The organism is Rhizobium sp. ZPR4, from assembly GCF_040215725.1.
Taxonomy (GTDB): domain Bacteria; phylum Pseudomonadota; class Alphaproteobacteria; order Rhizobiales; family Rhizobiaceae; genus Rhizobium; species Rhizobium rhizogenes_D.
This window is the reverse complement of record NZ_CP157967.1, coordinates 3451118-3645000: the sequence shown is the minus strand read 5'-3', so window position 1 is coordinate 3645000 and position 193883 is coordinate 3451118. Positions and strand designations below refer to the sequence as shown.

Genomic DNA, 193883 nt, shown 5'->3' with positions numbered 1-193883 from the left:
CCCACATAGCGCGATACGGAGCCGACTGGCGTGACATATAGAGTGCCTTCATTGCCGGAGCTGCCGGTCTCGCATGTGCTTGCCGATATCGGCGCGGCACTCGCCAGCGAGCGGCGTGCCGTGCTTTCCGCACCGCCCGGCGCCGGCAAGACGACGCTGGTGCCGCTCTATCTATTGGGTCAAGGCTGGCGCGGCGATGACAGGATCATTCTTCTGGAACCACGGCGGCTGGCGGCAAGGGCCGCTGCTGCCCGCATGGCCTCGCTGCTTGGCGAACAGGTCGGCGATACCGTCGGCTATCGCATGCGGCTCGACAATCGCATCTCTGCCAAGACCCGCATCGAGGTGGTGACCGAGGGCGTGTTCGCCCGCATGATCCTCGACGACCCGGAACTCACCGGCATCTCCACCGTCATCTTTGACGAATTCCACGAGCGCTCCTTGGATGCCGATTTCGGCCTGGCGCTGGCGCTCGACGTGCAATCGGCGCTGCGGGAGGGCCTGCGCATCCTCGTGATGTCGGCAACGCTGGACGTCGAGCGTGTCGCGGCCCTGCTTGACCATCCACCCGTCATCGAGAGCATGGGCCGCAGCTTTCCGATCGATATACGCCATCAGGACAGGCCGGCAGGAGAGCGGGTCGAGGATACGGTGACGCGGGCGATCCTCGACGCACATACCAAGGAACAGGGCTCGATCCTCGCCTTCCTGCCGGGGCAGGCAGAAATCACCCGCACGGCGGAACGGCTCGACGGCCGGTTCGGGCCGGAGACGGTGATTGCGCCGCTCTACGGCAATCTCAGCCAGAAAGAACAGGATGCGGCGATCCGGCCCGCGCCGCAAGGCACCCGCAAGATCGTGCTGGCGACGTCGATCGCTGAAACCTCCATCACCATAGACGGCGTGCGGATCGTTATCGACAGCGGCCTGCAGCGCCTGCCCGTCTTCGAGGCCTCGACCGGCATTACGCGGCTGGAGACCGTGCGCGTGTCTCGCGCCTCGGCCGATCAGCGCGCCGGCCGCGCCGGGCGAACCGAGCCGGGTATCGCCATTCGACTGTGGCATCCGGGGCAGACGGCGGCACTCCCGGCCTTTACGCCGCCACAGATCCTTTCGAGCGACCTTTCCGGTCTCGCACTCGATCTCGCTCACTGGGGCGTACAGGATCCGGCAACGCTCTCTTTCGTCGACCAACCACCGGCAACCACGCTTGCCGAGGCGCGGACCCTACTGCGGCAGCTGGGCGCGCTCGATGCGGAAAACGGGCTGACGGCACGCGGCCGACTGATGCGGGAGCTCGCCCTGCCGCCACGGCTGGCAGCCATGGTGATTTCGGCTGCCGAATTCGGCCAGGCGCGCGAGGCGGCGTTGCTTTCCGTGCTGCTGACGGAACAGGGGCTTGGGGGGCAGAGCATCGATCTGGAAGATCGGCTGCGACGCTTCAAGACGGAAAAGGGTGAGCGGGCGGAAGCCGCGCGTCGCCTTGCCGGGCGTCTCGCCCAGGCAGCCGGCGGCAACACCAGCCCCACCGCCTCATCTATTCCACCCTTTGCCGGTGCATTGCTGCTGCATGCTTTTCCCGACCGCATCGCCCTGCAGCGCGGCGGACGAGCACGCTTCGTCATGGCCAATGGGCGCGGCGCGGAACTGCCGGAGACCGAGCGGCTGGCAGGATCGCAGATGCTCGTCATCGCCGACCTGACGGGACGTGCGGCGCAGGCGCGCATTCTCGCGGCGGCGGAGATTTCCCGCGCCGATGTCGAAGAGCATTTGCCGGGCGAGGTCCGCACCGAGGATCAGAGCTTTTTCGATAAAGCGAGCCGGCAGGTGCGGGCGCGACGGGCAACGCGGCTCGGCGCCATCATCTTCGAGGAAACGCCTCTGCCGCGCCCCTCCGGCGAGCAGGCGGCCAAGGCGCTGGCCGAGGGCATCCGCGAACTGGGGATCGACGTCCTGCCCTTTTCCAAGGAGGCGGCGCAGCTGCGCGACAGGATCGGCTTCTTATATAGGACGATCGGCGAGCCGTGGCCGGATATGAGCGACGAAGCCTTGGCCGCACGGCTCGACGAATGGTTCACGCCGTTTCAGACTGACGCGCGCGGCCTTTCCGACATCTCGGCCGGCGGCCTTTCCAATGGGCTGATGTCACTGGTGCCGCATGAGCTGCAGCGCGATCTCTCCCGGATGGCGCCGACGCATTTCGAAGCGCCGACCGGCCAGCGCCATCCCATTCAATATGATGGCGAGGAGCCGCTGCTCACCATTCGCGTTCAGGAGCTCTTCGGGCTGAAACAGCATCCGGCGATCGGCGGCGGCAGATTGCCGCTGGTGCTGGAGTTGACATCGCCGGCCCATCGCCCGATCCAGACGACGCGCGACCTGCCGGGCTTCAGGGCCGGATCCTGGAAGGACGTGCGCGCCGATATGCGCGGCCGCTACCCGAGGCATCCCTGGCCGGAAGATCCGGCCGAGGCCTTGCCGACAACACGCGCCAAGCCACGAGGGACCTGATAATGGCACGCTTCTTCCGGGGACTGGAAAAACTCTCCGAAGCCGAGATGAAGGCGCAGGAGGGGCATCACACCAGCCGGCGGCTGAGGCTGCAGACGCTGGTGCGCCTGCGCTGGCTAGCGGTTGGCGGCCAGACGGTGACTGTGATGATCGTCGCCTTCTGGCTGAAATTTCCGATGCCGCTCCTGCCCTGCTGCGTGCTGATCGCCTGCCTCGCCTGGATCAACTTCTTCCTGACGCTGCGCTACCCGCCGACGCACCGGCTGGAGGCGCCGGCGGCCTTCGCGCTGCTCAGCCTCGACCTTCTGCAGCTCTGTGGACTGCTGCTGATTACCGGCGGATTGGCTAATCCCTTCTCGGCGCTGGTCTGCGTGCCCGTCATCATTTCCTTCGCCTCGCAGCCGATCCGCTACAGCATGCCGCTGATAGGTCTGGCGATGATCTGCATTACCGGCCTTGCCTTCTCTCCCTTCCCCTTGCCCTGGTATGAGGGCGTTTCGGTGAGTGTGCACAGCGTGATGCAGTTGGGCGTTTGGTGCTCTATCGCTTCCACCATGGCTTTCGCCGCCTTCTATGCCTATCGCGTCTCCATGGAAGCCTCGCAGCTTGCCGATGCGCTCTCGGCAACGGAGCTGGTGCTGCAGCGGGAAAAGCACCTGTCGCAGCTCGATGGGCTGGCGGCGGCGGCGGCACACGAGCTCGGTACGCCGCTGGCGACGATCAGCGTCGTCGCCAAGGAGATGGAACGCGAACTCAGAGAAGACGACCGGTTCCGCGAGGACGTGGCGCTGCTGCGCAGCCAGAGCGAGCGCTGCCGCGATATCCTGCGGCGGCTAACGACTCTCTCCTCCGAGGATGAGGCGCATATGCGGCGGCTCACTTTGTCGTCCATGATGGAGGAGATCATCGCGCCGCATCGCGAGTTCGGGATCAATCTGGAATTCATCGAAAAGAGCCCGCGCTCCGGCGAACCCGTCCTCAGCCGCAATGCCGGCATCATGTACGGCCTCGGCAATCTCATCGAAAATGCCGTCGACTATGCCCGTAAAACGGTGACCGTCACGGTGGACTATACAGCCGACGCTCTGACCATCGTCATCGAGGATGACGGCAATGGCTATTCGCCGGAAATACTGGCGCGGATCGGCGAACCCTATGTCACTTCGCGCCAGCGTGACGACACCGCGGGCGGACTCGGCCTTGGCCTCTTCATCGCCAAGACGCTGCTTGAACGCTCGGGCGCCGCGCTTTCCTTCGGCAATCGCGATCCGGAAACGCCAGGCGCGCGCATCCGCGTCGAATGGCCGCGCGTGTTAATCGACAGTAATTCGACAAAATGATTTTCGCGGCTTAAAACTGCGATCGTCAAAATCGGTAGGAATATGCAGGCGGATGATCGCCGGGATAGAAGATAGAATGACGGATAAAGAGAGCACAGCCCCGCAGGCCGGGGCGAACGATGATGCAGCCCACATAGGCCCGGATGCCACATTGCTGATCGTCGATGACGATGGTCCCTTTCTGCGCCGGCTGGCGCGCGCGATGGAAGCGCGGGGCTTCGTCGTGGAGACGGCGGAATCAGTGGCGGAAGGCGTCGCCAAATCCAAGGCGAGCCCGCCGAAACATGCCGTGGTCGACCTTCGCCTCGGCGACGGCAACGGACTGGACGTGATCGAGGCAATCCGCCAGCGACGCGACGACACGCGCATCGTGGTGCTGACAGGCTACGGGAACATCGCGACGGCCGTGACTGCCGTCAAGCTCGGCGCGGTCGACTATCTCGCCAAGCCCGCCGATGCCGACGACGTCTATGCCGCGCTGACGCAGCGCCCCGGCGAAAAGGCGGAAGTGCCCGAGAACCCGATGTCGGCGGACCGCGTCCGTTGGGAGCATATCCAGCGCGTCTATGAAATGTGCGAGCGCAACGTTTCCGAGACGGCCCGGCGCCTCAACATGCATCGCCGGACGCTGCAGCGCATTCTTGCCAAGCGCGCGCCGAAATAGGCGATTCCAGGAAAGTGTGCAGCGGTTCTCCGGAATTGTGCTGGAGAGCGGGCTGACCTATTCGGAAGCGAAAGACTTGCCCGTCGCCCATTCGGCCAACAGCAGGCGCTGGGCGGCGGCGCGGGAGAAATTGAGCGTCACGGACTTGCGCGTCGCCGGCGGCAGGCGATGCTCCGGCGCTTCACGGATGATGTGGGCGCCATAGCCGTCGGACAGAAACAGCCCGCAATCCTCCGGAAAGATATCAAGCGGCACGTCCTTGTGCGTCGCGAAGAACATCCGGTCGCAATGCTGCCGGTATTCGGGCCATTTGCGATCGACGCGGAAATCCTCGATCGAGGTCTTGATCTCGATGATCCAGATCTCGCCCTTTTCCGAAAGGCTGATGAGATCGGCGCGACGACCGCTGGCAAGCGGCAACTCCGGCAAGACCGCATGGCGCATGTCATGCAGTAATAGTTGCACGCCCTTGCGTACAAGCATGGCCCGCTCCGACTGCCGGCCATCTATTAACGGATTGTTATTGTAAACGTTCAAAATCGTCATGAATTGTCTCGGGGACAGGCCCGGCGTTGTTGCAAAAAAACCATGTCCTTCTAATTTGCGCGCCGGCGCTATTTTTGTAGGGCCACAGCAGCTTGCAAAGCCAAGTTTAATGGAAAATAAACTTTAGACAAAGATGGTTGATAGCCATCCGTTTCCCGCCACGAAAATTCAAGAGACTTCCATGCGCATCCGTAATGCTATGACCGCACTCGGCCTTGTCGCAACGCTCGCATCGGCTGGCTATGCCACCACCGCCGCAGCAGCGCCGGCCGCAACCGCAAATTCGGCCACCGAGACCATCAAGACTTTCGATGGCGACTACGGTGTCACGAGCGACAACGGCTTCCAGCTGCCGGCAATCCCGATCCAGAAGGTGAAGCCGCAGTTCCGCCGTCAGATCGTCGAATACAAGACGGATGAGGCCGAAGGCACCATCATCGTCAACACGCGCGAGCGTCATCTCTACTACATTCTCGGCAATGGCGAAGCGATGCGCTACGGCATCGGCGTCGGCAAGCAGGGCTTCTCCTGGTCCGGGACCGCATATGTCGCCTGGAAGCAGGAATGGCCGAACTGGCATCCGCCGAAGGAAATGGCTGTTCGCCGTCCGGAAATCGCCAAATATGTCGATGGCGGCATGAACCCGGGCCTGTCGAACCCGCTCGGTGCGCGCGCCATGTATCTCTACAATGAAAAGGGCCAGGACACGTTGTTCCGCCTGCACGGCACGCCGGAATGGGCTTCGATCGGTACCGCAGCCTCCTCTGGCTGCATCCGCCTAATCAATCAGGACGTGATCGATCTCTACAGCCGCGTTCTTCCGGGCCGCAGCACCAAGGTCATCGTTATCCAGTAATCACTGGGCATTCGGATTTAAAAAAGCCGCCGGATATCGATCCGGCGGCTTTTTTTGTTTGCGTCTTTCAGCTGTGCCTCCGGCAGGCCTATCCGGCCTGCTTTGCCTTCAGCTCGATGCGGCGGCGGTGGAGGACCGGTTCGGTATAGCCGTTCGGCTGCTCGCGGCCCTTGAGGACGAGATCAAGCGCTGCCTGGAAGGCGACCGAACCGTCGAAATTGCCTGACATCGCGATGTACTGCGGATCATCGGCATTCTGCTGATCGACCACGGCGGCCATGCGCTTCATCGTTTCCAGAATCTGCGCTTCGGTGATGACCTTGTGATGCAGCCAGTTCGCCATGTGCTGCGCCGAGATGCGCAGGGTGGCGCGGTCTTCCATGAGGCCGACATCGTTGATGTCCGGAACCTTAGAGCAGCCGACGCCCTGATCGACCCAGCGCACGACATAGCCGAGGATACCCTGGCTGTTGTTGTCGATCTCGCGCTGGATTTCCTCCGGCGTCCAGTTCGGCCGCGAGGCGACCGGCACGGAGAGAATATCCGAGAGCTTGGCGCGGCCGCGGCTCTTCAGGCTCTTCTGCACCTCGGCAACGTTGACGCGGTGATAATGCGTGGCGTGCAGCGTCGCCGCCGTCGGGGACGGCACCCAGGCGGTGTTGGCGCCGGCCTTGGGATGGGCAATCTTCTGCTCGAGCATGGCGGCCATCAGGTCGGGCATGGCCCACATGCCCTTGCCGATCTGCGCATGGCCGGAAAGGCCGCATTCCAGGCCGATATCGACGTTCCAGTTCTCATAGGCAGCGATCCAGGCCGCCTGCTTCATGTCGCCTTTGCGGATCATCGGGCCGGCTTCCATCGAGGTGTGGATTTCATCGCCGGTGCGATCGAGGAAGCCGGTATTGATGAAGACGACGCGCTCGCGGGCGGCACGGATCGCTTCCTTGAGGTTGACCGTGGTGCGGCGCTCTTCGTCCATGATGCCCATCTTCATGGTGTTTCTGGGCATGCCGAGCAGGTCCTCGACGCGCGTGAAGATATCGACGGCGAAGGCGACTTCTTCCGGGCCGTGCATCTTCGGCTTGACGACATACATCGAGCCGGTGCGCGAGTTCTTGCGGCGGCCGTTCGGGCCGATGTCGTAGAGCGCGATCAGGCCGGTGATGACAGCATCCATGACGCCTTCCGGCACCTCGTTGCCATCCCGGTCGAGGATGGCGGGATTGGTCATCAGGTGACCGACATTGCGCACCAGCATCAGCGATCGGCAATGCAGATCGAAAGTGCTGCCATCCGGCGCCGTATAGGCGACATCGGGATTGAGGCGGCGCGTAAAGGTCTTGCCGCCCTTGGCGACTTCCTCGGTCAGGTCGCCCTTCATCAGGCCGAGCCAGTTGCGATAGACCTCGGCCTTGTCCTCGGCGTCGACGGCCGCGATCGAATCCTCGCAGTCCATGATCGTCGTGATCGCCGATTCCAGGCGGACGTCGGAAATGCCGGCCGGGTCGGTCTTGCCGATGGCCGTGCTCGTATCGATGACGATTTCGATATGGATGCCGTTCTGCTTCAGGAGGATATGCGTCGGGGTGGCGGCATCACCGAGATAGCCGGCGAAATGGCTGCCATCGGCGAGCTTTACGGCACCGCCCTTGGTCGCGATCGCCAGGACGCCATCCTTGACCGCGAGGCTGGTAACGTCCTTCCAGCTGGCACCGTCAAGCGGCACGGTGGAATCAAGGAAATCGCGAACCCAGGCGATGACCTTCTCGCCGCGCTTGGGATTATAACCCCTACCCTTTTCGGCGCCATCAGTCTCCGGAATGGCATCGGTGCCGTAGAGAGCGTCGTAGAGTGATCCCCAGCGGGCATTGGCCGCGTTCAGCGCATAGCGGGCATTCATGACGGGAACGACGAGCTGCGGGCCGGCAATCTGGGAAATCTCGGGATCGACATTGGCGGTCGACACGGCAAAGGCCGGGCCTTCGGGCACGATATAGCCGATGTCGCGAAGGAAGGCTTCGTAGGCGGCGAGATCGACGGGCGCGCCGTTCTTGCGATACCAGTCGTCAAGCGCTGCCTGCATCCGGTCACGCTTGGCGAGGAGCTCGCGGTTCCGCGGTGCGAGATCGTGGACGATCTTGGAAAAACCGGCAAAGAAGGCATCGGCATCCACGCCCGAACCCGGTAGTGCCTCCTTGACGAGGAAATCGTAAAGGACCTGTTCGATCTGAAGCCCGTGTTTCTCAATGCGGCTCATGCCATATACTCCTCAAGGCCGTTCTACGGCTTAATTTTTACATGTTGCCACTTTGCTCACGCTTTCACTTCTGTCAATTTGGCAATAGTTCGAAAGATTTATGCCTTTAGGGAAATAATCAGTCCGTGGCGATGCGGGGACGGCCGCTGGCAGTGGCGATAAACCGTGCCTCGATCAGCTTACGATTGCCCTCGACCTCGGGCGCATCCACCTGCTCGTCCACCGCCACGACGAGATCCACCGCACCATTCAGCCTTGCCTGCGCCATAGCGGCTTCGACCGCGCGCGAGCGGGCATCGGCAAAACTCCGGCTCTCGTCGGTAAAACGCAGACTCTCGCCCGCTCCGTTCAAAATATAGATGCCATCCTCCGGCATGGTGACGAAGACGATGGCGCTGGCCCGCACCTGGCCAACGACAGCGCCGACGGCATTGGCAACATCCGAATCACCGGGAATGGCGCTCTCGGTCGCCAGCATCTCGGCGATCGCAGGATAATAGACCGGAGCGGAAGCGCCGAGCCCGACCAAAGGCCGATCGAGCGAGATGGCGAAACGGGCGATCCCCGGCGCGCGACGAAGGGCGCGATCGATGGAGATGGACTTGGCGGGATCGAGATCGGCCACGCCGTCCTCGGCCAAGCAGGCGGCAAGGATGACATCGGCCGACTGGCGGGTGAGGCGATCGACGATCTTCTGCGCGAGTTCCTCAACGGATGCCGCGATGGGGCGGCCGGAGCCATCCTTCAGCCGCATCGCCAGCGCCAGTCCCAGGCGGGCGGCTTCGGCATTCCACTGGCTTTGCCGGCCGAGCACATGCATGGCATCCGAAGGTGTCAGGCCGCTCAGATGCACGAGGCCGCGCGCAACAAGCCGATCCAAAGTCGCCTTCTGCGATGTCATCGTCAGAAGCTTGTCGAGCGCAACGGGAACGGCGCCAATCCGGTCGAACAACGCCTTCTCGGGTGCTGTCAGACCGCTGGCGAGATGATCGGGCACGCCGGTGCGGAGCGCAAAACGGCCAGCATTACGGGCAAGATGCGTCGCCCGCAGCTGCTGCTCCAGCATATTCAGGACGGCATCGTCATGCATGTGAGCGGCAAGGCTGAGCGGCAACAAGCGGCGCGGACCGAGTTCGAACGCGGCGACAAGGCCACGATCGTTGATCTTCACTTCGGAATCGCCACCGAGACCATAGGTGCGCATGGCAACAGCCTCGACCATGGTACGATAGCCTCCGACCACCGCGCCATCGGCATCGAGCCGCGGCCGGCCATCCTCCATGACGGCGACATCGGTGGTGGTGCCGCCGATATCGGAAACGACCGCATTGTCGAGGCCGGTGAGATAGCGCGCACCGACAAGGCTTGCAGCCGGACCCGACAGGATCGTCTCGATCGGCCGCAGCTTCGCCTCGTCCGCCGAAATCAGCGCGCCGTCGCCGCGCACCACCATCATCGGCGCGGATATGCCGCGTGTTGCCAAAAATCCCTCGCAGGCACCGACGAGACGATCGATCATCGACACGAGGCGGGCATTGAGCAGCGTCGTCAAGGCGCGGCGCGGCCCGCCCAATTTGGACGAGAGTTCATGGCTGCAGGTGACCGGCAGATGCGAGATCTCGCGAATACAGTCGCGCACCCTGATTTCATGAGCCGGATTCCGCACGGCGAAATAGCCGGCGACGGCGAAGGACGACACCGATTTGGCCAGTTCCGGCAATGCGTCGCGCAGTGCCGTCAGATCGAGCGGGTTTTCATTGCCGTGAACATTATGGCCGCCGGGAAGATAGATCACCGGATCCGACCCCAGCGCATCCGCCAAACCATCGCGCCTGAGATCCTCTGGGCCGAAACCGATCATGACCAACCCGGCGCGACCGCCCTGCCCTTCCACCAAAGCATTGGTGGCAAGCGTCGTCGAGAGTGACACGAGGCCGATTGCCGCAACAGGAATGTCGGCCCTAGCGATGACGGCATCGACGGCGCCGGCAATGCCCACGGCCAGATCGTGCCGCGTGGTCAGTGATTTCGCCTTGGCGATCACGCCATCGGTTTCGTGGAAAAGAACGGCATCGGTGTAGGTTCCACCCGTATCGATGCCGAGCAGGAAATGAGACGTCACGACAATATCCAGCCCTTGAATGCACTGTGATGCCGTTATTGCACCCTTCCGGGCCGAGCCGCTAGCTGGCAAGCGGCAAAAACAGTTCTATCGTCTCGTCACCCGCATCGGCAAACCGCCGCGCGGCTGGGTCGTCAGCTTCTGTACCGGCCAGGGATCGGTCTCGTCGGTCAGATCGAAGCGGAAGCGACGCATCATCACGGCAAGGGCGATGACCGCTTCCTGCAGCGCGAATGTCGCGCCGATACAGACGCGGGGACCTGCCCCGAAAGGCAGATACTGGAAGCGATTGATCTTGCCGCGATTCTCCGGAAGAAACCGCTCCGGCATGAAGGCACGCGGCTTTTCCCAGTAGAGTTCGTGGCGATGCAGCGTCCAGGGCATGATGAGGACGGTGATGCCCTTCTCCATCGTCACCCGCTCGCCCGTGGCGCTCGTCCATTCGTCATCGGCGATCGCGGCGCGATTGATCGACGGTGCCGGCGGATAGAGACGCATCGCCTCCTCGAAGGCGGCGCGGACATGCGGCATCAGGTCGAGCCAGGCCACCGGCTCCGCATCGGTTGCAAGCACCCGGTCGATTTCCTCTTCCATGGCCTGGCGGATATGCGGGCTGTTGGCGACGCAATAGAGCGTCCAGGCAAGCGCACGGGCTGTTGTCTCGTGGCCTGCGCCGATGAAGGTCAGGATATTGTCCTCGATCTCCTCCATCGTTAGCCCGTCGGGGCCGGCTTTTTCGAGAAGCAGCGTCAGAAAATCATCCGGCGCGCTGGCGCGATCCCTACGCATCTTTTCCAAACGCTGGTCCATCGTGTTGCGAACGATGCCGCGGAACTTGTCGAGCATGCGCTGGCCGCCGATGCGGGTGACGCGCGGCACCCAGGGAGGCGCGCGCAGGAGATCCATGGGATCGACCCGGCCCATGCGGTGCAGCAGCTCGTTGACGTCGTCGGAAAAGCTCGTGCTCTCGGTGACGATCTCGCCGGAGAACAGGGTCTCGGCCAGGATGACGAAGGTCAGCTCGGTCATGTCGGCAGCAATATCGAAAACCGCGCCTTCGTCGCCGATTTCCTCGTATTTATGCAGATAATCCAGGCTCTGGCTCAGCATCTGGCCGGCGAAACCCTGGGCGTGGCGCGGCGTGAACACCGGTGCCACAGCCTTGCGCGAGCGCTTCCACACCGGCCCTTCCGCCGTCAGCAGGCCATCGCGCAGGATCGGCCGCAGCACGAGCTGGCGGATATCGGCCATGCGATAATTGGCGGCGTTGTCGACCAGGACGTGCTTGATCAGGCCTGGATCGTTGACGATCAGCGTCCGTTCGTTGAAGAACTTGGTCTTGATCCAGGGCAGCGTATAGGAGGGCTCGCCCCAGAGCTCGAGCGGATTGCGCAGGATGGTCTTGATGATGGTCCACCGCGACGGCGGAATGGTGCGCGGGATCGGCGCCGGCGGGGAGAAGGCTTCCGGAATCATGTCCATGGGATCCATTCTCCTCGAAATTGCGCGACGTTCGATCTACCACAGCAAGAGCCGCGCACCCCTACGATATGGGAAACGCCGTCGGCAAAATCCAGACGATAAAACGTCGCGCAGGACTTCTTAGAGCAACGACTTCAGATCGCTCAGCTTATCATTGATGAGCCAACCATAGTAATTCTCTTCCGGCCAGACCGGCTGTGAAGAGCCACGGTTCTTGGCCGCGAGGGCCGCGGCGCGCTTGCGAGAGTTACCGAGATTATAAAGCGTCGCGGTGATGCCGGGATTGCCTGAGATATCCATGCCGGCGATCGAGCGATAATCGTCGATCGACTTGCGGATCGAAGCGGCAACGAAGGCCAGCGACAGATCCGGGTCCATGATCGCCTTGTAGACGCCGCCGGCATCCTTTTCATTGAGCTTCGGGATGCCCGAGGTACGGCTGACCAAATCCGACAGCTCAAGGGCCGTCAGCGGATTGACCTGACCGAGGCCGAAGGTCTGGCCGGCATAGAAGGGCTGGAAGAAGACCGCGCTGAAGCGATTGTCCGGATAGGATTTGCCGGCGACCGTCTTGCCGCGGAAATCGTCTTCCCAGACATCCTCGCGGCAGGTCCAGAGACTATAGGAATCACCCTTGCCCTTGCAGGCATCAAATTGCGGCCGGGCGACGAAATCGTCGACATTCTCGCCATTATAGGCGAAACGGAAGCTCTGGCCGGCATAGGATGCAGCCTTGACGTAATAGGACTGCAGGCCGTCATAGGCGTCGACATTGTAAGTGTGTTCGCCGACGAGCGCGCCGATGATGTGGATCGGCTCGATGCCGTAGGCCCGCGCCGTCGACTTGATCTTCGACATCAGCTTCGTATCGGTCGCCAGCAGTTCGCGAACCTTCTGATACTTGCGGTCGAAAGTGGAGTTCGTGCCGCGCGTGCGCCGGACCGAAGCGCCGGGAACCGGCGGCTGCTCGGCATTGCGATTGCCCGGAGGCACCGAGGTTGCCGCATCCGCATAGGCGGGAACCCAGGAGAGGCTGACGATCGCCAGAAGAAGAGTGATCAGTATACGTCGCAAGATGGCCGTCCTGTCGAAGTTTCAACCGATGTTTCCGTGCGCGTCCCTGACGGATAATCTTGGCCGAATAAAGCCATCCGACACAAAGAAACGGGCCACTAGAGCGGATGATTTTAGGTCAGGTCGACCTAAAATCTGAATCCGCTCTAGAATCAAAAAAGTAGAGCGTGATGTCGTCCGAAAACCGCACACACTTTTCGGCATCACGCTCTAACTAAAAAGTTAACGGCCCGTTGTCGAGTGCTTACTGTTTTAGATCGCCTTCAGCTGTCCAGTTACAGGATGAAGCGCGACAGGTCGGTGTTGGTGGCGAGGTCGCCGACATGCTCGCGGACATAGGCGGCATCGATGGTCACCGATACGCCGGCGCGGTCAGAGGCGTTGTAGGAGATATCGTCGAGCACGCGCTCCATGACCGTCTGCAGGCGACGAGCACCGATATTCTCGACGGTGGAGTTCAGATGTACGGCGACGTCGGCGAGAGCGTCGATCGCATCATCCGTGAAGTCGAGCTTCAGGTCTTCCGTTTCCATCAGCGCCTTGTACTGGCGGATGAGGCTGGCTTCCGGCTCGGTCAGGATGCGGCGGAAATCTTCCTTGGTCAGCGGCCGGAGCTCGACGCGGATCGGCAGACGGCCCTGCAATTCCGGCAGCAGATCCGAAGGCTTGGAGACGTGGAAGGCGCCGGAGGCGATGAAGAGGATATGGTCCGTCTTGACCGGGCCATACTTCGTCGAAACCGTGGTGCCTTCGACCAGCGGCAGCAGGTCGCGCTGCACGCCTTCACGCGAGACGCCGGCACCCATGCCGCCGTCGCGGGCGGCGATCTTGTCGATCTCGTCGAGGAAGACGATGCCGTCATTTTCGGCGGATTGCACGGCTTCGCGCTGGATCGCTTCGTTGTCGATCAGCTTGTCGGATTCGTCGCGCACCAGTTCCTTGTAAGAATCCTTGACCGTGGTGCGCACCTTCTTCGTGCGGCCGCCCATGGCCTTGCCGAACATTTCGGAGAGGTTGAGAACGCCGATATTGGCGCCGGGCATGCCGGGGATTTCGAAACCGCCAGGCATGCCGGAGCCGGTATCGGCAACTTCGATATCGATTTCCTTGTCGTCGAGCTGGCCATCACGCAGCTTCTTGCGGAAGCTGTCGCGCGTCGCCGGCGAAGCTGTCGCGCCAACCAGCGCATCGAGCACGCGTTCTTCAGCGCTCATATGCGCCTTGGCCTGCACCTCGGCACGCTTCTTCTCGCGCACCAGACCGATGCCGACTTCGACGAGATCGCGGACGATCTGTTCGACGTCACGGCCGACATAGCCGACTTCGGTGAACTTCGTGGCTTCGACCTTGATGAAGGGAGCGCCGGCAAGCTTGGCAAGGCGACGGGAGATTTCCGTCTTGCCGACACCGGTCGGGCCGATCATCAGGATGTTCTTGGGCATGACTTCGTCGCGGAGCTCGGGTTCGAGCTGCTGGCGGCGCCAGCGATTGCGCAATGCGATCGCCACGGCGCGCTTGGCCTCATGTTGGCCGACAATGTAACGATCGAGCTCCGAAACGATCTCGCGGGGGGAAAAAGTGGTCATTTCGTATGTTCCCTGTCAGGGCTAGAAACTATCAAGAGAGGAACTTAGGCTTCGGCATCAAGCGTTTCGACAACCACATTGTGGTTGGTGTAGACGCAGATGTCGGCAGCGATGTCGAGGGCGCGGCGGGCGACGTCTTCTGCCGATTTGTCGCTATCCATGAGGGCCCGCGCGGCGGCGAGCGCATAATTGCCGCCGGAACCGATCGCGAGCGCACCATGCTCGGGCTCAAGCACATCGCCGTTGCCGGTGATGGCGAGCGTTATGTTCTTGTCGGCAACCAGCATCATGGCTTCGAGATTGCGCAGATATTTGTCTGTGCGCCAGTCCTTGGCGAGCTCGACGGCGGCGCGCATCAACTGGCCGGGATATTGTTCGAGCTTCTTTTCAAGACGTTCGAGCAGGGTGAAGGCATCGGCGGTCGCGCCGGCGAAACCGGCGATGACATCGCCCTTGCCGATGCGACGAACCTTGCGCGCGTTGCCCTTCATCACGGTCTGGCCAAGGCTCACCTGGCCATCACCAGCCATCACGACCTTGCCGTCCTTGCGAATAGTCACGATTGTCGTCATTTAACACCTGTTTGCCCCCGTTTCGGCGGGCTTTCTGCCGGGCCGCGTATCGGCCCCGTCAGCACCTATGTAAGAGGGGTTTTTGTGATTGCAAATGGCGGCTGCGCCCGAATGATGGCGGCAAGCCGGCTAAACGCGTGAGCCCCGCGCGTAACTTCTGGATATTTCCCGATACGCCTGATAAGGAACGGCCGTATTCCGATGGAGCAGCCCATGGCAGAGACCGCAGCGAGCCGCACGGCAAGCATTTCCCGCAAGACCAACGAGACCTCGGTCTCCGTTTCCGTTAACATCGACGGCAGCGGCAAATCGACGATTTCGACCGGTGTCGGCTTCTTCGACCATATGCTGGAACAGCTGTCGCGACATTCGCTGATCGACATGGAGATCGACACCAAGGGCGACCTGCACGTCGACGACCATCATGCCGTCGAGGATACCGGCATCGCCATCGGCCAAGCCATTGCCAAGGCGCTAAGCGACCGGCGCGGCATCACCCGCTACGCCTCGATCGATCTCGCCATGGACGAGACGATGACGAAAGCGGCCGTCGATCTGTCCGGCCGGCCGTTCCTCGTCTGGAACGTTTCGTTCAGTGCGCCGAAGATCGGCACCTTCGATACCGAGCTGGTGCGCGAGTTTTTCCAGGCGCTCGCACAGAATGCCGGCATCACGCTGCATATCCTCAACCATTATGGCGCCAACAATCACCATATAGCCGAGACATGCTTCAAGGCCGTTGCGCGCGCATTGCGCACCGCAACCGAGATCGATCCACGGCAGGCAGGCCGGGTGCCCTCGACGAAAGGCACGCTCGCCTAAGCCCCGAACTGGGGAATTGAGGAAATGGCAAGCTATCTGATTTTGACTCCGCCCAGAGCGTCGAGCCGACCCAAAGTATCGGATCGGTATCGCGACGAAACGCGCTTCATCCGTGACGGCTTTTCGTGGAAGGCATTCCTGTTTCCAACGCTCTGGATGCTCTTCCATCGGCTTTGGCTCTATGCGATCGCGACCTTTCTGTTGCAGGGTATTGCGCTGGAACTGATGCGCCAGCCTGGCTTCTTTGCCGCGGGCGCGGCACTTCTGCTCGGCGTGCATATTCTCGCCGCCCTCGAAGGCCCGCATGCGCTCGGCAATCGCCTTGTCGGTCGCGGCTGGAAGGTAAGCAATCTCGTCTCGGCGCATGATCTGGCGACTGCGGAGGAAATCCACTTTTCCCAGCTCGAGCAGGAACCAAACCTGGATATCCATCCGAAAAATTGGGATATTCCGGCCCAAAACACCAATACCAGCCGCCCAGGCCCGAGCTTCGGCCTTCCCGGCTATGACGGAGGACGCTGACCATGCGGGTCGCGATTATCGACTATGGTTCCGGCAATCTGCGCTCGGCCACCAAAGCTTTCGAGCGGGCCGCCCGCGAGGCAGGCATAGACGCTCACATCGACCTGACCGATGACGCTGAGCGCGTCGCCACGGCAGATCGCATCGTGCTTCCCGGCGTCGGCGCTTATGCCGATTGCCGCCGCGGCCTCTATGCCGTGCCCGGCATGACGGAAGCGGTCATCGACGTCGTGGAACACAAGGCCCGCCCCTTCCTCGGCATCTGCGTCGGCATGCAGCTGATGTCATCGCGCGGGCTGGAAAAGACGATCACGCAGGGATTCGGCTGGATCAAGGGCGACGTCAAGGAGATGACGCCAAGCGACCCCAGCCTGAAGATCCCGCAGATCGGCTGGAACACGCTGGATATCCGGCATCCGCACCCGCTCTTTGAAGGCATCGAGACCGGGCCGGACGGTTTGCATGCTTATTTCGTCCATTCCTACCATCTGGCAGCGGACCACGGCGACGATGTCATCGCGACGACGAGCTATGGCGGGCCGATGACCGCCTTTGTCGGCCGCGACAATATCGCCGGCGCGCAATTCCATCCGGAAAAGAGCCAGAAGCTCGGCCTTGCCCTGATCGCCAATTTCCTGCGCTGGAAGCCGTAAGGCTCGCGCTAAAAGGACAAAAACATGATTCTCTTTCCCGCAATCGACCTCAAGGACGGGCAATGCGTGCGCCTCAAGCTCGGCGACATGGAGCAGGCGACCGTCTACAACCCCGATCCCGGCGCGCAGGCGAAAGCCTTTGAAGACCAGGGCTTCGAATGGCTGCATGTCGTCGATCTCAACGGCGCTTTCGCCGGCGAGACCGTGAACGGCGCTGCCGTCGACGCCATTCTCAAGGCAACCAAGAACCCGGTGCAGCTCGGCGGCGGTATCCGCACGCTCGAGCACATGGAAAACTGGCTGTCACGCGGCCTTGCCCGCGTCATCCTCGGCACGGTGGCGGTGCGCGATCCAGCGCTTGTCGTGGAAGCCTGCCGCCATTTCCCGGGTCATATCGCCGTCGGCATCGACGCCAAGGGTGGCAAGGTGGCGGTCGAAGGCTGGGCCGAAGCTTCCGAGCTTGGCGTCATCGAACTCGCCAGGAAATTCGAGGGCGCCGGCGTTGCGGCAATCATCTATACCGATATCGACCGCGACGGCATTCTGACAGGCATTAACTGGGACTCGACACTGGAGCTGGCCGAGGCCGTTTCCATTCCGGTCATCGCCTCCGGCGGGCTGGCCTCGATGGACGATATCCGTCGCATGACACAGCCGGATGCCCGCAAACTGGAAGGTGCGATTTCCGGCCGCGCGCTCTATGATGGCCGGATCGATCCGAAAGAGGCACTGGCCCTGATCAAGCAGGCCAAGGAGGCAGTGCAATGACCCTGAAAGCCCGCGTCATCCCCTGCCTCGACGTCAAGGACGGCCGCGTCGTCAAGGGCGTCAACTTTCTCAATCTCGTCGATGCCGGCGATCCGGTCGAGGCCGCCAAAGCCTATGACGCTGCCGGTGCAGACGAACTCTGCTTCCTCGACATCACCGCCTCCTCGGACAATCGCGACACCATCTTCGACGTGGTGGCCCGCACGGCGGAACAATGCTTCATGCCCGTTACCGTCGGCGGCGGCGTGCGCACCATCGCCGACATCCGCAAGCTGCTGCTTTGTGGCGCCGACAAGGTTTCGATCAATTCGGCGGCGGTCAACAATCCGGATTTCGTTGCCGAAGCGGCCGACAAGTTCGGCAACCAGTGCATCGTCGTTTCGATCGACGCCAAGCGCCGCCGGACCGAGGCGCTCGATGGCGACAATATGAGCGCCTGGGAGATCTACACCCACGGCGGCCGCAACGCGACCGGCATCGATGCCGTCGATTTTGCCCGCAAGATGGTCGAGCGCGGCGCCGGCGAGCTGCTCGTCACCTCCATGGATCGCGACGGCACCAAGGTCGGCTACGATCTGGAGCTGACGCGGGCGATTGCCGATGCGGTGCGCGTGCCCGTCATCGCGTCGGGCGGCGTCGGCGATCTCGACGATCTCGTTGCTGGCGTCAAGGAGGGCCATGCGACGGCGGTGCTTGCCGCTTCGATCTTCCACTTCGGCACCTACTCAGTGGGCGAGGCAAAGCGCTACATGGCTGAGCGCGGCATTCCCATGCGGCTGGATTAGGAGACAGCGAGCGATGAGCGGATTTACCCTTTCAGACCTCGAACGTATCGTCGAGGAGCGCTCCAAGGCTTCGCCGGACCAATCCTGGACGGCGAAACTTTTTGCCGGCGGGCAGCCGAAAGCCGCCAAGAAACTCGGCGAAGAAGCGATCGAAGCCGTGATGGCAGCTGTTGCCAACGATCGCGACAACCTCACTTATGAGGCCGCCGATCTGCTATATCATCTTTTAGTCGTATTGAAGATTGCCGGCATTCCGTTAGAGAATGTCATGGGTGAGCTCGAAAGGCGCACCTCACAATCCGGCCTTCAAGAAAAGGCCAGCCGGTAAGAACGCGATGACGATAGCGACCAAGAGCGAGCCAGCGCCCGAAACACTCGATATTTTTGAGGCGAAAGCCTATTCGCCCTATTATTTCTTCTCTTCGGAAGAATGGGCGAAATTCCGGGCGGACACACCGCTGACGCTGACATCAGACGAAGTGAAGCGGCTGCGCTCGATGGGCGACCCGATCGATCTCGACGAAGTCAGGCGCATCTATCTGTCGCTGTCGCGACTGCTCTCATCGCATGTGGAATCCTCGCAGATTCTGTTCGAGCAGCGCAATCGCTTCCTAAGCCTTTCCAATGTCGCCAAGACGCCTTTCGTCATCGGCATTGCCGGCTCGGTCGCGGTCGGCAAATCCACGACAGCCCGTATCCTGAAGGAGTTGTTGGGCCGCTGGCCGTCGAGCCCGAAGGTCGATCTCGTCACCACGGACGGCTTTCTCTTTCCGAATGCCGAATTGCAGCGCCGCAACCTGATGCAGCGCAAGGGCTTTCCGGAGAGCTACGATACGGCCGCACTGTTGCGCTTCCTCTCGGCGATCAAGGCCGGCCAGCCGAATGTGCAGGCGCCCTCCTATTCGCACCTCGTCTATGACGTGCTGCCGAACGAGTTCAAGACGGTCGACCGCCCCGATATCCTGATCTTCGAGGGCATCAACGTGCTGCAGTCGCGGCATCTGCCGGCCGACGGCAAGATCGTGCCGATGGTCTCGGATTTCTTCGACTTTTCGATCTATATCGATGCCGACGAGGAACTGATCCATAACTGGTACGTCGCCCGCTTCATGCGGCTGCGCGAGACGGCCTTCCGTGACCCCAATTCCTTCTTCCATCGCTACGCCTCGATCAGCGAGGAAGAGGCGCTGGCGATCGCCGAGGGGCTCTGGAAGAACATCAACCTGAAGAACCTGCGCCAGAACATCCTGCCGACGCGGCCGCGCGCCGACCTTATCCTGCAGAAGGGCAAGAATCATCTGATCGAACAGGTGGCGCTGCGGAAGCTCTGATGGTCAGGGCTGCACTCGCCTTAAAGTCAGGTTGATCCGCCCGCCATTCTTCAGCAATGTCGACGTCGCCGGATAGATGCGGTCGACACCATGGAAGCACAGCCTCCCCTCGCCGCCGAGAACGACGATATCGCCGCTCGAAAGCTTGAAGGATAGCGTGCGATCATTGCGGTTAAGGCCGCCGACGCGGAACAGGCAGGTGTTTCCGAGGGAGATCGACAGGACAGGTGCCTTGAGATCCCGCTCATCGCGATCCTGATGCAGGCCCATGCGGGCATCGTCGCCGTAGAAATTGACCAGGCAGGCCTCGGGCGGCTTTTCATAGCCTGCTATATCGCGCCAGAAATCGAGCAGTTGCGGTGGTATGACCGGCCAGGGGCGACCGGTGACCGGATGGGTCGGCTGATAACGATAGCCGCGCTGCTTGTCCGTCACCCAGCCGAGCGAGCCGCAATTGGTCATGCGCACCGACATTTCCTTGCCGGTGCCGGGCATGACGGGCGTGTACAGCGGCGCCTCCGCCACGACGGCGCGGATAGCCTCGACCAGCACTTCCTGGGCGGGGCGATCGAGATATCCGGGCAGATGGCGAATTCCATTCGGGAGCTGCATCGATATTTCCTTTGAGCATTGCTGGTCAGGTCAGCGCGCCATTGCCGCATCCTCGCGCATGGCCCCTCACCCCAGCCCTCTCCCCGCCCTCTTCGACAAGCTCAGGACGGGGCGAGGGAGCTCTTCTTGCCTCAAATTAGTCGCTTCAACGAGAGTCTGTTGTTTCACGCTGTTGTCCCTTCTCCCCGCTCAGCGGGGAGAAGATTAGGATGAGGGGCCAGGCACATAGCTGCAACGAATTCGGCCTCACCTGACGATCTGTTTTTTGACTATCTTGACCCAACCAAACCAAAACCGCAGCCCGAAAACCAAGCCTAGTCGCCACCGACCTTGCCGCGCATCTTCTTCACTTCCGATCGCCCGGATTTCTCCTTCAGTCGGCGCTCGATCGAGCCCTTTGTAGGCTTGGTCTTCCGGCGCGGCGGCGGCGGCGGGGCGGCGGCTTCGAGAATCAGCTCCTTCAGGCGCTCGCGCGCATCCTCTCGGTTGCGGTCCTGGCTGCGGAAGCGGCTGGCCTCGATCATCAGAACGCCTTCCTTGGACACGCGACGGCCGGCAAGTCTGATCGCATTCGCCTTCACGCGGTCCGTCAGCGACGGAGAATTCTGGACATTGAAGAAAAGCTGGACTGCAGTTGCGACCTTGTTGACGTTCTGGCCGCCGGGACCGCCTGCCAGAACGAATTGTTCCGTCAGCTCCCAGCCGGCGATCGTGATCCGGTCGTTGATGTAAAGCGCTTCGCTGGCCATGATCTTCTCCGCGCCTGCCGAGGTCGGCGAACATCCGGCTGAAGCCGCGTCGCCGCTCTATCGTCAGTCTACGCAATTCCAAGCGGAAAACCGCTGAGCACTTTTCCTGAAATCGCTCTATTCCACATTGCATTGCGCTTGAAAACATCCAGTGAAACGAAAAACCCGGCGGATCGGCCGCCGGGTTTCACGTGAGTCATTGCTGTTGCGAAAAATCTACTCCGCAGCGACCGGCATTCCCGGGGCCGCATCGCGGACATTGCCGTCCACATGGTCCTCGAACTTCGCGAAGTTGGTGACGAACATCTGCACCAGCTTCCTGGCCTGCGCATCATAGGCCTCGCCATCGGCCCAGGTGGAGCGCGGGTCGAGGATGGCGCTCTCGACGCCTTCGACAGCGACCGGAACCGCAAAGCCGAAATTCGCATCCGTGCGGAATTCGACATTGTCGAGGTCACCCTTCAGGGCTGCGGCGAGCAATGCGCGCGTCGCCTTGATCGGCATGCGGCTTCCCTTGCCATAGGCGCCACCGGTCCAGCCGGTGTTGACCAGCCAGCAGCGAGCGCCATGGCGGGCGATCAGTTCCTTGAGCAGGTTACCATATTCGGCCGGATGGCGCGGCATGAAGGGGGCGCCGAAGCAGGTCGAGAAGGTGGCTTCCGGCTCGACGACGCCCTTTTCCGTGCCGGCGACCTTGGCGGTGTAGCCGGACAGGAAGTGGTACATCGCCTGATCCGGCGTCAGCTTGGCGATCGGCGGCATGACGCCGAAAGCGTCTGCCGTCAGCATGATGATCGTCTCGGGATGGCCGGTGATGCCGGATTCCGAGGCATTCGGGATGAAATGCAGCGGGTAGGCACTGCGGGTGTTTTCCGTCAGCGAGCCATCGTCGAGATCCGGGCGGCCGTGCTCGTCGAGCACGACGTTTTCCAGCACGGTGCCGAAACGGCGCGTCGTGGCGTAGATTTCCGGCTCGGCTTCGGCCGACAGACGGATGGTTTTAGCGTAGCAGCCGCCTTCGAAGTTGAAGATGCCGTTCTCGCCCCAGCCATGCTCGTCGTCGCCGATGAGCGTGCGGGTCGGATCGGCCGAGAGTGTCGTCTTGCCCGTGCCGGACAGGCCGAAGAAGATCGCCGCATCGCCTTCCGGGCCGACATTGGCCGAGCAATGCATCGGCATGACGCCACGTTCCGGAAGCAGGTAGTTCAGGACGGTGAAGACCGATTTCTTCATTTCGCCGGCATAAGAGGTGCCGCCGATGAGGACGATGCCGTTGACGAGATCGCAGGCGATCACCGTTTCCGTACGGCAGCCATGGCGCTCGGGATCGGCGCGGAAGCTCGGCAGGTCGATGATCGTCAGCTGCGGTACGAAGCTTTCGAGCGCTGCGCGATCGGGGCGGATCAGCAGATTGCGGATGAACAGCGAATGCCAGGCAAATTCGGTGACGACGCGCGTCGGCAGAGCATATTCGACATCGGCGCCGCCGATCAGATCCTGCACGAACAGGTCCTTGCCGCGAGCGTGTGCCAGCATGTCTTCGTGCAGCAGCTCGAAATGCTCCGGCGACATCGGCTTGTTGTTATCCCACCAGATCTGGTCTTCGGTGGTGGCGTTACGCACCACGAACTTGTCCTTCGGGGAACGGCCGGTGTGCTGTCCGGTGATCGCTCTCAGCGCACCATCGGCGGTCAGATCGGCCTCACGACGGCGAATCGCCTCCTCGTAAAGATGGGCTGCCATCAGGTTATAGTGCACACTGGCGGCGGCTCCCAGGCCGATCGATCCCAGTTCAGTCGCGGGATTGCGGACGCCGAATTGCTCCATCACTTTTTCCTCTACAAAGGGGCTTGGCCGTTAGAATTGCCTAAAGCGTAGAGGGCTCTTTTTAAAAGCACAAGAGCCAGAAGCAAGAAATGTTTAATGATATCAGTTATTTAATCGATTTAAATAAATTTCGATAATTTTAAATCGTTTGAATAAGGGGCGGCGGGACGTTTCGTCGCACAACTAATGCGCAAGGGTTTTTCTCGGCAACAATCCTCCCCTTTATCTTTGCCACAATTTGTTCCACCTTTATCCCCATAAGCGCGCCAGGTTACCGCCGATCGAGCTGGCAGACCGCCTGGGCTGGATTCCAAATCCGGGAGACGCGCACTGATGACGGAGACGAACACCATGTTGACAATCGCGCTCGTTGACGACGACCGCAATATCCTGACTTCCGTATCGATTGCCTTGGAAGCAGAGGGATATAAGGTAGAGACCTATACGGACGGAGCCTCGGCGCTGGACGGCCTGCTGGCCCGGCCGCCGCAACTGGCGATCTTCGATATCAAGATGCCACGCATGGATGGCATGGAACTGCTGCGCCGCCTGCGCCAGAAATCCGACCTGCCCGTGATCTTCCTCACCTCGAAGGATGAAGAGATCGACGAACTCTTCGGCTTGAAGATGGGCGCCGACGACTTCATCACCAAGCCATTCTCGCAGCGTCTGCTGGTCGAACGCGTCAAGGCGGTGCTCCGCCGTGCCTCCGCACGCGAAGCCGCGAATGCTGCCGGTGGCGCAACCGCCGCCAAGCCGGGCGCTACGCAGCAAGCCCGTTCGCTGGAACGCGGACAGCTCGTCATGGACCAGGAACGCCATACCTGCACCTGGAAGGGCGAGCCGGTCACGCTGACCGTCACCGAGTTCCTCATCCTGCATTCGCTGGCGCAGCGCCCCGGCGTGGTCAAGAGCCGCGACGCCCTGATGGATGCGGCTTACGACGAGCAGGTCTATGTCGACGACCGCACGATCGACAGCCACATCAAGCGCCTGCGCAAGAAATTCAAGATGGTCGACCTCGATTTTGATATGATCGAGACGCTGTATGGCGTGGGCTATCGCTTCCGCGAAGCTGCCTGATAGTTAACTGGACCATACGGCACCCAATGGAATAAGAGCATGCGGACGGGATCGCCGATCCCGTTCTTCGAAAGGGCCGTAGGCTTGGCACAGCTGGTGCAGGACAGAGACATAGACGACTCGGAAAGCCCGAGCGGCGCTCGGCCCGCGCGCCGTCGCTGGACTCATCCGTTCGTTCTGATCCGCCGCATCTTCGGCAATGCCGTGTTCTCAAGCCTGACGCGGCGCATCCTGTTCTTCAATCTGGCCGCCCTCGTCGTGCTTGTCGGTGGCATTCTCTACCTCAACCAATTCCGCGAGGGCCTGATCGACGCCCGCGTCGAAAGCCTGCTGACGCAGGGCGAGATCATCGCCGGTGCCGTCTCGGCTTCGGCATCGGTCGACACCAACTCCATCACCATCGATCCGCAGAAGCTGCTGGAACTGCAGGCCGGCCAGAGCATCACGCCCGTTCCGAACGACGAGGATCTGGAATTCCCGATCGATCCGGAAAAGGTGGCGCCGGTGCTGACGCGGCTGATCTCGCCGACACGCACCCGCGCCCGCATCTTCGATGCCGATGCGAACCTCTTGCTCGACAGCCGCCATCTTTATTCGCGCGGCCAGGTGCTGCGCTACGATCTGCCGCCCGTCGAAGACGAGAAGCAGAGCTGGTCCGACTGGTTCAGCGGCCTGCTCAACAAGATGCTGCAGCCGGGCAACCTGCCTGTCTATAAAGAAGCGCCCGGCGGCGACGGCTCCATCTATCCGGAAGTCATGAACGCGCTCACCGGCGTGCGCGGCGCAGTGGTCCGCACCACGGAGAAAGGCGAGCTGATCGTTTCGGTCGCCGTTCCGATCCAGCGTTTCCGCGCCGTTCTCGGTGTCTTGCTGCTCTCTACCCAGGCCGGCGACATCGACAAGATCGTCCATGCCGAACGTCTCGCGATCATGCGTGTCTTCGGCGTTGCGACGCTGGTCAACGTCGTGCTGTCGCTGCTTTTATCCTCGACCATCGCCAATCCGCTGCGCCGGCTTTCTGCCGCCGCCATCCGCGTGCGCCGCGGCGGGGCGAAGGAACGCGAGGAAATCCCGGACTTTTCCGCTCGCCAGGACGAAATCGGCAATCTGTCGATTGCGCTGCGCGACATGACCTCAGCGCTCTACGACCGCATCGATGCGATCGAGAGTTTTGCCGCCGACGTCAGCCACGAGCTGAAGAACCCGCTGACCTCGCTGCGCAGCGCCGTCGAAACGCTGCCGCTTGCCAAGAGCGACGATTCCAAGAAGCGGCTGATGGATGTGATCCAGCACGACGTGCGCCGCCTCGACCGCCTGATCAGCGATATCTCCGACGCATCGCGCCTCGATGCCGAGCTCGCCCGTTCGGATGCGAGATCGCTCGATATGGAAGTGCTGCTGCGCGACATGATCGAGATTTCAAGGCAGGTCGGACACAGCAAGAAAGCTGTCGAGATCGAATACGTCGTCGACCGCAAGCCAGGCAACAAGGCGAAGTTCACGATCGACGGCCACGATCTTCGCATCGGCCAGATCGTGACCAATCTCATCGAAAACGCACGTTCCTTCGTCCCGATGGAAACCGGCAAGATCACCGTCCGGCTGACGCGGACGCGGACGCGCTGCGTCATCTATATCGAGGATAACGGCCCCGGCATCCAGGCCGAGAACATCGACCGCATCTTCGAACGTTTTTATACCGACCGGCCTGAATCCGAAGGATTCGGACAGAATTCCGGCCTCGGCCTTTCGATCAGCCGGCAAATTGCCGAGGCGCATGGTGGGTCGCTGCGCGCCGAAAATATCGTCGATAGCGATGGCGCGACGCTGCTCGGAGCCCGCTTCATCCTGTCGCTGCCGGCCCAGACGACGGCATGAGCAGCCGCATGACCGGCGAAACGACCAATATCCATGCAACGGCGATCGTCATCGGCAGAACGGGGCTGCTGTTCCTCGGCCCCTCGGGCAGCGGCAAATCCGCCCTTGCCTTCTCCTGCCTTGCCGCCGCCAAACCGCTCGGACTGGCGGCAAGCCTGATTGCGGACGACCGGGTGCTGATTAGCGAACAGAACGGCTCCATTATTGCGAAATGTCCGCCCTCGATCGCGGGGCTTATGGAAATCCGCTATACCGGCATCGTTCGCATGCCTTATATTTCCGAGGGCGAAATGCGCTTCGCCATCCGCCCTGTCGACCCGGCTACGGCGGAACGGATGCCACCCGAAGGCGAGCGGATCGATATTACCGCATCTGCCCGGTTGCCGCTCATCCGATTGGCTGCAACCTCTGCGAATCCGCTCGCCATAATAATGGCGAAAATCGGCGCGAGTTTCGATGAATCGGCCATTTAGGCCCGCACAGGCGCGCAAATCCTGTATTTTAAGCTTGCACTTCGTCTTTTCATCGCCAAGATGTCCCCCCACTGGTGGACGACATTGCTGCATTGCGATATGGGCCACCTGTTTGCGTATGCGATGGGAGCAGTAATATCATGATTGGACTTGTGCTTGTCACTCATGGCAAGCTGGCTGAAGAGTTTCGGCATGCTGTCGAGCATGTCGTTGGTCCGCAGAAGTTCATAGAAACGGTATGCATTGGTCCCGAAGACGACATGGACAAGCGGCGGCAGGATATCCTGCAGGCTGTTGCCGGTGCCGACGACGGGCACGGTGTCATCATCCTCACCGACATGTTCGGCGGTACTCCTTCCAATCTCGCAATCTCCGTCATGAATAGCGGCCACACCGAGGTCATCGCCGGCGTCAACCTGCCGATGCTGATCAAGCTCGCAGGCGTGCGCGGCGACAACAATATGGAAAGGGCTTTGGTGGAAGCATCGGAGGCCGGGCGCAAATATATCAACGTGGCCAGCCGTGTGCTCAGTGGCAAATAACGAGGCAAACACCGCCCCCATGACCGAGCTTTCCCGGGAACTCCTGATTATCAACAAGCGGGGTTTGCATGCCCGTGCTTCGGCGAAATTCGTGCAGACCGTCGAAGCCTACGACGCCGCGATCACCGTTTCGAAGGATGGCACCACGGTCGGCGGCACGTCGATCATGGGCCTGATGATGCTGGCGGCCAGCCCCGGCTGCAGTGTAATGGTAACGGCAAGCGGCAACCAGGCCGCCGAAGCGCTCGAGGCGCTCGACCAGCTGGTCGCCAACAAGTTCGGCGAGGAAATTTAGGCGTTTGCCTGCGATTGCCAGCTGGATATAAAGACATAAAGACTTCTTTATATCATTATTGATTTCCACCCTGAAGCCTGCTACACGGCATCATCCACACGCTGTCAGCGTGCAATTCTTGTTGCATTCGGCCGAGGCGTCTGCCCGCGGCGCGACTGCATCGTTCAGGCTGGAGACCTTCATGAGCACTGAAAAGGACTACATCGTCGCGGATATCGGCCTTGCCGACTTCGGCCGCAAGGAAATCACGATCGCCGAAACCGAGATGCCGGGCCTGATGGCCTGCCGCGCCGAATTCGGCGAAGCGCAGCCGCTGAAGGGTGCACGCATCACCGGCTCGCTGCACATGACGATCCAGACGGCCGTTCTCATCGAGACGCTGGTCGCACTCGGCGCTCAAGTGCGCTGGGCATCCTGCAACATCTTCTCGACGCAGGATCATGCCGCTGCCGCGATCGCCGCTTCCGGCGTTCCGGTCTTCGCCATCAAGGGTGAAAGCCTCGAAGACTACTGGACCTACACGGACAAGATCTTCCAGTGGACCGATGGCGGCGTTTCCAACATGATCCTCGATGATGGCGGCGACGCCACGATGTACATCCTGCTCGGCGCCCGCACCGAAGCCGGTGAGGACGTGCTCTCCAACCCGCATTCGGAAGAAGAAGAGATCCTCTTCGCACAGATCAAGAAGCGCCTTCAGGCTTCGCCGGGCTGGTTTACCAAGCAGCGCGACGCCATCAAGGGCGTGACCGAAGAAACCACCACGGGCGTCAACCGCCTGTACCAGCTCAGCCAGAAGGGCCTGCTGCCCTTCCCGGCCATCAACGTCAACGACTCGGTCACCAAGTCGAAGTTCGACAACAAGTATGGCTGCAAGGAATCGCTGGTTGACGGTATCCGCCGCGCCACCGACGTCATGATGGCCGGCAAGGTTGCGGTCGTCTGCGGTTACGGCGACGTCGGCAAGGGTTCTGCCGCTTCGCTCTCCGGCGCCGGCGCCCGCGTCAAGGTCACGGAAGTCGACCCGATCTGCGCATTGCAGGCCGCCATGGACGGTTACGAAGTCGTTCAGCTCGAGGACGTCGTTTCCTCGGCCGACATCTTCATCACCACGACCGGCAACAAGGACGTCATCCGCATCGATCACATGCGTGCGATGAAGGACATGGCGATCGTCGGCAACATCGGCCACTTCGACAACGAGATCCAGGTTGCCGCTCTGCGGAACCTGAAGTGGACGAACATCAAGCCGCAGGTCGACATGGTCGAGTTCGCCAAGGGCAACCGCATCATTCTTCTGTCGGAAGGCCGCCTTCTCAACCTCGGCAACGCCACCGGCCATCCATCCTTCGTGATGTCGGCTTCCTTCACCAACCAGACGCTGGCCCAGATCGAGCTTTTCACCAAGCCCGGCCACTACAAGAACGAAGTCTACGTGCTGCCGAAGCACCTCGACGAGAAGGTCGCTCGCCTGCATCTCGCCAAGCTCGGCGTGAAGCTGACGGAGCTTTCCGAAGAGCAGGCTTCGTATATCGGCGTGACGCCGAAGGGTCCGTTCAAGTCCGACCACTACAGATACTGATTACAAAAACAGTATCCACAACATCTTGTGGCCCTGGCATTGACAAATGCCGGGGCTTATTTTTTAGCCAGCTCCCTTCCCGCAGATTCCCTTAGGCAGTATTGTTTTTACACTTGATTCGTGACGAACCGGGCGTGCCTGGAGCCATGAAAATGGGATGTCTTGTCAGGATGCGGCACAGTAGAGCCGGATGATTTTAGGTCTGTTCGGCCTAAAATCTGAATCCGATCTACAATCAAATAAGTAGAGCATGATGTCATCCGAAAACCGCTTACACTTTTCGGCTTCATGCTCTGAAAGACGGAGACAGACCTCTTATGTTTGAAGGGGAAGACAACCTGCATCGACCAGCGCTACGCCAAGCGGCGGCGCAGTTGCTGCGGGGCCGTGCAGATCGGCTTTCGGCGGGAGCGAAGCGCGGCAAAGGCCGGCTGGCCTCCTTTAGCCGTCTGTTGCGGCTCAGCGTTTTCGGCGGTCTCGTGACCGGCTTGGCGGGTCCCGTTTTCGCGCAGAGCAATGATGCCGCGCAGACGAGCATGCGCCTCTTCACCTCCTCGGAAATGGCCGTCTTCTCCGTCATCATCGGCGTCATCTCCGCTGCACTCCTCTCGACCATGTGGATGGTCCGCCAGCGCGGCAATATGGAGAATGAAAGCCGCGAGATCCGCACAGCACTCTCCGATGCCAATCAGCGCATTTCGCAATATCAGGCGCTGATCGCCGACAAGAACCGCCGCATCGTCATCTGGGACGGCCAGAATGCGCGGCCGGAACTGCTCGGCCAGCTTCCGGTCGAGACGGGCGCGCCACAAGACAACGAATTCCTCGCCTTCGGCCGCTGGCTGAAATCATGGTCGGCCGGCGAACTCGACAAGGCGATCGACAAGCTGCGCGGCAGCGGCCAGAGCTTCGACATGGTGGTCGAAACCAACCGCGACGAAATTCTGGAAGCGCAGGGCCGCATTTCCGGCGGGCGTGCCTTCGTCCGCTTCATCGCGCTCAACAATCTGCGCGCGGAACTCGCCGAGCTGAAGATCGAGCGCGACCGGCTGATGACATCGATCTCCACCTTCCAGAACCTGCTTGATGCCATCGACCTGCCGGTCTGGCAGCGCGATGCGGAAGGCACGCTCACCTGGGTCAACCAGGCTTATGGCGAAGCGGTGGAAGCAGTTTCGACCGATGAGGCCGTGCGAGAAGGAAGGGAATTCCTGACGACCGTGACCCGCGAGCGCATTCGCGCCGCCACCACGCCGGAATCGCCGTTCCACGACAAGATCTCGACGGTCGTCCATGGCAACCGCACCTTCTTCGACGTCGTCGACGTCAAAGCCCCGAACGGCTCGGCCGGGATCGCCATCGACGTGTCCGAAGCGGAATCCGTCCGCGCGGAACTCGCACGCACGCTGAAAAGCCATGCTGAAACGCTCGATCATCTGGCGACCCCGGTTGCGATCTTCGATGGCGACAGGCGGCTGCAATTCTACAATCAGGCTTTCGTCCAGCTCTGGGAACTCGACATCGCCTTTCTGGAAAAGCGGCCCGACAATAGCGAGCTTCTGGACAGGCTGCGCAGCGCCAAGAAGCTGCCCGAACAGTTGAGCTGGAAGACATGGAAGGACGGCGTCCTTTCGGTCTACCGCGCACTCGACACGCAGACGGATCTCTGGCACCTGCCCAATGGCCAGATCCTCCGGGTTTTCGCGACGGCGCATCCGCAGGGCGGCGCCACCTGGGTATTCGAGAACCTGACCGAGCAGGTCGATCTCGAAACGCGTTACAATACGCTGGTCAAGGTCCAGGGCGAAACCATCGACCATCTTTCCGAAGGCGTTGCCGTTTTCGGTCCGGATGGCCGCATCCGCCTGTCGAACCCGGCCTTCCGCATCCTCTGGAACATCACCGAAGCGCAGGCGAAGCCGGATACGCATATCCAGGCATTGGCCGAAGCCTGCGCTCCCTCCTATGACCGGCCAGATGGCTGGAAGCGCTTTGCCGAACAGATCACCAGTTTCGACGACGAGCGGCCATCCTCGCAAGGGACGCTGGAGCTCTATTCCAATCTGGTGCTCGACTACGCCGTCATTCCGCTGCCGAACGCCCAGACCATGCTGACCTTCGTCAACAAGACCGATAGCGTACGCGCCGAACGGGCATTGACGGAAAAGAACGACGCGCTGCTGAAGGCGGACGAGCTGAAGAACGATTTCGTCCAGCACGTCTCCTACGAGCTGCGCTCGCCGCTGACCAACATCATCGGCTTCACCGATCTCCTGAAGACGCCGGGCATCGGCTCTCTGAACGAGCGGCAGGCCGAATATATCGACCATATCTCGACTTCGTCTTCGGTGCTGCTGACGCTGGTCAACGATATTCTCGACCTGGCGACGCTCGATGCCGGCATCATGCGGCTGAATTATTCCGAGATATTGCTCTCCGACCTGCTCGACGAAGTGTCGATACAAATCGCCGACCGGCTGCAGGAAAGCGGCGTGACGCTCGAAATCACCGTCCCCGCCCATCTTGGCTCCATCGTTGCCGATCAACAGCGGCTGAAGCAGATCCTGCTGAAACTTCTGACCAATGCCGCCAATTTCGCGCCCGAGGGATCGACGATTTTGCTGAAATGCGGACGCGAAGGTGCGGATTTCGTCTTCTCGGTTGTCGACAAGGGTCCAGGCATACCCGAGGATTTGATCAACACGGTCTTCAACCGCTTCGCCTCCGGCGGCAAAGGCGGCAAGCGCAGCGGCGCGGGCCTCGGCCTTTCCATCGTCGAAAGCTTCGTCAGCCTGCATGAGGGCGAGGTTTCGATCGAAAGCCAGCCCGGCAAGGGAACGACGGTCACCTGCCGAATCCCCTCGGCCGACCTGCCCCATTCCGTCGCAGCAGAATGACAGCCTCAGACAACAGCATTTCCCTCTTTCTTGCAGATGACGCCGCCACGGCCGAGCTCGGCGAGGATCTGGCGCTGGCCTTGAAGGCTGGCGATTGTCTGGCACTGTCAGGCGATCTCGGCGCAGGCAAATCATCGCTGGCGCGCGCGCTGCTACGGGCCATGGCCGACGACGCCGAACTGGACGTACCGAGCCCGACCTTCACGCTCGTGCAATCCTACGAGCTGCGCATTCCCGTCTCGCATTTCGATCTCTATCGCCTCGGTGATCCCAGCGAACTGGCGGAGCTCGGCTTCGACGAGGCCCTGCAGACCGGCATCTGCCTCGTCGAATGGCCCGAAATGGCCGAAGGCGAGCTGCCGAAGGAACGCATCGACCTAAAGCTCACGCATGAGGGTGACGGGCGGCGGGTTATGATCACGGCACCGGCCAAGCAGATGGCGCGCATCGAGCGCGTGCTTGCTATCCGCGCCTTTCTCGATGCGCACGGCTATCGCGGCGCTGTCAGGCGATTCCTGACCGGCGATGCTTCGCTGCGGGCTTACGAATCCGTCTATCCGAAGGATGGAGGACGCCGCGTGATCCTGATGGATTGGCCGGGCTTGCCGGAAGGGCCGCCCGTGCTTGACGGCAAGCCCTATCCTAAGGTCGCGCATCTTGCCTGGGACACCTATCCCTTCGTGGCGATCGCCAATATCCTCAGAGAGAACGGTTTCGCCGCTCCGGAAATCCTTGCCGCCAACTATGACAAGGGCATCCTCCTGATCGAGGATCTCGGCACCGACGGCGTGCTCGACGCGGAGGGAAAGCCGATTGCCGAGCGCTATCGCGAAAGCGTCGCCTGCCTCGCACATCTGCACGGTCTTTCCATTCCTCATGACATTCCGGTCACGCCGGACCACGTCCATCACATTCCGGATTTCGACCGGACCGCGATGAAGATGGAGGCGCGGCTGCTTCTCGACTGGCATCTGCCCTGGAAGCGCGGCACGCCGGCAAGCGAAGAGGAACGCGCCGACTATCTGGCGATCTGGGACAAGCTCATCGATCAGCTCGAAGACGCGGAAAAGAACCTGCTGCTGCGCGACATGCATTCGCCGAATATCATCTGGCGGGCGCATCAAAAGGGCATAAAGCGCGTCGGCATCATCGACTTTCAGGACGCGATGATCGGACCGACCTCCTATGACGTCGCCTCGCTGGTGCAGGATGCCCGGGTGACGATCGAGCGCGATCTGCATGACCAGTTGATGTCAGACTATCTCGCACTGCGCCGTGCCCAGGGTGGCTTCGACGAGGCCAAGTTCCTGAAAAGCTGGGCGATCATGTCGGCGCAGCGCAATTGCAAGCTTGCCGGCCTCTGGGTGCGGCTGCTGCAACGCGACGGCAAGCCGGGATATCTGAAGCACATGCCGCGCACGCTCGCCTATCTCGCCATCGCCTTCGAACACGAAGCGCTCGCCCCCTTACGCGAATGGTGCGAGAAGGCCGGGATCGGTCGGGCATAACAGCCGGAGACCCCGCGACGGCTTTCCGGCCCTGTGCTATGGAAATCAGAGAGCGAATCGAAAGTTCGAGACGAAATGACCATCAAGCAAGCCATGGTATTGGCCGCGGGGCTTGGAACCCGCATGCGGCCGATCACCGACACCATACCGAAGCCGCTGGTGAAGATCGCCGGCAAGCCGATGATCGATTATGTACTGGATGCGTTGGTGCAGGCAGGTGTCGAGCGGGCTGTCGTGAATGTCCATCACCATGCCGACCAGATGGAGGCGCACCTGCGCGGCTATCGCGGCCTTGAAATCCTGGTCTCCGACGAGCGCGATGCGCTGATGAACAATGGCGGCGGGCTGGCCAAGGGATTGAAGTTGCTTGACCGTGATCCCGTTTTCGTCATGAATTCGGATCTCTTCTGGATCGGTGAGAAAGAAGGTCAACCGACCAATCTAGAGCGCTTAGCCGGATTCTTCGACGCGGGCCGCATGGACTTCGGCATGCTCTGCGTCGATTTGGACAAGACGACGGGCCACAACGGCAAGAATGATTTCAGCATGGCTGAAGATGGCCGTCTCTCGCGTTACAGCGCCGTTACGGGCAACGGCGTGGTTTACGCCGGCACGCTGGTCATCAATCCTTCGTTTCTCGATGACGCACCCGGTGACGCTTTCAACATCAACACCTATTACGACAAGGCGATCGCGCGCGGCCGACTCTACGGCACCATGCTCGACGGCCACTGGCTGACGGTGGGAACACCGGAGGCTGTCGGCGAGGCGGAGGAAACGATCCGGAACTTCCGGGCGTTTGCGTGAGCCTATGGCAGGCGGGCACCGGCAGCGCATCCTGACGATTCCGGCGGGCCTGCCCTTCCTGAAGACCTTGGCGGCAGCGCTCTGCGACGGGCGGCTGACCGAGCATTTCCGCCACGATCCGGATGATCCGCTGTCGCTCGCCAAGGTCAGCATCTTCCTGCCGACGCGGCGTGCCGCCCGCGTGCTGCGCTCGGAATTCGTCGAGTTGCTTGGCGGCCGCTCCGCCATCCTGCCGGTCATTCGTCCGCTCGGCGAGACCGATGACGATAGCGGCTATTTCGAGGAAGCCTTGCCCGAAACAGCCGATCTGGCGCAGCCGCTTGCCAATACCGCCCGTCTCCTGGAACTGGCGCGACTGATCCTCGCCTGGCGCAACAAACTGCCGCAGATCGTGCGCGACATCCATTCCGATTCGCCGCTGGTGGCGCCTGCAAGCCCGGCGGATGCCATTTGGCTCGCGCGCAATCTCGCCGAACTCATCGATTCCCTTGAAACCGAGGATCGCGAGTGGAGCGAGCTTGCCAATCTCAGCGCTGAAGACCATGCGCTCTGGTGGCAGCTGACTGCGGAATTTCTGCGCATTGCCAGCAGCTTCTGGCCGGCGCGCCTCGAAGAGCTCGGCAAATCCTCGCCCGCCCGTAACCGCAACGCCGTCCTGCGCGCCGAAGTGCAGCGGATATCGACCATGCGGCATCCGGGGCCCGTCATCATTGCCGGCTCGACCGGTTCCGTGCCCGCGACGGCAGAGCTGATCGCCGCCGTTGCCGCCCTGCCGCAGGGCGTGATCGTGCTGCCCGGTCTCGATCTTGCTATGCCGGAGGAGGATTGGCAGCTCGTGGCGCCGGAGACATCCATCGGCGAAAGAGCAGACCCGACCACGCGCAGCCATCCGCAATATGGTCTTTCGCTGCTCCTGAAGCGGTTGCGCGTCACGCGGCGCGATGTCGAGCCCATCGCGGATGCGGCTGAAGTCATGCAGATGCGGGCGCAGATCCTGTCGCGCGCGCTGGCACCGGCCAAGGCGACGAGCGGTTGGGGAAGCTGGCGCAAGACGCTCGCTCCCGATGCAATCACGGACGCATTCGCCGATGTAGCGCTGATCGAAGCAGCCAACGAGCGCGAAGAGGCAACGGCGATCGCCATCGCCCTACGGCTGGCGCTGGAGAAGCCCGCCCGCAACGGTGGCGAAAGCCAAGCGGCCCTGATCACGCCCGATCGCAATCTCGCCCGGCGCGTGACTGCCGAGCTTGCCCGCTTCGGCATCACCGCCGACGATTCGGCCGGCACGCCGCTCAACGCCACGCCGCAAGGCACGCTGCTGCAATTGCTGCTGGAGGCGTCCCTTCGCCCCGGCGATCCCGTTGCCGTCGTGGCGCTGCTGAAACACCCCCTCGCCTCGTTCGGCCTGCCCGCGGAAACCCACCGGCCGGGCGTCGATGCGCTGGAGATCCTGGCGCTCAGGGGCGGCGTCGCCAATGTCGATATTGGCGGGCTGGAAGCTCTGCTCGATGAGCGCGTGGCCGAGCAGGCCAATGACCGCCATGCGCCGCAGTGGCGCAAAGCGCTGCCGCCTGAGGCGATCGAGCATGCACGCGCCCTGGCCCGGCGCGTGACCGCAGCATGCGAGCCGCTGGTATCGGCACTTTCCCTGCCGACTTCAGAGGGGCTGCTGACCCTTTCGGACTGGGCCGAGCGTACGGGCCGTGCGCTGGAAGCCGCGGCCGTCGACGAACGTGGCAGCCTCGCGGGCCTCTGGTCGGGCGAGGCCGGGGATACGCTTGCCAGCCTGCTCCGAGATGTCATCGAGACCGACGGCCAGCTTGAAGCCGATGGCGTGCAGTGGATCGATATCATGGCGGCGCTCTGCGTGGGCCAGGCGGTGAAACCGCGGGCACTCAGCCATCCCCGCCTCTTCATCTTCGGCACGCTGGAGGCCCGCCTGCAGAGTGTCGATACGCTGATCCTCGGCGGCTTGAACGAAGGCTCATGGCCGGGGCAGACGGCGAACAACCCCTTCATTTCCCGCAGCATGAAGACGGAGATCGGCCTGGAGCCGCCGGAGCGCCGCATCGGCCAGCTCGCACACGACTTCGAGATGGCGAACGGCACGCGCGACCTGATTTATTCCCGCGCCCTGCGCCAGGGCTCGACGCCAACGGTCGCCTCGCGCTGGCTGCAGCGCCTGATCGCCCTCGGCGGCGAGGCGCTGGAGGACGCCATGAAGCTCCGCGGCGACCAGTATCGCCATTGGGCCGCAATGATCGACGAGGGTGAAAACCAGGCGCCGGCGCTGCGCCCCGCCCCGAAGCCACCCGTGGAATTGCAGCCGAAGAGCTACTCCTTCAGCGAAGTGGGCCGGCTGCGGCGCGATCCCTATTCAATCTACGCCCGGCGCGTGCTGCGGCTCGATCCGGTCGACCCGTTCAACCGCGATCCCGGCCCGGCCGAGCGCGGCACGCTCTACCACAAGATCATCGATCGCTTCGTCCGCGAGGGGCATAGGGCCGGCACGCCGGATGCGGCGCTGGCCATGGATCGGATCATTGCCGATCTCTTCGATGCGGAGCGGCTGCCCGTGCATATCGACAGCGTCTGGCGGCCGCGGTTCCGCGAAGTGGCGCGGGCTTTCCTTGCCTGGGAAGCGGAGCGGCGAGCCGAAGTGCGCAAAACGGCAACTGAAGTGCCGGCCGGCGTCGAGATCGAGCCGATCGGCATCCGCCTCACAGGCGTTGCCGACCGCATCGACATCAAGAGTGACAAGGGCGCCGACCTCATCGATTACAAGACCGGCTACAATCCCTCGCCGCCACAGGCGCGCGCCCTGCTCGATCCGCAGCTAGCGCTGGAAGCCTATGCGCTGAAAGCGGGTGCCTTCCGCAATATTGGCGCGCTGGTGCCGGAAAACCTGCTTTATGTGCGGTTGCGGCCCGGCGACCGCTTCAAGGTCGACCAGGTCAACAACGAACACTCCAGCCGCGGCGGCAAGACGGAAACGAAGTCGGCTATGGATCTCGCGCAGGAATCGATGGACCAGCTGGTAAAATTCGTCTCGCTGCTGCAATCGGGCGAGAAGGGTTTTTCCTCGCGGCTGATCCCGGCGCAGCAGTTCGAATATGGCGGAGACTACGATCATCTCGCCCGCGTCTCGGAATGGTCGACGGCTGAAAACGAACAGGAAGGCGGCGGCGATGAGTGATTTTTCCGCCGACGACATCGCCACCCTGCCGGAAAGCGACGATCCCGGCGTCTGGATCAGCTGGACGACCATCCAGCAATCGATCGCCTCCGACCCCGAACGCTCGGCCTGGGTCTCGGCCAATGCCGGCTCCGGCAAGACGCATGTGCTGACGCAACGCGTCATCCGCCTGCTTCTGGCAGGCGCGCGGCCCTCGGCCATCCTTTGCCTCACCTATACCAAGGCGGCAGCGTCCGAAATGTCCAACCGCGTCTTCGACCGGCTGGCGGCCTGGGCGACGATGCCGGACGAAGAGCTGAAGACGCGCATTGCCGATATCGAAGGTAGGGAGCCGGATCTCTTCAAGCTTGCCGAGGCGCGCCGGCTCTTTGCCAAGGCGTTGGAAACGCCGGGCGGGCTGAAGATCCAGACCATCCATGCCTTCTGTGAAGCCCTGCTGCATCAATTCCCGCTCGAGGCCAACGTTGCCGGGCATTTCTCCGTTCTCGACGATCGGGCGGCCGAAGTCCTGCTCGACGATGCACGCCGTGCGCTGCTGACCTCGACGACGCCCCATGGCGATGCCGAACTGGCGCGGGCCTTCGACTTTGTGCTCGACCTCGGTGATGAATCCGGGCTTGAGACGCTGCTCGGCGATATCGTCGCCAATCGCAATGCTATCAGGCGTTTTACCGAAGGCGCCGAGCGCAAGGGCGGCATCGAGGCCGCGTTGCTTGCTCGTCTTGGCCTTTCGCCCGGCGAGACGGAAACGAGCATTGCGGAGCAATACTGGCCGCTGCCGGGCCTCTCCGGCGCGACGCTGGAGCTTTACCTCAGACTCGCCGACGATAAGGGCGGCGCCAAGGCCCAGGAAGTGGCCTACGCACTGCGCCTTGCCAAGCGCGAGACAGATCCGATCGCGCGCGCCGAAATCCTCGAAAAAGCCGTGCTGACCGCCAAGGGCGAACCGAAGTCGGACAGCCAGTTCTTCGTCAAGGCGATGCTCGCGGATGCACCGGCACTGGCCGATGCCGTGGCTGAGGCACGCGCCCATGTTGTTGCCTGCCGCGATCGGCTGAAGCTGATGCGGATGTATCGCGCCACTCACGCAGCCCTAATTCTCGCCGATCGCCTGAACCGTGACTATGAGGAGCTGAAAAAGCGGCGCAGCCAGCTCGATTTTGAGGACCTCATCACCCGCACGGCCGATCTTCTGACCAAGAAGGATGTCGGGCCGTGGATTCACTACAAGCTGGATCAGGGCATCGACCACATCCTGGTGGACGAGGCGCAGGATACCAGCCCGATCCAGTGGAGCGTCATACAGTCACTGGCGGAGGATTTCTTCTCCGGCGACAGCGCCCGGCCGACGCTCAGAACCATCTTTGCCGTCGGCGACGAGAAGCAATCGATCTATTCGTTCCAGGGCGCCCGTCCCGAACGGTTTTCCGAGGAGAGCGACCGCACCCGGCGCCGCGTGGCGGCGAGCGGCCAGCAATTCTCGTCGATCCGGCTGCCCCTCTCCTTCCGCTCGACAGCCGATGTGCTCGGCGCGGTCGACCACGTCTTCACCAGCCCGGAGAATGCCCGGGGCCTCAGCGCCGTCAACGAACCCGTGGTGCATCGCTCCAGCCGCATCGGCCATCCCGGCGCCGTCGATCTCTGGGAGATGATCGCGCCGGAGCCGGCGGCCAGGGAAGAAGACTGGACGGCACCCTTCGACTCGACGCCGGAAAGTGCGCCCGCCGCCATTCTGGCGCGGCGGATGGCGCACACGATCGGCAATCTTGTCGGCCGGGAAAAGATCATCGAGAAGGGCAAGGCCCGTTTCATCGAGGCCGGCGACATTCTCGTGCTGGTGCGCAAGCGCGATAGCTTCGTCAACGCGCTGACCCGCGCCCTGAAGCGACGCGGTAACATTCCCGTCGCCGGCGCCGACAGATTGGTGCTGACCAGCCATATCGCCATTCAGGATCTTCTGGCGCTCGGCCGCTTCCTGCTGCTGCCGGAGGACGATCTTTCGCTTTGTGCCCTGCTGAAGAGCCCCTTGTTCGACCTGAGCGAAGAGGATGTCTTTGCCGTTGCGGCCTATCGCAGCGACGAGGAAAGCGTCTGGAGCCACCTGCAGGCCTTTGCAAAGGATGGCCATGAGCGCTTAAGCCAGGTGGTCGAACGCCTGAGAACCTTCCTTGCTATGTCGAAGAGCCTTCCGGTCCATGATTTCTATGCGCGCGTGCTCGGCAGCTTCGGCGGCAGACGGCAGTTTCTGGCGCGGCTCGGCACCGAAGTCAGCGATATCCTCGACGAATTCCTGACCTTCACGCTCGATCACGAGACGAGCGGCCTGCCCGGCCTGCAATCCTTCATCTCGACGCTGGAACTGGAAGCGCCGACGATCAAGCGCGAGCAGGACAAGGGCCGCAACGAAGTGCGGATCATGACGGTGCATGCCTCGAAGGGGCTGGAGGCGCCGATCGTCTTCCTCGTCGATGGCGGCGGCAAGGCCTTCACCCATACGCACCTGCCGAAGATGCGGCTGATCGAAACCAGAGGAGATGAGATCCCGCTGCCGGTCTGGGTTCCGGTCTCGGCCCTTGCCAATTCGCTGACGCAGGCCGATACCGCGCGACTGCAGGCGCTAGCGGAGGAAGAATATCGCCGCCTGCTCTATGTCGGCATGACGCGCGCCGCCGATAGGCTGATCATCTGCGGCTATCGCGGCATCCGCGAAAATGCCGATACCTGGCACGCCATGATTTCCGCAGCGTTGCGTGGGGATGAGCTGCACTGCGCACAGAAGACCTTCACCGGACCTGACGGCGACTGGGAGGGGTTGAGCTGGCGGGTTGCCCAGGTTCAGCTCGAATTCGAGACCGCTAGGGAGCATGAAAAGCGTTCCGAGCGCGTTGGTCTGCCTGACAGTCTCCATCGGCCGCTGCCGCCGCAAAAAAGCTTGCCGCGGCCGCTCAGCCCATCCGGCGTCGGCACCGTCATCGACGAGGAAGCCGACGATCTGCTGGTGACTTCGGCGCTTTTCGGCGAGAAAGCCAAGTCGGATCGCGCCCTGCAAAAGGGCCGCTTCATCCACCGGATGCTGCAGACCTTGCCCGAGATCGCACCGGAGGAGCGCGCCGATGCCGCCCGACGCTATGCCGAGCGCGCCGCGCGCTTTTGGCCGCAGGCCGAACGGGATGCACTGATCAATTCCGTCATGGCGCTGCTGTCGCATCCGGATCTGCAGGGCACGTTCAGCACCCATGCACAGGCGGAAGTCTCGATCATGGGCACGCTGAAGCTCGGCAACCAGTCCTACGCCGTCTCCGGCCGTATCGATCGGCTGGCTGTGCTGGACGACCGTGTCGTCATTCTCGACTACAAGACGAACCGCGTGCCGCCCGGTGAGGAAAACAGCATTCCCTTCGCGCACAAAGCCCAGCTTGCGATCTATCGCGAGATCCTTTCGCCGCTCTATCCGGGAAAGCGCGTCGACTGTATGCTGGTCTATACCGAAAATGCTTCGATCTACACGCTGTCGGACAGGGCTCTTGCATTGTCGCTTGCAGAGCTCGAGACAAAGTGAAATACCAAATATTGAAATATGGGCACCGCACCATCACATATCTAGCAACCCGCAAATTCTGGTAAGGAGCAGCCTATGGCTACCGTTAAAGTCGATACCTCCAACTTCGCCACCGAAGTGCTGCAGTCTGCAGAGCCTGTCGTCGTTGATTTCTGGGCCGAATGGTGCGGTCCGTGCAAGATGATCGCCCCGGCTCTGGAAGAGCTCGCCGTGCAGTTCGAAGGCAAGGTCAAGGTCGCCAAGCTCAATATCGACGAAAATCCGGAACTGGCCGCCCAGTTCGGCGTTCGCTCGATCCCGACGCTTGCCATGTTCAAGGCCGGCGAAGTCGCTGACATCAAGGTCGGTGCCGCCCCCAAGACGGCCCTGCAGAACTGGATTTCCAGCGCAGCCTGATCGGTATCGATCGCATGAAACAAAAAAGCCCCGCTTCGGCGGGGCTTTTTTGTTGGTTGGAGAGCACGGTCATCCTCGCCCTTCAAGGCTTCTCACCCCAGCAACCGTGTCGTGTTTGCGCTTGCCAGATGGGCCACCCCGATCCTTCGACGGGCTCAGGATGAGGGCGGAGCAAGTTGCGCGCCAGATAAGGGAATAGCCCGCAGGGCCGTCTCGAACCACGAGGGCGGGTGGTGAACAGCGACTTACCGCGGCGGTGTGCCATTGTCGGCAAGAACATCGCCCACGAGATAAAGCGAACCGCCGATCAGAATGCGTGGGGCCGGCACATTCGGCACCGCTTGAGCCTTGATCGCATCCAAAGCCTCAGCAACGCTGGACATCGGCTCGGCGATGAGGCCGGCATCATAGGCGGCATTCGCCAGAATGACCGGATCGGTCATGGCATCGCTGCCGCGGATCGGCACGCAATAGACCTTCTCTGCAAGACCGGCAAAGGCCTGGAAATATCCCACAGGGTCCTTGGTGTTGATCATGCCGATGATCAGGAACAGAGACCGCGGCTGTCGCTCCTCGAAATTGGCCATGGCCTCGGCGATGACTTCGCCGGCGCCGGGATTATGACCGCCATCGACCCAGATCTCGGCGCGCTCGGGCGCATGCTGCATCAGCTCGCCTTCTGTCAGCCGCTGCAGGCGCCCCGGCCATTCGACCGAGGTCATCGCCTTTTCCATCATCGTTTCGGTGACGACAAAACCGGCGGCCTTGACCGCACGGATGGCGGCGGCGGCATTGCCATATTGGTGGCGACCCGGCAGGCGCGGCAGCGGCAGGTCGGCAAGACCAAACTCGTCCTGATAGACCAGCTTGCCATATTCCTCATGGGCCGAAAAATCCTGACCAAAGACGGCGGTCGGGCAACGGAGCCGCTCGGCCGTCGAGATCAGCACGTCAAGTGCTGCATCATATTCCTGATGGCCGATGACGACCGGATGGCCCGGCTTCATGATGCCGGCCTTTTCGGCCGCGATCAGTTCGACGCGATCGCCGAGATAGGGCTGATGATCGAGCGAAATCGGCATGATGACCGATGCGGCCGGATCGGAAAGGACGTTGGTGGCGTCGAAGCGACCGCCAAGGCCGACCTCGATCACGGCAATATCGGCCGGATGCTCGGCAAAGAGAAGGAAGGTCGCGGCCGTCAAAATTTCAAAGACGGTGATCTTCTGTCCGTCATTGGCCTTGGCGATGCGCCTCAGCACATCGGCAAACACGGCATCGTCGACGAGCTTGCCGCGACCGCCCTTGACGCCGATGCGATAGCGCTCATGCCAATTGACGAGGTGTGGCGAGGTGTGGACATGTACGCTGTAGCCGCCGGCTTCGAGCAGCGCGCGGCAGAAGGCCGTGACTGAGCCCTTGCCATTGGTGCCGGCGACATGGATCACCGGCGGCAATTTCTGATGAGGATTGCCGAGGACGTCGAGCAGCCGGGTTATTCTCTCCAGAGAAAGATCGAAGCCCTTGGGGTGCAACCCCATGAGCTTCTCGATCTCGCGTGCTGCCTCGCTCATTGCGGACTGGTCCATAGACGTCATCCCGCACCTCCGCCCATCGGCAATCTATAATGTCAGGCGCTCGCTGCCACCGGCAGTGCAGCGCCATTCTTGCTCTTGGCCGACACATCGTTTGCCGGCGCCTTGGTCAGGATCTTCAGAAGCGTCGCCAGGGTGTCCGGAATGTCGTGACGCTTGACGACCATGTCCACCATGCCGTGCTCCAGCAGATATTCCGAGGTCTGGAAGCCCTCGGGAAGCTTTTCGCGCAGCGTCTGCTCGATCACGCGTTTGCCGGCAAAGCCGATTTCAGCGCCGGGTTCGGCCAGATGAATGTCACCCAGCATGGCATAGGAGGCCGTGACGCCGCCTGTGGTCGGGTTGGTCAGAACCACGACGTAGGGCTGGCCTGCTTCCTTCAGCATGTCGACGGCAACGGTCGTGCGCGGCAGCTGCATCAGCGACAGGATACCTTCCTGCATGCGGGCGCCGCCCGAGGCCGGGAACATGACCAGCGGACATTTCTCGGCGATGGCACGCTCGAAGGCCTTCACGATGGCTTCGCCGGCGGCCATGCCGAGCGAGCCGCCGATGAAGTTGAACTCATGCACGACGGCGACGAGCTTCAACCCGCGAACCTTGCCGATGCCGGAAAGGATCGTGTCTTCCTGCTCGGTCTTGATGCGGCTGTCCTTGAGGCGATCGATGTATTTCTTCGAATCGCGAAATTTCAACGGATCCTGCGCGACCTTCGGCTGCGGCAAGGCTTCATATTCGCCGTTGTCGAAAAGATCAGCAAGGCGAGCCTTGGCCGGCATCTTCATATGGAAACCGGAAGCGGGGATGACCCACTTGTTGCCTTCCAGATCCTTGTGGAAGACCATCTCGCCCGTTTCCGGGCACTTGATCCAGAGATTCTCCGGAACCTCGCGACGGCCCAGCATGGAATTGATCCGCGGGCGGACGTAGTTCGTGATCCAGTTCAATTCGAAACTCCTAATCGACGAATGTATCGATAACCCAGTCGCCACCAAATGCCCATAGGCCTTTTCCTCAATCCGCAGAGGATTGATTGCTGGCCTATATGGGTAAACTATTCGGCGGCAACAAGGCGGGCGGAACGGGTGCCTGTCGACAGGCCGCGCACCAGGGTCGCAACCGCCTGGATGGTGTCTGGCGTCGCCTTGCCATCCTTGCTGAGGCTGGTCGCGATCTGGTTGACGATGGCAGTGCCGACGACAACGCCATCGGCCGCAGCGCCGATCAGCTTGGCATGCTCGGCCGTCTTGACGCCGAAACCGACGCAAACCGGCAGTTCGGTATGCTGCTTGATGCGCTTGACGGCGCCCGAAACCAGCGATGGATCCGGCAGCGCCGAACCGGTGATGCCGTTCATCGAGACGTAATAGACGAAGCCGGTCGTGTTCTTCAGAACCGTCGGCAGACGCTTGTCGTCGGTGGTCGGCGTTGCCAGACGGATGAAGTTGATGCCCTTGCGGATGGCCGGAATGCAAAGCTCGTCGTCCATTTCCGGCGGCAGGTCGACGACAATGAGGCCGTCGATGCCGGCGGCGATCGCATCGTCCAGGAACTTTTCGACGCCGTAGATGTAGATCGGATTGTAATAGCCCATCATGACGATCGGCGTATCCGCATCGACTTTACGGAAATCGGCTGCGAGCTGCAGCGTCTTCTTCAGCGTCTGGCCGGCCTTCAGGGCGCGCTGGCCGGCAAGCTGGATCGCCGGGCCGTCGGCCATCGGATCGGAAAAGGGCATGCCGAGTTCGATGACGTCGGCGCCGGCTTCCGGTAGCGCCTTCATGATGCCGAGCGAAGTCTCGTAATCGGGATCGCCACCCATGAAATAGGTGACGAGTGCCGGGCGGCCTTCAGCCTTCAGAGCGGCGAAGCGTTTGTCCATACGTGCGGTCATGGCGTCTAACTCACATTCCCAGAATCTTGCCGACGGTGAAGATGTCCTTGTCACCACGGCCGGAGAGGTTCATCAGGATGATCTCGTCCTTGCCCATCTTCGGGGCGCGCTTGATCACCTCGGCGAGCGCATGGCTCGGCTCGAGCGCCGGAATGATGCCTTCGAGGCGCGTCAACGTCTGGAAGGCTTCCAGAGCCTCGTGGTCCATGATCGGAACATATTCGGCGCGGCCGATATCGTTCAGCCAGGAATGTTCCGGACCGATGCCGGGATAGTCGAGGCCGGCCGAAATGGAATGACCTTCCTTGATCTGGCCGTCGCCGTCCTGCAGCAGGTAGGTGCGATTGCCATGCAGCACGCCGGGCGAACCGGCAGTGATGGAGGCGCAATGCTCGTCACCTTGCAGACCCTTGCCGCCAGCTTCGACGCCGACGATCTTGACGCCCTCGTCATCGAGGAAGGGATGGAAGATGCCAATGGCGTTCGAGCCGCCGCCGACGGCCGCAACGACGAGATCCGGCAGGCGGCCTTCGGCCTCCAGGATCTGCGCGCGGGCTTCGGTGCCGATCACGGCCTGAAAATCGCGGACCATTTCCGGATAGGGATGCGGACCGGCAGCCGTGCCGATCAGGTAATAGGTGTCGTCGACATTGGTAACCCAGTCGCGCAGCGCTTCGTTCATGGCATCCTTCAGCGTGCCGCTGCCGGCCGTCACCGGGATGACCTCTGCGCCCAGCAGCTTCATGCGGAAGACGTTCGGCGCCTGGCGCTCGACATCGGTCGCACCCATGTAGACGACGCAGGGAAGGCCGAAGCGGGCGGCGACGGTCGCAGAGGCGACGCCATGCTGGCCGGCACCGGTTTCAGCGATGATGCGGGTCTTGCCCATGCGCTTGGCGAGCAGGATCTGGCCAATGCAATTGTTGATTTTGTGCGAGCCGGTGTGGTTCAGCTCTTCGCGCTTGAAATAGATCTTCGCGCCGCCAAGCTCGGCCGTGAGGCGCTCGGCGAAATAAAGCGGGCTTGGGCGGCCGATATAATGCGTGCCGAGAGACTTCAGCTCCGCCTGGAAGGCCGGATCGTCCTTCGCCTTCGCCCATTCCTCCTGCAGGTCCAGGATCAGCGGCATGAGCGTTTCGGCAACGAAACGACCGCCGTAAATGCCGAAACGGCCGTCCTCATCGGGGCCGGAGCGGAAGGAATTGGGTTTAGGCGTCTGGTTCACTTTCTACTCCCTGCTGCCGGTTCCGGCAGACATGCATCTGCAAAAGCGTCGAAAAACTGGTCGATCTTGCCGAGATCCTTCACACCGGGTGCACTTTCAAGCGCGGAGGAAAGATCGATACCGCTGGCCTTGGTGGAAGCCAGCGCCTCGGCGACATTGTCCTTGTTGACGCCGCCCGACAGCATGTAATCCACGCTATCGTCGAGCCAGCTCATCAGGCTCCAATCGAAGGATACGCCGTTTCCGCCCGGCAGCACAGAACCGGCGGGCGGCTTGGCATCGAAGAGGAAGCGGTCGGCAATGCCGATATAGGATTCCACCCGCTTCAGGTCATCGGCCTCGCGCACCGACATGGCCTTCATGACGGGGACATTATAGACCGCTTTGATGGTGAGCACACGCTCCGGGCTTTCGTTGCCATGGAGCTGCAGCATATCCGGCTTCACCAGCGACATGATCTCATCGAGATCGTCATTGGTGGGATTGACCGTGACGGCAACGATCTTCGCCTTGCCGCGGGCGCGCTCGGCGAGTTCGCCGGCGAGATCCGGCTCGATATAGCGCGGGCTTTTTTCAAAGAAGATAAAGCCGATATGGGTGGCGCCGCGCTCAAGAGCACGATCCACCGCTTCCGGCGTCTTCAGACCACAAATTTTGACATCGGGGTTCATGGCAGCGGAGTGACACGAAATTTCGAAAGAGTCGAGCCTAAAGGCGACGATCGAGCGCGCTTTTTAGGCCTGTGGCCCACCCAACGACCCTTTGAAACAATGGTTCGCTCTTTACTTCACGGCAATCACGACCTTGCCCTTGGCGCGGCCGGTCTCGACATAAGCCAGCGCCTCATTCGTGTTCTGGAACGGGAAGACCCGATCAACGACCGCTCTTATGGCTCCTGCCTCTATCAACGAGGTGATCTCGCCGAGTTGTCCGCCGTTCGCGGTCATGAAGAGGAACGAATAGCTGACGCCGTGGCGTTTTGACTTTCTCCGGATACCGGAGCTCAGCAGGGCCATGAGCTGCTGAAACAACCATCCCGAACCGTTCTGCCTGGCAAATGCAGCATCCGGCGGACCGGAGATCGAGATGAGCTTCCCACCCGGCTTCAGGACGCGAAGCGATTTCTCCAGCGTTTCCTTGCCTAGACTGTTCAGCACGACATCATATCCCTTTAGGGTGTTTTCGAAGTCGTCCTTCTTGTAGTCTACGACGACATCGGCTCCGAGACTTCTGACGAGATTGATATTGGCTGTGCTCGTCGTCGTCGCCACGTATGCCCCCATATGCTTGGCGAGCTGGATGGCAATTGCACCGACACCGCCGGAGCCGGCGTGGATAAGAACCTTCTGTCCCTTCTTCAATTTCGCTCGTTCGACAAGCGCCTGCCAGGCAGTCAACGCGACCAGCGGCAGTGACGCCGCCTCTTCCATCGTCAGATTCTTAGGCTTCATCGCCACGTCGGCCTCGTTCATTGCAATGAACTCCGCGAAGGTTCCGATACGATCCTGCGCCGGACGTGCATAGACTTCGTCACCTGGCTTGAAGCGACGAACCTTGGACCCGACCCGGACCACGACGCCGGCTACATCGTTGCCGAGAATGAGCGGGAGGCGATATGGCAGGATAAGCTTGAACTCACCGTCTCTGATCTTGGCGTCCAGCGGATTCACGCTTGTGGCATGAATCTGGACCAGGACATCATGTTCACGCAATTCCGGCTCGGGTACTTCGCCAAGTTGTAGAGTACCGCCTTTTGCATAGCGATCGATCAGGAATGCCTTCATGAGTCGTGACTTTCTTCCTTTGAAGTTGCAGTGGCGGAGGTCAAGCGGGAAGCCTGCTGAATTTGCGGAGGCTCTTGTCGACGAATGACTCCGGCAGGAACCGGCGCAGGAAGCGAACCTGTCTTGCCGCCTTGCCTGCAGTATAGCGCCTCTTGGGCGAAACAGCGTTGGCGGCTTTGACCACTATGTCGGCCACCACCTCCGGCGCGTCCCCCGTCTCGACAATCTCACGCATCAGCTTCTCGGCATCGGCGCGCGCTGCGTCGTACGGCGGGAGCGGTCGATCCGGCCGCGTGATATTCTCTTCGAAGGACGTACGGGTGACACCCGGTTCAATGAGAACGACGCGGATGCCCTGCGTGCGGACTTCGTGGTCAAGGGATTCGGAATAGCCTTCAATCGCATGCTTGGTCGATGCGTAGAGGGCATTGAAGGGAGCGGGAATCAGCCCGAGAATGGAGCTCATATTGATAATTCTGCCCTTCCGCTGCCGTCTCATCACAGGCAGGATTGCATTCGTCATACGCAGGACTCCAAAGACATTCACATCGAAGAGAGCCTTTGCCTGCAATGGGGAGGACTCCTCCGCGCCGCCAAGCAATCCAATCCCTGCATTGTTGACGAGCAGATCGATCCGTCCAGCCTGGACCAGTATGTCATCGACCGCCGTCTGCACGGATTTTTCGTCGGTGACGTCGCAGACTAGCATCGTCACGCCGTCCGGTGCGGCAACCATCGGCTTCCGGCTGGTTCCAAACACCCTATATCCATCGCGCCGCAACGCCTGCGCAGTCGCCAGCCCAATACCGGAAGAGGCGCCCGTGACCAGGGCGACGCCGCGTTCTGTCTTGCTCATCGGTTTCAGCTTTCACTTTGGCATAGAACATCGATGAGCATTCTGTTACTATCAAATCAATAGTAAGTCACTATCAAAAAGATATCGACATGAAGAATCTTTCAAACCAGCCGTGCCTGATCGCCCGTAGCCTCGCATTGGTGGGCGATGCGTGGAGCATGCTGATCATGCGGGACGCCCACGCGGGGCTCACTCGCTTCGACGATTTTCGCAAGAGTCTTGGCATCGCGCCGACGATGCTGACGGCACGGCTGGCTGCGCTTACGGAAGATGGCTTGCTGGAGAAGCGACGCTACTCGGAGCGGCCTCCGCGCGATGAATACGTGCTGACGGAAGCTGGCCGGGACTTCCTGCCCGTGTTGTTCGCGATCGGTGCGTGGGGGCGAAAGCACCGCAACGCGGACGGTGTAACCCGTTTCTTTGACGCCGAAACTGGAACCGAGATCGATGCCGTCACAATCGACCGCGCGACCGGTGCTCTCATCGGAACACGTCCGATCCGCATCGTCGCACCGGAATGACTGCCCGTTAGATAGTAGCCACACTTGGCGGAAAGCTGCGGTCGGTTACCGAACGGCGGAATATCCGAAACGACTTTCAAATACCGTCGTCGATCCAAACAGCCTGCTCAATCGAAGTCGATCGCATGCAGTTGGCTGCCGTGGCGCTTCAGCCAGGCCTTGGCCTCGTCCATGTCGGGGCAGAGCTTGCGACAGAGCGCCCAGAAGCGCGGGCCGTGGTTCATTTCGCGCAAATGCGCGACTTCGTGGGCGGCGAGGTAGTCGATGACCAGTGGCGGCGCCATGACGATGCGCCAGGAAAAACTCAAGTTCCCTTGCGAGGAACAGGAGCCCCAGCGGCTGCGGGTATCCTTCATGGTGATGGAAGTCACAGTGGCGCGGATGGACTTGGCATGCACCGCCACGAGTTTTTCCAGATCGGCGCGGGCCTCCTTCTTGAGGAAGGTCGCGATGCGGCGACCGGCATGCTCCGGCATACCGCTCACGCGTAGCACCGGCAGGCCTTCGATCACAATCGCTTCGGTAAGGCCGCGCAGGGTGCCGGTATGCTCGATGCGGTGCCGCACGCCGCGCAGGAGAATTTCGCTGCCGCCGCGCAGGCTGTTGTCGGCCGTGAATTTCGCGAGCTTGGTCAGAAGCCAGCCCTGGTGCCGGTCGAGAAAGGCATTGACCTCGCGGGCGGCAAGGCCGCGCGGAATGGTCATCTTCAGCGATCGTCCGCCGGGCTCGATCCTGAGCGTAATACGGGTCGCGCGCTCGTGCTGGCGGATCGTCAGCGGCATCAGCCGGCCGGCGACATCGAGGGTGCGCGTTTCCGGCGCGGCCAACTTGGCCTGCGGTTTGCGGGATCTGGAGAGCAGCGGAAACATGAAGGCAGTTTTATATGATTCGCCAAAGCGCGTCGCAATCTTTCAGATTTGCTCCTTGCGCTTTGGTCCTCGATTTTCGCATGTCGTTATCGCAAAACCGCTGCGCACTTTTGCGCGACTTGCTTTGCGGATTCTGGCAAAGGAAAACCGGCATCATCCGATGCCGGTTTTGACTATATGATGCGGTTGTTCTCACAGCCCATCACGGAGTCTGGAATTCGGTCGGCGAGCCGCCATTGTCATTGCGCTTGACGCTGTTGCGCTCGCGCATGAAGCGGTCGAACTCTTCTTGATCCTTGGCACGGCGAAGCTCGCGGGCATAGGCGTCGAACTCGGCGCGCATTTCGTCCAGCTTGCGGCGTTCCTGCTCAAGGCGCTCAAGCTCTGCCCGGCGCCAGTCGTCGAAGGCGACATTGCCGGTGGAGGAATAGGAATGGCGATGACGATTGCGATGGCGTCCGCAGCCAGCAAACATGCCGTCGGTCCTTTCGTTTACATCCCGTTTGAAATCCCGCAGACGTTCTCCGAAGAGAATATAGGCGAGCATGGCAAAGCCGAGCGGCCAGAAGACCACGAAGCCAAGCACCATGAGGGCAATAGTAGCCGGAGTCCAATCCGGGCGAAGCAATGCAGATTGGTTCATTGTCAGGTATCCTCGCACGGCGCATCGGCCCATCGACCGATAGCGATCGATGGAAAGGCTTCTGCGCGGTTTTTAAAGCTCTACCTGCATCTCAGCGCGTTCCAAGGGCGCGCGGCGCGGTAAACGGCCCGATCTTTGCGGTACCGCTGGAATCGAGATGGTAACCTCTTCGTGAGGCTTCAATGGTCCCGGCAGACTGAATCGGACAAGTATTTGAATCTGCGCGAATAATTCAACAAAAGCTAATAGTTTGCGCTGGCGGGAATTTGGCTTGCGCAGGCACGATGGGGGCTTTGACCGCCATCATGCCCTTGCTTCTGGTCTTTTGAATGGCCTTACGCGGACTTGCCGCCCTTGATGACCCGCTTGACGACAGAGCGACCGGTACGGGCATGTTCGCGCGTGAAGGCCAGGATGCGCGGCGCGATCTCGCGGCGGAAGCGCGAGCCGTTGAAGACGCCGTAATGGCCGACATCCGGCTGCAGATAGTGCATGCGCATATGGTCGGGAATATTGGTGCAAATGGTCTGCGCCGCATGCGTCTGGCCGACCCCGGAGATATCGTCGTTCTCACCTTCGACGGTCAAAAGCGCGATGTTGCGGATGGCCGAGGGATCAACGCGCTCACCGCGATGCATGAGCTCGCCCTTGGGCAAGGCATGCTTGATGAAGACCTGGTCGACGGTCTGCAGATAGAATTCCGCCGTCAGATCCATGACGGCCAGATATTCGTCGTAGAAATCACGGTGCTTTTCGGCCGGCTCGCCGTCATTCTTGACGAGATGCACGAAGAAATCCTTGTGAGCGATCATGTGGCGATCGAGGTTCATCGACATGAAGCCGGAAAGCTGCAGGAAGCCGGGATAGACCGGACGCATGAAGCCCGGCTGCGGCCAAGGCACGTTCATGACGACATTGTCGGCAAACCATTCCAGCGGCTTGTCCTTGGCAAGCTGGTTGACTGCCGTCGGATTGATGCGGGTGTCGATCGGACCGCCCATCAGCGTCATCGACGAGGGCGCCAGGCGATCCCCCGCCGCTTCCATCACGGCAGCTGCGGCCAGAACCGGCACCGAGGGCTGACAGACGGCAACAACATGCGTATCCGGGCCGAGATGATGCAGCATCTCGATGACGTAATCGATATAATCTTCCAGATCGAAGGTACCCTCGGTCATCGGCACCATGCGGGCATCGATCCAGTCGGTGATGTAGACGTCGGCGCCCGGCAGCAGGGCTTCCACCGTGCCGCGCAGCAGCGTCGCATAGTGACCCGACATCGGCGCGACGATGAGGATACACGGATCGGCGCCATGGCCGGCGGGCAGGCTGCGCTCGAAATGGATGAGATTGCAGAAGGGCTTCTTCCAGACGATCTTTTCATGCACCGAGACCGTCTTGCCCTCGATCTGCGTCTGATGAAGGCCGAATTCCGGCTTGCCATAGCGTCTGGTCGTGCGCTCGAAAACTTCGAGACTTGCCGTCAAGGTACGGCCAAACACGGTATGCGAGAGGGGATTAAGCGGATTGGCATAGGCCAGGCGCATCATGTCTGCCGCAGCGCGAAAGGGGGCGAGAGCGGCATGATTAAGTTCGTAAAACTGATAAAACATGGGGGCTTTACCTCTTGTGATGCGGGCATGAGACCACGCAGATCACCTAAATCATTGAAACGCACGCGCCTTGCGTGTCGCTTGCCTTCGCTGCAGCACTTCTCCAGTCGCGCCATGCAGCAGGATGATCGCGGCTCCTCTGTGCGCTTCATCCTTTAAGTCTTACTATTCAGCCTAGCAGCTTTTGTTGCAGAGCAACATAACGACTGCCGATTCTTCCTATAAAAAACGCCGGAGAATCGCTTCTCCGGCATCAACAATGATCTCAAAAAGTTAAAGTTTCTGAGCTTCGCACGCCTTACGCGTCAGCCAAGAAGGTCTGCTTCTGGGTGCCCAGGCCTTCCATGCCGAGCTCGACGACATCGCCCGGCTTCAGGTACTGCGGCGGCTTCATGCCCATGCCGACACCCGGAGGCGTGCCGGTGGAGATAACGTCACCCGGATGCAGCGACATGAACTGGCTGAGATAGGAGACGAGATAAGCGACGCCATAGACCATGGTCTTGGTCGAGCCGTTCTGCATCATCTTGCCGTTGACCTTGAGCCACATGCCGAGGTTCTGCGGATCGGCGATCTCGTCCTTGGTGACGAGCCAGGGGCCGATCGGGCCGAAGGTGTCGCAGGACTTGCCCTTGGTCCACTGTCCCGAACGTTCGGTCTGGAAGGCGCGTTCGGAGACATCGTGGGAGACGCAGTAACCCGCCACATAGTCGAGAGCGTCTGCTTCGCTGACATATTTCGCCGTCTTGCCGATGACGACGCCGAGTTCGACTTCCCAATCGGTCTTTTCAGAGCCGCGCGGGATCAGCACATTGTCGTTCGGGCCAACGATGGCCGAGCTTGCCTTCATGAAGATGATCGGCTCCGGCGGTACGGTCGCGCCGGTTTCAGCGGCGTGGTCGGAGAAATTCAGGCCGATGCAGATGAATTTGCCCGTGCCGGCAACGCAGGCGCCGAGGCGGCCTTCCGCCAGCTCGGGCAGGCTCTTCGGATCGAGTGCTGCGATCTTTGCCAGACCCGCGGGCGAAATGGCTTCGCCGCCGATATCGGCAACGTGGGCGGAGAGATCGCGGATCTTGCCGTCGCTATCCAAAAGCGCCGGCTTTTCCTTGCCGACTTCGCCAACACGCAACAGTTTCATGGATTTTCCTTCCCTGCATTTTCAAAGAGGAGATTGCTTCTAGGACAAAATTGCTGACACCATATATGAACGAATTATTCACCAGTGTCACCAATCGATTTTGGAGAGCCTAGCATGGCTTGGCCCTCCGTGCTGGAAAAACAGCTTTTCTAAGCCGGGGATAATGATCTCGCGATTTCGACGATGACGTCGAAAGCCGTATCGATATCGTCAGCTGTTGCCTCGAACTGGCCGGCCTGAAAGCGAATGACCAGCCGACCGGAAACGCGGGTCTGCGTCAGGTAGATGCGCCCGTCATTGTTGATTGCGTTCAACAGGCGCTGCGTGTGGCTTTCCTGATTGACGCCCTCGGGCGCCTTGTGATCGAAGGAAAACAGCGACAGGAACGGCTCGGTGACGATTTCAAAATCCGGCTCCGCCGCAAGACGCCTGGCCAGATTCTGTGACCAGGAAACATGGTTGCGGATCATCGTGCGCAAACCTTCCAGGCCGTGATAGCGCAGCAGGAACCAGAGTTTCAGCGCGCGGAAGCGACGGCCGAGCGGCACCGACCATTCCGAATAGTTGATGATGCCGTCATGGCCGTGGGTGCGCAGATATTCCGGCTGTATCGCCAGCGTGCGGACCAGCGTCTCCGGCTCGCGCACGAACTGGACGGAACAATCGAATTGCGCGCCAAGCCACTTATGGGGGTTGAAGACAATGGAATCGGCCTGCTCGACGCCGTGCCACAGGGTGCGGAATTCGGGGCAAATCATTGCCGAACCCGCCCAAGCGGCATCGACATGCACATAGAGCCCGTGCGCATGCGCCACTTCGACGACGGCGGCGATATCGTCGCAGGCGCCGACGCTGGTACCGCCGACGCAGGCAATGACGCCGGCCGGCAGCAGCCCGGCAGCAAGATCGCGCTCGATCGCCGCGGCTAGAGCCTTCGGATCCATGGCTTTGTTGGGACCGCCAGAGGGTATGCGCACCAGATTTTCTTCGCCGACGCCGGCAATCCAGATGGCGCGGTCGATCGACGTGTGAACCTGATCGGTGGAGTAGATGCGCACCGCCTTGTTGCCGGCGAGCCCGCTCCTGTTGCCCTGCCAGTTCAGCGCTCTCTCGCGCATGACAAGAACGGCGGCGAGAGTCGCGGTCGACGCGGAATCCTGAATGACGCCGGTGAAGGTTTCCGGCAGGCCGAGTGCCTGGCGCAGCCAGTCGACGACCTTCGTTTCAAGCTCGGTGGCGGAGGGCGAAGTCTGCCAGAGCATGCATTGCGCAGCGATGGCGCTGACCAGATATTCGGCCACGACCGAGACCGGGGCGGCATTGGCGGGGAAATAGGCAAAGAAGCGCGGATGTTGCCAGTGCGTCATGCCGGGAACGAGGATATCCTCAAAATCCCTGAAGATATCCTCCATCGCTTCGCCTGTTACCGGCGGGGAATCGGCGATATGTGCTGATATCTCACCCGGCGCCATCTTCGCCCGGACCGGCCTGTCACGAAGCGACGCGCGATAATCCGCGCCCCAATGCGCCGCCTTCTCCGACCACTGCCGGAACTCTTCCCAATTCATGACGGTCCTCCCTGATCCATCGAACGGGGCGGACCTTAGACCGCTTTTCGAAGGCGGTCGAGTATCAGAACAGCTCGTCCAACGCCGGCCCGAGTGGCACGATCCCGCTCGGATTGAGAGATGCGATCGAGTAGTAACCGCGCTTGATATGATCGAAGTTCACGGTTTCGGCAACACCGGGCCAATCGAGCATTCGGCGGCAGAAGGACTGGAGATTGGCATAGTCGGACAGCCGACGCAGATTGCATTTGAAGAGGCCGTGATAGGCGACATCGAAACGGACAAGGGTGACGAACAGCCTGATGTCGCTTTCTGTGGGATGATCGGCGAAAAGGAAGTCTCTGCCCTCCAGCTCGGTCTCGATCTGATCGAGGCAGTCGAACACCTCGCTGAAGGCCTCTTCATAGGCAATCTGCGTCGTGGCGAAGCCGGTGCGATAGACGCCATTGTTGAGGGCCGGGTAGATCCGGGCATTGAAAGCTTCGATCTCTTCCCGCTTGCCGGCCGGATAAAGATCGATGTCATTGCGGGCGAGATCACCGAAGCCGCCATTCAGCATGCGCAGGATATCGGATGACTCGTTGTTGACGATCGTGCCGGTGCGCTTGTCCCAAAGGACCGGAACCGTGGCGCGGCCGGTGAAGGCCGGATCGGCCTTCGTATAGATCTCGTGCATGTAGACGGCGCCGTTTATCGGATCGTTCGTGGCGCCCGGATATTCGCCAAACTGCCAGCCCTGCTTGGAGAGCATGGGTTCGACAACGGAAACGGAAATGACATCCTCGAGGCGCTTCAGCTTCCGGCCGATCAGGGTGCGCGATGCCCAGGGGCAGATCAGCGCGACGTAGAGATGATAGCGGCCGGCTTCCGCCGCGAAACCGCCCTCGCCCGTCGGCCCCGGCTTCCCGTCCGGCGTCACCCAGTTGCGGAAGCTTGAAACCTGGCGAACGAAACCGCCCTTTTCATCCTTGGCCTGGACCGGCTGCCACTCCTCAGTCCATTTTCCATTTACCAGCAAGGCTTTGTCTCCGCTCGCACGCGTTCCTATCGACCCTCAGCATAGCGGAACAGAATTTCACTGGAATAACGCAAACTTGAAACAGACTGTCTACCTGGCGAATGCGGATGGCTCTATGTATGAAATCGTGCGTTTTGCGATCAGGTTTATTGGAGAAATCCCATGGCGACATCCGTTTCCAACGTCAGAACCGAGCATGCCAGCCGCTATCTCCAGCAGCTCTGCAAGCACTGGAGCCATCGCTTCAGCGTGGAATTCGATGCGGCTGCGGGCAAAGTGCCGTTCAGCCCGGAAAACGTCCTCGACCTGGCAGCCGAACGCGGCAACCTCGTCATGACGCTGACGGTCGAGAAGCCCGAAGACCTCGAGCGCATGCAGAACGTCGTTGCCGACCACCTCAAGCGCTTCGCCTTCCGCGAGGAGCTCGACGTGAGCTGGGCGGCTCGAGTTTAAGTTCTCATCCTCTATTTATAACCAGCCAACGGCCAGTTTCGACCGCCCGCGGCAGATGCTCTCTAAGAAAGAAGCCCTCATGACATCAAGCAACAGCCGCGAATCCCAATATCCGATCGACAAGCTCTTTCTCGACCGCTGGTCGCCGCGTGCCTTTTCCAACGAGACCATGCCGGAACAAGACCTGCTGACCATTCTGGAAGCGGCGCATTGGGCGCCTTCCGCCTCGAACCTGCAGCCCTGGCGCTTCCTCTACACTCTGCGTGGCTCGGAGCATTGGGACCGGTTCCTGAGCGTCCTCGTGGAGTTCAATCAGGGCTGGGTGAAATCCGCTGCCGCGCTGCTTTTCGTCATTTCCCGTACCCACAGTGGCGAGCTCGGCTCGGCCGAACAGAAGCCCAGCTACAGCCACTCCTTCGACGCGGGTACGGCCTGGGGCTTTCTGGCAATCCAGGCACATCTAGCCGGCTATGAAGCGCATGGGATGACCGGCTTCCATGTCGAAAAATCTTATGAGGTTCTCGGTATTCCCGAAGGCTTCCGCGTCGAGGCGGCTGTCGCGATCGGCAAGATCGGCGACAAGAACCAGCTGCCGGAAAAGTTGCGCGAGCGCGAGGTGCCGAGCCAGCGCAATCCGCTTTCCGGGCTTGCCTTCAACGGCACCTTCATCGCCAAGTAATTGATAGAAAAGAAAAAGCCCGCCAGAATGTTCGCGGCGGGCTTTTTTGTGTCTGAAGCAGGCGATCAGATGTCGAGATTGGCGACGTTCAACGCGTTGTCCTGAATGAACTCGCGGCGCGGCTCGACCTCATCGCCCATGAGCCGGGCAAACAGCCCATCGGCATCGGTCGCGTCAGTGACCTTCACCTGTAACAGCGTGCGGACATTCGGATCGAGCGTCGTTTCCCAGAGCTGTTCGGCATTCATCTCGCCGAGGCCTTTATAGCGCTGCAGCGTCAAGCCCTTGCGACCGCCGGCAAAGATCGTATCAAGCAGCATGCGCGGACCCGAAATCTCCGTCTCTCCGTCCCGGCGGGTGAGCTTCGGCGGAGTCTGGTAGACCTCCTTCAGCCGCGTGCCAAGCTGGTCGATGAGACGAGCATCCTGCGAACCGATCAGCGCCATGTCGAGGAAGACCACTTCCTTGACGCCGCGCACAGTGCGCTCGAAGCGAAGACTGCCCTCGCCGGTTACGGCACCGGTCCAGCCGCGCTCCGTTTCCTCGGCAATGACATCAAGCCGCTTGGCAACGTCATTGGCGAGTACTTCCGCGCGGGCGGGATCGCTGACCATTTCGGCATTGAGAGCGCCGGCGATCGCCGCCTGCTCGACAGCCGAGCGATTGTAGCGGGAGTGCAGATTGTCGATCAGCGTGCGCAGCCGCAGCGCATCGTAGATCGCCTCACGCAGATCCTGACCGGTGCGGACTTCGCCATTGCCGAGACGCAGGCTTGCATCGTCGGTACCCTGGCCGATCAGATATTCTTCCAGCGCCTTCTCGTCCTTGACGTACTGCACCGACTTGCCGCGCGTCACCTTATAAAGCGGCGGCTGGGCGATATAGAGGTGACCGCGCTCGATGAGATCGGGCATCTGGCGGAAGAAGAAGGTCAGAAGCAGGGTGCGGATATGCGCGCCGTCGACGTCTGCGTCCGTCATGATGATGATCTTGTGGTAACGCAGCTTCTCGGCGTTGAATTCGTCCTTGCCGATACCGGTGCCAAGTGCGGTGATCAGCGTGCCGATTTCCTGGCTCGACAGCATCTTGTCGAAGCGGGCGCGCTCGACGTTCAGGATCTTGCCGCGCAGCGGCAGGATGGCCTGGTTTTCGCGCGAACGGCCCTGCTTGGCCGAACCACCTGCCGAGTCACCCTCGACGAGGAAGACTTCGGACTTGGCCGGATCGCGCTCCGAGCAGTCAGCAAGCTTGCCGGGGAGCGAGGCGATATCCAGCGCGCCCTTGCGGCGGGTCAGTTCGCGCGCCTTGCGGGCGGCTTCGCGGGCGGCCGCGGCTTCGACGACCTTGCCGACCAGAACTTTGGCTTCGGACGGATGCTCTTCGAGCCAGGTGCTGAGGGCTTCGTTGACCAGGCTTTCGACGACCGGGCGAACTTCGGAGGAAACCAGCTTGTCCTTGGTCTGCGACGAGAACTTCGGATCGGGAACCTTGACCGACAGCACGGCCGTCAGGCCTTCGCGGCAGTCATCGCCGGTCAGCGTCACCTTTTCCTTCTTGGTGATGCCAGAGCTGTCCGCATAAGAGGTGATCTGACGTGTCAGGGCGGCGCGGAAGCCAGCCATGTGCGTGCCGCCGTCGCGCTGCGGGATGTTGTTGGTGAAGCAGAGCACGTTTTCATGGTAGCTGTCGTTCCACCACATCGCCACTTCGACAGTGATACCGTCCTTCTCGCTGCGGATCGACACCGGCTTTTGAACCAGCGGCTTCTTGGCGCGATCGAGATAGGAGACGAAGGCTTCCAGACCGCCGTCATAGAGCAATTCTTCCTGCTTGACGTCGGAATGACGCTTGTCCGTCAGGAGAATGCGAACACCGGAATTCAGGAAGGCGAGTTCGCGCAGACGATGCTCCAGCGTGCCATAGTCAAACTCGATCATCGTGAAAGTTTCGGAACTCGGCATGAAGCTGACTTCGGTGCCAGTCGCATTGCCGGCATCGCCGGTTTCCTTCAAAGGCGCGTCGGCGACACCATGGGTAAAGCTCATTTCATGGATGCGGCCCTGGCGGCGGATCTTCAGCTTCAGCCAGACGGACAGGGCGTTGACGACCGAAACGCCGACGCCATGCAGGCCACCGGAAACCTTATAGGAATTCTGGTCGAACTTACCGCCGGCGTGAAGCTGGGTCATGATAACCTCGGCTGCCGAAACACCTTCGCCGCTGTGAATATCCGTCGGGATGCCGCGGCCGTTATCGGTGACCGTGACGGAGCCATCGGGATTAAGGGTTACGGTTACGACATCGGCGTGGCCGGCCAGGGCTTCGTCGATAGCGTTGTCGACGACTTCATAGACCATGTGATGCAGGCCAGAGCCGTCATCCGTGTCGCCGATATACATGCCCGGACGCTTGCGCACGGCATCGAGGCCCTTGAGAACCTTGATGCTATCTGCGCCATATTCGGCATTGCCGCCGTTATCGGTTATATCGGTCATTTTATTGAAGTCTTTCCAGTGTTTAGAGAATCTCGCCAATTCCTAACGAATCAGCGGTTTTTCCTAGCCTGAATATAGGATGTTTCACCCTGAAGTTCCAAACGGAAGGCCCCGAAATCAGGTATAAAACAGGGGATTAAGGCGCTTTTCAGCCGGTTTTTCCGGCATTTTCCAGAACCTTTGACAGTTCACGGATCGTCGCCGCGTCAAGGCTGCGGATCTTGCCGGCCAAGTGGTTGACGAAGGCCGTATATTCAGGCGAAAGCCCGGAGGTATCAACGACGACGCGCGGGTCGGAAAACCGCGCCAGCAGGAACAATTCCTCGGCTTCGTCCCAGATGATGTTGAAATAGCCGGCGATGCGCTGCAAGAGATCGAAAGTCGGAAGGCCACGCTTTCCGTGTTCTAAGGCGGATAAATAAGCCGGAGTCACATTGAGCGCGGCGGCCATCTGCTTTTGCGAGACGCCCTTGCGCAACCTCAACTTTCGCACCGCTTCGCCGAACGGGGTCAAAGCCTCTCCCCCTTCAGGCGCGACAGGCGGATATAGAGAGCGCCCTCACCGCCGTGATGCTGCGCCGCAGTCTCATAGGAGGAAATCAGAAAACGGAATTCCGGCTTGGAGAACCAGAGCGGCACGGCCCGCTTCAGCGCCCCCTCGCTGCCCATCGAGCTGCCCTTGCCGGTAATGACGAGCACATGGCGCAGACCGCGGCTATGGGCACGCAGCAGGAAATCCAGGAGCATACCGTGGGCCTCGCTCTGGATCAGGCCGTGAAGGTCGATCCGGGCTTCGAGCGCCAGATGACCCCTCGCGATCTTGCGCTTGACGGGACGCTCGAGCGGATGATGGCGGCCGCCGGGCTGCTTTATGGGCGTTGAAACTTCCGGCGCTTCTGTAGATACAGGCGCCGGCTTTGCCTTTGCGGCGCGGGCAGTTTCCTCGCTTTCGGCTTCGGCTTGCAAGGCCGCCTCGAAAGCCTCGATGTCGGCCATGCGGCCCGGCATGGGACGCGTGCTCTTGGCGACCTTACCCCAAAGGATACGGTCCTCCGCGCTGAGCTTTCGTTCCTTGTCCTTCCGTTCCGGGGCCATCAGCCGAACCTCTGCGCCGCCGCCTTCGGAATGAGTATATAAAAATCGGCGTCGTTGCGCACGGTACCGGCGAGCTCGCCTGCATCGTAGCCGGAGCCGGTAAAGATATCGCCACGTGCCGGCCCGACGATCGCCGAGCCCGTATCGAGCGCCAGCATCAGCCGCGCGAAAGGCTTGCCGGCATCGAGATGCGTCAGGCTTTCCGAACGGATGAAGAAGGGAAAACCGAAGGTATGGATCAGCCGATCGACCGCAAGGGAACGGCCCGCCAGCAGCGGCACCTTGGCTGCCGCGATCGGTCCGAGAGCGGGATCGCTGACTTCGGCCTCGCGGAAGAAGATATAGGATCGATTGTGCGAGAGAATTTCATCGACCTGATCCGGGTGGGCGTAGAGCCAGTCACGGATCGTCTGCATGGAGATCGTCGCGCGGTCCAGCAGGCCGCGGTCTATGAGCAGGCGCCCGACGGCCGAGAAGGGATGACCGGCCTTGGCAGCATAGGTGATACGGCCGAGACGCCCATCTGGATAGCGCAGACGCGCCGCTCCCTGCACATGTACGAAGAAGACGTCGACCTTGGATTTCGCCCAGGCGATCTCCAGCTCTTTGCCATCGAGATAGCCGCGATCGATTTCGCCACGATCAGGATAGGTGGAAATCGAACCAGCCTGACGCCTGCCGAACATGTAGGAAGGATCGATATCCTCCGGCCGATTGCTGTCGTCGAGATCGATCAGATCATCCGGCCGACGATAAAAAGGATAGCGGTAGGTTTCGCTTGGCTCGGCCGACACTTCGATTTCCGGCTCAAAGAAGGCGGTCACGAAACCGGTCGCGCCGCCATCGCGGCGAATGAAGAAGGGCTGGCAGTGCTCCTCGAAGAAGGCTCTGGCTTCGGCTGCATCGCCAGGTTCTTTCCCTTCTGCCGCATCGAGAAGCGCCAGGAGATCATCGGCTGTCAGCCCAGCAGCGCCGGTGCGATAGGGCTTCACATCGCGGATATGGCTCCGACAGTCCTTCATCGCGCGAAAAAGGCTGGAAGGATCGTCCTCCTCCCAGCCCTTCAAATCGGCGAAGGTTGCCGGCTCCAGCCTGAATTCCTGCGATGGGCTCGTCATTGTTCCGATTCGGTCGCCACGAGTTTCCAGTTCGGATCGCGCGAGCGCGTGTCGCGGGCGAAAGTCCAGAGATCACTGACCTCAGCCACGGCTTCGGCATCGCCATCGATCAGCTTATCCGCCTTGTCGTAGGTGGCGGAAATCATCTGGCTGACGATGCGCATGGTGATCAGGGCATCCGTTCCCTTCACCTCGGCAGTGACGATATCGGCCTTGTCGATGCCGACGAAGGTCGATTTGACCTTTTCGCCCTTGGCTTCGCGATCGGCGATGGCGGCATCGAAGCCTTCGTAGACCTCGCGCGACAGCAGCCCCTTCAGAGACTTGCGATCACCATCGGCAAAGGCCATGACGATCATCTCATAGGCCATGCGCGCGCCATTGACGAATTCCTTCGGGTTGAAGGAAGGATCAACTTTGCTCACCTCGCGCAGCGAATCATTGAGTGGTGTGCCGGCCGGGGTGAAGGCATCGATGGCAGCAAAACGGTCTTCCTCTTCGGTCCCGTCACGACGCGGCAGGGTGACCACCTTGCCGGCGTCCGGTGCAGTCGTGCCATTGGCCGGATCAGCAGAACCGTAGAGATCGCGCGGCGGCTTCTCATTCCCCGTGCGGCGGCCAAGGACGCTGCGCAACTGAAAGAAAATCAGCACCGCCGCCACCAGGAAAAAGATCGTCACAAAGTCGTTTGCACCCATCTCGTATCGGAACCACCGTTAAAATTAAAAGATCAATCCCCATATAGTCCGCATCGATCTATCATTCAAATAGCGGACCAGTTTCTTTATTATACGCGAGAAACCAACGCTTACGCGAAGAAACCCGCTCTCAGGACCACCGTAACATGCGCCTATCACTTCTTCCTATCTTCGTTTTTCTGATGCCTCTGGCTGAGATTGCCGGATTCATCGTGGTTGGAAAGATGATCGGCGTCTGGGCGACGCTGGGGCTCGTCATTCTCAGCGTGCTGCTCGGTGCCGCTCTTCTGAGGATCCAGGGCATCGGTATTCTTCAGCGCATCTCGGCCGAAAGCCGCAATGGCGGCGATCCCGGCCGCGAGATGGTGCATGGCGCCATGATCGTCGTTGCCGCCGTCTTCCTGATGCTGCCCGGCTTCATCTCCGACATCATCGGCCTGCTGCTTTTCATCCCGGCCGTACGCGACCTCGCCTGGCAGGTCTTGCGCAAGCGTATCGTCGTTGTCGGCAATTCGCGGGCGTTCCGCCGTGGACAAGGTCCGGGTGCCGGGCCACAAGGTCGACCGAACAAACCCGGAAACGTCGTCGATCTCGATGAAGGCGATTTTCATCGCGAGCCGAACCGCAACTCGCCCTGGTCTGATCAAAAGCGTCTGGAAGACTAGAGAGCGGCTGCGGGAGCCCCGGCGCCATAAGGGTTGTAAGCCCCTTTTCTAAATGCTAGATGGCGACACCCATCGAGACGTGAGAGGACACCCCCATGGCCAACGAGACCAACGGCAACGGCGCAGCCACCCCGAGCCTCAGCATCCTTGCTCAGTACACCAAGGATCTTTCCTTCGAAAATCCGGGTGCTCCGCGCTCGCTCCAGGCCCGGGAAAATGCTCCGGACATCAATATCAACGTGAACGTCAACGCCAACCCGCTGTCGGACTCCGATTTCGACGTCGTGCTGACGCTGAGCGCCGAAGCCAAGGATGGCGAGCGCGTTCTCTTCCACACCGAGCTGGTCTATGGCGGTGTCTTCCGCGTCACCGGTTTCCCGCAGGAACACATGCTGCCGCTGCTCTTCATCGAGTGCCCGCGCCTGCTGTTCCCCTTCGCACGCCAGATCATCGCCGACGTTACGCGCAATGGCGGCTTCCCGCCGCTGATGATCGATCCAATCGATTTCGCGCAGATGTTCACGCAGCGCATGGCCGAAGAACAGGCTCGCGCTCAGGTTTCGGCCGTTCCGAACTAAGCTTGAATATCTTCATTCTAGAAAAGAAAATGCCCGGATCGACGTCCGGGCATTTTCTTTTGGCGGTTGCCTGAGATGACAGCTTATTCGGACGTGCGGTATTTGGACCAGATGCCCTTCGCGCCGAGCTTGGCAACCAGCGCAGCATGAGCCGAAAGTTCTTCCTCGCTCAGCCGGCTCGACAATGGATTGGGTCGCGTAAAGATATCGGCGACTACCTCCTCCGCATCATCACTCTGTCGCGAGCGCGACGACGAACCATTGGTGCTGCCAAGGCCAAGTGCGGTCTGACGGCCACCGATCATCTCGATATAGACTTCGGCCAGCAGTTCGGAGTCGAGCAGCGCGCCGTGTTTCGTGCGGTGAGAATTGTCGATGCCGTAGCGACGGCAAAGCGCATCGAGCGAATTCGGCCCCATGGGATGTTTGCGACGCGCCATTGCCAGCGTATCGATCACCATGTCGGGAAGGATCGGCGGCCGGTTGAGTCGTGCAAATTCAGCATTGACGAAGCCCATGTCGAAGGTGGCGTTGTGCGCGATCCACTTGGCACCTTCGAAGAATTCTAGAATCTTGTCGGCGACCTCTTCGAAGGGCGGCTTGTCCTTCAGCGATTCATCGGTGATCCCGTGCACGGCAAGCGCATCCGGATGAACCTTGCGATCACCCGGATTGATGTAGAGATGCAATGTCTTGCCGGTCGGGAAATGGTTGATGAGCTCGATGCCGCCAATTTCGATGATCCGGTCAGCCCTATTGTCAAGGCCCGTGGTTTCCGTATCGAAAATGATTTCGCGCATGTCGGGACTCCGCTTTCCTATTTCTCGATCGGCAGCTTGCGCCGCACATCCGCAATGATCTCTCTGACCTGCTCGCCAGCCGCCTCGATGCTTCCGCCCGTATCGATGACATAATCGGCGCGCGCCCGCTTTTCCGCATCCGGCGTCTGGCGGGAGAGAATCATATTGAATTTTTCCTCCGTCATGCCCGGCCGGGCAAGCACCCTCTGTCGCTGAATCTGTGGATCGCAGCTGACGACGGCGATCTTGTCCACTCTCTTGTCGGCACCGGTTTCAAAGAGAAGCGGGATATCCAGCACCACCATATCGGCACCGGCCTTGCGATGACGTTCCAGAAACCGGCGTTCACGCTCACGCACAAGCGGATGGACAATCGCTTCGAGACGCTTGAAGCCGGAGGGATCGCCTGCCAGCTTTCGGCTGAGCTCCTGCCGGTCGACCTTACCGTCCGCTGTTGTGCCGGGGAAAGCAGTCTCCACCAGAGGCACCGCCTCGCCACTATAGAGATCGTGCACAATCGCATCGGAATCATTCACCGGGATTCCGGCTTGGGCGAAAAGTTTCGCCGAGGTCGACTTTCCCATGCCGATCGATCCGGTGAGCCCGATCCTAATCATATCAATGCTTTTCCATGTCCGCGATGATCAATGCTCTCAAGGTTTCATCGACCGCCGGACGCTTCCCGAACCATTTTTCGAAACCGGGTACGGCTTGATGCAGAAGCATGCCAAGGCCGTCAACGATGGCAAAACCCTGCTCTTCGGCCTCGGCGAGAAGCGGCGTCTTCAGCGGTATATAGACAATGTCGGTAACGACAGCCCCTTGTGCAAGAGGCGAAAAATCGATGCGGAGCGCCGCTTCGCCATCCATGCCGAGCGACGTCGTATTGACAAAGAGACCGACGCCCTGCATGACCTCGCCGAGCGCTGCCATCGGATGGGCATGAACCCTTTCGCCGAACCGATCCGCCAATTCCTGCGCGCGCTCGACCGTACGGTTGACGACGTGGATTTCCTTGAAGCCGCGATCGCGCACGGCCTGTATGATGGCGCGGCTGGCACCGCCTGCCCCGAGGATCACCGCGCGATCGCTGCGGGCCCAGCCGGGATGACGCTCGTCGAGGTTTGCCGTGAAGCCGCGGCCATCGGTATTCGTCGCATGGAGCTCGCCGTCCTGAAGCCACAGGGTGTTGGAAGCACCCAGCTCCTGCGAAAGCTCGTCTGGCCGATCGGCGAGTTTGAAGGCTGCTTCTTTATGGGGGATGGTGACGTTGCCGCCGACGAAGCCGCTGGTACCATCCTTCAGGGATGAGATGAAGGCAGCAAAATCCTCGACAGACACTTCATGGGCACGATAGCTGCCGGCCAGACCGAGCTGCTTCAGCCAGTAACCATGGATCAGCGGCGAGCGCGAATGCTTGATCGGATAACCCGTTACGAAAGCGTTTACGCTCTGTGTTTCACGTGAATCATCCATCGATCGTCCCCAACTCTCGCAGTTTTTCCAGGAGCGGCAGCATCGGTAATCCGACGATGGTGAAATAGTCACCGTCGATTTTCGAGAAAAGCTGGATACCTTCGCCTTCGAGCTGGTAGGCGCCGACGCTCGACAACGCCTTCTCGCCGACGCGGTTCAGATACCGGTGAATGAAATCGGCCGGCAGCTCCCGCATGGTCAGATGGGCGTGGGACACATGCTCCCAGATAATATCGCCGTTGCGTGCAAGGGCGACAGCGCTGTTCAGCCGATGGGTCTTTCCCGACAGGGCCCGCAAATGATTTTCCGCATCCGCCATGGTCGTCGGTTTGTGAAAGACCTGGGCACCGAGCGACATGGTTTGATCCGAGCCTATAACGAGCGAACCGGGGAAGCGATCGCTCACTTCCTTCGCCTTCGCCTTTGCCAACACGAGCGCGACTGCATCCGGGCTGGCACCGCCTTGTTCCAGCGGTGCTTCGATCGCACGCTCATCGATATCCGCGGCGATGGCCTGAAAATGCAATCCGGCATTTTCCATCAGCATTCGTCGAAACGGGCTGGAGGATGCAAGAATAAGGGGCGAGGTCATGATGGCTGCCTCCGAGAAAATCATCCGCAGCGCTTAGCGCAGCTTCGGTCGCAGGGCAACAATGGCAGCCGCGGTCTCTTCGATCGAGCGGCGCGTGACATCGATGATCGGCCAATTGTGCCGCGCGCAGAGAGAGCGAGCATATTTCAGCTCCTCGGAGATGGCCGCTCGATCCGTATAGCCACCGCGATCGAAGCCCGGCGTTGCCCCGAGAATGCGATTTTCACGGACCTGCGAAATCCGGTCTGTTGTCGCGACCAGTCCAACGATCAGCGGCTTTGTTGCCCTGGCAAGGCTTTCCGGCAACGGCACACCATGGACAATCGGAATGTTGGCCGTCTTGATGCCGCGGTTCGCCAGATAGATGCTCGTCGGCGTTTTCGAGGTGCGGCTGATACCGATGATGACGACATCGGCGTCATCGTAATCGTCGGGCATCTGGCCGTCATCATGATCCATGGTGAAGTTCAGCGCTTCGATGCGCGCGAAATAATCCGCATTCATCACATGCTGCGCCCCGACACGTCGGCGAGATGCCGTGCCAAGATAGGTCTGGAAAACATTCATAACCGGCTCGAGAACATTGACGCAGGGTACACCCATCTCGCGGCAGCGCTCGGCGATGAAATCGGCAAGCTCGCGATCGACGATCGTATAGAGAACGATACCGGGGCTGTGATCGATTGCCTCCAGGACAGGCAGAAGCTGCTTGCGGTTTCGAATCAACGGATAGACGTGCTCGATCGGCTGGCTGGCATGGAATTGAACTGATGCAGCACGGCCGGCGGAGATGAGAGTCTCACCCGTTGAGTCAGAAATCAGGTGCAGATGAAAGAAGCTCGTTCGGTTTTCCACGCTACTTTCCATCACCTGTTGATATCTCGGGAGAAAAGAGAGGTACGGGAAGGGGGGCGTCATGGGCAAGTGGAAAACGGCCGAGTTTTCCACATTTGGAATTTTCGAGAGACGGCTTTCGCAGTGGCTGTGGGCAATGTGGACAAGATCGACGATGCCTTACTCATCCACGACTTGTCCCCAGAGGGAGAAGAGCCAAATTTCTCTTCAACTTCCTCAAAAGATTGAAAAATTTCCTTTCTTTTCCACATGCCGGCTTATGACTTCGAAATCTCTGCAAATTCGTGCGCGAGGCGCGACAAAATGGATAGGCAAGGGATGAACTTTAATCCTTGCTACTCACCGACTCTAAGAAATAGAAACCTTTCAATATATGTTTGGTTTTATATAGGACGACGTCTGTGACCGATGAACGCCGGAAGATCATGCGGGTCTTGAGCGGAGAAACGCTCAGCCCTCCCCCGCTCTGGCTGATGAGACAGGCAGGGCGTTATCTACCCGAGTATCGTGAAACGCGTGCGAAGGCTGGAAGCTTCCTTGATCTCTGTTATACGCCTGACCATGCCGTCGAGGTGACGATGCAGCCGATCCGGCGTTATGGCTTCGATGCCGCAATCCTGTTTTCCGATATTCTGGTCATTCCCGATGCGTTGAAGCGCAATGTCCGCTACACCGAGGGTCATGGTCCGGAGATGGATCCGATCGACGAGGCGGGCATCCTGGCTTTGAAACCTGAGGGGGTCGTAGCCTACCTGGAGCCGGTCATGGAGACGGTGCGGCGGCTGCGGCGGGACTTGCCCACAGAGACAACGCTTCTTGGCTTCTGTGGGGCTCCCTGGACCGTTGCGACCTATATGATCGCTGGACACGGCACACCGGACCAGGCCCCTGCCCGGCTCTTTGCCTACCGCTATCCGAAGGCCTTCGAACATCTGCTGATGCTGCTTGCAGACATCTCCGCCGATTATCTCGTCGCGCAGATCGATGCGGGTGCGGATGCCGTGCAGATTTTCGATTCCTGGGCCGGCGTGCTCGGCGAGAAGGAATTCGAGGCTTTTGCCATCAAGCCGGTCGCAAAAATGATCGCGTCGATCAAGGCGCGGCGGCCGCAGGCTCGGGTGATCGCTTTCGCCAAGGGTGCGGGCTATCTCTTAAAAACCTATCGTCAGAAGACGGGTGCCGATGCGATCGGTCTCGATTGGTCGGTGCCATTGGCCTTTGCTCGCGAACTGCAGAAGGACGGGCCGGTGCAGGGAAATCTTGACCCCATGCGTGTCGTCGCTGGCGGCAAGGCTCTGGACGACGGGATCGACGACGTCTTGCAGCAGCTGGGGAACGGCCCGCTGATTTTCAACCTCGGGCACGGTATCACCCCGCAGGCGGACCCCGCCAATGTTGCGAGGCTTGTCGAACGCGTGCGGGGATGGAGGAACTGATGACGATGGAAAAGCAGACGGATTCCGCTCCGGGCCAAAGAGCCGGACGGCGCGCCTATTTCATGATCCTGATTTTTGCGGTTCTGGCGATCGGCCTCTTCGCCTGGCATCCCGCCGATCTCTATCTCTGGATCAAGGCGCTGCACATCATTGCCGTCATCTCGTGGATGGCCGGCATGTTCTATCTGCCGCGTCTTTTCGTCTATCATATCGATGCGGAACCGGGTTCGCAGCAATCCGAGACCTTCAAGGTGATGGAGCAGCGGCTGCTGCGTTACATCATCACGCCGGCGATGATTCTGACCTGGATTTTCGGGCTCTACCTCGCCTGGTCCGTCTATGATTTCCAGGGTGGCTGGCTGCACGCCAAGATCGGGCTCGTTGTGCTGCTATCGGCCGTTCACGGTCATTTCAGCAGCGCGGTGCGCGCCTTCGCCCGAGACGAAAATAAGCATTCGGCGCGGTACTGGCGCCTGATGAACGAGGCGCCGACGCTGTTGATGATCGGGATCGTCATTCTCGTGGTCGTCAAGCCCTTTGCGTGAGGCGTGGCTGTATTAGGGGCGACGTTAAATTTCTTTCATTTTGCGTGCCCCCCTTGCGGTTCAGAAAGTGAGTCGCTATTTTCCCGCCATCTTCTCTTCGTGGCATGTATCCATTCTGTCGCCCGCGAGCGCCCCTATCGCGGTTCTGAATACGAGCAACATTGCCTTTCCCCTCCTAAAAATGAGTAATTCCCTTCATGGCTGAAATGAAGCTTCAGGAACTGAAAAATAAATCCCCGACCGATCTCCTGGCCTTTGCCGAATCGCTCGAGGTGGAAAACGCCAGCACGATGCGCAAACAGGAATTGATGTTTGCAATTCTCAAGGTGCTGGCGAGCCAGGACGTAGAAATCATCGGCGAGGGCGTCGTCGAGGTTCTGCAGGATGGCTTCGGTTTCTTGCGTTCCGCTAACGCAAACTATCTTCCCGGTCCGGACGACATCTATATCTCCCCCTCGCAGATCCGCCGTTTCTCTTTGAAGACGGGCGATACGGTCGAGGGACCGATCCGCGGACCGAAGGAAGGCGAACGTTATTTCGCGCTGCTCAAGGTCAACACCATCAATTTCGACGATCCGGAAAAGATCCGTCACAAGGTTCACTTCGACAATCTGACGCCGCTCTATCCAAACGAGCGTTTCCGTATGGAACTCGACGTTCCCACGTCGAAGGATCTGTCACCGCGTGTCATCGATCTTGTGGCACCGCTCGGCAAGGGCCAGCGCGGCCTGATCGTCGCGCCGCCGCGTACCGGTAAAACCGTTCTCCTGCAGAACATCGCCCATTCCATCACCGCCAATCATCCCGACTGCTATCTGATCGTTCTCTTGATCGACGAGCGTCCGGAAGAAGTGACCGATATGCAGCGCTCCGTGCGTGGTGAAGTCATCTCGTCGACCTTCGACGAGCCGGCCGTGCGTCACGTGCAGGTTGCCGAAATGGTCATTGAGAAGGCCAAGCGCCTTGTCGAACACGGCCGCGACGTCGTCATCCTGCTCGATTCCATCACCCGCCTCGGCCGCGCCTATAACACCGTCGTCCCCTCTTCGGGCAAGGTTCTGACCGGTGGTGTCGACGCCAACGCTCTGCAGCGCCCGAAGCGCTTCTTCGGTGCCGCGCGTAATATCGAAGAAGGCGGTTCGCTGACGATCATCGCGACGGCTCTGATCGATACCGGCAGCCGCATGGACGAAGTGATCTTCGAAGAATTCAAGGGTACCGGTAACTCAGAAATCGTGCTCGACCGCAAGGTCGCCGACAAGCGCATCTTCCCGGCGATGGATATTCTCAAGTCCGGTACGCGTAAGGAAGACTTGCTTGTGCCGCGCCAGGATCTGCAGAAGATCTTCGTTCTGCGTCGAATTCTTGCCCCGATGGGTACGACCGATGCAATCGAATTCCTCATCGACAAGCTCAAGCAGACGAAGAACAACCCGGACTTCTTCGATTCGATGAACACGTAATCCTTAGCCGGATTCATAGAATCCGCTGCTTTGGCAGTGCTTATATGGTGTTATGATCGGGCTGCATTTTGCAGCCCGATTTTGTTTGTTGGATCGGATGTCGCCCGCCCGGCAATCGATTCGGATGCGGATCAATTTGATGGTGACCATGAACGAGACGATCTATGCTTTGTCCAGCGGTGGTCTGCCGGCCGGCGTTGCCGTCATTCGTATCAGCGGGAATCTGGCGTTCCCTATTGCTGGGTCCCTTGCCGGCGCGCTGCCGGCTCCTCGGCAAGCCGGGCTGAAAACGATTCGGACTCGTAACGGTCTAGTCATCGATCGCGGCCTAGTGCTGATTTTCCCCGGCCCAGCCTCCTTTACCGGAGAAGATTGTGTCGAGATTCATGTTCATGGCGGCAAAGCGGTGGTGAATGCGCTTCTGCAGGAGCTTTCGACCTTCGAGCATTGCCGTCTGGCGGAGCACGGTGAGTTTTCGCGGCGTGCCCTCGAGAATGGAAAGATGGATCTGGTGGAGGTGGAAGGCCTTGCCGATCTCATCAGTGCTGAAACGGAGATGCAGCGTCGGCTTGCGCTCGAGCATACGGCTGGCGGGCTATCGGGTCTCTATAACGCTTGGGCCGACAGATTGACACGGGCACGCGCTCTGATCGAGGCGGAACTGGATTTTGCCGACGAGGACGACGTGCCTGGCTCCGTCTCCGATATGGTATGGGCCGATATGACGCGGCTGCGCCTGGAAATTTCCGATCATCTCGCTGGTGCCGATCTCGGCGAGATCATTCGGGATGGCTTGAAGGTGGTGATCGCAGGCGTGCCTAATGCCGGCAAATCCAGTCTCATGAATGCGCTGGCAAAGCGTGAAGTGGCAATCGTTACTGATATTGCCGGCACCACGCGCGATGTTCTGCATATCGATCTCAATATCGAGGGATATGCCGTCAAGCTCTATGATACGGCCGGACTGCGGGAAACCGATGAGCTCGTCGAGCGGGAGGGCATTCGGCGCGCGCTGCGCACGGTTGCTGATGCGGATCTTGTTCTGTCTCTTGCCGAAATCGGCAGTGAAGCACAACGGAATTTTCCTGGTTTTACTGGTAAGGTCCTGACTATCGGTACGAAAGCTGATATCCACCCTGGGCAAACCAATCAGTATGATTTGTTGATTTCCTCGGCTACCGGTTCTGGTTTGGCGGAGTTGCATGAGCTTCTGCGGCAGGATCTGCAGGCGCGTTCCGGGATGCTGTCGTTGGCTTTGCCGAGTCGGCTGCGTCATCGCACATTGCTTGGCGAGAGCCTTCGTGCCGTCGAGGCGGCGCTTGCGTCAGAGGATCGCGGTCTCGATATCAGGGCAGAATATTTAAGGCAGGCGGCAACCAGCCTTGGACGCATTACCGGACGGGTCGATGTGGAAGATTTGCTGGATGTGATCTTCTCGGAATTCTGCATAGGAAAATGATTCACGTGAAACAGGGTTGCGCCTTACGTCCCTGATTGACGTTTCACGTGAAACCTTCTTGACTCCTTAAATTGGTGTGCCAAACAAGCGGCACGACCGAGGACTGGATGATGTTCGATACAATGTATGATGTGATTGTTGTGGGTGGTGGGCATGCAGGCAGCGAAGCCGCAGCCGCAGCCGCGCGCCTGGGTGCGCGTACGGCACTCGTAACGCATAAGCGCGATACGATCGGCGTCATGTCCTGTAACCCCGCAATTGGCGGTCTTGGCAAAGGTCATCTGGTTCGGGAAATTGATGCTCTTGATGGCTTGATGGGTCGCGTTGCGGATGCGGCTGGTATCCAGTTTCGCATGCTCAATCGCAAGAAGGGCCCTGCCGTGCGCGGCCCACGTACCCAGGCAGACCGCAAGCTCTATCGTTTGGCCATGCAGGCAGAGATCGCCGCAATCGACAATCTCGAGATCATAGAGGGTGACGCTTTCGATCTCGGCTTTGAGCACGGCCGGGTGTCTGCGGTGATCTTGAAAGACGGGCGCAGCATTCGCTGCGGCGCCGTTGTTCTGACCACTGGTACCTTCCTTCGCGGCCTCATTCATATTGGCGACAAGAAGATACCGGCTGGTCGCGTTGGCGAGGAGCCATCTCTCGGGCTTTCCGCTACGCTGCTACGACATGGCCTTGCCTTGGGGCGGTTGAAAACCGGAACCCCTGCCCGGCTTGATGGTACGAGCATCGATTGGGATTCTGTTGGACGGCAGGGAGCGGATGAAGATCCGACGCCCTTCTCTTTCATGACCGATTCCATCGTGAATCCACAAATTGAATGCGGCGTAACCAGAACGACGCCTGAGACTCACAGGATCATTGCCGAAAACCTGAAGCGTTCGGCGATGTATTCCGGCCAGATTGAAGGCGTGGGACCGCGCTATTGCCCATCGATCGAAGACAAGATCGTCAAATTCGGTGAACGCGACGGTCATCAAATCTTCCTGGAGCCGGAGGGTTTGGACGACAATACCGTCTATCCAAACGGCATATCGACCTCGCTGCCTGAGGATGTCCAGAATGAGTTCATCAAGACCATTCCGGGTCTGGAACGAGTGCGCATTCTTCAGCATGCCTATGCCATTGAGTATGATCATGTCGATCCGCGTGAATTGAAACTATCCCTTGAAGTGGAAAAAATTCCCGGACTTTTCTTGGCTGGTCAAATCAACGGTACGACGGGATATGAAGAAGCTGGCGCCCAGGGGCTCGTCGCGGGGCTGAATGCCGCGCGTTTAGCCGGCGGCGGCAAAGCCATCGAGTTCAGCAGAACAGAATCCTATATCGGTGTGATGATCGACGATTTGACCTCGCGCGGCGTAGCAGAGCCTTATCGTATGTTCACCTCGCGCGCGGAGTATCGTCTGTCGCTCCGCGCTGACAATGCCGATGTTCGCCTTACTCCGGTCGGGCTTGCTTTGGGCTGCGTTGGTTTCGGTCGTGCGGCGCGTTTCGGCCGGTATATGAAGAAGCTCGAGCAGACGCGCGATCAGCTGAGAAGCTTGACTGTGACGCCGAACGAGGCCGAGAAGGCCGGTATGCATCTTAACAAGGACGGTCAGCGACGTTCCGCCTATGAGCTTCTGTCTCATCCAGGTCAGTCGGTGGAAAACCTGTCGCGGCTCTGGCCGGAATTGGGGTCCATTGAGCGCAACGTGGCTGAGGCGATCGAGATCGAGGCGGCCTATGCCGTCTATATGGATCGCCAGACAGCTGATATCGTTCAAGCCCGCAGGGAAGAAGAGCGTGTTATTCCGGCGGAGTTTGATTTCTCCGTTCTTTCAGGATTGTCCAATGAGCTGAAGCAGAAGCTGGGGGTTGCTCGGCCCAAGAATATCGCCCAGGCCTCGCGCATTGACGGAATGACGCCGGCGGCTATCTCTTTGCTATTGGCTTATTTGAGGAAGATGAGCGCGCCTGAAGAGCAGAAGCTCGTTTCCTGACGCCACTACAAGGTTAGAGAGTCCAATAGTATGGAATTGAACGGTGTGCGTGTTTCACGTGAAACACAGGAGCGGCTGCAGCATTTTGCGCAGCTTTTTCAGAAATGGGCGAAGACCATCAATCTTGTCGCGCCTTCTACGATCGACGATCTTTGGCGCCGCCATATCGCGGATAGCGCGCAGATATTTCAGCTGCATCCGGCAACAGATCATTGGGTTGATCTGGGGAGTGGTGGTGGATTTCCGGGTGTGATAACGGCAATTCTGCTGGCGGAAAAGGGTGCCGGGCACGTCGATCTGGTCGAAAGCAATCAGAAAAAGGCTGCGTTTTTGCGTGTCTGTCTGCGGGAATGCGCAGCTCGCGGCGCGGTTCATGCCATTCGTATCGAAGAAGCGCCTTCGGCTATCCGAAATTGTGACGTAATTTCCGCGCGAGCGCTTGCCGAGCTTGAGATGCTGCTGGACTACGCGGCTCCTTGGCTCGATCGCAATGAAAATATGCGTCTCTTTCTGCATAAAGGCCGGGATTACGAGCGCGAGCTACAGAAAGCCCGTAGTCGTTGGGAATTCGATCTGGTAAAACATCAGAGTGTCGTCGAGCGAGATTCCGTCATTCTGGAGCTAAGTCGCCTTCGACGCCTGATTTAACCATAATTGGATATGCGGCAGATGATCGGCGAGCGAAACCGGATTATTACAATCGCAAATCAAAAGGGCGGCGTTGGGAAGACGACGACCGCCATCAACCTGGCGACGGCTCTTGCGGCCATCGGTGAGCGCGTCCTGATCGTGGATCTCGATCCGCAGGGCAATGCCAGTACCGGCTTGGGTATCGAGCGACGTGATCGCAAGTTGTCGTCCTATGATCTGTTGGTAGGCAGCCATGGGATCATGGATACGGTTCAGGAAACGGCCGTTCCGAATCTCTTCATCGTGCCATCAACGATGGATCTGCTCGGCGTCGAGATGGAGATCGCGCAGCAGCCGGATCGCGTTTTCAAGCTGCGGCGAGCGCTGAACGCCTCCGACGCCCTCGCCTTCTCCTATATTCTGGTGGATTGCCCACCCTCGTTCAATCTTCTGACGATGAATGCCATGGCGGCGGCACATTCCGTTTTGGTGCCGTTACAGTGCGAATTTTTCGCACTGGAAGGCCTAAGCCAGCTACTGGAAACCGTCGATCAGGTGCGGCGCACGGTCAATCCGTCCCTCGATATTCAGGGAATCGTCTTGACCATGTTTGATTCTCGCAACAATCTGGCGCAGCAGGTTGTCACCGATGTACGGACTCATCTTGGCGAGAAAGTCTACCACACGTTGATTCCGCGCAACGTTCGCGTGTCCGAAGCACCATCCTACGGCAAGCCCGCCATTCTTTACGATCTGAAGTGTGCAGGCAGCCAGGCCTATCTGCAACTGGCTTCGGAAGTGATTCAAAGAGAGCGGCAGCGGAAAGCTGCCGCCTGATATGACCTAGTATTTGTTCAAGAGTGAGTATCGGCGATGAATGATGATCTTTCGAAGCGGCGTCTCGGGCGCGGACTGGCGGCCCTTATCGGGGAGATGGATCAGCCGACGCCTGTGGATGCCGGCAGACCGGCCGTCAATCCCGATCGCCTGGTGCCGATCGAGTTCATCAGCCGCAATCCGCGCAATCCGCGCCGCTATTTCGACGAAACCGAGCTGCATGATCTTGCCAGCTCTATCCGCCAGCATGGCATCGTCCAGCCGGTCGTGGTCCGCACGGTTTCTAGCGATCGCTTTGAAATCATTGCCGGTGAAAGACGCTGGCGCGCAGCTCAGCTTGCCGGCCTGATCGAAATTCCAGTGATCGTACGCGATGTTGACGACAAGACCGCGCTTGAGATCGCTATTGTCGAGAACGTCCAGCGCGCAGACCTCAATCCATTGGAAGAGGCATTGGGTTACGAGCAGCTGATCGCCGAACATGGCTATACGCAGAATGATCTCGGCGAAATCATCGGCAAGAGCCGTAGCCATGTCGCCAATTCTTTGCGACTGCTGAAGCTTCCCGATCCGGTGCGCGACATGCTTGCTGCCGGCTCGCTTTCCGCCGGCCATGCCCGCGCGCTTGTTTCGACCTCCGATCCGACGGGACTGGCGCGGACCGTCGTCTCAAAAGGCATGTCGGTTCGCGATGCCGAGCGTCTCGCACAGAACGACATCAAAGCGCAGAACGATCCTCGCCCGGCTGGCGCGCGCAGGGATGAGAAGGATTCCGATACGCTGGCGCTCGAGCGCACCCTGTCGGACACGCTCGGGCTGGATGTTTCCATCAATCACCGCGGCAATGGCGGCCAGGTGAAGATCAGCTACAAGACGCTGGAGCAGCTTGAGGAAATCTGCCGGCTTCTGGAGCGCCGCTAGAACGGTTCAGCCTCTCACGGGAACGTCATCGGTCTGGTCGCTTGCTACTCGCTATACCCGACGGAAGGCCGCTGCGCGTTTTCTCCGGAATTGCTCGATAACTCAATAATGCTGTAAAAACAAAGAGATGGGTGGTTTCGGCTTCGCTCCGCGTCCGGCCCATCCAAGCCGTTTCCCGTGAAACATCAGCCTCTGCGTGCCGACTGCAATGTGGTCGCAAGCAGGGTCTGCGTTGCGATCGTGTCTTCGAGGCTCGCGCGCTGGCGCGTCTGGAGAATGGCGGATTGCAGCCTGTTCATCTCCCGGGCGATGGCAGGAGCGGACCAGGTTTTGAGAGCCTGTTCTATGATCGGCTTGCGCCTGAAATGCAGATGACGCCCATGCGTCTGCATGACCTGGGCCGGCGCGATCCGCTTTTCATCCATCTCGGCCCGCATCGTATCGAGCATCTGAAACTGCCGCAGGCAACCCTGCAGCACGAGAAACATCGGGGTCTTGGAGGAGGCGATCTTCTGCATGGCATGCAGAAAGGCCTCGGAGTCCCCCTTCAAGATGGCGTCGACGGCATCGTCCGTGGAAATCGCACTGGCATCGCCGATGATCTCCATGACATGGTTTTCTTCGATCGTGCCCTGCCCGCGGCAGTAAAGCGCCAGCTTGCGTACTTCATTGCGTGAGGCGATTCGGTCGCCACCCAGAAGCTCGAGCAATGCTTGACGGGCTGCAGGCGCGATGCGCAACCCCTCATTTGCCAGTTCCGTATCGATCAGAGCATTCAGTGCTCTGGCATCGTCGGCATAGCAGGGAATGGTCGCGATGGAGCGTGCCGGTTCCGCCACCTTGCGCAGACCGGCGCCCTTCTTCAGATCGCCGGCTTCGACGATGACGAAACTCGCCTCCGGCGGGTTTTCAGCAATGGTCTGCAATGAATCGACCAATGCTTTTTCATTGGCGGCGCCGCGAATCCAGACGAGCTTTTCGCCGCCGAACAGACCGATGGCGTTGACTTCGTCCAGCAGGCGTCCTGCATCATTCTGCAGGTCGCTGACATCAAGCTTGATGAGCGAGAAGGCATCGTTGAGATCGACGCCGGTTTTGGCGGCGATCTGAGCGGCACGTTCGGAAACGAGGCCGCGATCCGGGCCATAGATCACGAAGACCCGATAATTGCGCGCGGCATTTTGCAGGAATCCATCAAATTCGTGAGACTTGATTTCCGCCATGCCGCGCTCTCTATCAGCGGCTGAGCGCAGCTGCGATGTCGACAGACACCATCTCGGCAACTTCCCGGGCAGCCCGGTCTTCCGAATCGCGGATAGCGCGCTGCTTGGCGAATTCCTGCGTCGGGAAGTCGACAAGCGATGTTACCGAGCGGCCGCCGGATTTGATAACTTTTCCCGTGCCGGCTTCCTTCAGCGTAAAGGACGCAGTCACCGTGGTGCGACCGGCTGCTGACGTGCTGGACGATGGCAGATAGAGAACGCCCCCTGTTCCGCTGGTGACACTGAGATCGACGGTGTACTTCGGTGTCTTCGTTTCGCCGGCACCCCGACCCGCAATGAAGATCAGCTGATTGCGCACCTGCAGGCCGACGCGCGTGCCGACGTCGGAGAAGGAGACTTCCGACAGCTTCTGCGTGACACCGGTGCTGACGGCATAGAGCGGCCGAACCTGGCAGGCAGACAGGAGGCCGGCAACGGCCACAAGCGATGCTACGCCGGCAATGCGGGCAAACTTGAAAAGACTATCAGACGACAATGTTTACGATCCTCTGTGGAACGACGATGATCTTCTTTGGCGCCTGACCATTCAATGCGCTCGTAACGGCATCCAGGGCGAGCACGGCCTGCTGCACGGCATTCTGATCTGCATCGCGCGCGATTGTCAATTCAGCGCGCTTCTTGCCGTTGATCTGGACGGGATAGACGATCTCATTTTCGATGACGAGGGCTTCGTCGTAAACCGGCCATGAGCTGGTCGCGACCATATGCGTGTTGCCGAGGGCTGCCGAGCATTCCTCAGCCAGATGCGGCGTGATCGGCGCGACCAGTGCGATCAAGATCTCGACAGCTTCGCGAACGGCGGAGCGATAGGCTGCATCGGCCTGGCCGGCAGCTACTTTCGTCAGCGGTGCTGCCAGAGCATTGACGAATTCATAGATACGCGCCACCGCCTTGTTGAAGGCGAGCTTGTCGTAGTCACCCTGAACGGCTTTCAACGTGCGATGAGCGATCTGTGAAATCGCCAGCGCCTCACCTTCCTTAGCCGGAGTCGATTCAGCCGTCTTCAAGACATCGGCGGCTTCGGAGACGAGACGCCACATGCGCTGGGTGAAACGATGCGCGCCTTCGACACCGGCTTCCGACCAGATGACGTCGCGGTCGGGCGGCGAATCGGAGAGCACGAAGAAGCGTGCCGTATCGGCGCCGTAGGAGGCGATGATATCATCGGGATCGACGACATTCTTCTTCGACTTCGACATCTTCTCAATCGAGCCGATGGTGATATCCTCGCCATTCGACAGCAGCGTGGCGCGGCGCTGGCCGTCCACCTCTTCGATGCGGATATCGGCCGGTGATACCCATTCGCGCGTCAGGCCTGAGCCGCGGCTATAGGTCTCGTGCACCACCATGCCTTGAGTGAACAGGCCCTTGAAGGGCTCTTTCACGTCGAGATGGCCGGTTTCGCGCATGGCGCGGGTGAAGAAGCGCGAATAGAGCAGATGCAGGATCGCGTGTTCGATGCCGCCGATATACTGATCGACGGGCAGCCAGTGGTTGGCGGCCTTCTGATCCGTCGGCTGGTTTTCCCAAGGGGCAGTGAAACGCGCGAAATACCAGCTCGAATCGACGAAGGTGTCCATCGTGTCTGTTTCACGGCGGGCATCCTTGCCGCATTGCGGGCAGGCGACATGCCGCCAAGTGGCGTGCCGGTCGAGCGGATTGCCGGGCTGATCGAAAGTCACGTCGTCGGGCAGCTTGACCGGCAGATCCTTCTTCGGCACCGGCAGCACGCCGCAATCGTCGCAATGGATGACCGGGATCGGGCAGCCCCAGTAGCGCTGACGGGAAATGCCCCAGTCGCGCAGGCGGAAATTCACCTTGCGCTCGGCCTGTGGCGCGTTGCCGAGGCTCGTTTCGGAAAGCTTTGTGGCGACCGTTTCGAAGGCTTCCTCGGTACTCATGCCGTCGAGAAAACGGGAATTGATCATGACACCGTCGCCGTCATAGGCGACATCGCCGACCGTAAAGCTTGCCGCATCGCCATCAGCGGGCATGACGACGGGCACGACGGGCAGGCTGTATTTGCGGGCGAAATCCAGATCGCGCTGGTCGCCCGATGGGCAGCCGAAGATGGCGCCCGTGCCATAGTCCATCAGCACGAAGTTGGCGATGTAGACGGGCAGTTCCCAGGACGGATCGAAGGGGTGGCGAACGCGGATGCCGGTGTCCATACCCTTCTTCTCGGCCGTTTCGAGTGCGGCCAGCGAGGTGCCGGCGCGGCGGCATTCCTCACAGAAGGCCTCGATCGCCGGGTCCTTGGCGGCCGCTTCCTTCGCCAGCGGGTGATCCGCGGAAATCGCCAGGAAGGAGGCGCCGAACAGCGTATCGGGACGGGTCGTATAAACAGTGATCTCGCGATCGCTGTTGGGAGCGGTCTCGGCCACGATTTCCCAGCGAACGGTCAGGCCCTCGGAGCGGCCGATCCAGTTCTTCTGCATCAGCCGCACTTTTTCCGGCCAATGATCCAGCGTGTCCAGAGCATCCAGCAGTTCCTGGCTGAATTCGGTGATCTTGAAGAACCACTGCGTCAGCTCGCGCTGCTCGACGAGCGCGCCGGAGCGCCAGCCGCGGCCGTCGATGACCTGCTCGTTGGCGAGAACGGTGTTGTCGACGGGGTCCCAGTTGACCTTGGACTTCTTGCGGTAGACCAGGCCCTTTTCCATCATGTCGATGAAGAGCATCTGCTGGCGGTGATAGTAATCGACATCACAGGTCGCGAACTCGCGGCTCCAGTCGAGCGACAGGCCCATGGCCTTCAGCTGGGTGCGCATCGAGGCGATGTTCTGGTAGGTCCATTCCTTCGGATGCACCTTGTTGTCGCGCGCGGCGTTTTCCGCCGGCATGCCGAAGGCGTCCCATCCCATCGGATGCAGCACATTGTAGCCGCGGGCGCGCTTGTAGCGGGCAACGACATCGCCCATCGCATAGTTGCGCACATGCCCCATGTGGATGCGGCCCGACGGATAGGGAAACATCTCTAGAACGTAGTATTTCTCACGCGGATCGGCATTGTCTGTCACGAAGACCTTTTCTTCGTTCCATTTTTCCTGCCAGCGGGGCTCGGCGTCGCGCGGATTATAACGTTCGGTCGTCATCTGATCTTGTATTCCGGAAAATCATGGGGAGTAAGGCGTGACCTTCACCACGAAACCACCCAAGCGTCAAGTTTAGCAGTTGCAGCAAGTGCCTTATCTTGCAAAGCAAAGCCGGATTCGGGCGCATTCGCCCTTGGCAATGCCTGCAAGCCGCATTACTGCAAAGTTTGAGAAGCAAGCGAAAATATCGAGGCGAAAAGATGGAACTTCAAGAGCGCCTGAACGAAGTCCGTTCCCATATCGCGGCGGCCGAACGCCAGGCTGGCCGAGCTGCGGGGTCGGTGCAGCTCGTTGCCGTTTCCAAGACCTTTGATGCCGACCAGATTCGCCCTGCCATCTCGGCCGGCCAGCGGGTGTTCGGCGAGAACCGCGTGCAGGAAAGTCAGGGCAAGTGGCCGGAGCTGAAGGCCGAAACCCCCGGGATCGAGCTACACTTGATCGGGCCGCTGCAATCGAACAAGGCGGCCGACGCTGTGGCGTTGTTCGACGTCATCGAAACCGTCGACCGTGAAAAGATCGCGCGGGCTCTGGCGGAAGAAATGAAGCGGCAGGGCAAGGCCGTCAGGCTATACGTGCAAGTCAATACCGGGCTGGAGCCGCAAAAAGCAGGCATCACACCGGATGATACAGTCGCTTTTGTCGAGCTTTGCCGCAAGGAGCTTGGACTTTCGATCGAGGGTCTGATGTGCATCCCGCCGGCGGAGGAAAATCCGGGACCGCATTTCGCCCTGCTTGCAAAGCTTGCCGATCGGGCCGGCGTCGAAAAGCTCTCCATGGGCATGTCGAGCGACTATGAAACCGCCGTTGCTTTCGGCGCGACGAGCGTTCGCGTCGGTTCTGCGATTTTTGGGGCGCGGTAAATTTTCCTCAAAATAAACGTGCTGAAAGCTTTTGACGCGTACGGGGTCACAAGAACGACCTCCTATCGGAAATTTAAAAGGTATTCCCACCCGCCATCGTGGTTCGAGGCTTCGGCCCCTTCGATAAGCTCAGGAGCCTACGCACCTCACCATGAGGTCTAGTCTTCTGCGCAAGACGGCGTCAGCTACAGGAGCTGGTCTTACGCTAAGGAGCGCTCTCCATCCTCACCCTGAGGCGCGAAGCCTCGAAGGGCGAGGATGGACCGGGCTATTAGACAAAGAAAAAGCCCCGGTTCGGCCGGGGCTTTGCATTCCTATCCGTGATGCCGGACCTTAGAACTGATCGTCGTCCTCGTCGTCGCGGCTGGTCGACTTCAGCGACTTCAGCTTGGCGAAAACGGCATCGGCGTCGATTTCCTTTTCCTTCTCTTCTTCACGCTCATAGCTGAAGCCGAGCTTCTCGGTTTCCTGGGCAGGCTGCAGCGTTGCGCCGAGTTCGGCGGCCGTCGGCAGCGGACGGCCCTTGGCGGCCTTTTCGACTTCCATGTCGAGATCGATCTGGCTGCAGAGGCCGAGGGTTACCGGATCCATCGGCGCCAGGTTGGCCGAATTCCAGTGGGTGCGGTCGCGGATCTGCTCAATGGTCGACTTGGTGGTGCCGACGAGGCGGGAAATCTGCGCGTCCTTCAGTTCCGGATGGTTGCGCACCAGCCAGAGGATGGCGTTCGGGCGGTCCTGGCGCTTGGAGACTGGGGTGTAACGCGGGCCGCGGCGCTTGGATTCCGGCACGCGAACCTTCGGCTCGGAAAGCTTCAGCTTGTGGTTCGGATTGGCTTCTGCGCGGGCGATTTCGTCACGGGTCAGCTGACCGGTCGAGATCGGGTCGAGGCCCTTGATGCCCTGTGCTGCTTCGCCATCGGCAATGGCCTTCACTTCGAGCGGATGCAGCTTGCAGAACTGCGCGATCTGGTCGAATGACAAGGCTGTATTGTCGACAAGCCAGATGGCAGTTGCCTTCGGCATGAGCAATTGTTGAGCCATGGATATAGTCCTTCTGTCAGTCCGCGCCGGTGTCGCGGTCCGGGGTGTAACACCACATTGTCCGGGAAATACGGCCTTATATAGCGATAGTGTCGCGGAATTGCAATTCTTTGCGCATGAAATGCACTTTGTCCAATTGCTGTCGTAGTTTGACCTGCTATTTATTGCGCGGAAAGAGCACTCGCGATTACAAATCGGAGTGTGAGGATTTGAGGAGGAAACAATGTCGGAGAAGATCCATCCTGTGACGAAACCGGTCAAGGCACGCGCCCTGATCGACAAGGCGAAGTACCAGAAATGGTATGAGCAGAGCGTCGAGGATCCCGACAAGTTCTGGGGCAAGCACGGCAAGCGCATCGACTGGTTCAAGCCCTATACCAAGGTCAAGAACACGTCCTTTACCGGCAAGGTTTCGATCAAGTGGTTTGAGGACGGCGTCACCAACGTCTCCTACAATTGCATCGACCGGCATCTGAAGAAGCACGGCGATCGTGTCGCTTTCATCTGGGAAGGCGACAATCCCTATATCGACAAGAAGGTCACCTATAACGAGCTTTACGAGCAGGTCTGCCGGCTGGCGAACGTGCTCAAGAAGCACGGCGTCAAGAAGGGCGATCGCGTCACCATCTACATGCCGATGATCCCGGAAGCCGCCTATGCGATGCTGGCCTGCGCCCGCATCGGCGCGGTGCATTCGGTGGTCTTTGGTGGCTTCTCGCCGGAGGCGCTTGCCGGCCGCATCGTCGACTGCGCATCGACCGTCGTTATTACCTGCGACGAAGGCGTTCGCGGCGGCAAGTCTATTCCGCTGAAGGAAAACACCGACACGGCCATTCAGATCGCCGCCAAGCAGAAGGTTGCGGTCAAGACGGTGATTGCCGTGCGTCGCACCGGCGGCAAAGTCGGCTGGGAGCCTGACCGCGATGTCTGGTATCACGAAGAAATCGCCAAGGTGAAGGCGGATTGCCCGCCCGCGAAGATGAAGGCGGAAGACCCGTTGTTCATCCTCTATACCTCCGGCTCCACCGGCAAGCCGAAGGGCGTGCTGCACACGACGGCCGGCTATCTCGTCTACGCGGCGATGACGCATGAATACACGTTCGACTATCACCCCGGCGATATCTACTGGTGCACGGCCGATGTCGGCTGGGTCACCGGTCACTCCTATATCGTCTACGGGCCGCTGGCGAACGCCGCGACCTCGCTGATGTTCGAAGGCGTGCCGAACTATCCCGACCAGGGCCGCTTCTGGGACGTCATTGACAAGCACAAGGTCAATATCTTCTACACCGCGCCGACGGCGATCCGCTCGCTGATGGGAGCCGGCGATCATTTCGTCAAGCGCGCCTCGCGCTCCAGCCTGCGCATTCTCGGCACGGTCGGCGAACCCATTAATCCGGAAGCCTGGGAATGGTATTACAAGGTGGTCGGCGACAGCCGCTGCCCGATCGTCGATACCTGGTGGCAGACTGAAACCGGCGGCCACATGATCACGCCGCTTCCAGGCGCGACCGATCTCAAGGCCGGCTCGGCCACCCTGCCCTTTTTCGGCGTGCAGCCGCAGCTGGTCGACAATGAAGGCAACGTGCTGGAAGGGGCGGCCGACGGCAATCTCGTCATCGCCGACAGCTGGCCGGGCCAGATGCGCACCGTCTACGGCGACCACGAGCGCTTCATCCAGACCTACTTCTCCACCTACAAGGGCAAGTATTTCACCGGCGACGGCTGCCGCCGCGATGAGGACGGTTACTACTGGATCACCGGCCGCGTCGACGATGTGCTGAACGTCTCGGGCCATCGCCTCGGCACGGCGGAAGTGGAATCGGCGCTGGTGTCGCACAAACACGTGTCCGAAGCCGCCGTCGTCGGCTATCCGCATTCGATCAAGGGTCAGGGCATTTATTGCTACGTGACGTTAATGGTTGGCCTCGAGGGCTCGGATACGCTGCGGCAGGAGCTGGTGAAGCATGTCCGCGCCGAAATCGGCCCGATCGCCTCGCCGGACAAGATCCAGTTCACGCCCGGCCTGCCGAAAACACGCTCCGGCAAGATCATGCGCCGCATCCTGCGCAAGATCGCCGAAGACGATTTCGGCGCGCTCGGCGATACCTCGACGCTCGCCGATCCCGCCGTCGTCGATGATCTGATCGCCAACAGGCAGAACAAGGCTGATGCGGCGTAGATCGAACGAGGGGCATTAGGCCATTCGACGTTAGGCGAGAGCTTTGCTCTCGCCTAAGCTTCTCATCTTGCAGTGCTGAAAAAAGCAATTGCCGTTTGCGCAACATGGTTGTGCACGTTTTCGCGTACCAAGTCTGGGGTGTCGGTAAAGACCGCTGGTGCGGCCTTCAAGCCTTGTGGCGTGGGCTCAGGCAAAAACGTATAGTGGCCTACTCCGCCGCCCATGATTTCAAGGGAGCTGGAGCGCACATTTTCGTGGAGCCATGTGCAGCACTCGTGGGCCGGGGCTATGAGATCGGCGTCGCCGCCAATGATTTGAATGGGTACTGTTATTTCCTCGAGGCTTTGCTTGGCAATGCCGAGAACCGAGCGACCCGGTGCAATCGCCAAAGCGGCTTTCAATCTGTCATCCCTGAAGCTGTCTCGTCGTCGATTCCATGATTCCAGGAACATCTCATCCTGGAGAAGCGAAGGAATGTGATCCGCCAAATCAGGGAATTCTCTCGGGCACGTATGGGGCTCTTTTGAGGGTTATCCGGTTCGAACTGAGAGTAGGCAACGCGCGCGCCCACAAGCAGCATCGCAGTATAGGCGCCGGCAGAGAAACCCGCGACATAGGCCTGGTCTTCGACGGCCCCTCCCAAAACCTCTCTCCAGTCATTGACATCGAGCAGGGCCGTCAGATCAGCCGCGCGCTCCCAGAGACAGAGGAACCCCTCGGCCCTGTAGGGTTCCGAACCTGTATGGCCGTGATGGTCGATGCCCAAGGCCACGAAGCCGGCCTGCGCCAGGCGATGTCCGAGCCATTCCAGTCCGATGGCAACGCCGCCCGACCCATGGGACAGCAACACCAGGGGGCGCGGATCGGAAGACTTCTTCAACGGCGCGTTGGGCGCGACCGGCTTTTGCTTGAACCAAGACGGCGGAGGTACAATTTCGGCTGCATCATCATCGGCCGGATACCATGCGTACCAAGCCAAAGGGCGATGGTCCGTATGGCTCCAGTTTGTGCGCTTGCTATCAAAGGATAGACCTTGAGAGAAACCTACGGCCATTATTCTCTCATCGAATGACGACTAATCTATATTCATCTCAAAAATCGATCGCCCGGCCGTTGATTTCCCAATCGCCGAAGCGGGCGGGATCAGAGCCGCCGCGGCCGCCGATTTCGGGAGGGAGTTCGGCCCCTGCTTGAGCTTCGTGCGCCTTACGGCGCTCCTCAGCTTCGCCAAGCGCGCGCTTGGCGGCGGGCGAAAGCGGCTTGCGAGTGATTTCACCGGTTTCGGTGTCGAGTTTATTGTCGTTATCGGCTGTCTGCATGATCTGATCGGCCCGGAACCGTTGAATTAAGCGGAGGAATAGCCAAATCATAGTGCGTCCAGCCGCAAAGAAAAAGGTTTGGACGACAGATGTGTTGGAGACCCCTCGATGAATCTCATGCGTACTGCCATGCTGCTTGCCTTCATGACCGCGCTTTTCATGGGTGTCGGCTATCTGATCGGCGGTCAATCGGGCATGCTGATCGCATTTGTCGTCGCCGCCGGCATGAATTTCTTTTCCTACTGGAATTCGGACCGGATGGTGCTTTCCACCTATGGCGCGCAGGAGGTGGATGAGCGCAGCGCCCCGGAATTCTACCGGATCGTCCGCGATCTCGCCCGCAATGCCGGCCTGCCGATGCCTAGGGTTTATCTCTATGACAGCCCGCAGCCGAATGCGTTTGCCACGGGCCGCAATCCGGAAAATGCCGCCGTTGCTGCCTCCACGGGCCTTCTGCACGCACTGACGCCCGACGAAGTCGCTGGCGTGATGGCGCATGAGCTTGCCCATGTGCAGAACCGCGATACGCTGACCATGACGATTACGGCGACGCTTGCCGGCGCCATTTCCATGCTCGGCAACTTCGCCTTCTTCTTCGGCGGCCGCCGTGACAACAACAATCCGCTCGGTATGATCGGCGTTCTCGCGGCGATGATCGTCGCGCCTCTGGCTGCCATGCTGGTGCAGATGGCGATCAGCCGCACACGCGAATATTCGGCCGACCGCCGTGGCGCGGAAATCTGCGGCAACCCGCTCTGGCTCGCCTCGGCGCTTGGCAAGATCGCGCGCGGTGCGGCGCATATCCCGAACGAAGAGGCCGAAGGCCATCCGGCGACGGCGCATATGTTCATCATCAATCCGCTTTCCGGCGAGCGCATGGACAACCTGTTTTCCACCCATCCGAACACGGAAAACCGTATCGCCGCGCTGCATGACATGGCCCGTTACGGCGGCGGCGGCGCCTCGCCGATGACGCCCTCTTCAGGCCCATCTTCGGGCTTTGGCTCGACGGGACCGGTTCTGACTGCTAATCCGGGGCGCAAATCGCGCTCCGTGCCGAATACGGGTCGCGGTGGTTCGCAACCGCCGAAGGGTCCCTGGTCTTGAGTTCTGACACGAAAAACAACGCTTCCAACAAAGACGGAAAACGATCGGGCAAGCGGCCGCAGCAGTCGCGGCCGGCCGATTTGTCTCCACCGAAGCCCGGCCTTGCGGCCCGCGCGGCGGCGTCGAAGATCCTGGGAGCCGTGCTGGACCGCAAGACGCCGCTCGATGGCATGCTCGACGCCGAAGGCGGCAGCGCCGCCTATACGACGCTCAGCGATGGCGACCGGGCTTTGGTGCGCGCCATTCTGAACAGCGCGCTCAGGCACCTGCCGCGCATCGAGGCGGCGATATCGTCGCTGCTCGATTCGCCGCTGCCCGAGGGCGCTCGCGCCCTGCATCACGTGCTCGTCGTTGGCGCGACGCAGATCCTCTATCTCGACGTGCCGGATCATTCCGCCGTCGATCTTGCGGTCGAACAGGCCAACCGCGACCCCCGCAACCGCCGTTTCGCCAAGCTGGTCAATGCCATCCTCCGCCGCGTCGGCCGTGAGAAGCAGGAGATTCTCGAGCGTGTCGCGAAGGTGCCGGCCATGCCGGAATGGTTCCTGTCTCGCCTCGAAGCTGCCTATGGCGCGCCAGCCGCGTTCAAAATTTCCGACACGCAGCTTGAGCCGGCTGCGATCGATCTTACCGTGAAATCCGATCCCGAAGGCTGGGCGAAGCGGTTGAACGGCACCGTGCTGCCGACCGGCGGCGTACGGCTTGCCGCTTTCGAAGGGTCCATTCCCTCGCTGGAAGGCTTCGACGAGGGCGAATGGTGGGTTCAGGATGCGGCCGCCAGCATTCCGGCCAAGCTTTTCGGCCCATTGACCGGCAAGCGGGTCGTCGACCTCTGTGCGGCACCCGGCGGCAAGACGGCCCAGCTTATTCTCGCCGGCGCCGAGGTCACGGCTCTCGATCAATCCGCCAACCGACTGAAGCGGCTATCCGGCAATCTCTCGCGCCTTGGTTTCGAGGCTGAAACCGTTGTTGCCGATATGAGTAGATATCAGCCCGAGGCGCTGTTCGATGCCGCTCTCCTTGATGCCCCCTGCTCCTCGACGGGCACGACGCGCCGTCATCCCGACGTGCTCTGGACCAAAGGACCGGAGGATATCGCCAAGCTTGCCGGCCTGCAGGCGCGCCTGCTTCGCCATGCCCTGACGCTCGTCAAACCCGGCGGCGTGGTGATCTTTTCCAATTGCTCGCTCGATCCCGAAGAGGGCGAAGATCTGGTCGCACAGCTGCTTGCCGAGAAGGACGACGTGGAGCGCGTGCCGATCGACGCTGGGAATTGGCCGGGCCTGGAAGCGGCGATTTCGCCGCTTGGCGCCTTCCGCACCACGCCGAACATGCTGCCGCTTGCCGATGGTTTTGCCTCCGGCCTCGACGGCTTTTTCGCGGTCGTGCTTCGCCGCACGCGCTAGCTTTGTTTCGGCTCGTCACCCATCAAGCGGTTAAAAAACCGGTAATATGTCCTTTATCGGTATATCCGTAACCTCTTTTTAACCACGGATAATGAGAGTAAGCAGAAGCAAATATGCAGATCTGCGGCAGGGTTTTGTGAGTTCATACATGCGGGAAGCATGGCGGCGGATGTCGCGCCGCGCGGCGTTGACGCGATTGCGTCTCACCCGCCACACGATGCGTGTGCCGGAACGCCTGATCGTGGCGCCGACCGACCTTCGCAGCGTCGATCCCTTTTTCGTCGAAGAGCTTTTGAACGGCCGCATCCTGCTGGCCGGGCGCGTTCTGGAAACGCAGGGCGCATCGCCCTTCTCGCTTGAATTGCCGTCGCTGGCCTTTGCGGCCCGGCTGCACAATTTTCGCTGGCTGCGGCATTTGCGGGCGGAAAAGAGCGATCAGGCTTCGGCCATGGCGCGCTCGATCCTCACCGACTGGATCGCGGTTCACGGCCGCCGGCTGCATGGTCTTGCCTGGTCGCCCGATATAGCGGCGCAGCGTCTGATCGCGCTCCTGTCGCATTCGCCTGTGCTTTTGCAGGGCACGGATAGCGGCTTCTACCGCCGCTTCATGCGCATGCTCGTCTTTCATGTGCGCTTCTTGCGTCGGGTCGTGGCGTCGTCGCCCGATGGCATCACCCGTTTTCGTGTGCGCATCGCGCTTGCCATGGCCTCCGTCGCAATGCCGAGCAGTTCGCTGACGCTGAAACGGGCCGGTCAGGCGCTTGATCGCGAGATCGACCGGCAGATCCTGGCAGATGGCGGCCATATCTCCCGCAATCCGCGCGCGTCGCTGGAGCTGTTGCTCGACCTGCTGCCGCTGCGCCAGACCTATGTCAATCTCGGCCACGACGTGCCGGTGCGACTGATCCCCGGCATCGACCGCATGTATCCGGCGCTGCGCTTTTTCCGCCATCAGGATGGCGATCTGGCGCTGTTCAACGGCGCGACATCGACGCTCGCTAACGAGCTGATGTCGGTGTTGCGTTATGACGAGACGGCGGGACAGGCCTTCAAGGCGCTGCCGCACACAAAATATCACCGGCTGTCGGCCGGTTCGGCCGTCGTCATCGTCGATGCCGGGAACGCCGCTTCGACCGATCTCAGCCGCACGGCCCATGCCGGCTGTCTGTCTTTCGAGATGTCCTCGGGCAAGACGCGCTTCATCATCAATTCCGGCGCGCCGGAGTTTGCGGGCGATCGCTTCATGCAGGCGGCGCGGGCGACGGCCGCTCATTCTACCGTCACGCTCAACGACACGTCGTCCTGCCAGTTTTCCAAGTCGAAATCGCTGGGTCCGATCATGGTCAGCGGCGTGAAAAAGGTCATCGTCGAGCGCGCCGAGACCGAAGACGGGCGCGACTATGTCCGCGCCGCGCACGACGGTTATCTCTCCACCTTCGGCTATGTCCACGAGCGCGAGGTCAGCCTCAACGCCAGCGGCACGATCGTCGCCGGCCGCGACCGGTTCCTGGTCCCGGAGGGTAGGAAGCAGCCGCCGAAAGGCGAAGGTATCGCCTCGGCCCGCTTTCATATTCACCCTTCCATCAGCCTGTTGCAGACCGAGACGGACTCCGCGCTGCTGATCGCGCCGGACGGGGAAACCTGGGTCTTCTCCTCGCCTGGCAACGAGGTGCTGGTGGCGGAAGACATCTTCTTTGCCGATCCTTCGGGCATGCGCTCTTCCGATCAGCTCGAGATCGTTTTCAAGATCACCGAAAAGCCGGAAATCCGCTGGTTTTTATCCCATCGGCCATAGGCTAACAGCGTCAGCTATGCTAACGGGGCGGCATTCCCGTCCCGCGCCATTTCCGCCGGACGTCTCATCTCCTCATACCAGAGCGTTTCCGCTCTGTTTTTTGTTATCGCAACTCCGGACGGAAAACCGCCATACACCTTTCCTGGAGTTGCTCTAGACCGGAGAAAGCCCATGGCCGTCGTTTCCAAGAAAATTCCCGCTCCCGACAAGGTGAAGGTGAAAACCGCGCTTTTGTCCGTCTTCGACAAGACCGGCATCGTCGAACTGGCGCGCGCGCTCAGCGAACAGGGCGTGCGCCTGCTGTCGACTGGCGGCACGCACAAGGCGATCGCGGCGGCCGGCCTTGCGGTGACCGACGTGTCGGAAGTGACAGATTTTCCGGAGATCATGGACGGCCGCGTCAAGACGCTGCATCCGAAGGTGCACGGCGGCCTGCTCGCCATCCGCGACGATGCCGAGCATCAGGCTGCGATGAAGGAGCACGGCATCGAGGCCATCGATCTTGCTGTCATCAACCTCTATCCCTTTGAGGACGTTCGCAAGGCCGGCGGCGATTATCCGACGACGGTTGAGAATATCGACATCGGCGGTCCGGCGATGATCCGCGCTTCGGCCAAGAACCATGCCTATGTGACGACGCTGACCGATCCCGCCGATTATGCCGAACTATTGACGCAGCTTTCCGCCGATGCCGGCCAGACCACTTATGATTTCCGCAAGCGCATGGCCGCCAAGGCCTTTGCCCGCACCGCCGCTTACGACGCGATGATCTCCAACTGGTTTGCCGAAGCGCTCGATATTGCCACGCCGCGCCACCGTGTTATCGGCGGGGTGCTGCGCGAGGAAATGCGCTATGGCGAAAACCCGCACCAGAAGGCGGCATTCTACCTGACCGGGGAAAACCGTCCCGGCGTTTCCACTGCAAACCTCATTCAGGGCAAGCAGCTTTCCTACAACAACATCAACGACACCGATGCGGCCTATGAGCTCGTTGCCGAGTTCCTGCCGGAAAACGGCCCGGCCTGCGCGATCATCAAGCATGCCAACCCTTGCGGTGTCGCCACCGGCCCGAGCCTCGTGGAAGCCTACAAGCGTGCTCTTGCCTGCGATTCCACCTCGGCCTTCGGCGGCATCATTGCTTTGAACAGCCTGCTCGACGCCGAAACGGCGGAAGAGATCGTCAAGCTTTTCACTGAGGTCATCATCGCGCCTGACGTCACCGAGGAAGCCAAGGCGATCATCGCCCGCAAGCCGAACCTCCGCCTGCTCTCGGTCGGCGCCCTGCCCGATCCGCGTGTCGCCGGCCTGACCGCGAAGACCGTCTCCGGCGGCCTGCTGGTCCAGAACCGCGACAATGCCTTGGTCGAGGATATGGAGCTCAAGGTCGTGACCAAGCGCGCGCCGACGGCGCAGGAGCTTGAGGACATGAAGTTCGCCTTCCGTGTTGCCAAGCACGTAAAGTCGAATGCCGTCGTCTACGCCAAGGATGGCCAGACGGCCGGTATTGGCGCGGGGCAGATGAGCCGTGTCGATTCCGCCCGGATCGCCGCCATCAAGGCCGAGGAAGCCGCCAAGGCCATGGGTCTTGCCGAGCCGCTGACGCGCGGTTCCGCCGTTGCCTCCGAAGCCTTCCTGCCCTTTGCCGACGGCCTGCTCTCGGCGATCGCTGCCGGCGCCACCGCCGTCATCCAGCCCGGCGGTTCGATGCGCGACCAGGAGGTCATCGACGCGGCCAACGAGCACAATGTCGCGATGGTCTTCACCGGCGTTCGCCATTTCCGCCATTAAATGGCGGATATACCCAATCGAAAATTTTATATCCCGGCTGGCGAACCAGCCGGGATTTTCTTTGCCTACTTCTTCTTGTCGGCCGGATAGGGCGTTGGCAGCAGAAGCAGAAGGCCGCCAGCGAGGAAGATGACGAGCGTCGCCATGCCGAGGCGGGCCGAGCCGCTCCAATAGGTCACCAGTGAGAAGAACAGCGTCGCCATGAAGCTGGTGGCGCGGCCTGACAGAGCGTAGATGCCGAAATAGCGGCCGGCTTCCGAGAGGCTTACGCTGCGGGCGAGATAGGAGCGCGAGGAGGCCTGCACAGGCCCGAAGGCGATGCCGATCAACAGGCCGTAGCCGATATAGGCCTTTTCCGCCGCCGTACCGAACAGACCGCCGGAGCTGACCGTGGAGAGCGGAACGAAGCCGAACAGCGTGAAGCCGGGACCGGTCGAGAGAATGCCGAAGGTGGCGATGAGCAGCAGCGTCAGGCTGATCATAACTGTCGTCTTCGAGCCCAGCCAGCGATCGACATAGCCGGCGGCAAAGCAACCGAAGATGGCGATGACGTTGAGAATGATGCCGTAGATGCCGATCTCGATCGTCGCCCAGCCGAACATGCCGGCCGCGAATGTGCCGCCGAGGATCAAGAGGCCGTTGACGCCATCCTGATAGATCATGCGGGCGATGAGGAAGAGGCTGATGCCGCGCCGGCGCTTCAGCTCGCCCAAGGTCGCCGACAGCTCGCGCAGGCCCGAGCGAACGGCGGCGCGAAGTGGCAGGCCGCGGGCAGCGTCGGGCGTGAAGAGGAACATTGGCAGGATGAAGATCAGATACCAGACGGCGGAAATCGGTCCGGTGATGCGCGCATCCTCGCCGAGCGTGGCATCGAGGCCGAAGAGCGGCGTCTGGCCGAGAATGGTCCTGCCGGTCTGCGGATTGCCGGCGAGCAGCGCGACGACGGTGATCAGCACGATCATGCCGCCGAGATAGCCGAGCCCCCAGGCGGCGTTCGACAGCCTGCCGACGTCGTCCTTGCCGACCAGCCGCGGCATCATCGAATCGTTGAAGACGATGGAGAATTCGGCCGAGATCGACGCCAGGATCATGAAGATCACGGGATAGATGACAGGTGATCCGGGTGCTGCACCCCAGAGGCAGACGAGACTTGCGATCTTGATGATGGCGAAGAAGGCTATCCAGGGTTTTCTGGCGCCGGATTGATCAGCGATCGAGCCGAGAACCGGGGAGAGAATGGCGATGATCACCGAGGAGATCGTCGCCATGTTACTCCAGGTCGTTTGCGCTGAGACAGGATCGGCCGTCAGCCGCGCAACGAAATATGGGCCGAAAATGAAGGTGGTAACGACGGTGAAGAACGGCTGAGCCGCCCAGTCGAAGAACATCCAGCCCCAGATGCCGCGTGCCGGCACTTTGGCCGGCACGTCATTGTCAATTTCGGTTGCCACCAGATCCTGCCCCTCAATCCCTTACCCGTATGACGGGCCGGGGCGGACTGTGTCACCTTGCCCGGCCGTTCGCAAGATCGCTGAGCAGGCCGGCGGCGACGGTGATGCGGGCGAGGTTCGGATCGCCGCTTTCGCTGAGGCCGCCGAGTTCTTCGGCGATGCGATTGATGCGGATACGGTCTTCCGCATGCCAGGCCTGAACCGGCTGCTTGTCCTTCGGATGGTTTGATAGCGCCGAGATGACGATATCGCGGCGGGCGCCGGCGATCTGGTCGAGGCTGCGCGCGAGCGCCAGGCTCTCGTAATGATCGCCGGTGACGATCCGGCTGCCGGCAAGCAGCAGGCGACCGACGCGGAAGGTCTGCGACACCGTGAAGTAGCTTTCAGCCGCCCGGTTCAGCGTATCGCCGGTGCGCTCGGCGATCTGCATGATTTCCGGTACGAGAACGAGCGCGTAGATCGTGGCGATCTCCGAAGCCAGCTTTTCCGGCAGGCCGGCAGCCTGGTATTCCGCTTCGCGAGCGGCGATCTCGGCCGCGAAATCCGCCGGGATGTGGCTGAGGAAGACTGGGCGCAACTTCTTCAGGGCTGCGCGAAGCCGGCTAACGGTTTCCTCGATCTCACCCTTGGCGGCCCCGGTCTTCAGTAGCAGGCGCGTCAGAACGGTGTAGACCTCGGTGATCTCGCCATAGACGCGGTTCTGCATCTGGCCGCCGACCTTGCCGTCCAACGCGTCGGTCTCGTTCCAGAGCCGGTCGAGATCGAAGCCATCGCGGGCGATGACGGCGGCCTTGACGACTTCCGCAGCCGATGCCGCCGTCGCGTCCATCATGCTGACGGCAAAGCCCGGGCCGCCACGGTTGATCGCTTCGTTGGCGAGCGCCGTGCCGATGATTTCGCGGCGCAGACGATGGCTTTCGATATCGGTGGCGTTCGAACGCTGCATCTTGGCCGGGAAATAGCGGCTGAGGGTTACGGCGAAATAGGGATCGTCAGGCAGGTCGCTGGCGACAAGCGCGTCGAAGAGAACGATCTTGGCATAGGAGAGCAGCACGCCGATTTCGGGGCGTGTCAGCGGGCGTCCGTTGGCGTAACGCTCGGCGAAGGTCTGGTCGTCGGGCAGGGTTTCGACCTTGCGATTGAGCTGTTTTGCTGCTTCCAGCACGCTCATAAAGCGGCTGAGTTCGAGAGCGTTGCCGGTGCCCTTGCGCTCCGTCAGCGAGATTGCCAGGGATTGCAGGTAGTTGTTGCGCAGGACGAGCAGAGCCACTTCGTCGGTCATCGATGCCAGCAGGATATCGCGCTTGGCGCGCGTCAGCCGATCGTCGAACATGGCATTGGCGAGTGCGATCTTGATGTTGACCTCGACGTCGGAGGTGTTGACGCCGGCGGAATTGTCGATGGCGTCGGAGTTGCAGCGCCCGCCCTTGAGGCCATAGGCGATGCGGCCCTTTTGGGTGACACCGAGATTGGCACCCTCGCCGATCACCTTGGCGCGTACTTCCTCGGCGGTGATGCGGATCGGATCGTTGGCGCGATCGCCGACTTCCGAATCCGTCTCCGACGGCGCCTTAACGTAGGTGCCGATGCCGCCGAACCACAAGAGATCAACGGGAGCCCTGAGGATCGCCGTCATGATCTCGAAAGGTGTTGCGACTGACTTGTCGATGCCGATGGAGGCGACCGCCTCCGGCGTCAGCGTCACCGATTTGGCCGAGCGGGAGATGATCATCGCGCCCTTCGACAGGACCGACTTGTCGAAATCCTGCCAGCTGGAGCGCGGCAGATCGAAAAGACGCTGGCGTTCGGCAAGCGTCTTTGCCATGTCCGGATCGGGATCGATGAAGATATCGCGGTGATCGAAGGCGGCGAGCAGGCGGATCTTCGGAGAGAGCAGCATGCCGTTGCCGAAGACGTCGCCCGACATGTCGCCGACGCCGACGACGTTGAAGGGCGTCGTCTGGATATCGATGTCCATTTCGCGGAAGTGGCGCTTCACGGTTTCCCAGGCGCCGCGGGCGGTGATGCCCATCTTCTTGTGGTCATAGCCGGCCGAGCCGCCCGACGCGAAGGCGTCGTCCAGCCAGAAGCCGGCTTCCTGCGCGAGCGCATTGGCGGTGTCGGAGAAGGTGGCGGTGCCCTTGTCGGCGGCGACGACGAAATAGGGATCGTCGCCATCGAGCCGCACCGTGTCGGCCGGCGGGATGATATCGGCGCCGGAGATATTGTCGGTGATCGACAGCAGCGTGCGGATATAGGTCTTGTAGGCTTCGCGGCCAGTGTTGAAGATCTCGTCGCGGCTGCCGCCGACCGGAAGCTTCTTCGGATAGAAGCCGCCCTTGGCGCCGACGGGCACGATAACGGCGTTCTTGACCTGCTGTGCCTTCACCAGGCCGAGCACTTCGGTGCGATAGTCTTCCGCGCGGTCCGACCAGCGCAGGCCGCCGCGTGCCACCTTGCCGAAGCGCAGGTGCACGCCTTCCACTTCGACGCCGTAGACGAAGATTTCGCGGAAGGGGCGCGGCTCGGGCAGGCCATCCAGCAGCTTCGGATCGAGCTTGAAGGCGAGCATGGCCTTCGGCGTGCCGTCTGCATTCCTCTGGAAATAGTTGGTGCGCAGCGTCGCATCGATGGCGTTGACGTAGCGGCGCAGGATGCGGTCGTCATCAAGGCTCGGAACGTCGGCGAGCTCGGTCTCGATGGCGGTATGGAGGTCGGAAAGCTTCTTCGTGCGGTTCTTGTCGCTGAGTTTCGGATCGAGCGTGTCGTGGAACAGGCGGAAGAGCGAGGCAGCGATGCGCGGATACTTGTCCAACGTCGCAGAGATATAATCCTGCGAATAGGCAATGCCTGCCTGGCGCAGATAGCGGGAATAGGCGCGCAAGACGTTCGTCTCACGGGCGGAGAGGTCGGCGGAGACGATCAGCCGGTTGAAGGCATCATTGTCAATCGTGCCGCCGAAGGCGGCGAGGAAGGCCTCTTCCAGAGCAGCACCATGGCGGGCGAGATCGATGGTCAATCCGCCCCGAGCCTCGAGTTCCATGTCGTGCAGTACGACATGGCCGGTCGAGCCGTCCTTGGCCGTGACGTAGATATCGAAGGTGCGCTCGCTGATAACGTTGAAGCCGAGATTTTCGAGCAGCGGCACGCGGCGCGACAGTGCGAGGTTGCCATCGCCATGGAAGATCTTCAGCGAGAGAATGTCGCCCGCCTCGTCCTTGCGGATATAGAAGCCGATACGGATCGGCTCGGCACCGGCCGTGGCGACGATATCGGGCAGGTCGGCAAAGGCGTCTTCCGGCGAGAAAGCTTCCTGGAAAGCCTGGCTGACGGAGATGTTCGGCGCCTTCGGACCTGCCAGCATGACGAAACGCTCATCCCAGCGGGCGGTGATGGCGCGGATCGCCTCTTCCAGCTTGGCTTGGGGAACGTGTGGCGTCTTGCCGGCGCTACGGCCGATGATGAAGTGAACGCGGGCCACGCCGCCTTCCGGGAAAGCCGGATAATAAGCGGAGACGCGGCCGTCATAGACTGACTTCAGGTAGTTGCCGATCTTCTCGCGGACGACGGAATCATATTCCTCGCGCGGGACATAGACGATGACGGAGACGAAGCGGTCGAAATGATCGATGCGCGGCAGCGCCCGCACACGCGGCCGGTCTGTCAGGTCGTTGATCTGCTCTGCAAAGCTCGCGAGCAGCGTCGTATCGATCTGGAAGAGATCGTCGCGGGGGTAGGATTCCAGCGTGTTCTCGAGCATGCGGCCGGAATGGCTTGTGGGATCGAAGCCGAAGTGATCCTTGACCTTCTGCACCTTCGAGCGCAGCAGCGGCACTTCAATTGCGGCGCTGGTATAGGCGGTGGAGGTGAAGAGGCCGACGATGCGCAGCTCGCCGGTGACGTTGCCATCCGTGTCGAAGCGCTTGACGCCGACATAATCCATATAGGCGCGGCGATGGACGACCGACTTGACGTTGGCCTTGGTGACGATCAGGAAATCCGGCCCATCGAGGAAGGCGAGGATTTCAGGCGTCGTGGTCACCTGGTCCTTGCCCTGTCGGAGGACGCGGACATCAGGATTGGAGAGGATGCCGAGGCCGGTGCCGCGATCGCGCTCCACCTTGGCGTTGGCGCCCTTGCCGGAATAGACATATTCGCGCATGCCGAGGAAGGTGAAATTGCCGTCTCTTAGCCAGGCAAGGAAGGCGAGCGCTTCGTCTCGGTCGTTCTTGCGGCGGCCGGCCGCTTCGTAGGTGGAAAGCTCGGAAATGACGGTGTCGAGGCGCGACAGCATCGGCTTCCAGTCGGAAACGGTAAGATGCGTCTGGTCGAGCACGGTCTGGACCCGCTTGGTCAGATCCGTTGCCTGCGCCGTCGATAGGGGTGAGAGATGCAACTGGATATGGCTGACGCGATGGGCGGGGTCGCTCGGTTGATCGGCTGAATAGAGGTTGGGCTGCTTGCCTTTCTCGATGATCAGGATCGGATGCACCGCCATATAGAGATCGCGGTAGCTGCTGGTCACTTCGCCCATGATCGATTCATAGAGGAAGGGCATGTTGTGGTCGGTGATCGAGAGGATCGACACGGCAACGCTATCGGGCTCGATGTTGGCGACCTGCTCGATGCTGACGCGCGGAGAGGTGCCGCCCCAGGCCGCGAGTTCCTTGGCCGCATGCGTCGCGGCAAGAGCCAGCATTTCCGGGCTGTAAAGCTCCATGTCGTCGTTGCTCGCCCGGCCGAACAGGATTTCGGGATCAAGGTGCGCCTCGCCCGTTGCCGCCGCTATCTTGCGTGCCGCTTCGATCTGTTTTTCCCGTTTCGGATTGGTCTTGGGCGCCATGGAATTCCTCCCGATTTTTGAATTTTGACGACAGTAGCAGAAGGTTTAGCGAAAAAACTGGCAAAAAGAATGCGAATTTGGTTGCTTTCGGACTGATTTTGGCCGGTTTTTTTAAAAATCTTGCCGGAATGCGCGATCTCGATGCAAAGCGGATGTCATTAGTGTGAAATTGGCGGAGTGGGCTCGTCAACAGAGGTTTTCATGACTCTGTGAAGTGCGGTTGACAGAGTGCCGCCAAAGGGATCATCAACGGCGCCATGGCAGTTTGAAGCCCTGAACTTGAAAGCTAGCATCATGTCGCAAGTGTCCGCCGGCGCCGTTATCGTCATCTCCAGCCATGTCGTCCGAGGGTCGGTCGGCAATCGTGCGGCCGTCTTCGCGCTGGAGACGCTCGGCCATCCGGTGTGGGCGCTGCCGACGATCGTTCTGCCATGGCATCCCGGCCATGGGCGTTCGACGCGGCTAACCTTCAACGAGGCGGATTTCGACCATGCGATCGACGATCTCATCGCCGCACCCTGGCTTTCCGAGGTCAGGGCGGTGCTGTCGGGCTATTTCGGCAATGCTGCGCAGGCGCTTTCCGTCGCCCGGCTGGTAACGGCTTTGCGGGAGAAGAACCCCGATCTCCTCTATGCCTGCGATCCAGTTATTGGCGATGCCGGCGGGCTTTATGTGCCCGAGGCGACGGCGGAAGCGATCCGCGACCACCTGATCCCGCTGGCATCGTTGGCAACGCCGAATCGCTACGAGCTTGCCTGGCTTGCCGGTGCACCGCTCGAGGATAACAACGCCATCATGGAGGCGGCACTCGCCCTTGGGCCATCGCGCATGCTGGTAACGTCCGCCGTGCCGATGATGGCCGGCGGCATCGGCAACCTCTATCTCAGCGGCCGAAATGCGCTGCTTGCAGAACATCGCAGCGTGGAAGGCGCGCCGAACGGGCTTGGCGATCTCTTGTCCGCCGTCTTCCTGTCGCGCCTGCTTTCCGGCATGGATGAGGAGCGGGCGCTGCAACTGACGACGGCCAGCGTCTTTGAAGTGCTGGCGCGCGCCGTCAAACGCGGCAGCAACGAGCTGACGCTGGCCGTCGATTCCGCAAGCCTGTCGACGCCGATGGCGATGGTGCAGCTGCGCCATCTTGTTCATCCGGCACAGCGGAAGAAAAAATAGCGGTTCGCGACGGTTAACGCTTTTTGCAGCGCAGCAGTTGCCATCGGCCGAAGCGCGCTGTAATCCAATGTCATGCAAAGCTTTCCCGACACCCTTCTGAACGGCTATCGCAATTTCATGAGCGGGCGTTACGTCGATGAGCGCGAACGCTATCGCACTCTGGCGGAACTCGGCCAGAACCCGTCGACGCTCGTGATTGCCTGTTGTGACTCCCGCTCAGCGCCGGAGATCATCTTCGATGCTGGCCCGGGAGAGCTCTTCGTCATCCGCAATGTCGCCAATATGGTGCCGCCCTACGAGCCGGACGGTAATTTCCATTCGACCTCGTCGGCGCTTGAATTCGCGGTTCTGTCGCTCAAGGTCTCCGACATCGTCGTCATGGGTCATGGCCGCTGCGGCGGCATCCGCGCCGCGCTCGATCCCGATGCCGAACCGCTCTCGCCGGGTGACTTCATCGGCCGGTGGATGGCATTGCTGAAGCCGGCTGCCGAACAGATCCAAAGCAATGACATCATGACGCAGACCGAGCGTCAGACGGCGCTGGAGCGTATTTCGATCCGCAATTCGCTGGAAAATCTGCGCAGCTTTCCCGAAATCAAGGCACGCGAGGAAGAAGGCAAGCTGCGCCTGCACGGCGCGTGGTTTGATATTTCGACCGGCGAGCTATGGATCATGGACCCGGCTACGCGCGATTTCATCCGCCCTGACGTTTAAGGGGCCGGTCGCCTGGTGGGGCCGAAGGCAGATCAAATGAAAAGGCGCTGCTGACCATCCCGTCGCAGCGCCTTTTTAATTGATGAGATCAGGCTTACTTGCCGTCGATCTGCTGGCCGATATAGGCGATCGCCTGCTGATAGACCTTTGCGTCATTCCAGCCGGCGATGGCGGCGAAATTCGGCTCGCCGGGCTGATAGCCGGCGCCCGGCTGCCAGCCGTGGCCACGCAGGAAGTTCGCGGTCGAGGCCAGCGCATCCGCGCGCGAGCCGACCAAGTCTACCCTGCCATCGCCATCTTCGTCGACGCCGAAGGCAACGACGTTTTTCGGCATGAATTGCGTCTGGCCGATTTCGCCGTGAGCCGCGCCGCGCGCCGACGGGCTGAGATAGCCTTCGCCCACAAGCTTCAGGGCGGCGTAGAGCTGCTCGGTAAAGAATGCGGAACGACGGCAGTCAAAGGCAAGGGTCGAGACGGCTGAAAGCGTATGCTGGTCGCCCATATAGCTGCCGAAGCCGGTTTCCATGCCCCAGATGGCGATGATCGGGCCTGGGGGAACGCCGAAGCGCTTCTGTATCTTGGCAAACAGCGCCGCATTGGCCTGCTTCATGCTCTTGCCGCGATTGATGATCGTCTGGCCGCCACGCTTCTTCATGAATTCCTCGAAGGAAAGCTTGAAGCTCTTCTGGCCGCGGTCGGCGCGGATGGTGGCCTGGTTGTAATGAACGTTGGCGAAGGCCCTGTCGAGGGTGGACGGGCTGACGCCCTGTCCCTGCGCTTCCCGCTTGAATTCCTGCACCCAGTTTTCGAAGCCGGCGGAGGTGTTGCTGCAAGAGGCGGCATTTGCCGCAAGCGGCATTCCCAGCAGCAACCCGCCCGCCACGAGAGCCGCCATTCCAGACTTTGTGAAGCGCATTCAGTGTCCCCGAAATCTTACCGCGATGCGAACGCGGTAACCGTTTTCAATGGCGCGCAAACCCTTGGAAGCCAGGGGATCGCGCGCGTTTAGTCGCCACCGGACCATGCCAGCATCCGACCATCATGTCATCATATTTTAGCGACCGATGTTTTCGTTTCATGTGAAACATCGCCACCAAAATCATTCAGAAAAGCCCCGCCTTTCGTTTGAAATGGCGAGGCTTCCATTCAATCCTGAATAGCCAGAGAGGGTTTATAAACCGTAAATTGGTTTACAGATCCTTATGCAGCCTGCTTGCGCGGCTTGATGAGGCCGCGATTGACCAGCAATTCGGCAATCTGGATGGCGTTGAGCGCGGCACCCTTGCGCAGGTTGTCGGAAACGACCCACAGGTTGAGGCCGTTCTCGACGGTCGCGTCTTCACGGATACGCGAAATATAGGTCGCATCTTCGCCGGCGGATTCGTAAGGCGTGATGTAGCCGCCGTTTTCGCGCTTGTCGATGACGAGGCAGCCCGGCGCTTCGCGCAGGATGTCACGAGCCTGATCGGCTGTGATCTCGTTTTCGAACTCGATGTTGACCGATTCCGAGTGGCCGATGAAGACGGGTACGCGCACGGCCGTGCAGGTGACCTTGATCTTCGGGTCGAGCATCTTCTTGGTTTCGGCCAGCACCTTCCATTCTTCCTTGGTGTAGCCGTCTTCCATGAAGCTATCGATGTGCGGGATGACATTGAAGGCGATGCGCTTGGTGAACTTCTTCGCTTCGATCGGGTCGGCGACGAAGACGGCGCGGGTCTGGTTGAACAGCTCGTCCATGCCGTCCTTGCCGGCGCCGGAGACCGACTGGTAGGTCGAAACGACGACGCGCTTGATCTTGGCGAAGTCGTGCAGCGGCTTCAGGGCGACGACGAGCTGCGCGGTCGAGCAATTCGGGTTGGCGATGATGTTGCGCTTGGTGAACTGCGCGACGGCATCCGGGTTTACTTCCGGCACGATCAGCGGCACGTCGGCGTCGTAGCGCCAGGCCGAGGAGTTGTCGATGACGACGCAGCCCCGGGCGCCGATCTTCGGCGAGACCCGCTTCGAGACGTCGCCGCCGGCCGACATCAGGCAGATGTCGGTGTCGGAGAAATCGTAGTTCTCCAGGTTGGAAACCTTCAGCGTCCGGTCGCCGAAGGATACCTCGGTTCCCTGCGAACGGGCCGATGCGAGTGCCACGACCTCATCGGCCGGGAAACCGCGTTCCGCGAGGATATTGAGCATTTCGCGGCCAACATTCCCGGTCGCGCCCGCTACTGCAACTTTGAAACCCATTTCTCAAGCTCTCTTTCTCTTCTCTCCTCTTGGGCGAAGGGGGGAACCGTGGTCATGACGACCGGTTCCTGTCCCCAGCCGAGCCGGGGAGAGAGCGGCAGGCCAGAGACGTCAGACGGTTTTCGTCGTCGTTTTGGCCTTGGTTTTGGAAGAAACCGGAAAACAGACATCCTGCCCGGCATATTCAGCCAGGTGACTGCAGCTATCGATCTGTTCGAAGCGAACCATGGAAGTCTTCCTTTTCCGTCGCCGGTTCTAAGATGTTTTCCACAGGAGTCAAGGATTTCCTCGCTGGCATCGCTGCGGGAGCGAGGAAATCGGGATCATTGCAGACCGCCTTCAACTGATCGTGTTCGAAGGTCGCGGTCTCAGATGTCAGCGGTTGGACTTGCGCGTGATCTCGAACAGGAACCAGGTGCGGCGCTCGGTCTCATCAAGCCAGTTTTCGAGGAGGCTTGCTGTGGCGACATCACCATATTCGTCGCAGACGTCGTGAACGGCGCGGATTTCGGCTGACAGTTTGAGATTATCGTCAGCCAGCTCGGCAAGCATGTCCTGTGGATCGACATATTCGGCGTCATTGTCGGGGATGCGCTGCAGCTTGGCGATCTGGCCGATCGAGTGGAGGGTCGTCCCGCCGATCTTCCGGCAACGCTCGGCCATGGGATCGGTCATGGCGAAAATCTGATCGCCCTGATCATCGAGAAGAAGGTGATAATCACGGAAATGCGGGCCGCTCATGTGCCAGTGAAAATTCTTGGTTTTCAGATAGAGGGCAAAGACATCCGCCAGCAGAGCGGTCAGCGCTGCGGAAATATCGCGCGTCGCGTCTTCGCTGAGATTGGTGCGAGTGCCCAATTTCGATTTGGTATTGGCGGTATTCATAAAGGCGTCCTCCGTTTGTTATTCACGACAGCCATCGCCGACGGATCTTAAGGGAGTTCGATGACATTCGCTGCGGCGTGGGATCGCATTGAAGACTGGATCTGTTTTGAAATTTCGCGGTCGAAAGGTCGCTTCGCGGCACAGTCGACTGCGCTGACATGCGGAAAACCCGAACAGCTTTACTAAATAGGAAAATGAGGTGGTTTGGCAATCGCCTGCTAATGTATTGGCAGGGCACGCGGTTATGCCGCGCGGAAGGACACCGCCCTCGTGTCGGAGGGCGATGTTTCAGTTGATGAGTTACTTCAAGCCACCGCCGACATAGATGGTTTCGCCGGTCACCCAGGCGGCATCCTGCGAAGCAAGGAAGACGGCGACCGGGGCGATATCGGTCGGCTGACCGAGGCGGCCAAGAGGCGTCTGGGAGACGAGATGCTTCTCGAAATCACTGCCGATGAGGCCCGCGGTAACGACGCCTTCGGTTTCGACGCCGCCAGGCGCCAGGTTGTTGACACGGATATTGCGTGAACCGAGCTCCTTGGCGAGGATCTTGGTGATGGAATCCACGGCGGCCTTGGTTGCGGTGTAAACGGACGCAGTCGGCAGGTTCATGCTGACGGCGTTGGAGCCGATGTTGATGATATTGCCGCCTTCCGGGCCGAAATATTTGACAGCTTCCCGGCTGGTCAGCAGGGTGCCGAGCACGTTGATATTGAATTCACGATGGAATTCTTCCTCGGTGAACTCCTCTATCGGCGCAAATTGATAGACGCCGGCATTGTTGACGAGAATATCGACGCGGCCGAAGGCCTGCTTGGTTTCGGCAAACAGCTGTTTGACGTCTTCGGATTTGGAAACGTCGCCGTGCACAGCGAGCGCCTTGCCGCCCTTGGCGGTGATCTCGGCCACTACCTTGTCGGCACCTTCGCGGCTCGAGGCGTAGTTGACGACAACGGCTGCACCCGCCTCGCCCATCGCCTTGGCGATACCGGCGCCGATGCCCTTGGATGCTCCGGTCACGATTGCGACCTTGCCTGTCAATTTGCTCATGTCAGCTTCCTTCGGAGATTATTAGACAGTTTTACAATCATCAAATCATTTGGCGCATGCGACCCGAAAACCGTTTCGCATCGTCACTTTGATATTTAGATAATCATCTAATTGATACAAGAGCCACAGCAAGAAATGCTGATGGCATGGATGGAAGTGTCAGATCTTGGAAAGCTCTGCCATATAGGCGTTCAGCGTGTCACGGCGCAGCACGAGGTTCGCGAACTTGCCTTCGCGCTGGATCTCGATGAGACCGGCATTTTCAAGTTCCTTGATGTGATGCGACATCGTCGCGGCACTGACGGTGTGGCATTCGTTCAGGATGCTGCAGGGCGTGGGCTCAGTCCGTGTGCCGATCTCCTTCAGGATCTGCACGCGTCGCGGCTCGGCAAGTGCTCGGGAAATCAATCCCATCTGCCTTTCGTTTAAACGTATCGGTCCGGCATCCATGGTATTCATCGCAAACGGAAACGAAATCGGGTTGACCACCTTCAGCCACCCCTACCTTGCCAGATATATGAATGCGCGAGGGCCTTGGCAACCTTTGCGATGCAGGCGTGACAAGCTCAGGAATCGGCCTGTCGAGGCTTGCCGCTTTTGAAAAGCGGCAGTCGCGGCGTCGGCCAGCCGGCGGCGTTGATACGGAAGAGCAGGCCGTAGCGCGCATAGACGATCGCCACCATGAAGGAGAACCAGCCGCCGAGCGCCAGGCCGGCTATCACGTCGCTCGGATAGTGGGCGCCGACCATGACGCGGGTGATCGCCAGCCACAGGGCGCAGACCGCGAAGATGTAGCGATAGCGCGGGAACAGGAAGGCAAGCGCCACGAACAGGGCGCCGATGGTGGTCGCATGGCCCGACGGGAAGCTTTCGAAGCTGGCGCGGCCGTTGAAGGGCGAGAAGCCAAAGGGACCCCAATCGGCAAAATGCGTCGGACGCGCGCGGCCGATGGCGCGCTTCAGCAAATTGGCAAGGAGGCCGGAAAGCGCAATGGTCGTCAGCAGATAGCCGCCGATCTGGCAGATGCGCAGCGCCTGGCAGCGACAGCGTTGCGAATGCAGCAGCCTGCTGCCGGCCCAGCCCTCGACGAGCAGGAAGGCGCTGACGAGGAGAAGCCAGCCGGATTCGCCGAAATTGGTCAGCATTCCTCCGACGAAGCGAATGGATGGCGACAGGCTTTTCAGGGTTGCGCCGACGGGCCAATCGAACAGGAGAGCCGAAAGAAGGACAACATTGGCGGTCAGAAAAAGGCAAATTTTCCAGTGAGATGGTGCAAATGCCGCATCGCTTCGCCGCCAACGCCTGTCGAGAGACGTCAAGATCGCCTGCATAATCATTGCCTATTGTCGATTTCCAATCACCTCGACAAATAACAGGCTGTTGTTACAGTTTTTCTAATTTTCTAAAAATTAACGACACGAGCCGAACCGGCGATCGTGGGCTCAGACGAGACTATCCTGCTTGCAATGAAAAGCCCCGTTCCGGCGAAGAACGGGGCCTTCGTGTTTCACGTGAAATATATCAGGCGACTTATGCCGGCGATTATGCCGACAGGGCCTTGAATTCGGCGAGGATGGCGTCGCCCATTTCGGCGGTGCCGACCTGGCGGCTGCCTGCCGACATGATGTCGCCGGTGCGGATGCCGCTGTCGAGCACGTTGGCGATCGCCTTTTCCAGCGCGTCGGCTTCGGCAACCAGGCCGAAGGAGTAGCGCAGGCACATGGCGAAGGAAGCGATCATGGCGATCGGGTTGGCGATACCCTTGCCGGCGATGTCGGGTGCGGAGCCGTGCACGGGCTCGTAGAGCGCCTTGCGCTTGCCGGTCTTGGCATCAGGTGCGCCGAGTGAAGCGGACGGCAGCATGCCGAGCGAGCCGGTGAGCATGGCCGCAACGTCGGACAGCATGTCGCCGAACAGGTTGTCCGTCACGATGACGTCGAACTGCTTCGGCTGGCGAACGAGCTGCATGCCACCGGCGTCAGCCAGCATATGTTCGAGCTGCACGTCGGAATATTTTTCCTTGTGCGTCGCGGTGACGACCTGGTTCCAGAGCACGCCTGATTTCATGACGTTGCGCTTTTCCATCGAGCAGACGCGGTTGTTGCGGGTGCGCGCCAGTTCGAAGGCGACGCCGGCGATGCGCTCGATCTCGTAGGTGTCGTAGATCTGAGTGTCGATGCCGCGCTTCTGGCCGTTGCCGAGGTCGATGATTTCCTTCGGCTCGCCGAAATAGACGCCGCCTGTCAGTTCGCGGATGATGAGGATATCGAGGCCGTCGACCAGCTCCGGCTTCAGCGAGGAAGCCGATGCCAGCGCCGGATAGCAGATGGCCGGGCGCAGGTTGGCAAACAGCTGCAGATCCTTGCGCAGGCGCAGCAGGCCGGCTTCCGGGCGCACTTCATAAGGGACAGCATCCCACTTCGGACCGCCGACGGCGCCGAAGAGCACGGCGTCAGCCGCCATCGCCTTTGCCATATCTGCATCGGAGATCGCCGCGCCATGGGCGTCATAGGCGCTGCCGCCGACAAGGCCCTCATCGGTGACGAAGCCGGCATTCTTGGCCTCGTTCATGTAAGCGATGATCTTGCGAACTTCGCCCATAGCCTCGGGACCGATGCCGTCACCCGGCAGGAGGAAGAGATTGCGAACTGTCATGGGAAAGCCTCCGCGAAAGAAAAAGTTGCGGGGTTTTTAGACCTGCAAATGCGGCTTTTCAAGCGAGGAAGAGACCGAAACGGTACGGTTTTCGGGCTTTTGCGGCTACCCACCAGCCCTCGCCCTTCGAGACGGCCTTGCAGGCCTCCTCAGGGTGAGGGCTGGTGCTTTTGCACTTAACCGGAGGGGCCGCCTGATCCTTCGACAGGCTCAGGATGAGGGCGGAGCGGGTTGATAGTCTGATGAGGAGATTAGCCCTCATGGTGAGAAGGCCCGAAGGACCGTCTCGAACCACGAGGGCGGGTAATTGATCTGCCTACTCGGCGAGGCCGAGCGAAGCGAGATAGGCCGCTGATGCCGGGATCTTCGACTTGTCCTTGATCTCGATGATCAGGCGCGGATTGCTGTTAAGCTTGGCAAGGGCGGCAAAGACGGCGCGCCAGTGGATATTGCCTTCGCCGAGGCTCCAGTGACGGTCGGCATAGCCGTCGGCATCCTGCAGGTGGACGTGCTGCAGGCGGTTGCCGGCGGCGTGGACGTAGTAGTCGACCGGTGGAGCGCCCGTATAGCCATGGGCGTAATGGGCGTGGCCGGTGTCGATCGAAACGGCGACGGCGGATGAATTGAAGCTGTCGGCGAGGCCGACGCGGATATGCGGGTCTTTGTCCTCGATATTTTCGATGACCATGGTGAGCCCGATGTCTTCGGCGCGCTTTACCGCATCCTTGAGGGTCAGGTGCGTGTATTCGATGATCTTCTCGCGCTCGCCCTTGTTGTTGTCGAGGTTGTTGTAGGACCACGACGTATAGGGGCTATGGATGACCATCTGCGTGGCGCCGATATTGGCGCAGACGTCGAGCGCCTGCAGCAGGCGCTTGGTGACGACGGCGCGGACATCCGGGTCCTGCGAGGCGATGACGAAGCCCCAGAACGGGCCGTGGATGCCGAGGCGGCCCTGATGGCCGTCGAGCAGCTTGCGGGCGCGCTCGGCAAGCGGAGCCCAGTCGCCATTCAAGATTTCGGCTTCGACGAAGCTCTGCAGCTCCAGATCGCGCGGCTTTTCCAGCAGCCAGTTGCGATGGATTTCGACGTCGTCAAGCGTCATGGCGGCGCCAACAATGGGAAGGGAGGTCATGGAGAAGCTCCAGTGTGTGGAGAGGAATTAGGGGGGTGGGAGAGAGGCCCGAAAGCTCTCGGCAGGTCTGTATGGCCCCCCTTCTTGTCGAACATATTACAGCGGACGGGAAAGATGGTGCCTGAGCCGTTTTAACGGAATAGTCCCCTCTCCCTGCATGCGGGGAGAGGGGCCGCTTGCGAAGGCAGAAACTCGCGATCTTGCTGCCGTTACAGCGATGCTGTGCGTTTTGGAAACCTGTCGCTACTTGTGATGGGTGAGTAGCCCGCAGAGGCGAAGGAGAGGTCGACCTACGGCTCTTCCTGGGGAAACAAATCATAGGCTTCCAACCAGTCGATGGCCTGTAGCCCCTCACCCCAGCCCTCTCCCCGCATGCGGGGAGAGGGGGACCTTTGTGTCCGCATGAAAAAAGCCGGGCTGTAAGGCCCGGCTTCTAAACGCTAGAGATAAGGATAAGCCGATCAGGCGGCCCAGGGGCGCGATGCGGCGTTCGTCTTTTCGAAAGTGTCGATCGCGGAGGATTTTTCCAGCGTCAGGCCGATATCGTCGAGGCCGTTCAGCAGGCAGTGACGCTTGAATTCGTCGAGTTCGAACTTCAGCGAGCCGCCGTCCGGGCCGGTGATTTCGAGGTTTTCCAGATCGACCGTCAGGATGGCGTTGGAGCCGCGCGAAGCGTCGTCCATCAGCTTGTCCAGATCTTCCTGGCTGACCTTGATCGGCAGGATGCCGTTCTTGAAGCAGTTGTTGTAGAAGATATCGGCGAAGCTGGTCGAGATGACGCAGCGGATGCCGAAATCGAGCAGCGCCCAGGGAGCGTGTTCGCGCGAGGAGCCGCAGCCGAAATTGTCGCCGGCGACGAGGATCTTGGCGTTCTGGTAGGCCGGCTTGTTCAGCACGAAATCTTCGTTCGGCGTGCCGTCTTCATTGTAGCGGGCTTCAGCGAAGAGCCCCTTGCCGAGACCCGTGCGCTTGATGGTCTTCAGATAATCCTTCGGGATGATCATGTCGGTATCGACATTGACGACCGGGAGGGGTGCTGCGACACCGGTCAACTTCACGAACTTGTCCATGGGGTCCTGCCTTCATTTTCGTCTAAGCACGAATTATCCTGCCAATAGAGCAAATCCGGCCCGAAATGAAGGAGAATCTTGGAAATGCTCTAAAAGGCGGCGCTTTGGTCGCCCTTGCCCTTCAGCACGTGGCTTGAACCGGGCAAACGGGTGCCAGCGGCCGGCAATGGGCCGCCCTGCCCTGCTTTCAATCTCAGAGATCGATGATGGTGCCGCGACCGTCGTTCCAGATGCGCATTTCGCGCTGGCCGTTCGTCTTCGCCTTGGCGCGCACCGGTGCCGGCTTCATGCGCAGCGAAATCGCGCGGGCTGCCATCAGCACGGTGAGAATAGCGCCGACGGCAAGCGTGACCGAAACGGTAAACAACGCCATGGCTGCAAACACGGTGATACCGGCAAGCGCGATGAACAGGGAACGGATATTCTGCATGGTCGAGACCTCTCTACAGCAAGCAATGTGGCCCTCTTCCCTGTCATCTGCAAGAGGAGCATGGCTTTTTGTTGACTTGCCTGGCGCGTAAAAGCGCGGCAAAACGGCACAATGAGCCAATCTGAGAGCCAGAATCCCCCTTCCCGCCCCGCCCGGGTGCGCCGCTCGGTCTTGAGCGTTCCCGCCATCAACCGTCGTGCGCTGGACAAGCTTTCGAGCCTAGATTGCGATGCCGTCATCTTCGATCTCGAGGATTCGGTGGCGCCGGAGAAAAAGGCCGAGGCGCGGGAGAATCTGCGAGCCTTCTTTGCTGTCGCGCCGCTGCCGGGCAAGGAGCGGATCATCCGCATCAATGCGCTTTCCTCCAATTTCGGCGCCGACGACCTGGCGCTGGTTGCGGAGCTGGAGCCGGATGCGGTGCTGCTGCCGAAGGTGGACGAGCCGCAGGATGTCATGATGGTCGGCGACTGGCTCACGGAAGCCGATGTGCCGGAAGAGTTGCGCATCTGGGCGATGATCGAGACGCCGCGTGGCATTCTGAACGCGGCCGCGATCGCCGAGGCCGGTCGTACGGCCGGCAGCCGGCTCGATTGTTTCGTGGTCGGCCTCAACGACCTCAGAAAGGAAACGGGTGTCCTGCGGCAGCCTGGCCGCCCCTATCTCGTGCCCTGGCTGATGCAGGTGATATTGGCCGTCAGCGCTTATGGGCTCGAGGCCATCGACAGCGTGTTCAACGATTTCAAGGATGCCGAAGAATTCGAGGCGGAATGCGGCCAGGGTGTCGCCATGGGCTTTACCGGCAAGATGCTGATCCATCCGAGCCAGATCGAGGCCGCCAACCGGCATTTCGGCCCGGCTGAGGCTGCCATCGCCGAGGCCGAGGCCATCATATCAGCCTTCGCCGAGCCGGGCGCTGAAGCTCTCAATGTCGTGAACATCGGCGGGCGGATGGTGGAGCGGCTGCACCTTGTCCAGGCGGAAAGACTCATTCATAAAGCTCGCCTGATCGAGCAGCGCTCTTCTGGCGCTGCCGCAGCGCCCCGCACCGGAGCCTGACTGTCGAATTGCCCGGCCAAACACGAAAGATGCCTTGATGAAACTCTATCGCTTCCTCACCGGTCCTGATGACGCTTCCTTCTGCCACAAGGTGAGTGCAGCGCTGAACAAGGGCTGGGAGCTATACGGCTCGCCGACCTATGGCTTCAATTCCGCAAGCGGCCGGATGGAATGCGGCCAGGCCGTCGTCAAGGAAGTGGCCGGCAAGGATTACGATCCGGATATGAAGCTTTCCGAGCAGTAAGCGTCGATTGAAGTTCTTCACCCTGGCCGCCTGCGGTCGGGGTCGATATCATCGATCCGTCGCTTCTTCGGCGCTTTCCTCGATGCGCTCCATGTCCTCGTCGCTCAGGCCGAAATGGTGGCCGATCTCGTGGATCAGGACATGGGTGATGATGTCGCCGAGGGTTTCCTCGTTTTCAGCCCAATAGTCGATGATCGGCCGGCGGTAGAGGCGGATCTTGTTGGGCATGTCGCCGGTCTGGGCGGTGAAGCGCTCCGAGATGCCGCGGCCTTCGAAGAGGCCGAGCAGGTCGAAAGGGGTTTCCAGCGCCATATCCTCGAACACCTCGTCATCCGGGAAATCCTCGATGAGAATGACGAGATTGCCGGTGAGCGAGCGGAATTCGTCCGGCAGGTGGCTGTAAGCCTCCATTGCCAGAGATTCGAATGTGCTGATGGAGGGCGAGTGGCGGTCCCGCCAATCTTCGCTCTGGTCGACGCGAGCCATGAATATTCCTTCCTTGGCTGGTCATATAGAGACTTTATGCTGCTTTTACGAGAGCGGATTAGTGTATGGCGCCGAAAAGTGTTTGAGCGGTTTTCGGGCGCCATCATGCCCTACTTCTTTGATTCTAGAGCGGATTCAGATTTTAGGTCATTTCAACCTGAAATCATCCGACTCTGGGCAGAGGAATATTTTCTCATGAAATGGTGTTGACTCTTTCTCCAAGCTCTGGAATCCATAAGAACATAACAGGAACATTATCGATCTGGAGTGAACGTCATGGCCGAGGCTGCCGTGGCGCGGGAAACGCTTTTTGCCCTGCGTGAAACCATTGCCCGACTGGAAGGCAGGCCGATCCCGGCACTGGCAGCAGCGGCGCGTGAAACGCTGGCAGACAGGCCGGGGATGGGGACGGCGGGCATTGCGAAGCCCCTGCCCGCGCAAACCGGACTTTCCCAGCCGCTCCTTCCGATCGGCGTCGATGATCTCGACGCGGCGCTGCAGGGCGGCCTGCCGCTCGATGCGCTGACGGAAATCCGCTCGCACGGCCTGCGCGATGCCGGGGCGGCAAGCGGTTTTGCTTTGGCGCTCGCAGCGCGGCTGCATGCGCAAGCGTCGGATACGGCCGTGTCCAAGTCCCCGGTCCTGTGGATCGGCGATACGGTCGCGACGATGGAGGCGGGCGTGCCTTATGCCATCGGCGTCAGCGATTTCGGGCTGGAGCCTGCGGCTTTCCTGCAGGCCTCGCCGCGCAAGCTGGACGATGCGCTCTGGGTGGCGGAGGCAGCACTTGGCAGTGCTGCTTTTGCTCTCGTCATTTTGGAAGTGCGCGGCAATCCCGCCCGTTTCGGCCTGACCGAAAGCCGGCGGCTGGCGCTGAGGGCCAAGGCGGCGGGGCGGCCCTTGTTTCTGTTGCGACAGGGAGGCGAGGAGGAGGCAAGCAGCGCCCTCTTCCGCTTTTCCGTCGAACCCGCGCCGGCGCAGGCGCGGCCCCTGCCGGACGGATCGGTGCTTGGCGGCAGCATCGGTCATCCGGCCTTTCGTCTGACCTTGGAAAAAAGCCGAAACCCGGCGCCTTTTTCCATAACCCTGGAGTGGAATGCCCATGACCGCCGCTTTGCCCCTATCCTCGACACTCAACGCCCTGCCTTTCCCGGCGAACACGCAGCGCATTCTGGCGCTGACCTTTCCGCATCTGCCGACCGACCGCATCGCGCGCAAGCGCTGGGGTCTGTCCTGGCGTTCGACAGGCAGGCTTGAAGCGCCGCCGCTTGCCTGTGCCGGCAAGCTCAACAATGCCATGCGACTGACAGCTCTTAACGAGCGCGCGGAGATGATCGGCTTGAAACAGGGTCAGGGCGTGGCCGAGGCGAAGGCGATCTGTCCCGATCTCGATGTGGTCGAGGAGGATCCGGCGGCGGACCGCAAGCTTCTGGAGGCGATCGCCGACTGGTGTGACCGCTATACGCCGCTGGTGGCGATCGACGGCAAGGATGGGCTTTTCCTCGATATTACTGGCTGCGCCCATCTCTTCGGCGGCGAAGAGGCGCTGCTCGAGGACATCCTGATCCGGATTTCCCGGCTGGGCTTCGATGTGCGCGGCGCCATTTCCTCCGCGCCGGGCCTGTCCTGGGCTGTTGCCCGCTTCGACGACAGCCGTGTCGTTCCTCCGGAGGCGATGGAAGAAGCCCTGGCGCCGTTGCCCGTCGCCTCCTTAAGGCTCGGAGAGGAAACGGTTGCGGCCCTGCAGAAGATGGGTCTGAAGCAGGTGGGCGATCTTCTGGCCGCGCCGCGGGCGCCGCTTGCCCGCCGTTTTGGCGCGCAACTGCTGTTGCGGCTCGACCAGGCCGTTGGTCTCGTCGAGGAGCCGATCTCGCCGCGCCGCCCGGTCGCGCAATTGTCGGCCGAGCGCCGTCTGGTCGAACCGGTACAGGCGGAAGAGGATATTCTTAAGCTTGCCCGCCAGCTTGCCGAAACCCTGAAGCCGGGGCTGGAAGCACGCGGTGTCGGCGGCCGTTCCTTCGAACTTCTGCTTTTCCGGGTGGACGGCGCGGTCTTCCGCATCGCCGCCGGTGCATCGCAGCCGCTGCGGGAGCCGAGCCGGATTTCAAGCCTGTTCACGGAACGCTTCGGGGCCATTCATGACGATCTCGACGTCGGTTACGGTTTCGAAATCATCCGCCTCAATGTGCTTCAGCATGCGCCTTTCGATGCAACGCAAGGCGATTTCGTCGGCGAAAACCGCCAGGAAGGGTCGCTTGCCGCCTTTGTCGATCGCGTGGCCGCGCGGCTGGGACCGGACTGCCTGCAAGGGTTCGAGCTGCGACAGAGCCATATCCCCGAGCGGGCCGTTCGGCCGATGCCGGCCATGGATCTCCTTGCCGCTCGCAGGCGGCCGGGCGGCGATGATGCCGGTCATGGCTTCTTCCGCGGCGAGCGGCCGCTGCGGCTGTTTCGCATGCCGGAGCTGGTCGAAACCATTGCCGCCGAAGTGCCTGATGGCCCTCCCCGGCAGTTCCGCTGGCGGCGGGTCATGCATCGGGTCAGCCGGGCCGAGGGGCCGGAGCGGCTTTCGGCGGAATGGTGGCTCGAGGACAGGCAAGAGCCTGCCCGTGATTATTTCCAGATCGAGGATGAAGAGGGTCATCGTTTTTGGCTGTTCCGCAAGGGGCTTTATGGTCGCAGCGGAACATCGCCGGACTGGTACATGCACGGGGTCTTCGCATGAACGCGCGCCCGAGCTTTCACGAACCCGTACCCTTCTGCGAGATTGGAGTCAGAACCAACTTCTCCTTTCTCGAGGGAGCCTCGCATCCGGAAGAGATCGTGGCGCAGGCCGCCATCCTGAGACTTTCCGGATTTGGGATTGCCGACCGCAATTCGGTTGCAGGCGTCGTCAAGGCGCATGCGCATACCAAGCTTCTCCAGGCGAAACATGAAGACACCATCAAGGAAAACCTTCTGCTTCGAGCCCAGGGAAAGCCGGAAAAGCCGTTCCTGAAGCCGGTTCGTTTCCAGCCTGGCGCCCGTCTGGTGTTCTCGGATGGCACGCCCGATATCCTTGCCTATCCGCAGAACCGCAAGGGCTGGGCGCATCTCTGCCGGCTTTTGAGCGCCGGCAATCTGCGTGGCGAGAAAGGCACCTGCATCCTCAATGAAAGCGACCTCGTGGAATGGGGCGACGAGATGATGCTGGCGTTGGTCCCCGATACGACAAGCGTCGAGACGCCGGAGGGGCAGGAAAAGCTGGAGCAATGTCTGAAACGGCTATGGATGCGCTTCGGCAGGAAGCTGCATATGGTCCTGTCGCCGGCCTATGACGGGCGGGACCGGATGGTCTTTGCCACGCTCTCCATTCTGGCACAGCGCAATGGCGTCCGGTTGATCGCCAGCAACCAGCCGCTCTATCACGCAACCGAACGCAAGCCGCTTGCCGATATCGTGATTTCGATCCGCGAACACGTGCCGATCGCTGAAGCCGGCTTCAAGCTGGCGGCCAATGCCGAGCGCTACATGAAGGACGCTGCCGAGATGGCGCGCCTTTTCCGGGATTATCCAAAAGCGATCGCCAATACACAGAAGTTTTTTAGCCGGCTGTCTTTTTCGCTGGATGAGCTGAAGCATAACTATCCCGACGAAAGTACCAAGGGCGAAACCGTTGCTGAGACGTTGAAGCGGCTGACGTGGGAGGGTGCCAGATGGCGCTTTCCTGATGGAATCCCGCCAAAGGTCTCGATGCAGATCGAGCATGAACTCGAGCTTATTCGGGAGCGGCAATATGAGCCATATTTCCTGACTGTGCATCGGATCATGGAGTTTGCCCGCAGCGAGCATATTCTGTGCCAGGGGCGTGGATCGGCGGCCAATTCGACGGTCTGCTACTGTCTCAGGATTACTGAGGTCAATCCGGAGATTACGATGCTTCTGTTCGAGCGTTTCATCTCCACAGAGCGGGAGGAACCACCAGACATCGACGTCGATTTCGAGCATGAGAAACGCGAAGAGGTCATTCAGTTTATCTACAGGCACTACAAGATGGAGCATGCCGGGCTGACGGCTGCCGTCACCAGCTATAGGGCGCGCTCGGCCGGCCGCGAAGTGGCGAAAGCCTTCGGCCTGTCTGAAGATGTACAGTCGGCTCTTGCAAGCGGTGTCTGGGGTTGGTCGACAGAGGACCTGTCCGAGCGCGAAGCGAAGATTGCCGGCCTCGATCTTAACGACAAGACGACAAAAAACGTCCTTTCCTATGCCTCGACGCTGATGGGATTTCCGCGACATCTAACCCAGCATGTCGGTGGTTTCGTCATCACCCGGGATCGGCTGGATGAGGTCGTGCCGATCATGCACACGGCGATGGATGATCGCTATATGATCGAGTGGAACAAGGACGATCTCGACAATCTCAACATATTGAAGATCGACGTGCTTGCGCTCGGCATGCTGACCTGTCTTGCCAAGGCCTTCGATCTGCTTTTGCTCAATTACGATGTGAAGAAGGAGCTCGCGGATCTTGGTTATGCCAACTATCCCGATGGTGGACCGGTCTATGACATGATCTGCCGCGCCGACACGATCGGCGTTTTCCAGATTGAAAGTCGTGCACAGATGAGCATGCTGCCGCGCCTTCGGCCCCGGGAGTTCTATGATCTGGTCATCGAGGTGGCGATCGTCCGCCCCGGTCCGATCCAGGGCAATATGGTGCATCCCTATCTCAAGCGACGGGAGGCCAAGCGGGCGGGGAAAAAACTCGACTATCCGAGTCCGGAGCTGGAGGCGGTGCTAAAACGCACGCTGGGCGTTCCTCTCTTTCAGGAACAGGCGATGCAGATCGCCATTACGGCGGCTGGATTTAAGCCTGCGGAAGCGGACAAGCTGCGTCGGGCTATGGCAACATTCAAGCGAACCGGGACTATCCATACTTTCGAGGAGAAGATGGTCGAGGGTATGGTCGCGAAGGGGTACGACCGTGAGTTCGCCAAGAACTGCTTCGAGCAGATCAAAGGCTTCGGCGAATATGGCTTTCCCGAAAGCCATGCGGCGTCCTTTGCTCTCCTCGTCTACGCCTCTTCCTGGCTCAAGGCCTATTATCCCGATATCTTCTGTGCGGCGATCCTCAATGCTCAGCCCATGGGCTTTTATGCGCCGGCGCAGCTGGTGCGCGATGCGCGCGAGCATGGCGTCGAGGTGCGGCCGGTGGATGTCAATCATTCGAGTTGGGATTGCCTGCTGGAAAAGGCGTCTTTCGATCGCAGTTCGGTCGAGCAGCGTCATGCGTCGATGCGCGAGATCATCAAGACGCAATGTGCCGTCCGCCTCGGTTTCCGGCAGGTCAAGGGCCTGTCCGAGGATGAGATGAAGCAGCTGGTCGAGCGCCGTGGTGATGGTTATCGCTCGGTGCGCGATCTCTGGCTGCGATCCGGACTTGCCAAGGCGCAGATCGAGCGTCTGGCGGATGCGGATGCGTTCGGTTCCATCAGCCTCAGCCGGCGTGAGGCGCTTTGGGCGGTGCGGGCGCTTGATGCCAGCAGCGCTGCCGAAAAGCTTCCCCTCTTCGATCTCGGCGACCATGCGGATCTGCAGCTCGAACCGGCGGTTTCTCTGCCCGAGATGCTACCCGGCGAGCAGGTCACCGAAGATTATCGCTATCTGTCCATGTCGCTGAAAGCGCATCCGGTTTCCTTCCTGCGCGCCGATTTCGCGCGGCAGGGTATTGTACGGAGCCGGGAACTGCCCGGTGTCGCCAATGGCCGGATGGTGACGATCGCCGGGCTGGTGCTGGTGCGCCAGCGGCCGGGCTCGGCCAATGGGGTGATCTTCATGACGCTCGAAGACGAGACTGGCGTCGCCAATGCGATCGTCTGGCCGAAGAAGTTCGAGAAATACCGTGCCATTGTCATGGGGGCACGATTGGTGAAGATCCGCGGCCGCCTGCAGAGCGAAAGCGGCGTCATCCATGTGGTGGTCAATCATATCGAGGATATGACGCCGGCACTCGGCATCCTACAGCGCGAGGCAAGGCGTTTCGGCGTCAGCGACCGGGCGGATGAGGCGCTACGGCCGACCATGGATCACAGGCAGAAGAAAAAATCTGCCCTGCTGCCGCGTCCATCCGGTGCAGGGACAGCGGCGGAAGGCCCCAGCAATGGCGTGGAAACGGCAAAGGTCATGCCGCGAGGTCGCAATTTCCATTGAGATTCTGGGAGATTCGAGGCCTTTCATCCGGAGGTCGCGAGCCAATGCTCCTGTCATCCAATCAAACCGGCAATCAAACCGGCGATTAAAATGAATCGTTTCTTTCTTGACAAAGGGCGTCTTCTTTAGCAGATAACAAGACAGCGGATGTCATGTTTGACGGGCTGAGCGAAGAATGCTGGTTTGCAGTTGTAATTACATCACTGACAAGGAAATCCGGGAGGTCATCACCGAACTCCTCGATCAGGACTGTTGGCAGCTCATCGTTCCCGCCAAGGTTTATCACGCCATGGAAAAGCGCGGCCGCTGCTGCGGCTGTTTCCCGAATGTCGTTGATATCATTATACAGACAACCGAAGATTATCATGCCCGTCGGCACTCGACGGAAGCCGAAATATTTGATTTCATGTCCCGCCTGAAAAAATTCCATGAAGACAACAGGAGAGCGGACATTGAAAGGCGACAAAAAAGTCATCGAGCGGCTTAACGAGGCGCTGTTCCTCGAGCTTGGCGCAGTCAACCAGTATTGGGTTCACTATCGACTCCTCGAGGACTGGGGCTACACCAAGCTCGCCAAGAAGGAGCGTGCGGAATCCATCGAGGAGATGCAGCACGCCGACCGTCTCGTCGCTCGCATTATCTTCCTTGAAGGTCATCCCAATCTGCAGACGCTGGCGCCGCTACGCATCGGTCAGAACGTCAAGGAAGTGCTGGAAGCCGATCTTGCCGGCGAATACGACGCCCGCACGGCCTACAAGAAGTCGCGCGATATCTGTCATGACGCCGGCGACTATGTTTCCATGAAGCTGTTCGAAGAGCTGTTGACGGATGAGGAAGGCCATATCGACTTCCTCGAAACCCAGCTCGAGCTGCTCGGAAAAATCGGCGAAGCCAAGTACGGCCAGCTCAACGCTGACTCCGCCGATTCCGCAGAATAATCGACATCTTACGAAACCGGCCGCCAAGCGGCCGGTTGTCTTCGTTCAGTCCTCGGCCTTCAGGCCGGCCAGATGGCTGAATTCCGAAACGACCTGCTCGTAGACCGATCGCTTGAAGGCGACGATCAATCCGGGAAGCTCGGCCATCGGCTTCCATCCCCAGGCATCGAATTCCGCTTCATGGCCGCCCGGCGGAGGGTTGATGGCGATCTCGCTCTCGTCGCCGTCGAAGCGGAAGGCGAACCAGCGCTGCGTCTGGCCGCGATATTTTCCTTTGAGGCCGATGCCGATCAGCTGCGGCGGCAGATCGTAGTTGATCCAGTCCTTCGCCTCGGCCATCAGGGTCACGGTTTTCATGCCCGTTTCCTCGTAAAGCTCGCGATAGGCGGCTTTCAGCGGATCTTCGCCTTCGTCTATGCCGCCCTGCGGCATCTGCCAGAGCTGCGGCGAGCCGTCATATTCGGAATTGCCGTCCGGAATACGGCGGCCGGCCCAGACCAGGCCATTCCGGTTCAGGATCATGATGCCGACACAGGGGCGGTAGGGCAGGTCTTCGGCTCTTACGGACGCGTGGGGCGTGCTCATTTCTCTCTCCAGGATCAGGCCCAGGAAACCAGGCCAGGGGTCAGGGATGTTTAGGGTCGTCGGCAAGCGCCGAGACGGCAACGATTTCAATGCCACGCATGGCGGCCTCCTCGCTCCATTTGCTAATGGCGTCAACACTCTCGTCGAAGGCGGAGGCGACGCCGATCGCGGAACCGTTGCGGCGGGCAACGCGCTCGAGTTCGTCAAGTTTCCTGAGTATGGCGTCCTGTTGAAGCTCTCCGTCGAGCTGAACATCGGCAAAGGCGTGCGGCACGTCCAACGTCTTGGCGAGCGTTCCGGATTTGGATTGCGCCGAAGAGCCGTCATCCAGGAACAGCAGGCCGCGCTTGCCGATATCGCGCAGCACCGGTTCCATGGCGCCGGGATTGGCCAGAAAGCGGCCGCCGAGATAGTTCATGACGCCGGTGTAATTGGTGATTTTGCCCATCGCCTTATGCAGGTTTTCGACATTCTTTGCAGCCGACAGCGAGGTCAGCAGCGTATCCGGGCCTGGATTGTTGCTGGGATAGTCGAAGGGCTCGAACGGCACCTGGATGAGGATCTCATGGCCACCGCGCCGTGCCTCCTGCATCCAGCGCTGCAGGCTGTTGCCGCTGACGGCAAAGGCGAGCGTGATTTCTTCCGGCAGCTTCTCGATGGCGCGCTGCGTGCCGGTCTGGCTGAGGCCAAGGCCGCTGACGACAATGGCGACGCGGGTGCCGCGAGCGCCTGACCAGGGCCGCGCATATTGATCCATCGGCCTCAGGCCGCTCGGTGAGATAATCGGCAGCTTGCCGAAGGGCGAATCCTCCAGCAGGCTGTCATTCGGCGTTGCCGCCATGCGTGGGTCCTGGCCCACCTGATTGGCGTTGATCAATACCGGGCCGCTGCCGTCACGATTGTTCGGGCTGAACATGGTGACGACCGAACCGTCGCCGGTAACGATGCGTGTGGCATTGGCGCCGGATTGCGGATCGACCTGCGTCAACCCGGCCTGGTCGGTTTTCTCGGTCGCAGCAGGCTTGGTTTCGGCCGGAGGGGCCGGATCTTCCTTCTTTGCCGCCTCTACCGGCTGGGTCTTTTGCAGGTGATCGCGCAGAAGCGCCGAATAGAGAGAAAAGCCGGCGATCGCGATCAGACAGAAGCCGCCGAGAATGCGTCCAAAGGGGATGGAGCGCCGCTGGCGGCCGGGGCCGCGATTCTGTCCCAACGGTGCATGCAAATCCGTTCCCAAATTTCAATCCACCCCAAGCGGAAAACTGTATCGGCCTTGAGCATATCGCTCGCGGCGAAGCGGAAAAATGCCCGCGGCACTCAAAGTGCTAGAACGGTTCAGTTTTCATGGAATCTCTGAACCGCTCTATCTCTTTTTTCACGCAATTCCGGACGGAAAACCGCTGCGCACTTTTCCTGGAATTGCTCTAGAACATGAACAAAACTGTTTCCGAACAAGGCCGGATTCATATGAAATTGAGGCCGGCCGAGAAGAGCGGAACGATACGCGTTATCCCGCTCCCTCATCATGAAAGCGCCGGGTCTGTTTCCAGCCCGGCGCCAATCCTTACTTGGAGGAAACCGCCTTTTCGGGGTTCGGCGGGAAGGCCGGATCTGTCTTGGCGCCACGCAGCAGGTCGAGCGCGTAGTTGAGCTGGATATCGTCCTTCGGGTCCGGCGGCACATAGGCCGACGAGCCGGAGCCCTTATCGGTTTCGCTCTGGCCCTTGATGTGGCCCGGCAGGCTGGATTCGCCCTCTGTCGTCAGCTTGCCCTTCAGATCGTCCGGCAGCGGCTGGTCTACCTTGATATCAGGCGTGATGCCGGTGCCCTGGATTGAGCGGCCTGAGGGCGTATAGTAGAGCGCCGTCGTTAGGCGCAGCGCGCCGTTGCCATCACCGAGCGGAATGATCGTCTGAACCGAGCCCTTGCCGAAGGACTGGGTGCCGAGAATGGTGGCGCGTCGCAGATCCTGCAGGGCGCCGGCGACGATTTCCGAAGCGGAAGCCGAGCCGCCGTTGGTAAGCACGATGATCGGCTTACCGTCGGTCAGATCGCCGGGCGTGGCGTTGAAGCGGCGGGTCTCGTCCGGATTGCGGCCGCGTGTGGAAACGATCTCGCCCCGCTCGAGCACGTCGTCGGCGACATTGATCGCTTGGTCGAGCAAGCCACCCGGGTTAAGTCGCAGGTCGAGGACGTAGCCCTTCAGCTTGTCGGCCGGAATATCCTTCTTGATCTTGGCGATCGCGGCTTCGAGATCCGGCGTGGTCTTTTCGGTGAAGGAAATAATACGGATATAGCCGACATCGCCGCCTTCCTCGCGCGACTTGACGGCGGCGACGGCGATGACGTCACGCATCACTGTGAGCTCGATCGGCTTGTCGACGCCCTTGCGCATCAAGGTGAGCTTGATCGGCGTCTTGACCGGACCGCGCATCTTCTCGACGGCGTCTTCCAGCTTCAGGCCGCGGACGGACTGGCCGTCGATGGCGGTGATATAGTCGCCAGCAAGAACACCGGCCTTGGCGGCGGGCGTATCGTCGATCGGGGTGATGACCTTGACGAGATCGTTGTCCATCGTCACTTCGATGCCGAGACCGCCGAACTCACCCTTGGTCTGGGTGCGCATGTCTTCCGCATCCTTGGCATTCATGTAGCTCGAATGCGGGTCCAGCGAAGAGAGCATGCCGTTGATGGCGGCTTCGATAAGCTTGTCTTCCTGCGGCGGCGTCACATACTGCGCGCGGACGCGCTCAAAGACGTCGCCGAAAATCGACAACTCCTTATAGGTGGAAGTGCCAGCGGCTTCCGCCGGCGCTACCGCCGAGTAGATAACGCTCATCGCGGTCGCACCCATCAATGCGCCGACGAGAACAAGAGAAGCCCTACGTATCATTGCGTGCCTTTCCAGTGTCTTTGGAGGTCCACCAGGGCCGAGAATCGACCGGTTTTCCATCTTTTCGGAATTCAATGTAAAGCGTTGGCCGATCCGTTTCCAGCGCCAATGCGGTCGCGCTCGCGACTCTTTTTTGGCCCATCGTGGCAAGCGGCTCGCCAGCGAAGACGAATCTGCCAGGGCGCGTCTTGATCGCGTCCATGCCCGACAGCACCATGTGATAGCCGTCGCCCGTATCCAGGATGATCATCTGTCCGTAGCTGCGAAACGCGCCGGCATAGACGACCGTGCCGTCGGCGGGAGCCGTGACGAGCGCATCGGGGCCGGTCGCGACGGTCAATCCCATCGCGGTATGGCCCGTGCCATCGTCGTCGCCGAACTGGCGGAGAGTATCGCCCGCCACGGGCAGCTCCAACTTTTTCTTCAGGTCTGAGAATGGATATGCGGGCGTAATGCGGTTTTTATCGGGCACGCCGTTCTCGGCAAGGGCCTTGGCCTGCTCGCGTTGCTGTTCGGTCATCTGAGCCCGGCGCGCTTCTTCCGCACGGGCCGCGGTGGCGGCGTCACGCACGGAGCCTATCTGGCTTTCGAGCGAGGCGACGAGACCTTCCAGGCTGGTTGCCTGGCCCGCCAGCTCTTCCGCGCGTTTGCGCTCCCCCTCGAGCTGGGCGGCATTTTCCTTGTTGTGCTTGTCGTTCTCCGCAATCAGCAGATCCATGCGCCGCTCCTCCTCCAGACTGTTGGTCATGGTGGCGGTGAAGCTTGCTTTTTCGGTTGCAGCGTCGGTTTGCAGCTTGCTGAGGTCGGTGAGATCGGCAATGAGCTTGTCCGTCTCCTTGCGCATTCCGGGCACGACGGCACCGAGAAGAATGGCGCTGCGCACCGAGGCGAGCGCATCGTCCGGCGTCACCAGCAGGGCGGGCGGCGGATTGCGTCCCATACGCTCCAAGGCGCCTAATACCTCGGCCAGCAGGGCGCGGCGATCGTGAAGGGAGGCGCGGATCTTGTCTTCCTTGACGGCAAGATCCGTCAGCGTCTTCTCGCTCCGCTGGATCTTTCGATCCAAGTCCTTGCGGCGGGCGGCACTATCGATCAGCGCCTGGCGCAGGCTGGCGGTGCTCTTGTCGAGCGAGGCGATGCTGTCTTCCAGCTCCTTCGTCTTGTCGGAGGAAAGACTAATCGTCTTTGAAAGTGCGTCGAGCTGCGTGCGGGTCTCGTCGCGCTTGCGGGCAAGGTCTGCAGCCGGGTCAGGCGCCTGCTGCCCAGGCAGCGCCGATGCCGTCGTGGAAGGGCGATCGTCAGGCGCCTGCGGCGCGATGGCATCAGCTTCCTGCGCGACGGCGACGTCCTCCCGGGAGAAAGGACCTGTCATATAAGCGCCCATGCCGAGAGATGCCGCCAAAACTGGCAGCACGAGACGCGAAAGCATGGGCGGGGCTTTTCTCATCCAGTCGATTCGGGCCTGGTCCCTTCAGATCACGCGAAAATAAGCTGATTTGCCGCGATCATCCAGGAAGCATCGTCATTTTCAGGGCGGGAATCAAAACACGCCTGTGTGAGCGTTTCGTTAACGCAAAAGAACCGAAAGCCAAACAGTTTTCGAAATGGGACAGGTGATTACACCCGGTGATAGGGGTGACCGGAGAGGATGGTGACGGCGCGGTAGAGCTGTTCGGCGATGAGAATGCGCACGAGCTGATGCGGCCAGGTCAATTTGCCGAGGCAAATGGTCATGTCGGCCTTGTCGTAAAGTGCCGGATCCAGGCCGTCGGCGCCGCCGATGGCGATCGTCAGGTCGCGCTTGCCCTGATCGCGGTATGTCCCGAGCATGGCGGCGAAGGCTTCGCTGTCGAGCGCCTTGCCGCGCTCGTCGAGAAGAATGAGGACGCCGCCTTCGGGATGCGCCTTTTGTAAGAGGCCCGCCTCTTCGCGCTTGCGGGTCTCGCTATTGGAGGCACGGCTTTCGGCAACCTCGGTCATGCGCGCCATTTCCAGGCCGATGGCCGGCCCGGCCTTGGCGAAACGGTCGAGATAGCGCGCCGCAAGATCCTTTTCAGGGCCGGCTTTCAGCCGTCCCACCGCAAAAAGACCTATCCGCATCCCCGCTCCCACGCATATCCGCCGTCATGGCGGCACAAAACAAAACCCTGGCCGGAAGCTCATCTCCGGCGATGTAAAGCTGCGAACCGTGGCCGGGAAGAATTCCTTGGAACATCCCGCATTCCGGACGGAAAACCGCTATGCACTTTTCCTGGAAATGCGGTCGCCCGGCTAGTGCAGCGTGCCTTCGTCGAGATCGGGTGCCGCCCACATCTTTTCGATGTTGTAGAACTCGCGAATCTCGGGTCGGAAGACATGAACGATGATGTCGCCGGTGTCGATCAACACCCAGTCGCCGCCATCGAGACCTTCGACGCGGGCATTGCCAAAACCCTCGTCCTTGAGATCGGTCATGAGATGGTCGGCAATCGCCAGGACATGGCGGTTCGACCGGCCGGAGACAACGACCATGTAGTCTCCAAGCGCAGATTTGCCGGCAATGTCGATGGTGACGATATTCTCGGCCTTGGAATCCTCGAGGCTAACGAGGACGGCTTGCAGGGCGCGGGCAGCGGCATCGGCGCCACGTTCCGAGCTCTTCGGGATAACGACAGGCGTTCTTCCCTTGGCGTGTACTGTTGTCAGTGCTCTTCCTTCCTTGAGTAACAGAACATGCACATATGCGATCTGAGTCGATCACACCATAAAGATAGGCATCAAAGCATTAAGGTTTCAAGACGCCGGAGGCCATCTTCAGGCATTGAAGACAAGGATTTGTGTCCGAATAAGGCGCTTTCGCACCAGATATGGGTGAATATTCGTGCCGGCGGCCGAAGTCAGGCTTCCCGGCTTACTCCGTCGACCAGAATGAGATTGCGGCTGAGAGCCTGATCGCGGACCGCGAGAGCATGTGCATATTCCGGCGAACGATACCAGGCCCTCGCCCGTTCCAAATCCGGAAATTCCACGATCACGATCGCACGCGGCGACCAATCGCCTTCCAGCTGCTCGATCGCGCCGCCGCGGACAAGATAGTGCCCGCCATGGTGGGCAATGGAGGCGGCCGCGCGGGTCCGGTAGGTCTGGAAGGCGTCGGCATCCCGGACGGTGACGTCGGAAATGATATAGGCTGGCATCGATCTCCTCCTCTAAAACCCACGGCTCGCGCGATCCTTGCTAGGCGCGCCAATGTGCTCTTCCATGGAAGATCAGATAGGCCGGCGCTGCCGCTCGTCCATTTTCCGCCGGCATGTACAGCCAGGTGAAGGCCGCGTATACACTCTATCAGACCTCAAATGTTACAGATGCCATGACAGATGCTCCGCAGCCACCGTTGAAGCCCATCCTCCGCATCAGCTTTTCGGGGCAGGACCGGCTCGGGCGCGGCAAGATGGAGCTCCTCGAACATATTCAGGAAACCGGCTCGATCTCGGCCGCCGGCCGCGCCATGGATATGTCGTATCGTCGGGCCTGGCTGCTCATCAGCGAATTGAACCATATGTTCCGCGAACCGGTGGTGGAATCGCAGCGTGGCGGCCAGAAGGGCGGCGGAGCGGCGCTCACCCCGTTCGGCGAGGAGTTGCTACGGCGCTTCCGCAGCATGGAAACGACGCTGCGCGCGGCCATAGCCGACGATCTGAACTGGCTGGAGGTCAATCGCAACCCGGCCGAGGCTTCTTCGGAGAAATCCTGATTAATGTTCCAGTGCCACGGTCTTGATGACGGCATGGATTGGCAGGCCGATGCGCAAGCCCAGCCGCTCGGCTGAGAATTGCGTGATGCGAGCGACTACGATATCGCCGCCGCAATCGACCCTGACCTCCGCGGTTCCGTCGGCTGCCGTGCCGATCCCCAGCACTTCGCCATCGAGGATATTGAGGGCACTGAGGCCTTCTGGCCGCGCCGTCGCCAGCATGACATCGCGGGCAGGAATGTGGACGCGTACCGTCTTGCCGACGGCCGCCGCCTGACCCGGCACGACCAGTTTTGCCGTCTTCAGGGCGACAATGGTCAGATGATGCCGGTCGTCCATCGATTCCACACGGCCTTCCAGCAGCACGCCGGCTTCGCGGCGGTCGGCCGCCAGCGGGCCGGAGAGCCGGCTGAAGATATCGACGGCAGCACCGATTGCCTCGACCTTGCCGTCACGCATGACGACGACGCGGTTGGCCAGCCGAGCCACTTCGGCGATCGAGTGGCTGACATAGATGATCGGTATCTTCGTCTCGTCGCGCAGCCGCTCCAGATAGGGAAGGATTTCCGCCTTGCGGGCTTCGTCGAGTGCTGCGAGCGGCTCGTCCATCAATAGGAGCCTCGGCGAGGAAAGCAGGGCGCGGCCGATCGCAACGCGCTGCTTCTCGCCGCCGGAAAGCTTGGCCGGCCGGCGGTCCAGTAGCGCGCCGATGCCGAGGAGATCGACGACGCCGTCGAAGCTCTCGCTGCGCTCGTTTCGCGGAGCGAACCAGCGGCCGTAATTGAGGTTCTGCCGCACCGAAAGATGCGGAAACAGGCGTGCTTCCTGGAAAACATAGCCGAAGCGGCGGTGGTGGCGCGGCACGAAGATCTGCCTGCCGGCGTCGGCGAGAACCGTGTCGTCGAGACTGACGCGGCCGTGATCGGGCCGGATCAGGCCGGCAATGATGCGGACGATCGACGTTTTGCCTGAACCGGAGCGGCCGAATAAGGCGGTTACGCCGCCATCGGAGGTGAATGCGGCCTCCAGCGAAAAGGCGCCGAGGCGATGGCGGATATCGACCGAAAGCGTCATTCGAAATCCACCCTCCGGCCGGCGAGATAGGCAAGGAATTCCGAAGCGAGCAGCGCTGCCATGGAAATGATGATCGCGACGATGGTCAGCCGCATGGCGCCGGCATCGCCGCCCGGAACCTGGGTGAAGGTGTAGATGGCCGAAGACAGGGTCTGTGTCTCGCCGGGAATATTGGAGACGAAGGTGACAGTGGCGCCGAATTCGCCCATGGCCTTGGCGAAGGAGAGGATCATGCCGGCGATGATGCCTGGCAGGATCAGGGGCAGGGTCACGGTCCCGAAGGTCCAGATGGGGCTCGCGCCGAGCGTGCCGGCTGCCTCTTCAAGCTTGCGGTCGACGGCCTCGATCGACAGGCGGATGCTTCTCACCATCAGCGGAAAACCCATGACGCCGCAGGCGAGTGCGGCCCCCGTCCAGCGAAACGAGAAGACGAGGCCGAGATATTGCTCGAACAGAGCGCCGATCGGCCCCTTGCGGCCAAAGAGGATGAGCAGGATGAAGCCGGTAACGACGGGTGGCAGGATCAGGGGCAGATGGATGAGGCCATTGAGGATGGATTTGCCCCAGAAGCGACCGCGTGCGAGCAGAAGCGCCGCGCCGATGCCGAAGGGCAGGCTCACCAGCATGGCGACGATGGAGACACGCAGGCTCAGCTCTATCGCCGTCCATTCATCGCTGCTCAAACCCAATGCGTCCAAATCCCGCCCCTTGAAACATCTCAGGCCCGCCATGGTCGGCGAGCCTGATGATTGAACTCTCATGCCTGACTTGCGGTGATGACGCTCACTGCTTCAGGATGGTGAAGCCCTCATGCTCGAAGAAGGGAACAGCCTTAGCCGATTTCAGATAGTCGAAATAGGCTTGAACGTCCGGGTTCTTGCTGCTGCTGGTGATGGCGAAGGGGTAGACGATCGGCGGGTGGCTGTCTGCCGGGAAGGTCCCGACGACGGCAACGCCCGGATCGGCCGAGACGTCGGTCTGGTAGACGATGCCGTAGGGCGCTTCGCCGCGCGAAACGAGCGCGAGTGCGGCACGAACGCTTTCGGCACCGGCAACCTTCTTTTCGACTGACGACCAGACGCCGAGCTTTTCCAGCGCGCTCTTGCCGTATTTGCCTGCCGGCACCGATTCCGGTTGGCCGATCGCCAGACGGCCGTCGCCAAGAAGGGCTGCGAGGTCAAAGCCGTGCTTGATGTCGACTGGCTTCGCCTTGTCCTTGGCGGCGACGAGAACGAGCTTGTTGCCGAGGAGGTTCACCCGGCTGTCGTCCTTGATCAGCTTCTTGCCAGCGACATAATCCATCCAGTTGGTATCGGCTGATATGAAGACATCGGCGGGTGCGCCGTTTTCAAGCTGCTTGGCAAGCGGTCCGCTCGCGGCATAGGAGACGGTGACCTCCTTGCCGGTTTCCTTGGTGAAGGCGGCATCGGCATTGTCGAGCGCGTTCTTCATGCTGGCGGCGGCAAAGACGACGATCTTGTCGGCGGCGAACGCTGGCGTCGGAATGACCGAGAGGCCGAGCCATGCGGCTGATACTGCGGCGGTTGCAAGCTTGATCCATTGGCGTCGGCTGGTGGTCATCTTAATTCTCCCCAAAGATGTCGACATGTCTCGACAGATATAACGGCGGGAGAGGCTTGGCTAGGGATGTATTTGCAAAAATATATCGCGAAATTGTCACGTAACCCTACGAATTCTATGGATTTTCCGTGGCGTAGTGCATACGAAGGGTTTCAGGCATTGCAAAAATGCATGACTGGATTCGCCCAACGGCTTGGCGAACGCTCACGAAGCAAGACGTAACGTTACGAACCGTGCGATTGTGGGCCTTTATTGTGGTTGTTTGATTCCGGCAGTGAAAATCCGAATGCCGCAATTCTGCAAAAGAAGCGTTTTTTGGGCAGAAAATTTTCATAGTCATGCGCTATATGCATTGCTGCATTGCGCAATCGATCATTTATCAATCGGTAAAATCTGCTAAAACATAATCATCGAAACGGCGATCTCCTCCTCCCAATGCCGTTCGAGATGGATCAGCAACTCTCCTCCTCCCAGTTGCTGATCAGGTTCAAAAGCCCGACGCATCCTCCTCCCGCGTCGGGCTTTTTATTTTCCAGATTTTCCCGAAAAAATTGGTGGAATTACTGTGCGGCGCGCAAGGCGGTCGAGCTGAGTGCCGAACGTGGCCCATGGATGAAAGTCCAGGCCGGTGCACGCTTCTTCCAGAGCACGCGGGCGTCATCCTCGTCGACGCGGGCGTAGTGGAAGGTCTTGGCCATCTTGGCCGAGAGATAGGAGAGCGTCGATCCCGGCCGGTCTATGACGGCGATCGGGAAGGTGCGGGCGATCTCTTCCCACTTTTGCCAGCGATGGAATGTATTCAAGCTGTCGGCACCCATGATCCAGATGAAATGAACCTGGCGGTTGCGCGCCTTCACATGCGCCAGCGTGTTGGCCGTGTAGCTCATGCCCAGCGTCTGCTCGAAGGCCGTCACCTTGATACGGGGATCGTGGAGGAGCTGTTCGCTGAGCGCGATGCGCTCGGCAAGTGGCGCAAGGTGATTGCGGCTCTTCAGCGGGTTGCCGGGCGTCACCATCCACCAGAGTTGGTCGAGGCCGAGCCGGCGAAGAGCAATCTCGGCGACCAGCGCATGGCCGCGATGCGGCGGGTTGAAGGAGCCGCCGAAAAGACCGACCACCATGCCGCGCTCGGCATGGGGCATGCGCAGATAGCGTTGATCGACCTCTTCCTTCAGCACGTCAGGGCCGTATCTGTCCGCTGCCGCGCACGCGATATTTGAAGGAGGTGAGCTGTTCGACGCCAACAGGCCCGCGCGCGTGCATCTTGCCGGTGGCGATGCCGATTTCCGCGCCCATGCCGAATTCGCCGCCATCGGCAAATTGCGTCGAGGCATTGTGCAGCAGGATCGCCGAGTCGATCTCGGTAAAGAAGCGCTCGACGACTTCAGGATCTTCGGCAATGACGGCTTCGGTATGGTTCGACGAATATTTGCCGATATGGGCAATTGCGCCGGAAATGCCGTCGACCAGCGCGACCGAGATGATCGCGGCCAGATATTCGGTCGTCCAATCCTCTTCGGTTGCGGCCTTCAGACCGGGCTCAAGCTTGAGCACCTCGGCCGAACCGCGGATTTCACAGCCTGCCGCTGCAAGCCCGTCGAGTAGCGGCTTCAGATGGGTGGAGGCGACCTTCTTGTCGACCAGCAGCGTTTCGGCAGCACCGCAGATGCCGGTGCGGCGCATCTTGGCGTTGACGACGATGGATTTTGCCATCTCCAGATCGGCCGAGGCATCGATATAGATGTGGCAAAGGCCTTCGAGATGGGCAAAGACCGGCACGCGCGCCTCGGTCTGAACGCGACCGACAAGGCTCTTGCCGCCGCGCGGCACGATGACGTCGATATTGCCTTCAAGGCCACGCAGCATGGCGCCGACGGCAGCACGATCGCTGACAGGCACGAGCTGGATTGAATGTTCCGGCAGGCCGGCTGCCTTCAGGCCTTCGACCAGGCAGTCGTGGATTGCCTGCGAGGAACGGCGCGAATCGCTGCCGCAGCGCAGGATCACGGCATTGCCTGCCTTCAGGCACAGCGCGCCGGCATCGGCCGTCACGTTGGGTCGGCTTTCGAAAATGACGCCGATCACGCCGAGCGGCGTGCGCGTGCGCTCGATCTTCAACCCGTTCGGGCGATCCCAGGCAGCAATGACTTCACCGACCGGATCGGCGAGGGCAGCAATCGCACGGATGCCTTCGGCCATCTCGGCGACACGCTTGTCGTTCAGCGTCAGGCGATCGACGAAGGAGGCGAGCATGTCCGTGCCTTCGACATCCTTCAGATCCCTGGCGTTCTCGGCCAGGATATGATCCTTGCGGGCCAGAATGGCGTCCGCCATGGCGCTCAACGCCTTGTTCTTGCTTTCCGTCGAAGCGAAGGCCAGAGGTCGCGACGCAGCCCGGGCCTTGCGGCCGATATCGTTCATCAGCGCATCGATGTCGGGGCTTTGTGTGACAGTATCAAGCATGGGCTTCATCCTTCTTCAATGTCTCGGCCTTCGTCTTGACGGACGCGGTCATGACGAGGTCGTCGCGATGCACCATGGCGGCGCGGCCGGCATAGCCGAGGATCGCCTCGATCTCGGCCGATTTGCGGCCGGTGATCTGGCGCGCCTCTTCGGCATCGTAGCCGACAAGGCCGCGGGCGATTTCACGGCCCGAGGGTCCGATGACGGCAACCGTGTCGCCGCGGCCGAAATGGCCGACGATGCGGCGCACGCCGGCGGGCAGCAGGCTCTTGCCGGCGCCAAGCGCTGTCACCGCGCCATCGTCGACATGCAGTTCGCCGGCCGGCTGCAGCTGTCCGGCAATCCAGGTCTTGCGGGCGGTGACGGGCGTGCCCGATGGCGCGAACCAGGAGGAGCGGGCGCCGTTTTCGATCGCATTCAGCGGGCGGTCGGTCTTGCCTGACGCGATGATCATGGCGCAGCCCGCACCCGTGGCAATCTTGCCGGCATCGATCTTGGTGCGCATGCCGCCGCGCGACAGTTCCGAGGCAGCGCCGCCGGCCATGGCTTCGATCTCGGGCGTGATGTCCGCGATCGTATCGAGAAATTTCGCCTGCGGATCGAGATGCGGCGGAGCGGTATAGAGACCGTCGATGTCGGACAGCAGCACCAGAAGGTCGGCGCCGGTCATAGTGGCGACGCGGGCGGCGAGGCGATCATTGTCGCCATAGCGGATTTCGCTTGTGGCGACCGTGTCGTTCTCGTTGATGATCGGCACGGCGCCGATCTTCAGAAGCTGGTTGATGGTGGCGCGGGCGTTCAGGTAACGGCGGCGCTCTTCGGTGTCGCCGAGCGTCAGAAGGATCTGGCCGGCGACGATATCGTCATGCGACAGGCTTTCCGACCAGGCGCGAGCCAGCGAGATCTGACCAACGGCCGCCGCCGCTTGGCTTTCTTCGAGCTTCAGCGCGCCGGAGGGCAGGTCGAGAACAGAGCGTCCGAGTGCGATTGCGCCCGAGGAGACGACCAGAACATCGATGCCCTTGGCCTTCAGCGCGGCGATATCGGCGCACATGCCGTCGAGCCAGGATTTCTTCAAGCCGGTCTTGCGATCGACGAGAAGGGCAGAGCCGATCTTGATGACGATGCGGCGGTAGCGGTCGAGCGGCTTGCGGGCGGTCATCCCTGCTGGTCCCCGTCCTCGTGATCTTCATCTGCGTCGTCGGAAGTCTGCAGATCGCGATGGCGTACCTTCGGCGCCTTCGCCGGCCTGCCGGCTTCGCCCATATTGGCTTCGACGATGACGTCGCGTAGCGCGCGCAGCACTTCAGTCATGCCGCGGCCGGTGACGGCGGAAATCTGGAACGGCGTCCTGCCGCAGGCGCGCGCCAGCTCGCGCGTCTTCTTCTTCAGCGTTTCTTCGTCCACCACGTCGATTTGCGAGAGAGCAACGATTTCGGGCTTGTCCGGGATGCTGTTGCCGTAGGCTTCAAGCTCGTGCTTCACGGTCTTGTAGGCCTTGCCGACCTTTTCTTCCTGGGCGGAGATCAGATGCAGCAGCACGCGCGTGCGCTCGACATGGCCGAGGAAGCGGTCGCCGATGCCGACGCCCTCGTGGGCGCCTTCGATCAGGCCGGGAATGTCGGCGAGAATGAATTCCTGGCCGTCGATGGTGGCGACGCCGAGATTGGGATGGAGCGTCGTGAACGGATAGTTGGCGATCTTCGGCCGGGCGCGGCTGACGGCGGCAAGGAAGGTCGATTTGCCCGCATTCGGCAGGCCGACGAGGCCGGCATCGGCGATCAGCTTCAGCCGCAGCCAGATGGTCTTTTCTTCGCCGGGAAGGCCCGGATTGGCCCAATCCGGCGCCTGATTGACCGAGGATTTGAAATAGGCATTGCCGAAGCCGCCATTGCCGCCGGCGGCAAGGCGGAAACGCTGGCCTTCCTGCGTAATGTCGCAGATCAGGGTTTCGCCGTCTTCTTCGAAGATCTGCGTGCCGACGGGCACCTTCAGCGTTACGTCTTCGCCTTTGGCGCCGGCGCGGTTCTTGCCCATGCCGTGCGTGCCGATCGTCGCCTTGAAGTGCTGCTGGTAGCGGAAGTCGATCAGCGTGTTGAGGCCGTTGACGGCCTCGACCCAGACATCGCCGCCGCGACCGCCATCGCCGCCATCCGGGCCGCCGAATTCGATGAATTTCTCGCGCCGGAAGGAGACGCTGCCCGCGCCGCCATCGCCAGAGCGAATAAAGACTTTTGCTTCATCGAGAAATTTCATCTTGCTACGTCCGTCACCCGGTATCGGCGCATATCCCTTCGGATCGAATGGGATTCACAAAGCCTATGCGCTCTTTTCAATTGCTGCCGTCTTTTACATCCGGAAGGACGCATCGGACGGCCATTTGCCCGTCATGTCGCCTTCGATATAGGCGCTTCGGGCTGAGGTCAAAGAATATCGTGCGGCTCCAGTGCCATAAAGGGGCGGAACTGCATGGCTGGCATGATGGTCATCGCCGGTTTGAACGGCGATGACCGCTTTTCAAGGGCCTTAGGCCGCCTGCGAGAGCCGCAGCGCGCCCGGCTTCAACACGGTTTCGATATGCGGAACCATGGTGTTTCGGGCAAAGCTGTAGATCTCCGAGCAACCGGTGATCTCGAAGCCGAGCTTCTGCTGCAGCTTCAAGGACGCCGGATTGTCGGCGAAGGCGCCGGAATGAACGGCGACTTCGGGCATGCGGCGGGCAAAACGTTCGAGCGCAGCCTTGACCGCTTCGGTCATGATGCCTTGCCGCCAGTAGAAGCGGTTCAGCCAGTAACCGAGGTGCCAGCGGCCGTGGCGGAGTTCGATACCGACGTTGCCGATATGGGCATCATCCCGCTCGGTGATGGCCAGTTCCCAATCGGCGCCGAAGCCGGAGGTGTGCTCGACCAGCCAGTCGAGCGCATCCTGCCGGTCATAGGGCGCGGGGACGCGGGCCAGCATGCGGGTGACGGCGAAATCCGAAAGCGATTCCGCAATCATATCGGCGTCGCTGAGCCGGTGCGGGCGCAGCGTCAATCGGCCCGTCTGGATGACGGGCGTTGGCCCGGGCATCAGGATGCGGGCATCGCGGCGGGTGAGGGCGAGAGCGTTCATCTCATGCCTCCCCAGCTGCGCAACGATATCCAGGTCTTGCGGTCGAGCCTGTACCATTCGACCGGTACGGTGCTGCCGAGCGCCAGCGACGCGGCGAGGCCGGAGCCCTGGAACTGGAAGCCGCACTTCTGCACGACCCTTCTCGAGGCAACGTTTGTGACCCTGCAACGTGCGTCGATCTGGGCGACATTTTCGCGGGTGCGAAAGACCATGTCGATGAGGGCATGGGCCGCTTCCGTGGTATAGCCCTGGTTCCAGTGCGGCTCGCCCAGCCAGTAGCCGATCTCGACAGTGTTCGGATCACCCGTGGGTTCGACCCCGCAGCAACCGAGAAAGGCGCCGTTGTCGGCTTTGGTAATGGCATAGACGCACTTGCCAATCTCGCCAAGCTTCGTGCGTCGCACGAAATCGGCGGCATCGGCGATCGTATACGGGTGCGGCATACGCGATACCATTGTGGCGACATTGGCGTTGTTGGCGAGATGGGCAAGGGCGTCGATGTCTTCTTCGTGGGGCGCGCGCAGAACGAGCCTTTCCGACAGTAAGACGGGGCAATCGGTCCTTAACCTATCCGGCCTCAGCCGTTCTTCGGGAGACCTTGATTGGTCTTCCCTTAACAATTCGCCTTGCATGGTTCAGTCCTCCTTGGTTGAGGGTAAAGAAAAAGGGGAGATGGCGCCCCATCTCCCCTTTTTTCTTGACTGAACCTTGTAGCGTCAGCCGGGTCGATGAGACGCCGGCTGTTTTAGAGCGCTACCGGCTTATTCCGCTGCTTCCGCTTTCGGCATTACAGACACGTACACGCGGCCATTGGCCTTCGTACGGTAGTTCACGTTGCCCGCCGTAAGCGCAAAAATCGTGTGATCCTTGCCGAGGCCAACGTTGGAACCCGGGTGCCACTGCGTGCCGCGCTGACGCACGATAATGTTGCCTGCGATGACGGCTTCGCCGCCGAACTTCTTCACGCCAAGGCGCTTGGATTCGGAATCGCGACCGTTGCGCGAGGAACCGCCAGCTTTTTTGTGTGCCATTGGAGTTCTCCTTTAAACCTTGATCCCGTTACTTACTTGGCAGCCACGATGTCCGTGATGCGGACAACCGTGTGATGCTGGCGATGGCCGCGCGAACGCTTCGAGTTCTGACGACGGCGCTTCTTGAAGGCGATGACCTTCTTGCCGCGGTTGTGCTCGACCACTTCGGCCTTGACGGAAGCGCCCTTGACGAAGGGAGCACCAATCGCAGCGTCGGCGCCTTCGCCGATAACGAGGACTTCGGTGAATTCTACGGTGCCGCCGGCGGTGACTTCGAGCTTCTCGATGGTCAGCACGTCGTTTGCCGCCACTCGGTACTGCTTACCGCCGGTCTTGATGACTGCGAACATTTTTTATCCTTTCATGTTCGTTCCGGCTCTCTCGCCATGAGGACGAGGGGCCGTCTTTTTATCAGTCGAAATTTAGCAGGAATTCTAAAGGCCTGAGGCCTTCCAAAAGATCTGCCGGTGAAGCCCTGCGCGAAGCAGGGCAGGCAAGGCGCGGACTTGTCCACACCTATTGCGTCGCACGGGATATATAAGCGTCCCTGATCTGTCAAGGCGAAAGGATGAAAAGCTTTCATATTCGCCCTTGCTATCCTCTCCGTCTCTCGCTATGTAGCCCTCCGCGCCGAACAGCGCCGACCAGCATAACCGGAGAGGTGGCAGAGTGGTCGAATGCACCGCACTCGAAATGCGGCATGCCTGCAAGGGCATCGTGGGTTCAAATCCCACCCTCTCCGCCATTTTGGGCCTTGATACCAACTCCTCCAAGCTTTCTCATTATGGCGTATGCGTCCAAGTCGCGTATCTACCGGGATAAATGATCGTTGAGCCGGCAACCGCGGTACGTTCGCTTATTGTGATTCATCATGCTAACCAGCGGTATTTTGTAGGATCGTGGGCCGAACCGATTGGCAGTTCGCTGCGCGGAGATTCGTGTAACCGCTGTGGTGGAGAGCTGCGCAGTTGCCAAAACCATGGGACTTTTCGTCAGTTGAATTCCGGAATTGAGCAAAAATGGAAGAGAAAGCTGTTTGTATCTCCTCCGTGGCACTTAAATCGCGTTGACTTTCAAAAAAACCGATTTTTGGAATTCAATGTCTTTTGACTGTTATCGGTGAGAGCCAAGAGCGGTAGATTTCCAAAAATCGCATTTTTTGGTGGACAAGCTTGGTTGCTTCAGCGGGTCGCGCCGGCTTGCGCGTATCAGCCTTCCGCTACAGTTCACTTCCCACCCATAAACGAGACCGAGGTCTCCCGATAAGCGCCGGGTTGCCAACGCGTACTGAGCGGGTCCTTCGTAGTAATCCCTTCTTTTCCGTGGTGTATCGCTGACAGAACAGCGCGCCGAATTCGGCTTGGGCCTCGCCGGCTTCAACGCAAATTGCATCCCATTTTCGCCCTTCGAGTGTGACGAAACCGTCCCAAGCTATCGCATACATCGCTATCGCTCCGGTCGATGCGACACTATTCTTGGCGGCTTCCACGCCGTCTTCGAGCTTCTCCATTGCAAACCGAGTGAGCTTTTTTGTCCCGCTGAGTCCACAGTCATTGTGAACGGAACAAGCGGGGCCTCCACCATCTTCAATGCTCGTGAATCCGTGGTCGATGGCAAGAAAGAAAAAACCAGCGAAGTCTTGGGATGGACTGAAGTCGTTCATGCTCGGCATTCCGGAAGTTGTGTCGGCTGACAAACCGAGCCAAAAATGGTTCTATTGTTTCGATCAATAAGCTACGCCGTAGCGCCGTGAAAACGCTGCTCGCCCCTCGGTCTCGGCTATTTCGGAAGTTGAGAATATATCGTCACTGGGAAGCGTTGCCCAGCCTTCGGCTATGATCTTGCCCTCATAGTGCGAAACATAATGGTACTGCTCTGCATAGGTATAAAGGCCATCTTCTCTCTGTAAGACGACTATTCGGCGTTTGGGATGGAGGGCCGCGCTTATTTCAGCAATGTCCAGTTCTTTCTCTAGCTGCATTAAGGTCCCCGATGGGCTCTATATGACAAATCTCTGGCGTCGGCTATGCGGCTTTCGGCCTGCCGTTCTGACGTGGCCGGTAATGCGCATGCATCAAGAGCGGGTCGCGCTGGCTCGCACGTAACAGCATCTTGACGGCATGGCTGACGGGAGCGCCGGCACGATAGTTCTTCCATGTGCGCAAGGTAACGCCAAGGAAATCCGCAGCCTCGTTATTCGAAAGCCCTATATCTTCCTGCCATTTCCGCAGATCCTCGGCGTTAAAATCACGCTGGTCTTCGGCGATCTGGAAGAGGTGATAGGCATCGATCGCCAAATCCTCGCCTGCCCATTCGACCGTTGCTCCATAGTCGGTGACTGCGGCGGTTTTCCAGATATCAGGAGACTTGAGGGAGGCGAGCAAATCGCCGCCGGTCGCAATCCACCCGACGAGGTTTACGGAAGATTCAGCGCCACCCTTCCACTTGATTGCCAGCGTCATGTTTGATGTTGGCGTTACGCTTTCAATTCGCGGCATATCCATGGCTGTTTCCCTTCCTCAAGCGATTGGAAAGCGGGGATTGGTCCGATTCCACTCGGCGGCAATAGCTGCCTTGTTCTTTGCTGCCCATTCGAGGGCGGTGTCTTGCGCCTTGCGTGCGAGCTTACCACGCAGGATTTCCAGTGTCGCGATTTCCACCAATGCATCCCCATCCGGGGTGAGAATGTGGAAGTGCGGGGGCAGATGATCGTTCGCGTAAACCCGAATGATGATGTTCCCGATTTGAACCAGTTTGCCCATGTGCCCCTCACTTCGAGGAGGTAAAACATAGGGCATATTATGCACCATGTAAAGATAGTTGGTGTAAATTTTACCCCAAAATATGGAGAGAAGTTATGGATCACGCGAAGTTCTTCGCGGCGGTACGCCCGTCGTTGTTCGGCGGGCGGCTTTCGGCAAATCAGGTGGACGGCATGGAAGCCATTCTTGTCGCGTGGCGGGCCGCGCCATTCGATATGCGTTGGTTGCCCGCGGCGAGCTGGAGCGCATGGATGATTGGGAGTGAGGTGAAGCCGTACGCGGTTTCCGGGGTTCGCCAATCGATCACGCGCCCGCTGTGTCACGCCCGATGTGGCTCAGCAGACCAACGATGTCCTGGGATGACACTTTCTGCCGCTGACCGATCTCGGTAAGATGCGTTTCCGGAAGCAGATTGGCGAGCCAAGGCAGCAGCCTGTCGGCAGCAACGGGTCCTGAGCGCAATGGCATGTGATCAGCGACGCTGGGAACGCTGAGCAGCGCTCTTCCCAGCTAGGATCATAGTCAAGACGCCATTTGCCTTCGTCAGGTGGGCGACAGGCAGGCTCTATTAGAAGATCGTCGTCATCGACCATCCCCGAAGGTCGGAAGGAAGTCGAGGCCATCATCCGATGATGCCGGAACAGATCGGACCGTCTTGAGGTCACCGATCTCGATCCCCACGGCGCGTGCCACGACCAGGGATTTTTCGAGCTGGCAGCTTGGCTTGCCGGATTCGAGTTCTACGATGAAGCGTTCGGCCGTGCCGGAGCGAGCGGCAAGCTCGGTCTGGGTCCAGCCCCGGGCTTTGCGTTTCTCTCGAACGGCGGCGCCGAAATCCCGTGCAGACCTGTACATCGAACATCTCCTGAATCGGCTTACCGTACAGGAAGTTTTTCCCAAAATAATGCAATTCTTACCGATCGGGAAGTGCGGTGGTGACGGCGTCAAAATCACCCCGATCGGGAAGTTCTTCATCTTCTCAGTTCGTCAAAAATAAGGTCTTTGAAATCTGGGTATCGCGCGTGGTAGTTGCCTCGCACTGATAACCATGGACGCGGATTTAACACGTTGCGACGGACATGTTAAAGAAATCGAGTTCTTTTAACTTATCGAGCCGTACATATTAAATCCGTCCATCAGCTTCCCGATCTGACATCGCTAATGGCTTAGGAACCCATCGAGGTTTCAAGGAATTCACTCCCGCGAACAGATCGCTTGCTAACTTGCTAAGTCGAAGGGGCGAGCGGCCGCATACCCAATCCGGGAATTCTGATCGACACGCCTGTCGCAAGAGGCAAAAGCGAGCTCGGAGCTCGAAAAGTCACCACCTAGGATGGGTTGTTTCTGGCGGACCTATTTCCAGAGGGGTTGGAGTCTCCTGCGGCAAAAGAAGTCGCTCCGTATCGAGATGCCCTCAAATTCGGCTTTGACAAGCTTCGGCAGACCGAGGGCCTGATGACGAATGCGACCATCGTCGGTATATTTCAGCTTCTCAAACGGCGTACGGATGGTTTTCGCTAGATGCCAGGCACAGCGCTCAGAAACGATCGCTCGGGTGAGATCATCTATGTGCCTGCCCACGACCAGCGCGACGCTAATTCAGCGATGAGCGGGCTGGATGTCACCGTCATCTTGCTAGGAGAACCCACATAACCATATGTGGCGCAAGCAAGACTTTGCCTTGCAAGAGAAACAATCTCTACGTTAAGCGCAACCAAGCTTGTATGATTTCACCGTATTGAAGCTACGCGGTGGTCTGCGACCTTGCTGTTCATGACGATAAATCTCAAAGACTTAAAACTCCGCCCAAGCTTGCTCGCCGAACTTAATCAACCTGGCTATGAGACGGCTGAAGATATGAGCTCAATCAGCTCTGCCGAACTGCTGCGCATCCCCGGCATGGGCGGCCGTGACTGGCGAATAATTTCACGCGCGATGGGGCGTGAGCTTACGAAGAAACGCAAGCCGAAAAGCAAGAACGGATAAAGGGTGGTGATCGCCTATGGCCTGACGATCGGAGTCCGGAAAACACTCTTGTCGGCTTTGCCCTGGCAGTCCGCCGGTTCTCATTAATGTTAAATCAGCCGACGTTATGGGGCTCTGTCATTTATCCTATGGAGCTTATTTTGAACCACACGGTTGTCGTTGGTCGCGATCTGGCCAAAGACATATTTCAAGTGCATGAAGCCGATGCCGGCGGCGGGAAGACGTTCAACAAGAAGCTGCGCGCTGAGGAAGTAATCGAATTCTTTGAGAACCCTCTCCGCCATTTTGGCCTTTGTTGCAGGCCACTATCGAGCAAGCAGATTCGCTGAAAGCCGGCTCGACAAACATCAATCCTCCCGAAACCGATAGACCACGTCAGCAAACGATCCCGTCGGAAACACATAGAAAAATCTCAAATTGGCTGGCGATTCGTTGCGGATGCCGTGTTCGGCGTTGCCGGGGATGAAGACTGTCGTGCCGGCCTTGACCGTGGTTTCCTCGCCGTCGATCCGGACGATGCCGGTTCCTTCGAAGATGAAGTAGATTTCCGAGGGGTCGTGGCGATGCGGTTTCAGCTCGCCGCCGGGCGCAAGTTCAGCGATGCCGGCGCTCATGCTGTCAGTGGGGGTGATGTCGTTGCTCAGCAGCGTGTGCCAGGAGATGAAGCCGTGGACGGGGTCGCTCCATCCGTCGCGCGGGTGCTCTTCGGCTGTAGTGATAACGGCTTGCGATCGCTTTGTCATTTTGCCTCGGGACGGTGGGTCGGCAACCATGTGCAACGGTGTCACAACGATAACGAATGTCAATCGGCCAGCTGCCAAGTTCCGTGTCTGCCGGCTTGTGGTTAGCGAGATCCGCTATGGTGAAAGAGGCTGTGCCGGTACGGCATCGCCGGCCGCCGGAGCGGGCGGCGCTGCGCTCCTTTGTTTCGATTTTTGAGATCGTGCAGCCTAGCTGCGTCGCAGAAAATCTGCGATCAGGCCCGAGATGGTTTCCGGCGCATCTTCGAAGCAATAATGGCCGACGCCTGGGAGGCGCTCAACCGGGGCTGATGGGAACAGGGCGGAAAAGAGCGGCAGAAAATGCTCGGCATGCAGCGTCCTGTCCGCCTCGCCCCATATGGCAAGCGCCGGTTTGTCGCGGATGACGCGCTCGGCCGCAGCATCGGGCATTTCGAATTGATGGGCGCTAGTGGCAAAGCCCTTGGCCCAACCGAGCGCGCCGAGGCACTCGGCGGCGGTGGCAAAAGGGGCGCCATATGCATCGAGCCATACGTCGTCGATGATGGCGTTGTTTTCGAAGCCGTTGAGCTTGAGCGTGCTGAGAATATTGTAGCCGAGATTGTTGAGTACCGGCTCCAGCGTTCCGTCGGCTTCGGCCTTGAGGACCCATTGAAACCATGGGGACACGGCGGCATTTGCCACACTTCGCTCCATACTGTCGGGCTGACCGAAGGGCGTTGGCCCATTTGCCGAGATGATGCGGCGGATACGCTCAGGATGACGGGCGGCAAGTCCCATGCCCACGGGGCCGCCGAAATCATGCATCACGAGCGTGATATCGGTGAGGCCGAGTGCGAGCACGAAGGCCTCCAGATTGGCAATGTGATCCTTCAGCCAATAGCTGCGTCTTTCAGGCGTTTCGCTCTTGCCGAAGCCCATATGGTCGGGAGCGACGACGCGGTAGGTACGGCTCAGCGTCGAGATGAGATGGCGAAAGAGATAACCCCAGGTTGGCTCCCCATGCAGGCAGAGGATGATCTCGCCATCACGTGGTCCCTCGTCCACGTAATGCATCCGGAGACCCAGTGCATCGGTAAAATGCGGAGCGAAGGGGAATGTGCCGGCGAATGTTTCATTGGCAGGAATCACGGTTGTTCTCCTATCGAGGTTTTAATTTGAAACCACGATTGCGTATCTCTTGTGGTTTTACTTTGCAACCGATATATTCCGAAAGGCGCTGGAGCCGCATGTTGCTGCGGCGCGAATGATGACAGGTGAGCAAGGGAGGGCACGGCGGTATGGCCAAGAGAGTAAGCCACAAGGATTCCATGTGCGGAGTGGCGCGGCCGCTGGATGCGATTGGCGATTGGTGGTCGCTGTTGATCGTCCGCGATGCCTTCGACGGGCTGCGCCGGTTCGGCGAATTTCAGAAAAGCCTCGGCCTCGCCAAGAACATCCTCTCGGCCCGGCTGCGCAATCTCGTCGCCCACGGCATCATGGATACCGTGCCAGCCTCCGATGGCGGTCCCTATCAGGAATATGTGCTTACGCAGAAGGGGCAGGGCCTGTTTCCGCTGCTGGTCGCGCTTCGCCAATGGGGCGAGGATTTCTTCTTCGAGCCCAATGAGCCGCATGTGACGCTGGTCGACAGAGCAACAAAGCTGCCGGTGCGGCGGCTGGAATTGCGAGCACAGGATGGGCGGATGCTTATGGCCGAGGATACCGTGATCGTGGTGCCGGCACCCGCGGACGAGCGCGAATAAATCAGCCGGCGAAAATCTCGCAAGTCCTTCATCGGAGCTTACCAGGTGGCCGGATCACGCTTGCGCACAAGGAAGAGAAGAGGGATCAGCGCCGTTCGAGGATTGCCTGGGGGATGAAGCCGGCGCGCCCGCTTTCAAGCAACGGTTCGGTCACGGTCGAACTATTGCAGGCTCATGTGGGCTACACTGAAACTCTCAAAGGAGAGTTTGCCATGTTGACGAACGCAGCCGAAAGCGATCGCGAGCATATCGAAATCAAGCCCAGCGTGCTTTATATCGGCACTCCCGTCGTGCTGATTACGAGCCTTAATCCTGACGGCACGACGAATATCTCGCCGATGTCCTCGGTTTGGGCGTTATATGACCGTGTCGTTCTCGGCCTGACATCGACCACTAAGGGGCGGGAAAATCTGTTGCGCGAGCGCCAGCTCGTGCTGAATTTCCCGTCGCCGGAGCTGTGGCCAAACGTCGAGGCGATCGCGCCAACCACGGGCCGCGATCCCGTTCCGCCCCACAAGGAAAAGATCGGCTATCGTTTCGAGGCCGATAAATTCGATGTGGCCGGCTTCACGCCGCAGGTAGCCGATCTCGTTCGGCCTCTGCGCATCGCAGAATGTCCGATCCAGTTCGAGGCGGAGGTGGTGGCGGCGCATCCTCCCGGTGCGGAATGGCCTCCGGAGCGTCCCGAAAGCTTCTCCATCGTCGAAGCGAAGGTCCTCCGCGTCCACGCGCACGAGGATATCGTTGTCGCTGGCACCAACCATATCGATACCAGCACGTGGAGCCCGCTGTTTTACGTGTTTCGACATTATTTCGGCACCGGGCCGGATCTCGGCCGCACTTTCAAAGCCGAGAGATGATGTATTCAATTTCAGATGACGCCTATATGAGACATTGCAGATCGCGCTTGAAGCTGTCTGCAACCGCGCGAGTCATTCATGTCGTTCGGTCCGCGCCTCACAGAGCGTGCGTGTACACAGCGTCCTATATTTTTACGCACGCAACGTCTGAAATTCAGCCAGCGTTTGCGAGTCGTGGGCCGCCTTCTGAGCGTCCCGTCACAGCCCGCGAGCGCAATTTTCCTCAAAGCGCCGAAGACGCTGACCGGTGACGGCCTCAAACCTTCAGCGAATGGGGGATCGTCAACGAAGATCGATGCCTTGCATAGGCAATGAGCGATCCAATTTCCCGCTAAAAATGCTTCTTTGACTCTCAGTTGATTGACGAAAGAGCGACTGCTGCGAACGCAGTCAATCCAGCGAAAATCAGCAGGAGTTTCGTCATGAGGAGTTGCGCAAGCTTTTCTGTGCCCGTCACATCTTTCTCGCTTCGAAAAATAACGGTTCAGAAATCCACTGCGCCGCAAGTCGAATAACAGTGTCGCTTAGCGTGCAAAGCAGCACCAAGGACGCCCTGGCTATAGGTGCGTCGCTCGGGATGATGTTGGGGAGTGTTTACTTGTCGTGCGCAGGCCACCTCATAAGAAGTCGATACTTTTGTATGCGAAAAACAATATCTGTATCATCGTTGTGTTTGGCGCGCGGGTCATTGCGTACATGCGCCCTTCCGCGCTGGAAATGCTCTTTCGAACCACTCTCGGCTGAGCTCTTTTGGAACAAAAACATTTCCACCAGGAGTGCCCGGTTCCCTGGCCGGCCGAAGCGGGTGGTCAACCTCCGGCGGCTGAAGTGCAACCGAATTGGCTGCCGATTAGCAGCTGTCGGTTTGACAAACTTTGCCAACATCACGTAACCTGCTGGCGCTATGGAGGCTCGAATGGCGACGATGAATGTATCTCTTCCCGACCCGATGAAAGATTGGGTCGAGGCGCAAGCAAAGACTGGGCGATATTCGAATGCTAGTGATTATGTCCGCGACTTGATTCGTAGGGACCAAGCCCGTAGCGATAAGATTGCCGCCATGCAGCGTTTTGTTGATGACGGTCTTAAAAGCGGCGTCGGCAGTCGATCGAAGAATGAACTCTTTGCTGCGGCCGTCGAGCGCGGAGAAACAACGCGCGGCGACAGGTAATGCGTTTCAGCCTTTCAGTTGAAGCGGAAGAGGACATTATTGCGATTGCCGAACAAGGCGTACGCATGTTTGGAACCGCTCAGGCTAGACGTTACCATAATGACCTGTTTGCTGTGCTTGATCTAATCGCTGCCAACCCGCGAATAGCTCGTGAGCGGGAAGAGATTTCGCCGCCGGTCAGAATTCATCCTTTCAAAGCCCATCTTATTGTCTATCGGATTGAAGAGGGCGGAGCAATTTTCGTGATCCGAATACGCTATGGACATGAAGACTGGGTCGGCGATTCAGTTTAGGCCTCGCTGAGCGGACGAATAAGCATCGTTGTGTCAGAGACATTAAGGCGTGGCCGTGATGTGTATCAGCCTATCTGGCGTGGTCTAAACAGGCGTATCCTGCGGCTTTAATTGGGTGGGGCGGAGTTCTAATCCCGCCGAGTGCGAGACAATTTTATTCAATTTCTGAACGTCGGTGTTGCAGATTTTACACGCATATCTGAAAACGAGCGTGTGAGTCACCCGTGCTATTGCTACTTTTTGCTGTACTTTTTTAGAAATCTGCTATTGAGCTGATCAGGCCCATGATCGGCTACGCCACCCAGTGGTGAATCTTCCTGATTTTTGACCGACATGCCGATTGAGCAAGGTACGCCTTGCGCAAGCGAATGGCTTTGACTTTGGGTATTTGTATGTCCCCCGCCAACAAGACCTTTTCCTTCAAGACCCTCACTTCAGCGTTTTTTCTTTCTTCGGCGTTGCTTGCATTTTCTGTGGCGGCGCAGGAGCAGCCCGCTCCGACCGCAAACACGACTACGAGCAGCGGAGCCGCTCAGGCTACAGCTCCGCAGGCAAGCGAACAGCAGCCCGCGCCTCAGGCCCGCGTTCAGAAGTTCGACGACTGGTACTATCGCTGCATCGACGGCAAGGCAGCGGATGGCGCTGCAGCGGAGAGCTGCGAAGTTGCGCAGATCGCAACGGTCAAGCAGGGCGACCAGGATGTGAACATATTGACGCTGGCGGTTGCCAAGGTGCCTGCTCCCGTCGCAACGGACAAGAAGACGGCCAAGCAGCCAGCCAGTGAACTGGTTCTGACGACGCTCGTGCCACTCAATATGTATCTGCCTGCCGGCATCAGCATCGATGCAAACGACAAGCCCGTCGTGCAGTTGGCCTACCGCAACTGCAATCAGGCGGGCTGCTGGGCGCAGCAGAAACTGGACGCAAAGATGGTTGCAGCCCTTGCCAAGGCGACGGATGGCACCGGTCATGTCCAGATGATGAATGGCCAGAAGGTCAACATCAAATTCTCCCTCAAGGGCCTGTCGCCGGCTCTGGACGCGCTGCAAAAGCCCGCCTCGAAGTAAGCGGACGGCGGGAATAGCTCATGACACTGGCTTTAGGGGCGCCTCCTGCGCGGAGCGGCCGGGGCTTTTCGAAGTCGTCATTCATTGTGCCGTTTGCCACCGCGTTGCTGTCGGTGATCCTGGTTTCGGCTCAGGCTGCCGCGCAGCAATCGCCGAATGACGACTTCGCGCGCCGTCAGGCGCAGGAAGCCGAACAGCAGCGCCTCAAGACGCTTGGTGAGATGACGCCGAGACCTTCTCCGGTCGAAGTCCTGCAGCCGGAGAAGGCCGGTGGCGGCAAATCCGGCCGGTGTTTTGCCATCACCCATATAGAGGTTGAAGGCGTCACGCGGTTTTCGGCCGGCGCGATCGACAAGGTCACCGCTCCTTACGCGAACCGCTGCGTCGGCGTCGGCGAGATTAATGCTCTGCTGCGCGACTTGACGCGTCTTTATCTCGACAAGGGTCTTGTCAGTTCCCGTGTCTATGTGCCGGCGCAGGATATCGCCAAGACCAAGCTGCTGCGCCTCGTCGCCGTCGAAGGGACACTCTCCGACATCTACATCAACGGCAAGCCGTCGCCCGGTTCCGGCGTGATCGCTACCGCCTTTCCCGGTATGAAGGGCGATATCACCAATCTTCGTGATATCGAGCAAGGTCTCGACCAGATCAACCGCCTTACCTCCAATAATGCCAAGACGGCGATGCTGCCCGGCAAGACCGACGGCACCTCTATCCTCAATATCGAGAACAAGCCCAGCCATCCCTGGCACCTTTCGTTCGGGAACAGCAATCTCGGCCAGGAACAGACGGGATATTCCAAAAGCTCAGCCTCGATCGGCTATGACAGCCTCTTCGGCATCAACGACCAGTGGAATTTCGCTTACGAGCATACTGGCCCAGATTATCCATGGCGCAATGACGGTCTGGGCAAGAGCAACAGCTATTCCGGCAATGTCAGCGTGCCCTACGGCTACTGGACCTTTTCCACCAATGGCTCCTGGTATGAATATGACAGCTCCGTGCCAGGCAATTTCGGCACGCTGCGGACGTCGGGCGATAGCAAGCAGGCCGGTATCGGCGCCGACCGGGTGATCTTCCGCGACAAGGATTCGATCACCACCTTCAACAGTGGGCTGACCTACAAGGAAACCAACAACTTCCTGCTCGGCAACCGGATCGAGGTCGGCAGCCGCAAATACACGGTCGGCGATCTCGGCCTCTCGCATTCGCGCCGCATGCTCGGTGGCCTCTGGGTCTTCGATCTCTCCTATAGCCAGGGGCTCAATCTCTTTGACGCAGTTGCGCCAGGCGATGCCGGGGCGGGGGATGCCGATCCTCGCTTCTCGAAATTGTCAGGCACGATCACGGTCACGAAGCCGTTCCAAATCGCGGAGCAGCATTTCGAGATCAATTCGATCGTCACCGGTCAATATTCCCCCGACAATCTGTTCGGGGCGGAGCAGATCTCGGCCGGCGGCTATTCCTCGGTGCGCGGCACGCGCGAGACGATGCTCTTCGGCAATAACGGCTTCTTCATCCGCAACGATCTCGTCTGGCGTACGCAGCCCTTCGCCGACAATGCCGGGCTGGCGAAGATGCTTGGAGAATTCAGGCCGTATATCGGTCTCGACTACGGGCGGATCGCACGCCAGGCCCGCTACCAGATCGCAGGCGGCGACATGCTTGGCTGGACGGTCGGCGCCAAGCTCGCCGGCGGCAATGTCAATTTCGATATGGGCTATTCGGACGTTCTCGGCGGCACGGTCGATCGCCGTGACTCCGGGCTCTTGTTTGTCAGCACGTCAGTGAGGTGGTGAAATGGGTGAGCAGATGAAGGAAAATTGCAAAAAATTGCATCGCGGCGTGACCAGAGCTCTGCTTGCCGCTGCGCTTGTGGGTTCGATTGTCGTGGCCGGATGCACCACACAAGATCCACGCCTCACCGCGGCACTTAGCACAGCCAGTATCGCCGATGTCCGCATAGAATCGGCGCCTGATCTGAGGATGGGGTCACCTCTATTGAACGGTGATACGCGGGAATCTCAGGTAGCACTTGTGTCGCGTGTCCTGCAGCAAAGACTTGCAAAAGATCTGAAGGGCTATCCAGGGGGGAATATTCCCGCGCGGTTGATTGTCACCCTTCATGATCTGGATGTGGCGTCGGCTCCCGGCAGAATTATTGCAGGTAACAACAGCTTTATCGATGGAACCGTTCGCCTCGAGGACATGCGCACAGGAAAACTGATCGCGCAGGCTCAGGAGATCCGTGCCAATGACATGACGGTCCGCGGGGATGGGTTAGCGCTCATTCCCGCGATGGTCATCAATGCAGCCGTCACCCCCAATCAGACCGCCGTGGCGACCCAACTGGCCGAGACGTTCATGAAGCAGGTGAAGACGTGGCTAACGCCACGGAAGTAGTCGATCGAAAATCCACGGCGAGCAAAAAACGTTTAACAGGGCAGGGCGATGACCATGACGTCAGCACGTATTTCAAGTGGCGAAAATGGCAAGGTGAGTATCAGACGCCTGGGCAGCGCCATGCGTCAACTGTCTGCGACGCTTCTGAGCGCCCTGCTTATTTTCCAGCCGATGCTGGCCAATGCACAGTCGGTATCGGCCGCTGGATCGGCGCCCACGGCCAATCAGCCGGGCGTTGGAGCAGCACCCAACGGCGTACCGCTGATCGATATCGTCACGCCCAACAGCACGGGCCTGTCACACAACAAATACGACAACTTCAACGTCGGCACGCCGGGTCTCATCCTCAACAACTTCAATGGAGAAGTCGGCACTTCGAACCTGGGTGGCGCCACACCTGGGAATTCCAATCTCAAGACATCGGGTCCGGCCTCGGTCATCCTCAATGAAGTCACCTCAGGCAATCGCTCGGCCCTGAACGGCCCGACCGAAGTATTCGGTGGCAGGGCCGACGTGGTAATAGCTAACCCAAACGGGATAACTTGCTCGGGCTGCGGCTTCATCAATACGCCGCGCGCGACCCTGACGACCGGTGTTCCCGATATCGGATCGGACGGACGTCTCACCGGCTTTACGGTCAATGGCGGCGACGTCACCTTTGAGGGGGCAGGCGGCAATTTTGCCGCTGCGCCGGGGGCGGTCGATCTGTTCGACGTCGTTGCCCGCAATATCCATGTCAATGCGCCCCTTTATGGCAAGACCATCCGGCTGACGGGCGGCGCCAGCAAATATGATTATGCCACCGGCGAGGCGACGGCGCTGACGGCCACGTCCGGCACGCCCGAATACGCCATCGACGGTTCGGCGCTCGGCGCCATGCAGGCCGATCGTATCAAGGTCGTCGTCACCGAAAAGGGTGCCGGCGTCAAGATGAGCGGCGACATGGCCGCCAATGCCGGCGAGTTGTCGCTATCGGCTGACGGCAAAATCTCGATCGGCAATGCGTCTGGTCGCGATGGCGTCACGATCACCTCGAAACAGAAGGTCACCGCTGCCAAGGTGACCTCAAGGCAGAAGGTTGCGGTCCAGGCCGATCAGGGCATCACCCTGCAGTCGATCGCCGCCGACAGTGATATCGTGTTTGCCAGCGGAACCGGCCTCATCAGCGTCTCCGGCGACGTCAACAGCGGCACGGCCGTGCAGATGACTTCTGGTAGTGGCATTGCCGCCGGCAGCGTGACGACTGGCAACGGCGCAACAACACTTGTCGCCGCCTCGGGTGATATCGCGATCGCAGCGGCCGTCAATAGCACAGGCGACCTTAACCTGACCGCTACGGCCGGTTCGATCTCGGCCGCCTCGCTGTTGAGCTACAACAATCTCGCTGTTACCGCTGGTAATAGACTTGCGGTTTCCGGCAATGTCCTGGCGCAGGGCAATGTCAGCGCCACCGCGCAGTCAATCTCCACCGGCATGGTTGTTTCCGGCATCAATATTGCTGCCACCAGTGCCGATCCTGGCGGGAATGTCGTTCTATCAGCGCAATCGCCTGCGATTGTCGCGGGCTCGGCAGGCAACTTGAGCCTAACGGCAACCGGCGGCACGATAGCCACTGGCAACCTGCAGTCGGCTGGAAGCCTCAACACCAGTGCGACTGGCAATATCACGGCGGGGAATATTCAATCAGCCGGCAATCTTACCGTGACCGCGACCTCGATCACGGCCGCCAATGTTACCTCGCATGGTGGGCTCACCGCTAACGCTGCGATGAACGCGAGCGGTCAGATTCTTGGAGCGGGCGATATCCTGATCTCGGGGGCTGGCATTCAGGCGAGCGCTATCGCGTCCGGCGTCGACTTTGCCTCGACCAACGACGCTGGTGGCAACATCGTCCTAAGTTCGGCCGGCGCACTCGATCTGACAGCTGCCGCCGGCACCATCACGGTCGGCACGTTGCTGTCGGCCGGCAACCTGACGGCCCAGGCTTCCTTGCTGCAGTCTAACAACCTCACCAGTCACGGCAACGTCAGTATCGACGGCGGCATGCGCGTTACCAACCAATTGCTCGGAGCCAGCGATATCACCATCATTGGCAACGCCAATGGTGTCAGCGCTGGTCTGCTTGCGTCTGGGGTCAATTTTGCCGCGACTAAGGCCGCCGGCGGCAATATCGTGCTGGCAGGTAGCGGTGATCTGACGATCAACGACAGCGCTGGCGCCATCCAGGCAGGAACCGTGCTGGCGGCAGGCGCGATCAACGCCACCGGTCAGACCATCACTGCTGACGCGATCACCGGCAGCAAGAACATCATACTGACCGGCGCCACCAGTCCGACCGCCGGAAGCGGCAGCGTGAAGATCAGTGGCCAGGTGCTTGGCGGCGGCAATGTCGGCATAACCGGTTCCAGCATCGCGGCCGATGCCATTGTCTCAGGCGTCGATATCGCCGCCACCAATGCGGCGGGCGGGCGCATTATTCTCGGCCCGACGGTCACGGGAACTGGCAATCTGACATTGACGAGCGCAGGCGCGATCAGCGTTGGAACGCTGTTGTCAGCGGGCGATCTCGACGCGAACGGCGGATCGATCACCGCCGGCAATATCTCCGCGCACCACGACATGACGCTTGGCGGTGTGATCAGCGTCAGTGGCCAGATTCTCGGCGCCGGCAACGTATCAATCACCGGTTCGGCCCTGTCCGCCCAGAACCTCGTTGCCGGCCTGGACTTCAATGCAACCGACGCAGCCAATGGGAAAATCACCCTTGGCCCAAGTGGTGATCTAAAGGTATCGGTCAATGGCGCCGTCACGGCACCCACGATCCAAGCCGCGGGCGTCATTGATGTCAGCGGCGCGTCCGTCGCAGCAGATTCGATCACCGGTCATAAGGATATCAGCCTTTCCGGTACGGCAGTTGGAGGTGTCGCCACGACGACCGCAAGCGGTCGCGTTGATATCGCCACCCAGGTGCTTGGTGGGGGTAACGTTGGCATCTCCGGCTCGAGCATCAAGGTCGGTAGCGTCGTTTCCGGTGTCGACTTTGCCAGGACGGCCGCCGCCAATGGCAACATCATGCTCGCCAGCATTGGCGACCTGACGCTTTCAAGCTCGGGTGCACTCAACGCAGGCTCGCTGTTGTCGGCCGGCAGTCTCGGCGCGACCGCTTCGAGCCTCACGGCGAACAGCGTGACCGCCCATGGCGATATGACGCTCGGTGGCGCAATCAACGTAACGCAGCAGGTTCTTGGATCCGGGAATGTGCTGATCAGCGGCCAGAGCTTGTCGACGCAGACTGTGGTGGCTGGCATCGACTTTGGCGCTACCGACACCGCCGGTGGCAATATCGTGCTTGGCCAGGACGGCGATCTAGAGGTCACGGTCAATGGCGCCATTACGGCACCAACCATGCAAGCCGCGGGCGTGATCGATGTTAGTGGCACCTCCATTGCTGCCGATGGAATCACGGGCCACAAGAACATCACGCTTTCCGGCGCCACCACCGTGTCGAACCAGGTCCTCGGCGGTGGCAATGTCGGTATCTCCGGTTCGAGCATCAAGGCCGGTGCCATTATCTCCGGGGTCGACTTTGCCGCTACGGCCGCCGCCAATGGGCATATCGTTCAAACCGCAAGCGGCGATCTGACCCTTGGCTCAAACGGCGCAATCGAGGCCGGAACATTACTGTCGGCGAGCGATCTCATTGCGAACGGCGCAACGATAAGGGCCGGCAATATCTCCGCCCATCACGACATGACGCTTGGCGGCATGATCAGCGTCAGTGGCCAGATCCTGGGCGCCGGTAACGTATCGATCAACGGCCCGAGTCTGTCCGCCCAGAGTCTCGTTGCCGGCCTGGATTTCGATGTCACCAATGCCGACGGCGGCAATATCGTTCTCGGTCAAACCGGCGATCTGAAGGTCGCAGCAAGTGGCTTTGTGACAGTGCCGATGGTCCAAGCTGCTGGCACCATCGATATTCACGCCGCAACGGTCACCAGCGACGCGATTACCGGTCATAAGGACATCACTATTTCGGCTGTGAGCGGTCCCGTTAACGTGACCAACCAGGTACTGGGTGGCGGCAACATCAGTCTCGCGGGTTCTGCCATCAAGGCCAGCGGCATTGTCTCCGGCATCGATTTCACAAGGACGGCTGCCGCCAATGGACATATCGTCCAAACGGCGAGCGGCGACATTTCATTGACGTCGCCGGGCGCCATCAGTGTTGGCACACTGCTCTCGGCTGGCAATCTGAATGCCTCCGGTTCGACGGTCACCGCTGACGGCATCACGGCACATGGCGACGTGACGCTCGGCGGCGCGATCAGCGTGACAGACCAGATCCTGGGTTCCGGCAACGTATCGATCACCGGCCAGAGCCTTTCCGCCCCAACCATCGTGGCTGGTATCGACTTCGATGCGACCAACAGGGCGGGAGGCAATATTGTTCTTGGCCAGTCTGGCAATCTCGCGATTTCGGTCGGCGGAACCGTGGCCGCGCCGACCATGCAGGCCGCCGGCAGCATCAATGCCGGCGGGGCGACCATCAATGCCAATGCCGTCACCAGCCATGGCAACATCACCTTGTCCGGCTCAACTACCGTCACCAGTCAACTCCTTGGCGGTGGTAACATCGCCATCTCCGGTCCAGGCATCAAAGTCGGCACTGTGGTTTCCGGTGTCGATTTCGCCAGAACTGCAGCTGCCAACGGCAACATCGTTCAGACGGCAAGCGGCGACCTGACCCTTGGGTCGACCGGCTCGATCAATGCCGGCACATTGCTGTCGGCCGGTGCATTCTCGGCCAACGGCATCACAGTAACCGCCGATGCAGTCACGGCGCATGGCGATATTACCCTCAAGGGGACCGGTACGACGGCCACGGGCGCCGGTGTGAACATTGCTGGCCAGATCCTTGGCTCCGGCAACGTGTTGATCTCAGGCCAGAGTCTGTCGGCACAGACTGTCATTGCAGGTATCGATTTCGGTGCGACCAATAGGATAGGCGGTAACATCGTCCTGGGCCAAAGCGGCGATTTGACTGTGAATGTTAACGGAGCCGTTACGGCGCCGACCATACAAGCTGCGGGCAGCATCGACATCAGTGGTGCATCCGTCACTGCAGCTTCAATCACCGGTCATAAGGATGTCACTCTTTCGGGAACGGCCGTCGGCGGTGTGAACGTTACCAATCAGGTGCTTGGCGGCGGTAACGTCGGCATCTCCGGCTCGAGCGTCCGGGCTGGGACCGTCGTCTCGGGTGTCGACTTCGCTGCTACTTCTGCCAACGGCGGAAACATCGTCCAAACGACGAGTGGCGACATTTCCATGACGTCGTCGGGCAACATCAGTGGTGGAACACTGCTATCGGCCGGCAATCTCAATGCCTCCGGCTCGACCGTCGGCGCCGATAGCGTGACGGCGCATGGCGCTGTGACGCTCAATGGCGCGGTCAGCGTCACAAACCAGATCCTCGGATCCGGCAACGTTTCGATTACGGGCCAAAGCCTGTCCGCCCAAACGATCGTTTCCGGCATCGACTTCGACGCCACTAATGCTGCCGGCGGCAATATCGTCCTTGGTCAACGCGGTGATCTGACCGTGAATGTCAACGGCGCCGTTGCCGCGTCGACCATACAGGCAGCGGGCGCCATTGATCTCAGCGGCACGTCCGTCGCAGCGGCTTCGATCACTGGCCACAAGGATGTAACGCTTTCCGGAACAGCCGTCGGGAGCGTGACCGTTGCCAATCAACTGCTCGCTGGCGGTAACGTGGGCGCCTCCGGCTCGAGCATCAAAGTCGGCGCTATCGTTTCGGGCGTCGATTTCGCCGCGACGGCAGCCGCCAATGGGAATATCGTCCAGACGACAAGCGGCAACCTGACGCTTGCTTCGACCGGTTCTATCAAGACCGGTACATTGCTGTCGGCCGGTAATTTTTCCGCCGGTGGCGCGACTGTGACTGCAGATGCCGTCACAGCGCATGGCGACATCACGCTTAATGGCGCCACCAGCGTTGCTGGCCAGGTTCTCGGCGCCGGCAACATCCTGATCACTGGCCAGAGCCTGTCGGCCCAATCTATCGTCGCCGGTATTGACTTCGACGCGACCAGCAGGGCAGGCGGCAATATCGTCCTTAGTCAAGCCGGCGATCTGACCGCTCGACTCAGTAGTGGGCTCTCTGCATCGACGATGCAGGCCGCTGGCACCATCAACGTCAATGCCGCTGCCGTGACGGCCGATACCGTCACCGGGCACCAGGATATCGCGCTTGCCGGTGCGACGACCGTCCATGGCCAAATCCTTGGTGGCGGAAACATCAGCATCTCAGGCCAGAGCATCGCCGCAGGCGCGATCGTCTCCGGTGTCGACTTCACTGGCACTGCGGCCGCCAACGGCAATATCGTCCAGACATCAAGTGGCGATATGTCCCTGACTTCGAGCGGTAATCTCACGATCGGCACGCTGTTGTCGGCAGGCAATTTGACCGCGCAAGTGAGCGATCTGAGCGCGAGCAGCATCACAAGCCATGGCACGACCGATCTGGCGGCCAGCGGTCGTGTCGACGTCAGTGGCCAGGTACTATCGGCCGGCAATCTCTCGATCGATGGCGCCAGCCTCAACGCCGGACTTCTGGTCTCCGGCGTGGATTTTGCGGCGACCGCAGCCAACGGCGGAAGCATCGTGCTTGGAGGGGCCGGTAAGACGGACCTCACCGTCGCCGGCAACGCCACGGCCGGCACGATCCTGTCGGCCGGCGACGTTACCGCGAAAGCGGCAAACCTTCAGGCAAGCAGCATCACCAGCCGAGGTAAGGTCGGCATCACCGGCAACGTTGACATTGCTAGCCAGATTCTTGCCGGCGGCGATCTCACGATTAATGGCGGCAGCATCAGCGCACCGACCTTGATCTCGGGAATCGACTTTGATGCTACCAACCGCGCGGGCGGCAACATCGTACTGGCGTCGTCAGGAGCCATGAATCTGACAGCCTCCCGCAATATCACGGCTGGCACGACCCTTTCTGCCGGTGACTTCACGGCGAAAGCGGCTGATCTCATCGCCGACAGCATCACCGCTCATGGCAACGCAGGCATTGTCGGCAATGTCGATATCAGCAACCAGATCATTGCTGCCGGCACTCTCACGGTCAGCGGCGGTTACATCAACGCGCCGACGCTGATCTCCGGCATCGACTTTGCTGCCACCAACGCGCGCGGCGGCGGTATAGTGCTCGGAACCGCCGGCGATATGAGCCTAACTTCCTCTGCCGGTATCACTGCGCAGACCATGCTATCGGCCGGTGCAATCGCCGCCAGTGGCACGGCGATTACGGCCAATGCTGTGACCGGGCATGGCGATGTCACCCTCACCGCCAGCAACAGCATCAATGTCTCGGGCCAGCTCCTCGGCGCCGGCGACGTCTTGCTCTCTGGTTCGACCGTCCAACTCGGTCAGGCAGTGACCGGCGTTGATTTCGCCGCCACTTCGCGATCGTCAAATGGCGCCATCGCTCTCGGACCAAGCGGCGATCTGACCATTAACGCCGGAAGTGCATCAGCCAGCATGCTAATCGTCGCAGGCAACCTCAATGTGGCGGCGAGCGCCTTTACGGGCGGCAATATCACGGGCCACGGCGCGGTCGCGATCGGCTCATCCACCAGTCCCGGCGCGATCAGGATCAACGGCCAACTCCTGGGTGCCAGCAACGTCTCGATGACCGGATCCGCCGTCAGTGGCAACGTCATCGCGGCCGGTGTCGATTTCGCGGCGATGGACCAATCGGGAGCCGGCAATGTCATTCTGGGCCAGGGCGGCAATCTTACGCTTGCAGCCACGGCAGGCGACATCTCTTTCAACAGCCTGCTCGCTGCCGGGACGATTACGGCCAACGCTGTCAACAATATCAGCGCCAATGCCGTTGCCCATGGCGATTTGTCGCTCACAGCGGGTAATGCGGTCACGCTGACAGGCCAATCGCTAGGGACCGGCAATATTAATCTCAGCGCCCGGTCGATCTCCATCGATACGCTGGTTTCCGGCGTCGATTTTGCCGCCACCAATGCATCAGGCAACCGAAGCCTGATGCTGCGTCGCGCCGGTACGATGGCGCTTGCCGCCTCAAACGGCAGCATTAGCGCCAATTCCCTGCTGTCGGGCGGCAACCTTTCCGCCACGGCGACGCAAAATATCAGCTACAATAGCCTGCAAAGCCTGGGGAACGCCGCGCTCACCAGCCCCGGCGCTATCGCCTATACCAGCACCACTCGCGTCGGTGGCAATCTGACGCTCAATACCGGCGCACTGGATCTCTCGGGCAGCAGAGGCAGCCGGATTGCCGGGGGCGGCACGCTGATCGTCAATGCTGCATCCGCCAATCTCTCGGGAAGCAATCTCGTCTTCGGCGGCCTGAGCCTCAATCTCTCCGGCGGCGCTGATCTTTCCAATGCGCAAGTCAGCACCGTTACTAATGCTGGCGGTTCTGGCGACATCACCATCTCCGCTGCAGGCCTTGCCACCACTGCCGGTACCTCTCTGCTTGCTGCGCATGACCTGACGCTGAACCTGCCATCGCTCGGCAATACCGGCCAACTGGCCGCTGGCAACAATTTGACCTTCAACGTATCAGGCGATTTCTACAATAGCCCGTCCGGTCTCGTCTTTGCCGGCAATAATGCCAACCTCTTCGTCGGCGGCACGCTCACCAACGACCAGGGCGCTATCCTGTCCGGCAACGGCCTTGCCATAGCAGGGCCTGGCGGCGGTCAGCGTAACGGCGCCGTCGTCAACTCTGCCGGTCTCATTCAGTCCGGCGGCTCCATGTCGATCCTGACCAATGGCCTGACCAACGTCACGACCTCGGCACCGGCGATCCAGCGCAATGTGCAGATTTCCAACGCCATTCTCAGCGCCTACGACGTGATCACCAGGACTTACCGCTGCGCGACCCGCTGCAACGGCTCGGGCGATCATGACCCTCCGACGTATACTTGGGTACAAGCAGTCGATCATCTGGTCAGCCAGATCGTTTCGCAGGATCAGTTGATCAGCGGCGCCGGCGCCTCCGCACAGATCCGCGCTGGTGGAGATCTGACTGTCAATGCGATCAATCTCTGGAATGGCTACAGCTCGATCAAGTCCGACGGCAACATGCTTCTTACCGTGGCGGGCACGCTCACCAACGATGGCGCGACGCTGAACCGTGTCACCCAGACGATCTGCGACAGCAGCACTCCATGCCAATATTACCCAGACGTCGTCTCCTCTGACCCGACGCAAGGCGGGTTGGATTGCAGCGGCCCCAATCGCCCCTGCATCGGCGGCAATGACCCGGCACTCACCTATTCGCCGAATCCCAATGGCACGCGCGATCCGTCGCGTGATCTGAATCCCGGCACCACTGTCGGCGTGCAGGTAATCGGCGCTATTTCCGGTGTGATCCAGGCACGCGGCGCCCTTGCCATCAATGGCGGCGGCGCCGTCAACAATGTCGCCTCCAATGGCTCGATCGCCGGTCAGGTTGCGATCGACGTTCCGGCGACCGCGAACAATCCGCTCGGCGCCCTCAACAGCATGACCGCCGGCGGCGCATTGTTCAACGTCAGCGCGGCGCTTTCAAACGTAGCAGCCAATGGCGGCGCCAACGCGGGCAGTGGTCCATCGCTGACAGGCAGCGGTCCGACGATCGGTTCGGGACCCGCGATCGGGAGCGGCAATCTGCGAGCAAGCGGCGGCACTTCGATCAACAACGGCACTTTGACGGCAAATAGCGACGTTGCGGTGAGCAACCGTCGCGTGACCGCCACCGACGGTCCTTTGGTCAGCGGCGGCAACATGGCCGTGGCCAACGGTGTTGCGGTCAGCAGCACTGCCGTGACAACGACGGCTAGTACATCGATAGGCAATACTGGCTTGACCGCAGCGGCAGGACTCGCAATCAGCGGCAACACCCTGACGGCTGCTGGCGCTTCGGTCAGTCCGAACAGCCTGATGGGCAAGCTTACCGCCGCGATCGGCAATAGCGGTAATCTCACCCAGATCTTGCAGACAAACGGCACGCAGCTCGCAGCTCTCGCCAAGCCGCAGTCCGGCGGGGTCGGCGGCACGGTTCCAGGCCAGGTCTTCCTGTTCGAGACGCGGGCGGCCTTCCTTGACGTCTCCAAGTTCTACGGTTCGGCCTATTTCATAGATCGGGTTGGCTACACGCCCGAGACGAAGGTTCCCTTCCTGGGCGATGCCTATTTCGACAATCAGCTCATCGACGAGCAGATGCGGCAACTGGTCGGCAATGGTCTTGGCGCGGGATCCTTCGTTCCAGGCGATAACGCCACCGACCAGATGAAGTCGTTGCTCGACAACGGTGTCGCCTATGCCGAGGCGAACGGGCTTGGCCTCGGGCAGGCGTTGACGCCACAGCAGGCGGCGTCGCTGACGCAATCGATGGTGATCTACCAGACTGAGATCGTCGATGGAGCGCCGGTGCTGGTGCCGGTCGTCTATCTTTCGGCCGCCGATCGCGCCAAAACCACGTCGGCTGCCATGATCGCCGGCAACACGGTCAGCATCGATGCCAGCTCAGTCGACAATTCCGGCGCGATTGCCGCGGCAGACGGCATGACCATCAATGCGGGAAGCATCAAGGCCAATGGCGGCGCTTTCCTCGCCGGCGGCAATATGAATCTCAATGCCGAAAACGGCATCACGCTCGCCGCCCAGACCATGAACATCGGCGGACAGACCGTGGTTGCCGCCAATGGCGGCGTCACGGCCGGCGGAAACCTTAAGATGGATGCCGGGGCGGGTAGCCTAACACTGAGCGGGACGAAGGTAGCCGCCGGCGGCAGCGCGCAGCTCTCCGGCCAGACCGTCACGATCGGAGCCGTCAAGCAGGACAATGGTGGTGTCCAGACGCTTGTCGGGACCACGGTGACATCAGGCGGTAATCTGAGCATTGCCGGCACCAGCGGCGTCAACATCATCGCCAGCTCCGCCAAGGTCGGCGGCGACCTGTCGATCGCTTCTTCAAACGGTTCAATCAGCATTATCTCGGCCGGTGTCGACAATACCGTCCTCAGCAAGGACCGCCTGAATCTATCGCAGGGCGGCACCATCACGACCACGACTAGCCAGATCCAGCAGGGCTCGTCGCTCATCGCCGGTGGCGCCATGCTGGTATCGGGCAATCAGGGCGTGCTGATCGGCGGCTCGTCGCTTATGGCCGGCGGCAATCTTGGCATCGTTTCGACGAATGGCAACATCACAATCACCGCCTCGCAGGACCAGACGACGAGCCAATCGAAGACGATTGCCGGTGCTGCCAATGGCTACAAGAGCGGCCAGTCATCCGCGACCGCCGTCACCAGCAATGCGTCCTCAATTACCTCGCAAAACGGCAGCGTGACCGTTCAGGCCGATGGCGGAGCGATCAGCGTCATCGGTTCCGACCTCGATGCCAAGGGTGGAGCTGCCAACCTGATCGCCAAGGGCGACATCACTATTGGTGAGGCAACCGACAGTGCATCCTCGTCCAACCGCAGCGGCAAGACCAAGAGCAGCGAGACAACGACCACGGCAGAAGGATCGTCAGTTTCCGGCCAGACCGGAGTCAATATTGGCTCTAGCAAAGGCAATGTCACGATCTCGGCCTCCGATGTCACCGCCGGCGATGCAGCTCACACAGCCGACACCAATATCCAGGCTGCCGGCAATATCGTCATCGCTTCCGGCAAGGACACAGACGAGACCACGTCCGACAGCAAGAAGAACGGCTTCCTCAGTTCGTCGAAGACCCATACCCATACGTACGACGAAGACACTGTCGGTTCCTCCATCTCGGCTTCGGGCAACATCAACGCTACTGCTGGCGGTGAGGCCGTCATTTCTGGTTCAGAGGTGGCTGCGGGCGGCAATCTCAGCCTCTCAGGTTCGACCGTCACCGTCATGGGTGCCGAGGAGAGCCACGAGAGCGATAAGCAGGTCAAAAAATCCGGCATCGGCGTCGGCTCCGGGGGTGGGTTTATTTCCATCTATGGATCGAAGGACTCGAAGAACAGCCAGAGCTCGACCGACAATATTGGTTCGACACTGAGCTCGGGCGGCACGACGACGATCACCTCCACCCAGGGGGACGTCAATATCTTCGGCTCTTCCTCCCATTCCGGCGATGGCACGGTCATCTCCTCGGCGCGGGACGTCAACATCGCGCCGGGTGCCGAAGAGCAGTCGTCGTCCAGCCAGACCAAGCGCTCGGGCTTCGGCATCAACTTCTCCTCCGGCGACGGCAGCCTGTCGATCGGCATTGGCGTCGCCAAGTCGGAAGAGAAACGTTCGAAAGACGCCAATATCAATGCTGTCAGTACGCTGGATTCCGATGGCAGCATCACCATTGCCGCCAATCGCAACATCAACGACCAGTCGGGTAAAATCCTGGCCGCCGGTCCGATCGGCCTGATCGCGGGCGATAACGTCAACATGCTCTCGAGCAATGACGTCACCAACGCCTCCGAGATGCAGAAGAAGAGTTTTGCCGGTGTCAGCCTGACAGTCCAGTCGTCGCTGATCTCAGCGGGCCAGCAGGCGATGCAGGCGGGTAGCCTGCTGTCCGGGGACAATGGCATCTACGGGATAGCTCCGGCAGTCCTGGCCGGCGTCAAGGGTTATCAGGCGATATCGTCGACCATGAAAGCCATCGATGCGGTGCCCGATCCCGTTACCGGCCTCAAGCCTGCGGTCGCCGGAATTTCCCTCACGGCCGGCTATAGTTTTAGCGAAAGTTCGCAGCAGTCGACGACCTCGATCCCCGTTCCGCCCGAGATCCGCGGCAGCTCGGTGACCATCATCGCGCAGACAGGTGATGTCGTCGGCCGCGGCGTGCAGATCAGCGCCGGCATGGGCAAGGACGGCAAAGCGTCAACTCCCTCCAGTGATCCAGATAATGGCAGCGTGCTGATTTCCGCGGCGGGCAATGTTGACCTGGAAAGCGTGCAGGCGACATCCGACAGCAAGAGCAGCAGCAAGTCGGGCAGTACCAGCATCGGCCTTTCCGCAAGCATCGATGCCAGCGGCAATATCTTCAACGCTGGTCCGACGGCAAACGCCGCCTACGGTTCCGGCAAGCAGGTGGCAAGCTCGGTTACGCAAGTCAATTCGAATGTCAGCGGCACCAATACGGTGACCGTCGTCGCGGGTGACACACTGACGCTCGCCGGTGGCGTTCTTTCCGGTAAGACGGTCAACGCTACTGCCGCCAACGGCATCGTCATCGAGAGCCGTCAGGACACTGCATCCTATGATGAGAAGTCGAAGAGCGCCCAACTCGGCGTCAGTTCTGGCGGCATTAGTGGCGGCTATAACCAGGGCACGATCACCGGCGACTACGCGAACGTATCCCAGCAGAGTGGCATCTTCGCCGGTTCCGGCGGTTATCATGTCAACACGGACGGCACGATCAATCTGAAGGGCGGCTTCATCGGCTCGACGGCGATTGCTGCCAACAATAGTCTGAACGCCAACCAGATCCTTTATTCCGACATCGGCAACTCGATGTCGGCATCCTCCAGTAGCTACGGTTTTGGCCTGATCGGCGTCGGCATTCCGGTCCCGATTGTCGGTCAACCTGCCAAACAGAGCGACAACGGTGCAACGTTGGCGACGATCACGCCGGGCAACTGGAATCTGACGGGTCAAAGCCAGGATCTTTCCGGCCTTAACACTGATGCCTCCAAGGCCAACAAGACCGTCGATCCGTTCGACATCGACAAGCTAAAAGCCCAGCAGCAGAGCGCTGCGGCCTTGTCAACGCTCCTTAACATGGGCGTCGGCGAGCTTTCAGATCGGCTCGGCTTTGACGAGGGGTCTCCCGAAAAGGTTGCCTTGCATGCCGCCGTCGGCGCTATCGTGTCACAGGTCGCCGGCACCAACGTGGGTGCCGGTGCTCTCGGTGGTGCGCTGAGTGAAGTCGCCAATGGTGTGCTTCAACAGGTGCTGCAGACCAATCCTAATCTTACAGACACGCAGAAGAGCGCCATTACCCAGTGGGTAGCAGCCGCAGTCGGCGCTGCTGCCGGCGGAGGTACGGGCGCCGCCGCTGCGCTCGATAATGTCAACTATAACTATCTGACGCATAAGGAGGCTAAGGAGCTCGAACTCGCCGAATTGGCCTGCCGGGGCGGCAGCGCCAAGGATTGCAAGCGTCATGATGAGCTTCTCGATCTCTCTCAGGCGCGTGACGACCAACTAAAGAGTTGTGCCGGAAACTCATCGAGCGAATGTGTCAAAGCCAGAACCGATTTGCGCATTGCGGCGGCACAATATGTGGACGCTGCTCTGACAGGCGATGGCGACTACGTTACGCCGATCGGTGGGCTACAAAGGCAATGGGCGCTTTTGCAAGCTTATGACTATGCTGACGACAGCGATCTAGGCCAAATCGCCGATGCGGATCGTATCGCTGCAAATTTCAAGAGTGACGAAGCAAAGGCGCTACTCACGGCGTCAAAGAGCGGATTATCCGCCGCGCTTCGCAGCGAAATCCTTTATGGCATCGTAACGCTCGGCCAGAATGGACCATCTGGCAGAGGCCCCGGATCGAAAACAGCCGACGCTCTCGACGAAACACTCGACGCGGTTGGAGGCTGCATTGGAGGCCAATGTGCGACAGGTTGCTCGTTTGATGGCTCAACCCTCGTCAAAACGGTCGAAGGCTTCACTGCTATTCGGGAGATTCGTCCCGGAAAGACATTCGTTTGGTCGCGCGATGAACAAGGGCATGAAGGCTATAAACTTGCGCTTGCGAGGATTAGCGAGGAGCATAAGGAAACCGCCTATCTGACTGTCAAATCCGGTAAGAATGGGCAGAAACAGACAATCACGACCACCAAGAACCATCCGTTTTTCGCTGCCTTGGCCGAAGCGCGAGAGGTGCCTGTTTCATTGCCGGAAGGCCGCGTCTATCATGGGCCGATCAAGAACGGAGCCTGGGTTGCCGCGGGCGAGCTGCGGTCAGGAGACAAACTGTTCAACGCTGATGGAAGCTGGAGCTCGGTCATCGATGTCCGTGTCGAAGAAAGGCGGCTTAACGCTTACAACCTGACGATCGCTGATTTCCACACGTACTTCGTCAAACAAGCAAGAAGCAGTGTTGAACCTATATGGGTCCACAACTCTTGCGGTTCATCACCTACGCGCTTCATAGATGGCGTTAAGGTTGTCGATAAGAAAACTGGACAAGTTTTTGAGGGTACGGTCGATCTCGAACCGACGTTCAACAGAATAGCTAATGGGCAAAGCTTTCCGCATAAAAATGATGGAACGGTTTATAACAATTATCCTGATCGCGTCACGGGACAGTCGGCTTTACCCTTGCAGCCTAAAGGATATTACACGGAATTCGTAGTCCCGACTCAGGGGATCGGTGGGCCGGGACCGCAGCGTGTAGTGGTAGGCCAAGGTGGCGATATGTGGTACACACCTGATCACTACAAGACGTTCATTCAAGTAAAATAGCGGGAAGGTTGGCTTTGTTTTTCTTTGGCAAATGCCCAAAAGTATTCGATAGCGCTCTATACGCGCAGGTCGCCCCTGATATACTCACATCGGACGATCTTCTGTTAGATCTAAAAAATAAATTGAGGTTGCCAGATTATTTTGGTTTTAATTGGAATGCACTCTATGATTGCTTAAAGGATTTTCATTGGGTTGAGGAGGATGCTGTTATTCTCAATCATCCATATAGATTAAAGCTTCCGTCGGCGGATGCAGGCATCTATGCAGACATTCTAAATGATGCTGTCGCGTTTTGGCAGAGGGAAGGAAGAATTGAGTTCTGTGTCATATTTAACGAAGGAGACAGACAAGAGATTCTAAGTTACTTACCGTAATGTACCCGCAATAGTTGAAGACATTAGAATATGTAGATGCCGCGCTGATGGCGATGGCGAATATCCTACGCCGGTTGGAAGCCTGCAAAGGCAATGGGCTGTTCAGTTTCACACCGCTTTGACCCTGATTTGCATTTGAGGCGATCCATTCAGTGGCTGAGAGCCCGTTGACGACTTCGCGATATCGACATCCATGCTGGGTCCCGACGAAATGCAAAGTTGGGTGAAATCTCGACACAAATGAACAAGCCGGCGCACCAGATGGCTTGTAGTGGTGTCGCTGATGACCACCAAGACGATTTCAGCAGGTTCGAACGGCGTCCGGTTAGTCACATACTTGTGGCCTTCATCCATATCATAGCGCGGAGGCTGGCGTGAGGCGATGTAGGCTCCCAGGAATACGTTGATACCGATCGCGGCGAGCGTGGGAAGGATCTCGTTGACGTCCGCTTGTTTCTGAATGACTTCCGCGTAGGTCGGGTTATGTTCATCATGAGGATTATTGATGAGCTATGTCGCCTGGCACGCCTTCACCTTGTCGATAGAAAAGGACGGAGAGTTAACGCCAAGTTCGAGTACCCCGAAGGAAAGGCTTGACCCGCAACCTGATGTCCCTGTCGACCTGATCAGGGGCTCATGGATTGCTTTGGGATCACGCACGATGGCAGTGCCCAGAGTCCTGACACAGCAGGAGTTTTAGATGAGTTTGGCCCAAATCGCTGACGAGTTGCGGGCAAGCATTCTAAAGCGCGAAGAACGTATCGGCTTTATCAATGCATGGGATATCTTGCTGCTCCAAGAGAGGAAGTAATGAGATTCTTCGCAATTCTGAGTTCGATCTCCATCTTGGATTCCTCGATACGACGACTTCCACATCATTCCCGCAGGGCGGAACGCATTCGGACGGATGTTATTCTTCGTCGTCCCAGCGGGAGCCAACGGGGCCATTCTCACCATCAATAATGATCGGGATACCTCTGCTTGAGTGAGCACTATACCCGTGAAAAACAGGGCTTTGTTACTTCACGCGTAAGCCCGTAGCGGCTTTTCTCATGATCAGTTGACGGAATCGTCCGGATCGGGATCCTTGACCTTGGTGAAGAGGCTCTTCAGTGCGCTGGTCTTGGCTTTCGTCGCCTTGTTGGCCTTGATCGCGCGCGTCGCAGCCTTGGCCTGTTCCAGCATCATCTCGATCTGGATTTGCTGGATCTCGGTCAGGCGCTCCCATTGGCGATTGAGGAGGTGGTCGACCTTTTCATGCAGGTGGCGGATTTCCAGTTCGGCCTTCAGGTTGACTTTGTAGTCATTGAGGGCGCGCAGGCGATCCTTCTGTTCCTGGCGGCGCTGGCTCATCATGATGATCGGCGCCTGCAGGGCGGCGATCGTCGAGAGAATGAGGTTCAGCAGAATGAACGGATAGGCATCAAAAGCCTTGTTGTCGCCCATGAGGACATTGATGCCCATCCATACGGTCAAGAACAGACAGAAGGAGATGATGAAGGTCCAGCTGCCGCCGAATATCGCGACCCCGTCGGCCATCCGGTCGCCGATCGAGCGGTGGTCCTCGTAGTCCTCTTCGATGTTTTCGGCCAGCGTATCATGCGTCTTCAGGCTTTCGACGACCTCGTCCTCGAGGTTGGACAGCTCGCCACGCTCGTCGGTCAAAAGCTCGGCGATATACTGGGCGCGATAATCGTCCATGACCTTGCGGCTGATATAGTCGTCGGCGCGAAGCTCGGGATGCTTCAGCCGCATGAAGTCCGCCAGCGAGGGGCGGAGATCGTCGACATGCACAGCATCTTTTTTCTTCAGCACCTGACCGGTGATGGCATCGATCAGCTTGACGGACTTGGCCTTCGCCTGCGCGAGGCTTTTGGTATAATCGTCCATCTCCACAACGGTTGGGCTCTCGCCCTCGCCCGCGTCGAAATCGACAATGCCTTCCGCCGGCTCAAAGGTCTTCGTTTCTGTCATCTAAGGGGCTTTCTTTGACGTTTTCTCGCTCATTTAGCCAATAATGCGAACAGGAATATGACTGTTAGAAGACAGTGAAAATTGCGGCCGGTATAGACCGCTGCCGCCTATCCGCAACTTTACGCTTCCATCTGCTCCTATCCAGTTTTTAGCTTTATTATCCTAAGCAACGGCAAACGAAATCCACGATCCCCGCAATCCCCTCGCCCATTTTGACCATCAGATGCGAAAAACAACTGTTCCGGGCGATTTCGCAAACGTTTTCAAAAGCGTAGCGTGTTTCTGCGGAAATTTCTACCGATTCAATCAGGTTTTGAGTTTTCGCCCTCTTGACCAAGGGCGACCGACCCCTATTTGCCGCGATGCAGCAGATATTCGCCAGTGCGAATAAACATTAAAGTTTCAAAGGATTACATCGCATCAACAGGAGTTGGGCCTGTTGCCACGGGTTTTGCACATGTGCGGAAAGGATAGCTATGCACAATCCCCCGGCAAGAGACTTGGAGTCCGTCGCCCGGCAGGGTAGCCGCTTCAAGCGTATGGCTGTTAGGATACCGACTTATCTGACCGATCTCAAAGAGAATCCGGCCTGGTTGCCTATGTTCCTGTTGGCTCGAACCCTGCCGTTTCGGCGGATGCATTGGTTTGCCACCAAGCAGACCGTCAGGCTTCCGGTTTCCGGTGCCTCGATGTTTGCAGGCGTCGAGCGCAGCGCTGTCGTCAACGCCTTGCGGACAGATGGCATCTATCCCAGCCTGACGCTGCCGGATCACATCCATCGTGAGATTGCCGAATTCGCGCTGGCGACCGGCTGCTACGGCAATTTCAACAGGCAGCTGGAATTCGTCGCAAGCGAGCATTCGCAGGCGGAGGCGCGATTCGGGCGGCCGATCCTGAGCGGGCACTTCTTCGAGCGTTCGCTCGATTGCGAGGCCGTCATGGCGGTTCAGCGCGATCCGCTGCTGATTGACGTTGCCCGCCAGTATCTCGGCGGCCAGGCCAAGGTCATCACGACACGCATTTGGTGGAGCTTTCCGACCCAGGCGTCCGAAGCCGACAGGAGCCTCGCCTCGCTCGACAAGTATCACTTCGATCTCGACGACTGGCGAATGCTCAAGTTCTTCTTCAATCTTGTCGATGTAGATGAGGGCACCGGCCCGCATGTCTTCGTCAAGGGAAGCCATAAGCGCCGCCGGGTCCGGCATCAGCTGACCTTGCTTGTCGGGCATCCTGCCAACGAAGTGCTCGACTACTACGGGCAGGCCAATGCGCTGACGCTGACCGGCAAGGCCGGCTCCGGTTTCGTTGAAGATCCCTTTGGCTTCCATATGGGCACCGTGCCAACGCAGAAGCCGCGGCTGATGATGGAGGTGGGTTTCGGCGTCTCGAAGCCTTCGCAGCGCCGTTTCCATGGGGAACCAGTCCTGCGCTGAAGCAAGTCGCGCAAAAGCGTAAAAGCGGTTTGCGACAACGACATGCGCAAAATAAAAGGCGCATCCAGCCTGGCATCACGGAGCGCCAATAGTAAATGGCGCTCCCGTCTGATCGACCTCAGGCCGAGCGCGCGAAACGCCTGGCAATCAGATGATCGAGCGCGATGCGGCCAGGGCCGCCCGCTATGATCACCAGAAAGCAGGTTGCCCATGTGCCATGCGTCGGCCAGGCATCGGGATAGACGAAGATCTCGATAACAAGTGTCATGCCGAGGAGCGCCAGCGCCGAGAGCCGGCTTGCGAAGCCGATGACCAGCAGAAATGGGAAGAAGTGTTCGCTGAAGGCGGCAATATGCGCGGCGATCCAGGGATCGACCAGCGGCAGCTTGTATTCCGTCTGGAAGAGATAGACGGCATTGTCGGTCACGTGCCAGCTATCGACTTTCGTCTGCCCGGATTGCCAGAAGACGGCGGCGATCGACAGCCGCGCAATGAGAGCGATCAAATCGTGCGGGATGCGGTCGAGAAGTTTCAGGGCGCCGTAGAGCCTTTGGGGCACGGTTTCGCGTTCGGCCGAAGCGGCCGTCATCATCTGGTTCTGCATGTCGGTTCTCCCGAGAGCATGATGCCGAAGTGCGAGGGGATTTCGGACGACCTCATGCTCGATTTGTTTGATTTTAGGCGGATTCAGATTTCAGGTCGTTTCGACCTGAAATCATCCGGCTCCAGCGTTCAGCGAATGGCCATGAAAGCGCCTGCCGTGAACGCACCGGCAAGATTGGCGGAAAGATCGAAATTGGCGGCTTCGGCGAGAGCGGCTTCATAGGCCCCGCCAAGTGCTGCGCCGGCAAACAGCTGCTCCAGAAAGGTTGCGCCACCCGGCGGCAGGCGATGCACCTCGACGATCATCTTCGGGCGGATGACGAGAGCATCCTCACCCGTCCAATCGGCGATATCGGCAAGCTCGATTTCGCCGGTGTTCATCGCCCAGATGGTGATGGCCGGATGGGCGGAACGTGCCACCGAGGCGGAAGGATGCGGCACGAAAGTCAGCTCCGTCAGGCCTGCTGGCTCGATGGTCGTCAGGAGAACCGCATCAAGCGGCACGGCGTCCGCCGCGTGATAAGCCCGTCCCCGCAGCGCTTCCAATCGCATGACATCGCGCAGATAGGGGATTTCCCGTGCCGGTTCGAAACTCTCGACGAAATCGGGGAAATCATCGCCATAGGCAAGCAGCAGCGGCGATCGCGGCGGGTGCAACTGGATGAATTCATGCGCCATGGCAGCGAAGAATTCCTCACCGACGATTCTTTCCGCGGCCGGGAAGCGGGAGGCGAGTGCGCCGATCAGGCCGATGGCGACATTATTGCGGTAGACGCCGAAACGTCGCGCCGGCCGTGGGCCGTTCCAGGCTGTCAGGCCCTTCGGTACGGCGCGGTCGGGATCGACGAGCGCTGCGGCGAATTCGCTTTGAGTGGCGAGAGACATGGATCCCTCCTCAGGCTGCCCAACGTGCGGCGGCGCGTTTCAAAATAGCGTCGGCAGCTTCAGCCTCTGCCCGCAAAACCGGCCATTCCGGCACGTCGTTATCCCATTCGACCAGGCTGGCGATTGGCCCGGTGCGGCCGATCAGCTCCTCGTAAAGTTCCCAAACGGGGTCCTTGACCGGCGTATCGTGGCTATCGATCAAAAGCGGCGCACCGGCATCGTCGATGGTCTCCGAATGTCCGCTTAAATGGATTTCGCGCACCCATTGCACCGGAAAGCGCTTGAGATAGGCTCGCGCATCCATGTGATGATTGGTGGCGGCGACGAAGACATTGTTGACGTCGAGCAGCAGACCGCAGCCGGTGCGTTTGGCGACTTCGGCCAGAAATTCGGTTTCCTCGATCGTGCTCTCTTCGAAGAGCAGGTAGGTAGCCGGATTCTCGAGCAGCATTTGGCGACCGAGTATTGTCTGCACCTGATCGATATGGGCGCAGACCTGCGAGAGCGTCACTTCGGTATAGGGCAGGGGCAGGAGATCGTTGAGAAAGGTCGTATCGTGCGTCGACCAGGCGAGGTGCTCCGAAAAACTCTCCGGCTCGTAGCGATCGCAGACAATCTTCAGGCGAGCAAGATGCTCTTTGTCCAGTGCCTGCATCGAGCCGATGGAAAGGCCGACGCCGTGGATGGATAGCGCATAATCTTGACGAAGCCTGCCGAGCTGCGCATGTGGCGGACCGCCGTCGCCCATATAGTTTTCGGCATGGACTTCGAAGAAGCCGATCGGCTGCGCGGCGCCATTGATCGCGGCAAAATGTTCCGGCTTGAAGCCGACGCCGGCACGGCGGGGAAGTTCTGACGGTTTCATTGCGGGCCTCCGGGTTCGGGCAATTCCAGCAAAGTTGAAGCGGTTTGCGTTCGGAAGGCGGGCGGCGCTCGTAAAAGGCTGCGCCGCCCACGCGTTTGCGCTGCCTTGTCAGACCGGGGCTGGACCCTGTGCCAGGGTACCGTGACCGCTCGGCGTCTTGATCGTCTCGCAGGTCCCGGCGGGAACCAGCTTCCACGAGTTCCGCTGGTAGTCGACTTTCGACGTGCCGGCACAGGTCGTGCCGGGGCCGGCGGCGCAATCGTTCTGGCCCTTGAGGGCAACGCCGTAGCATTTTTCCTTGGCATCGGCGGCCGAGGCGGTCGTTGCGCCGGCAACCAGCGTCGCTGCGGCTGCGACCGAGGCGGCCAGGGCGAGTGCGGACATTTTGTTCATGGCAAACTCCTTACGAGCGATGGTTGACAATCGATCCGGTTTCGGATCAGGCCGGGGTCAGTGAGCCATGACCCTTCGGGGTTTTCATCGAGGTGCAGGTGCCCGTCGGAACAAGCTTGAAGGACATCTTGTCGTAGCTCATGGTCGACTTGCCGGCGCAATCGTGCTTGCCGGCGGCGCAGTCGTTCTGACCCTTCAGGGCGACGCCGTAGCATTTTTCCTTGGTATCGGCAGCCGAGGCCGGGGCGGCGACGGATGCGAGTGCCGAGGCGATCGAGCCGGCGATGGCCAGGGTGAGGATGCTGTTCTTCATGGATCTGTCTCCTAGATGGATGCGAGCCGTCATTGGCTTGCATCGAGGTCTACGGAGCGTCTGGAGCGGATGTTACAGCCGCATTGGAATTTTTTTCGAGATGGCGTCATTTATATTGTGCCGGCTATCTGCTGCGGCGGGCAATAGCCGAGCAGGTGTGGCGGTGAGGCTGGCATGTGCATGGATAGCAGACGCATCCGGCGGAGAATCTGTCGCGGAGACGAAAGGGCTTGAAAAATAGTTGCCGTTGCCGGTAACGAAAGCTTGCGGTCCCGCGTAGAGGAGATGTCGGATGAATCATTCGGCGCGCGAAGAGGAATGGGCAGTCTGGATGCGCGCGGCCATCGGCGGCGATGCGCAGGCCTATCACCGTTTCCTCATCGCAGTGACGCCGCGTCTGCGTGCCATGGCGAAAAGACGCTGCGATCAGCTGGGCGCACCGGTAAGTGAGGCCGAGGATGTAGTTCAGGAAGTGCTGCTGGCCGTCCATCTGAAGCGCGGCACATGGGATTCATCGCGTCCGATCGGCCCCTGGCTGTCGACGATCGTGCGCAACAAGCTGATCGACAGCCTGAGACGGCGCGGGCGGCATATGAGCGTACCGATCGACGATGTGATCGATTTCCTGGAGGCGGAAGAGCATACCGACGCCTTGGACCGGCTCGATGTCGATCGTATGCTGGAACAGTTGAAGGATCCGGGGAAGACGATCGTGCGCTCGATTTCCGTTGACGGAGCCAGCGTACGGGATACGGCGGACCGACTGAAGATGACGGAAGGGGCGGTGCGCGTGGCGCTGCACCGCGCGCTAAAGGCGCTTGCGGCTTTGTATCGGAGTGAGACCAGTGAAAACCGATGACCTCATCAATCTTCTGGCGCAGGACGCGCCGGTCCGCATGCGGATCGGCAAGGTCCTGACCCTGGCGGTCGTCGCAGGCATCCTGATCAGCGGCGGTGTCTTCTTCGCCATGATCGGCTTTCGAGCCGATATCGATACAGCCATGGAGACTGTCCGTTTCCTGTTCAAATTCGTCGTGACCATCGCGCTTGCCGCAACGGCCTGCGCTGTCGTCTTCCGCATCGGGCGGCCGGGCGCATCGCTGCGTCTATGGGGCTGGACGCTGCTCTTGGCGCCCATCCTGCTGCTTGCCGCCGCGGCCATCGAAATGGCCGTCATGCCGGCCGACAGCTGGAGTGCGCGGATGATCGGCCACAACGCCCGCTTCTGCCTGACGCTCATCCCGCTTTTGTCGATCGGCCCGCTCGCCTGCTTCATTTTCGCCCTGCGCCAGGGCGCGCCGGAAAAGCCGGGTGCGGCCGGCGCCGTCGCCGGCCTTGCCGCTAGCGGCATCGCCGCAACCTTCTATGCCTCCAACTGCACGGACGACAGCCCACTTTTCGTCCTGCTCTGGTACCCGATCGCGATCGCCATGGTGACGGCAGTCGGATATGTCCTCGGCAGGCGCCTGTTGCGCTGGTGAAATAACCAATCCTAAACTTCCACCAGGGGCCATCATCTTGAGCATCGACGGTGCTCCACCAAAAAAATGCATTTGCCTGCGTTAAACTATTTGCATCTGCGACGAATTCTATTATAGAGGCCCAGCCTTCACCGCGAAGGGTTTTATCGCCTGGCGGTCGTTGGGGAATAGTTCAATGGTAGAACGACGGACTCTGACTCCGTTAATCTTGGTTCGAGTCCAGGTTCCCCAGCCAATTTCAAGCTTCCCGATTTGAATAAACATTTTTGGTTTGCCTCTGGTGCTTGAGGCGGATATCCGTCTTCCTATGATTGAAATCTTTTTGAAGGAGAAAACTGCTCCTTGTCATGAGATTTGATTTGTCTTGGATTGTGTCGACAATTTAGCTGCGTGCCTAAAATGGATTTTAGATGACGATATTGGTTTCGGGTGGAGCCGGGTTTATCGGCGGGAACTTTGTCTTGGACTGGCTTGAGCGACACGACGAGACGGTCGTCAATCTGGACAAGCTGACCTACGCCGGCAATCTAGATACGCTGAAGGGATTGAAGGGTGATGATCGCCATGTGTTCGTGCATGGCGATATTGGCGATCGCGAGCTGGTAAGCGATTTGCTGGCGATGCACCGGCCGCGTGCGGTCATCAATTTCGCAGCCGAAAGCCATGTCGACCGCTCCATCCATGGCCCCGGCGATTTCATCCAGACGAATATTGTCGGTACCTTCAATCTGCTGGAAGCTGTGCGCGGCTATTGGGATGACTTGCCGGATGGGGAGAAGCAAGGCTTCCGCTTTTTGCATGTCTCCACGGACGAGGTCTATGGCACACTGTCGAAGGATGATGCGCCGTTCAACGAACTCAATCGTTATGAGCCGAACAGCCCCTATTCGGCCAGCAAGGCGGCCTCCGATCATCTTGTGCGGGCATGGCAGCATACTTATGGCCTGCCTGTCCTAACGACGAACTGCAGCAACAATTACGGGCCTTACCATTTTCCGGAAAAGCTGATCCCGCTGGTGATCCTGAACGCGCTTTCGGGAAAGAGCCTGCCGATCTATGGCGACGGGCAGCAGATCCGCGACTGGCTTTACGTCCGGGATCATTGCAGCGCCATTCGCCGCGTCTTGGAAGCCGGCAAGCTCGGTGAGACCTATAATGTTGGCGGGTGGAACGAGAAACCGAATCTCGATGTCGTGCATACGATCTGCGCCATCCTCGATGAGTTGAGGCCGAAGGCCGATGGCGGCCGCTACAGTGATCAGATTACCTTCGTTAGGGATCGGCCCGGTCACGATCGTCGTTATGCGATCGATGCCCGCAAGCTCGAGCGTGAACTCGGCTGGAGGCCTGAGGAGACGTTCGAGACTGGCATTCGCAAGACAATCACATGGTACCTCGAAAACCAGGACTGGGTCCGTAACGTCACCAGTGGTGCCTATCGTGAATGGGTCGGCAAGCAGTACGAGGCCCAGTTGTGAGTACCATTCTGGTCACTGGCGCCAACGGCCAAGTCGGTTTCGAGCTGCAGCATTCGCTCGGCACCCTGGGGAATGTCGTTGCTCTGACGCGCGGAGGCATGGATCTGGCCAACGAAGCCAGCATCCTTGCCGCTCTTGACGAACATAAGCCCGGCGTCATCGTCAATCCGGCCGCCTATACGGCGGTGGATCGGGCCGAGAGCGATAAAGAGCTGGCGATGGCAGTCAATGCCGCAGCTCCGGGGATACTGGCGCGCTGGGCGGCGGACAATGGTGCCTGGCTCATCCATTACTCCACAGACTATGTCTTCGACGGCACGAAAGCTGATCCCTATCAGGAAGACGATGCGGTCAATCCGCAGTCCGTCTATGGCGAAAGCAAATGGCGAGGCGAAGAGGAGCTGCGCGCCTCCGGCGCGCATCACGCCATTTTGCGCACCAGCTGGGTCTATGGTCATCACGGCAGCAACTTCCTGAAGACTATTCTTCGGCTGGCGGGTGAAAGAAGCGCACTGAACATCGTTGCCGACCAGGTTGGTGCGCCGACGTCGGCGGCCTTGATTGCCGATGTTACACGCAGGGTGATCGCGCGCATCATGGCTTCGCGAGCTCCAGGTGACTTCTCTGGGACCTATCATCTTACGGCACAAGGCAGCACCTCCTGGTATGGTTATGCGGCGCATATCGTTCGTGAGGCATTGGCAGCAAACGTTGGGCTTGCGCTGTCTCTCGATGCGCTGAAACCGATATCGACAGCTGAATACCCGACCCCTGCGAAGCGCCCGGCCAATTCGCGACTGGATTGTCGAAAGCTGATGGATCGTTTCGATATTGCGCTTCCTCTCTGGCAGAAGGGCGTCGACGACGTCCTGGCGAGATTGATAGCTGCCCGGAATTGAAAACCGTAATTTTGCCGATGATTTCCGGCCATGTCCTCCCGCCGGTGAGACAGAGGCAAATGCACCAAGGACGAGACGCAGGATCATGACGAAGGCACGTAAAGGAATCATACTCGCCGGCGGATCGGGAACACGGCTCTATCCGCTGACGCTTGCGGTCAGCAAGCAGCTCCTGCCGATCTACGACAAGCCAATGATCTACTATCCGCTGACGACTTTGATGTTGGCGGGTATCCGCGAGATCCTCATCATCTCGACGCCGCAAGATACGTCTCGCTTCGAGCAATTGCTCGGCGATGGCAGCCAATGGGGCATAGAGCTTGACTATGCCGTTCAGCCCAGCCCCGACGGTCTTGCCCAGGCCTTCCTGATCGGCGAAGCGTTTCTGGATGGCGCGCCTTCCGCCCTGGTTCTGGGAGACAACATTTTTTACGGGCATGATTTTACCCGATTGCTGCACGAGGCGAGCACCAAGGAGACGGGTGCGACGGTCTTTGCCTATCACGTGCAGGACCCGCATCGCTATGGCGTGGTCGAGTTCGATCAGAGCGGCCGGGCGATCAGCCTGGAGGAAAAGCCGAGGATGCCGAAGAGCAATTATGCGGTCACCGGCCTCTACTTCTATGACGAAACCGTCGTCGACGTCGCTAAATCCATCCGTCCGTCGCCGCGTGGCGAGCTGGAGATCACCGATGTCAATGTTCACTATCTGCAGGCCGGGCGGCTTGACGTCCAGACCATGGGTCGCGGCTATGCCTGGCTCGACACCGGAACGCATGAGTCGATGCTGGAGGCCAGCCATTACATTGCGACCATTGAAAACCGACAAGGCCTGAAGGTGGCCTGCCCCGAAGAGATTGCCTATCGCAGCGGCTGGATCAGCGCGTCTGATGTCGAGGCGCTGGCGAGCCCGCTGAAGAAGAATGCCTATGGGCAATATCTTCTTGGGATCTTGCGCGAGCAGATATTCTAACCGCTAAGGCGCGCTTTATGCCGGCGCATCTTCCCTTGCAAACAATCCGAACAGGACGACGAATGAAAGCCATCGATACCACTATTCCCGATGTCAAGATTATCGAGCCGACGGTGTTTGCAGACGATCGCGGCTTCTTCTTCGAAAGCTTCAATCAGGCGAAGTTCGAAGCAGCGATCGGCCGAAGTGCCGATTTCGTGCAGGACAATCACAGCCGGTCGGGCAGGGGCGTTCTACGCGGCCTCCACTATCAGCTGCCGCCGCATGCGCAGGCGAAGCTGGTGCGAGTTGTAGTTGGCGAAGTCTATGATGTTGCCGTCGACATCAGGAAATCTTCACCGACATTCGGTCAATGGGTCGGCGTTCTTCTGTCTGCGGAAAACAAGCGCCAGCTCTGGATCCCGGAAGGGTTCGCCCATGGCTTCCTGACGTTGAGCGATGACGTGGAGTTTCTCTACAAAACCACCAACTATTACGCGCCGGAGAGCGATCGCGGCATCCGTTGGAACGATCCGAAGATCGCTATCGATTGGAAGGTGACGGAAGCGCTCACGCTCTCCTCCAAGGATCAGCGGCAACCCTTGTTGGCGGATGCCGAACTATTCGATTGATATCGGCTTCGCCATCAGACCCGATTGTAATCGTCGCTGAGCCTAATGATATCGTTTTCGTCGAGTAATTCGCCGTATTGAATTTCGATAAAAACCAAGGGCTTATCTCCGGTGCACGAAACACGATGTTTCGCGTTGAGCGGAATATCGACTGTATGCCCGAGCTGCAGAGCGTGTTCCGTTCCGTCAATCTCCGCAATGCCCTCTCCTGAGACGGCGGTCCAACGTTCGGAGCGGTGGTTGTGATACTGCAGCGACAGGCGCTCACCGGGGTTCACGACAATGCGTTTTACGACGTGGCTATCACCGATATCGAGCACATGCCATGTGCCCCAAGGGCGTTGATCGTTGTCGCCAACCTTATAAAGACTTCCGGACTTCATGAAATTTCCGTTGTAAAAGCGTCGATCGCCACCGCACGACGGGGAATTCAGGGCGGGATTAATTCAGCTGCGAGGGCAGATCAAGCCCCTTGCGCGACGATGCAGTCAATATTGATACAACCGCCGCTACTGCGGGTCATTGCTCAGAAGGCTTCGAGGTTGAAGACGTTTTCAGAGGTCAGCGATGCACTAGTGACGTAGCGGTCGGTTTTCGTTACAGGAATGAAATGCGCGTTCTACATTTTTTCAAAACATATTGGCCCGACACATTCGGCGGCGTTGAGCGGACGATCCATGCGATTGTCAACGGCACTGCTAAGTATGGCGTGGAGTCCGATGTTCTCTCACTGAGCAAGAAGCCGTTGGAAAACAGCGTCGAACTCGATGGTCATATGGCGCACAAGGCCAAGCTCAATTTCGAATTCGCGTCGACCGGTTTTTCATGCGAGGTATTTGGACGTTTTCGAGAATTGAGCCGAAAGGCCGACATAATTCACTATCACTTTCCGTGGCCATTGATGGACATCGTCCATCTTGTCACCCATGCCGGCAAGCCAGCCATCGTAACCTACCATTCCGACATCGTTAAGCAAAAGCTCCTGCTGAAGCTCTACGAGCCTGTTATGCATCGCTTTCTCACGAGTGTTGATAGGATTGTAGCCACATCCCCTAATTACCTGGCGACGAGCGAGGTACTGCAGCGTTACAAAGATAAAACAACTGTCATTCCACTTGGGCTGGATGAAGCGGATTATCCCAAAGCGAGCGATCAGGATAAAGCACGTTGGCGCGCACGGCTTCCTAAACCGTTCTTCCTTTTTGTCGGGGTATTGCGTTACTATAAAGGCATTCACATCCTTCTTGAGGCCGCGAGACGGACGAATACGAACGTTGTCATCGTCGGCCAAGGTCCAATGGAAGCTTCGTTGAAGAGCTTCATGAAACAGCATGATCTACACAACGTGTTTTTTCTAGGAGCGCTACCCGATGTGGACAAGACCGCGCTTCTCGAATTATGCAGTGGTGTTGTATTTCCTTCTAATCTTCGTTCTGAGGCATTCGGCCTTTCGCTTGTCGAAGCTGCGATGTTCGCTAAACCGATGATCTCCTGCGAAATAGGAACGGGCACGAGCTTCGTCAATCAAGATTGTAAAACAGGCTACGTCGTGCAACCAGACGATCCATCAGCTCTTGCAAAAGCAATGGAACGTCTTGTAGACGATGGTGAATCGATTGCGTCTTTGGGTGCGGCCGCTCGCCTGAGATACAAGGAATTCTTCACGGCAGAACAAATGGGCCATAAATATGCTACCGTCTATGATGAATTACTAACGGAACTCGGAACAGAAAGATCTATGCGCGCCAAATGATCGGGATGCCTGACACTACACTTATTTAAAAGGCCGCAACACTCGTCGCAATACTCGCCACAGCAAGACCGCTCCGGGCAGACTTTTGATTGTCCATTTAATGCGCTCGCGATGACGCATCGCCGATGCTTCTGCGCCAACAAATCCTTTTCGCTGCAATCTCAGGAGCTTATGCAGGAAGCGATAAAAGTCCCGATGTGCGAATCTTGTTATGGAAAGATATTGATCTGCAAACTTAACGTCATGTTCAGTAAGATCGGGAAAGGGCGTCGTTTGCACAAAATATGGAAGAAGTTTCGAAGTCTCCTCCCACTCTTCGCACCCTTTGAGATAAAAAGCCCTTGCCGCTTTTCCCAGCAATTCAGCGCGAGCTAAGGTAAGGCCACCGTTATTTCCAGAGGGCTTTATCTTCTCAAAAGAAGCAGGGGAGTCATAATCAATGAGTATACCGTTCACACCGTCAATTATGTACTCATTTGCCGTGGGTTTATCATGAGCTATTACGCACATACCCCTTGCCATCGCTTCGATTAGAGGGTGTCCTATGCCCTCGGTGCGACGAGGGCTCAAGAATACATTCGAAGCTTCGAGCGCTTTCCGATATTCAGAGGCATCCTCGCCGAAATGAGTGACAGTGCACCCCCAATCGGGCTTCCAATCCTCTGCAGATTGTGTGTCGGGCGCATTATGGATATGGAGCGACGCAACCGCGCTGCCGAGAACAGACCTAGCGAATTTATAGTGAAGCCCGTCTTCAGGTCGGCGTTGCCAAAAGAAGCCGCGCAATATTCCAAACTTGGCTTGCGGCAAGTCCATTTTTGCCACGCCGAAATATTTCGCGTAGATGCTTTCAATTCCCAGCGACTTGTGGAGCAGGTGCAGCTTTTCGCTGAAGTTAATGAACCGAGCCTGTCTCATTGACAGCCAGTACCAGTCCGGAGCTGTCTCGACACCATCAAACATTGGCACGCAGACGACTCTCTTGCCACGCGTTAGGAAATATGGCGCGCAAAACTCCGTCTGCCAACATACCACCAAGTCATAATCAGAATCAGCAATTTCTCGCATCGTGGACCGCGGATCGGGGTCCAGGTAAAACACGTGAACAACAAAGCTCTCCGAAAGAATCTCAACGAAGAAATTACTTGACCGCGTCTTTCGATGGAAAGGATGGTCGATGAAGGCAATTTTAGGCATGGTCATTGTTAAAACTTTCAAGAATAGCCTTAAGACCGAGTTCAAAATCCGACTGATACAAAGCTCTGGCAGCCGATACGCGTTGCTCGACGTCTTCCTTTGACCATTCAGCTAGTTCGAGTATCTTATCGCTAAACTCGAAATCGCTTGTCGCCACCAACCCATTTCCATACTTCCTAACAAGTTCGGAAAATCCCAATCCAGTACTACAAACGACTGGCCTACCTACCGCCAGCCCTTCTTGATAGACGGCGGATCCTCGTAGAGCATAGGTTTCTGCATCATACGGGAGAATTAGAATGTCCGACTTTCTGTAGATCTCGTCGATCTCCGCTTGTTTCAATCTCGCCGGTCGCAAGATTAGATTCGGAACATGTTTAAGTATGCTCTGATATCTCGCACGAAACTGATTATCGGTGCGCCTCATGTCCTGAATATCAAAGTAAAATCTATCCAGAGCACCCTTACTTTGCAGTCCACAGATAATCGCATAGAGGCGCATGAATCCTTTATCGATTCTTCCTTGGCCGGGAGAGGTCACAACCTTAACGCTATCCCACGTAATCACCTCTTGCTTGCTTGCCAGAGGATAGGGCATATAGGTCACTGGACATCCAATTAGTCGTTCCAGCAACTCGCAGTATGGCGGCGTCTCAGCCGAAACGGACAAATGAATTTTGTCGGCCAACGCCCGACGAATTTCAGATACAAACTGCGGGCGTCCCGATTCCAAGGTATAATTCGCGCTCTCCATGACGCCGATCATACGAAAATGAACCTTCGGTCTCTGTGCCAAAGGAAGTTTTCGAATTATATCAAGCAAAGAAAGGCAGCCGTAATATTCGGCACTTGGAAAGAAAATTACATCATCCGGACCGACTTTGTACCGCTTAAACACGTCCCGCCAGTCACGCCGGGTCCTTGCTCGAACGTAATCATATCGAAGAAAGATACTGAGGCCGGTGTAGAATGCGCGGCGCGCTAATAATTTGAGCAGAGGAACGTAAGAAACTTCCTTTGCAACAGTATTCCGCTGATTCTTTGAGATGCGTGTTGCGGGCGCCTCAATCAAACCATCATATGGGTAGCTCAACACTCGATCGACTAAAGACGCTTGCTCGGCCTCATCCGGCAACTTACGAGTTGCGAGACACATTGATGAGTCAAAAAAAGGCCGCAGCGCCTGCTCAAAGAGAACCAAACCATTTAAATTATGGCCATACGGCAGAACGCACATATGATCAACGAGCAGCACCCTGCTCGATTGTGACGCAACATTATTTTCCATTCGCCATTTCCGCACACATTGCTATCGCCCGATCTAAAGGTAGCATTCTCCTATCGGAAATAGGCAGCCGCGACGTCGCGACTTGGCCCATCCATTTTTATACGACCGTGCTCGAGCCAAATGATTCGATCGCAATTATTCAGCAGCAAATCCTTTGAATGGCTTGCCAATATGAGAATTTTTGTCGCGTTAACTACTTGATGCAGGCGCTCATTGGCTTTTGTTTGAAACTCCTCGTCGCCAGTAGAGAGCCACTCGTCCATAATCAAAATTTCCGGTCGTACGGCGGTCGATATCGAAAATGCTAGCCTCAATTGCATGCCTGATGAATAGGTGCGGAACGGCATGTCGAGGAAATCGCCCAGTCCCGAAAATTCGGCTACCTGGTCAAATTCTCGCTTCAAGACAGCAGGCGCCATTCCCATCATCGCGGCGCGAAGTCGTATGTTCTCTCGGCCTGTGGCCTCTGGATCTATCCCCAAGGAGATATTAATCAGCGACACGCATTCCCCATTGATCAATGCGGCTCCTCGTGTCGGGCTATAAATTCCTGCTAAAACGCGCAGCAACGTCGTCTTGCCGGCTCCATTGTGTCCGACCAAGCCAAGGCGGTCCCCCTCGGCGAGCGTAAGGTTGATATCTTCTAAGCTTTTCACGACGACATGGCCATCTGAACGCTGGCCGATTATTCCACCTGTTGCTATATCCAGCACGCGGTTTTTAAGAGACCGCGCACGGGCGTTAAATACGGGGAATTCAACAGAAACATTTTGAAGCGAGATTGAGGTCATAAAATTTTCCGCGCTACAGCCAATATGCAATGCGTTTGCGGTAGTTGCCAAAAAATAAAATTGCGACGGCCCAACCTAAAAACATTAATAATACACATACCACCCAGTTCAGCGTTGAGGGATAGACGCCTAGCAAGGGCGATCTCACGACGTTAACAAAATGGTAGAAGGGATTAAGCATCAACAGATCCTGAACAATACCTGGCGGCAAGGTTTCCTGCTTCCATATGACGGGGGTCGCATAAAAAACAACCTGAAGCGCGTTTTGTACCACTTGGGTCATGTCACGGTAGCGCGTGCAAATTACACTTAAAATCAATGCAATCCACAACAAGTTCAATGTAACAAGAATAAATCCAACTGGCGCAAGTAGCACGATCCAATTGGGCGCATGAAGGAAGACAAGTAACACAAAAGGAAAAACGACAATATTATGGGCGAACATAATTGCGTTCCTCCATACCAACCTCATGATATGCGTAAAGATCGGCATCCTTACCTGTAGAATAATACCTTCTGCCGAGATCAGGCCAACACAGCTCTCAGCGAGCGTCGTGGATATAAAGCCCCAGATGATTAGGCCTGCACATAGATACGGCAGAAAATCCTGCATTGGGCTTCGGAACAATGTACCGAAAATTACACCGATAGCCGCGATTAGCACAGCCATATTAATGGAAAGCCAAAAGGCCCCGACCTTCGACCTACGATATCGTTGAGCAATATCTTGCCACCCAAATACCGCAGCTAGGTGATATTTTCGGAGTGCTTCAGTAATATCCGCTACGGCTTCAATCATACGGTCGTGAGTGGTCAACATCGACGAAACCCATTTTTACGCTTTCACCGGCCGGGAGCCAAAATTTGACGGGGGTCTATCGCAAACAGCCGTTTTAGTAAATGGGTGACAATTTTTGATGCGCTAAAAGTGCTTTGAAAAGCGATTCCCAGCGATTTCAGCGCCTACGACTACGTTCGTAAATGGTTTTTGGCATACGGAGGCGAGTTCAGCAGTATGGACATCGTTCCGCGGCTGGCGAGGGTAAAGGTGCCGTGATGACCGTGCATCAGATTGCACCTCGTCGTGGCCGGCGTCAACGATATCAACGTCTGGCAATTGCGCTCTTGCCGAGCTTCGACGCACACTGCGGTGCGAGCCCGACAGAATGATCGCCCTTCTTTGGCAGACCTGTGCCGTCGATGACCAGAAACGAACCTGAAACTCAGACAATTCTGCAGGCCGCGCCGCCAATTCCACCTTAAGAGGACCGGCATCCCAAATCCCATCCGAGATGAAATGATGCAGAGATCATAGTGATGAGGTGCAAGCCGTTCCGGCATCTGCTCGATGCTCTTGCGATCGCCGGGGGTCAATAAGACCCGAAATATACACCGGCCATATCTGCTGCCGCTTCTTGTGACCAAGCTTCGCGACGAACGGCTTAAGCCAATGAGCAAGTATAACATCCTACTCCGCCATCTCGCGCATCCGTTGAAGTGTCCCTCATCATCGCCAATGGAAACGTAATCCACCAAAGGAGCGCTAAGAGGTCCAGCTATCTGACGATAGTGCTCGAAAAAATTCAGCTTATCTTGACTGTCGACATTTCCGCGCCCTAATTGCGCGAATGGAAAGTGAAAACTTCAAGCCGATTGAGGGACTGCGCGCTTATTTGGCGTTTTGGGTCGCTATTGGGCATGGCTTGCAGTTGTCCGGATACTTAAGTCTACCCCCGCCATTCAGTATGTTGTTGGACGGATGGGCTCCGGTAGCTGTATTTATGATCGTCAGCGGTTTTGTGATCACGCATTTGCTTTCGACGCGTAAGGAGCGATACGGCTATTACATCACAAGACGGTTTTTTCGCCTCTATCCTGCGTTCGTTTTTGCTTCCGTCATCGGATATTTTGTCATGGGAATGTGGTCTGAGACCACTGCGGCCGCTCCATGGAGGACTGCCGTGGGCTGGGATTGGTACAATGGTTATGTTCGCTCGATAACTAACCAGACCTACCATAATACATTGCCGCACCTAATCGCTCACGCCACGATGCTCCATAGTGCGATACCTTATGAGATATTGCCGTTGGCCGCAGCAACATTTTTGCCGGCTGCTTGGAGCATATCGCTTGAATGGCAGTTTTATTTAGTCGCTCCGCTGTTGATTCATGCCACACGTAATTTTTATGCGATGTCCGCAAGTATTCTTGTTTTCGGGATTGGATACTGGGCGACGTCGAGGGGCTATCTTGGAAGTTATCAGCTTAACGCTTTTCTCCCGGCGGCCATCTTTTACTTTATCGTCGGTATCGCTTCACGTTTGAATTTTGAGAAATTGCGTCAGGCGCGCAATCCAATAAAGCTCGTTGCCATCGCGGTTATGGTCGTTCTAGCCGTTACATCATCGGCTCCAGAGCCGCTCGTGGTGTGGTTCGTGTTCTATTCGCTAATGACATTTCTTACGCACGAAAGCGGGCTGTCCAAATTGTTTAACTCCGTTTTTTCGTCGGATTACCCTAGATTCTTGGGAACGATATCTTATTCGCTTTACCTATTGCACCGCCCAATGCAGGTCGTATTGGGTTTTGCGGCCGTCTCACTCTTCGAGATGAGCCGACCTGCAATGTTCTTCGTACAAATTCTGGCGGTGTTGTTGGCGCTCCCAGTGGCATATTTATCGTTCGAGTTCATTGAGCGGCCGGGGATTGCTTTTGGCAAATTAATGGCTGAACGGAAATTTAAACGTGCCGAGGTATCTGCCGTGAAGATCTAGTTTCGCGGAGATTTGAAAATTGAAGGCCGGCGGCTACCGGCGCGATATAAGTCCGGACGTCCTGGTGTCATTTTCATCGCCTTAAGGCCGATCGTCAGGCGCAGGCCATGGTCCAAAGTTCCGTTTCCAGGTTATTTCGTCAGCGTTTAAAACCATACTTCAAACAACAGTTTGCCGAGGAAAAGGCCCCATCGTTGAGCTATATGTTGCAAATGCGATTGTTTTAGATGTAGGAAGTCCCGATACAACGATGGGAAATCAGAATATGAAGGATGTGCGGAAAGTTGCACTCATCACGGGGGTTACAGGGCAGGATGGATCATACCTTGCTGAACTGTTGCTGCAGAAGGGCTACGAAGTTCACGGAATCAAGCGCCGTGCCTCGCTTTTCAATACGAACCGAATTGATCATCTTTACCAAGATCCACACGAGGAGAAGCCACGATTTATCCTTCATTATGGTGACATGACGGATTCATCGAGTCTCATCCGAATCATTCAGCAGGTTCAGCCGGACGAAATTTATAATCTAGCAGCTCAATCCCATGTTGCTGTCTCGTTTGAGGAACCGGAATATACTGCAAATTCTGACGCGCTTGGCGCATTGCGAATCCTCGAGGCGATCCGCATCCTTGGTCTTGAAAAGAAAACACGTTTCTACCAAGCCTCGACTTCGGAACTCTACGGCTTGGTTCAGGAGATTCCGCAAAGAGAAACAACGCCGTTCTATCCTCGTTCACCATACGCGGTGGCCAAGCTCTATGCGTACTGGATTACGGTCAATTATCGGGAGGCTTATGGCATTTATGCATGTAACGGCATCCTCTTTAATCACGAAAGTCCGGTGCGAGGTGAAACTTTCGTAACGCGAAAAATTACCCGTGCTATTGCGCGCATCAAACTGGGTCTCCAAAGCTGCTTATACCTTGGCAATTTGGACGCCAAACGGGATTGGGGGCACGCGAGAGATTACGTTGAAATGCAATGGCTGATGCTTCAGCAGGAGACGGCAGAAGATTTCGTTATTGCAACTGGTGTTCAATACAGTGTCCGCGAATTTGTTGAAGCGGCGGCGGCAGAGGTCGGAATCACCATCACCTGGAGCGGTGAGGGTGTTCATGAAAAGGGTTTTGATACAAACGGCAACTGCATCATTTCGGTTGACCCCCGATATTTCCGCCCGACCGAGGTGGAGACGCTTCTCGGCGATCCATCGAAGGCGATGGAGCGATTTGGCTGGAAGCCCAAGATAACATTTAACCAACTAGTTGCCGAGATGATGCGAGAGGATCTGAAGGCTGCTGAGCGAGATGAGCTTGTCAAGAGCCACGGTTATCCGGCCTATGACTTCCACGAGTAGGCCAATGGAAAAGAACAGCAAAATCTATGTTGCTGGGCATCGGGGTATGGTCGGGTCGGCCATCGTCCGTCGCCTTCACGCTGCTGGCTACCAAAATATTGTGACTCGCACGCATTCGCAGCTTGATCTGACCGATCAGGCCGCCGTGTCTGCATTTCTCGACATGGAAAAGCCTTACTACGTATTCATGGCGGCAGCGAAGGTTGGCGGTATCCATGCCAATAATGTTTACCGTGCTGATTTCTTGTATCAAAACCTCATGATCGAGGCCAACATGGTGCAAGCAGCATGGAACGCCGGCGTTCAACATATGCTATTTCTCGGTTCCAGTTGTATCTATCCGCGCGATTGTCCCCAGCCAATCAGGGAGGAATATCTCTTAACTGGCCCTCTGGAGCAAACAAATGAGCCGTACGCAATTGCTAAGATTGCCGGCGTTAAATTATGCGAAACATACAATACTCAATATGGGACCAAGTATGTTTCCGCCATGCCCACCAATCTCTACGGACCGAATGATAACTACGATTTGAACAATAGCCACGTTTTGCCGGCGCTCATTCGTAAGGCCCATGAGGCGAAAAAACGCGGCGATTCTGAGTTGGTGGTTTGGGGATCGGGTAAGCCAATGCGCGAGTTCCTTTACGTCGACGATATGGCAGACGCTTGCGTTTTCCTGATGGAAACCGATGTCGAAAATGGCTTGTTTAATATCGGGACAGGCGTCGATGTTACAATCCGTGAACTCGCGAAGACCGTCATGGAGGTCGTTGGCTTCGATGGCACAATTGTCTTCGATCAGTCGAAGCCAGATGGAACACCTAGAAAATTATTGAATGTGGACCGGATGAAGGAACTCGGCTGGCAAGCCAATATCTCTCTTCGCGAGGGGATTGCGTTAGCTTATGCTGATTTTCTTGCGCGTATTAATAGCGACGCATCATAACGTCGATATGAACCTAAGACGCGGCAATTTCACCGAAATTCGGCTTGTGCAAGATGGACTTTATGCGGGACTCCCTAAGCGTAGCTACCTTCATTCTTTCACGCGATAAGGACATCGTATAGGATGAGAATTGGAGTAGACGCGCGTAACCTTGTTCATAACGTTACCGGAATCTCTCGTTATCTTCTCGAAACTTGTCGTGTCCTATCGGTTTTCGGACATGAAATAGTTCTTTATCTTCCTGAGAAGCCTAAGACAGATATTCCCGAAATCCAGGGCGCAGTCACAAGAATAGCGAATTATCGTGGTGGGACAAAGCGGATGATATGGGGACAAACTGTTCTGCCCCATTTAGCCAAACGCGATAGCATTGACGTATTTTGGGGACCCGCACACCGCTTACCATCTTTTCTCAACAATCGGATTCCGCGTGTGGTGACGATACATGATCTGGTATGGCATCATGCGGCATCGACTATGCGTCTGCAAGGATGGTTCGGGGATCGGTACTTGATGAGCCCGGCAATAAGTGCTGCAGATCGGGTTGTTGCGGTCTCACAAGCCACGGCTAGTTCCGTAAGCTCGATGTTTCCAAGAGCGCAGAAAAAGCTGCGAGTCGTTTACCCTGGGCTTACATCCTTGCCCTGGGATGGCTCGGATGCGTTTCTCGAGCAAAATCGAATTAGTCGTCCTTTCGCCTTATTTATTGGAACACGGGAGCCTCGTAAGAATTTATTGCGTTTGTTAGAGGCCTATGCGCGATTGCCGGATGTGACTAAGCAAAAGATGATCCTTGTCATTGCCGGCGGGACAGGTTGGCACATGGAAGGTCTTCGGTCGTACATTACACATTTGAAAATCGATGATTGCGTTCATTTAACCGGGTATGTTTCGGACGAAAATCTTTCTACCCTTTATAGAAATGCCAGATTGCTCGTTATGCCTTCAATTTATGAGGGCTTTGGATTTCCAATAATCGAGGCGCATGCAAGGGGCGTTCCTGTGATTACCTCCAATTGCTCCTCAATGCCCGAGGTTGCTGGAAACGCTGCATTACTGGTGAACCCGCTGGATGTTGCTAGCATATCAGATGCGCTCAATTCCCTTGCTGTTGATGACAATTTGCATGCTCAACTCTCGCGCAATGCTACGCTAAACGCCAGCCGGTTTAACTGGGACAACAGCACTCGAGATTTAATGAAAGTGTTCGATGAGGCGATAGCTGAAAGGAGGCAATGAAGAGATACCCTCGTCTGTTGATGCCATCGATTGTAGCTAGCGCGAAGGTCAAATGTCGACTTAGCCCGGCGATTCGTTTGCCAACGATATAGGTCGCCTTTTGCCAATAGTTCTCCTGCATTGTTCGCAACGGTTTTTACCATATTCGGGAAGCTAGTCTTCTCCCTGCCTCGATGGGATTTTCCTTCAACGTGAAAACTGGAAGCTTGAGATCTCTGGCAACCGCCAAGGTCTTCTGGTCACCGATGCCGCCCGGTACCGTGTGGATACCGAGAGCTTCGCCAATAAACACCCCATGAGTTCGGTTGGAAATGACCAAGTCTTGCGCGCAATAATGATTAATCAGTTCGTCTAAAGAGCGATCATTACGCGTTATCTCAATTTTCCCCGCAAATCGCGAGAATAAATACTCAGCTAAAGCTGCTTCGTTGGAAGGCGGATGCGTCAAATGCCGACACTGAAGAATATATGTCAATTTCAAGGGGTGTGGCGCTAGATGGTTAAGTGTACCGAGAAACTCAAAATACCAATTTATGCTTTCGGGCCCCCAATTGTGGAAATTAAACCCGACCCTGCGAACCGAACGATCCTGGGGAAAATGATTGAAGTTTGCCGCAACATATTTAGCGAGCGCATCTTGCTCAAATTCGACAGAGATTCCAAAATCGGCGCATAGTTCTATAGATGCGTGATCCCTCACGCTAAATTGGTCGGCAATATTGGCAAGTTCTATAAAAGTTGAGGGGGCTGCCCAAACCGTTTCGCTTGCTACATGAACACATCGAATATTGAACTGCCCACCGGCAGCTTTGATTTTATGGGCAATGGCTAGCATTTTATTGAGCTGATCAACGGACCAGATGAAGTTTCCTCCACATATGATGATGTCATCTGCCGCAATATCACTAAGTCCGGCAGCGTCCTCCAAAAGCATAAATGGGATCTCTGACATGAAAGGAAGCGGAGAAAATCCAATTAAAAGATCGGGCATTCGTTCAGCTGCGAACGCCTGAATGAGATAGTCATCGCCGCGATTGCCCACTCCAAATGCACCCACATAACCAACCCGACCCGCAATCTTGTTGGAAATCATCGTTTTCACCCCTTCACGCTGGAGTTCGATAGTACCAAGTCGTCGTCGTTCTATAGGCCGACCAATATCAAAAAACTAGAAATCTTAGTCGAGCTTCGGCCGAATTGTAGAGGCTAATGTACACAAAAAGCGGAAAAATGGCTTTTGGCTGCGGAAAAAGATCCGTGCCTCAGAGCTGGCTCGGAAAAACTGAAGAGCCGGTATACGTGGAATTTCTGCCTGACTTTGACTTAGATGCCGGAAACAGAAGATAGCAGTTCAAGCGGTTTGCTGGTCGCGAGAAGTTGAGCGATAAGCTGCCTAGCGGCACACCCGTTCGAGCGTTTTGCGGATTTCGATGAATCGGGACAGCGATTTCGGCAAGTCGCGGACAAGCATTTCGCTAAGTCGCGGACAAGCAGGTTCCGAATAGCTCTCCGCGACAATCCGCAGCTTCATCTCTTTGCTAAAACGACGACGTCGACCCGTATCGACAATCTCAACTCGATCCATAGCCGCACTGTCCGTAAGCATACGGTGAAGGCCGCTGGTCATGCCGCTTGAGCGTCGATGGTCGGCGGTGTCCAGTTCCATGGAAGCAATTGCTCCAACCTGATGATCGGAGTGTCGGCTATGCGGGCGAGGATGTCGACAAGCCACGCCTGCGGATCGATGTCGTTGAGCTTTGCCGTCATGATCAGCGTAGCCATGAAGGCGGCACGGTCAGCGCCACGATCCGATCCGGCGAATAGCCATGATTTCCTGCCCAGTGCGAAGCCTCGCAGCGCTCGCTCGGCGGCATTGTTGGTCAGGCAAATCCTGCCGTCGTCCAGGAATGACGTGAAGCCATCCCAACGCTTGAGCATGTAGTCGATCGCCTCTGCGACCGGAGAACTGCGCGACAGTTTTGCACGCTCGGTTTGAAGCCAAGCCTGCAGATCGTCGACGAGCGGCAGGCTGTCTCTACGGCGTCGCTCCAGGCGTTGACCGGCGGCAAGCCCGTTTATATCCCGCTCGATATCGAACAGGGCGTCGATCCGTTTGACGGCTTCCAGCGCCATGGGCGAGATCGGCCCAGCGTTCTTTCCACGCTTGGCATTCGCCGCGATGTCGGCGAGCACGAAGAACTTACGTTTCGAATGTGACCAGCAAAACGCCTGCCTTAGCGGATTTGGATCGCGATCAACCTTGAACAGCGGATTATAGCCGCCATAGGCATCCGCCTGCAGAATGCCGGTGAAGGTCTTCAGATGGCGTTCCGGATGCTCCTGTCGCCGGTCCCGCGATGCGTAATACAGAGCGGCCGGCGGTGAGAGCCCGCCGAATGGTCGGTCATCCCGAACATAGGTCCAGATGCGGCCCGTATCGGTCTTTCCCCTCGCCAGGATCGGCACTGTCGTGTTGTCGCCATGAAGTCGCTCGGCGGCCAGAACGTGCGCTTCGATCAGTGAATGGATAGCTTCAACGCCGCGGCGCATGCTCCGACCTGGTCGGCCAATGTCGATAAGCTGAGGTCGACGCCCTCGCGGGCATAGCGTTCGCTTTGGCGATTGAGCGGCTGGTGCTGGGCGAACTTCTCAAACAGGATCATCGCCAGCAGGTTCGGCCCTACAAAACCGCGGGGCGTCATATGGAAGGGTGCAGGTGGCTGCGTAATCTTCTCACACTCACGGCAGGTGAACTTCTCCCGCACCGTCTGGATGACTTTCCACTGACGCGGGACGACCTCCAGGGTCTCGGTGATGTCCTGACCAAGCTTCGACAGTTTGGTCGATCCGCAGCAGGCGCAATTCGTGGGGGCAGCGATGATGACGCGCTCACGGGGCAGGTGTTCGGGAAAGGGCTTGCGTGAAGGACGCTTGCGCTCGAAGGCTTTGACGGCTGAGATTGTGGCTGCGATCTCCGCGGCCAGTTCATCTTCACCGGCGTTTGCTTCTAGCTCCTCGAGCTGCAGCTCCATCTGCTCAAGGAGCCGCGCCTTACGCTCGGACCGGCTGCCGTAGAGTTCACGGCGAACCTTGTCGATTTCCAGCTTCAGCCGTGCGATCAGCGCCTCGGAATGCGATACGAGGGCCTTTGCACTGGCGGCGTCAGCCTTGGCGGTCGCTGCCTCTGCTTCAGCGGCAACACGTCGAGCGCGTTCCTGGGCCAGCAGTGCAAGCGCACTGGTAAGGTCGTCCGGAAGCGCTTCGGTCGCATTGCTCATGACAGGATGGAATCATATTCGACCCTGTCATTCCAGTGTTTTTGCTCATCCGGCAGATGTTGGCCGCCAGGTCCTTTGCGGCATCCGCCAGTCGATACCCTCCAGCAGGTAACCGAGCTGCGCAGGCGTGATCACCACCGTGCCATCGGCTGCTGATGGCCAGATGAAGCGTCCGCGCTCCAGCTTCTTGTACCTTACCTGAGAATGCAGCCTCGACCCGCGCAGATCAGCAGCTAGTGCTGGTTACACATCAGTTTCATCCCCTTTTCGGACGGCAGCTGCCCTGCGTTGGTAAGCGAAGTAACTTGCAGGGCGAACGTTTGCTGTTGCAGACCGACGATGGCGCCATATGGCCGCTTCCCCCTCAATGGACTGATCTTGCGAGCATTGATCCAGAAGTTGTCGCGAGCAACGGGCGGGCGCTCTTGCTCGTTTCGAACTTGATGGAACTAGCCAGCATGGTGGAGCACCTTTGTGACAGGTTGGCAGCGCGATCGAGAGCGGAGTGTAAGGATAATTATGCCGCTGATGTAAACGAGATTATGCCGCAAGAGGACTCGCAATGAACGGTATACCTCAATTTTTGCGGCATATTGCTTTATTTAGCTCAGGAAGTGTCCTTGATGTAAATGAGATATGCGGTATAATTATCATTACATTAAGACCCGATCTCATACTCGGAGCCCGCAATGCCTGCGAAGTACGGCGGCAAGCGATCAAAGATGGATGCCCTCATCGACGAAGGCACCTTCAATCCAAATTCCGAGAAGGTGCGCGACCCAAAGTTCCGCGGCAGCGAGTTCTTCGATCCGCACGACGCCGTCCAGGTCAAATACGAGATGTTGCGGCGAGTCTCTGTCGACAACGTCTCCGTAACGGACGCTTCCGACGAGTATGGCGTTTCCAGACCGACCTACTACCAGGCCAAGGCAAACTTCGACACGAGGGGGATTGCCGGACTGGTGCCGGCAAAGCCGGGTCCCCGCGGACCCCACAAGGTCGACGACGAAGTGCTGGCATTTTTGCAGGCGCGGCTGGTTGCGGGCGAACCCGTTCGTGCGCGCGAACTCGCCAAGCTGGTCCGCATCGAACTCGATGTGGCGCTTCATCCCAGAACGATCGAGCGGCTGTTAAAAAAAACGATCCGCTAGACGTTACCACGGCATCGGCATGTTCATCGCCGGCCATCACAGACCAGTACGAAGTGCTGCGCCGCGCAGCTCTCGGCGAAGTTCTGCCGCTCAAGGCTCGTAGCGGCCTCATGCTCTTTCTGCGTCGCGGCATGTGGGGATGGGCCCGCGCACTGCCTGCAGCAGCAAGTCCTGATCAAGACCAGTTTTACCTGTCATCGGCCACCCGACCGGCGCACGGCGAACTCAGCGCCGTCGTTCATGTCCTGGCGACCATCGCCATGAGCATCCACCAACGGAGAGCACCATGAATGTACATCTCAAAGTCCAGTCTCATCACCGTGAACGCAGCGCCTACCTCTACATCCGCCAATCTTCGATGCGGCAAGTCATCGACAATACCGAGAGCGCCATGCGCCAATATGCGCTTCGCGGGCGCGCTATCGCCCTGGGTTGGCGCGAGGAGCAGATTATCGTCATCGATAACGATCAGGGCGAATCCGGCGCATCGGCGGTCTGGCGTGAGGGGTTTCAGCGGCTGGTCAGCGATGTCGGCATGGGGCATGCCGGGATCGTCATGGGCCTGGAGGTCTCCCGTCTGGCGCGCAACAATGCCGACTGGCAGCGGCTGCTCGAGATCTGCGCACTTGCCGACACCCTGATCCTCGACGAGGACGGTGTCTACGATCCGGCAAGTTTCAACGACCGGCTCCTGCTCGGCCTCAAGGGAACAATGAGTGAGGCCGAACTGCATGTGATCAAGGCACGGCTGCGCGGCGGCATCCTCAACAAGGCCCGGCGTGGCGAGTTCCGTTGTCCGCTGCCGACCGGGCTCGTCTATGATCCGTCCGGCAATGTGACGCTTGATCCAGACCTGCAAGTCAGAGAGACGATCGCCCATTTCTTCGAGACATTCTCTCGCGTCGGATCCGCCTCCCAGACCGTCAAGGCCTTTCGTCAGGAAGGCATTCTCTTTCCATCCCGCTTGCACGACAGCCAGACGGTTTTCCGGCCACTGACGCCTTCGACGGCGATGCGCGTGCTGCACAATCCACGTTACGCCGGAGCCTATGCCTATGGACGCCGTCGCTATAGACGAACCATCGATGGCAAAAAGCTCGTGCGCAAACAAGGTAGTGACGATTGGACAGCATGCATTCCAGATGCCCATCCCGGTTACATCAGCTGGGAGCAGCATCAGGAGAACCTGAGGATTCTAAAGTCGAACATCTGCCATAAATGGAACGCGGCGGTCGCATCACCTCCGCGCGAAGGCCCGGCGCTGCTGCAGGGGCGCGCCGTGTGTGGGCAATGCGGCAGGCATTTCCACATGCGCTATGCTGCTCGGCGTGGCCGGCAGGAAGCCTGGTACGTTTGTGATCGCGCCCGTACCAATCGCGGCGAACCCTTGTGCCAGGCGATCGCCGCACCTCCCGTCGATGAAGCCATCGGTATGCTGATCGCAGAGCAGATGACGCCGGCGGCCGTCGAACTGGCGATCGAAGTCCGCAAAGAGATCCAAGCGCGGCATGAAGAGGCGGATCGGCTGCGCTGTCGCGCGATCGAGCGTGCCCAAACGGAAGCCGATCTCGCCCAGCGCCGTTTCAT

At 59.4% G+C, this 193883-nt stretch carries 170 protein-coding genes, 2 tRNA genes and 3 pseudogenes (1 of these 175 cut by a window edge); 80 read left to right on the top strand and 95 right to left on the bottom strand.

Features of this window, described 5'->3' with window-relative positions; translation table 11 throughout:
• Window positions 1-42 precede the first annotated feature (42 nt).
• The 3 genes from hrpB to ABOK31_RS17450 all read left to right on the top strand — a co-directional run bounded on the left by hrpB (window position 43) and on the right by ABOK31_RS17450 (window position 4515).
• Window positions 43-2511: an ATP-dependent helicase HrpB gene (gene hrpB / locus ABOK31_RS17460; protein ID WP_349959013.1), complete on the top strand. Its 2469-nt coding sequence runs from the start codon at window positions 43-45 to the stop codon at window positions 2509-2511.
• 47 nt (window positions 2512-2558) lie between these two features.
• A complete protein-coding gene (locus ABOK31_RS17455; protein WP_349959011.1) occupies window positions 2559-3851 on the top strand; it encodes an ActS/PrrB/RegB family redox-sensitive histidine kinase in 1293 nt (430 codons plus the stop codon).
• 76 nt (window positions 3852-3927) lie between these two features.
• The gene (locus ABOK31_RS17450; RefSeq protein ID WP_174176413.1) at window positions 3928-4515 is read left to right on the top strand and encodes an ActR/PrrA/RegA family redox response regulator transcription factor; all 588 of its coding nucleotides are present in this window, start codon (window positions 3928-3930) and stop codon (window positions 4513-4515) included.
• Between the two features lie 57 nt (window positions 4516-4572).
• On the opposite strand, the gene ABOK31_RS17445 is transcribed toward ABOK31_RS17450, so the two are convergent.
• The gene (locus ABOK31_RS17445) at window positions 4573-5061 is read right to left on the bottom strand and encodes an MmcB family DNA repair protein (protein ID WP_092718857.1); all 489 of its coding nucleotides are present in this window, start codon (window positions 5059-5061) and stop codon (window positions 4573-4575) included.
• A 181-nt stretch (window positions 5062-5242) separates the two neighbouring features.
• On the opposite strand from ABOK31_RS17445, the gene ABOK31_RS17440 reads away from it, so the two are divergent.
• Window positions 5243-5917: a L,D-transpeptidase gene (locus ABOK31_RS17440; protein ID WP_075853787.1), complete on the top strand. Its 675-nt coding sequence runs from the start codon at window positions 5243-5245 to the stop codon at window positions 5915-5917.
• An 88-nt stretch (window positions 5918-6005) separates the two neighbouring features.
• Here the strand turns inward: ABOK31_RS17440 and ABOK31_RS17435 are convergent, their stop codons facing one another.
• From ABOK31_RS17435 to hslV, 6 genes are all read right to left on the bottom strand, one after another.
• Complete coding sequence (locus ABOK31_RS17435; protein WP_349956904.1) at window positions 6006-8174, bottom strand: malate synthase G; 2169 nt, start codon at window positions 8172-8174, stop codon at window positions 6006-6008.
• A gap of 118 nt (window positions 8175-8292) precedes the next feature.
• Window positions 8293-10296 (bottom strand): hydantoinase/oxoprolinase family protein, encoded by a 2004-nt coding sequence (locus ABOK31_RS17430; protein ID WP_349956902.1) that lies wholly within the window; start codon window positions 10294-10296, stop codon window positions 8293-8295.
• An 87-nt stretch (window positions 10297-10383) separates the two neighbouring features.
• The gene (locus tag ABOK31_RS17425; protein WP_349956900.1) at window positions 10384-11778 is read right to left on the bottom strand and encodes a cytochrome P450; all 1395 of its coding nucleotides are present in this window, start codon (window positions 11776-11778) and stop codon (window positions 10384-10386) included.
• A gap of 120 nt (window positions 11779-11898) precedes the next feature.
• The gene (locus ABOK31_RS17420) at window positions 11899-12852 is read right to left on the bottom strand and encodes a DUF1402 family protein (protein ID WP_349956898.1); all 954 of its coding nucleotides are present in this window, start codon (window positions 12850-12852) and stop codon (window positions 11899-11901) included.
• Window positions 12853-13127: 275 nt separating this feature from the next.
• Window positions 13128-14438 (bottom strand): ATP-dependent protease ATPase subunit HslU, encoded by a 1311-nt coding sequence (hslU, locus tag ABOK31_RS17415; RefSeq protein WP_174176423.1) that lies wholly within the window; start codon window positions 14436-14438, stop codon window positions 13128-13130.
• 44 nt (window positions 14439-14482) lie between these two features.
• On the bottom strand, window positions 14483-15010 hold the full coding sequence (gene hslV / locus ABOK31_RS17410) for an ATP-dependent protease subunit HslV (RefSeq protein WP_075853301.1): 528 nt from the start codon (window positions 15008-15010) through the stop codon (window positions 14483-14485).
• Window positions 15011-15223: 213 nt separating this feature from the next.
• On the opposite strand from hslV, the gene hisB reads away from it, so the two are divergent.
• From hisB to coaA, 7 genes are read left to right on the top strand one after another with little or no spacing between them, the layout of a single operon-like run.
• On the top strand, window positions 15224-15832 hold the full coding sequence (hisB, locus tag ABOK31_RS17405; RefSeq protein ID WP_349956896.1) for an imidazoleglycerol-phosphate dehydratase HisB: 609 nt from the start codon (window positions 15224-15226) through the stop codon (window positions 15830-15832).
• 24 nt (window positions 15833-15856) lie between these two features.
• Window positions 15857-16354, top strand: coding sequence for a DUF2628 domain-containing protein (locus ABOK31_RS17400; protein WP_349956894.1), 498 nt, complete (start codon window positions 15857-15859; stop codon window positions 16352-16354).
• A gap of 2 nt (window positions 16355-16356) precedes the next feature.
• Window positions 16357-17007, top strand: a complete 651-nt coding sequence (gene hisH, locus ABOK31_RS17395) for an imidazole glycerol phosphate synthase subunit HisH (RefSeq protein ID WP_349956892.1) — start codon at window positions 16357-16359, stop codon at window positions 17005-17007.
• A gap of 24 nt (window positions 17008-17031) precedes the next feature.
• Window positions 17032-17775 (top strand): 1-(5-phosphoribosyl)-5-[(5-phosphoribosylamino)methylideneamino]imidazole-4-carboxamide isomerase, encoded by a 744-nt coding sequence (gene hisA, locus ABOK31_RS17390; protein ID WP_174176429.1) that lies wholly within the window; start codon window positions 17032-17034, stop codon window positions 17773-17775.
• Entirely contained in the window at window positions 17772-18560 is a 789-nt protein-coding gene (gene hisF, locus ABOK31_RS17385; protein WP_174176431.1) for an imidazole glycerol phosphate synthase subunit HisF, read from the top strand. Before hisA ends, hisF begins: the two co-directional genes overlap by 4 nt.
• A gap of 13 nt (window positions 18561-18573) precedes the next feature.
• Window positions 18574-18888, top strand: coding sequence for a phosphoribosyl-ATP diphosphatase (locus ABOK31_RS17380; protein ID WP_174176433.1), 315 nt, complete (start codon window positions 18574-18576; stop codon window positions 18886-18888).
• 7 nt (window positions 18889-18895) lie between these two features.
• Window positions 18896-19891: a type I pantothenate kinase gene (gene coaA, locus ABOK31_RS17375; RefSeq protein WP_174176435.1), complete on the top strand. Its 996-nt coding sequence runs from the start codon at window positions 18896-18898 to the stop codon at window positions 19889-19891.
• A gap of 3 nt (window positions 19892-19894) precedes the next feature.
• Here coaA and ABOK31_RS17370 read toward each other — a convergent pair whose 3' ends face one another.
• The 3 genes from ABOK31_RS17370 to ABOK31_RS17360 all read right to left on the bottom strand — a co-directional run bounded on the left by ABOK31_RS17370 (window position 19895) and on the right by ABOK31_RS17360 (window position 23079).
• Window positions 19895-20503, bottom strand: a complete 609-nt coding sequence (locus ABOK31_RS17370; RefSeq protein ID WP_174176437.1) for an alpha-ketoglutarate-dependent dioxygenase AlkB — start codon at window positions 20501-20503, stop codon at window positions 19895-19897.
• A gap of 314 nt (window positions 20504-20817) precedes the next feature.
• Window positions 20818-21252 carry an alternative ribosome rescue aminoacyl-tRNA hydrolase ArfB gene (gene arfB, locus ABOK31_RS17365; RefSeq protein WP_132719593.1) on the bottom strand — a complete coding sequence of 145 codons (435 nt, stop codon included), beginning with the start codon at window positions 21250-21252 and terminating at the stop codon, window positions 20818-20820.
• Window positions 21253-21468: 216 nt separating this feature from the next.
• The gene (locus tag ABOK31_RS17360; RefSeq protein ID WP_174176439.1) at window positions 21469-23079 is read right to left on the bottom strand and encodes a phosphoenolpyruvate carboxykinase; all 1611 of its coding nucleotides are present in this window, start codon (window positions 23077-23079) and stop codon (window positions 21469-21471) included.
• A 351-nt stretch (window positions 23080-23430) separates the two neighbouring features.
• On the opposite strand from ABOK31_RS17360, the gene ABOK31_RS17355 reads away from it, so the two are divergent.
• From ABOK31_RS17355 to trxA, 12 genes are all read left to right on the top strand, one after another.
• Window positions 23431-24162 carry a response regulator transcription factor gene (locus ABOK31_RS17355; RefSeq protein ID WP_202034550.1) on the top strand — a complete coding sequence of 244 codons (732 nt, stop codon included), beginning with the start codon at window positions 23431-23433 and terminating at the stop codon, window positions 24160-24162.
• A gap of 39 nt (window positions 24163-24201) precedes the next feature.
• Complete coding sequence (locus tag ABOK31_RS17350) at window positions 24202-26040, top strand: sensor histidine kinase (RefSeq protein WP_349956889.1); 1839 nt, start codon at window positions 24202-24204, stop codon at window positions 26038-26040.
• An 8-nt stretch (window positions 26041-26048) separates the two neighbouring features.
• The gene (locus ABOK31_RS17345) at window positions 26049-26513 is read left to right on the top strand and encodes an HPr kinase/phosphorylase (protein WP_349956887.1); all 465 of its coding nucleotides are present in this window, start codon (window positions 26049-26051) and stop codon (window positions 26511-26513) included.
• 140 nt (window positions 26514-26653) lie between these two features.
• On the top strand, window positions 26654-27055 hold the full coding sequence (locus ABOK31_RS17340) for a PTS sugar transporter subunit IIA (RefSeq protein ID WP_015338202.1): 402 nt from the start codon (window positions 26654-26656) through the stop codon (window positions 27053-27055).
• A gap of 19 nt (window positions 27056-27074) precedes the next feature.
• Window positions 27075-27350: an HPr family phosphocarrier protein gene (locus ABOK31_RS17335; protein WP_174176445.1), complete on the top strand. Its 276-nt coding sequence runs from the start codon at window positions 27075-27077 to the stop codon at window positions 27348-27350.
• A 181-nt stretch (window positions 27351-27531) separates the two neighbouring features.
• A complete protein-coding gene (gene ahcY, locus ABOK31_RS17330; protein WP_349956884.1) occupies window positions 27532-28932 on the top strand; it encodes an adenosylhomocysteinase in 1401 nt (466 codons plus the stop codon).
• Window positions 28933-29249: 317 nt separating this feature from the next.
• Entirely contained in the window at window positions 29250-31829 is a 2580-nt protein-coding gene (locus ABOK31_RS17325; protein WP_349956883.1) for an ATP-binding protein, read from the top strand.
• Window positions 31826-33337 (top strand): tRNA (adenosine(37)-N6)-threonylcarbamoyltransferase complex ATPase subunit type 1 TsaE, encoded by a 1512-nt coding sequence (gene tsaE, locus ABOK31_RS17320; protein WP_349956881.1) that lies wholly within the window; start codon window positions 31826-31828, stop codon window positions 33335-33337. Before ABOK31_RS17325 ends, tsaE begins: the two co-directional genes overlap by 4 nt.
• Window positions 33338-33412: 75 nt before the next feature.
• A complete protein-coding gene (locus ABOK31_RS17315; RefSeq protein ID WP_349956880.1) occupies window positions 33413-34144 on the top strand; it encodes a nucleotidyltransferase family protein in 732 nt (243 codons plus the stop codon).
• A 4-nt stretch (window positions 34145-34148) separates the two neighbouring features.
• Window positions 34149-37340, top strand: a complete 3192-nt coding sequence (gene addB / locus ABOK31_RS17310; RefSeq protein WP_349956878.1) for a double-strand break repair protein AddB — start codon at window positions 34149-34151, stop codon at window positions 37338-37340.
• The gene (gene addA, locus ABOK31_RS17305) at window positions 37333-40899 is read left to right on the top strand and encodes a double-strand break repair helicase AddA (RefSeq protein WP_349956876.1); all 3567 of its coding nucleotides are present in this window, start codon (window positions 37333-37335) and stop codon (window positions 40897-40899) included. The genes addB and addA overlap by 8 nt, the downstream gene beginning before the upstream one ends.
• Window positions 40900-40974: 75 nt before the next feature.
• On the top strand, window positions 40975-41295 hold the full coding sequence (trxA, locus tag ABOK31_RS17300) for a thioredoxin (RefSeq protein WP_015338194.1): 321 nt from the start codon (window positions 40975-40977) through the stop codon (window positions 41293-41295).
• A 245-nt stretch (window positions 41296-41540) separates the two neighbouring features.
• On the opposite strand, the gene ABOK31_RS17295 is transcribed toward trxA, so the two are convergent.
• From ABOK31_RS17295 to ABOK31_RS17265, 7 genes are all read right to left on the bottom strand, one after another.
• A complete protein-coding gene (locus tag ABOK31_RS17295; RefSeq protein WP_349959009.1) occupies window positions 41541-42869 on the bottom strand; it encodes a folylpolyglutamate synthase/dihydrofolate synthase family protein in 1329 nt (442 codons plus the stop codon).
• 56 nt (window positions 42870-42925) lie between these two features.
• Window positions 42926-43837 carry an acetyl-CoA carboxylase, carboxyltransferase subunit beta gene (gene accD, locus ABOK31_RS17290; protein WP_075853324.1) on the bottom strand — a complete coding sequence of 304 codons (912 nt, stop codon included), beginning with the start codon at window positions 43835-43837 and terminating at the stop codon, window positions 42926-42928.
• Between the two features lie 107 nt (window positions 43838-43944).
• On the bottom strand, window positions 43945-44784 hold the full coding sequence (gene trpA, locus ABOK31_RS17285) for a tryptophan synthase subunit alpha (RefSeq protein WP_075853325.1): 840 nt from the start codon (window positions 44782-44784) through the stop codon (window positions 43945-43947).
• Window positions 44785-44794: 10 nt separating this feature from the next.
• On the bottom strand, window positions 44795-46009 hold the full coding sequence (trpB, locus tag ABOK31_RS17280; RefSeq protein WP_075853326.1) for a tryptophan synthase subunit beta: 1215 nt from the start codon (window positions 46007-46009) through the stop codon (window positions 44795-44797).
• Complete coding sequence (locus ABOK31_RS17275) at window positions 46006-46680, bottom strand: phosphoribosylanthranilate isomerase (protein ID WP_349956875.1); 675 nt, start codon at window positions 46678-46680, stop codon at window positions 46006-46008. Before ABOK31_RS17275 ends, trpB begins: the two co-directional genes overlap by 4 nt.
• A 111-nt stretch (window positions 46681-46791) precedes the next feature.
• Entirely contained in the window at window positions 46792-47793 is a 1002-nt protein-coding gene (locus ABOK31_RS17270) for an NADP-dependent oxidoreductase (protein WP_349956874.1), read from the bottom strand.
• Between the two features lie 40 nt (window positions 47794-47833).
• The gene (locus ABOK31_RS17265) at window positions 47834-48649 is read right to left on the bottom strand and encodes an oxidoreductase (RefSeq protein ID WP_075853329.1); all 816 of its coding nucleotides are present in this window, start codon (window positions 48647-48649) and stop codon (window positions 47834-47836) included.
• An 89-nt stretch (window positions 48650-48738) separates the two neighbouring features.
• On the opposite strand from ABOK31_RS17265, the gene ABOK31_RS17260 reads away from it, so the two are divergent.
• A complete protein-coding gene (locus tag ABOK31_RS17260) occupies window positions 48739-49170 on the top strand; it encodes a helix-turn-helix domain-containing protein (RefSeq protein WP_075853330.1) in 432 nt (143 codons plus the stop codon).
• A 107-nt stretch (window positions 49171-49277) separates the two neighbouring features.
• Here the strand turns inward: ABOK31_RS17260 and ABOK31_RS17255 are convergent, their stop codons facing one another.
• The 6 genes from ABOK31_RS17255 to ABOK31_RS17230 form a co-directional block, all read right to left on the bottom strand.
• On the bottom strand, window positions 49278-50039 hold the full coding sequence (locus ABOK31_RS17255; protein WP_349956872.1) for a SprT family zinc-dependent metalloprotease: 762 nt from the start codon (window positions 50037-50039) through the stop codon (window positions 49278-49280).
• Between the two features lie 202 nt (window positions 50040-50241).
• Window positions 50242-50682, bottom strand: coding sequence for a DUF2852 domain-containing protein (locus ABOK31_RS17250; RefSeq protein ID WP_075853333.1), 441 nt, complete (start codon window positions 50680-50682; stop codon window positions 50242-50244).
• Window positions 50683-51017: 335 nt separating this feature from the next.
• Window positions 51018-52295, bottom strand: a complete 1278-nt coding sequence (phaZ, locus tag ABOK31_RS17245) for a polyhydroxyalkanoate depolymerase (protein WP_349956871.1) — start codon at window positions 52293-52295, stop codon at window positions 51018-51020.
• 298 nt (window positions 52296-52593) lie between these two features.
• A complete protein-coding gene (locus ABOK31_RS17240; protein ID WP_349956870.1) occupies window positions 52594-53436 on the bottom strand; it encodes a fumarylacetoacetate hydrolase family protein in 843 nt (280 codons plus the stop codon).
• Window positions 53437-53585: 149 nt separating this feature from the next.
• A complete protein-coding gene (locus ABOK31_RS17235; protein ID WP_349956869.1) occupies window positions 53586-55004 on the bottom strand; it encodes a pyridoxal-dependent decarboxylase in 1419 nt (472 codons plus the stop codon).
• Between the two features lie 64 nt (window positions 55005-55068).
• On the bottom strand, window positions 55069-56022 hold the full coding sequence (locus ABOK31_RS17230; RefSeq protein ID WP_349956868.1) for a glutathione S-transferase family protein: 954 nt from the start codon (window positions 56020-56022) through the stop codon (window positions 55069-55071).
• Window positions 56023-56184: 162 nt separating this feature from the next.
• Between ABOK31_RS17230 and ABOK31_RS17225 the strand changes: the two genes are divergently transcribed.
• Together ABOK31_RS17225 and ABOK31_RS17220 are read left to right on the top strand one after the other, a co-directional pair.
• Window positions 56185-56475: a DUF2218 domain-containing protein gene (locus ABOK31_RS17225; protein ID WP_349956867.1), complete on the top strand. Its 291-nt coding sequence runs from the start codon at window positions 56185-56187 to the stop codon at window positions 56473-56475.
• Between the two features lie 79 nt (window positions 56476-56554).
• On the top strand, window positions 56555-57154 hold the full coding sequence (locus tag ABOK31_RS17220; RefSeq protein ID WP_075853339.1) for a nitroreductase family protein: 600 nt from the start codon (window positions 56555-56557) through the stop codon (window positions 57152-57154).
• A gap of 65 nt (window positions 57155-57219) precedes the next feature.
• On the opposite strand, the gene gyrB is transcribed toward ABOK31_RS17220, so the two are convergent.
• From gyrB to ABOK31_RS17195, 5 genes are all read right to left on the bottom strand, one after another.
• Entirely contained in the window at window positions 57220-59649 is a 2430-nt protein-coding gene (gene gyrB / locus ABOK31_RS17215; protein ID WP_075853340.1) for a DNA topoisomerase (ATP-hydrolyzing) subunit B, read from the bottom strand.
• Between the two features lie 148 nt (window positions 59650-59797).
• Window positions 59798-60163, bottom strand: coding sequence for a helix-turn-helix domain-containing protein (locus ABOK31_RS17210; RefSeq protein WP_069613918.1), 366 nt, complete (start codon window positions 60161-60163; stop codon window positions 59798-59800).
• Entirely contained in the window at window positions 60160-60744 is a 585-nt protein-coding gene (locus ABOK31_RS17205; protein WP_349956865.1) for a Smr/MutS family protein, read from the bottom strand. Before ABOK31_RS17205 ends, ABOK31_RS17210 begins: the two co-directional genes overlap by 4 nt.
• Window positions 60744-61862 carry a murein transglycosylase A gene (locus tag ABOK31_RS17200; protein WP_349956864.1) on the bottom strand — a complete coding sequence of 373 codons (1119 nt, stop codon included), beginning with the start codon at window positions 61860-61862 and terminating at the stop codon, window positions 60744-60746. The genes ABOK31_RS17205 and ABOK31_RS17200 overlap by 1 nt, the downstream gene beginning before the upstream one ends.
• The gene (locus ABOK31_RS17195) at window positions 61859-62560 is read right to left on the bottom strand and encodes a Tim44/TimA family putative adaptor protein (RefSeq protein ID WP_349956863.1); all 702 of its coding nucleotides are present in this window, start codon (window positions 62558-62560) and stop codon (window positions 61859-61861) included. The genes ABOK31_RS17200 and ABOK31_RS17195 overlap by 4 nt, the downstream gene beginning before the upstream one ends.
• A 146-nt stretch (window positions 62561-62706) precedes the next feature.
• Here ABOK31_RS17195 and ABOK31_RS17190 point away from each other — a divergent pair, with 146 nt between their 5' ends.
• Window positions 62707-63225 (top strand): FxsA family protein, encoded by a 519-nt coding sequence (locus ABOK31_RS17190; protein ID WP_349956862.1) that lies wholly within the window; start codon window positions 62707-62709, stop codon window positions 63223-63225.
• Window positions 63226-63320: 95 nt separating this feature from the next.
• Complete coding sequence (gene secB / locus ABOK31_RS17185; RefSeq protein ID WP_047634000.1) at window positions 63321-63803, top strand: protein-export chaperone SecB; 483 nt, start codon at window positions 63321-63323, stop codon at window positions 63801-63803.
• An 83-nt stretch (window positions 63804-63886) separates the two neighbouring features.
• On the opposite strand, the gene dnaQ is transcribed toward secB, so the two are convergent.
• The 5 genes from dnaQ to ABOK31_RS17160 are packed head-to-tail and all read right to left on the bottom strand — an operon-like array spanning window position 63887 to window position 67526.
• Window positions 63887-64603, bottom strand: coding sequence for a DNA polymerase III subunit epsilon (gene dnaQ / locus ABOK31_RS17180; protein ID WP_075853345.1), 717 nt, complete (start codon window positions 64601-64603; stop codon window positions 63887-63889).
• A 17-nt stretch (window positions 64604-64620) separates the two neighbouring features.
• A complete protein-coding gene (coaE, locus tag ABOK31_RS17175; protein WP_349956861.1) occupies window positions 64621-65220 on the bottom strand; it encodes a dephospho-CoA kinase in 600 nt (199 codons plus the stop codon).
• A 1-nt stretch (window position 65221) separates the two neighbouring features.
• Complete coding sequence (locus ABOK31_RS17170) at window positions 65222-66079, bottom strand: shikimate dehydrogenase (RefSeq protein ID WP_349956860.1); 858 nt, start codon at window positions 66077-66079, stop codon at window positions 65222-65224.
• On the bottom strand, window positions 66072-66671 hold the full coding sequence (locus ABOK31_RS17165; RefSeq protein WP_349956859.1) for a Maf-like protein: 600 nt from the start codon (window positions 66669-66671) through the stop codon (window positions 66072-66074). Before ABOK31_RS17165 ends, ABOK31_RS17170 begins: the two co-directional genes overlap by 8 nt.
• Before the next feature lie 33 nt (window positions 66672-66704).
• On the bottom strand, window positions 66705-67526 hold the full coding sequence (locus ABOK31_RS17160; RefSeq protein WP_075853348.1) for a pyruvate, water dikinase regulatory protein: 822 nt from the start codon (window positions 67524-67526) through the stop codon (window positions 66705-66707).
• Between the two features lie 401 nt (window positions 67527-67927).
• On the opposite strand from ABOK31_RS17160, the gene hemE reads away from it, so the two are divergent.
• The 8 genes from hemE to ABOK31_RS17120 all read left to right on the top strand — a co-directional run bounded on the left by hemE (window position 67928) and on the right by ABOK31_RS17120 (window position 76808).
• Window positions 67928-68962, top strand: coding sequence for a uroporphyrinogen decarboxylase (gene hemE, locus ABOK31_RS17155; protein ID WP_075853349.1), 1035 nt, complete (start codon window positions 67928-67930; stop codon window positions 68960-68962).
• Entirely contained in the window at window positions 68962-69507 is a 546-nt protein-coding gene (gene hemJ / locus ABOK31_RS17150; RefSeq protein ID WP_349956858.1) for a protoporphyrinogen oxidase HemJ, read from the top strand. Before hemE ends, hemJ begins: the two co-directional genes overlap by 1 nt.
• Window positions 69508-69704: 197 nt before the next feature.
• Complete coding sequence (rho, locus tag ABOK31_RS17145; RefSeq protein ID WP_004127423.1) at window positions 69705-70970, top strand: transcription termination factor Rho; 1266 nt, start codon at window positions 69705-69707, stop codon at window positions 70968-70970.
• Window positions 70971-71109: 139 nt separating this feature from the next.
• Window positions 71110-72429: a tRNA uridine-5-carboxymethylaminomethyl(34) synthesis GTPase MnmE gene (mnmE, locus tag ABOK31_RS17140; protein WP_349956857.1), complete on the top strand. Its 1320-nt coding sequence runs from the start codon at window positions 71110-71112 to the stop codon at window positions 72427-72429.
• Between the two features lie 110 nt (window positions 72430-72539).
• On the top strand, window positions 72540-74420 hold the full coding sequence (gene mnmG, locus ABOK31_RS17135; RefSeq protein WP_075853791.1) for a tRNA uridine-5-carboxymethylaminomethyl(34) synthesis enzyme MnmG: 1881 nt from the start codon (window positions 72540-72542) through the stop codon (window positions 74418-74420).
• 30 nt (window positions 74421-74450) lie between these two features.
• On the top strand, window positions 74451-75068 hold the full coding sequence (gene rsmG, locus ABOK31_RS17130) for a 16S rRNA (guanine(527)-N(7))-methyltransferase RsmG (RefSeq protein WP_349956856.1): 618 nt from the start codon (window positions 74451-74453) through the stop codon (window positions 75066-75068).
• Window positions 75069-75089: 21 nt separating this feature from the next.
• Window positions 75090-75887 carry a ParA family protein gene (locus tag ABOK31_RS17125; protein ID WP_075853352.1) on the top strand — a complete coding sequence of 266 codons (798 nt, stop codon included), beginning with the start codon at window positions 75090-75092 and terminating at the stop codon, window positions 75885-75887.
• Between the two features lie 36 nt (window positions 75888-75923).
• Entirely contained in the window at window positions 75924-76808 is an 885-nt protein-coding gene (locus ABOK31_RS17120; RefSeq protein ID WP_349956855.1) for a ParB/RepB/Spo0J family partition protein, read from the top strand.
• Window positions 76809-76993: 185 nt separating this feature from the next.
• Here the strand turns inward: ABOK31_RS17120 and holA are convergent, their stop codons facing one another.
• From holA to leuS, 3 genes are read right to left on the bottom strand one after another with little or no spacing between them, the layout of a single operon-like run.
• Window positions 76994-78031: a DNA polymerase III subunit delta gene (gene holA / locus ABOK31_RS17115; protein WP_349956854.1), complete on the bottom strand. Its 1038-nt coding sequence runs from the start codon at window positions 78029-78031 to the stop codon at window positions 76994-76996.
• Window positions 78032-78044: 13 nt separating this feature from the next.
• Window positions 78045-78566 carry an LPS assembly lipoprotein LptE gene (gene lptE, locus ABOK31_RS17110; RefSeq protein WP_349956853.1) on the bottom strand — a complete coding sequence of 174 codons (522 nt, stop codon included), beginning with the start codon at window positions 78564-78566 and terminating at the stop codon, window positions 78045-78047.
• Window positions 78556-81186, bottom strand: a complete 2631-nt coding sequence (gene leuS, locus ABOK31_RS17105; protein WP_349956852.1) for a leucine--tRNA ligase — start codon at window positions 81184-81186, stop codon at window positions 78556-78558. Before leuS ends, lptE begins: the two co-directional genes overlap by 11 nt.
• A 200-nt stretch (window positions 81187-81386) precedes the next feature.
• Here leuS and ABOK31_RS17100 point away from each other — a divergent pair, with 200 nt between their 5' ends.
• Entirely contained in the window at window positions 81387-82046 is a 660-nt protein-coding gene (locus tag ABOK31_RS17100; protein ID WP_349956851.1) for a YggS family pyridoxal phosphate-dependent enzyme, read from the top strand.
• Window positions 82047-82379: 333 nt separating this feature from the next.
• Here ABOK31_RS17100 and ABOK31_RS17095 read toward each other — a convergent pair whose 3' ends face one another.
• Complete coding sequence (locus ABOK31_RS17095) at window positions 82380-83087, bottom strand: DUF1013 domain-containing protein (protein WP_075853359.1); 708 nt, start codon at window positions 83085-83087, stop codon at window positions 82380-82382.
• A 223-nt stretch (window positions 83088-83310) separates the two neighbouring features.
• Between ABOK31_RS17095 and acs the strand changes: the two genes are divergently transcribed.
• A complete protein-coding gene (gene acs, locus ABOK31_RS17090) occupies window positions 83311-85269 on the top strand; it encodes an acetate--CoA ligase (protein WP_349956849.1) in 1959 nt (652 codons plus the stop codon).
• Between the two features lie 62 nt (window positions 85270-85331).
• Here acs and ABOK31_RS17085 read toward each other — a convergent pair.
• Together ABOK31_RS17085 and ABOK31_RS17080 are read right to left on the bottom strand one after the other, a co-directional pair.
• Window positions 85332-86323: pseudogene (locus tag ABOK31_RS17085) on the bottom strand (alpha/beta fold hydrolase).
• A 37-nt stretch (window positions 86324-86360) separates the two neighbouring features.
• Window positions 86361-86588, bottom strand: coding sequence for a DUF1674 domain-containing protein (locus tag ABOK31_RS17080; protein WP_349956848.1), 228 nt, complete (start codon window positions 86586-86588; stop codon window positions 86361-86363).
• A gap of 108 nt (window positions 86589-86696) precedes the next feature.
• Between ABOK31_RS17080 and htpX the strand changes: the two genes are divergently transcribed.
• From htpX to purH, 4 genes are all read left to right on the top strand, one after another.
• A complete protein-coding gene (htpX, locus tag ABOK31_RS17075) occupies window positions 86697-87695 on the top strand; it encodes a zinc metalloprotease HtpX (RefSeq protein WP_349956846.1) in 999 nt (332 codons plus the stop codon).
• 80 nt (window positions 87696-87775) lie between these two features.
• On the top strand, window positions 87776-89101 hold the full coding sequence (locus tag ABOK31_RS17070) for an RsmB/NOP family class I SAM-dependent RNA methyltransferase (protein ID WP_349959007.1): 1326 nt from the start codon (window positions 87776-87778) through the stop codon (window positions 89099-89101).
• 148 nt (window positions 89102-89249) lie between these two features.
• A complete protein-coding gene (locus ABOK31_RS17065; protein WP_349956845.1) occupies window positions 89250-90896 on the top strand; it encodes a heparinase II/III family protein in 1647 nt (548 codons plus the stop codon).
• Window positions 90897-91067: 171 nt separating this feature from the next.
• Complete coding sequence (purH, locus tag ABOK31_RS17060; protein WP_349956844.1) at window positions 91068-92684, top strand: bifunctional phosphoribosylaminoimidazolecarboxamide formyltransferase/IMP cyclohydrolase; 1617 nt, start codon at window positions 91068-91070, stop codon at window positions 92682-92684.
• Window positions 92685-92749: 65 nt separating this feature from the next.
• On the opposite strand, the gene ABOK31_RS17055 is transcribed toward purH, so the two are convergent.
• The gene (locus ABOK31_RS17055) at window positions 92750-94138 is read right to left on the bottom strand and encodes an MFS transporter (RefSeq protein ID WP_349959005.1); all 1389 of its coding nucleotides are present in this window, start codon (window positions 94136-94138) and stop codon (window positions 92750-92752) included.
• Window positions 94139-94187: 49 nt separating this feature from the next.
• Complete coding sequence (locus tag ABOK31_RS17050; protein ID WP_349956842.1) at window positions 94188-98978, bottom strand: NAD-glutamate dehydrogenase; 4791 nt, start codon at window positions 98976-98978, stop codon at window positions 94188-94190.
• A 294-nt stretch (window positions 98979-99272) separates the two neighbouring features.
• On the opposite strand from ABOK31_RS17050, the gene pdxY reads away from it, so the two are divergent.
• Together pdxY and ABOK31_RS17040 are read left to right on the top strand one after the other, a co-directional pair.
• On the top strand, window positions 99273-100148 hold the full coding sequence (pdxY, locus tag ABOK31_RS17045) for a pyridoxal kinase PdxY (protein WP_349956840.1): 876 nt from the start codon (window positions 99273-99275) through the stop codon (window positions 100146-100148).
• A gap of 72 nt (window positions 100149-100220) precedes the next feature.
• Entirely contained in the window at window positions 100221-100862 is a 642-nt protein-coding gene (locus ABOK31_RS17040; RefSeq protein WP_075853370.1) for a carbonic anhydrase, read from the top strand.
• Window positions 100863-100956: 94 nt separating this feature from the next.
• Here the strand turns inward: ABOK31_RS17040 and ABOK31_RS17035 are convergent, their stop codons facing one another.
• The 10 genes from ABOK31_RS17035 to ABOK31_RS16990 form a co-directional block, all read right to left on the bottom strand.
• Window positions 100957-101778: a lytic murein transglycosylase gene (locus ABOK31_RS17035; RefSeq protein ID WP_075853371.1), complete on the bottom strand. Its 822-nt coding sequence runs from the start codon at window positions 101776-101778 to the stop codon at window positions 100957-100959.
• Window positions 101779-102062: 284 nt separating this feature from the next.
• Window positions 102063-103097, bottom strand: a complete 1035-nt coding sequence (locus ABOK31_RS17030; protein WP_349956838.1) for an aspartate-semialdehyde dehydrogenase — start codon at window positions 103095-103097, stop codon at window positions 102063-102065.
• Between the two features lie 375 nt (window positions 103098-103472).
• Window positions 103473-103982 carry a DNA starvation/stationary phase protection protein gene (locus ABOK31_RS17025; protein ID WP_092718881.1) on the bottom strand — a complete coding sequence of 170 codons (510 nt, stop codon included), beginning with the start codon at window positions 103980-103982 and terminating at the stop codon, window positions 103473-103475.
• A 300-nt stretch (window positions 103983-104282) separates the two neighbouring features.
• A complete protein-coding gene (locus tag ABOK31_RS17020) occupies window positions 104283-105032 on the bottom strand; it encodes a glucose 1-dehydrogenase (protein ID WP_349956836.1) in 750 nt (249 codons plus the stop codon).
• 159 nt (window positions 105033-105191) lie between these two features.
• Window positions 105192-105446, bottom strand: a complete 255-nt coding sequence (locus ABOK31_RS17015; RefSeq protein ID WP_083961366.1) for a helix-turn-helix domain-containing protein — start codon at window positions 105444-105446, stop codon at window positions 105192-105194.
• A 152-nt stretch (window positions 105447-105598) separates the two neighbouring features.
• Window positions 105599-106363 carry a lipid A 1-phosphatase LpxE gene (gene lpxE, locus ABOK31_RS17010; RefSeq protein WP_075853793.1) on the bottom strand — a complete coding sequence of 255 codons (765 nt, stop codon included), beginning with the start codon at window positions 106361-106363 and terminating at the stop codon, window positions 105599-105601.
• A gap of 211 nt (window positions 106364-106574) precedes the next feature.
• Complete coding sequence (leuB, locus tag ABOK31_RS17005) at window positions 106575-107687, bottom strand: 3-isopropylmalate dehydrogenase (RefSeq protein ID WP_349956834.1); 1113 nt, start codon at window positions 107685-107687, stop codon at window positions 106575-106577.
• 316 nt (window positions 107688-108003) lie between these two features.
• On the bottom strand, window positions 108004-108822 hold the full coding sequence (locus tag ABOK31_RS17000; RefSeq protein WP_349956833.1) for a sugar phosphate isomerase/epimerase family protein: 819 nt from the start codon (window positions 108820-108822) through the stop codon (window positions 108004-108006).
• Window positions 108823-109283: 461 nt separating this feature from the next.
• Complete coding sequence (gene leuD / locus ABOK31_RS16995) at window positions 109284-109892, bottom strand: 3-isopropylmalate dehydratase small subunit (protein ID WP_075853378.1); 609 nt, start codon at window positions 109890-109892, stop codon at window positions 109284-109286.
• Between the two features lie 193 nt (window positions 109893-110085).
• Complete coding sequence (locus ABOK31_RS16990; protein ID WP_075853379.1) at window positions 110086-110322, bottom strand: hypothetical protein; 237 nt, start codon at window positions 110320-110322, stop codon at window positions 110086-110088.
• Between the two features lie 111 nt (window positions 110323-110433).
• On the opposite strand from ABOK31_RS16990, the gene ABOK31_RS16985 reads away from it, so the two are divergent.
• Both ABOK31_RS16985 and ABOK31_RS16980 read left to right on the top strand, forming a co-directional pair.
• Window positions 110434-111378: a CoA ester lyase gene (locus tag ABOK31_RS16985; RefSeq protein ID WP_349956832.1), complete on the top strand. Its 945-nt coding sequence runs from the start codon at window positions 110434-110436 to the stop codon at window positions 111376-111378.
• A 37-nt stretch (window positions 111379-111415) separates the two neighbouring features.
• The gene (locus ABOK31_RS16980) at window positions 111416-111622 is read left to right on the top strand and encodes a DUF1737 domain-containing protein (protein WP_037155128.1); all 207 of its coding nucleotides are present in this window, start codon (window positions 111416-111418) and stop codon (window positions 111620-111622) included.
• A gap of 48 nt (window positions 111623-111670) precedes the next feature.
• Here the strand turns inward: ABOK31_RS16980 and ABOK31_RS16975 are convergent, their stop codons facing one another.
• Window positions 111671-112108: a metallopeptidase family protein gene (locus ABOK31_RS16975; protein WP_075853381.1), complete on the bottom strand. Its 438-nt coding sequence runs from the start codon at window positions 112106-112108 to the stop codon at window positions 111671-111673.
• Between the two features lie 276 nt (window positions 112109-112384).
• Between ABOK31_RS16975 and ABOK31_RS16970 the strand changes: the two genes are divergently transcribed.
• The 3 genes from ABOK31_RS16970 to ABOK31_RS16960 are packed head-to-tail and all read left to right on the top strand — an operon-like array spanning window position 112385 to window position 118297.
• Window positions 112385-113365, top strand: coding sequence for a hypothetical protein (locus ABOK31_RS16970; RefSeq protein WP_349956830.1), 981 nt, complete (start codon window positions 112385-112387; stop codon window positions 113363-113365).
• A gap of 40 nt (window positions 113366-113405) precedes the next feature.
• Window positions 113406-114833 carry a DNA polymerase Y family protein gene (locus ABOK31_RS16965; protein WP_349959003.1) on the top strand — a complete coding sequence of 476 codons (1428 nt, stop codon included), beginning with the start codon at window positions 113406-113408 and terminating at the stop codon, window positions 114831-114833.
• Entirely contained in the window at window positions 114830-118297 is a 3468-nt protein-coding gene (locus tag ABOK31_RS16960) for an error-prone DNA polymerase (RefSeq protein WP_349956828.1), read from the top strand. The genes ABOK31_RS16965 and ABOK31_RS16960 overlap by 4 nt, the downstream gene beginning before the upstream one ends.
• Before the next feature lie 85 nt (window positions 118298-118382).
• Here ABOK31_RS16960 and ABOK31_RS16955 read toward each other — a convergent pair whose 3' ends face one another.
• Complete coding sequence (locus tag ABOK31_RS16955) at window positions 118383-118625, bottom strand: hypothetical protein (RefSeq protein WP_349959002.1); 243 nt, start codon at window positions 118623-118625, stop codon at window positions 118383-118385.
• On the opposite strand from ABOK31_RS16955, the gene ABOK31_RS16950 reads away from it, so the two are divergent.
• Window positions 118512-118784 carry a (2Fe-2S)-binding protein gene (locus ABOK31_RS16950; protein ID WP_245304927.1) on the top strand — a complete coding sequence of 91 codons (273 nt, stop codon included), beginning with the start codon at window positions 118512-118514 and terminating at the stop codon, window positions 118782-118784. The two genes, ABOK31_RS16955 and ABOK31_RS16950, sit on opposite strands and share 114 nt — an antisense overlap.
• On the top strand, window positions 118750-119235 hold the full coding sequence (gene bfr, locus ABOK31_RS16945; protein ID WP_075853386.1) for a bacterioferritin: 486 nt from the start codon (window positions 118750-118752) through the stop codon (window positions 119233-119235). The genes ABOK31_RS16950 and bfr overlap by 35 nt, the downstream gene beginning before the upstream one ends.
• 45 nt (window positions 119236-119280) lie before the next feature.
• On the opposite strand, the gene ABOK31_RS16940 is transcribed toward bfr, so the two are convergent.
• The 7 genes from ABOK31_RS16940 to ABOK31_RS16910 form a co-directional block, all read right to left on the bottom strand.
• The gene (locus ABOK31_RS16940) at window positions 119281-119820 is read right to left on the bottom strand and encodes an RNA pyrophosphohydrolase (RefSeq protein WP_349956826.1); all 540 of its coding nucleotides are present in this window, start codon (window positions 119818-119820) and stop codon (window positions 119281-119283) included.
• 40 nt (window positions 119821-119860) lie between these two features.
• Entirely contained in the window at window positions 119861-121054 is a 1194-nt protein-coding gene (locus ABOK31_RS16935) for a divergent polysaccharide deacetylase family protein (protein ID WP_349956824.1), read from the bottom strand.
• 327 nt (window positions 121055-121381) lie between these two features.
• Window positions 121382-122710, bottom strand: a complete 1329-nt coding sequence (locus tag ABOK31_RS16930; protein WP_349956822.1) for a S41 family peptidase — start codon at window positions 122708-122710, stop codon at window positions 121382-121384.
• The gene (locus tag ABOK31_RS16925; RefSeq protein ID WP_349956821.1) at window positions 122700-124139 is read right to left on the bottom strand and encodes a murein hydrolase activator EnvC; all 1440 of its coding nucleotides are present in this window, start codon (window positions 124137-124139) and stop codon (window positions 122700-122702) included. Before ABOK31_RS16925 ends, ABOK31_RS16930 begins: the two co-directional genes overlap by 11 nt.
• Window positions 124140-124327: 188 nt before the next feature.
• Window positions 124328-124810 carry a 23S rRNA (pseudouridine(1915)-N(3))-methyltransferase RlmH gene (rlmH, locus tag ABOK31_RS16920; protein WP_047634055.1) on the bottom strand — a complete coding sequence of 161 codons (483 nt, stop codon included), beginning with the start codon at window positions 124808-124810 and terminating at the stop codon, window positions 124328-124330.
• A gap of 171 nt (window positions 124811-124981) precedes the next feature.
• Window positions 124982-125428: a ribosome silencing factor gene (gene rsfS, locus ABOK31_RS16915; RefSeq protein WP_092718548.1), complete on the bottom strand. Its 447-nt coding sequence runs from the start codon at window positions 125426-125428 to the stop codon at window positions 124982-124984.
• 158 nt (window positions 125429-125586) lie between these two features.
• Window positions 125587-125886, bottom strand: a complete 300-nt coding sequence (locus ABOK31_RS16910; protein ID WP_349956820.1) for a DUF1330 domain-containing protein — start codon at window positions 125884-125886, stop codon at window positions 125587-125589.
• A gap of 173 nt (window positions 125887-126059) precedes the next feature.
• On the opposite strand from ABOK31_RS16910, the gene ABOK31_RS16905 reads away from it, so the two are divergent.
• Window positions 126060-126443: a winged helix-turn-helix domain-containing protein gene (locus tag ABOK31_RS16905; RefSeq protein ID WP_349958999.1), complete on the top strand. Its 384-nt coding sequence runs from the start codon at window positions 126060-126062 to the stop codon at window positions 126441-126443.
• Here the strand turns inward: ABOK31_RS16905 and modC are convergent, their stop codons facing one another.
• The 11 genes from modC to rplU all read right to left on the bottom strand — a co-directional run bounded on the left by modC (window position 126444) and on the right by rplU (window position 136056).
• Window positions 126444-127517: a molybdenum ABC transporter ATP-binding protein gene (gene modC / locus ABOK31_RS16900; protein WP_349956819.1), complete on the bottom strand. Its 1074-nt coding sequence runs from the start codon at window positions 127515-127517 to the stop codon at window positions 126444-126446.
• The gene (gene modB / locus ABOK31_RS16895) at window positions 127514-128215 is read right to left on the bottom strand and encodes a molybdate ABC transporter permease subunit (protein WP_349956818.1); all 702 of its coding nucleotides are present in this window, start codon (window positions 128213-128215) and stop codon (window positions 127514-127516) included. The genes modC and modB overlap by 4 nt, the downstream gene beginning before the upstream one ends.
• An 85-nt stretch (window positions 128216-128300) precedes the next feature.
• Complete coding sequence (gene modA, locus ABOK31_RS16890) at window positions 128301-129098, bottom strand: molybdate ABC transporter substrate-binding protein (RefSeq protein ID WP_349956817.1); 798 nt, start codon at window positions 129096-129098, stop codon at window positions 128301-128303.
• A gap of 560 nt (window positions 129099-129658) precedes the next feature.
• The gene (locus ABOK31_RS16885; RefSeq protein WP_234910480.1) at window positions 129659-130240 is read right to left on the bottom strand and encodes a nicotinate-nucleotide adenylyltransferase; all 582 of its coding nucleotides are present in this window, start codon (window positions 130238-130240) and stop codon (window positions 129659-129661) included.
• A 37-nt stretch (window positions 130241-130277) separates the two neighbouring features.
• Window positions 130278-131561: a glutamate-5-semialdehyde dehydrogenase gene (locus tag ABOK31_RS16880; protein ID WP_349956816.1), complete on the bottom strand. Its 1284-nt coding sequence runs from the start codon at window positions 131559-131561 to the stop codon at window positions 130278-130280.
• A complete protein-coding gene (gene proB, locus ABOK31_RS16875; protein WP_349956815.1) occupies window positions 131554-132723 on the bottom strand; it encodes a glutamate 5-kinase in 1170 nt (389 codons plus the stop codon). Before proB ends, ABOK31_RS16880 begins: the two co-directional genes overlap by 8 nt.
• Window positions 132720-133817, bottom strand: coding sequence for a GTPase ObgE (gene obgE / locus ABOK31_RS16870; protein ID WP_349956813.1), 1098 nt, complete (start codon window positions 133815-133817; stop codon window positions 132720-132722). Before obgE ends, proB begins: the two co-directional genes overlap by 4 nt.
• 270 nt (window positions 133818-134087) lie before the next feature.
• Window positions 134088-134675 carry a GNAT family N-acetyltransferase gene (locus ABOK31_RS16865; RefSeq protein ID WP_349956811.1) on the bottom strand — a complete coding sequence of 196 codons (588 nt, stop codon included), beginning with the start codon at window positions 134673-134675 and terminating at the stop codon, window positions 134088-134090.
• Complete coding sequence (locus ABOK31_RS16860; protein ID WP_349956809.1) at window positions 134672-135307, bottom strand: GNAT family protein; 636 nt, start codon at window positions 135305-135307, stop codon at window positions 134672-134674. The genes ABOK31_RS16865 and ABOK31_RS16860 overlap by 4 nt, the downstream gene beginning before the upstream one ends.
• Before the next feature lie 129 nt (window positions 135308-135436).
• The gene (rpmA, locus tag ABOK31_RS16855; RefSeq protein ID WP_004127267.1) at window positions 135437-135706 is read right to left on the bottom strand and encodes a 50S ribosomal protein L27; all 270 of its coding nucleotides are present in this window, start codon (window positions 135704-135706) and stop codon (window positions 135437-135439) included.
• A gap of 32 nt (window positions 135707-135738) precedes the next feature.
• Window positions 135739-136056 (bottom strand): 50S ribosomal protein L21, encoded by a 318-nt coding sequence (rplU, locus tag ABOK31_RS16850; protein ID WP_004127263.1) that lies wholly within the window; start codon window positions 136054-136056, stop codon window positions 135739-135741.
• Window positions 136057-136361: 305 nt separating this feature from the next.
• Here rplU and ABOK31_RS16845 point away from each other — a divergent pair.
• Window positions 136362-136451 (top strand) — tRNA-Ser (locus ABOK31_RS16845).
• A 474-nt stretch (window positions 136452-136925) separates the two neighbouring features.
• Here the strand turns inward: ABOK31_RS16845 and ABOK31_RS16840 are convergent.
• From ABOK31_RS16840 to ABOK31_RS16815, 6 genes are all read right to left on the bottom strand, one after another.
• Window positions 136926-137369 carry a hypothetical protein gene (locus ABOK31_RS16840; protein WP_349956805.1) on the bottom strand — a complete coding sequence of 148 codons (444 nt, stop codon included), beginning with the start codon at window positions 137367-137369 and terminating at the stop codon, window positions 136926-136928.
• Window positions 137370-137432: 63 nt separating this feature from the next.
• The gene (locus ABOK31_RS16835; protein WP_349956804.1) at window positions 137433-137687 is read right to left on the bottom strand and encodes a hypothetical protein; all 255 of its coding nucleotides are present in this window, start codon (window positions 137685-137687) and stop codon (window positions 137433-137435) included.
• Window positions 137688-137730: 43 nt separating this feature from the next.
• Window positions 137731-138210 (bottom strand): hypothetical protein, encoded by a 480-nt coding sequence (locus ABOK31_RS16830; protein WP_349956802.1) that lies wholly within the window; start codon window positions 138208-138210, stop codon window positions 137731-137733.
• A 15-nt stretch (window positions 138211-138225) separates the two neighbouring features.
• Window positions 138226-138468: a DUF4160 domain-containing protein gene (locus ABOK31_RS16825; RefSeq protein ID WP_106999579.1), complete on the bottom strand. Its 243-nt coding sequence runs from the start codon at window positions 138466-138468 to the stop codon at window positions 138226-138228.
• 303 nt (window positions 138469-138771) lie between these two features.
• A complete protein-coding gene (locus tag ABOK31_RS16820; protein ID WP_349956800.1) occupies window positions 138772-138936 on the bottom strand; it encodes a HipA N-terminal domain-containing protein in 165 nt (54 codons plus the stop codon).
• Between the two features lie 114 nt (window positions 138937-139050).
• A complete protein-coding gene (locus tag ABOK31_RS16815; protein WP_349956798.1) occupies window positions 139051-139323 on the bottom strand; it encodes a helix-turn-helix transcriptional regulator in 273 nt (90 codons plus the stop codon).
• A gap of 918 nt (window positions 139324-140241) precedes the next feature.
• Here ABOK31_RS16815 and ABOK31_RS16810 point away from each other — a divergent pair.
• Both ABOK31_RS16810 and ABOK31_RS16805 read left to right on the top strand, forming a co-directional pair.
• Window positions 140242-140454, top strand: a complete 213-nt coding sequence (locus ABOK31_RS16810; protein ID WP_349956797.1) for a hypothetical protein — start codon at window positions 140242-140244, stop codon at window positions 140452-140454.
• Window positions 140455-140594: 140 nt separating this feature from the next.
• A complete protein-coding gene (locus ABOK31_RS16805; RefSeq protein ID WP_349956796.1) occupies window positions 140595-140783 on the top strand; it encodes a hypothetical protein in 189 nt (62 codons plus the stop codon).
• Window positions 140784-140801: 18 nt separating this feature from the next.
• On the opposite strand, the gene ABOK31_RS16800 is transcribed toward ABOK31_RS16805, so the two are convergent.
• Together ABOK31_RS16800 and ABOK31_RS16795 are read right to left on the bottom strand one after the other, a co-directional pair.
• Complete coding sequence (locus ABOK31_RS16800; protein ID WP_349956795.1) at window positions 140802-141197, bottom strand: cupin domain-containing protein; 396 nt, start codon at window positions 141195-141197, stop codon at window positions 140802-140804.
• Window positions 141198-141404: 207 nt separating this feature from the next.
• Entirely contained in the window at window positions 141405-142325 is a 921-nt protein-coding gene (locus ABOK31_RS16795; RefSeq protein WP_349956793.1) for an alpha/beta fold hydrolase, read from the bottom strand.
• A 149-nt stretch (window positions 142326-142474) separates the two neighbouring features.
• On the opposite strand from ABOK31_RS16795, the gene ABOK31_RS16790 reads away from it, so the two are divergent.
• The 9 genes from ABOK31_RS16790 to ABOK31_RS16750 all read left to right on the top strand — a co-directional run bounded on the left by ABOK31_RS16790 (window position 142475) and on the right by ABOK31_RS16750 (window position 164611).
• Window positions 142475-142939 (top strand): helix-turn-helix domain-containing protein, encoded by a 465-nt coding sequence (locus ABOK31_RS16790; protein ID WP_349956792.1) that lies wholly within the window; start codon window positions 142475-142477, stop codon window positions 142937-142939.
• Window positions 142940-143151: 212 nt separating this feature from the next.
• Window positions 143152-143799, top strand: a complete 648-nt coding sequence (locus tag ABOK31_RS16785) for a flavin reductase family protein (protein ID WP_349956790.1) — start codon at window positions 143152-143154, stop codon at window positions 143797-143799.
• A 916-nt stretch (window positions 143800-144715) separates the two neighbouring features.
• Window positions 144716-144970: a type II toxin-antitoxin system ParD family antitoxin gene (locus ABOK31_RS16780; protein WP_349956788.1), complete on the top strand. Its 255-nt coding sequence runs from the start codon at window positions 144716-144718 to the stop codon at window positions 144968-144970.
• Complete coding sequence (locus tag ABOK31_RS16775) at window positions 144970-145263, top strand: type II toxin-antitoxin system RelE/ParE family toxin (protein WP_349956786.1); 294 nt, start codon at window positions 144970-144972, stop codon at window positions 145261-145263. Before ABOK31_RS16780 ends, ABOK31_RS16775 begins: the two co-directional genes overlap by 1 nt.
• A 392-nt stretch (window positions 145264-145655) precedes the next feature.
• Window positions 145656-146330, top strand: coding sequence for an invasion associated locus B family protein (locus ABOK31_RS16770; protein ID WP_349956784.1), 675 nt, complete (start codon window positions 145656-145658; stop codon window positions 146328-146330).
• Window positions 146331-146350: 20 nt separating this feature from the next.
• The gene (locus tag ABOK31_RS16765) at window positions 146351-148129 is read left to right on the top strand and encodes a ShlB/FhaC/HecB family hemolysin secretion/activation protein (protein ID WP_349956783.1); all 1779 of its coding nucleotides are present in this window, start codon (window positions 146351-146353) and stop codon (window positions 148127-148129) included.
• Window position 148130: 1 nt separating this feature from the next.
• A complete protein-coding gene (locus ABOK31_RS16760; RefSeq protein WP_349956781.1) occupies window positions 148131-148733 on the top strand; it encodes a hypothetical protein in 603 nt (200 codons plus the stop codon).
• A 54-nt stretch (window positions 148734-148787) separates the two neighbouring features.
• Window positions 148788-164237 carry a hemagglutinin repeat-containing protein gene (locus tag ABOK31_RS16755; protein ID WP_349956779.1) on the top strand — a complete coding sequence of 5150 codons (15450 nt, stop codon included), beginning with the start codon at window positions 148788-148790 and terminating at the stop codon, window positions 164235-164237.
• A gap of 8 nt (window positions 164238-164245) precedes the next feature.
• Window positions 164246-164611 (top strand): barstar family protein, encoded by a 366-nt coding sequence (locus ABOK31_RS16750; protein ID WP_349956777.1) that lies wholly within the window; start codon window positions 164246-164248, stop codon window positions 164609-164611.
• A gap of 1056 nt (window positions 164612-165667) precedes the next feature.
• Here ABOK31_RS16750 and ABOK31_RS16745 read toward each other — a convergent pair.
• Window positions 165668-166585: a DUF1003 domain-containing protein gene (locus ABOK31_RS16745; protein ID WP_349956775.1), complete on the bottom strand. Its 918-nt coding sequence runs from the start codon at window positions 166583-166585 to the stop codon at window positions 165668-165670.
• 476 nt (window positions 166586-167061) lie between these two features.
• On the opposite strand from ABOK31_RS16745, the gene ABOK31_RS16740 reads away from it, so the two are divergent.
• On the top strand, window positions 167062-168018 hold the full coding sequence (locus ABOK31_RS16740; RefSeq protein WP_349956773.1) for a phytanoyl-CoA dioxygenase family protein: 957 nt from the start codon (window positions 167062-167064) through the stop codon (window positions 168016-168018).
• Window positions 168019-168136: 118 nt separating this feature from the next.
• Here the strand turns inward: ABOK31_RS16740 and ABOK31_RS16735 are convergent, their stop codons facing one another.
• The 5 genes from ABOK31_RS16735 to ABOK31_RS16715 form a co-directional block, all read right to left on the bottom strand.
• Complete coding sequence (locus ABOK31_RS16735; protein ID WP_349956772.1) at window positions 168137-168622, bottom strand: DoxX family protein; 486 nt, start codon at window positions 168620-168622, stop codon at window positions 168137-168139.
• A 128-nt stretch (window positions 168623-168750) separates the two neighbouring features.
• The gene (locus ABOK31_RS16730) at window positions 168751-169506 is read right to left on the bottom strand and encodes a DNA-binding domain-containing protein (RefSeq protein ID WP_349956771.1); all 756 of its coding nucleotides are present in this window, start codon (window positions 169504-169506) and stop codon (window positions 168751-168753) included.
• 10 nt (window positions 169507-169516) lie between these two features.
• The gene (locus ABOK31_RS16725; RefSeq protein ID WP_349956769.1) at window positions 169517-170371 is read right to left on the bottom strand and encodes a DUF692 domain-containing protein; all 855 of its coding nucleotides are present in this window, start codon (window positions 170369-170371) and stop codon (window positions 169517-169519) included.
• Window positions 170372-170479: 108 nt separating this feature from the next.
• Window positions 170480-170764, bottom strand: a complete 285-nt coding sequence (locus tag ABOK31_RS16720) for a DUF2282 domain-containing protein (protein ID WP_349956767.1) — start codon at window positions 170762-170764, stop codon at window positions 170480-170482.
• Between the two features lie 46 nt (window positions 170765-170810).
• Window positions 170811-171077 carry a DUF2282 domain-containing protein gene (locus tag ABOK31_RS16715; RefSeq protein WP_112339617.1) on the bottom strand — a complete coding sequence of 89 codons (267 nt, stop codon included), beginning with the start codon at window positions 171075-171077 and terminating at the stop codon, window positions 170811-170813.
• Window positions 171078-171369: 292 nt separating this feature from the next.
• Between ABOK31_RS16715 and ABOK31_RS16710 the strand changes: the two genes are divergently transcribed.
• The 7 genes from ABOK31_RS16710 to rfbC all read left to right on the top strand — a co-directional run bounded on the left by ABOK31_RS16710 (window position 171370) and on the right by rfbC (window position 176519).
• Window positions 171370-171936, top strand: coding sequence for a sigma-70 family RNA polymerase sigma factor (locus ABOK31_RS16710; RefSeq protein ID WP_349956766.1), 567 nt, complete (start codon window positions 171370-171372; stop codon window positions 171934-171936).
• The gene (locus tag ABOK31_RS16705) at window positions 171923-172558 is read left to right on the top strand and encodes an NrsF family protein (RefSeq protein ID WP_349956765.1); all 636 of its coding nucleotides are present in this window, start codon (window positions 171923-171925) and stop codon (window positions 172556-172558) included. The genes ABOK31_RS16710 and ABOK31_RS16705 overlap by 14 nt, the downstream gene beginning before the upstream one ends.
• A 161-nt stretch (window positions 172559-172719) precedes the next feature.
• Window positions 172720-172793 (top strand) — tRNA-Gln (locus ABOK31_RS16700).
• 175 nt (window positions 172794-172968) lie between these two features.
• Complete coding sequence (gene rfbB, locus ABOK31_RS16695) at window positions 172969-174036, top strand: dTDP-glucose 4,6-dehydratase (RefSeq protein WP_349956764.1); 1068 nt, start codon at window positions 172969-172971, stop codon at window positions 174034-174036.
• Window positions 174033-174935, top strand: coding sequence for a dTDP-4-dehydrorhamnose reductase (gene rfbD, locus ABOK31_RS16690; protein WP_349956762.1), 903 nt, complete (start codon window positions 174033-174035; stop codon window positions 174933-174935). Before rfbB ends, rfbD begins: the two co-directional genes overlap by 4 nt.
• Before the next feature lie 85 nt (window positions 174936-175020).
• Window positions 175021-175908: a glucose-1-phosphate thymidylyltransferase RfbA gene (rfbA, locus tag ABOK31_RS16685; protein WP_349956760.1), complete on the top strand. Its 888-nt coding sequence runs from the start codon at window positions 175021-175023 to the stop codon at window positions 175906-175908.
• 62 nt (window positions 175909-175970) lie between these two features.
• Window positions 175971-176519: a dTDP-4-dehydrorhamnose 3,5-epimerase gene (gene rfbC / locus ABOK31_RS16680; protein WP_349956759.1), complete on the top strand. Its 549-nt coding sequence runs from the start codon at window positions 175971-175973 to the stop codon at window positions 176517-176519.
• A 14-nt stretch (window positions 176520-176533) separates the two neighbouring features.
• Here the strand turns inward: rfbC and ABOK31_RS16675 are convergent, their stop codons facing one another.
• Window positions 176534-176902 carry a phosphomannose isomerase type II C-terminal cupin domain gene (locus ABOK31_RS16675; protein WP_349956757.1) on the bottom strand — a complete coding sequence of 123 codons (369 nt, stop codon included), beginning with the start codon at window positions 176900-176902 and terminating at the stop codon, window positions 176534-176536.
• A 227-nt stretch (window positions 176903-177129) separates the two neighbouring features.
• Here ABOK31_RS16675 and ABOK31_RS16670 point away from each other — a divergent pair, with 227 nt between their 5' ends.
• Window positions 177130-178272, top strand: a complete 1143-nt coding sequence (locus tag ABOK31_RS16670) for a glycosyltransferase family 4 protein (RefSeq protein WP_349958997.1) — start codon at window positions 177130-177132, stop codon at window positions 178270-178272.
• Between the two features lie 21 nt (window positions 178273-178293).
• Here the strand turns inward: ABOK31_RS16670 and ABOK31_RS16665 are convergent, their stop codons facing one another.
• The 5 genes and pseudogenes from ABOK31_RS16665 to ABOK31_RS16645 all read right to left on the bottom strand — a co-directional run.
• On the bottom strand, window positions 178294-179475 hold the full coding sequence (locus ABOK31_RS16665) for a glycosyltransferase family 4 protein (protein WP_349956755.1): 1182 nt from the start codon (window positions 179473-179475) through the stop codon (window positions 178294-178296).
• Window positions 179462-180757, bottom strand: coding sequence for a glycosyltransferase (locus ABOK31_RS16660; RefSeq protein WP_349956753.1), 1296 nt, complete (start codon window positions 180755-180757; stop codon window positions 179462-179464). Before ABOK31_RS16660 ends, ABOK31_RS16665 begins: the two co-directional genes overlap by 14 nt.
• A gap of 50 nt (window positions 180758-180807) precedes the next feature.
• On the bottom strand, window positions 180808-181548 hold the full coding sequence (locus ABOK31_RS16655; protein WP_069611446.1) for an ABC transporter ATP-binding protein: 741 nt from the start codon (window positions 181546-181548) through the stop codon (window positions 180808-180810).
• Between the two features lie 13 nt (window positions 181549-181561).
• Window positions 181562-182368, bottom strand: coding sequence for an ABC transporter permease (locus ABOK31_RS16650; RefSeq protein WP_349956752.1), 807 nt, complete (start codon window positions 182366-182368; stop codon window positions 181562-181564).
• Window positions 182369-182634: 266 nt separating this feature from the next.
• Window positions 182635-183010, bottom strand: a pseudogene (locus ABOK31_RS16645) (transposase); the annotation flags it as partial.
• Window positions 183011-183176: 166 nt separating this feature from the next.
• On the opposite strand from ABOK31_RS16645, the gene ABOK31_RS16640 reads away from it, so the two are divergent.
• From ABOK31_RS16640 to ABOK31_RS16625, 4 genes are all read left to right on the top strand, one after another.
• A complete protein-coding gene (locus tag ABOK31_RS16640) occupies window positions 183177-184322 on the top strand; it encodes an acyltransferase (protein ID WP_349956750.1) in 1146 nt (381 codons plus the stop codon).
• A 265-nt stretch (window positions 184323-184587) separates the two neighbouring features.
• Window positions 184588-185682, top strand: coding sequence for a GDP-mannose 4,6-dehydratase (gene gmd / locus ABOK31_RS16635; protein ID WP_349956749.1), 1095 nt, complete (start codon window positions 184588-184590; stop codon window positions 185680-185682).
• A 4-nt stretch (window positions 185683-185686) separates the two neighbouring features.
• On the top strand, window positions 185687-186628 hold the full coding sequence (locus tag ABOK31_RS16630; RefSeq protein ID WP_349956748.1) for a GDP-L-fucose synthase: 942 nt from the start codon (window positions 185687-185689) through the stop codon (window positions 186626-186628).
• 123 nt (window positions 186629-186751) lie between these two features.
• Window positions 186752-187867 carry a glycosyltransferase family 1 protein gene (locus ABOK31_RS16625; protein ID WP_349956746.1) on the top strand — a complete coding sequence of 372 codons (1116 nt, stop codon included), beginning with the start codon at window positions 186752-186754 and terminating at the stop codon, window positions 187865-187867.
• Window positions 187868-188003: 136 nt separating this feature from the next.
• On the opposite strand, the gene ABOK31_RS16620 is transcribed toward ABOK31_RS16625, so the two are convergent.
• The 4 genes and pseudogenes from ABOK31_RS16620 to tnpB all read right to left on the bottom strand — a co-directional run bounded on the left by ABOK31_RS16620 (window position 188004) and on the right by tnpB (window position 191328).
• A complete protein-coding gene (locus ABOK31_RS16620; protein WP_349956745.1) occupies window positions 188004-188960 on the bottom strand; it encodes a polysaccharide pyruvyl transferase family protein in 957 nt (318 codons plus the stop codon).
• 399 nt (window positions 188961-189359) lie between these two features.
• A pseudogene (locus tag ABOK31_RS16615) lies at window positions 189360-189473 on the bottom strand (IS66 family insertion sequence element accessory protein TnpB); the annotation flags it as partial.
• A gap of 17 nt (window positions 189474-189490) precedes the next feature.
• Window positions 189491-191145 (bottom strand): IS66 family transposase gene (locus ABOK31_RS16610; RefSeq protein WP_349956744.1). Its coding sequence is split into 2 segments (ribosomal slippage): window positions 189491-190398 and window positions 190398-191145, totalling 1656 coding nucleotides; the frame shifts between segments, so codons are not numbered across the junction.
• 45 nt (window positions 191146-191190) lie between these two features.
• A complete protein-coding gene (gene tnpB / locus ABOK31_RS16605) occupies window positions 191191-191328 on the bottom strand; it encodes an IS66 family insertion sequence element accessory protein TnpB (protein ID WP_350019276.1) in 138 nt (45 codons plus the stop codon).
• Window positions 191329-191381: 53 nt separating this feature from the next.
• Here tnpB and ABOK31_RS16600 point away from each other — a divergent pair, with 53 nt between their 5' ends.
• The 3 genes from ABOK31_RS16600 to ABOK31_RS16590 all read left to right on the top strand — a co-directional run.
• The gene (locus ABOK31_RS16600) at window positions 191382-191711 is read left to right on the top strand and encodes a DUF5372 family protein (RefSeq protein ID WP_349956553.1); all 330 of its coding nucleotides are present in this window, start codon (window positions 191382-191384) and stop codon (window positions 191709-191711) included.
• 123 nt (window positions 191712-191834) lie between these two features.
• On the top strand, window positions 191835-192296 hold the full coding sequence (locus ABOK31_RS16595) for a helix-turn-helix domain-containing protein (protein ID WP_349956554.1): 462 nt from the start codon (window positions 191835-191837) through the stop codon (window positions 192294-192296).
• 286 nt (window positions 192297-192582) lie between these two features.
• Window positions 192583-193883, top strand: the 5' portion of a protein-coding gene (locus ABOK31_RS16590) for a recombinase family protein (protein WP_349956555.1). Its footprint extends 799 nt past the window's final position; the window shows 1301 of its 2100 coding nt (coding positions 1-1301); its start codon is at window positions 192583-192585; the stop codon falls past the right edge of the window.

What these genes read in the sequence shown, in the direction of transcription:
- ABOK31_RS17455 (WP_349959011.1), top strand. Translation starts at nt 2,559, where the DNA reads ATGAAGGCGCAGGAGGGGCATCACACCAGCCGGCGGCTGAGGCTGCAG.
- ABOK31_RS17450 (WP_174176413.1), top strand. Translation starts at nt 3,928, where the DNA reads ATGACGGATAAAGAGAGCACAGCCCCGCAGGCCGGGGCGAACGATGAT.
- ABOK31_RS17445 (WP_092718857.1), bottom strand. Translation starts at nt 5,061, where the DNA reads ATGACGATTTTGAACGTTTACAATAACAATCCGTTAATAGATGGCCGG.
- ABOK31_RS17440 (WP_075853787.1), top strand. Translation starts at nt 5,243, where the DNA reads ATGCGCATCCGTAATGCTATGACCGCACTCGGCCTTGTCGCAACGCTC.
- ABOK31_RS17435 (WP_349956904.1), bottom strand. Translation starts at nt 8,174, where the DNA reads ATGAGCCGCATTGAGAAACACGGGCTTCAGATCGAACAGGTCCTTTAC.
- ABOK31_RS17425 (WP_349956900.1), bottom strand. Translation starts at nt 11,778, where the DNA reads ATGGACATGATTCCGGAAGCCTTCTCCCCGCCGGCGCCGATCCCGCGC.
- hslU (WP_174176423.1), bottom strand. Translation starts at nt 14,438, where the DNA reads ATGACCACTTTTTCCCCCCGCGAGATCGTTTCGGAGCTCGATCGTTAC.
- hslV (WP_075853301.1), bottom strand. Translation starts at nt 15,010, where the DNA reads ATGACGACAATCGTGACTATTCGCAAGGACGGCAAGGTCGTGATGGCT.
- hisB (WP_349956896.1), top strand. Translation starts at nt 15,224, where the DNA reads ATGGCAGAGACCGCAGCGAGCCGCACGGCAAGCATTTCCCGCAAGACC.
- ABOK31_RS17400 (WP_349956894.1), top strand. Translation starts at nt 15,857, where the DNA reads ATGGCAAGCTATCTGATTTTGACTCCGCCCAGAGCGTCGAGCCGACCC.
- hisH (WP_349956892.1), top strand. Translation starts at nt 16,357, where the DNA reads ATGCGGGTCGCGATTATCGACTATGGTTCCGGCAATCTGCGCTCGGCC.
- hisA (WP_174176429.1), top strand. Translation starts at nt 17,032, where the DNA reads ATGATTCTCTTTCCCGCAATCGACCTCAAGGACGGGCAATGCGTGCGC.
- hisF (WP_174176431.1), top strand. Translation starts at nt 17,772, where the DNA reads ATGACCCTGAAAGCCCGCGTCATCCCCTGCCTCGACGTCAAGGACGGC.
- ABOK31_RS17380 (WP_174176433.1), top strand. Translation starts at nt 18,574, where the DNA reads ATGAGCGGATTTACCCTTTCAGACCTCGAACGTATCGTCGAGGAGCGC.
- coaA (WP_174176435.1), top strand. Translation starts at nt 18,896, where the DNA reads ATGACGATAGCGACCAAGAGCGAGCCAGCGCCCGAAACACTCGATATT.
- ABOK31_RS17370 (WP_174176437.1), bottom strand. Translation starts at nt 20,503, where the DNA reads ATGCAGCTCCCGAATGGAATTCGCCATCTGCCCGGATATCTCGATCGC.
- arfB (WP_132719593.1), bottom strand. Translation starts at nt 21,252, where the DNA reads ATGGCCAGCGAAGCGCTTTACATCAACGACCGGATCACGATCGCCGGC.
- ABOK31_RS17360 (WP_174176439.1), bottom strand. Translation starts at nt 23,079, where the DNA reads ATGGAGCAATTCGGCGTCCGCAATCCCGCGACTGAACTGGGATCGATC.
- ABOK31_RS17355 (WP_202034550.1), top strand. Translation starts at nt 23,431, where the DNA reads ATGTTGACAATCGCGCTCGTTGACGACGACCGCAATATCCTGACTTCC.
- ABOK31_RS17350 (WP_349956889.1), top strand. Translation starts at nt 24,202, where the DNA reads ATGCGGACGGGATCGCCGATCCCGTTCTTCGAAAGGGCCGTAGGCTTG.
- ABOK31_RS17345 (WP_349956887.1), top strand. Translation starts at nt 26,049, where the DNA reads ATGACCGGCGAAACGACCAATATCCATGCAACGGCGATCGTCATCGGC.
- ABOK31_RS17340 (WP_015338202.1), top strand. Translation starts at nt 26,654, where the DNA reads ATGATTGGACTTGTGCTTGTCACTCATGGCAAGCTGGCTGAAGAGTTT.
- ABOK31_RS17335 (WP_174176445.1), top strand. Translation starts at nt 27,075, where the DNA reads ATGACCGAGCTTTCCCGGGAACTCCTGATTATCAACAAGCGGGGTTTG.
- ahcY (WP_349956884.1), top strand. Translation starts at nt 27,532, where the DNA reads ATGAGCACTGAAAAGGACTACATCGTCGCGGATATCGGCCTTGCCGAC.
- ABOK31_RS17325 (WP_349956883.1), top strand. Translation starts at nt 29,250, where the DNA reads ATGTTTGAAGGGGAAGACAACCTGCATCGACCAGCGCTACGCCAAGCG.
- tsaE (WP_349956881.1), top strand. Translation starts at nt 31,826, where the DNA reads ATGACAGCCTCAGACAACAGCATTTCCCTCTTTCTTGCAGATGACGCC.
- ABOK31_RS17315 (WP_349956880.1), top strand. Translation starts at nt 33,413, where the DNA reads ATGACCATCAAGCAAGCCATGGTATTGGCCGCGGGGCTTGGAACCCGC.
- addB (WP_349956878.1), top strand. Translation starts at nt 34,149, where the DNA reads ATGGCAGGCGGGCACCGGCAGCGCATCCTGACGATTCCGGCGGGCCTG.
- addA (WP_349956876.1), top strand. Translation starts at nt 37,333, where the DNA reads ATGAGTGATTTTTCCGCCGACGACATCGCCACCCTGCCGGAAAGCGAC.
- trxA (WP_015338194.1), top strand. Translation starts at nt 40,975, where the DNA reads ATGGCTACCGTTAAAGTCGATACCTCCAACTTCGCCACCGAAGTGCTG.
- ABOK31_RS17295 (WP_349959009.1), bottom strand. Translation starts at nt 42,869, where the DNA reads ATGAGCGAGGCAGCACGCGAGATCGAGAAGCTCATGGGGTTGCACCCC.
- trpA (WP_075853325.1), bottom strand. Translation starts at nt 44,784, where the DNA reads ATGACCGCACGTATGGACAAACGCTTCGCCGCTCTGAAGGCTGAAGGC.
- ABOK31_RS17275 (WP_349956875.1), bottom strand. Translation starts at nt 46,680, where the DNA reads ATGAACCCCGATGTCAAAATTTGTGGTCTGAAGACGCCGGAAGCGGTG.
- ABOK31_RS17270 (WP_349956874.1), bottom strand. Translation starts at nt 47,793, where the DNA reads ATGAAGGCATTCCTGATCGATCGCTATGCAAAAGGCGGTACTCTACAA.
- ABOK31_RS17265 (WP_075853329.1), bottom strand. Translation starts at nt 48,649, where the DNA reads ATGAGCAAGACAGAACGCGGCGTCGCCCTGGTCACGGGCGCCTCTTCC.
- ABOK31_RS17260 (WP_075853330.1), top strand. Translation starts at nt 48,739, where the DNA reads ATGAAGAATCTTTCAAACCAGCCGTGCCTGATCGCCCGTAGCCTCGCA.
- ABOK31_RS17255 (WP_349956872.1), bottom strand. Translation starts at nt 50,039, where the DNA reads ATGTTTCCGCTGCTCTCCAGATCCCGCAAACCGCAGGCCAAGTTGGCC.
- ABOK31_RS17250 (WP_075853333.1), bottom strand. Translation starts at nt 50,682, where the DNA reads ATGAACCAATCTGCATTGCTTCGCCCGGATTGGACTCCGGCTACTATT.
- phaZ (WP_349956871.1), bottom strand. Translation starts at nt 52,295, where the DNA reads ATGTTTTATCAGTTTTACGAACTTAATCATGCCGCTCTCGCCCCCTTT.
- ABOK31_RS17240 (WP_349956870.1), bottom strand. Translation starts at nt 53,436, where the DNA reads ATGAAACTGTTGCGTGTTGGCGAAGTCGGCAAGGAAAAGCCGGCGCTT.
- ABOK31_RS17235 (WP_349956869.1), bottom strand. Translation starts at nt 55,004, where the DNA reads ATGAATTGGGAAGAGTTCCGGCAGTGGTCGGAGAAGGCGGCGCATTGG.
- ABOK31_RS17225 (WP_349956867.1), top strand. Translation starts at nt 56,185, where the DNA reads ATGGCGACATCCGTTTCCAACGTCAGAACCGAGCATGCCAGCCGCTAT.
- ABOK31_RS17220 (WP_075853339.1), top strand. Translation starts at nt 56,555, where the DNA reads ATGACATCAAGCAACAGCCGCGAATCCCAATATCCGATCGACAAGCTC.
- gyrB (WP_075853340.1), bottom strand. Translation starts at nt 59,649, where the DNA reads ATGACCGATATAACCGATAACGGCGGCAATGCCGAATATGGCGCAGAT.
- ABOK31_RS17205 (WP_349956865.1), bottom strand. Translation starts at nt 60,744, where the DNA reads ATGGCCCCGGAACGGAAGGACAAGGAACGAAAGCTCAGCGCGGAGGAC.
- ABOK31_RS17200 (WP_349956864.1), bottom strand. Translation starts at nt 61,862, where the DNA reads ATGACGAGCCCATCGCAGGAATTCAGGCTGGAGCCGGCAACCTTCGCC.
- ABOK31_RS17195 (WP_349956863.1), bottom strand. Translation starts at nt 62,560, where the DNA reads ATGGGTGCAAACGACTTTGTGACGATCTTTTTCCTGGTGGCGGCGGTG.
- ABOK31_RS17190 (WP_349956862.1), top strand. Translation starts at nt 62,707, where the DNA reads ATGCGCCTATCACTTCTTCCTATCTTCGTTTTTCTGATGCCTCTGGCT.
- secB (WP_047634000.1), top strand. Translation starts at nt 63,321, where the DNA reads ATGGCCAACGAGACCAACGGCAACGGCGCAGCCACCCCGAGCCTCAGC.
- dnaQ (WP_075853345.1), bottom strand. Translation starts at nt 64,603, where the DNA reads ATGCGCGAAATCATTTTCGATACGGAAACCACGGGCCTTGACAATAGG.
- coaE (WP_349956861.1), bottom strand. Translation starts at nt 65,220, where the DNA reads ATGATTAGGATCGGGCTCACCGGATCGATCGGCATGGGAAAGTCGACC.
- ABOK31_RS17170 (WP_349956860.1), bottom strand. Translation starts at nt 66,079, where the DNA reads ATGGATGATTCACGTGAAACACAGAGCGTAAACGCTTTCGTAACGGGT.
- ABOK31_RS17165 (WP_349956859.1), bottom strand. Translation starts at nt 66,671, where the DNA reads ATGACCTCGCCCCTTATTCTTGCATCCTCCAGCCCGTTTCGACGAATG.
- hemJ (WP_349956858.1), top strand. Translation starts at nt 68,962, where the DNA reads ATGACGATGGAAAAGCAGACGGATTCCGCTCCGGGCCAAAGAGCCGGA.
- rho (WP_004127423.1), top strand. Translation starts at nt 69,705, where the DNA reads ATGGCTGAAATGAAGCTTCAGGAACTGAAAAATAAATCCCCGACCGAT.
- mnmE (WP_349956857.1), top strand. Translation starts at nt 71,110, where the DNA reads ATGGTGACCATGAACGAGACGATCTATGCTTTGTCCAGCGGTGGTCTG.
- mnmG (WP_075853791.1), top strand. Translation starts at nt 72,540, where the DNA reads ATGTTCGATACAATGTATGATGTGATTGTTGTGGGTGGTGGGCATGCA.
- rsmG (WP_349956856.1), top strand. Translation starts at nt 74,451, where the DNA reads ATGGAATTGAACGGTGTGCGTGTTTCACGTGAAACACAGGAGCGGCTG.
- ABOK31_RS17125 (WP_075853352.1), top strand. Translation starts at nt 75,090, where the DNA reads ATGATCGGCGAGCGAAACCGGATTATTACAATCGCAAATCAAAAGGGC.
- ABOK31_RS17120 (WP_349956855.1), top strand. Translation starts at nt 75,924, where the DNA reads ATGAATGATGATCTTTCGAAGCGGCGTCTCGGGCGCGGACTGGCGGCC.
- holA (WP_349956854.1), bottom strand. Translation starts at nt 78,031, where the DNA reads ATGGCGGAAATCAAGTCTCACGAATTTGATGGATTCCTGCAAAATGCC.
- leuS (WP_349956852.1), bottom strand. Translation starts at nt 81,186, where the DNA reads ATGACGACCGAACGTTATAATCCGCGCGACGCCGAGCCCCGCTGGCAG.
- ABOK31_RS17100 (WP_349956851.1), top strand. Translation starts at nt 81,387, where the DNA reads ATGGAACTTCAAGAGCGCCTGAACGAAGTCCGTTCCCATATCGCGGCG.
- ABOK31_RS17095 (WP_075853359.1), bottom strand. Translation starts at nt 83,087, where the DNA reads ATGGCTCAACAATTGCTCATGCCGAAGGCAACTGCCATCTGGCTTGTC.
- acs (WP_349956849.1), top strand. Translation starts at nt 83,311, where the DNA reads ATGTCGGAGAAGATCCATCCTGTGACGAAACCGGTCAAGGCACGCGCC.
- ABOK31_RS17080 (WP_349956848.1), bottom strand. Translation starts at nt 86,588, where the DNA reads ATGCAGACAGCCGATAACGACAATAAACTCGACACCGAAACCGGTGAA.
- htpX (WP_349956846.1), top strand. Translation starts at nt 86,697, where the DNA reads ATGAATCTCATGCGTACTGCCATGCTGCTTGCCTTCATGACCGCGCTT.
- ABOK31_RS17065 (WP_349956845.1), top strand. Translation starts at nt 89,250, where the DNA reads ATGCGGGAAGCATGGCGGCGGATGTCGCGCCGCGCGGCGTTGACGCGA.
- purH (WP_349956844.1), top strand. Translation starts at nt 91,068, where the DNA reads ATGGCCGTCGTTTCCAAGAAAATTCCCGCTCCCGACAAGGTGAAGGTG.
- ABOK31_RS17050 (WP_349956842.1), bottom strand. Translation starts at nt 98,978, where the DNA reads ATGGCGCCCAAGACCAATCCGAAACGGGAAAAACAGATCGAAGCGGCA.
- pdxY (WP_349956840.1), top strand. Translation starts at nt 99,273, where the DNA reads ATGTCGCAAGTGTCCGCCGGCGCCGTTATCGTCATCTCCAGCCATGTC.
- ABOK31_RS17040 (WP_075853370.1), top strand. Translation starts at nt 100,221, where the DNA reads ATGCAAAGCTTTCCCGACACCCTTCTGAACGGCTATCGCAATTTCATG.
- ABOK31_RS17035 (WP_075853371.1), bottom strand. Translation starts at nt 101,778, where the DNA reads ATGCGCTTCACAAAGTCTGGAATGGCGGCTCTCGTGGCGGGCGGGTTG.
- ABOK31_RS17030 (WP_349956838.1), bottom strand. Translation starts at nt 103,097, where the DNA reads ATGGGTTTCAAAGTTGCAGTAGCGGGCGCGACCGGGAATGTTGGCCGC.
- ABOK31_RS17025 (WP_092718881.1), bottom strand. Translation starts at nt 103,982, where the DNA reads ATGAATACCGCCAATACCAAATCGAAATTGGGCACTCGCACCAATCTC.
- ABOK31_RS17020 (WP_349956836.1), bottom strand. Translation starts at nt 105,032, where the DNA reads ATGAGCAAATTGACAGGCAAGGTCGCAATCGTGACCGGAGCATCCAAG.
- ABOK31_RS17015 (WP_083961366.1), bottom strand. Translation starts at nt 105,446, where the DNA reads ATGGGATTGATTTCCCGAGCACTTGCCGAGCCGCGACGCGTGCAGATC.
- lpxE (WP_075853793.1), bottom strand. Translation starts at nt 106,363, where the DNA reads ATGCAGGCGATCTTGACGTCTCTCGACAGGCGTTGGCGGCGAAGCGAT.
- leuB (WP_349956834.1), bottom strand. Translation starts at nt 107,687, where the DNA reads ATGACAGTTCGCAATCTCTTCCTCCTGCCGGGTGACGGCATCGGTCCC.
- ABOK31_RS17000 (WP_349956833.1), bottom strand. Translation starts at nt 108,822, where the DNA reads ATGACCTCCCTTCCCATTGTTGGCGCCGCCATGACGCTTGACGACGTC.
- leuD (WP_075853378.1), bottom strand. Translation starts at nt 109,892, where the DNA reads ATGGACAAGTTCGTGAAGTTGACCGGTGTCGCAGCACCCCTCCCGGTC.
- ABOK31_RS16990 (WP_075853379.1), bottom strand. Translation starts at nt 110,322, where the DNA reads ATGCAGAATATCCGTTCCCTGTTCATCGCGCTTGCCGGTATCACCGTG.
- ABOK31_RS16985 (WP_349956832.1), top strand. Translation starts at nt 110,434, where the DNA reads ATGAGCCAATCTGAGAGCCAGAATCCCCCTTCCCGCCCCGCCCGGGTG.
- ABOK31_RS16980 (WP_037155128.1), top strand. Translation starts at nt 111,416, where the DNA reads ATGAAACTCTATCGCTTCCTCACCGGTCCTGATGACGCTTCCTTCTGC.
- ABOK31_RS16975 (WP_075853381.1), bottom strand. Translation starts at nt 112,108, where the DNA reads ATGGCTCGCGTCGACCAGAGCGAAGATTGGCGGGACCGCCACTCGCCC.
- ABOK31_RS16970 (WP_349956830.1), top strand. Translation starts at nt 112,385, where the DNA reads ATGGCCGAGGCTGCCGTGGCGCGGGAAACGCTTTTTGCCCTGCGTGAA.
- ABOK31_RS16965 (WP_349959003.1), top strand. Translation starts at nt 113,406, where the DNA reads ATGCGACTGACAGCTCTTAACGAGCGCGCGGAGATGATCGGCTTGAAA.
- ABOK31_RS16960 (WP_349956828.1), top strand. Translation starts at nt 114,830, where the DNA reads ATGAACGCGCGCCCGAGCTTTCACGAACCCGTACCCTTCTGCGAGATT.
- ABOK31_RS16940 (WP_349956826.1), bottom strand. Translation starts at nt 119,820, where the DNA reads ATGAGCACGCCCCACGCGTCCGTAAGAGCCGAAGACCTGCCCTACCGC.
- ABOK31_RS16930 (WP_349956822.1), bottom strand. Translation starts at nt 122,710, where the DNA reads ATGATACGTAGGGCTTCTCTTGTTCTCGTCGGCGCATTGATGGGTGCG.
- ABOK31_RS16925 (WP_349956821.1), bottom strand. Translation starts at nt 124,139, where the DNA reads ATGCTTTCGCGTCTCGTGCTGCCAGTTTTGGCGGCATCTCTCGGCATG.
- rlmH (WP_047634055.1), bottom strand. Translation starts at nt 124,810, where the DNA reads ATGCGGATAGGTCTTTTTGCGGTGGGACGGCTGAAAGCCGGCCCTGAA.
- ABOK31_RS16910 (WP_349956820.1), bottom strand. Translation starts at nt 125,886, where the DNA reads ATGCCAGCCTATATCATTTCCGACGTCACCGTCCGGGATGCCGACGCC.
- ABOK31_RS16905 (WP_349958999.1), top strand. Translation starts at nt 126,060, where the DNA reads ATGACAGATGCTCCGCAGCCACCGTTGAAGCCCATCCTCCGCATCAGC.
- modC (WP_349956819.1), bottom strand. Translation starts at nt 127,517, where the DNA reads ATGACGCTTTCGGTCGATATCCGCCATCGCCTCGGCGCCTTTTCGCTG.
- modA (WP_349956817.1), bottom strand. Translation starts at nt 129,098, where the DNA reads ATGACCACCAGCCGACGCCAATGGATCAAGCTTGCAACCGCCGCAGTA.
- ABOK31_RS16885 (WP_234910480.1), bottom strand. Translation starts at nt 130,240, where the DNA reads ATGCCCCATGCCGAGCGCGGCATGGTGGTCGGTCTTTTCGGCGGCTCC.
- ABOK31_RS16880 (WP_349956816.1), bottom strand. Translation starts at nt 131,561, where the DNA reads ATGCTTGATACTGTCACACAAAGCCCCGACATCGATGCGCTGATGAAC.
- proB (WP_349956815.1), bottom strand. Translation starts at nt 132,723, where the DNA reads ATGACCGCCCGCAAGCCGCTCGACCGCTACCGCCGCATCGTCATCAAG.
- obgE (WP_349956813.1), bottom strand. Translation starts at nt 133,817, where the DNA reads ATGAAATTTCTCGATGAAGCAAAAGTCTTTATTCGCTCTGGCGATGGC.
- ABOK31_RS16865 (WP_349956811.1), bottom strand. Translation starts at nt 134,675, where the DNA reads ATGAACGCTCTCGCCCTCACCCGCCGCGATGCCCGCATCCTGATGCCC.
- ABOK31_RS16860 (WP_349956809.1), bottom strand. Translation starts at nt 135,307, where the DNA reads ATGCAAGGCGAATTGTTAAGGGAAGACCAATCAAGGTCTCCCGAAGAA.
- rpmA (WP_004127267.1), bottom strand. Translation starts at nt 135,706, where the DNA reads ATGGCACACAAAAAAGCTGGCGGTTCCTCGCGCAACGGTCGCGATTCC.
- rplU (WP_004127263.1), bottom strand. Translation starts at nt 136,056, where the DNA reads ATGTTCGCAGTCATCAAGACCGGCGGTAAGCAGTACCGAGTGGCGGCA.
- ABOK31_RS16840 (WP_349956805.1), bottom strand. Translation starts at nt 137,369, where the DNA reads ATGAACGACTTCAGTCCATCCCAAGACTTCGCTGGTTTTTTCTTTCTT.
- ABOK31_RS16835 (WP_349956804.1), bottom strand. Translation starts at nt 137,687, where the DNA reads ATGCAGCTAGAGAAAGAACTGGACATTGCTGAAATAAGCGCGGCCCTC.
- ABOK31_RS16830 (WP_349956802.1), bottom strand. Translation starts at nt 138,210, where the DNA reads ATGGATATGCCGCGAATTGAAAGCGTAACGCCAACATCAAACATGACG.
- ABOK31_RS16825 (WP_106999579.1), bottom strand. Translation starts at nt 138,468, where the DNA reads ATGGGCAAACTGGTTCAAATCGGGAACATCATCATTCGGGTTTACGCG.
- ABOK31_RS16820 (WP_349956800.1), bottom strand. Translation starts at nt 138,936, where the DNA reads ATGCCATTGCGCTCAGGACCCGTTGCTGCCGACAGGCTGCTGCCTTGG.
- ABOK31_RS16815 (WP_349956798.1), bottom strand. Translation starts at nt 139,323, where the DNA reads ATGTACAGGTCTGCACGGGATTTCGGCGCCGCCGTTCGAGAGAAACGC.
- ABOK31_RS16810 (WP_349956797.1), top strand. Translation starts at nt 140,242, where the DNA reads ATGACGATAAATCTCAAAGACTTAAAACTCCGCCCAAGCTTGCTCGCC.
- ABOK31_RS16800 (WP_349956795.1), bottom strand. Translation starts at nt 141,197, where the DNA reads ATGACAAAGCGATCGCAAGCCGTTATCACTACAGCCGAAGAGCACCCG.
- ABOK31_RS16790 (WP_349956792.1), top strand. Translation starts at nt 142,475, where the DNA reads ATGGCCAAGAGAGTAAGCCACAAGGATTCCATGTGCGGAGTGGCGCGG.
- ABOK31_RS16785 (WP_349956790.1), top strand. Translation starts at nt 143,152, where the DNA reads ATGTTGACGAACGCAGCCGAAAGCGATCGCGAGCATATCGAAATCAAG.
- ABOK31_RS16780 (WP_349956788.1), top strand. Translation starts at nt 144,716, where the DNA reads ATGGCGACGATGAATGTATCTCTTCCCGACCCGATGAAAGATTGGGTC.
- ABOK31_RS16775 (WP_349956786.1), top strand. Translation starts at nt 144,970, where the DNA reads ATGCGTTTCAGCCTTTCAGTTGAAGCGGAAGAGGACATTATTGCGATT.
- ABOK31_RS16770 (WP_349956784.1), top strand. Translation starts at nt 145,656, where the DNA reads ATGTCCCCCGCCAACAAGACCTTTTCCTTCAAGACCCTCACTTCAGCG.
- ABOK31_RS16765 (WP_349956783.1), top strand. Translation starts at nt 146,351, where the DNA reads ATGACACTGGCTTTAGGGGCGCCTCCTGCGCGGAGCGGCCGGGGCTTT.
- ABOK31_RS16760 (WP_349956781.1), top strand. Translation starts at nt 148,131, where the DNA reads ATGGGTGAGCAGATGAAGGAAAATTGCAAAAAATTGCATCGCGGCGTG.
- ABOK31_RS16755 (WP_349956779.1), top strand. Translation starts at nt 148,788, where the DNA reads ATGACGTCAGCACGTATTTCAAGTGGCGAAAATGGCAAGGTGAGTATC.
- ABOK31_RS16745 (WP_349956775.1), bottom strand. Translation starts at nt 166,585, where the DNA reads ATGACAGAAACGAAGACCTTTGAGCCGGCGGAAGGCATTGTCGATTTC.
- ABOK31_RS16740 (WP_349956773.1), top strand. Translation starts at nt 167,062, where the DNA reads ATGCACAATCCCCCGGCAAGAGACTTGGAGTCCGTCGCCCGGCAGGGT.
- ABOK31_RS16735 (WP_349956772.1), bottom strand. Translation starts at nt 168,622, where the DNA reads ATGCAGAACCAGATGATGACGGCCGCTTCGGCCGAACGCGAAACCGTG.
- ABOK31_RS16730 (WP_349956771.1), bottom strand. Translation starts at nt 169,506, where the DNA reads ATGTCTCTCGCCACTCAAAGCGAATTCGCCGCAGCGCTCGTCGATCCC.
- ABOK31_RS16725 (WP_349956769.1), bottom strand. Translation starts at nt 170,371, where the DNA reads ATGAAACCGTCAGAACTTCCCCGCCGTGCCGGCGTCGGCTTCAAGCCG.
- ABOK31_RS16720 (WP_349956767.1), bottom strand. Translation starts at nt 170,764, where the DNA reads ATGAACAAAATGTCCGCACTCGCCCTGGCCGCCTCGGTCGCAGCCGCA.
- ABOK31_RS16715 (WP_112339617.1), bottom strand. Translation starts at nt 171,077, where the DNA reads ATGAAGAACAGCATCCTCACCCTGGCCATCGCCGGCTCGATCGCCTCG.
- ABOK31_RS16710 (WP_349956766.1), top strand. Translation starts at nt 171,370, where the DNA reads ATGAATCATTCGGCGCGCGAAGAGGAATGGGCAGTCTGGATGCGCGCG.
- rfbB (WP_349956764.1), top strand. Translation starts at nt 172,969, where the DNA reads ATGACGATATTGGTTTCGGGTGGAGCCGGGTTTATCGGCGGGAACTTT.
- rfbA (WP_349956760.1), top strand. Translation starts at nt 175,021, where the DNA reads ATGACGAAGGCACGTAAAGGAATCATACTCGCCGGCGGATCGGGAACA.
- rfbC (WP_349956759.1), top strand. Translation starts at nt 175,971, where the DNA reads ATGAAAGCCATCGATACCACTATTCCCGATGTCAAGATTATCGAGCCG.
- ABOK31_RS16675 (WP_349956757.1), bottom strand. Translation starts at nt 176,902, where the DNA reads ATGAAGTCCGGAAGTCTTTATAAGGTTGGCGACAACGATCAACGCCCT.
- ABOK31_RS16670 (WP_349958997.1), top strand. Translation starts at nt 177,130, where the DNA reads ATGCGCGTTCTACATTTTTTCAAAACATATTGGCCCGACACATTCGGC.
- ABOK31_RS16665 (WP_349956755.1), bottom strand. Translation starts at nt 179,475, where the DNA reads ATGACCATGCCTAAAATTGCCTTCATCGACCATCCTTTCCATCGAAAG.
- ABOK31_RS16660 (WP_349956753.1), bottom strand. Translation starts at nt 180,757, where the DNA reads ATGGAAAATAATGTTGCGTCACAATCGAGCAGGGTGCTGCTCGTTGAT.
- ABOK31_RS16655 (WP_069611446.1), bottom strand. Translation starts at nt 181,548, where the DNA reads ATGACCTCAATCTCGCTTCAAAATGTTTCTGTTGAATTCCCCGTATTT.
- ABOK31_RS16650 (WP_349956752.1), bottom strand. Translation starts at nt 182,368, where the DNA reads ATGTTGACCACTCACGACCGTATGATTGAAGCCGTAGCGGATATTACT.
- ABOK31_RS16640 (WP_349956750.1), top strand. Translation starts at nt 183,177, where the DNA reads ATGGAAAGTGAAAACTTCAAGCCGATTGAGGGACTGCGCGCTTATTTG.
- gmd (WP_349956749.1), top strand. Translation starts at nt 184,588, where the DNA reads ATGAAGGATGTGCGGAAAGTTGCACTCATCACGGGGGTTACAGGGCAG.
- ABOK31_RS16630 (WP_349956748.1), top strand. Translation starts at nt 185,687, where the DNA reads ATGGAAAAGAACAGCAAAATCTATGTTGCTGGGCATCGGGGTATGGTC.
- ABOK31_RS16625 (WP_349956746.1), top strand. Translation starts at nt 186,752, where the DNA reads ATGAGAATTGGAGTAGACGCGCGTAACCTTGTTCATAACGTTACCGGA.
- ABOK31_RS16620 (WP_349956745.1), bottom strand. Translation starts at nt 188,960, where the DNA reads ATGATTTCCAACAAGATTGCGGGTCGGGTTGGTTATGTGGGTGCATTT.
- ABOK31_RS16595 (WP_349956554.1), top strand. Translation starts at nt 191,835, where the DNA reads ATGCCTGCGAAGTACGGCGGCAAGCGATCAAAGATGGATGCCCTCATC.